This is a genomic window from Flavobacterium sp. LHD-85 (genome assembly GCF_030929595.1).
GTDB lineage: Bacteria > Bacteroidota > Bacteroidia > Flavobacteriales > Flavobacteriaceae > Flavobacterium.
Genome location: NZ_JAVFVR010000008.1, coordinates 57,672 through 288,357, shown reverse-complemented (window position 1 = coordinate 288,357; position 230,686 = coordinate 57,672). Strand labels below are relative to the sequence as shown.

General features: G+C 35.3%; 145 protein-coding genes. 44 read left to right on the top strand and 101 right to left on the bottom strand.

Annotation, left to right across the window (positions count from 1 at the left end; translation table 11 throughout):
- Positions 1-214: 214 nt before the first annotated feature.
- The gene (locus RB618_RS15175; protein WP_308069514.1) at positions 215-817 is read left to right on the top strand and encodes a hypothetical protein; all 603 of its coding nucleotides are present in this window, start codon (positions 215-217) and stop codon (positions 815-817) included.
- Here the strand turns inward: RB618_RS15175 and RB618_RS15170 are convergent.
- Positions 794-1,984 (bottom strand): helix-turn-helix domain-containing protein, encoded by a 1,191-nt coding sequence (locus RB618_RS15170; RefSeq protein ID WP_308069513.1) that lies wholly within the window; start codon positions 1,982-1,984, stop codon positions 794-796. The two genes, RB618_RS15175 and RB618_RS15170, sit on opposite strands and share 24 nt — an antisense overlap.
- A gap of 220 nt (positions 1,985-2,204) precedes the next feature.
- Between RB618_RS15170 and RB618_RS15165 the strand changes: the two genes are divergently transcribed.
- On the top strand, positions 2,205-5,105 hold the full coding sequence (locus RB618_RS15165; RefSeq protein WP_308069512.1) for a TonB-dependent receptor: 2,901 nt from the start codon (positions 2,205-2,207) through the stop codon (positions 5,103-5,105).
- A 26-nt stretch (positions 5,106-5,131) separates the two neighbouring features.
- Entirely contained in the window at positions 5,132-5,947 is an 816-nt protein-coding gene (locus RB618_RS15160) for a tyrosine-protein phosphatase (protein WP_308069511.1), read from the top strand.
- Positions 5,948-6,013: 66 nt separating this feature from the next.
- Here RB618_RS15160 and RB618_RS15155 read toward each other — a convergent pair whose 3' ends face one another.
- The 16 genes from RB618_RS15155 to RB618_RS15080 all read right to left on the bottom strand — a co-directional run bounded on the left by RB618_RS15155 (position 6,014) and on the right by RB618_RS15080 (position 31,004).
- The gene (locus RB618_RS15155) at positions 6,014-6,205 is read right to left on the bottom strand and encodes a hypothetical protein (RefSeq protein ID WP_308069510.1); all 192 of its coding nucleotides are present in this window, start codon (positions 6,203-6,205) and stop codon (positions 6,014-6,016) included.
- A 185-nt stretch (positions 6,206-6,390) separates the two neighbouring features.
- Positions 6,391-8,406 carry a polyphosphate kinase 1 gene (ppk1, locus tag RB618_RS15150; protein WP_308069509.1) on the bottom strand — a complete coding sequence of 672 codons (2,016 nt, stop codon included), beginning with the start codon at positions 8,404-8,406 and terminating at the stop codon, positions 6,391-6,393.
- A 228-nt stretch (positions 8,407-8,634) separates the two neighbouring features.
- Positions 8,635-8,919, bottom strand: coding sequence for a hypothetical protein (locus tag RB618_RS15145; RefSeq protein WP_308069508.1), 285 nt, complete (start codon positions 8,917-8,919; stop codon positions 8,635-8,637).
- A gap of 41 nt (positions 8,920-8,960) precedes the next feature.
- Positions 8,961-9,869: a glycerophosphodiester phosphodiesterase family protein gene (locus tag RB618_RS15140; protein ID WP_308069507.1), complete on the bottom strand. Its 909-nt coding sequence runs from the start codon at positions 9,867-9,869 to the stop codon at positions 8,961-8,963.
- A gap of 1 nt (position 9,870) precedes the next feature.
- Positions 9,871-11,445: a calcineurin-like phosphoesterase family protein gene (locus tag RB618_RS15135; protein WP_308069506.1), complete on the bottom strand. Its 1,575-nt coding sequence runs from the start codon at positions 11,443-11,445 to the stop codon at positions 9,871-9,873.
- A gap of 11 nt (positions 11,446-11,456) precedes the next feature.
- Entirely contained in the window at positions 11,457-12,890 is a 1,434-nt protein-coding gene (locus tag RB618_RS15130) for a SusD/RagB family nutrient-binding outer membrane lipoprotein (protein ID WP_308069505.1), read from the bottom strand.
- Between the two features lie 7 nt (positions 12,891-12,897).
- Positions 12,898-16,275 carry a SusC/RagA family TonB-linked outer membrane protein gene (locus RB618_RS15125; protein ID WP_308069504.1) on the bottom strand — a complete coding sequence of 1,126 codons (3,378 nt, stop codon included), beginning with the start codon at positions 16,273-16,275 and terminating at the stop codon, positions 12,898-12,900.
- Positions 16,276-16,417: 142 nt separating this feature from the next.
- Positions 16,418-17,341: a FecR domain-containing protein gene (locus tag RB618_RS15120; RefSeq protein ID WP_308069503.1), complete on the bottom strand. Its 924-nt coding sequence runs from the start codon at positions 17,339-17,341 to the stop codon at positions 16,418-16,420.
- An 89-nt stretch (positions 17,342-17,430) separates the two neighbouring features.
- The gene (locus RB618_RS15115) at positions 17,431-18,018 is read right to left on the bottom strand and encodes an RNA polymerase sigma-70 factor (protein ID WP_308069502.1); all 588 of its coding nucleotides are present in this window, start codon (positions 18,016-18,018) and stop codon (positions 17,431-17,433) included.
- Between the two features lie 174 nt (positions 18,019-18,192).
- Positions 18,193-19,944 (bottom strand): alkaline phosphatase D family protein, encoded by a 1,752-nt coding sequence (locus tag RB618_RS15110; protein ID WP_308069501.1) that lies wholly within the window; start codon positions 19,942-19,944, stop codon positions 18,193-18,195.
- A 478-nt stretch (positions 19,945-20,422) separates the two neighbouring features.
- Complete coding sequence (locus tag RB618_RS15105; protein WP_308069500.1) at positions 20,423-21,916, bottom strand: tryptophan 7-halogenase; 1,494 nt, start codon at positions 21,914-21,916, stop codon at positions 20,423-20,425.
- A gap of 6 nt (positions 21,917-21,922) precedes the next feature.
- On the bottom strand, positions 21,923-23,308 hold the full coding sequence (locus RB618_RS15100) for a radical SAM/SPASM domain-containing protein (RefSeq protein ID WP_308069499.1): 1,386 nt from the start codon (positions 23,306-23,308) through the stop codon (positions 21,923-21,925).
- Entirely contained in the window at positions 23,305-25,617 is a 2,313-nt protein-coding gene (locus tag RB618_RS15095; RefSeq protein ID WP_308069498.1) for a hypothetical protein, read from the bottom strand. Before RB618_RS15095 ends, RB618_RS15100 begins: the two co-directional genes overlap by 4 nt.
- Before the next feature lie 45 nt (positions 25,618-25,662).
- The gene (locus RB618_RS15090; RefSeq protein ID WP_308069497.1) at positions 25,663-27,159 is read right to left on the bottom strand and encodes a ferritin-like protein; all 1,497 of its coding nucleotides are present in this window, start codon (positions 27,157-27,159) and stop codon (positions 25,663-25,665) included.
- Positions 27,160-27,246: 87 nt separating this feature from the next.
- Positions 27,247-28,782, bottom strand: coding sequence for a peroxidase, FMP-type (locus RB618_RS15085; RefSeq protein WP_308069496.1), 1,536 nt, complete (start codon positions 28,780-28,782; stop codon positions 27,247-27,249).
- 1,109 nt (positions 28,783-29,891) lie between these two features.
- Complete coding sequence (locus tag RB618_RS15080; RefSeq protein WP_308069495.1) at positions 29,892-31,004, bottom strand: taurine catabolism dioxygenase TauD; 1,113 nt, start codon at positions 31,002-31,004, stop codon at positions 29,892-29,894.
- 271 nt (positions 31,005-31,275) lie between these two features.
- Between RB618_RS15080 and RB618_RS15075 the strand changes: the two genes are divergently transcribed.
- From RB618_RS15075 to RB618_RS15040, 8 genes are read left to right on the top strand one after another with little or no spacing between them, the layout of a single operon-like run.
- On the top strand, positions 31,276-31,908 hold the full coding sequence (locus RB618_RS15075; RefSeq protein ID WP_308069494.1) for a nitroreductase: 633 nt from the start codon (positions 31,276-31,278) through the stop codon (positions 31,906-31,908).
- Between the two features lie 30 nt (positions 31,909-31,938).
- Entirely contained in the window at positions 31,939-33,456 is a 1,518-nt protein-coding gene (locus RB618_RS15070; RefSeq protein WP_308069493.1) for an aspartate aminotransferase family protein, read from the top strand.
- Positions 33,434-35,875, top strand: coding sequence for a GNAT family N-acetyltransferase (locus RB618_RS15065; protein ID WP_308069492.1), 2,442 nt, complete (start codon positions 33,434-33,436; stop codon positions 35,873-35,875). The genes RB618_RS15070 and RB618_RS15065 overlap by 23 nt, the downstream gene beginning before the upstream one ends.
- A gap of 17 nt (positions 35,876-35,892) precedes the next feature.
- Positions 35,893-37,233 (top strand): SidA/IucD/PvdA family monooxygenase, encoded by a 1,341-nt coding sequence (locus RB618_RS15060; protein ID WP_308069491.1) that lies wholly within the window; start codon positions 35,893-35,895, stop codon positions 37,231-37,233.
- A 10-nt stretch (positions 37,234-37,243) separates the two neighbouring features.
- Complete coding sequence (locus tag RB618_RS15055; protein ID WP_308069490.1) at positions 37,244-39,079, top strand: IucA/IucC family protein; 1,836 nt, start codon at positions 37,244-37,246, stop codon at positions 39,077-39,079.
- Positions 39,076-40,482: an MATE family efflux transporter gene (locus RB618_RS15050; protein ID WP_308069489.1), complete on the top strand. Its 1,407-nt coding sequence runs from the start codon at positions 39,076-39,078 to the stop codon at positions 40,480-40,482. Before RB618_RS15055 ends, RB618_RS15050 begins: the two co-directional genes overlap by 4 nt.
- A 36-nt stretch (positions 40,483-40,518) precedes the next feature.
- Positions 40,519-40,761 (top strand): acyl carrier protein, encoded by a 243-nt coding sequence (locus tag RB618_RS15045; RefSeq protein ID WP_308069488.1) that lies wholly within the window; start codon positions 40,519-40,521, stop codon positions 40,759-40,761.
- 14 nt (positions 40,762-40,775) lie between these two features.
- Complete coding sequence (locus tag RB618_RS15040) at positions 40,776-42,164, top strand: AMP-binding protein (protein ID WP_308069487.1); 1,389 nt, start codon at positions 40,776-40,778, stop codon at positions 42,162-42,164.
- A gap of 50 nt (positions 42,165-42,214) precedes the next feature.
- Here RB618_RS15040 and RB618_RS15035 read toward each other — a convergent pair whose 3' ends face one another.
- Positions 42,215-44,548, bottom strand: coding sequence for a TonB-dependent receptor (locus RB618_RS15035; protein ID WP_308069486.1), 2,334 nt, complete (start codon positions 44,546-44,548; stop codon positions 42,215-42,217).
- A 277-nt stretch (positions 44,549-44,825) separates the two neighbouring features.
- Between RB618_RS15035 and RB618_RS15030 the strand changes: the two genes are divergently transcribed.
- Positions 44,826-45,926, top strand: coding sequence for a PepSY-associated TM helix domain-containing protein (locus tag RB618_RS15030; protein ID WP_308069485.1), 1,101 nt, complete (start codon positions 44,826-44,828; stop codon positions 45,924-45,926).
- A gap of 285 nt (positions 45,927-46,211) precedes the next feature.
- On the opposite strand, the gene mnmE is transcribed toward RB618_RS15030, so the two are convergent.
- Entirely contained in the window at positions 46,212-47,612 is a 1,401-nt protein-coding gene (gene mnmE / locus RB618_RS15025; RefSeq protein WP_308069484.1) for a tRNA uridine-5-carboxymethylaminomethyl(34) synthesis GTPase MnmE, read from the bottom strand.
- A 181-nt stretch (positions 47,613-47,793) separates the two neighbouring features.
- On the opposite strand from mnmE, the gene RB618_RS15020 reads away from it, so the two are divergent.
- Together RB618_RS15020 and RB618_RS15015 are read left to right on the top strand one after the other, a co-directional pair.
- On the top strand, positions 47,794-48,627 hold the full coding sequence (locus RB618_RS15020) for a universal stress protein (RefSeq protein ID WP_308069483.1): 834 nt from the start codon (positions 47,794-47,796) through the stop codon (positions 48,625-48,627).
- 62 nt (positions 48,628-48,689) lie between these two features.
- Positions 48,690-50,462 (top strand): DNA mismatch repair protein, encoded by a 1,773-nt coding sequence (locus tag RB618_RS15015; RefSeq protein WP_308069482.1) that lies wholly within the window; start codon positions 48,690-48,692, stop codon positions 50,460-50,462.
- Positions 50,463-50,513: 51 nt separating this feature from the next.
- On the opposite strand, the gene RB618_RS15010 is transcribed toward RB618_RS15015, so the two are convergent.
- Positions 50,514-52,118, bottom strand: coding sequence for a Na+/H+ antiporter (locus tag RB618_RS15010; protein WP_308069481.1), 1,605 nt, complete (start codon positions 52,116-52,118; stop codon positions 50,514-50,516).
- Positions 52,119-52,292: 174 nt separating this feature from the next.
- On the opposite strand from RB618_RS15010, the gene ribB reads away from it, so the two are divergent.
- Entirely contained in the window at positions 52,293-52,955 is a 663-nt protein-coding gene (gene ribB, locus RB618_RS15005; RefSeq protein ID WP_308069480.1) for a 3,4-dihydroxy-2-butanone-4-phosphate synthase, read from the top strand.
- Entirely contained in the window at positions 52,956-53,528 is a 573-nt protein-coding gene (locus tag RB618_RS15000; RefSeq protein WP_308069479.1) for a Crp/Fnr family transcriptional regulator, read from the top strand.
- Between the two features lie 364 nt (positions 53,529-53,892).
- On the opposite strand, the gene RB618_RS14995 is transcribed toward RB618_RS15000, so the two are convergent.
- Both RB618_RS14995 and RB618_RS14990 read right to left on the bottom strand, forming a co-directional pair.
- On the bottom strand, positions 53,893-55,590 hold the full coding sequence (locus tag RB618_RS14995; RefSeq protein WP_308069478.1) for a ribonucleoside-diphosphate reductase subunit alpha: 1,698 nt from the start codon (positions 55,588-55,590) through the stop codon (positions 53,893-53,895).
- Between the two features lie 19 nt (positions 55,591-55,609).
- Positions 55,610-56,584, bottom strand: a complete 975-nt coding sequence (locus RB618_RS14990; protein ID WP_274257267.1) for a ribonucleotide-diphosphate reductase subunit beta — start codon at positions 56,582-56,584, stop codon at positions 55,610-55,612.
- Positions 56,585-57,408: 824 nt separating this feature from the next.
- Between RB618_RS14990 and RB618_RS14985 the strand changes: the two genes are divergently transcribed.
- The 6 genes from RB618_RS14985 to RB618_RS14960 all read left to right on the top strand — a co-directional run bounded on the left by RB618_RS14985 (position 57,409) and on the right by RB618_RS14960 (position 67,294).
- Complete coding sequence (locus RB618_RS14985; protein ID WP_308069477.1) at positions 57,409-58,899, top strand: ankyrin repeat domain-containing protein; 1,491 nt, start codon at positions 57,409-57,411, stop codon at positions 58,897-58,899.
- A gap of 131 nt (positions 58,900-59,030) precedes the next feature.
- Complete coding sequence (locus RB618_RS14980; RefSeq protein WP_308069476.1) at positions 59,031-59,513, top strand: DUF2271 domain-containing protein; 483 nt, start codon at positions 59,031-59,033, stop codon at positions 59,511-59,513.
- A gap of 132 nt (positions 59,514-59,645) precedes the next feature.
- Entirely contained in the window at positions 59,646-61,829 is a 2,184-nt protein-coding gene (locus RB618_RS14975; protein ID WP_308069475.1) for a PepSY domain-containing protein, read from the top strand.
- A gap of 235 nt (positions 61,830-62,064) precedes the next feature.
- Positions 62,065-63,057 (top strand): FAD:protein FMN transferase, encoded by a 993-nt coding sequence (locus RB618_RS14970; protein WP_308069474.1) that lies wholly within the window; start codon positions 62,065-62,067, stop codon positions 63,055-63,057.
- Between the two features lie 468 nt (positions 63,058-63,525).
- The gene (locus tag RB618_RS14965) at positions 63,526-65,925 is read left to right on the top strand and encodes a TonB-dependent receptor domain-containing protein (RefSeq protein WP_308069473.1); all 2,400 of its coding nucleotides are present in this window, start codon (positions 63,526-63,528) and stop codon (positions 65,923-65,925) included.
- A 37-nt stretch (positions 65,926-65,962) separates the two neighbouring features.
- A complete protein-coding gene (locus tag RB618_RS14960) occupies positions 65,963-67,294 on the top strand; it encodes a hypothetical protein (protein ID WP_308069472.1) in 1,332 nt (443 codons plus the stop codon).
- A gap of 293 nt (positions 67,295-67,587) precedes the next feature.
- Here the strand turns inward: RB618_RS14960 and RB618_RS14955 are convergent, their stop codons facing one another.
- Complete coding sequence (locus tag RB618_RS14955) at positions 67,588-68,463, bottom strand: NAD(P)H-binding protein (RefSeq protein ID WP_308069471.1); 876 nt, start codon at positions 68,461-68,463, stop codon at positions 67,588-67,590.
- Between the two features lie 81 nt (positions 68,464-68,544).
- Here RB618_RS14955 and RB618_RS14950 point away from each other — a divergent pair, with 81 nt between their 5' ends.
- Positions 68,545-68,910 carry a helix-turn-helix domain-containing protein gene (locus tag RB618_RS14950; protein WP_308069470.1) on the top strand — a complete coding sequence of 122 codons (366 nt, stop codon included), beginning with the start codon at positions 68,545-68,547 and terminating at the stop codon, positions 68,908-68,910.
- A gap of 18 nt (positions 68,911-68,928) precedes the next feature.
- Here the strand turns inward: RB618_RS14950 and RB618_RS14945 are convergent, their stop codons facing one another.
- The 17 genes from RB618_RS14945 to RB618_RS14865 form a co-directional block, all read right to left on the bottom strand.
- On the bottom strand, positions 68,929-70,365 hold the full coding sequence (locus RB618_RS14945) for a serine hydrolase (protein ID WP_308069469.1): 1,437 nt from the start codon (positions 70,363-70,365) through the stop codon (positions 68,929-68,931).
- A gap of 125 nt (positions 70,366-70,490) precedes the next feature.
- Complete coding sequence (locus tag RB618_RS14940) at positions 70,491-71,627, bottom strand: helix-turn-helix domain-containing protein (protein WP_308069468.1); 1,137 nt, start codon at positions 71,625-71,627, stop codon at positions 70,491-70,493.
- A gap of 342 nt (positions 71,628-71,969) precedes the next feature.
- Positions 71,970-72,920, bottom strand: coding sequence for a M20/M25/M40 family metallo-hydrolase (locus tag RB618_RS14935; RefSeq protein WP_308069467.1), 951 nt, complete (start codon positions 72,918-72,920; stop codon positions 71,970-71,972).
- Positions 72,921-73,209: 289 nt separating this feature from the next.
- Entirely contained in the window at positions 73,210-74,256 is a 1,047-nt protein-coding gene (locus tag RB618_RS14930) for a sialidase family protein (RefSeq protein WP_308069466.1), read from the bottom strand.
- 312 nt (positions 74,257-74,568) lie between these two features.
- Complete coding sequence (locus tag RB618_RS14925) at positions 74,569-76,167, bottom strand: SusD/RagB family nutrient-binding outer membrane lipoprotein (protein WP_308069465.1); 1,599 nt, start codon at positions 76,165-76,167, stop codon at positions 74,569-74,571.
- A 16-nt stretch (positions 76,168-76,183) separates the two neighbouring features.
- Positions 76,184-79,270, bottom strand: a complete 3,087-nt coding sequence (locus RB618_RS14920) for a SusC/RagA family TonB-linked outer membrane protein (protein WP_308069464.1) — start codon at positions 79,268-79,270, stop codon at positions 76,184-76,186.
- Between the two features lie 262 nt (positions 79,271-79,532).
- Positions 79,533-82,193, bottom strand: coding sequence for a glycoside hydrolase family 3 N-terminal domain-containing protein (locus RB618_RS14915; RefSeq protein WP_308069463.1), 2,661 nt, complete (start codon positions 82,191-82,193; stop codon positions 79,533-79,535).
- A 12-nt stretch (positions 82,194-82,205) separates the two neighbouring features.
- The gene (locus RB618_RS14910) at positions 82,206-84,446 is read right to left on the bottom strand and encodes a GH92 family glycosyl hydrolase (RefSeq protein ID WP_308069462.1); all 2,241 of its coding nucleotides are present in this window, start codon (positions 84,444-84,446) and stop codon (positions 82,206-82,208) included.
- An 11-nt stretch (positions 84,447-84,457) separates the two neighbouring features.
- Complete coding sequence (locus RB618_RS14905; protein WP_308069461.1) at positions 84,458-85,942, bottom strand: alpha-L-fucosidase; 1,485 nt, start codon at positions 85,940-85,942, stop codon at positions 84,458-84,460.
- A 255-nt stretch (positions 85,943-86,197) separates the two neighbouring features.
- The gene (locus RB618_RS14900) at positions 86,198-88,051 is read right to left on the bottom strand and encodes a beta-galactosidase (RefSeq protein WP_308069460.1); all 1,854 of its coding nucleotides are present in this window, start codon (positions 88,049-88,051) and stop codon (positions 86,198-86,200) included.
- Positions 88,052-88,222: 171 nt separating this feature from the next.
- Entirely contained in the window at positions 88,223-90,535 is a 2,313-nt protein-coding gene (locus RB618_RS14895; protein ID WP_308069459.1) for a family 20 glycosylhydrolase, read from the bottom strand.
- A 232-nt stretch (positions 90,536-90,767) separates the two neighbouring features.
- Entirely contained in the window at positions 90,768-91,790 is a 1,023-nt protein-coding gene (locus tag RB618_RS14890; protein WP_308069458.1) for a N(4)-(beta-N-acetylglucosaminyl)-L-asparaginase, read from the bottom strand.
- A gap of 90 nt (positions 91,791-91,880) precedes the next feature.
- On the bottom strand, positions 91,881-92,999 hold the full coding sequence (locus tag RB618_RS14885; RefSeq protein WP_308069457.1) for a putative glycoside hydrolase: 1,119 nt from the start codon (positions 92,997-92,999) through the stop codon (positions 91,881-91,883).
- Positions 92,974-94,041 carry a carbohydrate-binding family 9-like protein gene (locus tag RB618_RS14880; protein ID WP_308069456.1) on the bottom strand — a complete coding sequence of 356 codons (1,068 nt, stop codon included), beginning with the start codon at positions 94,039-94,041 and terminating at the stop codon, positions 92,974-92,976. The genes RB618_RS14885 and RB618_RS14880 overlap by 26 nt, the downstream gene beginning before the upstream one ends.
- 7 nt (positions 94,042-94,048) lie before the next feature.
- Complete coding sequence (locus RB618_RS14875; protein ID WP_308069455.1) at positions 94,049-95,014, bottom strand: glycoside hydrolase family 130 protein; 966 nt, start codon at positions 95,012-95,014, stop codon at positions 94,049-94,051.
- A 279-nt stretch (positions 95,015-95,293) separates the two neighbouring features.
- Positions 95,294-97,171 (bottom strand): sodium:solute symporter family protein, encoded by a 1,878-nt coding sequence (locus RB618_RS14870; protein ID WP_308069454.1) that lies wholly within the window; start codon positions 97,169-97,171, stop codon positions 95,294-95,296.
- Between the two features lie 22 nt (positions 97,172-97,193).
- A complete protein-coding gene (locus RB618_RS14865; protein WP_308069453.1) occupies positions 97,194-99,434 on the bottom strand; it encodes a GH92 family glycosyl hydrolase in 2,241 nt (746 codons plus the stop codon).
- Between the two features lie 130 nt (positions 99,435-99,564).
- Between RB618_RS14865 and RB618_RS14860 the strand changes: the two genes are divergently transcribed.
- Positions 99,565-100,623 carry a sensor histidine kinase gene (locus RB618_RS14860; protein ID WP_111375894.1) on the top strand — a complete coding sequence of 353 codons (1,059 nt, stop codon included), beginning with the start codon at positions 99,565-99,567 and terminating at the stop codon, positions 100,621-100,623.
- Between the two features lie 72 nt (positions 100,624-100,695).
- Positions 100,696-101,409 (top strand): LytTR family DNA-binding domain-containing protein, encoded by a 714-nt coding sequence (locus tag RB618_RS14855; protein ID WP_111375893.1) that lies wholly within the window; start codon positions 100,696-100,698, stop codon positions 101,407-101,409.
- Positions 101,410-101,682: 273 nt separating this feature from the next.
- Here RB618_RS14855 and nagB read toward each other — a convergent pair whose 3' ends face one another.
- The 37 genes from nagB to RB618_RS14670 form a co-directional block, all read right to left on the bottom strand.
- The gene (gene nagB / locus RB618_RS14850) at positions 101,683-103,596 is read right to left on the bottom strand and encodes a glucosamine-6-phosphate deaminase (RefSeq protein WP_308069452.1); all 1,914 of its coding nucleotides are present in this window, start codon (positions 103,594-103,596) and stop codon (positions 101,683-101,685) included.
- Positions 103,597-103,970: 374 nt separating this feature from the next.
- The gene (locus RB618_RS14845) at positions 103,971-106,064 is read right to left on the bottom strand and encodes an alpha-L-fucosidase (RefSeq protein WP_308069451.1); all 2,094 of its coding nucleotides are present in this window, start codon (positions 106,062-106,064) and stop codon (positions 103,971-103,973) included.
- A gap of 178 nt (positions 106,065-106,242) precedes the next feature.
- A complete protein-coding gene (locus RB618_RS14840; protein WP_308069450.1) occupies positions 106,243-107,610 on the bottom strand; it encodes a hypothetical protein in 1,368 nt (455 codons plus the stop codon).
- 103 nt (positions 107,611-107,713) lie between these two features.
- The gene (locus tag RB618_RS14835) at positions 107,714-108,358 is read right to left on the bottom strand and encodes a Pr6Pr family membrane protein (RefSeq protein WP_308069449.1); all 645 of its coding nucleotides are present in this window, start codon (positions 108,356-108,358) and stop codon (positions 107,714-107,716) included.
- A 48-nt stretch (positions 108,359-108,406) separates the two neighbouring features.
- A complete protein-coding gene (locus tag RB618_RS14830; protein WP_308069448.1) occupies positions 108,407-108,964 on the bottom strand; it encodes a YdeI/OmpD-associated family protein in 558 nt (185 codons plus the stop codon).
- Between the two features lie 170 nt (positions 108,965-109,134).
- Positions 109,135-111,552: a sugar-binding domain-containing protein gene (locus RB618_RS14825; protein WP_308069447.1), complete on the bottom strand. Its 2,418-nt coding sequence runs from the start codon at positions 111,550-111,552 to the stop codon at positions 109,135-109,137.
- 168 nt (positions 111,553-111,720) lie between these two features.
- Positions 111,721-115,248 carry a malectin domain-containing carbohydrate-binding protein gene (locus RB618_RS14820; protein WP_308069446.1) on the bottom strand — a complete coding sequence of 1,176 codons (3,528 nt, stop codon included), beginning with the start codon at positions 115,246-115,248 and terminating at the stop codon, positions 111,721-111,723.
- Between the two features lie 256 nt (positions 115,249-115,504).
- Positions 115,505-118,234, bottom strand: a complete 2,730-nt coding sequence (locus tag RB618_RS14815) for a glycoside hydrolase family 20 zincin-like fold domain-containing protein (RefSeq protein ID WP_308069445.1) — start codon at positions 118,232-118,234, stop codon at positions 115,505-115,507.
- A gap of 152 nt (positions 118,235-118,386) precedes the next feature.
- On the bottom strand, positions 118,387-119,271 hold the full coding sequence (locus RB618_RS14810; protein WP_308069444.1) for a TIM barrel protein: 885 nt from the start codon (positions 119,269-119,271) through the stop codon (positions 118,387-118,389).
- A gap of 249 nt (positions 119,272-119,520) precedes the next feature.
- Entirely contained in the window at positions 119,521-120,666 is a 1,146-nt protein-coding gene (locus tag RB618_RS14805) for a sialidase family protein (protein WP_308069443.1), read from the bottom strand.
- Positions 120,667-120,809: 143 nt separating this feature from the next.
- On the bottom strand, positions 120,810-123,560 hold the full coding sequence (locus tag RB618_RS14800; protein WP_308069442.1) for a glycoside hydrolase family 78 protein: 2,751 nt from the start codon (positions 123,558-123,560) through the stop codon (positions 120,810-120,812).
- Between the two features lie 186 nt (positions 123,561-123,746).
- Positions 123,747-125,315 carry a glycosyl hydrolase family 65 protein gene (locus RB618_RS14795; protein WP_308069441.1) on the bottom strand — a complete coding sequence of 523 codons (1,569 nt, stop codon included), beginning with the start codon at positions 125,313-125,315 and terminating at the stop codon, positions 123,747-123,749.
- Between the two features lie 289 nt (positions 125,316-125,604).
- The gene (locus tag RB618_RS14790) at positions 125,605-128,055 is read right to left on the bottom strand and encodes a glycoside hydrolase family 95 protein (protein ID WP_308069440.1); all 2,451 of its coding nucleotides are present in this window, start codon (positions 128,053-128,055) and stop codon (positions 125,605-125,607) included.
- 193 nt (positions 128,056-128,248) lie between these two features.
- Positions 128,249-129,667, bottom strand: a complete 1,419-nt coding sequence (locus RB618_RS14785) for an acetylxylan esterase (RefSeq protein ID WP_308069439.1) — start codon at positions 129,665-129,667, stop codon at positions 128,249-128,251.
- 151 nt (positions 129,668-129,818) lie between these two features.
- Entirely contained in the window at positions 129,819-132,599 is a 2,781-nt protein-coding gene (locus RB618_RS14780) for a glycoside hydrolase family 78 protein (RefSeq protein WP_308069438.1), read from the bottom strand.
- A gap of 192 nt (positions 132,600-132,791) precedes the next feature.
- Complete coding sequence (locus tag RB618_RS14775; protein WP_308069437.1) at positions 132,792-134,654, bottom strand: six-hairpin glycosidase; 1,863 nt, start codon at positions 134,652-134,654, stop codon at positions 132,792-132,794.
- A gap of 221 nt (positions 134,655-134,875) precedes the next feature.
- A complete protein-coding gene (locus RB618_RS14770; RefSeq protein WP_308069436.1) occupies positions 134,876-135,793 on the bottom strand; it encodes a glycoside hydrolase family 43 protein in 918 nt (305 codons plus the stop codon).
- Between the two features lie 98 nt (positions 135,794-135,891).
- Positions 135,892-137,460 carry a glycoside hydrolase family 28 protein gene (locus RB618_RS14765; RefSeq protein ID WP_308069435.1) on the bottom strand — a complete coding sequence of 523 codons (1,569 nt, stop codon included), beginning with the start codon at positions 137,458-137,460 and terminating at the stop codon, positions 135,892-135,894.
- A gap of 231 nt (positions 137,461-137,691) precedes the next feature.
- Complete coding sequence (locus tag RB618_RS14760; protein WP_308069434.1) at positions 137,692-139,095, bottom strand: glycoside hydrolase family 140 protein; 1,404 nt, start codon at positions 139,093-139,095, stop codon at positions 137,692-137,694.
- Positions 139,096-139,371: 276 nt separating this feature from the next.
- On the bottom strand, positions 139,372-142,524 hold the full coding sequence (locus tag RB618_RS14755) for a DUF6298 domain-containing protein (protein WP_308069433.1): 3,153 nt from the start codon (positions 142,522-142,524) through the stop codon (positions 139,372-139,374).
- 165 nt (positions 142,525-142,689) lie between these two features.
- Entirely contained in the window at positions 142,690-144,396 is a 1,707-nt protein-coding gene (locus RB618_RS14750) for a thrombospondin type 3 repeat-containing protein (RefSeq protein WP_308069432.1), read from the bottom strand.
- Positions 144,397-144,438: 42 nt separating this feature from the next.
- A complete protein-coding gene (locus tag RB618_RS14745) occupies positions 144,439-145,128 on the bottom strand; it encodes a DUF3826 domain-containing protein (protein WP_308069431.1) in 690 nt (229 codons plus the stop codon).
- A 285-nt stretch (positions 145,129-145,413) separates the two neighbouring features.
- On the bottom strand, positions 145,414-147,126 hold the full coding sequence (locus RB618_RS14740; RefSeq protein WP_308069430.1) for a polysaccharide lyase: 1,713 nt from the start codon (positions 147,124-147,126) through the stop codon (positions 145,414-145,416).
- A gap of 101 nt (positions 147,127-147,227) precedes the next feature.
- Positions 147,228-149,228 carry a RagB/SusD family nutrient uptake outer membrane protein gene (locus RB618_RS14735; protein ID WP_308069429.1) on the bottom strand — a complete coding sequence of 667 codons (2,001 nt, stop codon included), beginning with the start codon at positions 149,226-149,228 and terminating at the stop codon, positions 147,228-147,230.
- 19 nt (positions 149,229-149,247) lie between these two features.
- Positions 149,248-152,586: a SusC/RagA family TonB-linked outer membrane protein gene (locus tag RB618_RS14730; RefSeq protein WP_308069428.1), complete on the bottom strand. Its 3,339-nt coding sequence runs from the start codon at positions 152,584-152,586 to the stop codon at positions 149,248-149,250.
- A 665-nt stretch (positions 152,587-153,251) separates the two neighbouring features.
- On the bottom strand, positions 153,252-154,034 hold the full coding sequence (locus RB618_RS14725; protein ID WP_308069427.1) for a rhamnogalacturonan acetylesterase: 783 nt from the start codon (positions 154,032-154,034) through the stop codon (positions 153,252-153,254).
- A gap of 4 nt (positions 154,035-154,038) precedes the next feature.
- Positions 154,039-155,022, bottom strand: a complete 984-nt coding sequence (locus tag RB618_RS14720) for a pectinesterase family protein (RefSeq protein WP_308069426.1) — start codon at positions 155,020-155,022, stop codon at positions 154,039-154,041.
- A gap of 149 nt (positions 155,023-155,171) precedes the next feature.
- On the bottom strand, positions 155,172-157,187 hold the full coding sequence (locus RB618_RS14715) for a glycoside hydrolase family 127 protein (protein ID WP_308069425.1): 2,016 nt from the start codon (positions 157,185-157,187) through the stop codon (positions 155,172-155,174).
- 228 nt (positions 157,188-157,415) lie between these two features.
- The gene (locus RB618_RS14710) at positions 157,416-159,875 is read right to left on the bottom strand and encodes a T9SS C-terminal target domain-containing protein (RefSeq protein ID WP_308069424.1); all 2,460 of its coding nucleotides are present in this window, start codon (positions 159,873-159,875) and stop codon (positions 157,416-157,418) included.
- Positions 159,876-159,890: 15 nt separating this feature from the next.
- Entirely contained in the window at positions 159,891-162,221 is a 2,331-nt protein-coding gene (locus RB618_RS14705; protein WP_308069423.1) for a DUF5703 domain-containing protein, read from the bottom strand.
- A 265-nt stretch (positions 162,222-162,486) separates the two neighbouring features.
- On the bottom strand, positions 162,487-163,920 hold the full coding sequence (locus RB618_RS14700; protein ID WP_308069422.1) for a sialate O-acetylesterase: 1,434 nt from the start codon (positions 163,918-163,920) through the stop codon (positions 162,487-162,489).
- A 262-nt stretch (positions 163,921-164,182) separates the two neighbouring features.
- Complete coding sequence (locus RB618_RS14695) at positions 164,183-167,569, bottom strand: glycosyl hydrolase (protein ID WP_308069421.1); 3,387 nt, start codon at positions 167,567-167,569, stop codon at positions 164,183-164,185.
- Between the two features lie 159 nt (positions 167,570-167,728).
- Positions 167,729-171,070, bottom strand: coding sequence for a glycoside hydrolase family 2 TIM barrel-domain containing protein (locus RB618_RS14690; RefSeq protein WP_308069420.1), 3,342 nt, complete (start codon positions 171,068-171,070; stop codon positions 167,729-167,731).
- Positions 171,071-171,302: 232 nt separating this feature from the next.
- On the bottom strand, positions 171,303-172,427 hold the full coding sequence (locus RB618_RS14685; RefSeq protein WP_308069419.1) for a glycosylase: 1,125 nt from the start codon (positions 172,425-172,427) through the stop codon (positions 171,303-171,305).
- Positions 172,428-172,626: 199 nt separating this feature from the next.
- The gene (locus RB618_RS14680; RefSeq protein WP_308069418.1) at positions 172,627-174,306 is read right to left on the bottom strand and encodes a hypothetical protein; all 1,680 of its coding nucleotides are present in this window, start codon (positions 174,304-174,306) and stop codon (positions 172,627-172,629) included.
- A 305-nt stretch (positions 174,307-174,611) separates the two neighbouring features.
- Entirely contained in the window at positions 174,612-176,798 is a 2,187-nt protein-coding gene (locus RB618_RS14675; protein ID WP_308069417.1) for an alpha-rhamnosidase, read from the bottom strand.
- Positions 176,799-177,225: 427 nt separating this feature from the next.
- Positions 177,226-178,044, bottom strand: a complete 819-nt coding sequence (locus RB618_RS14670; protein WP_308069416.1) for a helix-turn-helix transcriptional regulator — start codon at positions 178,042-178,044, stop codon at positions 177,226-177,228.
- A gap of 101 nt (positions 178,045-178,145) precedes the next feature.
- On the opposite strand from RB618_RS14670, the gene RB618_RS14665 reads away from it, so the two are divergent.
- On the top strand, positions 178,146-179,357 hold the full coding sequence (locus tag RB618_RS14665) for an MFS transporter (RefSeq protein ID WP_308069415.1): 1,212 nt from the start codon (positions 178,146-178,148) through the stop codon (positions 179,355-179,357).
- A 338-nt stretch (positions 179,358-179,695) separates the two neighbouring features.
- On the opposite strand, the gene RB618_RS14660 is transcribed toward RB618_RS14665, so the two are convergent.
- From RB618_RS14660 to RB618_RS14650, 3 genes are all read right to left on the bottom strand, one after another.
- Positions 179,696-181,276 carry a sodium:solute symporter gene (locus tag RB618_RS14660; RefSeq protein ID WP_308069414.1) on the bottom strand — a complete coding sequence of 527 codons (1,581 nt, stop codon included), beginning with the start codon at positions 181,274-181,276 and terminating at the stop codon, positions 179,696-179,698.
- On the bottom strand, positions 181,273-182,337 hold the full coding sequence (locus RB618_RS14655; protein WP_308069413.1) for a Gfo/Idh/MocA family oxidoreductase: 1,065 nt from the start codon (positions 182,335-182,337) through the stop codon (positions 181,273-181,275). Before RB618_RS14655 ends, RB618_RS14660 begins: the two co-directional genes overlap by 4 nt.
- A gap of 154 nt (positions 182,338-182,491) precedes the next feature.
- Entirely contained in the window at positions 182,492-185,008 is a 2,517-nt protein-coding gene (locus tag RB618_RS14650; RefSeq protein ID WP_308069412.1) for a right-handed parallel beta-helix repeat-containing protein, read from the bottom strand.
- A gap of 432 nt (positions 185,009-185,440) precedes the next feature.
- Here RB618_RS14650 and RB618_RS14645 point away from each other — a divergent pair, with 432 nt between their 5' ends.
- Positions 185,441-187,117: a glycoside hydrolase family 28 protein gene (locus RB618_RS14645; RefSeq protein ID WP_308069411.1), complete on the top strand. Its 1,677-nt coding sequence runs from the start codon at positions 185,441-185,443 to the stop codon at positions 187,115-187,117.
- 492 nt (positions 187,118-187,609) lie between these two features.
- Here RB618_RS14645 and RB618_RS14640 read toward each other — a convergent pair whose 3' ends face one another.
- The 4 genes from RB618_RS14640 to RB618_RS14625 all read right to left on the bottom strand — a co-directional run bounded on the left by RB618_RS14640 (position 187,610) and on the right by RB618_RS14625 (position 191,299).
- Entirely contained in the window at positions 187,610-188,440 is an 831-nt protein-coding gene (locus RB618_RS14640; protein WP_308069410.1) for an amidohydrolase family protein, read from the bottom strand.
- Between the two features lie 6 nt (positions 188,441-188,446).
- Entirely contained in the window at positions 188,447-189,244 is a 798-nt protein-coding gene (locus RB618_RS14635; protein ID WP_308069409.1) for an SDR family oxidoreductase, read from the bottom strand.
- A gap of 168 nt (positions 189,245-189,412) precedes the next feature.
- Positions 189,413-190,426: a zinc-binding alcohol dehydrogenase family protein gene (locus RB618_RS14630; RefSeq protein WP_308069408.1), complete on the bottom strand. Its 1,014-nt coding sequence runs from the start codon at positions 190,424-190,426 to the stop codon at positions 189,413-189,415.
- An 18-nt stretch (positions 190,427-190,444) separates the two neighbouring features.
- Positions 190,445-191,299, bottom strand: a complete 855-nt coding sequence (locus RB618_RS14625; RefSeq protein ID WP_308069407.1) for a fumarylacetoacetate hydrolase family protein — start codon at positions 191,297-191,299, stop codon at positions 190,445-190,447.
- 400 nt (positions 191,300-191,699) lie between these two features.
- On the opposite strand from RB618_RS14625, the gene RB618_RS14620 reads away from it, so the two are divergent.
- The 7 genes from RB618_RS14620 (at position 191,700) to fucP (ending at position 199,650) form a co-directional block, all read left to right on the top strand.
- Entirely contained in the window at positions 191,700-192,848 is a 1,149-nt protein-coding gene (locus RB618_RS14620; protein ID WP_308069406.1) for an extracellular solute-binding protein, read from the top strand.
- Positions 192,845-193,993 carry a CaiB/BaiF CoA-transferase family protein gene (locus RB618_RS14615; RefSeq protein WP_308069405.1) on the top strand — a complete coding sequence of 383 codons (1,149 nt, stop codon included), beginning with the start codon at positions 192,845-192,847 and terminating at the stop codon, positions 193,991-193,993. The genes RB618_RS14620 and RB618_RS14615 overlap by 4 nt, the downstream gene beginning before the upstream one ends.
- Positions 193,994-194,180: 187 nt before the next feature.
- Entirely contained in the window at positions 194,181-195,320 is a 1,140-nt protein-coding gene (locus RB618_RS14610; protein WP_308069404.1) for a CaiB/BaiF CoA-transferase family protein, read from the top strand.
- On the top strand, positions 195,320-196,576 hold the full coding sequence (locus tag RB618_RS14605) for an extracellular solute-binding protein (protein ID WP_308069403.1): 1,257 nt from the start codon (positions 195,320-195,322) through the stop codon (positions 196,574-196,576). The genes RB618_RS14610 and RB618_RS14605 overlap by 1 nt, the downstream gene beginning before the upstream one ends.
- A 33-nt stretch (positions 196,577-196,609) precedes the next feature.
- Positions 196,610-197,683 (top strand): Gfo/Idh/MocA family oxidoreductase, encoded by a 1,074-nt coding sequence (locus RB618_RS14600; protein WP_308069402.1) that lies wholly within the window; start codon positions 196,610-196,612, stop codon positions 197,681-197,683.
- Between the two features lie 108 nt (positions 197,684-197,791).
- On the top strand, positions 197,792-198,232 hold the full coding sequence (locus RB618_RS14595) for a MaoC/PaaZ C-terminal domain-containing protein (protein WP_276173181.1): 441 nt from the start codon (positions 197,792-197,794) through the stop codon (positions 198,230-198,232).
- 113 nt (positions 198,233-198,345) lie between these two features.
- Entirely contained in the window at positions 198,346-199,650 is a 1,305-nt protein-coding gene (fucP, locus tag RB618_RS14590; protein ID WP_308069401.1) for an L-fucose:H+ symporter permease, read from the top strand.
- Between the two features lie 752 nt (positions 199,651-200,402).
- Here fucP and RB618_RS14585 read toward each other — a convergent pair.
- The 4 genes from RB618_RS14585 to RB618_RS14570 all read right to left on the bottom strand — a co-directional run bounded on the left by RB618_RS14585 (position 200,403) and on the right by RB618_RS14570 (position 206,841).
- The gene (locus RB618_RS14585; RefSeq protein ID WP_111376784.1) at positions 200,403-200,906 is read right to left on the bottom strand and encodes a hypothetical protein; all 504 of its coding nucleotides are present in this window, start codon (positions 200,904-200,906) and stop codon (positions 200,403-200,405) included.
- 179 nt (positions 200,907-201,085) lie between these two features.
- Positions 201,086-202,492, bottom strand: coding sequence for an efflux transporter outer membrane subunit (locus RB618_RS14580; RefSeq protein ID WP_111376785.1), 1,407 nt, complete (start codon positions 202,490-202,492; stop codon positions 201,086-201,088).
- Between the two features lie 18 nt (positions 202,493-202,510).
- Positions 202,511-205,681, bottom strand: coding sequence for an efflux RND transporter permease subunit (locus RB618_RS14575; protein ID WP_308069400.1), 3,171 nt, complete (start codon positions 205,679-205,681; stop codon positions 202,511-202,513).
- 5 nt (positions 205,682-205,686) lie between these two features.
- A complete protein-coding gene (locus RB618_RS14570) occupies positions 205,687-206,841 on the bottom strand; it encodes an efflux RND transporter periplasmic adaptor subunit (protein ID WP_308069399.1) in 1,155 nt (384 codons plus the stop codon).
- Positions 206,842-207,106: 265 nt separating this feature from the next.
- Here RB618_RS14570 and RB618_RS14565 point away from each other — a divergent pair, with 265 nt between their 5' ends.
- The 4 genes from RB618_RS14565 (at position 207,107) to RB618_RS14550 (ending at position 210,773) form a co-directional block, all read left to right on the top strand.
- Positions 207,107-208,153, top strand: coding sequence for a histidine kinase (locus RB618_RS14565; RefSeq protein ID WP_308069398.1), 1,047 nt, complete (start codon positions 207,107-207,109; stop codon positions 208,151-208,153).
- Positions 208,150-208,881 carry a LytTR family DNA-binding domain-containing protein gene (locus RB618_RS14560; protein WP_308069397.1) on the top strand — a complete coding sequence of 244 codons (732 nt, stop codon included), beginning with the start codon at positions 208,150-208,152 and terminating at the stop codon, positions 208,879-208,881. The genes RB618_RS14565 and RB618_RS14560 overlap by 4 nt, the downstream gene beginning before the upstream one ends.
- Before the next feature lie 19 nt (positions 208,882-208,900).
- Entirely contained in the window at positions 208,901-209,194 is a 294-nt protein-coding gene (locus RB618_RS14555) for a DUF3861 domain-containing protein (protein WP_308069396.1), read from the top strand.
- 349 nt (positions 209,195-209,543) lie between these two features.
- On the top strand, positions 209,544-210,773 hold the full coding sequence (locus RB618_RS14550) for a PQQ-dependent sugar dehydrogenase (protein ID WP_308069395.1): 1,230 nt from the start codon (positions 209,544-209,546) through the stop codon (positions 210,771-210,773).
- Between the two features lie 139 nt (positions 210,774-210,912).
- Here RB618_RS14550 and RB618_RS14545 read toward each other — a convergent pair whose 3' ends face one another.
- The 6 genes from RB618_RS14545 to RB618_RS14520 all read right to left on the bottom strand — a co-directional run bounded on the left by RB618_RS14545 (position 210,913) and on the right by RB618_RS14520 (position 215,267).
- Positions 210,913-211,527: a thioredoxin family protein gene (locus RB618_RS14545; RefSeq protein ID WP_308069394.1), complete on the bottom strand. Its 615-nt coding sequence runs from the start codon at positions 211,525-211,527 to the stop codon at positions 210,913-210,915.
- Between the two features lie 6 nt (positions 211,528-211,533).
- Positions 211,534-212,010 carry a TlpA family protein disulfide reductase gene (locus tag RB618_RS14540; RefSeq protein WP_308069393.1) on the bottom strand — a complete coding sequence of 159 codons (477 nt, stop codon included), beginning with the start codon at positions 212,008-212,010 and terminating at the stop codon, positions 211,534-211,536.
- A gap of 111 nt (positions 212,011-212,121) precedes the next feature.
- Positions 212,122-212,778 carry an Imm19 family immunity protein gene (locus RB618_RS14535; protein ID WP_308069392.1) on the bottom strand — a complete coding sequence of 219 codons (657 nt, stop codon included), beginning with the start codon at positions 212,776-212,778 and terminating at the stop codon, positions 212,122-212,124.
- Between the two features lie 9 nt (positions 212,779-212,787).
- Positions 212,788-213,162 (bottom strand): hypothetical protein, encoded by a 375-nt coding sequence (locus RB618_RS14530; RefSeq protein WP_308069390.1) that lies wholly within the window; start codon positions 213,160-213,162, stop codon positions 212,788-212,790.
- 25 nt (positions 213,163-213,187) lie between these two features.
- Positions 213,188-214,537, bottom strand: coding sequence for a DUF6138 family protein (locus RB618_RS14525; protein WP_308069389.1), 1,350 nt, complete (start codon positions 214,535-214,537; stop codon positions 213,188-213,190).
- 31 nt (positions 214,538-214,568) lie between these two features.
- Positions 214,569-215,267: an SMI1/KNR4 family protein gene (locus RB618_RS14520; RefSeq protein WP_308069388.1), complete on the bottom strand. Its 699-nt coding sequence runs from the start codon at positions 215,265-215,267 to the stop codon at positions 214,569-214,571.
- A 281-nt stretch (positions 215,268-215,548) separates the two neighbouring features.
- Here RB618_RS14520 and RB618_RS14515 point away from each other — a divergent pair, with 281 nt between their 5' ends.
- Positions 215,549-216,463, top strand: coding sequence for a DsbA family protein (locus RB618_RS14515; RefSeq protein WP_308069387.1), 915 nt, complete (start codon positions 215,549-215,551; stop codon positions 216,461-216,463).
- 95 nt (positions 216,464-216,558) lie between these two features.
- Here the strand turns inward: RB618_RS14515 and tnpA are convergent, their stop codons facing one another.
- Together tnpA and RB618_RS14505 are read right to left on the bottom strand one after the other, a co-directional pair.
- On the bottom strand, positions 216,559-217,020 hold the full coding sequence (gene tnpA / locus RB618_RS14510) for an IS200/IS605 family transposase (protein WP_111376797.1): 462 nt from the start codon (positions 217,018-217,020) through the stop codon (positions 216,559-216,561).
- Between the two features lie 292 nt (positions 217,021-217,312).
- Positions 217,313-217,786 carry a CinA family protein gene (locus RB618_RS14505; protein ID WP_308069386.1) on the bottom strand — a complete coding sequence of 158 codons (474 nt, stop codon included), beginning with the start codon at positions 217,784-217,786 and terminating at the stop codon, positions 217,313-217,315.
- Between the two features lie 338 nt (positions 217,787-218,124).
- Here RB618_RS14505 and RB618_RS14500 point away from each other — a divergent pair, with 338 nt between their 5' ends.
- Genes RB618_RS14500 through RB618_RS14490 form a run of 3 tightly spaced genes read left to right on the top strand, consistent with a single transcriptional unit; the run spans position 218,125 to position 219,359 of the window.
- On the top strand, positions 218,125-218,613 hold the full coding sequence (locus tag RB618_RS14500) for a hypothetical protein (protein WP_308069385.1): 489 nt from the start codon (positions 218,125-218,127) through the stop codon (positions 218,611-218,613).
- 33 nt (positions 218,614-218,646) lie between these two features.
- Positions 218,647-219,045 (top strand): hypothetical protein, encoded by a 399-nt coding sequence (locus RB618_RS14495; RefSeq protein ID WP_308069384.1) that lies wholly within the window; start codon positions 218,647-218,649, stop codon positions 219,043-219,045.
- Positions 219,046-219,086: 41 nt separating this feature from the next.
- Positions 219,087-219,359: a PrgI family protein gene (locus RB618_RS14490; protein ID WP_308069383.1), complete on the top strand. Its 273-nt coding sequence runs from the start codon at positions 219,087-219,089 to the stop codon at positions 219,357-219,359.
- Between the two features lie 74 nt (positions 219,360-219,433).
- Here RB618_RS14490 and RB618_RS14485 read toward each other — a convergent pair whose 3' ends face one another.
- The 5 genes from RB618_RS14485 to RB618_RS14465 form a co-directional block, all read right to left on the bottom strand.
- Entirely contained in the window at positions 219,434-219,802 is a 369-nt protein-coding gene (locus RB618_RS14485; RefSeq protein ID WP_308069382.1) for an STAS/SEC14 domain-containing protein, read from the bottom strand.
- 366 nt (positions 219,803-220,168) lie between these two features.
- The gene (locus RB618_RS14480; protein WP_308069381.1) at positions 220,169-221,938 is read right to left on the bottom strand and encodes a RagB/SusD family nutrient uptake outer membrane protein; all 1,770 of its coding nucleotides are present in this window, start codon (positions 221,936-221,938) and stop codon (positions 220,169-220,171) included.
- A 5-nt stretch (positions 221,939-221,943) separates the two neighbouring features.
- Complete coding sequence (locus RB618_RS14475; RefSeq protein ID WP_308069380.1) at positions 221,944-225,225, bottom strand: TonB-dependent receptor; 3,282 nt, start codon at positions 225,223-225,225, stop codon at positions 221,944-221,946.
- 69 nt (positions 225,226-225,294) lie between these two features.
- The gene (locus RB618_RS14470) at positions 225,295-226,218 is read right to left on the bottom strand and encodes a FecR family protein (protein WP_308069379.1); all 924 of its coding nucleotides are present in this window, start codon (positions 226,216-226,218) and stop codon (positions 225,295-225,297) included.
- Positions 226,219-226,302: 84 nt separating this feature from the next.
- Entirely contained in the window at positions 226,303-226,827 is a 525-nt protein-coding gene (locus tag RB618_RS14465) for an RNA polymerase sigma-70 factor (RefSeq protein ID WP_308069378.1), read from the bottom strand.
- A gap of 263 nt (positions 226,828-227,090) precedes the next feature.
- On the opposite strand from RB618_RS14465, the gene RB618_RS14460 reads away from it, so the two are divergent.
- On the top strand, positions 227,091-228,149 hold the full coding sequence (locus tag RB618_RS14460) for a phosphatidylinositol-specific phospholipase C1-like protein (protein ID WP_308069377.1): 1,059 nt from the start codon (positions 227,091-227,093) through the stop codon (positions 228,147-228,149).
- A gap of 323 nt (positions 228,150-228,472) precedes the next feature.
- Positions 228,473-230,395, top strand: coding sequence for a metallophosphoesterase (locus RB618_RS14455; protein ID WP_308069376.1), 1,923 nt, complete (start codon positions 228,473-228,475; stop codon positions 230,393-230,395).
- Positions 230,396-230,686 lie beyond the last annotated feature (291 nt).

Sequence of the window (230,686 nt, the reverse complement as noted above, 5' to 3'; positions counted from 1 at the left end):
AACAAGAATAAAATGCTAATTATGCTTATTATCTATTTGACAGTTAAGCTCGCTCATCCCTGTAAAAACAAAGCTTGCACAAAATTCTGCAATATTTTATGCGAGATTATTGCATTTTAAACAGCTGCAAATCAAAATTTTACTTAACTTTAACTTCCCTCATCTAAACACAGATTTACCAATCTAAACAGTCTATCATCCAATTTTTTAAGATATGAAATGGTTTGTGAATTTAGGGATTCTATTTAAAAGCAAGGTTTCAGAACAAAATCTACATCTGGAAAATATTGATCTGGAAAAAGGAAAAGAGCTATATCTTTCAAGCAGATTCAATGAAGCTTTGTCTTATCTGGATAATGCAGCAGACTCAGGATTTAACAGCACTGTTTATGAACTCAGGGCAAAATGTTTTCAGAAGCTGGATTATCATTATAGGGCAATTGAAGATTTTGACAAAGTGATTGAAGATAATCCTTTGGAGTTTTCCTATTACTACAGCCGCGCTATTTCTAAAAATGCAGTTGCCGACCTAAGCGGACAGATTGAAGACCTGCATAACTGCATTTACTATTACAGAAAGAATAAAAACATTGAAAACAGTATTTTAAAAAATCTGGAGACTGATCTCATAATAGCTAGAAATTATGTTGAAGGCTTAAAAAACAGTATTGCTTCTGTTCATAACATCTCTTATCCCGAAATAAAAAATCTTATAGGCGAATGTCTGATTCAAATCAAAAAAATCAGAATACAAAGCAGAAGATTTAAAACCATCAGAAATAGGGGAATTCTTTTAGGAAGCCAAGGACTCAGCTGAAACTAAGTTTACGTATTCTCTTGGCGTGTAGGAGGTGATTTCTTTAAAATACCTGTTAAAAGATGATTTGGAGTTGAAGCCGGCTTCATAGGCCAATTCAAGTATATTAATACTGCTGTTCTTTTCAGACAAGCTCTTCAATTTCTCTTTTACATGTTCTATTCTGTATTCATTAATAAAGGTATAGAACGGTTTATTAACAAAATGATTCAGGGTTTCGCTGATATGATATTTACTTAGACTGGTAAGTTTTGCCAATTTATCTAAGGTAAGATCACTTTCCATATAATACTGCTCTTTTTCCATTGCTTTTTCAAGCTTCAGCAATATTTTAAACATTTCACTCTGGCTTAATATCTCTCTTCTTTTTTGCAGCTGCAAAGGCTCTTTTTCTTCAATCAAGACATTTTCTAAAGCTGGATTTGGCATAAAACTATCTTCAGAATTTACCTCACTGCTTATTCCTGAAACAGATAAAAGCACTTCATTGTCTGAATGATTTGAAAGAGGTTCTATAAATGCTCCATATTTATAGGTAATTATTCTAACTGTAATTACTATAAGAAGCGTGTAAATTATCGATCTGCTCAAATAATTTAAAGAAAGCATTGAAGAACTAAAGATCAAAAACAAAACACTAAGCAGGCCTATTCCTAAAAAAAGCGAGGCAAGCTGTACAATCAGTTTTTTCTCCTGGCTGTTTCTTGGCAGTTTATTGATCGCCAAATAAATAATCCCGCCAGAAACTATAATATCTAAAGGAAGTAAAGTATAAAGACTAATGGTATTGTACCAATATAAAACTAGATAGGCTTTTGGAGAGGTAACGGTGAGCACACAAACTGTCGAAAAATAACCAATTGCTCCAATAACAAACGGAATAAAAAGATACCATTTTGAGGCAGTCACCAATTCTGGACGAATGGTTTTTAAAGTGTATAGATATAATAGAGGAATATAGCAGAATCCTATAAATGTATTCATCATATTAAGAACCTGCTGATCTTCTACGAAAGTAAAAATGAAAAATTTAATTGAAAGATGCAGTCCTATGCATACCACTAAGGAAATTAATAAATCGTCTGCATTTTTTCGGTATTTGCTTCTTAAAAGTAATACGGCGGCTAAGAGCGCCTGAAATATGCCAATGGCAATAATGTATTTCATCTTCAAAATCTTTGTGCTAAAGTAGTATCAGGCTGTTAAATTAATGTTTAGCAATTGCAAAACAATTGATTCGTAACAATTTAATAACAAAAACCAAAACACTATGAATCAGTACTTTATACTAAAATAAAAAGATTGGCACTTTTAAAAAGTAGTCTTAGATCGACAAAGTCGTTTCATAGTTTATTTCGCCGCAATCTTTGCAGAAAAACTATTAAACATGACAACTAAAATTATTCTAAAATCATTGTTCAGAAAAGAAAAAATATTGAAGAAATTGCTTTTCGCAACCTTTCTTGCAGCCGGTACTTTGTCTGCAGATGCTCAGACCATAAAAGGAGTTATTACAAGCGATGCGGGAACGCTGCCAACCGCTAATATTATTGGAAAATCATTTAACAATTCGGCTGTTTCAGATTTACAGGGCGCCTTTACGCTTACTGCTCCGGCGGAAGGAGAAGCTGTTATTGAAATCAGTTATATCGGATTTGAAACAAAATCCATTACAATCAATCTGGTAAAAGGCATTAATGATCTTGGTTTTATTCAGATGGCAGCAGACGGTTCTGCCGCACTTAAAGAAATTGTAGTAAAAGGTACAATGGCGCCGTCTCAGGCTAAAGCTTACAGCATTAAAAAAAATTCATTGGCAATTATGGATGTTATGGCGGCAGATGCTATTGGAAAACTGCCAGACCGTAACGCTGCCGAAGCAGTGCAGCGTATGCAGGGAGTTGCTGTTGCCCGCTATCATGGCGAAGCAGATCAGGCAACTGTAAGAGGAACTCCTTTTGCATGGACTTCTACTCTATTTAATGGAAATCGTCTTCCTAGTTCGAATGTGATGGGAAACCGTTCGTCTGTACTTGACGCAGTTCCTTCAGAAATGATTCAATATGTTCAGGTAGCAAAAGCCATTACTCCTGATATGGAAGGAGATGCCATTGGAGGTTCGATCAATTTTATTACACGAACAGCTCCGTCAAAACGTGTATTGAATGTGAGTGCTGCTGGAGGTTATAATACATTCAGCCAGAACGGAACGTATAATGGATCTGTAACATACGGAGACCGATTCTTTAACAACAAGCTTGGAGTGATCGTTTCTGGAGCAATCTGGAGCAGACAATGGGGTTCTGATGAATTTGCAGCAACTTACAATACAGGAGCATCTATTGTGGAGCAGAAAAATTCGCTTAATACCGTTCTTTTTAAACGTTACATGGGTGAACGTGAAACTAAAGGATTAAATGTTGGTGCTGAATACAAATTGACTCCATCTGATAAAATATTCTTTAGAGGAATGGTAAATAAGTTTGATGACATTCGTCCTGTTTATGAATCTTATATTGATTACACCAATACTCGCTTTCAATACAATTATAGATACTCGCATTATCAGACTGCTTTGAATGGTTTTGAAGTTGGCGGAGAACATCAGATGAGCGAAAAATTCAAACTGGACTGGAGCTACAGCAATCATAAATCAGAATATTATTTGGATACTCCTCCAACATCTGTTAACAAAGGGCTTCCTATTGCAACTTTCCGCCAAAAAATAACTGGAGGTTTTGATAATCTTTCTAGCGATGGAAAACGCTATTGGGGATTTGATTCGCCTAATGGAGTTGGTGGTACTGTAGAAAATTTTGAAACAGGTCTTGCAAATCCAAATGAAGTTATGGATCCTTCAAAACTATTATTAAATCAGTTGGTGATAGCACAGCTTAATAACAGCGAAAGAGATCAGATTGCACAAGTAAATTTAAAGGTCGAAGCAAGCTCAAAAGTTAATTTAAAATTTGGAGCAAAATACCGTCATAAAGATAGAACAAACTCTTACGGATCTAATTACGTATATCTTCCGGGAGCTGCCGTGGGAATTCCGAATTCACCAGCTTTAGTGCCACTTTCAAATTTGCAGACAACTAGTTTCCCGAGCGGAAGCAAATTTTTCGGAAATATGAATGGCGATTTCAGCCAATTCATTGTAAACCCATTAACTAAAAATCAATTGTTTGATATGTTTGGACAACCTTTCCAGACAGCCAATGGTTTTATGGATTTTACATCAAAAACAAACGCAACTGCTTTTTATACTGGTGACGAAAACGTAATTGCAAGTTATGCTATGGCAGAAATTGATGCTACAGAAAAATTAAAAATAGTTGGAGGTATTCGTAACGAATATACTGCTATGACTTTAAACGGAACTAAAGCCACTACTACAGGAACTCCTGCGGTAATTACTTTAAGTCCGTCAGTGGTAGAAAACAATTACAATTCGTTTCTCCCTATGCTGCATTTGAAATATCAATTAACAGAAAAATCAAATCTTCGTGCAGCTTATACACGCACATTTGTTCGCCCAAATTTTGGCGATATGACACCGGGAAGTTCTACAAACACAACCTCATCTCCTATGACTATTACACAGGGAAATCCAGATTTGAAACCCACTTTCAGTAATAATTATGATTTAATGGGAGAATATTATTTTGACAATGTAGGTATTATATCTGGAGGCGCTTTCTATAAAAATATTACTGATGTCGTTTTTACAGATATGAGCATGCAGAATATTGATGGACAAGATTATATGGTTACTCAGGCAAAGAATTTAAACAAAGCTTCATTAATAGGATTTGAAGCTGGAATTAATAAAAGATTTGATTTCTTAAATGGTTTCTGGAGCGGATTTGGAGTTGAGTTCAATTATACGTTTTTAGACTCAAAAACTGAAGTGCCTCGTGTTAGCGGAACTACTACTGTTAACGATAAAACAAGTCTGCCAAACCAATCGAAAAACTTATTCAATGCGATTCTTTTTTACGAAAGAAATGGCGTAATGGTTCGTCTTGCGGGTAATTACAGAGGAAATTCTGTAGAAACTATAAATCAGCAATTGGGTCCTGATTATTACATCTGGTCAGACTCCAATTTCACCATTGATGCTTCAGCAACGGTAAACATTAACAAAAAGCTTAAAGTATTTATTGAGTTAAACAACTTGAGCGATTCTCCAGTAAAAATGTATATGGGAGACAATAAACAGCGTGTTACTTCACAAGAATGGTACGGAAGCCGCGGACAGGCAGGATTGCGTTATGACATATTTTAAAAACAAATAAATTAATCGGAAATAAAATGAAAAAAACAGTATTATTAGCTGCTATTTTGGTGCAAACCTTAGCAAACGCACAACTTACAGACAGTATAAAAAGATTAGTTCCTGTAAAGGGCGCATTAAATTTTAGAGATGTTGGCGGTTACAAAACTACAGACGGAAAAGAGGTTGTATGGGGAAAAGTATTTAGAAGTGCGGGCGTTGATAAACTAACTCCAGAGGATATAAAACTTTTAGATAAAAAGAAAATTCATACTGTGGTTGACTTTAGAGGTGTTGCCGAATCAAAAGCGGCGCCAGACCGTTTACCACAGAATACAGATTATACTTTGAGTCCAGCTGGAAGCGACAGTATTCCAAATCCGGCGCAAATGGTTAAGCTTTTGAAAGAAGGCGGTTTTCTTGAAAAATTTTATGGCGTGGATGCCGTAAAATACAGTGGTGACAGATTCCGTCCGTTATTTGTAAAACTTTTAACTGCCGATAAAAAAGAAGCCGTAATGTACCATTGTACAGGAGGACGTGATCGTACTGGTATGGCAACTGCTTTATTTTTGTATGTTTTAAATGTGCCTGAAAAAACCATCGAAGAAGATTATGTAGCTTCAAATGTATATCTTAAAAAAATGAACAAAGGAATGATGGCTCCTCTTGCTAAAATGAGCGGTCTGACAGAAGTACAGATTGAAAATGAAATGGCATTAAAGCCAGAACTAATCCGTTCTTTCTTTGGAGGCATCAAAACCCAGTACGGAAGTGTCGAGAACTTTTTGCAGCAGGAAATGGGAATTGGCCCAAAAGAAATAAATCTTCTAAGAAAAAAATATACCAAATAGTATTTTCAAGTTGTTGTTTTGATGAAGGCGATTGATTTATTCAATCGCTTTTTTTTATCCTAGCATTTAGTTTTCATTTTCAGCATACTTAATCATTTCAAACACAGCTTCAAGAACAAGCAGCGTTTTTAATCGGGTGCCGCAACTCAGGTAAATCCAAGTGCCTTTGGCTTCTTCTGCTGGAAACATACAAGTAATTTGCCCAATATTTACCGTGTATTGGGTTAGATCATCTGTTCTGAATTGGATTGTTTTCATATAGCAAATTAAAGTGTATTAGTCATGATTTTTCAATATCAAAGTTATCTAATACAATTTGCTTTTCTATGTGGCAGAATTTAAAATTACATTATAGCTGTTTGAAAGAATCATCAAGAAATTTAAAAAAATCCACCTTGGCTGGACCTTTCATTTGCTTATTATTAATAAAATGTAAAATCAAACTATAATCTGTTGCGTTCAGCTATCCAATTGTAAATATCTGTCTGTGCGCGTCTTTGAGTTTCATTATCTTCAATTTCCAATTCATTATTGCCATCGCTATTTACAGTCCTTCTTTTGCTATTATCCTCTAACTGCATCTGAATTATTTTATTTATCTCTTCAATATGCTTTTCATCATATAATGGAAAAGCCACTTCTATCCTTCTGTTTAAATTTCTGCTTAACATATCTGCAGAAGATAAATAGATTTTTTCCTGACCGTTATTGGCAAATTTGTAAATTCTGGAATGCTCCAAAAACATATCCACAATACGATAGATTTTTATATTCTCTGATATTTTTTTTATTCCTGGCAAAAGCGTGCATATTCCTCTTACGATTAATATCACTTCTACGCCCGCTTTGCTTGCTTCAATAAGTTTGTCAATGATATCTCTCTCATCCAATCCGTTTACTTTTAAAAAGACTGATGCTGGTTTTCCTGCTTTTTTATTTTTTATTTCGGCATCTATCAATTCGAGCAGCCTTTCTTTCATATTAAAACCCGCAGCTAAAATTTGCTTTGGCTCAGTTCCTTTTTTCTTGGTTTTTAAAAATGAGAAAACCTTCTTTAAATCATTTGTATAGGCAGCTTCTGCTGTAAAAAAACCAAAATCCGAATAGATATTTGCTGTGCTTTCATTAAAATTTCCTGTTGACAGGTAGGCATAATTCTTTTTGTTACCATATTTGTCTTTGACCGTAATCATGGCGGCTTTGGCATGCACTTTTAAATTGGGAAGGCTTTGAATAATTTTAATTCCTGCCTTTTTCATTTCTTTAGACCAGTACAAATTATTATGTTCATCAAAACGTGCTTTTACTTCAACAAAAACGGTTACTTTTTTGCCGTTTTTTGCAGCGCTGATTAAAGCATTTGCGATTAAAGATTGAGAAGAAATGCGATACAGCGTAATTTTAATCTCCGTAACATTTTTATTTATTGCGGCCTGATTAAAAAACTGAAGCACATAATAATACGACTGATAAGGGAAATGCAGTAATTGATTGTGTTTTTTTATGGCATCAAAAATCGAAGTTTTGTTTTCAAAAGGCAGATGCGGAAGATTTGGATAATTTGCTCCATTCAATTTTGGCTTAACTGGATTTGGGAATTTAAATAAATCAAAAAAATTATGATGGCTCCCGCCTTTTATCATTTCACTTTTGTAAAGTTTAAAGGCTTTTTTGCAGATAGAAAATGAATCTGCATCCATATTGGAATCGTATAGAAATCTTGTTGCTGAACCCCGTTTGCGTTCTTCGATTTTTTCTTCAATTTTGGCTATTAAATCGCCTGTGTTTTCGTCTTCAATTAAATAATTTTCATCTCTATTTAATTTTATAGCATTGCACGAAATGATTTTTTCTTCCGGAAAAATCAATGATAAACATTTTCTGATTATAGTATCAATTGAAATAATATAGTTTGAATTTTCTATGCTTTGAAGCTGCTTAAAACGATCCAGTTTATCTGAAGGAATATTTAAATATGCAAAATTATAATTGCCTTTCCTGTCTTTTAATTTTACCAGAAAATATAAACTTCGATTATTCAAAAAATAGGTTTTAGGCTGATTAAAAGTGATGTAAACAACCTGAATATAAGATAAAACAATGCTTTTAAAGTAGTATTCGATCTCTTCTAAATGTTCTGGCAGCAGTTCCTGATATTCATAATAAATGATGTCATTTAGAGCCAATTCAGTTAAAATGGAATAACTCCAAATTTTTCCAAATCTATTTTGCTGCAGATTTACCTCCCTTAAAACATTCTCTAAAAGATGGGTATTTTTCTTATTCTTTTTTTGCAGCTTATTTATTTTGACTCTGAAAAACTCATCTAAATTAGAAGAATGAATAGCCAAAAATTTAATTCTGTCGTATACTGCATTATTTAAGTCTTCAGCTTCATCCAAAATACAATTATTGAAAGAAAGCCATGAGATTTCTGAAGGAATAAGGTGGTTTTGCACGTTTTATGTTTTGATGGTTAAAACTGAAATAGCAATACTAACTTCGTAAATTTCAGGCATAAAACGTCATTTATTCTTCAATAAAATTAGCTTTTAACCATAAGTTAATATGGCATTTACAGAAAATACATTTATCCTGTAAAATTTCTATAAAAAAACCTCTAAGTTTTTAAAACTTAGAGGTCTTACAACTATGATATTTTTAAATAAAAAAAGAAATAGACCAATTTAGCCCGCTGTTCTCCTGACTGGTTCGCAAGATAGTTTTCTATTCGCTTTATTAATTGCCGCACGAACCGTCTTTTTCTTGTACTCATATTCTTCAATGCATTTTTGAAGTTCATGAAATAGCGATTGATACTTTTTATGCAATCCGTCCAGAGACTCCATTGCCGCACGAACATCATTCTCCTGTGACTGTTCCAGAACATCTGGAAAGGCAGAAGATAAGGCTTCAAATTTATCAAAGGCTGCAGCAAGAGTTCGGTGCTCTCTTAAATCTATTCCTTTCATTTTCAATACTATTCTATAGTTTAATTAATTTTTACAAAGTTTTAAAGTGCCCTTCTTTTTAATACTTTTTCAGGATAATCCGTAATAATTCCATCTACCTGAAGCTGTATCATATTGTCAATCGCCGCATCTTCATTCACAGTCCATGGTATGATTTTCATCTTCATCAATCGAAGTGAATCGACTTCTGCTTGGTTTAGCAATTTATAATGCGGACTGTAAATCTCAGGTTTAAAATCAAGTAAAGAAAGATTTTCAGCTATACTGCCTTCTCCAACCAAATACGCAATTTTTATTTTTGGATATCTTTTGTGCATTACATTTAAAACTGTCGGATCAAAAGACTGAATATTGATCTTTTTTTCGACACCTTTTTCTTTTATGATTTTCATCACCAAATCAGTAAAAGCCTCAGGTTCTGGCTGTCTTTTTCCATAATCCGCTTTTTCAGATTTGATTTCGATATTGTATCGTACTGGTTTTAAATTGTTCTTGGCAATATACTGTTCAACACTATCAATGACTTCTGAAAGCAGAGGTTTGTATGTTTTTTGTTTCTGCTGCATCGGGAAAGCTGTATTTGCTCTTGAACCGCCATCAAACTTTCTAATGCTATCGTATGTCATTTCATAAAGGTTATAGCTCTTTTCTTTGTCTTTTGCAATTGGCTTTCCTTCAGTATCGGTCATATATTGCGAAGACATAAAAGGTTCATGAGAAACGACTACTTTTTGGTCTTTAGAAATTACGACATCCAATTCTACCACATCAGCACCTTTTTTTACAGCACTGAGAAAAGCAGGAATTGAATTCTCAGGAAAATTCCCTCTATCGCCGCGATGTCCCTGCACTTCAATAGCTTTTTTTGATGCAATTGCGTTTTGACTATTACAGAAACATGACCATAGTATAGCCGTTAAAACAAAGAATATATTTTTGATTTTTAGCATTTTATTTCACTTTATCAATTCTGTAAGTGGTATTTGCCGAATGCGTTTTGCCAAACATATCAGTAGCTTTGATCTCAATAGCATGCTCGCCAATAGCAAGGTCAGAAGGAATATTTCCTCTCCATACATGCGTGCTTTTTTCTGGATCTGATGAACGTTTTCCAGGCATAAGCACTTCAGACAATTCCCATTCGTAAACCAACTCTACATACGATGGGTCTTCTACTTCTACGTAATTCATCTCTTTCCATTCTCCTTGATCTACGCGATACACCACTTTATCTTTTTTACTTCCCATAAAAAAATTGGCAAATACACCAGATTTGGTACGTTTTCCTTTCGCTACGACTTTTGGAGCAAAAACTTTCATTTGATACTCTGCTGGTTTTCCTGCTGCTTTGTAATCAACCGTATATTTATTTCCATTAAAATGAATAAAAGCATAGCCTTTTGGAGTTCCGTCTCGCATAACCGAAATTGGAATTCCCTTTTCATCCAATTTTCCAGAATACCAGTCTCCAGATGTTGTTCCGATATTGTAATGATGATGTGGCGTTTCTTGTAACCAGCCGTCTTTTTTATCGAAAAAATCTTGTCTCTGCAAATGGGTGTGTGCCGAAAGTGAAAGTGTATTTGGGAAATCCTTCAATAATTCAAATAACTTCTGGCGGTCTTCGTCTCTAAATGAATCATCTTTGCTGTCCGGCTCACTTATCGGAATATGGAACGCCATTACAATTAAATTGTCTTTTGGAACCGTTTTTAAATCATTTTCTATAAACTGCATCTGCTCTTCTGTAAAACCTCCCCAATATCCTTCATGATCTCTTGGATCTGGATACAAAACATCGTCCAAAACAATAAAATGAACTTTTCCGTAATTGAAAGCATAATTGGCAGGACCAAAATGAGCTTCATAGGTTTCATCTGCCAGATTATCTGCTTTGGCATCAAAATTTAAATCGTGATTTCCTAAAAGATTATACCACGGAATTCCTACTTTCTTTACCGCCTGAATATACGGATTGAATAAGCTAAGGTCATTTCCAACCAAATCTCCCATACTTAATCCAAACGGAATATTTTTAATGCCTTCAACTTCCGCTACAATTCCTCTGGCAAAAAAATCAACTTCTTCCAGATTATAGGGCTGCGGATCTCCAAAAACAAGCGCCGTAAAATCATTGGTTTCCTTCTGCGGAAGCAATCCGAAATCTACAGATTCTGGTAATTTTCCTGTTGGAGCAACTCCTTCAAACTTTCCTTTAGGAGAACCAGCTGGTTTATAATTATAGAAAAACTGAGGCAAATTATCTTTATTAACCTGAATCTTGTATCCCGAAGGTTTGATTACAGCAATTATAGCATCACTTTGAAGCGGCAATTGGTAGTTTCCTTTTTTATCGGTCAAAACAACTTCACGCCCATTTGTAACCGCGACATTTGCAATTCCTTTTTCTTTTTTTTCTTTTTTTCCGTTTTGATTTAAATCTTCAAATACGATTCCTTTTACGGTTGTCTGCGCTGTTAAAACTCCGCAAAACAACATAGCGCTATATATAAATGTCTTTTTCATTTTTTCTAATTTTATTTATCCCACCAAACTTTAGTATTGATATTATCTCCTCCAACCATTTCAACTGCCTTATGGTAATTTTCAGTATTTTTAATCTGCTGATTGTCTGGATAAGTAAACCTTGACGGCATAACTCCATTGTTTAACATTGCAGTTGTTGTTGGCAATACAGGAAATCCTGTTCTGCGGTATTCAAACCATTGCTGGTAATCTGTAAAATATAAGGCGTAATATTTCTGGAGCATGATTCTTTCTAATGTTCCGTTATACTGTGCTTCTGGTTTGTTAAAATAAGTAATGGGAGTTGTCGCTTTTACTTGCTCAATCGCGGCTCTAACACCTTTTTCATAATGTCCAGCAGCATCGGTGATAAGCCCTCTCTGCGCTAATTCTGCTTTGATAAATTCAACTTCGGCATACGTTAAGAGAAATATCTGCATCGGGTTTTGTGCCTGAACATTCAAAAGTGTCGAAGCATTGTATTTGAACTGCGAATCTGAACCGGCATAAGCGCTCGTAATTCCTTTAAATCCAATTGGCGCATTGGTTACCAAAGCCGTTGCTCCCGTTGCAATTATAGCTCTTCTTGGGTCTTCCAACGTATTCAAATTATCGATAAAAAAGGAAGCCATTTTTATATTCAAGTTAAAATCCTGTGGTCTTCCCCACGGAGAAACATTTGGAGAAACACCTGTTACTTTCAAAATAGCACTTTCGGCTGTATTGGTAAAAACAGGATAAATCTCAGGATGATCTGCCATATAAGCCAATTTTGCAAAAGCTCCCGTTTCTGTTCTGTTTGAAACTCTTAACAGCAATCTCATTTTAAGAGAATTCGTAAACTTCTTCCATTTCAGAACATTATTTTGAAACAAAATATCTTCTGTATAAATCATAGCTTTACTTGTATCATAAAGCGTATTGGCTCTTTCTAAATCGGTTAAAATTGTTTCATAAATAAACTCCTGCGTATCATACTTTGGATACAAAATGCCATCTTCTCCGCTTACTGCTTCGGTCATAGGAACAGGCCCGAAAAGATCAGTAAGATTAGCATACACCAACGCATTTAGCGTTAACGCAACTGCTTCATAATTGCCGTCTCCCGCTTTTACTGAAGCCATGCGCATTTCTCTAATATTGTTGAGCCATTTGTAATAATTATTCCACGCTGAGTTTCCAATATTGTTACTTACGTCATAACGGTGCAAACCTCCCGAGATACTCGGAAAAGGAAGCGAAACCTGCATTAGATTGAAAGTAACATCTACACTCTGTGTTGCGTTTTGAGAAGCAATTCCGTAAATAATCGGATTGATTAAAGTGCCCGGACTTATTTCAGTAATAAGATTAGGATTCTCGTTTAGTTCTTCATAACCTCCTGTACAAGAAATAGTCAGTCCTGTAAGCAGTAATAGTATTGCTGTAATTTTTATCTTTTTCATTGTCTTATTATAAAGTCAAACTTAAATTGAAACCATAAGTAGCTGGAGATGGCATCTGCCCCATTTCGATACCTGGCAAAATGGTGTCTCCATTTAATGCTGCTGTCTCAGGATCGTAAATTGGGAAATCTGAAACGGTTGCTAAATCTCTTCCAAAAATTGAAAATTGAAGCGACTGAAGTCCTGTATTTTTCAGCCATCTTTTTGGCAAGTTATATTGAAGGCTGATCTCGCGAAGTTTTCCAAAAGAAGCATCAAAAGAGTTGGATTCGATATTGGCTCTTCGATAGTAACGAGTATACCAATCTGCCGTTTTCACTTGTTTTGTATTCGGAGAATAAGAACCGTCTGCATTTTGCACTACACCTTCACCAATGATAAATCCAGTTTCTCTACCCATACTATTTGAGTTTAATTTTCCTTGTTCAGAAAGTTTGTGATGTGTCTGCGAATAAATAATCCCGCCGTACTGACCATCAATTGTCACATTCATAGTGAAATTTCCGATTGAAAAACTATTCGTTAAACCTGCTTTCCATTTTGGACTTGCATCTCCGATATATTGTATTTCCTCAGGATAAGCTGGAAGACCTGCATTATCATAAACAATCTGACCGTCAGGAGAACGTACAAATCCGAAACCGTAAATGGCGCTTGTTGTTCCGCCTACTTTTGCAATGATAGAAGCCGTTCCTCCTGTGCCAATAATCTGCTGACCATCGATTCCTTCTGGCAATTCCATTACTTTATTCCAGTTTCTTGACCAGTTTGTCGTTGCATTCCATTTGAAATTTTCTCCATCAATAATTTTTCCGCCAAGTGTAAGTTCTATACCTCGGTTTCTCACTTTACCTCCATTCAAAACCGCTCCGCTGTAACCTGTTGAAAAATCCATCGGAATATCGATAATCTGGTTTTTAGTTACGCTTTCATAAACCGTAGCATCTGCCGTAAGTCGGTTTTTAAACATTCTGATTTCAAAACCTGTTTCGAAACTTGTTGTAATTTCAGGCTTAAAATGGTCGTTGTATAAAACCGTTAAAGTCTGCGCAGAACTTGGAAAAGCACTTTGTCCGTAATATTTCTGCGTTTTGTACGGTTCTGTATCATTTCCTACCTGAGCAAAAGAAAGTCTGTATTTCAAGAAATCAATTGATTTTGGAAGCGAAACCATTTCAGAAATCACCGCACTTGTATTAATCGACGGATAGAAAAATGAATTATTTTCAACTGGAAGCGTACTCGTCCAGTCGTTTCTTCCTGTAATATCAACAAAAAGCATATCGGCATAAGACATCGATACCAAACCATACAAACTGCTCATTTTTTTATATGCATCACCCAAAGTCAAAATTGGCGCGCTTGAACCGTTTGAAAGTTTATAAACTCCAGGCACAACCAAACCCGTTACTTCAGCTTCTGTTCTTCTGTACTTATAACTCATAGCATTTCCTCCAGCTGAAGCAGCAAGAGAGAATTTATTTCCGAAATCTTTTTTATAAGAAAGCAAAAAGTCAGAGTTGATTTCCTGTTTGAAAACATCTTGCCTTTCATAAAATCCTTTCGCATATCTGTTGATACTGTAAGGTCTTTTTTGCTCTCTTGTCTGATTGTAAGTGTTCATAGACGAACGAAGCATTAATTCCAGATTAGACGATAAAGTAATGTTGGCAAAAATATTCCCTACAATCTGGTCGCTGTCTAATGTATTGGTCGCTTCATAAGCAATTAAATACGGATTGTCTATAAAAGAACTAAAGGGATGCAGCTGCTCGATCTGCTCTTTGCCTTTTACCCAAATTGGACGATACCAATCTAAATCGATATTTGGCTGCTGAAAAATCATAAAATATGCAATAGAACCATTGTTATAACCCGTAGACGGAAGATTATCACTATTTCTAGTATTGTAATTTATTGCAGTCCCTAGTTTAATTCTGTCCGATACCTGATAGTTGGCATTAACAGCAGCGGTAACTCTGTCAAAACCAGTATTAGGCATTATCCATTCATTTTTTTGGTTTCCAACAGAAAGACGCATCGATCCTTTGCTGTCGCCTCCCTGAATAGAAATATTATTATTTAAAGTCACACCAGTTCTCCAGAAATCTTTGCGATTATCTCGGTAAGATTGCCAAGGCGTTCTTTGTGCAGATTGTCCTTGTACAGCTGGATCATATTGGTAAAAATTCTGACCTGTAAATGCTGGTCCCCAAGCACTGCTGGTTCCGCTGGTTGAAGTTCCGTCTGCAGAAGTTCCATAAGAATAATATTGATTACCCGACGCATCTGGTGAATTTCCTGTTCCCTGTCCGTAGCTGTACTGATAATCTGGCCATCTCTGAATCACATCAAATGTTGCTCCTGTATTCAAAGAAATTCCTAAACCTTTGTTTTTCTTTCCCGATTTGGTCGTAATAATTAAAGCTCCATTGGCTGCACGGCTACCGTAAAGAGCAGTTGCACCTGCACCTTTAAGAACCGTTACTGCATCGATATCATCAAGATTAAGATCTGAAATTCCGTTTCCGTAATCAATTGGCGAATCTTCTCCCATGTAAGCACTACTTGATCCAGAAGTTGTCATCTCAGCATTTACAGGAACTCCATCTACAACAATAAGCGCATAGTTTCCTTTCGGGCTTAATGATCTGTTTCCTCTTAGCGTAATCTGCTGTGAGTTTAACGGACCAGAACCCGTTGAAGTTATACTTAAACCTGCCACTTTTCCTTTTAATCCAGATGACCAGTTATTTGGTCTTCCCTGCGATAAATTATCAGATTTGATAGTCTGTTGCGAAAACCCTAATTTTTTTTCTTCTCTTTTAATTCCTAAAGCAGTTACCACAACTTCGTTAAGTTCGCTTGTACTTAATTTCATTACAACTGTAATTGGATTACTGCTCGCTGGAACCTCTTGAGAAACGTATCCCATATAAGAAACGACAAGTATAGCAGAGGCATTTACAGCAAAGCTGAAATTTCCTTCCATATCTGTCATTGTATTGGTTTTTGTTCCTTTTTCAAGAATGGTCACCCCTGGCATCGGCATGCCACTTTCGTCCAAAACTTTTCCTCGCACATTCATTTGCGCACGAAGACTGCGGGTAACAGTAATGGTATTGTTTAGTTTTTTAAATGAAAGTCCCGTTTTAGAAGCTACTTTTGCAAGCACTCCATCAAGACTTTCTTTTTCTGCATAGATTGAAATGCGCTGTGATGTTCCAGATATCTTTTCATCAAAAACAAATGTAAAGGTCGTTTTCTGTTCAACAGCTCTGAAAAATTCTGTAATTGTGGCATCTTTAAGATTAAGACTTATCTGCGCATCTTTTGCAGACTGTTCTGATGCAAATCCTTTAAAGGAAAAAATTAATAAAATCATTAAGTAAAGATTTTTCATCTTTATATACTTATTGAAAAAAAATTGTAGTTTCGTATTCATTACTATTAGGCTATAAATTTTATTTTTAGTCTTTTTAAATCGCCCGTTTCCGTTGCACCGGAAGCGGGTTTGTTTTTTGTTTTTAAGGAGTCTTTTTTCTTATAGTTATTTGTTTTTTAGTTGTGTAATTTATTTTTAGGTTTTTCAAATAGGCAATACTTTCCAGAACATTTTCCAGTTTTTCATCTTTAAACTTTCCAGAAATAGTAAGGTTGTTTAATTCTGGATCTTCTATTGTAATATCTACATTGTACCAGTTCTCAATAATTTTAACGGTTTCAGAAAGCTTCGTGTTTTTAAGCATGATGGTATTACTAATCCAGGCGATTTTATCTTTACTATTTTCTTCAGAAATCTGCAAATCTGAATTCTTTATCAAATCGGCCTGTTGATTTTTGGTAATCTGCACTTTTTTTCCAGTTGGTGAAGTGACTTCCACTTTTCCTGTAATAACGCTTACTTTGGTGTCGTGATGATTGTATGAATTAATGTCGAATGAAGTTCCTAAAACTCTAACTTTTACGTCGTGTGTCTGTACAATAAAAGGGCGTTTTACGTCTCTAAAAACTTTAAAATAAGCTTGCCCTACAAGCTGAATATTTCTTGTAGTTTCAAATTCTTCCGGATACGTAATGCTGCTGTTTGAGTTTAGCACAATAACACTTCCATCTTCAAGAAAAATTTCTTTCTTTTCTCCTTTGGCTGCAATTTGAGTAATTACTGCAGGCTGGAAAATAAATTGAGCTGCAGAAAATGCAATCGAAAGTCCGATAACGAAAACCGCTGCGATTTTCAATACTTTTCGGAATGTATATTTTTTTGGTTTTACCTGTAATTCTAAAAGTATTTTATTTAGAATTACATCTCCTTTTGCATCAGATAATTCTATGTCTGATGATTGATCCTGCATCTTATCAAAAAATGATTCAACGGCCATTTTTTCTTCAGGCGTGCAGCTGCCTTCTTCGTATTTTTTTGCTAACTGCAAAAAGATTTCTTTTTTCAAAATATGTGCTTTTATAGACAAGTCACATTTTTTGAATCGAACAAGTAGTCAAAAACGCAGGCTTAACGTTTTCTTAAAACCAGTGTTTTTTAGTTAACATAAAAGAACGCTGCCCAGTAAAAAAGAAGATAATTATAAGACGCATTGTTTAAACGAAGCTGCTTAAGAGCATTGCTGATATGTTTCTCTACAGTATGAATCGAAAGGTTAAGTTTTGCCGCAATTTCAGCATTTGTAAAATGATCCATACGGCTTAGCAGAAAGACCTCTCTGCATTTTGGAGTCAGTTTATTGATCTGCTCGTTGATATTTCTCTCTAAATCAATGTATTCCAAATCGTTTATAGTCAGGCTCGGATCTGGAATACTCTCTATTATTTCAATATGCTGCTGATCAAATTTTAAGTTTCTAATTTGATTGGCAATCTTATATTTTACGGCTCTAAAAAGGTAAGCTTCAAGATTAAGAATTACAGTGCTAGAGGCGTTTTTCCAAAGACTTATAAAGATTTCCTGCACAATATCTTCGCAGATTGCTTCTTCTTTATAGATCTTAAAAGCATATAAGTAAAGTTTTTTCCAATATCGGTTGAAAATAACTGAAAACGCAGCGTCATTTCCTTCAAAAATTAATTTCTGAAGTTCGTCGTCCGGCATTTTCAAAAGATCTTTTTCCATGAGAGATTAAAAAAGCAAATGAAAAGCAACGGACAAAAAATACCTAAGAAGTTAATTTAACTTTGTGTTAAATCAACTTCATAAAAAAACGGAACAAGATCACTCCTATTCCGTTTTATTTTAATCTACTATTTTGCACTTTAAAAAAAGCACCTTTACCACTCAAAAAACTTACTATGCAATAGTGTATTTTTTTTCTGTAATGGTATTGGTCGTTTCAGTTGTTACACTATCTACAAATCGCCATTCAGCTTCAGAACCAGACGCTGTAAATTTTAAATAGACATATCCTCGTTTGTATAAATTGGCATATTCCAAATCATCTATCAATACTGAAAAGGCCTGCGCCAATTCAATCGCTTTTGAAGGATCGGATGTAATTCCAAGATAAGCTTCCAATCCTGGAGAAGAAACAGAACTGCAAGCTATTTCTGTTCCTATAAATTTCCCTTGCATATCAGTAAGTTTCCCCATCCAAGCATTATGAGTATCTCCCGCCAACACGACAACATTTTTTCCTGAAAGCATGGCATAAAGCTGTTCTCTTTCGGCAAAATAACCATCCCAAGCATCTAGATTATAAGGCAAAGTGGTTGTAATTCTGGCAATTTCCTGAGCAGTTAAAGAAGGATCTTTTTGCTGATATCTCATTTTAAGAACAACGAGTGCAGATATTGCATTAATTAGTGCCTGCATAGTAGCTGGCTGTGCACTTCCTAACTTATCCACTTCTGCCAAAATCTGATTAAGCAGCATTAATAATTCTGCTGGAATCATCATTTTCGTCATTAAAATCTGCTGACCTAATACTTTCCATTTGGCGGTATCTGCATTAATCTGTGATCCCAGCCAAGTCATCTGTTCATTTCCAATTAATTTTCTGCTTGTGCTTAAAAGATCAGTTTTAAACTTTGTTTGATCAAAATTTCCTCCATTATCAATATAATCAGCATAGCTCATCTGTTTATCTCTTGCAATAACTCTCGTATCCATCATATAAAGCGAAAGAATATTTCCAAAATTAAAACTTCTATAAATTCTAAGATCTTTCCCTGTTTTAAGAGGAATATATTCGCTGTAGGCTTGAAATGCAGCCATTTTTCTCATCTGAAAATCACCTTCCGAAGGCTGATGGTTTTCGGCGCCTGATTTATAGGAATCATTGGCAAATTCATGATCGTCCCAAACGCATATAAAAGGCTTTTTCTGATGAAGAAGCTGCAAGTTTTTATCTCCTCTGTATTGTCTGTAACGTTCTCTATAATCGCTAAGACTTGTAATTTCCTTCGCTGGTTTGTGTTCTCTGCCAAGCGGATTTGTAAACGGATTTGTCCCATACTGACCCGGAGCATATTCATAAATATAGTCGCCCAAATGCACCACTACGTCTGCGTCAGAAGATGCTATTGCACCGTATACATTAAAAAGTCCTGCTGGAAAATTAGAACAGGAGACAACAGCCATTTTTACATCATTAACTGAATCTGTTTTCGATGGCAGCGTACGCGTTTCTCCCGTAACGGTTACCTGTTTGGTTTTAGCATTGTAAAATCTGTAATAGTATTTTGTATTAGAGGTAATATTCTGAACATCTACAGCTATTGTAAAATCATTTGCAGACGAAGCATTTGCCTGACCTTTTCTGGTTACTTCAGAAAATGTGACATCTTTGCTAATCTCCCAAGTAATTTCAGCATCTGAACCTGCTGAATATCTTGTCCAGATAATCACACCTGTCTCTGTTGGATCAAAACTGGCTACTCCTGTTTCGAACCCTTCATTTTTCATTCCGACTGGCGCACCGCTGTTATCGGTTTTATCATCATCACTGCAGCTTTCAATAAGAGGTGCGATGAAAATCCCACCAGCTGCCAATAAAGAATTTCTAAGAAACCTTCTTCTGCTAAAATCATTGTTGTTTTCCATAAAAAAAATTTTATATCAAAAAAACAATCTATTATCAGAATTGAAGTTACGGCACTTTTAAAATTATATTAACAATATATTTACTATATAAATATTGTTTTACAAGCTTCTTAAAAGTATAAACATCCCAAAAATTCACTTTTCAGAATTTGCAAAGGATGCATTGACTAGAGATACAAATAGGGTATAAATAAAAAAACTGCAAAAAATATGCAGTTCTTAATTTTAATATCTTCCTCTAACCTATTATTCACTTCTTTTCGAATTTCTGCTATAGTTTTAATTCGTCCAGACTTAATCCAGTCAAGTAGTTCAGTCTTTTGAAAATACAGCCGCTTGCCCTTTTTGCTTACTCTAGTAAATAGTTATCTCTTTTTTTATACACAAATTTGTAGATTTTTTTTATGTCTTTACGGCCTAATATTTTATGGTTCGAGTTTTTACAACTCAAATTCTGGATCATGGTGCTGGCAAAATTCTAACGCAAACTACATGAATTTTGAGCTACAGTAAGCAATTGATTCGATAAAAGAAATACCGCTATTTTCTTAGACTTTTCTATTGTCATAAATTTATTCAAATAAATAACAATATCGGAGACGGGTTTACTATTCATGCTTTTAAGAAGCGGAAATAATTCTACCTGATCCAAATAAACTAGTGGTCGTTCCAGATTAGGGTGCATTAATGCCTGTTTTATCACTATGCAATCATTATCGATAGCGTATACAGATTTAAATGTAATATTTGGAGAAACTGCTATTTCTTCATTCCAAAGTTGGTGCAAGATATAATCAACAGGTATTGGCGCTGTCTGTTTATGATCAAATATTGATTTTTCAGTATTAAATTCTTTTTCCAGTTTGTTTGTAAATGCTGTTTTATGGTTCGAAATATCCAATCGGAAATTGATTCTTTTTATCCAGAATTCAGTTTTATCATGGCAAGCCCAGGCATTCTGATAATAATCAGTGGTCCAGTGTGCATGATTTACAACCGACTCTATCAATTTTTCTTCATAGAAATTCTTTGGATGTTCTGAATCCGGATTTTTCAGATAAGTATTTATTGCAATTGCAGCCTGCAAAGAAAAACGCATTGCTTTTTCGACACCAGTAGACGAAAGCGGATCTAATGTAAAAGCCGCTTCACCAATTTTTATAAACTGATTATTCCAAGGCATCTGACTAACAAATGATGTAACAGAACAGCTTTCAACAGCATTATCTTTTAACTGATTTACAAATGGTGCAAATAATTCGGTTTTGCGCATTAAATCCAAAAGATGCAATTCGCTTTTTTTGAATTGCACCGTATCCGTAAAAGCCATAATGCGATAGCGATTTCCACATACTGGAGATCCCCATAGCCAGCCATCATCAACAGCCTCAACAAATGCCTCATTAAAAACCGCATTATTATCAATATGTGTCCAGACTGCAATAGCAGGAGGCGCAATAGGAACTCTTTCATTCAAAAGCGTTCCTTTACGTCCTCTTGCATCTAAAACTAATTTTGAGTTAATTCTGATTTCAGATGAATTATGCACAATATCTAAAGTCCATCCGTTTTGGTCATTGACTGACTGTTTTAATTTCCCTGGCTGGATCAAATACAATCCTTTCGAAACGCTAAATTGAAGCAGTTCCTGATCGAGTTTCCTTCTGTCTACAATTATGCCTCCATTATTTTGTCCCAACCGTTCGTATATATGTCCTTTATTCTCCCAAATAACCTTGGCAGAAATAGTATTTAAATACATAGCATCTTCCAATAAATGGCCTGCATTCAAATAGTCGAAAATATTACGAATTCCGGGAGAAAGAGACTCCCCAATTTGTGATCTGGGAAACTCCTCCTGCTCCAGCATTCCTACTGTATAGCCCATATCTAATAAACGTATTGCCGCACATAATCCCGCAGGACCTGCTCCAAGAACAAAAACGTCAAAAGTTTTAGGAAATCTTTTCATTATCAATTAATTATTCCAATTGGGTTTTAATCTCGATAATCTTTCATTGGCTTGTATGGTATAAAACAGCCATGATCTGATATAATCGCAGGCAGGCCTTCCTTTGTCAATTACTTCATGATGGCAACCTCCTCCGCATAAATAACGAGCCCAGCATTTCGAACATGGCTCTTGTGTATTTACATGTCTATTGGCGAGCCAGCTGTTTTGCAGATCAGGTTGTACGCCATCTGTCAAATTACCCATTTTTCCTGCTTCTTCATTTACAAAACGATGGCAGGCAAATAGTTCTTCATCTGCAGATACGCCCATATATCCCGCACCGGCACCACAAGGATAAGGTCTGTGGGTTCCTTTTGAAATTTCTTTTAATGCATTTACCATGTTCAAAAAAGGATAACGTTTTCCTTCCAATACATTTTTTTCAAAATTAAGTCCGCAGGCAATCATATTTTCCAGCATGACAGACAGCTGTTCTTTATTCATTTCATTTTGTCCGTTACTGGATTTTAACAAAGGAGAAAAACCCACACCGTGAAATCCCATACGAACAAACTCGTCTAAAACTTCTGGAAGATTGGTAATTTCTGGCGTTACAGTTACTCTTGCTGAGACCTGCATTTTTTTCTGCATAGCCAGTAAAGGCTGAATGTTTTTTATGATTCTGTCGTAACTCCCATTTCCACCTTTCATTGGTCGATTCAGATCGTGATCTTTACCTATTCCGTCTAAACTTATGGTGACTGAGAAACCATATTCTTCAAAAAATTCCGCATCACTTTCTGTTACCAAAGTACCATTTGTCGTAATCGAATAACTAACCTTAATGTTTTTCTTCTTTGCGGTTGTTTCAGCATATAAGGTAGCTTCTCTAATTGCTTTTCTGTTAATAAGAGGTTCACCGCCCAAAAAGGTAAGTTGTGCTTTTCCTCCTTCGGGACAATCTTTCAGCAATAGGTCTATGGCCTTAAAAGCCGTTTCTAAGGACATACTTTTTGTAGGTCCCCCAAAGTCACCCTGATCGGCATAACAATAGGTGCATCCCATATTGCATTTCTGAGCTATTGCTAATGACAAAGCATACAAAGGCGGACCTTGCAAAGGTTCATCTGTAATATATTCCGGAGCATCAATGCCTAAAAGTGCTAGCTCATTTTGCAGGGCATTTTCATCCTTTTCATTCATTAAAAAAGCAATTTTTTGTTCTATTTCGGGAGAAATAGTATATAGTCTGCTTCCATTTGGAATAAAAATCTGAGTCACCTGTCCGCCCTTTACCAAATGTGCTTTGGCCGAGCGCGGTCTGGACTGCGGAACAATAACCTGTGCCAGCTTGGTGGCAATCAGGTTATTTTGTTTCTCCTGAGAAAATCTTTCAATAGCCCCTATCATTTCTTGTCTCCTGGTTTAGGTTTTACTATACTGCTTTCTATCGCGTCTTTTCCTTCAATAATGAAATTAAGTTCTCCCTGCCAGTTTACAAAAAGATCCTGATACGAGATTAATCTTGTATTTTTCCAGTCATCCGGAATATATGATCCTGTTCGCTTTTTTGACATCCATAAATCACCTGTGCTCAAGCCATTTTCGTCTGGAACAATATTTACAAAATCAGGTCTGCTGGCTGCCCAGTAATAGCAAGAACATTCGCGATAATCATTTTGCCAGGGAGCACAAAGACCTTGTGTTAATTCTCCGGGTTTTAAAACAGTATCTGAAAATGCTGCGCTATTGCCATCAAATATTTTATTTACAACCAGTTTTACCGGAATATACTTTTTAGGGTCATTCAACTGGCTTAAATCTACCACTACTTCTTCAAGTGAAGGTTCTGCCGTAAAATGACAGGTAACTTCCTGCCCTTGTTTTTGTAAAACCTCAACCATAGAATTTGACCATTCCATAAACGAAACGCCGTTAGGATTGGCATTTGTTTTTAAAGGCACATTATCCCCATCAGGAAATACAGGGCCAAAAGTTTGCACCATTGTAGCTTTTCCTTCTATGGCTACCAGCCTATGCCCAATTAAATTTGAATCTGCTGCTTCGAGTACATAGTTATTATTTTCCATAAGAACGATGCCGATAAAAGCTCTTCTCCAAAGGTTTCTAAAATCAAATTCAAGTCCCGGATAGCAATTTGAGATGGCTGTTCTTGGCAAAACCGCAATAGGATTCCCGACTCCTCTATAGTGCAATTGTGCAGTTAAATTTGAAGCTTTAAGCGGTGAACCGTAAGATGCTGGCAAAGTATCAGGGTTACTGTCGTTAAAGATCGATTTAGTCGCCGCTTTTATGATTGTATTAATTTGTCGGTAGGTAAAAGTTAGTGATCTTCCATCTGCACCACGCATTAAGGCAGGCATTTTTCGAAGTGCTTTGCTTGATAAATCGCCAATTTCTGTTGGCCTGCGCAATACATCTCCAAACCATGGAGAAGCCCCAGAACTTAATCCGTTGAATACTCTTTCATGCAAGAGCTGCAAAGCAAGATTATCAACGAGTGAAGTGGCCATAATAGGCTCAAAAAGACGTCCGAAATCATTAGTATTCTGGCGTACCATTGTACTGGCAACATTTTGTTTCCCCTCGTAGCTATTGCCATTCATAATCGTTGTATTCATCAGACGAATGGTTTCAAAAGCCCTGCGGATAATTTCTTCGGCTTCTTCTATACTGACTTCTCCTTCGATATCGGTTCCTTCGATAATTTGCTCAAGCTCATCTGAAACTACACGAATTGGTAAAGTATCTGGCGCAAAAGAAGGAGGTCCGGCACTAATATGCGCTTTGGCTGTTAGGGTCTTCTCGTCTGAAACTTTTAGTTTAACCGTTACAAAACCATCACATTCATCATCAATATAGCCCCAGCTTACCTGCCAGCTTTCGCCTTTTTCATCGGTACAAGAATACCCGGCAAAAATTTGTGCCGGAACGGTATAGAATATATTTGGGTTACTGCCTTCTTTGTAACCGCGCCAGGTTCCTTTTCCTTTACTGATATCATACAATATTCTATCTTTATCTCCTTCTCCATTTTCCTTTTTAAAAGTAGGATCTATTTCTGTATCGTCAACACCAGACGCTGTATTTTTATATAAACTTGAACCATAAACTTTTCCTCCAGCCGGCGTATAACGTAATCTTAGCTCTGGAAAATCTTTTGTTGGCTTCACATACTGGACAGAGCCTAATGGCAGTTTTTTATTTGGGAGAAAGTTGTTGCAGTCGGCTAATAATGGCTTAAGCTCGTGCGAATTAATATTGCTTAAAATCGCTTCCATCTTATCGTTTACATCACCCGTTCTTCTAAATATTTTGATGTTTCCCACGTGTACATCCCAGCTGATGTCTTTCAGACTTAATCCCGACTTCTTTAGCAATTCTTCTGTAACAGGTACTAATTCGTCTGTTTTTTGATCTGTAATGGCAAAGACCTCAAGAAAAGGAGAAACAGGATGAATCTTTCCTTTCCTATCTTCCAAATCCAGCACTTCTTTAAATTTTATCTTTAAGGGTTGGTGAGACGTAATTTCTCCTGTTTTCGGATCGACTGATAATGTCGTTTTAGGAATGATTTCTCTATAATCAAGTGGTTTTTCTTTTGATAATTGAAGATCGTATGCATCCATTGGTTTCTTTGATTCTCCAAGTCTGCCAATTGCAATTGGCGGAAGAATTCTTAATTCAATAATTTTCATATCGTGGTACTTTTAATAATTAATGGGAGTAAAAATGATCTGACACTATACCAGATTCTCTTCTGTTAAACTTGCAATTGTCTGCAGCAATTTTTGATCAGCCTCTTGCAGTCCGTTCAAATATTGAATGTGCGGCTGGATCTTATAATTTTTCAGCTGCATGATGATGTTATTTGAAGCTTCCAGAAGATCTCTGTGCAATCTCCATCGATTGTGTTCCCCAAATGGCAAATCAAACGTATAAGGCAGTGTAAATGGAGGTCCCGCTACTTTAGAACTATTCTTTGAAATTGGGGTCTGAACCAAAATAGTAGCTAAACTTCTCAAATTATACATTTCACCAAATGCCGAATTGATAATCATACCGCGAGGAGAAGAGTTTCCTGAATTATTAAAACCATTATCCAATAAAAAACTGTGGTTTAAAAAGTTAAGTAATAATCGATAGCGAATATCACACAAGTTGGCCCAAAGTATTGCTTCAGGACTTGTAATTTCATCACTTTGTTTTTCCTCTTCCGAACCTGCTGCACCTAATTTTTCTTTTGAATCAGATTCTGAGCCTACATAAGGATTCGTAGCCACATTTCTGGAAGGGTCAAATTTGTTATTGGTTTCTTCTAGTATCTCCTTGTACTCTTTGTAAATGTGCAAGAAACGTTCGAAGTGAGATGGCAAAGCATCATCAGTCTCCAAACCTTCTCCTTGTTCTGCTATTTCAGACAATGCCTGATAAGCATCATCACGGGATAATAACGGAGCTACCAGTACATCAGGACTTTTTGTATAAATACTTTGTCCGTCACTTCCTCTGCTTCCCCCCTTATATCCACGTCCCCACTCATCAAATTTTGCCTGATAATTGTATGTCGCAGCCTGAAAAGTCTCATCTGATATTACTGCAGGATCCTTAATTAACTGAAGCAGTACCACAAACAATGCTCCAACAGTATGGGGATCAGATACTGTTGAATCTACAGAAGTTCTAATTTCAACTGCCAGAGGATCATCACCTGCAAGCCATTCACAGGGTGCCTCGGCATATACATACTTTGCAAGTGATTTAAGAGAGAATTTTTCCAGCGTGAAAGGAAAAGGATAAAAAGGGCTGTCCCAAGGATAACTTTCTCTTCCAAAATTTAAAGGAGCTCCTATTACTTTCAATACATTCTGAACCGAAATGAAATGCCCCATTTCTTCCTTGGCTATGCCCAGAATAATATTTTGCCAGGTATGCACTTTTTCCTGATACTTTTCCGGAACCTTTGACCCTCCCATGCTATAGGCAGAGTACAGATATTGCAGCATAAGCCCCTGCTCAATTTCGGCATCAATCTGAAGCAACATTGTTATGTAGTCTTTCCCATTAAACTGGGAAGGCACTTTAAAAGGTTCTGCTTCGTTTAAACGCTCGCAATTGCTTTTGGCATCGCCAATGGCCATAGCCATACTTTTGGCAAAATTTTGCTGTGGGGCTACATTGGCTCTCGCCCATTCTAATATTGGAGAGATATAATGATCTCTTTTTTCGTTGTAATTCATGGTATCTTTAGTTAGTTAATCTTTGTTTTTTAATGAAAAAGAATCACAGCATTTCAATAGAAAAAATACTGTGATTCCCGTATGAGTTTAAGATTTATGATAAGGACATTCTGAAGCTGACGCTGAAGAAGTAATGATGCTTGAGCTTGGAAATTGTTTTTCGATCAGACTTCTCTGCTCTGGAGAAACATCGTCTATCTTACGAAGTGTATTGACTTGTATATGCGGCCAGCTTGTAGTGCCGCCGTTATCTCCAAAATCAAATTCAAAAAAGATAATCTGCTCGTATTGCAGCTGAAGAATTTCTACGCCATTTTCTTCGACTGTTTCAATCCACATTCTCATATTCATTTCGACTGTCGGAACAAAACGATTTACAAACGGAACGTTTAATATCCCTCCTTGCGCTCCTGTTTTATTTTTGGATGATAAATCGATACGAACGTGATTTTTAATCACCTTTCCTTTGTTATTATCGCGCAAACGTAAATCTGGTCGCACAGAATAAGGATATAAATGATGGGCAAGTATGCGCTGGGTATAAATTCTGTTTTCTTGCGGGTCATTTTTGTGATCCAGTTTTTCAAATACCCAAGCTGGTGGTGGCGCGTCTAGATTTATAGGGTCGGCTTCACTTGCGCCCGCACCTCCCATTGTTTGGGAAATAGAAAGATGATCATACTTCCAAGCCGCATCCCCACTTGGAAATGCCGGAGCACCCTGTATTAAAAAACTGCTTCCCTTTGGTTTTAGATCACCCAGCAAGGTTACTGTACTTCCATGAGGAATAACACCGCTTCTGGAGATAGAATAATCAGGAATAAAATACGTTCCTGTCTGGCCCGCTCCCGGTTTAAGTTCTTTGGCTGCTATAATATTATAATACTCACGGCCATTTAGATTTTCCAGCGTTACATATTCTTTTACACCTTTCTCGTTTATAACCAAAAAAAGAGTCTCATCCTGATAACCGCTTTTATATAAATGTCTATTCGGATCATCTGGTGCTACAGCATGAATACCGCGATCTTCTTCAATCGTTTTTTTGGTAGCTGCATAATTGAATATCTGGCTCAGCCATAAATACATTCCGTTTTCTTCGTGAATCGGAGTATATTCCAAAGAAGACGTACCCGGAACTCTATTGACACTTTTTATGCTTTGATCATATTTAACCGCTCCGCAAAATTGCTCGTTTGCTCCTCCACGATTACGAACTCCTCCTGGAACCAGATTAAAGGTTAGTTTTTCGATATACTCTTCGCATTCAAAGCTATATTTCCCAGGAATTGTTCCTGCATTTGTTCCAGGAGATGGCATAATGGTGGTATGTATACCGCTTCCCACCAGGTTACCTTGGTTATCGTTATAACTAACCCATGTGCCTTCTAGCATACTTAAAACCCCATAATCTACATTTTTAACAATTTCCTGCAGATTTTCTTCACGAAAAGGGTTAATTGGGGTTTCAATTAAGAGCTGCTTATATTTTGACATCAGCTTTTCTAATCTACCCTGATCACTAGGAGTAACTTTCAATAAAGATTCATTACCATCACCAACTAAATTTGCGGCTAATTCAGATTCTTTTAAACCACCCGTAAGGTCATTTCTTTGTAACATAATATAAGTTTTATGGTTAATAATTTATGGTTATAATACTGTAACCAACGTTCAGTTGACTAACTGAATTGGCACTTCATCAATAATCATCTATTCTTACAATAGATTCGGGGTTATACGAGATTTTTTATTCTTTTACATTCTATAGATATTCAGTTTTAGTGTTTTAAAGCAATCCCCTTCACGGCAATAGCTCTCAATCACAAAAATCATAACTAACTAAAAATAAAACAATAACATAAATAAAACATTACTAAAACAACAAGAAGTAATTAAAAAAAGGGATGCTTTTATTATTTTTCAGCTCAACTTCATAGAACAAAACACTCAAACCCTCTTGAAATATATTCCTACAATATTAAAGCAAAATTTCAGAAGTAAACTAAGTGTTTTTACCTGTTTTTTCTTACATGTTAAATTGATTTGCCGGTTCTTGATTTTTAATGCCATTTACAATCATCAATAAATTGCTGCAGCAAAAAAATGAATATCAATTAACTACAAATCAAATCATGCACTAATACGCACTTCTGTCTATGCTGTATTTTATAATTATACAGCGCTGTCACGATTTAAGAATTGCAGTTGACACCTTTTTTTCGACTAAAATCTAAGGTCTAAGCTATTTGAAGTTTTACAAAAAAGACGAAATACCTAAAATACTGATTGATAGCCAACATTATTCCTGCTAATTATAATAACATGAAATCTACAAGGAGAACCATTTTAAGCACTAAGATTCGGACCACTATTATCAAGATTCAAGCAGTTAATTATAACATTGCGTAAAGAGATTTAAAACTTAAAGTTCTAATAATTATACCTCAAAAAATATTGGAAGTAAGTAGTGATGTAAGATTTCTGGCAACATCGTGGCACATTGAATTCTGATACAGGAACCGCATATAGATTCTGTAAAATTTTGAAGTCCAATTCTATCGAGATGCCAGAATTCCATACAAATCCCTAGTTCCCATTTTTTAAAGCGACATTCCTGTTGCTCAACAGTAGCCAAAAATCGATTTATTTCTCTGGTCACCTGCATGGCTAATTAATTCCATAAAAAAAGACATCAAAAATGATGTCTTTAAAAATAGCCATTAGTATTTTTATTCTAAATCAAAAACTTTACCCAGATGCTCTTCCATTACAAAATATGGATCATTTGTTTGTGTCATAGATCTAATATGAATCAAACTTGTTTTACTCATCATTCTAAGCATCTGTCTTCTCTCACATTTCACAATTTTTCCATTCTCCTCTCTCTGTCCTGCCGTAAAAGCGCTTCTTCCATGCGCGCATAAATGATTATTGACAAAAATAACATCTCCCGAATCAGGAATGTATTCACTATTTATCAGCTCTTTCGCTTCGTTCCAAAATTCCGTTAAATTGTACAGCGCTTCAGGAGTCTGTCCGGCCTTTTCGCTAAAAATCTGCTCTGCGGCATCAAATCTTATAAAAGGCAATTCCTTATTTCCATATAAAACCGAAGCCAGCGGACCACCATTGATTTCTTCATCATAATTAGCGTCTTTCGGACACTGATAAATTGGTTCAAATAGTTTCTCCATTACAGAATTTACTTTACCGTGTGATCTCACAGAATAAAGCGTTGAGGGAACTCTTTCTTCATTTCGCAAGTACAGAAAGCTCAAAAAATCCGCCTGATGGAGAAGAAACGCATCTTCTGTATGAACGTATAAATCTGTTTTTGAACCTGATCCCGTTTGCGTTGCCGCCATTTTTTCATCTGGAATAACAGCATGAAGTATTCCGCCGCCCTTTCTTTGAGCATAATACTGAACAGGTTTAGACGGCACGGCTCCATGCAGCAATGAACAGATAAAACCATATTTATTAAGTTTTGAGTAGTCTGCACTTTGCCAGTTCGTCGGTGTTGGCCCTAAAAGTTCCTGATCCACTTCCAAAAGCCCTTTAAATACAATAGCTCCATACTGGTCTGCTGAAAAGTCTGTTCCAAATTGGCTTAAAATCCTAGCTATTCTTTCAGGCAACAGCTGGTAAGAATAAAGATGAAGCGCTGCTATATAATCTGGGTTTTCATAGGAGCGAAATGCCTTCTCTAAAAGAGCTCCAACATTAGATAAAATATTTCTCTCTTGGGGCGTAATTTCTACGATCAGCGGACTTGTAGGAATTTGATAAACATAATTTTCTCTAACTGGTATTTCATCTTCAATTACTGACTGTGATTTCATTTCTTAATTTATTTTATAGTTAATAAAAATTTGGATAAATAAAAAACACAAACTACTGAAAACAACCAATATAAAAATAAAACATCATTCAAATACATTCTTAAAATGTAAAGAATTTCGGATAATTTTATTTCGTTTTATTTTTTTTATAAAGATTAATTTCTACATTTGTCTCGACTGTTTTTATTCATTCTAAATAAAATCTACTTACAAATATATTTAGTTTTACATTTTAAAAAAAGAATTTTCTTAAATAATTTTTAAAAAAAATATGAATATTAGTACGAAACCTAATGAAATCAAGCTGTCAGAATATCTACATCGACAGAAAAAAATTTCAAAAATCATCCGAGCCAGAAGAAGTGTGTACGCAGGAGATTTTATCAAGAAGGAAATTCCAGATAAGCTATTAGATGAAATTTTGACCAATGCGCTTTGGGCGCCAAACCATAAAATGACCGAACCGTGGAGGTTTCTTGTTTTAAAAGATCGATATCTGGAACAATATGGCATTTTTATGGCAGATTATTTCAAAGATTCTTATCTGGAGCTCAATGCGCAAGCTAAGATTGAAAAATTGGAATATCTTAAAAACTATCCTCTAAATGCGGCTTGCTTAATCGGCATTATCATGGTAAGGAACACCAAAATCAACCTTCCAGAATGGGAAGAAATTGCCGCTGTGTCTTCTGCCGTTCAAAATATTGCTTTAACCTGCACGGCATACAAAATTGGAAATTACTGGAGCACAAAGCAGGTTGCAATAGATTATGTTTCGCAGTTTGGTCTTGCCGAAAATGAGAAATCGCTTGGCCTACTCTATCTCGGATATTATCCTTCTGATTTAAAAATTTCAAAAAAAAAGAGAACCCCCTTATCAAAGAAAGTCTCCTTTTTTAAATAATTATTAACTGAACTATAATAATTTAAAATTATGAACAATACGGTAAATACCACACAGGAATCTAAAACCCTACTTCCTAAACCGGAAATTTTCAAAGACATTTTCAGCCAGCACTCCGACAAAGAATACGGGTCTGCTGTAAAATTGGCACAAGAAAGAGTCAGTAGTTTTTTAAAAAATAACACAAAGCCTTTCACTGGCATCAGACCTGATGAAATGAAGCGTATGGTTGAGGCAATTGATCTTGATGAACCACTTCCAGATTATCAGAGCCTTTTTGATGAAGTTGATGAAATCTACGTCAAACATGCCACAGCTTATCATCTTCCTGAATACATTGCACACTTAAACTGTCCTGTTGTTATACCAGCACTTGCTGCTGAAGTATTAATAAGTGCCATTAACTCTTCACAAGATACGTATGACCAAAGCGCTGGAGGCACTTTTATAGAAAGAAAACTAATCGATTGGACAAGCGAACAGATTGGCTATCAAAATGGTGATGGAATCTTTACTGCAGGAGGATCGCAAAGTAACTTAATGGGACTGCTTCTGGCGAGAGATTATTATGCTTTGGAATATCAGAAATGGAATATCAAACTTGATGGACTTCCTGCTGATTCTTCAAAATTTAGAGTTTTTGTTTCAGATAAAGCACATTTCAGCAACCATAAAAACTCTTGGATTTTAGGATTGGGCGAACAGGCTGTCGTTCACGTCGATGTTGACGAAAGATACCGAATGGATCCTGAAAAATTGGAAAGAGCCATTGCTTCAGAAATACAAAAAGGTAATATTCCAATTGCTATTACGGCTACTGCAGGCACAACAGATTTTGGAAATATTGATCCGCTTCAGCCGATTGCCGCCATAGCGAAACGCCATAACATTTGGCTTCATGTAGATGCCGCTTATGGTTGCGGACTCCTATTGACCGATACTCACAAGCATCTTTTAAGAGGAATTGAGCTAGCTGATTCTGTGACTATTGATTACCATAAATCTTTTTTCCAGCCCATCAGCAGCAGCGCATTCATCGTAAAAAACAAATTGCATTTAAATATTATCAAGCATCACGCCGATTATTTAAATCCTAAAGAACAGGATTACGATGCGCTTCCTGCACAAATCAATAAATCAATTATTCAGAGTACGCGTCGTTTTGATGCTCTTAAACTATGGTTTACGCTTCGTTATCTAGGCAGAGAAAAACTGGGACAATATACTGATACGATTATTGATACCGCACAGAAAACCGCAGCTTTGATTGAATCTGATGAAAACTTTGAACTTTTATGCCACTCTGATATGGGAGTTTTAGTGTTCCGTTATCTGGACGGTCCTGCTGAATCTAATTCTTGCGAAGTGAATAAATACATCAAAGAAAAACTTTTCTTCAGCGGAGATGTATTAGTAGCCAGTACAAAAGTAAACGGTAAATTCTTTTTAAAGTTTACCATTTTTAACCCGCTGACTACTGTAAATGACATAAAAAATATTCTTAATCAAATAAAACAAAACGGAAATGAATACCACAGACTTAACTAATTATCAACAGCTTGCTGAACAAGTAAACTTTAAGTCTCTGCTGAATTGTTATTGCAGAGAATTTAGCAACTGGAGCCGTTATGAAGGTATCCCTAAGTATGATCCTGCTCTAGCTGATTTCATGCAAACCATTAATCATTCTTCATTTTTGAGATTTGATTTTTCTTCAATCGGACAAGAAGTTTTTGCTCCTTTAGCCTACTTTTCAGAAAGCGGTGTCCATGCTTTTATTTTTCCAATTGTATCTCGCGATCTTGCTACAGATACATTCAGAGAAATAAATCCGATGGAGTTTGCTGGGTTTGCCACACTTTCTTCTAAAGAAGAATATCCTGATGCCGATGCAAATTCAACACAGCAACGTATGGAAAATAGCATTTCCAATCTAGCTTTATATCTGGAGTATCATAAAGAGAATGGTTTCAGTGCTAATAGTCCTGAAATGAGTTTTATAGAGGCTGAACAATCTTTAATTTTAGGACACAGTGTACACCCGCTGCCAAAAAGCAGAGAAGGATTTAGCAAAGAAGAATTGATTCAATATTCTCCTGAAACCAGAGGAAATTTTCCGTTGCATTTTTTTCTTATTCACCCAGAAAATGTAATTGAAAAAAGCGCTGCCGATGATCTTCCAACGGATTATCTTCGAAAAGAAATTTCAAAATATAACAGTAAAAATGCAGAAGAACTTCTGACTTTATATCCTGATTTTAAAGTAGTTCCTGTTCATCCTTGGGAAGCTTCCTATTTAATGGATCTTCCTGAAGTCAAAGAGATGGAAGCTAAAAAACTGCTTTTTGATTTAGGTCAATTGGGTCCTGATTATACTGCAACTTCATCTGTTCGAACAGTTTACAACGCTCAAAGCAAATGGATGTATAAATTCTCTTTACATGTAAAAATTACTAATTCCTTCCGTGTCAATTACCTGCATGAATTGAACCGCGGTTATGATGCAGCCAGACTAATGAAAACAGATTGGGGAAAAGATATTCAAAAAGAATATCCTCAAATTCAACTTATTACAGATCCTGCTTTTATTGCTGTAACTTATAATGATCAAATTATTGAAGGCTTTAGCACGAGTATTCGAGAAAATCCTTTTAGCGGAACTGCTGCTTCGAAAAATGTTTCTATGGCTGCTTCTCTCAGTCAAGAAGGATTTCTTGGCGAACCTGCAAGAATTCATAATGTAATCAATGAGGCTGCAAAAAGAACAAATGCTTCTCCAGCAGAAACTGCTATTTCCTGGTTCAAGCAATATTTAAATATTACAATTGCTCCATTGGTTGGCATTTTTAACAAATATGGTTTTGGGTCAGAATTTCATCAGCAAAATGTGCTGGTAGAATTTGACGATAACCTTTTTCCATCAAAACTGTATTTTAGAGATAATCAGGGTTATTTTTTTAGACAAGGAAAAGTACCGGAACTGGAGAAATTGATTCCGAATTTTGGAGAAGAAAGCAGGTCTTTTATTGCTGAGAAACGAATTATTGATTTCTGGGGATATTATCTTTTGGTAAATCATCTGTTTGGAATTGTAAACATTTTAGGAAGCAACAAACTAGCTGACGAAACTACATTGCTTGAACTTCTTTATCAGGCTCTAAAAAAAGAAGAAGAGTTGGATACTACAGGCATGATTTCACATTTTACCAATAGTGTGAAATTAGTAGTGAAAGGAAATCTGCTAACCAGTCTCAATAATATGGACGAAGCAAGTGCGCCGAGAACAAATCCTGCGGTTTATAAATCATTTCCAAACCCGCTTAACAAACATTTTTTCTCAAAAAAACTTATCAATCCTAGAGAAAACGGAAACGTTTTTAAGCGCTTTTTCGAAAAAGAAAATGTAACGATAACATTGCGTCCTGTAGATCTAGACAAAGATTTAGAAATGCTGCACGAATGGTTTCATCGCGAGCATGCTTTAAAAATCTGGCAGATGAACTGGCCGCTTCGCGAGTTGGAAGCCTATTACAGAATGCTATTGCCTGGAGATCATTCGCACAGTTTTATAGGCGAAGCAAACGGCGTTCCGACTTTTAATATTGAAATTTATTGGGCAAGCCGAGACATTGTTGGAAATTATTATGATGTTCTTCCTTCTGATTATGGAACCCATCAATTTATCGCGCCAACCGATCCTAAACTAAAATACGGCTCTCCTGCAACACAATCGATGATGGATTTTGTTCTATCAGAATCAAAAGTCGGTAAAATGGTCGGAGAAGGATCTGTAGATTCAATCGCTTCAATGATGAATAAAGCCCATGTTGGTTTCAAAATCGAAAAAGTGATCGAAATGCCTCATAAAAAAGCCAATCTAAACTTCTGTTATAGAGAATGGTATTGGGCAAAATTCCCCGCTGCTAAAGATTTTCAGAATAGTGAAGTTCCTGCAGCTCAACTTTAATCCCTAAAAATATTTTCATGAATACAGAAAAAATATATTCCGTAATAGGTATCGGTATCGGGCCTTTTAATCTTGGGCTTGCTGCTCTAATTGAGCCAGTTGAAGAATTATCAGCTTTATTTTTTGATCAGTCAGAAAACTTTGACTGGCATCCTGGCCTTATGCTCGATAATGCATCGCTGCAAGTTCCGTTTTTAGCAGATTTAGTCACTATGGCAGATCCGTCAAACCAATACAGTTTCTTAAATTACATCAAAGAAAGTGGGCGTTTGTACCGATTTTACATTCGTGAAAACTTCTTTATTTTCAGAAAAGAGTATAATCAATATTGCCAATGGGTTGCTTCCAAATTATCAAATTGCAGGTTTTCTCATAAAGTTGTTTCTATTGATTATGTTAATGATGTATATAAAATCGTAGTTCTTAATACGAAGACAAATACCTCAGAAGCTTTTTATTCTCATAAAATTGTTTTAGGAACTGGCACTTCTCCGCATATTCCTGAATTTATAAATCAGGAAGCGCTGCCTAACGTAATCCACACTTCAAAATATTTGTATTTCAAACCAAAAATTGGTGAGAATTCAACTGTAACAATTATTGGTTCAGGGCAAAGTGCTGCCGAAGTTTTCCGCGATCTTCTTCCGGAAACTCAGAATGGGCTGCAGTTAAAATGGTATACGCGTTCTTCACATTTTTTCCCTTTGGATAACAAATCGAAACTGACTTTGGAATTGACTTCTCCAGAATATGTAGATCATTTTCATAGCCTTTCTCACGAAAAACGCAAACAGCTCCTATCCAGACAGCATGGACTTTACAAAGGAATTGATCAGGAATTAATTAATGAAATCTTTGACAGTCTTTATGAAATGAGCTTGGATGGAAAACCTTTAAATGTGGAACTGCGTTCTAATCTAAAACTGACTTCCGTAAATGAAGAAACAGATGGTTCTTACCGCCTACATTTTACTCATACCGAACTAGAAGAACCTTTTAATGATCAAACGGACTACCTTGTTATGGCTACAGGTTACAAATACAAAGAACCTGCAATTCTTTCAGCTATCGAAAACAAAATCCAGCGTTTAGAAAATGGCTTATTTAATGTAAACCGCAACTATACCATTGATAAAGAAGGCACTGACATTTTCGTTCAAAATGCTGAATTGCATACTCACGGACTTTCTACGCCAGATTTAGGAATGGGAGCTTATAGAAACTCCTGCATTATCAATCAGCTGGCTGGAAGAGAAATTTATAAGGTTGAAAGACGCATTGCATTTCAGGAATTCGGCATACAGAAAGCACAATCTGAGCAGCCAAAGGCCAATATTTTGGAATTGATAAACGAATAATCCGATAAGCATGACACTTTTAGAAAATACATTTAAAGAGGCAAAACATTTGAACTCTTCTACATGGGACAAAGTAAATCGAAATCTGCTAGCCAAAAGCATTTCAGAATTGATGCGCGAAGATGTGGCAAAACCAGAAAAAATAGGAACTGAAGCAGATGGCTTGACACATTTTATATTGCGAACAGATAGCGCGCATATTTATTACCGCTTTACGGCATACCCAAGATTTTTAAACTATTGGCATATTATAAAAGAAAGCATAGTTAAGATTGAAAACGAAATACCGTTAGATCATATTGATGTGCCGAGTTTTTTCATGGAAATGCAGCAGACTTTTCAAATTAACTCTTTTACACTTGCTCATTATGTTGAAGAACTGCTTCACACCCTATATGCCGATGCTTATATCCATTCGAAACGCCGTTTGTCTGCCGCTAAATTAGCGGATGCTGATTTCCAAACTATAGAACACAGTCTTGACGGACATCCATGGGTAATTGTAAACAAAGGCCGAATCGGTTTTGATACTTCGGATTATGAAAACTATACTCCTGAATCTGGCCAGAAAACAAAATTGATATGGGTTGCTGCTCATAAAAAAAGAGCAAAAATTCATCTTCAGCCAGAAATGGACGAGCAGTCATTTTATGAAAATGAAATCGGTTCGGGAAAAATAAAAGATTTTAAAGATAAACTGGCTCTATTACGAGTAAATCCTGATGATTATATTTTTATCCCTGTCCACTCATGGCAATGGCAGAATAAACTTGTGATGCAATTTGCAAGCGATATCGCCTCTAAGAATCTTATTGCTTTAGAAGAAACAGAGGATATTTACAGTCAGCAGCAAAGCATCCGTACATTTTTCAATCAAAGCAGTCCGCGAAAACATTATGTCAAGACTTCCATATCAATTTTAAATACAAGCCACATTAGAGGTCTATGCCCGAAACAGCTGTTTATCGCTCCCCGTCTGACTTCTTATTTGAAAGACATTTTGAAGAAAGACGATCACTTGCAGAAAATGGACGTTATTCTTTTGGGCGAAATGGTAACAGCTTCTTATACTCATCCACATTACAGTAAAATTGAAAATCCCCCTTATCAGTATAATGAATATTTGGGAGTTTTATGGCGAGAGAGTCCCGTCAGTTTTTTAAGGTATGGAGAAAATTTAATGACAATGGCCGCGCTTTTATACGTAGATGATCATGGAAAAAGTCTGGTAGAAGAACTGATTGAAAAATCTGGCCTAACAACAGAACAATGGCTAAAAGCATACATGAGAGCGTATCTAAAACCTGTACTTCAGATTTATTATCAGCATTCTTTATGCATTGATCCGCATGGACAGAACGTAATTCTGGTTTTAAAGGATTATGTTCCAACGCGCATTGCTCTACAAGACTTTGCAGGTGATATTCTGATTAATGAAGAAGGAAAGAAAAAATTGCCTCAGGAATTTATAGAAAACATGTTTAATGCCTCTCCAAATCCTGAGAACGCGCCATTAACCATACTAATTGCGGTTTTCGATGCTTTTTTCAGATATCTAAGCGATGTGATGATTACTTCTGCAGGTTATGATGAAATTTCTTTTTGGAATTGCGTACACGAAATTGTTATTGAATATCAGCTGGAGCATCCTGAATTGAAAGATATGTTTGATAAGTATAATTTGTTTATACCTGAATTTAAACGTCTTATTTTCAACAGCCGACGTTTGTACAATGGTTATGAAGAAACAGCTGGTTTTCCGCACATGAAAAAAAGCGGTTTTATTCCAAATCCGTTGCATCAGCTTGTCAGTCAGCAAGTAATAACAGAAAAAGTAAACGCATGAAAGAAGCAATTCTAAAGACACGTTCTTTTTTCAATCTTTTAAAACGTTCACTTGCAGGAAGCGAAAGCAATTTTACGTCGGGCAGCATAAACAAAACTATTTTTCTGCTTTCTGTGCCAATGGTTGCCGAACTTTTGATGGAATCTTTATTTGTTTGTTCTAATCTGTTTTTTGTCAGCAGATTAGGCACAGACGCGATTTCAATTGCAGGTGCAGCAACTACCTTTATAACCTTTTGTTACTCAGTTTCAATCGGTTTGGGTATTGCCGCCTCGGCTATGATCTCCAGAAGAGTTGGAGAGAAAAAGTTCAAAGCCGCGGGAAATACAGCTATGCAAGTTATTTACTTAACCGTTCCGATTGCTGCACTTATAAGCTTAGTTTGTTCTATTTGGGCGACAGAAATCATGCAAGCCATGGGACTATCAGCTGCTATGATTCAGCAGGGAACATCGTACAGTATTTTAATGTTCGCGTCAAGCGGATTTTTGATTCTTCGCATTGTGGTAAACGGAATATTTCGCGGTGCAGGCGATGCATCAACCGCTATGAAAATACTCTGGCTTTCAAATGCAGTTAATATTCTTCTATGTCCAGTTTTTATTTTCGGCTGGGGTCCTATTCCTGCTTATGGTCTTCTTGGTGTCGGTTTGGCAACTTTAATTGCCCGCATAATCGGAGTACTGCATCAGGCTTGGTATCTCGTTCGAGGAAAAACAATTCTGAGAATTGGAAAAGCGCAACTTTTAGTCAATATCGAAATTCTAAAACGAGTTGTGAAACTGGCATTTGGAGGAACTGTACAATTTATTATTCCTGCTTCTAGCTGGGTCATTATGATTAAAATTATGTCCTACTTTGGAGCCAATGCGCTTGCTGGATACATTTTAGCTCAGCGAGTAACTTCCATTGCTACCATGCCTGCGTGGGGACTGGGCAATGCAGCAGGAATTTTGACTGGCCAAAATCTGGGAGCAAAACAACCTGAAAGAGCCGAAAAATCGGTTTGGCGAGCGGGAATGTTCAATATGGTCTTCTTAATTTCAATTGGAATTTCTTGGATATTTCTGGCTACTCCTGTTGTCAAAATATTTACAGACAATCCCGAAGTTATTTCTTTCAGCACAAGATACATTCATTTTATTTCTATGGCTTACATTCTTTTAGGCTATACAATGGTGATATCACGAGCGCTGAATGCCGCCGGCGAGGTAAAATCTGTTACTTGGCTATATATTTTGATGTTTTACATCGTTCAGATTCCTCTTGCCTACTCCTTGGGCATTTCTTTCAAACTGGGATCAAACGGCGTTTTCTCTGCAATTCTTATATCAGAAATCGTACTGGCGGCTGCCTGCATAACTGTTTTCCGCAAAGGCGGATGGAAACATACTAAAGTTTAATAACTCAATAATAAATTTAATTTAAAACCATAAAAAATGAATACAATAGAACAATTACACGGTGCATTTGCAAGAGCTTTTGAAATTCCTGTTGCAGAAATAAACGATCAATTAGAATATCAATCTATATCTGAATGGGACTCTATGAGCCATCTGGTTTTAGTTCAAGAACTTGAAAGCACTTACAATATTTCTATCGAAATGGAAGACATTCTGGAGATGGGCAGTGTAGCTAAAATTAGAGACATCTTGAAAAAATACGGATACGAAATTAATTAGAACCTGCTTGATATATGGAACTATATAATTTAATTAGGAAAAACGAAAAACTGGTCTTCACAGATTCCAGCACCGGCATTTCAAAATCTATTGAAGAAATGCATCAGTCGCTGGAAATTGAAAACCTGCGTGCTGTAGTTTTTATTTATAATGACAATCAGCTTCCTGCTGTAGAAACATTATTAAACTTCTATCAAAGCAGATATACAGTTGCGCTATTAGGCATGGGAATGCTAGAGAACTTCAAAGAAAATCTAGAGCAAAAATATACGCCTTATTATATCTATGATCCTTCTCGCAGCTCAATTGAAGGTTACACAGCTGTGAATGCTTCAGAAACGATTGTATTATTTAAAAGAAATACCAATATACTTTATCCGATACATGAAAAAATTAAGCTTCTTCTAAGCACTTCGGGAACTACAGGTTCTCCCAAATTTGTGAGGCTTTCAGATGAAAATCTTGTTGCAAATGCAAAATCAATTATGGAGTACATGCCTATTGAGAGTGAAGATGTTGTGCCTTTAAATGTTCCGATCAATTTTGTTTACGGACTGTCTATCTTTACTACAAACTGCATTAAAGCAAAAGAAATTGTATGCACTGATAAGGATGCTTTTCAAAAGGAGTTTTGGGAAGATTTCAAAAAGTATGGATTTTCAACTTTAGGAGGAGTGCCTTATTTTTATGAGATGCTTTACAGTATCGGATTTTTTAGAAAAGATCATCCTTCGCTAAGATATTTAACCCATACTGGCGGAATGCTAAATAATAAGCTGATTGAAGCTATCGCATCTTTCAGTGAAAAATTCGGCAAAAAATTCTTTGCGCAATATGGACAAACCGAAGCTTGCGGTCGTATGGCTTATCTGCCGCCAGAAGATCTTCTTAGAAAAGGAACTTCTATTGGAAAACCAGTCAGAAACGGGCAATTTGAGATTGATCCTGAAACTTCGGAATTAATTTATAGCGGACCGAATGTTTTTGGAGGTTACGCTAATATCAGAGATGATCTTAAATTTTTTGAAAAGCAAGAAAAACTGTACACTGGCGATAAAGCTAGAAAAGATGAAGAAGGCTATTACTTTATTATAGGCAGAATCAAAAGAATTGTAAAGTTATTTGGGGTTCGATTCAATCTTGACGAAACAGAACTTCTTCTAAAGGATGCTTTGGGAGGACAGACCGTAATTTGCCTTGGAATAAATGATAAATATCTGGCCGTAATGTATACAGATGAGAGTTTGACCAGAGAGTTGATTCATACGGTTCTTAAAGCCAAACTAAATCTGCACTCAAGTTCTATCAAAACAGTGCACATTACTGATGTGCCGCTCACAGCAAACGGGAAAGTCAATTATCCACTGCTGAAAAGCACTTTAGAATCTGAAATACTGGTTTAATAAAAAGCCCCTCATAAATGAGGGGCTTTCGTTTATTTACTCGTTTTAATTTAAAACTTAAACGCTAAATTTACTAAAAAGTGAGCTGGTGGCTGTGGCGCTCCCCATGAACTCCAATATTTTTCATTTGTGATATTGTTCAGCTTAAGACCAATTCTCCAGTTTGCCTGCTCGTAAAAAACAGTTTGGTTAAAAATGGTATATGACGGAATATAGAATGTATTTGCCGTAGACATATAACTTTTATCCACATAATTAGCTCCTGCACCGATACCAAAACCTTTTAAAGCATTTTGAAATTTATACGAAGCCCAGAAGTTTACCACATTTGCCGGAGCATCTTGCGCTTTATTTCCTTCAATTGCTTTATTGGCATCGCTTGTTTTCACAATTCTATTATCATTATAAGCGTATCCTGCTGTAATATCTAGTCCTGGGAAAGGATTAGCAATAAGTTCAAACTCCACTCCTTTACTCACCTGCTTCCCATCTTGCTGATAAACAAGATCTGCCTGTCTGATAACAGCATTGTCATTTGTAATATTATAATAACTGAAAGTTGTACTTAATTTTTTATTGAAAAGTTCTGCCTTTACCCCCGCTTCATACTGATTAGCATACAAAGGATCTAAAACTAACTGACTTCCATCTGGCTGGTTAACAGGCGCCAAATTCTGAAATCCGTTCATGTAATTTCCAAATATAGAAATCTGATCCTTCAAAATCTGGTATACAAGTCCTAATTTTGGAGATAACGAGTTCTGGTTGTATCCTGGTACTGCACCGCTATCTTTTCTTTCAAAGTTATCAAAACGAAGACTTGCCATCGCAAATAAACGGTCTGAAACTCCTAAAACATACGAAGCATATCCGCTGAAAGTATACTCGTCTCTTCCTGCGCGAATCACTGGTGCAAGCAACACAGCATCAATATCTTTTCTTCTTACTGGCGTAAAATTAGTTGTTACGTCAATTGTTCTAAACGCAGCCGCTGGAGTTGGCGTAGAAGAAAATGTGTCGGTATAATATCTGTAATTGATACCTGCTAAAATTTTATGCTTTAAAATTCCTGTAGTAAATTCACCATTAATATTTTCCTGAATATTGGTATAATTGCTTGAAATAGGTCCAAAAAGAGTAGCTCGAATCGTAGCCGTCGTTGGAGAAGTCCATGTTGGCAACACTTGGTAGCTGTACTCTACATCTTCATTTACATATGAAAACAAAGTAGTCGATTTCCATCGCTCAGAAATTTGATATTCAGCTTGCACAAATGCTTTTGCTGACGATGTTTTTGCATCGGCATCATCATGTACAAGCGATTTTTTATAATCGAGTTTGATCTGGCTTGGATTGCTAATTCCTGAAGCTGCCGTAACAGCTGGATACAATGGCCTTGTGTTATTAACATTAAACAATTCTGCATCAATGTTAAATGTAAGTTTCTCATTAGCCTTAAAAGTGATGCTTGGCGCGAAAGACAAAGTATTATTAAATCCGTAGTCTAAAAAGCTCTTTTCTCTGTTTACTGCTGCATTTAATCTGAAAAGAACATTTTTATCTTTAGTTAAAGGCGTATTAACATCTACAGTAAGTCGGTTGGTGCTGAAACTTCCTCCAGTATAAGACACCTCCGTAGCCGAAGTTTCAAAAGGTTTTTTGGTAACCAAATTGACAACCCCACCAAAAGAAGAAGCTGATGAACCAAATAAAGTTCCAGATGGACCTTTCAACACTTCAATTCTTTCCACATTGGCAATCCCTACAGAAGATCTCCCCGAAAGAGTTTCCATCCCATTTCTTGAATTAATCCCCACACTAAATCCTCTAAAGATTACAGCAAATCCACCTGAAGGAAAATTTACAGGCACAACCCCAGGTGCATTTCTGACAGCGCCAGCAATATCAATAACAACCTGTTCCTGAATCAATTCTTTATGAATAACATTATAGACTTGTGGATTTTCAATGTTTTTAAGTGGCATTCTGGCTACATAAGTAGTCTTCTTTGAGATTAAGCTTTTTCTGTTATTAATGACCACTTCCTCCAATTCTTTGTTCGAGACATTAAGCACCACATTTACTGTTGCAGTTTTTCCATTCTCTACAGTAACTTGTTGTTCAGAAGTTTCGTAGCCTGTTAAAGATACCAAGAGAGTATAATTATTTTCTCTAATTCTGCTTAGTTCAAAATAACCGTCTTCATTTGTAAAAGTACTGTATTTTGAATCTTTAAGAATAATATTTACTTCTGATGCTGGTTTACCGTCTGAGGTGGTTATTCTTCCATTAATTTTTCCATGCTGTTGGGCATAAGAAACAGTTATAAAGAAAAAGCTAAAAATAAATAAGAAATGTAATGCTTTTAAACTAAAATATTTCATCTGATTATAAATTTGGTTAGTACTGTTTTTATTCATTCTAAATAAAAACGATGCAAAAATATAAATTAATATTAGTTTAACAAGCAAATACTTTACTTAATCCTAAAACTTACTAAATATCAACGGAATCAAAATTATGCTTCGTTAGGCATTTCAGATTATTTATTTCGAAATTCTTAAAATTTCCTTTAAAATAATTTCTATTAATTCTAAATAAATATAAATTTGTACGGATTTTAAATCAAAAAACAGATTTTAATTCACACCATAATTTTAAATGAAAGGACTAAAAAAGAAAATCGGATTGCTGCATTTATGGCTTGGACTAGCTTCGGGCATTATAATCTTTATTGCTGCAATAACGGGCAGTCTCTTAGTTTTTGAAAAGGAAATTGACGGCACTCTTAATCCCGATTATTACAATGTTTCGGAAATTGGAACCGAGAAAAAAAGCTTGGATTATTGTGTAGGTATACTGCAAAAAGAATATGGAGTACAAGAAATAACCCGAATTAGCACATTCAGCGACCCTTCACGCACGATCCAAATTTTCGGAAAAGATGCAGACAAAAAAGTTTATCTGTTTTCTGTAAATCCCTATTCAGGTAAGGTCCAAGCATCAACACTTCAAAAAAGCAGATTTTTTGCCGTTGTTTTAGAAATACACAGACAGCTCTTAATGGGGGAAACTGGAGGTATAATAATGGGAACGTCTTGCTTAATTTTTGTTTTTATGTTAATTTCAGGACTAGTACTATGGTGGCCTAAAAAAGTGAAAAACTTAAAACAAAGGCTTAAAATAAAATGGAATGCCTCTTTTAAGAGAGTGGTATGGGATTTACATTCAACGGTCGGATTCTATTCTTTTTTTATATTATTGATAATTTCATTAACAGGATTATTTTTTGCCTTCAGCTGGTTTCAAGACGGTGCGCTTTATCTTGCTGACGGAAATAATAAAAGGCCTCCCGCTAAAATCGAAAATCCAACAAAAACAGACCCCGGTTTATTAAAAACAGATTTTTACCAGAGCATTTATAATCAATCTGACAGTTTCTTCCCCTATAAAGGAAATATACAGATCAGAATGCCGGCCGATACAATAAATAGTATTTTGGTTTTAAAAGAAAACACTGAAAGACTTATTCCCCATCAATCAAGCGCAGCTTATTTTGACAAATATACTGCTGAGAATATTCAGGCAAGACCATATTCATCTTTTTCTAATGGGGACAAATTAAAACGTCTTATCTATCCAATTCACACCGGAAGCGTATTCGGTCTGCCGACAAAAATTTTAGCCTTACTGGTTTCATTGCTTGCAGCGACACTTCCCGTTACAGGATTTTTAATATGGCTGCGAAAAAAACGAAGCTGAATAGTTCCATGTCCACATAATCGTAAACAATTGGCACTTGCATCGTGGCACATCTAGCTTTTGAATTTTTGACTTAAATAAATTCTCAATGCGGGGATCCAGTTCCAGAAATTCACTATCCAGCATTTATAGGGATGCATGGCAAAAGGTACAAATGGGGCACAAATCTGAACAAAACAACACCTAAATATTCCAAAAAACAATTGAATAAAAAAATAGCCAAAATGTTAATTGCCAACATTTTGACTATTCTATTTGTTTTTATTTTGGATTTCTTTGCGCCTTCTACTTTCCGATGCAGAAATTAGCAAAAATATTCCCCAGCAACTCATCATTAGAAACCTGACCTGTAATCAATCCAAATTGATATAAAGCTTCGCGGATATCTAGCGCCATAAGATCGCTTGAAAGACCCGATTCTAAACCAAATTTTACTTTCTGAATTTCATCTAAAGCTTTTAATAACGAATCATAATGTCTCGTATTGGTTACAATTGTTTCATTATTACGAAGCGCTCCTGTATTTACAAAAGACAATAATTCATTTTTTAAATCCTCCACTCCTATTTTTTCTTTCGCCGAAATCAATAACAGTTTAGCATTTAAATTTTCTAACTGATTGGTAATATTTGCTACTTCCTCTGCAGATAGAATGTCTTTTTTATTCACCACAATAAGCAGTGGTTTTAGTGGGTATTTATTTTTGATCTGTTCAATTTCATTTACAAATTCAGAACTTGACGTTTGAAACTTTAATCCGTCAAACAAATAAATTACAACCTGTGCTTGGTCAATTTTTTCGAAGGTTTTCTTGATTCCGATACTTTCTACAACATCTTTAGTATCACGAATTCCAGCTGTATCAATAAATCTAAATCCGATTCCCCCAATTACCAATTCATCTTCAATGGTATCGCGCGTAGTTCCGGCAATGTCAGAAACAATTGCCCGTTCTTCGTTTAATAAAGCATTCAATAACGTCGATTTCCCAACATTCGGTTCACCAACAATTGCAACTGGAATTCCGTTTTTAATTACGTTTCCAACAGCAAACGAATCGATTAAACGTTTTAAAACAAATTCAATTCTATTTAATAATTCATGAAATTGCGTTCTATCTGCAAACTCTACATCTTCTTCTGCAAAGTCTAATTCCAATTCAATTAAAGAAGCAAAATTTAAAAGCTCTTCTCTAAGTTTAGCGATTTCATTACTGAATCCGCCACGCATTTGCTGCATCGCGATTTGATGAGAAGCTTCATTATCTGACGAAATCAAATCTGCCACCGCTTCTGCCTGCGATAAATCTAGTTTTCCGTTTAAGAAAGCTCTCAATGTAAATTCACCAGCATCAGCCATTCGGCATCCATTTCGAAGCAATAACTGAATAATCTGCTGCTGAATATAAGTCGATCCGTGACAAGAGATTTCAATTGTATCTTCTCCCGTATATGAATTCGGGCCTTTAAATACAGAAATCAACACTTCGTCTAACGTTTTGCTTCCGTCTACAATATGTCCTAAATGAAGAGTATGCGTTTTCTGCTTGGTTAAATCTTTGTTTTTAATAGATTTAAAAACCGAATTACCAATTGTAATAGCCTCGGCTCCAGAAATACGAATTATGGCGATAGCTCCAGCTCCCGAAGGCGTAGCCAAAGCAACTATAGAATCTTGATTTATCATGCTGCAAAGGTATAAAAAAACGCTCAAATTCTTTTCTGTGTCAATACAGCAGCATTCAAATAAGAAATCTTCCAATTAATTAAGATTAATAATTTATTAATTGTTAAAATACTGATAAATATCAGGTTGTTTTCTTCGCAGAATGAGTAAATTTGAGAGACAAACCTTAATCTTAAGTACTATGAAAAAGATATTATTCCCAACTGATTTCTCTGATGCTGCTACCAATGCATTTGTCCATGCTTTAGAATTTGCTAAAGTGGTAAACGCCGAATTAATCTTACTTCATACATTCGAGATTCCTGTTTACGACAGCCAATTCTTTCCAGAGAATTACGCTTCTATTTATAGTTCAATCGAGCTAGCAAAATTTGAAACGTTTAAGGATGAAATTCCGAAACTACGAACTATTGCTACTGAACGCAATTTAGAAGATATTGTGATCAAACACCGTTTAATGGATGGTGATCTTATCTATAATCTTAAAAACGCAGTCGAAGAAGACCAAGTCGATTTTGTGATTATGGGAACCAACAGCGCTTCTGATTGGACAAAATTCTTCACGGGTTCAAATACAGAATCTGTCATTTCAGGAGTTGAAGTTCCAGTTTTATGCATTCCGATCGATGCTAAATACAAAAAGGTTAAAACAATTGGTTTTACCACACGATACCGAGAAAAAGACAAAAAAGAACTAAAAAAAGTTTTGAAGATTGCCAAAAAAACTGATGCTAAAGTTAAGTGCTTATATGTAAGAACATCTAATTCTGATGTTACAGAAGAAGCCAGAAAAGAATTCGAAAAGGAATTCGCTGGAGAAAATGTTGAGTTTTTAGTGCTGCCAAGTGATGATGTAAAAGAAACCATCCTCGACTTTGTGTTATATAAAGACATTGATATTCTAACGACCATAACGCACAAACGCTCTTTCTTTGAAAGTCTTTTTGACTCTAGTTTTTCAAAAAAAATAGCCAAAGAAGTGACGATTCCTATTTTGGTCATGCACGAAGATTAAATAACAATATTGATGATTTTGTGACTTAAAAGCTATATTTGTAGCTCAAGCAAAATAATAGAATGAAAGCATATCCAGACAACGTTGCAAAATATTCAGAACTCTATAATAAAACCAACAAAAAATACAACAGCATAAGCCTTTTGCGGTTATTAAGTATTTTTCTTTTCTTGTTTTTTATGTTTTATTACATCAAGACAGATCAAATACTTTATGTTATTCTAGCTGTTTTGTCTTTTGCTGGTTTTATTTTTTTTATGAGAATACATTCGAGAGTGTCATTTCAAAGATTACTTGCAGAAACACTTTTAAAAATTAATCAGAATGAAATTACTTTCTTAAAAAGAGAAAAAACACCTTTTGAAAACGGAGCTGAGTTTATCGATTTTCATCATCCGTATGCTTACGATTTGGATATTTTTGGAGATCATTCTTTGTTTCAAAATCTAAACAGAACCGCTTCTTTTATTGGAAAAAAAACACTCGCAGAATTATTGCTTCATACGCTGCCTGAAACAGAAATTTTAGAAAATCAGGAAGCTGTAAACGAATTAAAAAGCAAAATTGATTGGCGGCAGGAATTTCAGTCTTTGGCAATTTTAAGTCAAGATTCAAAGCAATCTTATGAAGCGATAAAACATTGGACTTCATTTACAAATAATTCATTGCCTAAAGTTTTAGTTGCATTATCATTTATTCTTCCAGTAACGTTTTTTGGTTTTCTGGCAGCTTATTTTATTACATCAAAAACCATTCTTCTTTCTTACTTAACGTACGTCTTTATTGCCAATTTAATTGTTTTGGGAAGAGCCGTAAAGAGAATTCAATCGGAAATAGCAAAAGCAGATAATGTCGCTAACATCATAAAACAATACAGTTTATTGATTGAAAAAATTGAACGTGAGTCTTTCCTATCTAAAAAGCTACTCCATTTACAAAAACAATTGAATTTCAAGAATGCCAAAGCGAGCCAGCATTTAAAACAGCTTTCGGAGCTATTTTCAAGAATGGATACAATAAATAACTTTGTAACTGCTACGTTATTCAACGGAACATTCTTATTCAATCTTCATGTTTTAAAAGCACTTTTAAAATGGAAAGAAGATTATGCTTCAGAAATGAATCATTGGGTTTCTATCATTGGCGAAATTGAAGCTTTAAATAGTCTAGCTAATCTAGCTTATAATAATGAAGATTTTGTTTTTCCTGAAATCAATTCAGATTATAAAATCGAATTTAAAAATCTAAGCCATCCGTTACTCAATCCTGCAACAAGAGTTGGAAACGATACACAATTTCACCCACAATCTTTTGTGATTTTAACTGGTTCGAATATGTCAGGAAAAAGTACGTTTTTGAGAAGTTTAGGTGTTAATATGGTATTGAGCGGAATTGGGTCAGTAGTTTGTGCATCAGAAGCTAAAGTGCATCCATTGCCAGTATTAGTTTCAATGCGATTATCTGATTCTTTATCAGATAGTGAGTCTTACTTTTTTGCCGAAATTAAACGTTTAAAACAGATTATGGATGAACTTGAGAATCAACCAGCTTTTGTTTTATTAGATGAGATTTTAAGAGGTACAAATTCTGATGATAAAAGAAATGGAACAATTGAAGTGGTAAAGAAAATAATTTCTAAAAAAGCCATCGGTGCCATCGCAACTCACGACATTGAAGTTTGTTTGACGACAAATGAATATCCTGAAATTTTGACCAATCAATGTTTCGAAGTTGAGATTCAAAACAACGATTTACATTTTGATTACAAACTCCGAAACGGAATCTGTAAAAACAAAAGCGCTACATTTTTGATGCAGAAAATGGGGGTTATTTAATTATGAGTTATGAATTATTTACTATGCCTTAAAAACATTCATAACTCATAATTAGTTTTCCTCGTACATTTCCATCCACAAACGAGTTTCTTCCAAATCTAGTTCTTTTTCTATTTTGCGAAAGATTTCTTCATTTACAGAACCAAACTTATGCATTGATTCTAATTTTGCTCTTTCTACATTCAGCAGATCGATTTGGATTTTAGTGAAATCATTAAAAATTTCACCGCCAAGAAGCTTTCCGTTTCCGAAGAAATTAGCAGGAAGCTCAGTCTTTTGAAGGCGATTGAATTTTACTTCGTATTTGCTTTTAATATTATGAAGCAATTCGTCATTCAGCAGTGAAAAATTATCTTCAATATGCGCAATAGTTTCTGAGACAATCACATTTCGAATATTGTATTCTTCTGCAAGTATCGAATAACGTTCAATTTTCAGCTTCTTGATCAACCATGGAAGCGTAAGACCTTGTATAACCAAAGTTGAAAGTATAACACAGAAAACTAAGTATATAATTAAATTTCGAAGCGGAAATTCTTCTGTTTTATTCAGCATTAGCGGAAGCGCCAAAGCAGCCGCCATAGAAACCACGCCACGCATTCCCGACCATCCAAAAATGATCATATTTCGATAATCAAAAGCCTCTTTTTCTCGAATCCTTTTACTAAGCATTCTCGGAATCATCGTTGCAGGAATAACCCATAAGAAACGAACCAAAATCACTACGACACTTATAACCGCGCCCCAGATAAACAATGAATTCCCAGAGTAATTGCTAATTCCTGCTATAATCTGTCTTAATTGAAGTCCGATTAAAATAAAAATCAAACCGTTCAGAATGTTATTTAAGACATCCCAAATGGTATTTGTCATAATTCGACTTTCATGAGAAAAAATTGTTCCCGATCTCGCAGCCAGAAAAAGACCTGTCGTTACCACGGCCAAAACTCCCGAACCATGAAAATGCTCCGCAAGCAAATACGAGGCAAATGGTGTCAATAATGTCAATGTTACCTCGATAATATCATCGCAAACAAATCTTTTATGAATATAGTACATTATATATCCAATTGCCAAACCTATTGCGATACCTAGAACCGACATCAAAACAAAGTTTAATCCTGCTTCCCATAAAACAAAATTTCCTGCTGTAATAGCTGTTAAAGCATACTTATAAGCCACAAGACCACTAGCATCATTTAGCAGACTCTCTCCTTCTAGAATAGCTATCAATCTCGGATTTAATCCTAACCCTTTTGTAATGGCAGTTGCCGAAACCGCATCTGGAGGCGAAATAATTGCGCCAAGCAAAAAAGCTAACGGCCAAGACATATCATCTATTAGCCAATGCGCAAAAACAGCAACCAGTCCCATAGTAAAAAAGACTAAACCTACAGCAGCAAAAGTTATCGGACGAATGGATTGTTTAAAATCGGACCAGCTGGTATGCCACGCCGCATGGTACAAAAGAGGCGGAAGAAATATAACAAATACTATTTCTGGGCTCAAAGCAATTATAGGAAGTCCTGGAAAAATACTAATCACAACACCGCATAAAACCAAAACAATCGGAATCGGGAAATTATATCTTTTGCTAACAAGACTAAGAAAGGCTACACCGAAAAGCAGCATAATGATTACGGTAATATTCTCCATTTATTGGCGGTATTTATTGATTTTATGTTATGCAATTTGGGTACTAAATTAAGATTTTATGACCACTAAATTAAATTAGCAGTAAAAAAATAGAAGATCAATTTATTGACTTACATCAAACTTTTTGGCTTTAAACAACTTTAGATTTGCTTTTTATTAATTCAACAAAAATTTATGATCAGTACAGAATTAAGTCCGTTGGTGCAATTTGGAATTTCAAGTAAAGAGCGTGTTGAAAATGCTTTGGAACAGCTTAAAAACGGAAAAGGCGTTTTGGTAACCGACGATGAAAATCGCGAAAATGAAGGCGATCTGATATTTTCTGCGCACCACATGAACGTTCAAGATATGGCTTTAATGATTCGAGAATGTAGCGGTATTGTCTGTCTTTGTCTTACGAATGAAAAAGCCGATCAACTGGAACTTCCCTATATGGTAAAAGAAAACACAAGCAGTTTTCAGACTCCTTTCACCATAACAATTGAAGCAAAAAACGGAGTTACTACTGGAGTTTCCGCGCAAGATCGAGTTACTACTATCAAAACAGCTGTTGCATCAAATGCAAAACCAGAAGATCTGGCAAAACCCGGACACATTTTCCCGCTTAGAGCAAACGATAATGGCGTTCTAGGAAGAAATGGCCATACCGAAGGAAGTGTAGATTTAATGAAATTAGCAGGTTTACAGCCAGAAGCCGTTCTTTGCGAATTGATGAACGAGGACGGAAGCATGGCTAAACTGGACAAAATCATTAGCTTTGCACAAGAACACGATTTGGTGGTTTTATCTATTGAAGATATTATCTATTACCGCAAATTCGTTAGAGATTATAATTAAATGATATACGAACAGCTTGGTAATTCCATTCGAAAAAGCATTGACGTTTCTGATGAAGATTTAGAAACCATTCTCTCCTATTTTAAACTTATCAAAAAAGGAAAAAACGAGATTTTACTGGCTCAAGGACAAATTAGTCAAGAAACTTTTTTTGTTGCCAAAGGCTGTTTGCGCATCTTTTTTATTAATGAAGAAGGAAAAGACGCCACACGATATATTGCTTTTGAAAATCAGTTTGCTACGGCTTTAGTTAGTTTTATAACCAAAATGCCAGCGCTTGAAAATATTCAGGTTGTGGAGAAATCGGAATTACTGAGCATTTCTCACGAAGATTTTAATCATTTAATGAAAATTGTTCCGCAATGGCGTGAGTTTTACAGCAATTATTTGGAGAAAGCTTATGTGAATAATGCTAATCGATTAATGTCTTTTACAACTATGGATGCTTTGGAACGATACAATCAGCTTTTGAAAATAAATCCTGCAATTGTAAAACGGCTTCCAAATAAAATTGTAGCTTCTTATATTAATATTTCTCAGGAAACTTTGAGCAGATTGAAGTCGAAGGTTTGATTTTTCTTTTGCCACTAAGACGCTAAGACTCTAAGTTTTTTTTTTAGCCACAGGCGAAGCAATTCGCAAATTTAATTAAATTATTATTTCAATATGAATTGCCTCCAGCTTTAGCTGGAGATAAAAAAGGGGAATAAGGAGGCTTTAGCCAAATTCAAAGTTTGGCTAAAGCCTTTTACAGTTTAAAACAAAAACCTCCAGCTAAAGCTGGAGGCAATTCATATCTGTGTCTTTAATCAGCTTAAATCTTTTAAAATCTGCGTGAAACCCTTTGCGTTTCTTAAAAGTAAATCTTAGCAAATGTTAGCGGTAAAAATTCACAATAAAAAAACCGAATCTAATTTAAGATTCGGCCTTTTGACTTTTATGATTCACAGCTGCTGCAAGAAACAAGACTTGTTACTAATTCTTTAGAAACACTTTGGCTTCTTTGGTAGTACAAACTTTTTACTCCTTGTTGCCAAGCTTCGATCATTAATCGGTTTACATCTTTAATAGCCAATTCTGCAGGAATATTAAGATTTAAACTCTGTCCTTGATCAACAAATTTCTGACGAATTCCAGCTTGCTGTACAATTTCTAACTGGCTAATTTCTTTAAAGGTTTTAAAAACATCTTTTTCCTGCTGAGTCAATTGATCCATGTGCTGAACACTTCCTCCGTTTAGCATAATTCCTCTCCAAACTTCTTCGTTATCCAGCCCTTTTTCTTCAAGCAGTTTTTTCAGGTATTTGTTTTTACGCATAAAATTACCTTTGCTTAATCCTGCTTTATAATAGTTACTGCTAAAAGGTTCAATTCCTGGCGAAGTTTGTCCTAAAATCGCAGAAGAAGATGTAGTTGGCGCAATTGCCATTGTCGTTGTATTACGTCTTCCGTAACCTTTTAACAATTCTGGTTCGCCGTAAATTCTAGCCAATTCTTGACTTGCTTTATCAGCTTTATCACTAATATGTTTGAAAATTTCAGTTGTTTTCATTTTAGCTTCCATTCCTTCAAACGGAATCATGTTTTTCTGCAAATAAGAATGCCATCCTAAAACTCCTAAACCAAGCGCACGGTGTCTTTTTGCAAATTTATTAGCAGCAGAAAGATAATAATTACCTTCTGTTTTTTCGATAAATTCCTGTAAAACGGCATCAAGGAAAAAGATCGCCAATTTTACTGCTTCAGTATCTTTCCATTCTTCATACAATTCTAAATTCATTGAAGAAAGACAGCAGATAAATGATTCGTCATGTGTAGACGGAAGCATAATCTCACTGCACAAATTACTAGCATTAATCCTAAGATTCTGATCTTTATAAACTTGCGGTTTATTTTTATTTACATTATCACTAAAGAAAATATAAGGCAATCCTTTTTGCTGACGGCTTTCTAATACTTTCGCCCAAATTTGTCTTTTTTCGGCATCACCATCAATCATTTCCTGCATCCAATAATCGGGCACACAGATTCCAGTAAACAAATTCTGAATTGGGTTTCCGATACTTTTAATTTTCAAAAACTCTTCAATATCCGGATGGTCAATATCCAAATAAGCAGCAAATGCACCGCGACGAACTCCACCTTGAGAAATTGTGTCCATAGCTGTATCAAAAAGCTTCATAAAACTTACAGCTCCACTACTCTTTCCGTTGTCGGTTACAGCACTTCCGCGTTCGCGCAATTCACCGAAATAACCAGAAGTTCCGCCTCCAATTTTGGTCTGCATAATTACTTCTCCAAGCTTATGTGTAATTCCTTCAATTTTATCTGGAACATGAACGTTAAAACAAGAAATTGGCAAACCTCTTTCTGTTCCCATATTTGCCCAAACTGGGGAACTAATACTCATCCAGCCTCTTTCGATCATTTCCATGAAAGATTCTTTCAATTCTGGTTTGTATAGTCTTTTTGCTGCAGCCGTACAAATTCTATCAATTGCTCCTTCTACGGTTTCGCCTTTTAAAAGATAACCGCGATTTAAAATCTGTTCACTTTCAGAATTTTTCCACCACATTTTACTGTCGTTTTGTGGTTCAAAATTGTTATTTTCAGGGTTTATGTCTGTCGTATTCATAATGTATTATAGGCTTGTATTAGAAAAGATCGTTTGCAGTGATACTTTTATCGTGTTTTGTATATTCTACTGGACGTTTCGCAAAGAAATCGTCTAAACTGTTCGCAAAAACCTCCTCTTCAAACCAAGTCATTTTTGAGTATTCTTCTGGAGAAACATTAAAAATAGTTTCGATATTGATTTGTTTCAAACTTTCGTCAATTCTAAATTTCATGAAGTTTACCAAATCTTCTTTGTTTATGGTTTCAACCGCTCCATTTTCAAAAATCCAATCTAAAATATCAGCTTCAACAGAAATTGATTCTTTAACCGTTTCTCTAATTAATTCTAAAGTTTCTGCATCGAAATATTCTGGAAACTCTTCACGGATTTTATTAATGATATAAATTCCGCCATTGGCATGAATTTGCTCGTCAATCGAAGTCCAAGCAATAATATTGCTCACATTTTTCATATAACCTTTGAATCTTGTGAATGACAATAAAATGGCAAATTGGCTGAAAAGTGATACATTTTCAATCAAAATACTGAATAAAATCAGCGAAACCATATATTTTCTGTTGTCCTGAGATTTTGTATCTTTCAATACGTTCGAAAGATAATCTACACGTCTGCGTATTACAGGAACATCCAATAGTTTTTCGAATTCGTCATTATATCCTAAAACTTCCAGCAAACGTGAATAGGCCTCAGAATGTCTAAATTCACATTCTGCAAAAGTAGTTCCCAAACCGTTGAATTCTGGTTTTGGAAAATGCTCATATATATTACCCCAAAAACTTTTTACAGCTACCTCAATCTGCGCAATTGCCAATAAACTATTTTTGATTGCTGTTTTTTCTGCCAAATCCAAATGCGCATGAAAATCTTGCGTATCGGCAGTAAAATCTACTTCAGTGTGTACCCAATAAGCTTTATTAATAGCTTCGGTAAATTGCAGAACCTCAGGATATTCAAAAGGTTTATAATTGATTCTTTTATCAAAAATTGACATATATATAGAGTTTTAAGTGACTATTTTGAAATAGAAATACGAGCGCTTATTTTGGGGAGGTATTAGCGTGATTTCTATAATTACAAATTTAACCCACAGTTATTCTTTTGTGTAGTTTTAGATGTTAAAAATCTGTCCAATTATCAACAGTTTTAAAACTTCAAAAATTCACTTCAAACCAAATTTTATCAACATGAAAATAATGTTCTGTAATTTGCAATGAACTAGCTGTTTCCCTAAAAATAACACGAAGTTATCAACATGAAAAGAATTGCTTTTTGAGGGCAGAAATAAAAACAGTTATCAACATTTGGATTTTGAAAATCGAAATTTGAAAAGGAATTTCAATTGAAAAAAAAGCTATTTATTAATAATTATTCTAAATAACATTCTACACCACAAAAACATAACAATCTTTACTACAGCAATTTAAAATATACACATTATAAAAAAGCATTAAAAATCCATGAGAAAACAACAAGATGAAGGTAAAAAATCTACTCAAATCTCACTTCCAAAAGTCTTAACATTAAAAAAGAGAAAGAAGCAACAATTCCTTATTATAAGGAGAACTTTTTTTCTGAGAAAAGACAATTTCATTATGGTACAAAAGCTAACTAAATTAAAACAAAATTAAAATTTACTTAAGCAATCCTTAATTTTTAGAAAAACTATACCAAAATGCCTTTTTACACTAAATTATTCTTGGTTTAAGAATATTAATTTTTACATTTGCTTTTATTTTTATTTATTCTAAATAGAATAAAATATTCCCGAAAATAATTTTAATCTTGAACAATTCAATAACCATAAATTATCGAAACATGAAAAAGAATCTTTTTGTTTCTTTTGCATTTGCTGCGACTCTATTTGTAAGTGCTCAGCAAAAAAATGCGTTGCTTGACGCTGCTTTCTGGAAAACTTCACCAACTGTTGAAACAGTTCAATCAGAAATTGCTAAAGGAAACAATCCAGCTGAAGCTAATGCAAACGCATTTGATGTTACAACTTTAGCCATTAATAATGATGCTCCTTTTGCAACTATCAAATTTTTAGTAGAACAGCCTGGAAATTCAATTACAAAATTAACTCACGATAATCGTATCTACCTGCACTGGGCTGCCTATAGAGGAAATACAGAATTAGTTCAATATCTAATTGCTAAAGGTTCTGACGTAAATTTTGAAGACAGCCACGGAACCGCTCCTGCTGATTTTGCAGCTTCAAACGGTCAGTCAGATGCTGCGATGTATGATGCTTTCTTTAAAGCAGGTCTTAATCCGACAAAAAAATATGCTAATGGGGCAAACCTTTTGCTTTTAGCCATTGCTTCCGATAAAGATTTAAAAGCTGCAGACTATTTTTCTACTAAAGGAATGTCTTTAAAAGATGTTGATAATGACGGGAACACAGCATTTTCATATGCGGCAAGATCTGGAAATATCGCTCTATTGAAAAAACTTTTAGAAAAAGGTGTTAAACCAACCGATGGCGCGCTTTTATTTGCTGCACAAGGAAGCCGAAGAGAAACAAATACTCTTGAAACTTATAAATATTTGGTTGAAGAAGTAAAAATTAAAGCAACGGCTCAAAACAAAGCGGGACAAAATGTATTGCACTTTTTAGCAGGAAAACCAAACCAGGCAGAAATTATTCAATATTTCTTAGGAAAAGGAGTTGATGCAAACAAAGCAGATAAAGAAGGAAATACACCACTTATGGCGGCAGCTGGAGCAAGAGAAACTGCTGTTTTAGAATTGCTTCTTCCGTCTGTTAAAAATATCAATGCTCAAAATCTAAAAGGAGAATCGGCTTTGACATTTGCTGTAAAAAATGGATCTCCTGAAGCTGTAAGTTTACTTTTGGCTAAAGGTGCCGATGTAAATGTAAAAGATAAAGACGGAAACAATCTAGGCGTTTATTTAGTACAATCTTATCGCCCAGCAGGGAGAGAAAAAGCGACTACAGATCCTTTTGATGCAAAAGCAAAATTACTTCAGGATAAAGGTTTAAATCTTGCTGCTCCTCAAAAAGATGGAAACACTTTATATCATTTAGCAATCACTAAAAATGATGTTTCGCTTCTTAAAAAAATTACAGATTTAAAAGTAGATATCAACGCTAAAAACAAAGACGGTTTAACAGCTTTGCACAGAGCGGCAATGACTTCTAAAGATGATGCTATTTTAAAATATTTAGTTTCAGCTGGAGCTAAAAAAGACATCAGCACAGAGTTTGACGAAACGGCTTATGCATTAGCAAAAGAAAATGAACTGCTTACCAAAAACAATATCTCAGTTGAGTTTTTAAAATAACTTTTACATAGTTATGAGTTTTGAGTTATGAATTATGAGTTAAAAATCTAAATCTACAATTCATAATTCAAAACTAATAACTCAAAACTCATAATTCATAATTCATAATTCATAATTCATAACTTATTTTCATGAAATCAATATTAAAAATTGCTCTTACAAGCGCTTTTATCTTCTTAGTTTCTTTTCAATCTCAAGCACAATCGAGCAAGTATAAAATCATGCTTCAAATGAATAACTATATGGGTGAAGGTGCTTATATCGTTGTTTCTCTTGTTAATTCGGCTGGTGAGTACGAAAAAACGCTTTATGTAATGGGCGATGACAAAAAATGGTACAAATCATTAAAAGAATGGAACAAATTCCATACTCAGAAAAATGATGATATCAGCGCTAAAACTGGTGCTTCTGTAACTGGTGGAGACCGCAGTGTAACGACAATCGAAATTGAAAATTCTAAAATCAATAAAGGCTATAAACTTCGTTTTGAGTCGGCTGTTGAAGACCAGAAATATTATGTAAGCGATCTTGAAGTTCCGCTTACAACTGAAGGCCTGGCTAATAAAACAGATGGCAAAGGCTATATTAAATATGTAAGATTAAACAAAATATAATCTTTAGCACATTATTTTTTAACCTTACAATGAGTACAAATTTTATTTTTGTGCTTTGAATTAAAATCTGAGCTTTGTCATCGTTTTAAACCTTGACAAAGCTTTAAACGTTTTTATAATAGAATACACTCAATGACTCTTTCTTTCTGGCGTTACGCACATTTGGCTCTGGCCTTATTTTCTTCTATTTTTTTGCTTTTGGCATCGGTAACAGGAATCATTCTGGCAGTCGATGCGGTTCAGGAAAAAACACTTCCGTACAAGGCTGAAAATTTCAACGAAATAACTCTAGGCGAAACACTTCCAATTTTAAAGAAAGAGTACTCTGAAATTACCGAATTGAGTGTAGATTACAATCAGTTTGTAACGCTTCAAGCTATTGATGCTGATGGAAATGACGTTAAGGCATACATTGATCCAAAAACAGGAAAAGCATTAGGAACTCCAGCAAAGAAATCCGAATTCATAAATTGGATTACGAGTTTACACCGTTCGTTATTTCTTCATGAAGCAGGACGCTTTTTTGTTGGGGTAATTTCTTTTTGTTTATTTCTAATATCAATTTCAGGTTTCGTACTAGTTTTAAAAAGACAGCGTGGCATCCGAAATTTCTTTTCTAAAATAATCAAAGAATATTTTGCGCAATATTATCATGTTTTTTTAGGAAGACTAGCTCTGATTCCTATTCTAATCATTGCGCTTACGGGAACTTATTTATCGCTAGAAAGATTCAACTTTTTTATGGGTGAAGAAAAAGCAAAACCCATAAAAACAGAACTTTCAGAAAAGGCGAAAACAGTTTCAATCTTTAAAACGACTTTATTATCTGATGTAAAGAAAATCGAATTCCCATTTACAGATGATCCCAAAGAGTATTATATTATTGAATTGAAAAATCGAGAAGTTGAAGTAAATCAGGTTACAGGCGCTATTATTTCTGAAAAACGCTCTCCAATGACTGCACAATTTGCAGCGTTAAGTCTTGATCTTCATACGGGAAGAATTAACGGAATCTGGGCTGTTATTTTGGCAATTGCCTGCATTAATATTCTCTTCTTTATTTATTCTGGTTTTGCAATTACTTTGAAAAGAAGGTCTAGTCGAATTAAAAATAAATTTAAGGCTAACGAAAGTACTTTTATCCTTTTAGTCGGTTCAGAAAACGGAAGCACTTTCCGATTTGCCAATGCCATTCAGAAACAATTAATTGATCACGGACAAAAAGTTTTTGTTAGCGAATTAAATAAATTTACAGCTTATCCAAAAGCAGAGCATATTGTTGTTTTTACTTCAACGCATGGTTTGGGAGATGCGCCTTCTAACGGAACACAGTTTAAATCTTTAATAGAAAAACAAAATCAAGAGCAGCATATCAATTTCTCTGTCGTTGGTTTTGGTTCAAAATCATATCCAGATTTTTGTCAATTTGCTATTGAAATTGACGAGCTTTTAGGGAAACAAAAATGGGCAGATCGTTATTTAGATCTGAAAACTGTCAATGATAAATCGGCTGTTGAATTTGTAGAATGGGTGAAATTATGGAGCGAAAAAACAGGGATTCCGTTGGCAACAACGCCATCCCTATATAATCATATTCCAAAAGGTCTGCAAAAGTTAATGGTTTTAGATAAAACACCAATTTCAGAAACTGAACATACTTTTATTCTAACTTTAAAATCGAATTCAAGAACTAAATTCAGTTCTGGAGATTTATTGGCGATTTATCCTGCCAACGATTCTAGAGAACGCCTCTACTCTATTGGGAATCATTCTGGCAATATTCAGCTAGTTGTAAAATTACATCCAAACGGATTGGGTTCTGGGTTTTTGAATGCTTTAGAACCAGGAAATGTAATTAAAGCACAGATTGTTAAAAATCCTGCTTTTCATCTTCCAAAGAAAGCTTCTAAAGTGGCTTTTATTTCTAACGGAACAGGAATTGCCCCCTTCTTAGGAATGATAGAGCAGAATAAAGCAAAACAGGAGCTTCATTTGTACAGTGGATTCAGAATGGAAACACCAACATTAATGGCGTATAAAAAGTTTGCCGGAATCATGATTCAAAAAGAACACCTGGATAATTTTCATGTGGCGCTATCTCGTGAAGCAGAGCATATTTATGTAATGGATTTGATTAAGAGAGATGCTAATTTCTTTGTAAATTTATTGAACAAAGGCGGCGTTATTATGATATGCGGTTCGCTTGCGATGCAGAAAGATGTTGAGAATATTTTAAGTGAATTGTGCGAAGCAAAAGGATTAAAAACGCTCTCTGAATATAAAGCCAATAAACAGTTTTTGACAGATTGTTATTAGAACAATTGATAATTGATAATTGATAATTGTTGATTTTGATTACGTACAAATCCCAGAGGGATGGCATATTTATAGATTAAATTTGATTTACACACAAACAAAACCCCAGAGGGGTGACATAGACAATCTCGAAATAAATATCGCTCCGCTGGAGCTTTATTCATCGGCAACAAATCTATTTCTATAAATATTATGCTCCTCTGGAGCCTTTTTAAAACGCTATAAATACATTTTGATGCATAAATTATTGTCGTATAAAGTTTCATTGTTTTTTGTAATTGCTTATTGTTTATCAGCACATTCGCAAGTAATACGAAAAAGAACTACGCTTCTCATGGGCGGACGTTTTGATATTTCTATTGTAGACAAAGATTCTCTTTCGGCAGAAAAAAATATAGATGAAGTTATTGCCGAAATTACACGAATTGAATATTTAATCTCCGATTGGAAACCCACTTCTCAAGTTTCTGAAGTCAATCAGAATGCTGGAGTAAAACCTGTAAAAGTCGATCGTGAAGTTTTTGAATTGACTAAAAGAGCTATCAAACTTTCTGAAATCACAAATGGGGGTTTTGATATTAGTTTTGCGGCAATGGATAGAATCTGGAAATTTGACGGTTCGATGACCGAAATGCCTTCGGCGGAAGCCATAAAAAAATCGGTGGAAAAAGTGGGCTATAAAAACATTATTCTAGACAGCACAGAATCGACTATTTTCTTAAAATTAAAAGGAATGAAAATTGGATTTGGCGCTTTAGGCGAAGGTTATGCAACCGATAAATGCCGCACCATGATGATTGCAAAAAGTGTTCAAGCCGGAATTATAAATGGTTCTGGAGACATGAGCACTTGGGGAAAACAACCCAACGGAAAAGATTGGAAAATCGGAATTACAAATCCGTTTAAGCCAGATAAGATTTTAGCGGCAATTCCTCTTAAAGAAGGTGCTGTAACGACTTCTGGCAGTTATGAAAAGTTTGTTGTTTTTAATGGAAAACGCTATTCGCATATTATAAATCCCGCAACGGGTTATCCTGCCACTGGTTTATGCAGTGTTACCGTTTTTGGTCCGAACGCTGAAACCGCCAACGGATTAAGTACTTCTATGATGGTATTAGGTCAGAAAGAAGGTTTGCTTTTACTTCAAAAATTTCCAGATTATAGCTGTGTTTTGATTACCGATAAAGGGAAAATTGTTAAGTCTAAGAATTTCTCTTATAAGTTATGAGTTATGAGTTATGAGTTTTGAGTTATGAGTTTTGAGTTGCCTTCAGCTTTAGCTGGAGGTATAAATAAATCTACATACAGGGCTTTAGCCAAACTTATTTCGGCTAAAGCCTTTTTCATTTCCTTTAAAAATAACCTCCAGCTAAAGCTGGAGGCAACTTATAAATAAGCTTTGAGGCCTTGCTCCCGATAACTATCGGGATTGCGAGATTATTTCATTTGTAATAAAAACACTTTACGCAAATCCTTCTCCCGAAACTTCGGGATTGCTCAAGAAGACAACCGCATTACCAATTATCAATTATCAATTGGCAACTCATAACTCATAACTCATAACTCAAAACTCCAAAAGACAACATTAAAATAACATTAGAACCTCACTCTAAATTCTAATAATCTTCTAATTGCTTTATTTAGATTAAATTTAAATTATCACATAAGTTTGCAGTCCGATAAATAGTAAACTTACATGAGAATTCTTTACGCTCTCCTTTTTATGATGACTTTTACTGGCTGGTCTCAAACCGGAAAAATTACAGGAAAAGTCTATTTTACCAATAATGAAACTGCTTTTGGAGCGTCGGTTCAAATAACGGGAACTAAAAAGTTTGTTGTAGTTGATAATGACGGTCAATTTGAAATAAAAGGTTTGGCATACGGAAGTTACGACTTGGAAATTTCTTCAATGGAAGCTAAGCCAAAAACGGTAAACATTTCTGTAAATCGTCCATCTCATCAAATCAACATTGCATTAGAAAAAATAACAGATCCTAAAGCGCTTAAAGAAGTCAAAATTGAGAAGAAAACATTCAAAAAAGACATTATAGAAAAAGGTTTTGCAGTAAATGTTATCGAAACGCAAGAAGCAGCAAAAAGAAACTTGCAAACCAACGATTTATTAGATCGTTCTGGCGGAGTAAGAATCAGACAAAATGGAGGATTGGGTTCTGCTGTAACGTACAATATTAACGGAATGTCAGGAAATGCGATTCGAATTTTCATTGACGGAGTTCCAATCCAAACCTATGGCGCATCTTTCAGTTTAAATAGTATTCCGCCAGCTTTAATTGAAAGAATTGAGGTTTTTAAAGGTGTTGTTCCAGCTTATTTAGCCGATGATTCACTTGGAGGCGCAATCAATGTGGTTTTAAAGAAAGGAGCTAAAAACAGTTTAAATGCTTCTGTTTCTTATGGATCATTCAATACAGTGCAATCGAATGTGAATGCTTCGTACAGAGATAAAAACGGTTTTACTGTAAAAGCAAATGCATTTCAGAATTACTCGGATAATGATTATGAAGTTTGGGGGAAATGGGTTTACAATATCGCTCCAAACGGACGTTACGAATACATTCGCGCCAAACGATTTGAGAGCATGTACCGTTCTTTTGGTGGGCGACTAGAAGCTGGTTTTACCAATGTCGATTGGGCAGATAATTTACTTATCAGTTATAACGGTTCGCAAGACTACAATCAGATTCAGCACGGGCAATACATGACAAAGCCTTATAAAGGTCGTTTTAGCGAATCGGCAGCTAATGTTTTCAGTTTAAATTATAGCAAAAAAGATTTCTTAATTAAAAATCTTGACTTCTCACTTATTTCAGTTTACAGTCACAGAAACGATGTAATCAATGATACCGTAAAATGGAACTACAACTGGAATGGCGAAAAAGCGCTTGGTTTGTATGGTCAGCCTATTTTAACCAATACTGGAGCACAGCAAGGGGCACCAACGATAAATCATATGAAATCGGATATTTTTAATACTCGAGCTGGTTTAAGTTATACGATTACTGAAAATCACAAGGTACTTGTAAATGTTATGACTTACATTCTTGATCGAAATGATTATGATGAAATGCAACCAGAAATTACTAGAAACTTTATAATTACAAGAGATTTAGCTAAAACGGTTTCTTCTTTTGCTTATGAAATGACAGCGTTTCAGTCTCGACTGAGAGCCAATCTTTTCCTAAAAAACTACAATATGAAGAACGAACAGAGAGATCCTCAGATTGTAACCGAAAACGGGCAAAATGTCGTAAAAGAAGTGGTTACATCTAAAAGGACAAATTACAATGGATACGGAATGGCAACTTCCTACTCTATTCTTCCTAAAGTAATGGTTATGGCATCAGCCGAAAAGGCAATCAGACTTCCTTCAGAAAATGAAATATTTGGTAATCCGGGAGAAAATATCATCAGCAATTCTGGTCTAAAACCTGAGCAGAGCAATAATTTTAATGCAGGTCTTCGTTTTGGCCCATACGATATTAATCATCACAAATTTACGGTTTCAGGAAATGCTTTCTGGAGAAATACCGAAGACAAAATTGTTCGCCAAATTAGTGATCGTGTAAATGAAGCCATTCAAGCTTCGCCATTCGTGAACTTAGGGAAAGCACAATCTGTAGGTTTTGAAGCTTCTTTTCAATACTCCTTCAACAATCGCTTTTTTGCAGGTATGAATCTTTCAAAATTCAATTCGCTATTTAAAGACAAATATGATAAAAACGGAAATATTCTTCCGAATTACAACAAACAGCTTCCGAATGAACCTTTCTTTAATTTGAATGCCAATCTTCAATACAACTTTAGAAATGTAATTCAGAGCAAATCAGAGCTTAATTTGTATTACTACTGTGGTTATGTTGCACCATTTTATACTTCGTGGCTTGAAACCGACAGAACTACAGCACAGTTTCCTCAAGATTTAGGTTTGAGCTATGTTTTTCCGAACAAGCAGTTTACCGTAAGTTTTGATGCTAGAAATGTTTTTGACGAACAGGTTTACGACAATTTTGCGGCTCAAAAACCAGGAAGAGCCTTTTATGTAAAACTCAACTATACCTTAAATAAATTTTAATCATTCAATACATAACTAATTTTTAAATGCAATAAAAATGAAAAAAAACACATTTAAATTATTTACTTCTAGCTTGCTAGTTGGTGCGTTTGCATTGACCACAGCTTGCAGCAGCGACGATAATAAAAATACAGAACCTGTAAACCCAGAAACAGACGGACGCTGGATTACCGTAGCTGGGGCAGTAATGCAGACAGAACCTGGAGACGGAAATGGCGGAACTAAAATTTATGCCATCAGCAAAGAAAACGCTATTGATCCTAACTTTTCTGTAAATGTTTACGATCAAGGTTCTCCTGTGCAATCTAGCAGAACAGCTCGTTTACAATCTTCTGTAGACGGTAATACGCTTTTTAACATTACTTACAATGGTGCAAATGGCGGTGAGTTTATGACTTATAAAGTTAACGGAGCCAACAATTTCTTAGAATCAACTGCAAAAGTGAACATTTCTCAATATGCAGGAATAACTCCTAGATGGGTAAAACTTTTTGATGGGGATAAAACTGGTGTAGCAGTAAATGTAACTGCTCCTGTTGTGAATGTAAACGAAGACAAATCATATAAAAACACGAGAGGAAAAGCGACCGTTTTGTCTTTGGATATGAAACAGACTTTAATTTCGGCTTACAAGCAATATGATATTCCGTTAACTGCTGAAGAAGAAGCTCAAGGGCATCACATTTTCCGTTTAGATGCTCCAACTTTAAACAAAGCAGGAAACAAATTAATCATCGGAACTTGGATGCGTAAAACTAACCTTGCCGATCCGTCAAAAAATGAAAGTTCTTTTACACGTTTAGGATCTAAATCGGTTGTGGTAGATTATCCTTCTTTAGAAAATCCAGTGGTAATTACTTCAAAAGTTGGATTTGGTGATACTAGCGGATACAGAAGTTTCAACAGTTTTGTAGCTACCGACGGAAACATTTATCAGGCAACACAAAGAGATACTCAAAAAGGTTCTTATATTTTAAAAATCAATCAAAACAATCAATACGATGACAATTATGTGTTTAGTTTAGATACTGCTTTAGGCGTTAAAGGAAGCTATATCGATGCGTGGAGATATGTTGGAAACGGAATTGCTTATGCAGTTTATACTTTTGAAGGAACAAATCAAGGATATTTAGCAAGACTTGATTTGAATGCAAGAACAGCGCAAAAAGTTGAAGGTATTGATTATGATGCAGATTTAGATTTCGGTCAATATCAAGGTTTTGTAGTTGATGGAAACAACTTCTACATTGCTGTAACTCCGGTTGGAAAAGACGGTAACATTTATGTAATTGATATCCCTTCTGGAAAAGTTACTAAAGGTGCCAAATTATTAAACAAACCAGGAAACCACTACATTGGGGTATTCTAAAAATATACGGCTGTGAAAACAGTCTGTGAAAAATTCATCACTTGAGTTTTTTTTTAATCGAACATTCCGCTTCTATTTATAGTAAGCGGAATGTTTTTTTAATACATTGTGAGCAGTTGGAGTGTATTTTATTTTAACACATAGAAACATAGATTTTCATTGCTTCTATTTGAGATTATTGAAAAAGCAAGCTTTAACACATAGCTATGCTTTTTTAAACAAGTGAAACGCCTTTATCAAGCTTGTAAAACTATGTTTCTATGTGTTTAAAAATTTTAACCAACAGTTTATGATTAGAATTTTGAAGCAAATTCTTTTGCAAAATCCTCTAATTTGATTTTACCAGTCGCATTTTTATCAGTATTTAAGAAATCAGCAGCGATGGTTTCGTTTCTTAATCCAGTTCCCATTTCGGTATACAAACCTGCCATTTCTTCTGGAACTCCCGCTTGAGTCATCCCGCCAAAATATTGTTCGTCTGTAAATTCAACCCATGGTAATTCTGGTTTTCCAATTACGGTTCCAAATGCTTTTACAATTTCTGAAGGTGTTTTTACATCACTGATAATGTAACGGATGTTTTTACCTTCTGTAGTTTTCTGTAATTCTTCGGCAGCTGCGTTGGCAATATCTTCCGGATGCACTAGCGGAATACGATTTGATGCTGGAAAATTGGCTCCCATTATCCCCGCTCCTTTTATCATCGGGATGTCATTTAAAAAATTAAGGTAGAAATATCCTGCTCTTAAAAAAGTAATTGAAGCATCTAATTTTTCATAAATCTTCTCAATATTATGCAATCCTGCAATGGGTCCGTTTCCTGTTGGCAAATCGGCTCCAATACTGCTTAACATAACCACTCTTTTAATATTAGCTGTTTGGATTGCATTCGCGAAAGCGCTACCCGCATCTGTAGTATTCTTAACGATATTTACTCCTCCCATATTTGGCGGTGTCATGGCAAAAAGAGCATCTGCACCAGCAAAAATTTTAGAAAGAAAATCGGAATCGCTAACCGATCCAATTGCTGCTTTTGCGCCTAATTCTTCAATGGCAGATTTTCTATCGGCATTACTGCTAATAACCGTTACATCGTGCCCTGATTTTACCAATTGTACCGTTAATGGCTTTCCTATGTTTCCTAATGAACCTGAGATTATAATTTTCATCTTAAAATGTTTTTTTATTTAACAAGACAAAGGTATCTTTGTACTTACTTTTATACAAGTACTTACCCTAAAGTATGTATTATGACCGCAATTAAAGAATCGTCTACTATTCAGGAAAACAAGCAGTATGCCTTAGAAAAATGTCCCGTGACTTTTGTTATGGAGAAAATTGGAGGTTACTGGAAACCCATTATTTTATTTCATTTATCAACTGGAGATAAACGTTACAGCGAATTGAAAAGAGCTATTCCGGCCGTAACAGAAAAAATGCTTATTCAGCATTTAAAACAATTAGAAGCTGACGGATTAGTTATTCGGGAAGCAAAACCCGTTGTACCGCCATTTGTCACTTATAAATTAAGCAATGCAGGAACTGGTTTGATGCCTGTAATTGATGCCATGGCTTCATGGGCTTTTAAAATGAAAGACGGTGTCTATAACATTTAATAAACACCGCCTTTATACCTAATTATTCTCCTTTATCTTCTTGATTTTGTCTATCATTTTTTCTGCATTCCCGTTTGTTCCACCAAATTTTATTGCTTTTTCGTAGCTGTTTAATGCTAAATCGTATTGTTTATTTGTGTAATAGGCTTCCCCTAAACTATCAAATAGATTTGCATTTGCAGAAAATTCTTTTGTTGCCAATTTAAATATTTCTATTGACTCACTATTTTTGCCAGCCCTTAATAGTTCATATCCTAATGTATTCAGTTCACTTGGGTTCGCAAAGCTGTACTCTTTCTCAGAATTTTTTTTGAGAAAATAGTATGTTTCAATACCTTTATCTACATCATTAAGCGCTTCTTTTCTTATCGCTCGATAAATAGATTTTTTCGGGATTTCGTATTCTTTTCCTAACATTAAGTTGTGAATAATATGCCCTAGATCCCAAACTCTATTTAGATTATTGGACAATAGAATTATCGTGATCTTATTTTTAAAATCGTTTAAAAAAATGGATTCAAATTTATACGATACTCCATTGTGTCTCTGCAGTTCATCTTTTTCAAAGTATCTGCCAAGTGATCCGCCTTCGTCAATTGCATATGGATTTTGCAGCAGCGTATAGAAGGACTCTTTTGATATTAAACGATTATTATTCATCGCCTTAATCCATTTATAGAGATCATTTATATCTACCCAAAGCCATCCGCTAATAAATTCCAACTCTGGGCATTTCAAATTATCAAAATCATAACAAGACGTTCGATTTTTATAGCCAATTTTTGGCTCAAATACCGAATTTGTCATTTTCAATGGTTTAATTATATTTTTAGTAACAAATTCTTCATATGGTATTCCAGATACCTTTTCAATAATCCTTCTTTGCAAAAAAACATTACTATTGTCATACCTATAAGCAGTTCCAGGTTCAAACAACAAACTATCGCTGTTTTTTAAGATTTCCCAAGCTTTCTCATCATTTTTAGGCACAAGTGGGTCAATTCTAGGAATACCACTAGCATAATTGATAAGATGTCTTATCGTAATTTTTTCTGACCATTTGGGCAACCCTAAATTAAATTTGGATATTTTGTCATCCAGATTAAGAAGGCCACGTTCAGCCAAAATCATTATTGAAACCGCATTAAATTCCTTTGCAATAGAGCCAATGTTAAATATTGAATTATTGCTTAAAGCAGTTTGCTTCGTTTCATCGGTAAAACCAAATGATTTTTGGTAGATGATTTTATCATTTTTAGCGATCAGGACATTTCCATTAAATAAACCCCTTTCATAGCAAGTTGCCATTAAAGAATCAATTTGGTTGATATTAGCTAATTCCTGTTTAGTCGAATTTTGATGTATTTTCTCTGCTTCTTTTAAATTATTTAATTTTTGGGCAGAAAGCGCATTTGTAAATAAAATTACTGCTACTAATAAAAATTTGATCTTCATTTTTAATTATTTTTTTCGGAGATAGAATTTGATTGATTGTCTAAAACTTGCTGCAAATATGCTTTAAAACGTCTCAATAAACGACCGACTAAAAAAAGTCGAACCCTTTTCTAAGAAAAAATGAATTAATTTGAAGGCTTTCTAAAATCACTTGGAGTTTTTCCAGTATATTTTTTAAAAGAAGCACTAAACGACGATTTGGAATTGAAACCAACCTTATAGAGAATTTCTTGAATGGTAAGTTCTTTTTGTAAAGGATCTTTAAGTATTTCTTTAGCTTTTTCGATTCTATATTCATTTACGAAATCAAAAAAGTGCTTATTCATATACAGGTTAATTAACGTAGATAAATCTTTAACGGGCATTTTTAATTGTTCTGCCAAATCCTGAATCGTTAATGAACAGTCTAGATAAGGTTCATTTTTAATCATAAAATCTTTTAGAGATTCTATTTGCTTATTTTTTTCGTCATCAATTACAGGAGACAATTTTTGTTTTGGGGCAACGTCTGTAATCGATTTAAATTGAGAATTGATGCCTCTAAAAAACTCTGGATTATTTAACGCAACAAAAAGATACCAACAAGTACAAAATAAAAACGCAAACCCATCAAGGGTTACAATCCAAGCTCTTATTTCTCCCCAACCAAAGATAAAAGTAACAAGCCACCTTAAAAGCACAATAAAATGTAAAACATAATATAGAATTGTAATTTTATAAAGTGCGTCAAGCAAAGAGATATCTGGATTTGTATAATTCTCGAGATAGATGGTTTTAGATTTTCTAATCACCAAAAATGAAGCGATAAAGTAAACTTGGAATAAAAATTCAAAGAGAAAATAAAAAAACTGCATGGTAAAAGTCTGATTCATAGCATTTATGAAACTTATTTTCGCAGCCCTATCTTCAAAATATATCCCAGACATTAAATACAAATTGAAAGCAACAAACGGAATCGTGTGTAATAAATGTTTTGGTTTTAAGCGAAAGTTGGAAAAACAAATCGACAATACATAGAGATAAAACGATGCTGAAACCAAATAGTTAATACTCCAACGAAATGCTTCGAGATTGATGAAATTAACAGGGAAATCACGCATCAAAAATTTTAATGCATCTACGGCATTAGCAAAAAGAAAGAAAGCAAGAAGGCGATTTCCTAATTTATATTTTGTTTTAACGGTAAACAAAAATAAGGCAAGAAACAGCACCAAAAAAATTCCTATAAGTGCTGCTATTTCCAAAAAGCTGTATTTGTCCATAGTTTTTTAACTTACGCGCAATTTAAAATTTAAATAGGAAAGCTTAAAAAAGTATAGAAGATTTTCTCCAAATTTTAAAAAATATTTCGCCAAGTGCTAAAAGTGGTATTGTCATAAATAGTAACGCTGTCATGCTCTATGCTTATTTTGAAATAGTTAAAGACAAAGCATAAAAAATAAACCCTTAAAAAATCTTCCAAAATCTTGCAGTTGATCTAAGATCTAAGACTTACATAAAGTAAATAAAAATGGCGCCGACCGTATTTAGTTGGCGCCATTCGGCAATTTTTTATCTTTTTAGTGTTCTAAACTAATTTATTCTTTATTGAAAATAGCTTTGTTTTAATTTTGTTTAATAAAAATTAAAGCGTTCTCATAATTGGCTATTTGGATAAGCGCATTATAAATATATTTTGAGACCAAAGCTCCTCCGTCTGAATTAATCAGATCAATATCATCGTCTGGCGTGTGGTATTGCGGATGTCCACCTGTATGAAAACCAACAGCTGAAATAGATTCTTTGTAAAAAGAAACATGATCTGAGCCGCCCACATCACCTGCATGAATAACAGGATTTAATCCGCTATTTTCTTGCAGTTTTTTCATTAATTCTACTCCGTTCGGGAAAGTTCCTGCTCCGCCCATATAAAGCTCTTTTTTATCATTCAATCTTCCAACCATATCCATATTGAGCATAACTTTTACTGCTTCTTTTGGAACGGGAGGATGATTAATGAAATATTTAGAACCCAACAATCCTTCTTCTTCTCCGCTAAACGAAATAAAGATGATGCTTCGTTTAGGTTTTACTTTTTGTTTTGAAATTTCTTCTAAGATGCAAAGCAAAGCCGAAACTCCAGACGCATTATCATCGGCACCGTTATGAATGGCAAAAGCTTCTTTCTTTTTACTTCCAGAACCTTGTCCGCCCCAGCCCCAGTGATCGTAATGCGCACCAATTACTATGTATTCGTTTTTCAAATTAGGATCTGAACCTTCAATATAACCCACAACATTTTGCGTTGCCACACTATCCGATTTCATTTTATTGATTCCTTCTTTAACAAATACTTTGAAAGGCTGATAATAACTATCATTGAATTGCTGTAAACCATATTTCTTAAAATATTTTTTGATATATGCCGCTGCATCGTTATTTCCTTTAGTTCCCACAAAACGACCTTCCAATTTATCAGATGAAAGATATTTGTCATGTTTGTAAAAAGTATTAGCCATTTGTGCATTCACGAAAGTGCAGCAAAAGAAAAGAATTGCAATAAAAAGTTTTTTCATAATTAGTTATCTATAGAATGGAACGCGGGTGACACAGATTTGCTTTGCAAAGACGCGGATTTTTACTGATTAATTTTTTTTTTTTTTAAAACACATAGAAACATAGCTTACAATAACTCTAAAAAGGCGTTTCACTAATTTAAATACACATAGCTATGTGTTAAAGCTGGCTTTTTCAATAATCTTAAACTGAAGCAATAAAAATCTATGTTTCTATGTTTTAAAATTAAACATCTGTGTTTATCCGCGTTTTCACGAAGTGAATCCGTTTTATCAACGTACTATTATCTTATAAATCAAAAGAGGTATGTTTAATATATTTTCTATCATAAGTATACAAAACGTGTATTCTCTTGTCGGCGGTTTGAATTATAGCTGGATAACTGAATTCTCCTTTTTCCTGTTTTTCGAGATCGAATAGTTTCGTCCAATTTAAACCATCTTTAGAATATTCAATATCCAGAATATTACGTCCGTTAAACCAGTCTTTTCCAATTGGCAGCGGATTATTTACCAATAAAAACAGATTTTTATTGATTGTTAAGGCATCAATTCCAGAATTTGAATTAATGACATTTATAGTATTGGTTCTAATCCAGCTTTTACCATTATCTCCCGACCAGCTAGAAACCACTTTATTGTGTTTGCTTCGAGACAGCATCTGAATATCACTCTTACCATGAATTAAAAATGTTGGCTGAATAACATCAAAGTTCTGATTGTTTTCTACCGCTATTTTCTTCCAAGAATCTGTTGCTTCTGTATATTCTTCAACATGTACTCGCCATTGGTCTGTGTTGACACTTTCGGTACTGCTTCCGCATAAAATTATGCATGGAGTGGTTTCGATAGGTTTGTTTCGGATTGGTCCTAAAATTCCGTCGGGAAGATATTTTGGTTCTCCCCATGTTGTTCCGTTATCTTTTGAAACCATCATAGCGCCAAACCATTCTCTCGGATTTTTTCCAATTTTATAAAACAAATACAAATTCTGGCTTTTGCTTTTAAACAAAACTGGATTCCAACATGGCAATGTATCTCCGTTTTTAATTAAGGGCTGAATCAGTTCTATTGGTGCAGACCATTTTTTGTCTTTGTACGCCGAAATGTAAATTCCGACATCTTTTGCACCTTCATATTTTCCGCCAAACCAAGCGGCTAGAATTTCGTTTGGTTTGTATTCAACCAAAGTTGAGGCGTGACTATTTGTTGTAACAGGCGGGTCGGCAATATAACTGCTTTCAATATTAACAGCCTTTATCTGTGCTTTTATTCCATTAGAAAAAAGAAATAAAACCAACAGAACTGCAACAGTACATTTTGTCTTTAAAATCATTTTATTTTAAAATTATTAAACACATAGAAACATAGATTTTTTTCTTTTTACGAAAAGAATAAAGAAAGAAACTAGTTTCTCACACATAGCTATGTGAAAGAAATATTTTTCTCTTTGCTTTTCTTTTTAGACACAGAACCTATGTTTCTATGTGTTAAAATTAAACTTGCTCACTTTTACACAAAGGGAAATTGTTAATTATGAATTAAAGTTGGGGCAAAAATTCACAGGTCTTCATAAAAAACAAAAGGAGAGTTACCTCTCCTTCTGCTCAAGTAACAAATCTATTGATCTTTTACTTTACCAAATTAATTATTTTGTGTCCCACCAAAGTCTTGTTCCACCTGAATCTGGACCTCCTAATTTAGCAACTCCGCCATCTACAGCTTCTTTATTTGATGAGTACTCATTTGTAGTGTAAATAATTCTTTTCATTAAAGATTTACCAACTCCTGCATCTGGATTATCCGTATTTAAAACTGGATAGATTACTTTAGCATCACTTCTACGTAAATCTGCCCAAGCCTCCCAAGATTCTGGGAAAATTGCTAAGTATTTCTGAACTGCAATCTGAGTTCTTTGATCAGCAGTAGATGCAGACCATGCCACAGGCAATTTAACTGGAATATCTTGTAAATCTAAAGTTGGGTATAAAGTCAAAATGTTTGGCAATGTTGGCAATGTTGTTCCAGCAATGTAAGCATTAACATCAGCTACTTCTGTAATTCCCCATTGCGCAAGCGATAATCTAATACCTGTTTCATACAAAGTTTTAGCATCTGCTCCCATATTCCATCCATTTAAAGCTCCTTCTGCTCTACTTAAGTAGTTTTCAGAAGCCATGAAGATTTCAATGTTTTTAGTTTCGCTAAGTGTGTTATTTGCACCATTTCCTAAAACATCATTGTTAAAAGCAGAGAATTTTGTAGTTCCAAATTGATCTTCTAAACCTCCAACTGGGTTTCCTCTATACACTTTTGTTGTTGCAGTAGCATCAAGTGGAGCAAACCATTTTGCTAAACGCGGATCGTTGTACCCAACTAAGATACTTTCCATAGAAGCTGTCATTACGTAACCCCAACTATTTACAATCATGTTTAAGTTGTTTGGCGTAATGTTACTTGCTTTAAAGAATGCACTTTGATCGTTTGTCTGCATTACTCCAGCAGCAACCGCAGCTTCAGCTTGAGTTTTTGCATTTGCAGGATCTTTATCAGAAATTCTTAAAGCCAAACGTAATCTCATACTATTTCCAAAGATTCTCCATTTGTCAACACTTCCTGCATAAACTCTATCATTTGGTGCAAGAGAAGCAACCGAAGTTGCAGAAGTAGAAGTTAACGTTGCATTTGCTTCGTCCAATAATTTAAAGAAATCTGCATAGATAAATTCTACGCTATCGTAAGGAACTTTATCTTTTCCGTTACCTGCCTCAGTATAAGGAATTGGTCCGTAAGCATCAACCATTTGGTTGTACATGAAAACTTTCCAGATTTTAAGAACAGCTGTAGCTTCTGCATTTCCTTCAGATGCTTTAAAAGCATTTGATAAAGCTGGCGCAGCAACGGTGTAAAATCTTGTCCATCCTCTACCTTCGTATCCGTTTACGAAAGCATTTCTTTCCGTTCCGTATCCACAATTTAGGTAGTGGATAAAAGTTGAAGATAAAATACCTGTTGCAATACCCCAAGTACCTTGATCATCTACTCCTGGAGACGAATAAGAACCATTGTGGATACCTGCATATAATGCAGATGCAAATGCAGGACCTGCCAATGTAGCATCTAACTGATCTTCAGTCAATGAATTAGGATCTTTGTTTATTTCATCAAAATCGCCAGTACAGCTTGACAAAATCGAAACTGCCATTAATGCAACTCCTAATGTTTTTATTTTAAAACTATATTTCATGATGTCTCTTTTTTAATTAAAATCCGAATTTAACATTCACTCCATAATCTCTCGTTGATGGAATGTTGAAAGATTCTATACCTTGTAAGTTACCTGTACCTGCTCCAGCTTCTGGATCAAAGTGCTCAGCTTTATTCAAGAAGAAGAACAAGTTTCTACCTACTAATGAGAAATCGATACTTGAAAATCCAGAATTACCTAATAAGCGTTTTGGCATTGAGTAACCAAAAACAAGCTCTCTTAATCTGATGTTTGTAGCATCATAAACAAATGGCTCTGCAATTGGAGTTCTTTGTCCGATAGCTGTCCAGTATTGCTCAGCATTGATGCTTGTTGTGTTTGGAGAATAAGTTCCGTTTCCGTTATCTACAACACCATCCACAATGATTCCGCCATTTCTTCCTGCCAAAGTAATATCACTTACCCCTAAACCAGCTTGTCTCGCTTGAGTGTATGAAATAACTTCACCACCGATTCTGAAATCAACCAAAAAGCTTAAAGAGAAATCTTTGTATTTAAAGTTGTTTTTGAAACCTGCAGTCCAATCTGGATTAAAGTTACCCGCACGAACGTCAAAACCATTTGTAGCTAATGGAATACCTGCGCTATTTACAATGATATTTCCGTTTGGATCTCTTTGGAAACCTTTGATGTATAAATCACCATATTCGCCTCCAACAACCACTTTACTTCTTACTAAACGCCCTTCTCCAAGAACTAATTCATCTCTTCCTTCAAAGATAGATTTTACTTTTGACTTGTAAGAAGCGTAGTTTGCTGTAATATCCCAAGTAAAGTTTTCTGTCTGGATTGGAGTCGCAGTAAGCGTAAGCTCGATACCTTTATTTTCAATATCTCCACCGTTTACGATAGCTCTAGAATATCCAGAAGGCTCAGGCGTATTGATGTAGAAAATCTGGTTATTAGTTAATGTATTGAAATACGTGAAATCTAAACCTAAACGGCTGTTGAAAAATCTAACATCAGCACCAAACTCTGTAGAAGAAGAAATCTCTGGTTTTAAGTTTGGATTTGCTTTTGTGCTTTGTCCATATAACATACCACCGTTTCCTCCAATGTAAGAGAATCTTTGTTGTGTCTGATATGGATCTGTATCGTTACCCACTTGTGCGTAAGAAGCTCTAACTTTTGCAAAACTAATTACTTCTGGCAATGTAACCATATCAGAAATAACAGCTGAAAGTCCGAAAGATGGGTAGAAATAATCTTCTGGTAAAGTTGAAGACCAGTCATTTCTAGCTGTTAAATCTAAGAATAAGTAGTTTCTGAAACCAATTTGACCAAATCCGTAAACAGAATTAATTCTTTTTTCTGAAGCTGTAGAAGTAGATTGAACTGTTTGAACATTTGATAATGCGAAGAAGTTTCTTTTACTTAAAACACCACCAGAATTTAAAGCTGAACTATTTTGCTGCAATGAACTCGCACCCGCATTAAGACCAACAGAGAAATCTCCGAATTTTTCATTGTAAGAAAGTAAAGCATCTACGTTCAATTCGCTTACAGTTTCATAAGATTCGCTGTAAGACCCCATGTTGCTGTTGAAAGCTGCAGTTGCATATCTGTTTCTTACGTTTTTGTTTGTCATTTGGTCTAAACCAGCTCTACCTTGTAAGCTTAACGTTTTTGTAAACTCATATTTAAGAGAAGCTAAACCAATAAATCTATTTCTTTTATCTGTACGAGCATCATCTCTTAAAGCAGACCAGAATGGGTTTCCACCAGGAGCACCAGTTTCGTCAATAAAATAGTTAACTTGTCTTTGTCCTGCAGCATCAAAATATTCGAAATCTTTGTAATCGTTGTAAGCAATACTACGTGGCAATAAATAAGCAGATGTTCCAATAGACTCTTCACCCGTTCTCAATAAGTTATCGATATCCTGAACGATGTAGTTTGTTTTAGCATCTAAAGTTAATTTATCTGTAATCTTGCTAGTCAATCTTAAGTTAAGATTGTGTCTGTCCATTTGGTTTCCACCCACAATACCTTCAGCACGTGTGTTAGTGTAAGAGAAATAACCTTGCGCTTTTTCGTTACCCGCAGTAACTGTCAAAGTATTTGCTAAGTTATAACCTGTTTTGTAGAAATCAATAACGTTGTTTGGCTGTGGAGAATAGCTTTGTGTAGCTGGCCCAGCGTAATTTGGATTACGAACCAACTGCCAAGCAGATACCTGACGCCCGTCTAAAGGCGCACCCCAGCTTGAGCTTGAGTTAGAAACATAATTTCCGTTTGTCCCTTGACCGTATTCGTTCTGTAAATTCATCAAATTATAAGCAGAAGAAGCCATAAAGTTAGATGATAACGAAACAGACGTTTTTCCAGCTTTACCAGATTTAGTTGTAATTACGATTACACCATTTGATGCTCTAGAACCATAAAGTGCTGCTGCAGATGGTCCTTTAAGAACAGTCATCGAAGCAATATCTTCTGGGTTAATGTTAGAGATACCATCAGGCTGAGTAGTTCCTCCTGTATCAATATCAGGATTTGTGTTTGTTGTTCCGTTACTAATTGGCACACCATCTACAACATAAAGAGGTTGGTTGTTACCGTTTAACGATCTGTTACCTCTTAATGTAATTCTAGAAGAAGAACCAACACCATTTGAAGTAGTAGAGAAGTTAAGACCCGCAACTTTACCAGAAAGTGAGTTGGCAACGTTTAATGATCTTGCTTCAGATAACTCATCTACAGAAACGTTTTGTGCAGAATATGTAATGGCTTTTTTCTCTCTTTTAATACCAAGAGCTGTAACCACTACTTCACCTAACTGCTGCGTATCTGCACCTAAAGATACGTTAATTGTAGTTTGTGCCCCAACAGCAACTTCTTTTGTAGCAGATCCTACATAAGTAAAAACCAAAACTGCTGATTGATTTGGAACACTAATGCTGTACTTACCGTCAAAATCAGTTGAAGCACTTGTTTTAGTTCCTTTAACAATAATATTTGCTCCAGGAATCGGAATCCCGCTTTGAGCATCTGTTATCGTTCCTTTTACCGTTGTCTGCGCTTCTAGGCTTTGAAAACCGAAAAGGCATATGACAAACAGTAATTTTAGTACGTTTTTAATCATATTAGTTGTTTTTTTAGAGTTAATAACATGTTAAACTTAAGAATACATTCTGTTAACAAAATATAATTTCGACAAATGACAATTTTGAAAAGGTGTTGGTAAATCTTTAGTGTTTTATTGAAAGAAAACGTTTTCATTTGTAATCCTACTCTGCCTTAAATTAAAAGACCAAATTCTATTATTGAATAGAATTTGGTCTTTTATAATTGTATTCATTTTTTTAAAGTAAAAACGCCGAAAAATCTTCGGCGTTTTTGGGTTTTTAGTTCAAAACCTTAAATTTCGTTTTAAATAAATCGGTCGAATTTCCGCCGACCATCACTTCGAAATCTCCAGGCTCTACAACGCGCTTCATTTCTCTGTTCCAAAGAGATAGCTCATCTGGAGTAAGTGTAAATTCAACATTTTTTGTTTCGCCTTTTTTGATATTTAATCTTTTGAATCCTTTTAACGTTTTTTCGGGAGTTGTTACTGAGCTGTAAACATCGTTAATGTATAACTGAACCACTTCATCTCCGTCTCTATCTCCCACGTTTTTAACATCAACGGAAACTTTTACTTCTCCGTCTGGCTTAATTTCAGTTGTATTCAGTTTTAAATTAGAATATTCAAACTTCGTATAACTTAATCCGTAACCGAATGAATATAAAGGATGTTCGCTTTCTGCTACATATTTATGGATCGCAGATGGCTTTTGGTTATAATATATAGGTAACTGCCCAACTGATTTTGGAACCGTAATTGGCAATCTTCCTCCTGGGTTATAATCTCCAAATAAAACATCAGCTACCGCTCTACCTCCTAATTCACCTGGAAACCATCCTTCTAAAACTGCTGGAATATTTTCAGCAATCCAGTTTGTAGAAAGCGGACGACCGTTTAATAACACACAAACTACAGGAGTTCCTGTTTTTTGAATTTCTTCGATCAGTTGCTGCTGGATTCCGAATAAGTCTAAAGAAGCTACGTCTCTGTTTTCTTCAACCAATTCGTTAGATTCTCCTAAAACTACAATTGCAACATCTGCTTTTTTAGCAGCATCGATTGCTGGCTGTAGGTTTACTTTTTCTAAATTCCAACGGAAATGAGCTCTGGCTCCCCAGCCTCCTTCCCACATTTCGATGCGGACTTTGTATTTTTTTCCTTTTTCAATGTTTTTTGGAACTGTCACCATGCTTGTGGCACCTTTTGTCCAGTTGTCGATTACCAATTGATCATCGATATACATTCTGATTCCGTCATCAGAACTTAAACCTAACCAGCCATCCAATGCTTGATCTGATTTTAAAAACCCTGTCCATCTGATAGAAAAATCATCTACATTTACACCATCACCAGGCGCCCAAGGCCAGTCAAACTCTAACTGATTGTCGATACGAGTCAATGCAGGAGTTCCTTCCAGATTTCTGTTATTGAAATATTCTCCTTTTAATCCGTTTTGAGATTCGTCTGGAGTAAATAAATATTTAGATGGAATAATCTGTCCTTTTACAATTAACGGAACACCTTCTTCATAAACTACATTAGCTGTTTTTCCAACCAATTCCTTAACCCCTTCATAAACCGTCATTCCGACACTGTTCTTCGGAGCATAACCACCCAATCTTGAAGCATTTGCATTTGGTCCGATAACCGCAATATTTTTTAAGTTTTTGCTTAAAGGCAAAATATTGTTTTCATTTTTCAATAAAACCATAGATTTTTGAGCTGCTTCTAAAGCAACAGATTGATTTTCTGGAGTATGAAAACGTTCTTTAATCAGATTTTTATCTGTGTACGGATTTTCAAATAATCCTAATAAGAATTTCAAACGCAAAACTGCTCCCGCCGCACGGTCGATATTTTCTGGTGTCAATTTCTTTTCGTTTACCAATTCAATAACAGTATTCTGCCAGAATTCATTCGAAAAATCGTAGAATTGCATATCAACACCCGCTGAAACAGCTTCTCTAATCGCATCTTTTGGAGAATCAGCCACTTTATGAGTGGTCTGAATATATTTAATAGCTCCCAAATCTGAAACTACCAATCCTTTAAAACCCCATTCCTTTCTTAAAACATCTGTCAATAACCAGTGATTCGCAGCACAAGGAATTCCGTCTAATTCAGAATATGCGCACATAGTTCCTAAAGCACCGCCTTTTCTAAACGCTTTTTCAAAAGATGGCAAGTGATCTTCTCTTGCAGAACGTTCTCCAACCAAAATTGGCGAAGAATTTCCTCCCGCCTGCGGAATACCATGAACCGCAAAGTGTTTCGGCTCAGCTATAATAGAACGATCTGATTTTAAATCGTCTCCCTGCATTCCTTTAATGAAAGCCAAACCAATTTCGCTATTTAAAAAAGCATCTTCACCAAAAGTTTCTGCAACACGCCCCCATCTTGGTTCGCGCCCTAAATCTAAGTTGGGTCCAAAACCAAAATGAACTCCATGTGCTCTGGCTTCCATACCAATTACTTTTCCCACTTTGTCCATCGTAGCCACATCCCAAGTTGCTCCAAGTCCGATGTTCATTGGGAAAGCAGTACTTCCTTCGTCTAAATAGCCGTGAAGCATTTCACACATAATCAGCGCCGGAATTCCCCAACGGTTTCCTTTGATTACATTCGTTTGTAAATCATTGATCATTTTCGCTGAACGCGGATAAAGGTCATGAATCGCTCCAATTCCTAATTTCCCAATTTTTTCAGCCGATTTAGATTTTGCAAAATCTTCTTTATCTTTAAAAAAGTCTCCTCTGTACATATCCATCTGACGCACTTTTTCTTCAAGTGTCATACGGCTTAGCAAATCTTGAACTCTTTCTTCTACTGGTAATTTGGCATCCTGATACGGATACTTTTTCTGGGCGTGGATTTGGTTAAAAAAACCAACAGCCATTACAAAAATAATGGCCGTTTTTCTCATTCTTAATTGTAACATAGTTGTGTGTGTTTAGTTTTGAATCACTTTAAGCTTTGTTCCATTCACAAAATCATCATGCGAAATAAAAAAGCTGTTATGTGATTTTCCGTTTAGCTCAATCGAATTGATTTTTCCACCATTATTGATTTGTCTTTCAATTACGATGCTTTCTTTTTTATAATATCTTGGATCTAATTTGATCGTCACTCTATGAAACATTGGCGCTGTAATGGTGTAAACTGGATCTCCAGGCGATATTGGATAAATTCCCATCATCGAATACACCAGCCAAGCCGACATAGTTCCGGTATCGTCATTTCCTGGCAATCCTTTTGGCTCATTTTTGAAATACTCGCGAACCAATTTCCTTACCATTTCCTGCGCTTTATATTCTTCACCTTTCACATAATTAAACAAATACGGATTGGCAATGTCTGGCTCGTTTGCCATATCAAATTGTTTCGTATCAAATATCTTCTGCAATTGTGCCGAAAATGGTATATCACCCCCTATTAATTTCTTTAATCCGACAATGTCATGAGGAACCATAAAAGCATACTGCCAAGCATTTCCTTCAATAAAACCAACATTTTCTTCAAAATTAGCTCCAGAAGCAGGATCAAATGGCTCATACCATTTTCCATCAGCCGTTCTTGGACGAAGCAGATTTAAGTTTTTATCGAATAATTTTCTGTAGGATAATGAACGTTCTTTAAAACGTTTTACATTGTCTTTATCACCGAACTCGTTGGCCATAAGCGAAATAGAATAATCTGAAATATTGTATTCCTGAGTTGTAGAAACTGGGCCTTTATTGTCAGTTGTTAAATATCCTTTTTTGATATAATCTTTCAATCCAGGACGAAGCGGATTATTTTCAATATTATCTGCGCCTTTCAACATCGCATAATAGGCTTTGTTAATATCATAATCACGAATTCCTCTCATATAACTATCAGTAATTACAATACTTGCCGGGTCACCAACCATGGTAAAAGTTTCAGTCGAATTCAGTTCCCATTTGGGTAACCAGCCGTTTTCATCAAACATAGTCAACATACTTTTTACCATATCAGATTGCTGTTTTGGATAAACCAAAGACATCAATGGATGTACATTTCGGTACGTATCCCATAAAGAAAATACGGTATAACGGGTGTCATCAGTTTTAGCAATTTTACTTCTTTTGATTACGGGATATTGTCCGTTAATATCATTTAAAATATTGGGATGAATTAAAGTGTGATACAAAGCTGTGTAGAAAATCGTATTGTCAACTTTTGTACCACCTTCAACCAAAATTTTAGACAATTCTTCGTTCCATTCGTTGTAGGTTTCTTTGTAAATTGCATCAAAAGATCTGTTACCCACTTCTTTTGCTAAGTTTTCACGGGCATTTTCGATACTTACATACGAAATTCCAATCTTCACTTCAACCGTTTCTTGTTTGTCGAATTTATACGTAAAATAACTTCCAATACTATCACCTACTACGGTTTTAATGGTATTTTCCATTATTCTAGCTTTTCCGTTGTAACCCATCCATTGCGCTTCAACGCCGTTGTATTTTGCAGGTTTTTTCCAAACTCCAAATTTATGGGCAGGTTTAGAAAACTGAGCCACAAAATAAACCGGATAAGCATCTTCTGGACTATTGTAACAAAACGAACCAACCGAACGCATTCCTTCAATTTCTGTAGAAGAAACCACTTTTACCATCGCGCCTTCTTCATTTGTTAAACCTAAACCAAGATTTAATAAAATATTAGATTGTCCTTTCGGGAAAGTGAATCTGCTCACTCCAACTCGTTTTGAAGCAGTAAACTCGCCTTTAACTTTATACTTGTCGATGTTCACGCTGTAATACGCTGCTTTGGCCACTTCATTAGAATAAGTAGATCCGTATTTCAAATGATCGATTTCTACATTTCCAGTTGTTGGCATCAATAAAATAACACCCAAATCTGGACAGCCAACACCGCTTAAATTCACTTGACTAAATCCTGTCAAAAAGGTATTTTCATTCACATACGGGTTCGAAAGCCATTGACTGTCTTTTTCCATTGGAGTATTTTTCACTCCCGCCACATTAAACGGACTGATACTTGCCATTCCGCGCGGGGCAATTGGTCCCGGAAAAGCCGCCCCATAATTGGAAGTCCCAATAAACGGATTCACAAAATCGGCAGGTTCCTGCGCAAAAATCGTTATGCTAAAAAACAGCATGTAGAAAAAACATGCTGTTTGAAATTTGTTTGTATTTAAAACCATAGGTTTCATTTTTATCTGTTGATCGCTTCAATTTTTAAAGTCCACGCTTCTTTTGCAGGAAGATTGTTTCTTAAGCTTTCTGGAATAACAACTTTAAATCCGTTTCCTTCTTTTGTCCATTTTAAAGACGTTTTAGAACCTAACATTGTAATTTTTGTTCCTTTTTTAGGACTTATAACTTTTACAGTAACTTCAGCAGGAATTTTGTCTTCTCCTTCTTTAGCTAAATAAAATGCAAATACATTACCTGCTTTATTTTGTGTAAAACAAATGTTTTCTTCTTTGTAAGGCTCAATAGGTTTTGTGTTATAAATTGCTGTGCTGTTTACTTTCATCCAGTCTCCATACGCTTGCAATAAATCGTAAGCACCTTTATCCCATTCTCCTTCCGGACTTGGAGCAACGTTTAATAATAAGTTTCCGCCTTTTGCCACAATATCAATCAATAAGTGAATTCCTTGTCTACCAGTCATGTAAGTTGCACCTGGAGAATAAGACCATCCACCACCAGCTGGAATACAAGATTCCCAAGGATAAGGCAATGTTTTAGCAGGAACACGTCCTTCTGGAGTTAAATAGTTTTGGTTTTTACCGTGAACTGCTCTATCAACCACAATTAAACCAGGCTGTTTCTGACGCGCTTTTACAACCAATTCATCCATTTTTGGATCTTGATCTACAACTCTGTGTTTGATGAAACCGTTTTTAGATTCGTTTTCAGTAAATTTTTCATCGTAATTTTCTTTGATGTTCTGCTGATCTCTTTTTCTAACCCATCCTCCATCTAACCATAAGATATCTACTTTTCCGTAGTTAGAAAGAATTTCTAAGATTTGGTTGTGAGTGAAATCAACATATTTTTGCCATTTTTCTGGGTATAAAGAAGGATCATAGTTTACGTTTCTATCGAAAGGAGGAAAATAAGGATCCCAATAGTTTTCGTTATGCCAGTCTGGTTTTGAGAAATAAGCTCCCGTTGAAATGCCTTCTCCTCTAAATGAGTTGAAAATTTCTTTTAAAACATCTGCTTTAGGATTGGTATGAAAAGGAACATCTTTACTAGTAATCTTATAATCAGAATATTTGGTATCATACATGTTGAATCCGTCATGGTGTTTGGTGGTAAAAACCATGTATTTCATTCCAGCATATTTAGCCGCTTTAGCCCATTTTGCAGGATCAAATTTTACAGGATTAAAGGTCTTTCTCAATCCTTCGTAATCTTTGATATAATCATTATAATTAGACGGATTACTTCCTTTTTTACGTTCACACCATCCATAATCTTCAGGGCAGATAGACCAAGATTCTACAATACCCCACTGGCTGTAAGTTCCCCAGTGCATAAGCAAACCAAATTTTTTGCCTTGCCATTCGTCTAAGTTCTTTAAAACTAACGGATCAGTTTCTGGTACGTATCTTTCATCTTCATATATCGCCTGAGCGAATATCTGAGCTGAAAATAAAAGGGCGATAATGAATATTCCTTTTTTCATCTTTAATCTAATTTATAATTTATTATTCTTTGTTTTCTGGTTTAATAGGTAATCTTTACTCGTTGGGTGAAATTATTTTCAACATATAGAAACATAGTTTAACTAAACTTAAAAAAGGCGTTTCACTAGTTTAAATGCACATAGTTTAGCTATGCGTGGAAACTTGTTTCTTCCATTTTCTTTTTTCGACACAAAAAACTATGTCTCTATGTGTTAAAATGCTTTTATTTTTTAATTACATCCAACGGGTTAATCTTAATTTAATTTTTCAAGTATCGGCTGATCTGTAAAAGTTAATTCTTTTGGAGTGTTTTCATTAAGCTGCTCCAATACCACAAACTTATTCTCACCCGCTTTCAACCAACATCCTGGCACATAAAGCGTTTGTTGCGGTCCTACTTTCCAGTAGCGACCCAAATTGTGGCCGTTAACAAATACAATTCCCTTTCCCCAATTGGTCATATCAAGAAAAGTATCGGCTGGTTTATCAATGTTTACTGTAGCTTCATATAAAACTGGGCGTCCAGATTTTACCGTTTCATTCTTAATAGCTGGAACTTCATTCATTGGCATTTTATACATTTCCCATCCACCACTAATTTCATATTCATTAATGAAAACAGGAGAAATAATACCTTTAGTGTTATGTACTATTTCGGCTCCGTAATTAATACGTCCCATATTTTCAACTAGAATTTCTAAAATACCGTTAAAAGGAATAGAAATTGTCAACTCATAATTTTTGAAAACTCTATTCAATTCACCCACCTTAACTCCATTTACATAAACGGTAGCAAAGTCTCTCAATCCCTCGATTTTCAATTTGCCAGAAGAAATTGGCTGCGTAAATCTTTTTCGATACAAAACATATCCATTTCCCTGACCTAACTTTTCAAAAGTTAAAGGTTGATCATTTACAACCGCTTTTTCTTTTTTGATCCAGCTTAAAACATCCATACTTGATTTGACAGGCTGATTAGGATATTTTACAACTGGTATTTTCTCTGGAATTGGTGCTAATTTTGTTTTAGAATATTTTTGCATTACTTCACGAATAGCCATGAATTTTGGTGTTGCCCAACCTGCTTCGCTAATAGGCGCATCATAATCATAGCTTGTAATATCCGGCTGAATATCACTTTCTTCATTATAATTTGCTCCAGAGGTAAATCCGAAATTAGTCCCACCGTGCACCATATAATAATTAAAAGAAACCCCAGCATCAAGGTACTTTTTAGTCTGGCTTGCAATCTCCTCAGATCCAATTTTAATAAATGGTTCTGCCCAATGATCCAACCAGCCAGAATAAAACTCAGCGACCATATAAGGTCCTTGTCCTTTATGGAATTTATCAACCTGTTTTTTTAAATTTTCTATATTTGATTCTCCATTTGCGGTTGGTAACACGCCTTCAACAGCACCTCCTTCAAACAACCAAGTACCGTCAGAAGTAAAAAAAGGCTCTGGGAATCCCGTTTCTTTAAGCATATTGTAAATGGCTGTTTTGTATGCTTTATGATCTTCAGCACTAATATCGGTTCTTTGAGAAACATAAGAACCAAATTCATTTTCAGCCTGAACCATAATAATTGGGCCTCCCTGATTAGCAAAATTTCCTTTTACTACTGCGTACAAATTTTCTAGATACGATTTACAAGCTTCCAAAAATGCTTTGTTATTCGTGCGAATTACTAAATCTGGATTATTTTGCAGCCACCAAGGATATCCTCCAAATTCCCATTCACCACATGCATACGGCCCTGGTCTAAGAATTACATACAATCCTTCGCTTTTAGCAATACGTAAAAACTCTGCCAAATCTCTATTTCCCGTTTTAAAATCCCATACACCTGGCTCAATTTCATGATAATTCCAAAATACATAAGTTGCCACGGTATTCAATCCCATAGCTTTAAGCATTTGCAATCGATGTCTCCAATATTCTTTAGGAATACGCTCATAATGCATTTCTCCCGAATGTATTTTTATAGTTTTTCCATCTTTTTGAAATTCTCCATTAGCTATAGAAAATCCTTTTGTTTGAGCGTTTGTAAAAAACGGCATCAAGCAAATCAATAATACTCCGAGCTTAAATAATATCTTATTCATTTTTTTCAGATTATACATTTATGACTTTAAAGCTTTGTCAAAATTTGAAACTTTGACAAAGCTGTCACAAGCATTTCACGTTAAACTATGTGTTAGAAACTAGTTTCTTTCTAAACTCATTTACCAAGTTTCAAAACAAAAAAATCTATGTTTCTATGTGTTTAAAAATATTTAATTCACCAAAATCTCATCCACAAACAACCAAGAGCTTTCTCCTTTTGGACTTTTCTTTAAGTTGCCTCCGATTACTTTTACAAAACGTGCATTTTGTTTTTGGAAATTGATTTTGAAATCTTTCAACTCTGGAACTGCATTTACTGCATACGCACGTGTTATTTTTCCAACTTGAGTGTATTTAATTCCATCTGTAGAAATCAATACTTTCACTTGAATTGGGAAATTAACTCCGGCACCTTGACTTTCTAAAGCCCCAACTGTAACTTGTTCTATACTTTCTACTTTTTCAAGATCAATTACCAATTCCATATCATTAACCAGCCAAGCTTGCCATTGTCCGTCATGAAAATTTTTGCTTCCTCTAATACTGTTTACCATAGTATTGGCATCACCTTTATAATTATCATTAAAAGGCGTTAAGTATTTTACTTTTTTCGCAAATCCTTTATGGAAAACAATAGTATCTGTAAATATTTTTCCAACTGGTTTTTCGTCTTGAAATAAAGAAGCTTTTAAAACTGTAGTTTCTTTTATTTCAATTGGGCTTGTATATTTTATTGCGTGATGATCAATACTTTGGTTTCCTAAAACATAGCGGATATCTGGATTTGGAAATTCATTTTTCAATTCCACTTTCACTTGTTTATTGGCCAAATCTGCTGTTGAAGAAGCCGTTACCAAATAAGCGCTTTTCGCATAATTTAATCCTTGATAATCGTAACGTTTGAACATTGAAAACAATCTTAACGTAAAATCGTTCCAATTGCGCTTCTCTTTCGGACTCCATAAAGTTTCAGACAAAGCCGCTAATCTTGGAAAAATCATATATTCAGAATCTTTTGGACCAGCGATATGTTCTGCCCATAAATTGGCTTGTCCTCCTAAAACATGCGCAGCTTCCTGTGGCGTCATAGTTGAAACTACAGGATCAAATTTATACACTTCGCTTAACGGATTATAAGCATCAAAAGCTAAAGGTTCTTCGTTTTGAGGTCCTTGGTAAAAGTTGAAATAGCAAGGAGTTTCTGGTGTCATAATTACATCGTGACCTTGATCTGCTGCTTCGATTCCGCCTTTCATACCTCTCCAGCTCATCACGGTTGCATCTGGAGCTAAACCGCCTTCTAAAATTTCGTCCCAACCGATAACTTTCTTACCTTTTGAGTTGATGTATTTTTCCATGCGTTTTACAAAATAACTTTGTAATTCGTCAACACTTTTCAAACGCTCATCTTTGATTCTTTTTTGGCAATGCGGACATTTTGCCCAATTGGTTTTAGTCGCTTCATCACCGCCAATGTGGATATATTTTGAAGGGAAAATCGTGATTACTTCATCAATTACATTTTGCAAAAATTCAAAAGTCGTTTCTTTTCCTGCACAATAAATATCTGTCAAAGGCCAAACCCCACCAGACGGAACCCCAATTCTCTGATTGAAACAAGCCAATTCTGGATAAGCCGCAATAGCGCTGCTCACGTGAGCCGGCATTTCGATTTCTGGAATTACTTCAACTCCTTTTTTCGCTGCATATTTTACGATTTCTCTTAATTCATCTTGCGTAAAAAAACCTCCGTAAGTTCCTTTTTCATCAGGATTTGTCGTTAATCTAGCATTCCAAGAAACATTTTCCTGATCTACTCTCCAAGCACCAACTTCTGTTAGTTTTGGATATTTTTTAATTTCAATTCTCCAACCCTGATCGTCAACTAAATGCATATGCAGAACATTCATTTTATGTGCTGCCAAACGATCGATTGTAGCTAAAACATAATTTTTATCAAAGAAATGACGTGACAAATCCAACATTAGACCTCTCCATTTAAAACGAGGTTCATCATTAATGGTCACACTTGGAATTTGCCATTTTGCAGAAGTAATCACAAACTGGCTTTCAATTGCTTCAGGAAGTAATTGTCTGATGCTTTCTAAAGCGTATAAAAAACCATTATTCCCTTTTGCAGAAATAACAATATTAGTTGGATTAACATCTAAAACGTAAGCTTCATTTTTTAAGTTCGGATCTGTTTTTAATAAAACATAATTACTCGCAGGAGCTTTTGTAGTAACTTCTGGCTTCCACCCTGCAGCAGTCCCAAATTTAGAAGCCAAAGCATTGGCAGCATCTTTTTGGAAATCACCGTTTACCACAAACTTTGTATCTTTTGTAAATTCAAAAATACCTGTTTTGATAAGAGTCTGAGTCGGTTTCGGAATGATGCGAATATCGCTTTCCGTATAAATTTTCTGCGCATTTGCCGAGAAAATTGAAGAGATTAGGGTTAATAGAAATAGTAATTTTTTCATTCTTTGTTTTTTGGTTTCTCTAAAAGTTACTTATAAAGCTACTTTTAGAGATATAGTTTTTTAGTTTTTGTTTGTCATTCCGAGGAACGAGGAATCACACTAGAAACTCCTCACAGAATGTCGCCAATCTTTGTCGAATCCCGAGTGTGATTCCTCGTTCCTCGGAATGACAAAACAGTGTCATAAAACTTTGTCAAAGTTTGAAACTTTGACAAAGTTCTAAACGTGATAATTATTTATCCCAAGACATTTTAAACTTCGCGTCTTCCATTCTGTGGCCTTTTACGTCATCAGAAACGGCGTAATTAAATCCTGATCTTAAGCTGTAACCTGCGTAATCACCGTTTTTATTCAACGCAATAAAACCAACTTGTAGGTATTCCATGTCTTTGTGGTTTTTATGTTTGTTGTAAATACGTTCTGTGATTTCTTTACAAGCCTCAAAAGGAGATTTTCCCTGACGCATTAATTCGACTACCATTGCGCTTCCTGCAGTTCTAATAACCGCTTCTCCCAAACCAGTTGCAGCAGCTGCTCCCACTTCGTTATCCAAGAAAAGACCCGCGCCGATTATTGGGGAGTCACCGACGCGTCCGTGCATTTTCCAAGCTGCACCGCTCGTGGTACATCCTCCAGAAAGGTTGCCATCTTGGTCTAACATTAGCATGCTTATGGTATCGTGATTTTCTATATTAATAACTGGCTTGTATTTAGAATCTTCCAGCCATTTTTTCCAATCCTTTTCAGATTCTGGAGTCAATAAATTTTCTTCTTTAAAGCCTTCAGACAAAGCAAATTGCAAAGCGCCTTGCCCTGCTAACATTACGTGAGGTGTATTTTGAAGCACTCTTTTTGCAACAGAAATTGGGTGCATGATTCCTTGTAAGAAACAAACAGAACCACAATTACTATTATGATCCATGATACAAGCATCAAGAGTCACTTTTCCTTCGCGATCTGGATATCCTCCATAACCCACACTGCGTACATTCGGATCAGCTTCAGGTATTTTCATTCCAGCTTCGATGGCATCTAATGCTGATTTTCCTTCTTTTAGGTTTTTCCAAGATTCTTTATTAGCAGGCAAACCGTGATTCCATGTCGAGATGATAATCGGTTTTGTCTGTTTTTTTTCTTTTGATTCTACTTCTGGCTCATTTTCATGATTGGCTGCAAATCCGCTTACGCCCAAAACAGAACTTATGGCTAAAGTGCCTAGAGTGGTTTTCTTTATAAAATCTCTTCTATTTGACATGTCTTTTGGTTTTAATTCAACTTTCAAAAATAAAATATTCTTGATGTTGCTAAATTAATCAGTAATACTTTTTAATCCCAGTAAAATCGACTACAAGGCTGCTTTTACGGCTGCAATTGTTTTCAAATTACTATCTGATAAGGCGTTTCCGTCAAAAAAAGAAACTCCAGTTGCGCCATTTTTCTTAGCCAGTAAAATGGCTTCTTTCAATTCTGCATCCGATTTTAATCCCGGAATATAAATTCCTGTATTTACTTTTGTCGGTTTTCCTTCTAAATCGGCTACACCTTGTTTGGTTGCGTAACCTACCCAGTCAATTTCTTCATCATAAAAACTATGATAAATCATTGGATATACTTCGTCAATATTCCATTTATCCCAACGTTGGCGAACCATGTGATCTGCCATTTCTGGATAAGGAAATACGGCTGCTGTTAATTTCTTATTATGTTTATGAGCAATTTTATACGCATCGTCAACTACAGCTTTTACTGCATTTAATCTGAAGTTTTTCCACTCCATATCAATTGAAGTGTTGTGGCTATTTTTTGGATTTTTATGATGTTCTTTTTCGAATTTACTTACGCAGGCATCACAATAACAGAAATCAAATTGTGGCAATTCTACATCTTGAACTAAGTTGTATTTTGGCAATAAACTGATTGGCAGGAAAATATCTGGGAAACGAATGTAATCTAGATGTACGCTTTCAATTCCTTCTACTTTTGCCAAACCTTCCACTAACCCTAAAACGTGATTTCTGGATTCTTCTTTAGTTGGGCAAAGCCATTGGTAATAATCTACATAAGGACGATTATCAAAACAAGATTTTCCTTCTTTGCTAACCTGATACCAATCTGGATGCTGTAAAGCAACTGAATCATTTGGACGGTTCATTGCCATAATCCAAGCGTGAACTTTTAGTCCTTCTTTTTTTGCAAGCGGAACTAATCTTGCTAATAGTTTCGGATCGGTTTGCGTGTTAATTAAAACTTCGTCAATTCCGCCGTCTTTGTATTTTTTGAATTCTTTTGAATAATCTGCATCCGATTTTTTAGCATCAGCAGTTGTCCAAACACCAAAAGTGAATTTTCCGTTTTGCTGATCTTTATTTTCTTTTTGTCCGCAAGAGAATAAACTCAGCGAAAGCGCTACTAATAAAACTTTTAATAGTTTTTGCAACTTATTCGTTCGTAATAATTTTACCATCTTCTTTAATTATTAAGGTTTTGTTTGAAAAAGGACTCTGTACCAAGATATTAAATCCTGATGAATGATTTTCTAAAACTGGTTTTAAAACTTTTCCATCAACAACTATATTTTTTTTACTGATACTTTGCAGTGATTTTGCCCATGATTTATTCTTATCGAAATATCTCTTTTGAGCGCGGTACAACGTATACAGTTCCCATTTTACTTTTTCTTCCTGCGGAATTGTAAATTTATCATCGCTTTCTTTTGAAGAAAAGTATACATAAGCCCATTTTTCGGGCTCATGCATATTGATGACTCCCATAGGCGACCAAACCCAATTGTATTCTGGGAGAAACTTTCCTTCTGAATCTTTTTTGCGTTCATATTTTCCATCAACAATTGAATGCTGCCAATTTACCCTAGAGAAATTGACTTTCCAAAATTTATCTTTCGGAACAATATCATCGAAATAAGATGTTTTATAAACTGACCACGGAATTGCGATTTCTAATGTCCAGCCCTTATCTGTATCGGAAGCATTATTTAAAGTTCCGTCCACCTTTACCGCCGATTTTAAACCTGTAATATTCCAGTCGTTTAAAACCGTATTTTTTTCTCTATAAGGTTTATTAATAAATAAATCCCAAGCGGTGTTTAATGCATTAATTTCTAATTCATAATAGTTGTGAGTATCGTTATCCGGATCGATAAAAACTTCAAAATCATTATTGTAAAAAATAATCGTATCGCGTTGTTTTAGGTTTGCCCAAACGTGAGGCTCTTCTATTTTTGCCAGGATATAGTAGTAATTATCGTCCCATAACATTTTGACTTGAGTATTGTATTTTGGTTTCTCAACGCCTTCTATATCGACAAAAGGTGTTGTCCAAGCTGCTTTTTCCCAGTCTTTATCTGTGCCGTCTCCGTCAATAACAATTTCTTTTGAAGTTTTATAAGCAATATAACTTTTCGGTATAACCTCCTTTTCAGATTGCGCATAAGTCATCAATCCAACAAAAAAAACGGCAAGGGACAATAATTTACTTCTACTATGCATCTTTATATTATAAACTATTATCTTTTGTAAACTGAATTACTTCACTTAATTTTCCGAAAGCGATAGCTACGTGAGTATCGGCTGCACCGTAATAAACCGCTAATTTATCTTCTTCAATATCGTGTAAAGCAGCGCAAGGGAATACTACGTTTGGAACGTCTCCAACCATTTCATACGTTTCTGCTGGGCCTAATAAATAAGGCTGTGTTCTGTATTTTACCTGATCTGGCGAATCAACATCTAAAAGTGCTGAACCCATTGCGTAGCGGAAACCGTTGCAAGTATTGATTACTCCGTGGTAAATCATTAACCAGCCTTCATCAGTTAAAATAGGAATTGGTCCTGCTCCCACTTTCGTACATTGCCAAGCGCTTTGCTCAAACGGACTTGGTTTCATCACCAATCTATGTTCTCCCCAATATTTCATATCTGGGCTATAGCTAATCCAGATATCACCGAATGGCGTATGTCCGTTGTCACTTGGACGGCTTAACATCGCGTATTTTCCGTTGATTTTCTGTGGAAATAAAACTCCATTTCTGTTAAATGGCAAGAAGGCATTTTCGCATTGGAAAAATTCTTTAAAATCAAAAGTGTAACCAATACCAATTGTTGGTCCATTGTAACCGTTACACCAAGTAATCCAGTAACGATCTTCGATCCAAACCACACGCGGATCGTATTTATAAGCAGATTCGATCATTTCTGTATTTCCAGATTTCATCTCAATTGGTTCATGGTTGATATCCCAATTGATTCCATCTTTACTGAAACCAGCAAAAATATTCATCTGAACTGCTTTGTTATCACATCTGAAAACCCCAGCATATCCGCCTCCAAAAGGTACAACTGCACTATTGAATATACTGTTTGATGAAGGAATCGAATATCTGTCGATAATTGGATTCTCAGAATATCTCCACATTACATCTTTACTGTTTTCGGGTCTGTCTTGCCAAGGAATAGTACTCATTTTTTGTTTTTTTTTATGTATTAGTTTTTTGTTTTATTCTTTTTTAAACACATAGAGACATAGTTTTGCTTTGTCTATAAAAGGCATTTCACTTGTTTTAATAAACATAGCTTTGTGTCCAATCTTACGTTCCCGTAGTTGAAACTACGGGCTATGTTCAAAGCTATGTGTTAGAAACTAGCTTCTTTCTCTTACCTTTCTCAAAGTCAAGAAAATCTATGTTTCTATGTGTTTAAATTTTTAAAATCTTGCTTCTTTAATCTTGTATCTACAAAACCTCTATTCTTCAATCTTCCTAACTCGATCCAACCAAGTAAACTTCAGCACTGTAGTCGTCACTAAGAAAACTGCTAATGCTACTAAAGCTTTTGGATAATCTCTGATAATGAAATAAATTGGAAGCAAAATCATGCTTGACTGCCATACAATACCAATTACACAATTCATCATATCTAGATAGAAATCATTATTTTTTTGGAAAGATTGATCTTCCGCTTTTAATTGTTTGTAAACTGGAGTCCAGAATCCCCACGGTCTAACATTGCTGTAGAAAGATTTTAGGACTTCCATATCTGTTGGTTTGCTTAGGTAAGTTCCTAAAAGGCAACCCAAAATTGACATTCCAAAAATTAATGGGAATAAGTAAATCGATGGCACTTGCGAAAGATCATGCAAGAATGTCCCTGCCGCTAAATTTCCTTTGTTTTGATCTAAAACGAATTGAAGAGAAGCTGCGATTAATCCGCCGACCATTCCCCAGAAATAACCCCATCCGTTGAAACGCCACCAAATCCATTTTAAGAAGTTGGCTGCAACGTAACCTCCGTAAAGAGCACTTGTAATCCAAAGTGTTAAGGAGTTGATAGAATCTGCAAAGAATCCCATGAAAACTCCCAAACCAACAACCAAGAAAGAAGAAATCTGACTTACTTTGATATAATGTTTATTTGAAGCAACTGGCTTGAAGTATTTTTTATAAATATCATTTACAATATACGCTGGCCCTGCATTTACGAAAGCTGAGAATCCAGACATAAACGCTGCTAATAATCCTGCTAAAAGGATTCCTTTAATTCCAACTGGGATATAAAGATTTACGACTTTTGGCATCAATAATTCTAAATCCGCTCCAGTAAGATTCACGTTTGCATTTAATTCTGGTGCTAGGTTCACTAAAGCAATAACTACAATTCCTGTGATTAATAAATATCTAGGAATAAATAAAATCAAGTTGGTAAAACCACTCATATAAGCCGCTTCTTTTACCGATTTCGTAGAAAGAACTCTTTGTAAATCGTAACTTGGAGTTGGTCCTGCAACACTGGCGAAGAAACCTTTAAAAAGTGTCATTCCGATAAAAGCGCCAAACATTTTGTAACCTTCCGTATCAATTAATCTGTTGAAAGTTTCGAATTTGTCGCTCCATTGTGTTTCAAATTCCCATCCGAAGAAAACATTCTTCCATTCTGGCGTAATAACCGAATTGATCTGAATATCTGTATAATTAATAAAGGCATAACCCGCGATCAAAACTCCGGCAACAATCATAATTAAATATTGCACAACCTCTGTCGCTACAACAGAAAACATTCCGCCTTTTACCGTATAAATGGTAGTTAAAAATATGATTAGTAAAGCGTAAGCCTGTTCTGAAGTTAAGAAAACACCGTCATTTAGATGAACTGTCAAATCCCAAGGAAGAATGATGGTTACAAATTTTCCGATTCCAACGAAGAAATACGCGATGAAACCAATCGTAGAAATAATCGCAAAAATGGCTACAATAATATGAGATGCTTTTCCTGCTTTGTCGCTTCCAAAACGAGTTAAAATCCATTCAGAACCCGTCATTACTTTTGATCTTCTAATCCAGACTGCGAGGAACATCATCACAAAAATCTGATTCCATATTGGCCAAAGCCACATAAACATGAAACTTTTTACTCCATATAAAAACAAAACTCCAATCATCCAGGAAGTTCCTGAAACATCAAACATTCCTGAGCCATTGCTCAATCCTAAAAAATACCATTTGATTGATTTCCCGCCAAGGAAATAATCATCAAGTCCTTTAGATGCTTTTCTTGAAATCCAGATTCCGATACCGACCGAGAGTACGATATAGATTAAAATGATTGATACGTCTATTATGTTCATTAAATTATTTATTTTGAATTAGTTAGTTCAGACCCCAGTTTTTGTTTGGTTGCGCTCCCATTACAAAATGCAGTACGCCTCCTTTTAGCATTTCTTGGTGAGAAATTGCTGTTTTATTAAATGCTTTTCCGTTTAAAGTAGCCGATTGGATATAGAAATTTTTGTTTGAAACATTCTCAGCTTCGATCACAAAAGTTTTTCCGTTTGGAAGGTTTAAAGTTGATTTCTCAAAAATCGGACTTCCAATTTCGTATTCACCAGAAGCTGGATTCATAGGATATAATCCCATTGAACTGAATACATACCAAGCAGACATTTGTCCGCAGTCTTCGTTGCCACTTAGTCCGTTTGCTGTTGTATTGTATTGTGTATCCAAAATATGACGCACCCAATATTGTGTTCTCCAAGGCTGTCCTGCATGATTGAACATATAAGCAATGTGATGACTTGGCTCATTTCCGTGCGCGTATTGTCCGATCAAACCAGAAATATCTGCTGAGACGTTGTTTCCTGTAATTTCAGAACTCTCTGTGAATAATTGTTCTAAACGTTTTGTGAATGTGTCATTTCCGCCGTGAAGTTTAATAAAATTGTCAACGTTATGAGGCACAAACCAGCTGTGTTGCCAAGCATTTCCTTCTGTGTAATCGGTATGTTCTCTATGGTTTGAATGTTTTGGATCGAAAGGTTCGTTCCAAGATTTTCCATCTTCAGAATTTCCTCTCATGAAACCAGATTTGGCATCAAATAAATATTCGTATGCTTTTGAACGTTTGGAGAAAAACTCATAATCAGCTGTTTTTCCTAAAGCTTTCGCCATTTGAGCAACGCACCAATCATCGTAAGCATATTCTAAAGTAATCGTAACTGATTCATCTAATAAGTTGTATGGAATGTAACCATATTTTTTGTAAAAATTCAATCCTCGCTCGTCCTGCATCATGGTAGCTTTCATTGCTTCGAAAGCTTTTTCAGCATCAAAACCTTTAATACCTTTCATGTAAGCATCCACAATAACCGGAATTGAATGATATCCTGTCATGGTATTGGTTTCATTTGCATATAAAGTCCAAACCGGAAGTATCTTTTTAGTTTCATAATACGCCAACATAGAGTTAACCAAATCTGAAACTTTTGTTGGTTCTAATATCGTCAGCAATGGGTTTTCTGCTCTAAACGTATCCCAAAGTGATAATGTAGAATAAGCTGTATAATCTTTAGCGGTAATGATTTTATCGTCTTCTCTTCTAAATTGACCGTTTTTATCGCTATACGTTACAGGAGCCACTTGTGCATGATATAAAGCGGTGTAGAAAATGGTTTTAAGAGAATCAACTGGCGTTTCAACTGTAATTTTACTTAAAGCTTTGTTCCAGTCTGAAGTCGCATCCGATTTTGCTTTTTCAAAACTATAGCCTTCAGCATCTAAATTACCTTTTGCATTTTCAACACTTACAGAAGAAAGTGCTACTTTAACACCTAATTCTTTAGAGTTTTTAGAATCGAAGAACAATTGTAAAGCGGTATTTTCGCCTTCGGCATTTGAACCTGAAACTACTTTTTTATCAGCAGTAATAATAGATTCTGTAATTGGTTTAGAAAACTTCGCTACAAAAAATACTTTCTGATTTTTTGCCCAGCCTGTGCTGTAACGATAACCACTAATAGTATTGGTATCTTCAATTTTGATAGACGTTTTTACCGCTTTGTCCCAGTTAATGGCAAAACCCAAATCGACAACAACAGATTGTGTGTCGTTATTATTATAGGTATACTTATGGTATGCGGCTCTTTGCGTAGACGTTAATTCTACATTGATTTTAGGATCCTCAAGAAAAACTTGGTAATAACCCGGTGTTGCTTTTTCGTGTACATGATTGTATTTTGATTTATACGGAAGGAAATCGCGTGAAGCGGCTTTGGCGGTTAAGTCTAACTTTTTGTTTGTCGGCATAAATAAAATATCTGCCAAATCACCGATTCCTGTTCCGCTTAAGTGTAAATGACTAAAACCCGAAACTATTGAGTCAGAATAATGATAGCCCGAACACCAGTCCCAGCTAGAAACTCCATTATCTGGACTCACTTGCAGCATCCCAAACGGAACTGTCGCACCCGGATACGTATGTCCGTGGCCTCCTGTACCTATAAAAGGATCTACATAATTTGTTGCAAAACTTTTATGATGCGTATTTTTATCTACATTTATTTTGCAACTTGCAGTAAAAATTACCGTTAAAGAAAGCAGAGTAATTTTCCTCATATCAAAACAATATTAATTTAACTTTAAATTTAGATAAATTCAATTTTTACCAAAACATTTTTAGACGGACGACATTTAAACAGCCCTAAACATCAAAAAATAGTAACAAACGACATTCTATTCTACGATTATGATTTTCAATTCAAACAAACCATACAGTTTACCTATACGTTATCATGTTTACTTTTGGCTGACGTATTTTGTGTTTAATACATTCCGATGGGGAAGCTATTTTAACGATTATGTTTATTCCTTAAAAACCACTTTATTAGGATTCCCTATTCACATGGCATTATGTTATCTGAATATTTTGGTTCTGATGCCACATTTGGTTTACAAAAAAAAATACTTCCTATATATAGTAACTGTTTTGTCAGCGATTTTTGTGATGGTAGTTTTAAAATTCAACTTGACTTATTTATTGATTACGCACAACGTTTGGCCCGAAGGTCCGCAGACTATTAATACGCTTACCTTAAACTATACAATAGATATGATGATGGGCGAATTGTATGTAATGACTTTTGTTACTGCAATTAAAATCACGCTCGATTTATTGCAGGAACAAAGACGTGTAACCGATCTAGAAAAATCGCAATTAGAAACGGAATTGCTGTTTTTAAAATCTCAAATTTCACCGCACTTTTTCTTTAATACTTTAAATAACATCTATTCACTTTCTGTAGAAAAGTCCAACAAAACTCCGAAAATTGTTTTAAAACTTTCAGAATTAATGCGTTATATGCTTTATGAAACAAAGGAAAAGAAACAGTCTTTGGAGAATGAAATTCTGTGCATTCAGAATTATCTGGATTTAGAAAGAATTAGAAACGGAGAACGTCTAGAAGTGGACATGTCTATTTCTGGAGATATTCACGATAAAGAAATTTCTCCCGTTTTACTTTTAACTTTCGTCGAAAATGCATTCAAGCACGGTGTTAACAAAAACACCGGAAATGTTCTCATTGATATCAGATTTAAAGTAAAAGGCGATTATTTATATTTCACAATTTCAAACCCTATGCCCGAATTTACCGTACATAAAGATAATTTTAACAAGGCAAGTGGTATAGGTATTGAAAACGTCAAAAAAAGACTGGAATTAGGATATAATAAAAATGACTATAAGCTTTCATTTAAAAATAAAAAGAATATTTTTGTCGTTAAACTAGTTATAAAAGTCACTTAAGCCCTAGCTTTTATCGGTTTAGAAAACTATACCTACAAAAAACCAAATATCGGCCTAAAATAATATTTAGAAATGAAAATAAAGTGTTTAATTATCGATGATGAGCCATTGGCAATAAACGTTATTAAAAATTATATTGAACAGATTGAGGATTTAGAACTAGTAAACACCTTCAGCAATTCTATTGAAGGCTTGAATTTCTTAAAAAACAATACCATTGATGTAATTTTTCTGGACATAAATATGCCTGTTTTAGACGGTATTAATTTTATTAAAAGTTTAGAAAATCCACCTTTATTAATCATTACAAGTGCCTACGACCAATTTGCGATTGAAACTTACGAACTTGATGTCTTGGATTATCTTGTAAAACCAATTGAATTTCCGAGATTAATGAAAGCGGTAAACAAGATCAACAAACGACTTAACAATACCAGCAAAGTTCCGCAAGAAAACAGTAAAGAGAATCCTTTTATCTTCGTTAAAATCGACAAGAAAAAAATGAAGAAGATTTTCTTGAACGAAATTTTGGTTATCGAAAGTTTAAAAGATTATTTAAAAATAAGCACCACTTCAGGTAAATTTATAATTCACAGTACTTTATCTGATTTTACAAGCTTGCTTCCAGAAAGAGATTTCATAAGAATACATAGATCATACACGATTGCGATTGATAAAATTGATGCCGTAGAAGGAAATAGTATTGAAATTGAAGGCTTACGATATGTTATAGGAAGATCTTATATAGACGAAGTAAAGCAAAAAATCTTGAATTCTTCTATTTAGGTTTAACCGCAAAGAACGCAAAGTTCGCAAAGTTTACTCACAAAGCTTTACGAACTTTTTTTGCTCATTTTTAAAACGTCACAAAAATAAAATCTTAGCGAACTTTGCGTAAACCTTAGCGTACTTTGCGGTAAAAAAAATCTGCGCTTAAAAAACACAAAACGTATAAAAAACGAAAATGCGGCCAACCACGACCGCATTTTCTCTCAATTATAGGTAACTAACCAAAATAAACCATGAAATAGTCTATTATTTTTATTGCTGCAAAAGCACTTAGAAATGATAACGTTTAAACGCCTCGATAGCCGAATAATCTGCTAATCCTAAGCTGTGGTATTTTTCTGCAGTCAATCTGTTTCTGTCTTCAACTCGCACCCAAAACTCCCGGCTGTCATCACCTTGAAACATAACGCCGTCTTTTTGAGACTGGTGATAAAAAATAGCATGTCGTTTCTTTAAAACTTGGTCAGGACTCATTGGTACTGCCATATCAATTTGGTATGATTCCCATTCATGCCAAGCACCTCTGTAAAGCCAAACCCAGCAATCATTCATAAAGCTTTCTTGTTTTAATCTTTTCAAAGCTTCAAACAAACTGTCCAAACACACTTTATGAGTTCCGTGCGGATCTGCCAAATCTCCTGCGGCATAAATTTGATGCGGTTTTATTCTTTCAATAATAGCAGACATAATGTCGATATCTGCATCTGAAAGATTATTCTTTTTCACCGTTCCTGTTTCATAAAACGGAAGATCTAAAAAGTGTACATTAGAATCTGGCAAACCTAAATAACGTGTCGCGCCAAAAGATTCACTTCTTCTAATCAATCCTTTTAGTTTTCTTACTTCAGGCGAATCAATCTCATTTCCCGATCTGTTCTGAAGAAATTCTATTAATTTATCAGACATTCTAGAATGTGGATTCAATGCTTTTGAGATCTCAGCAAATTTCAATGCCTCTTCATTTGAAACGGCAATATTTCCTGATGTCTGATACGCCACATGCACTTCATGTCCCTGTTCTATCAAACGGTCAAAAGTTCCTCCCATCGAAATCACATCATCATCTGGATGCGGGCTGAAAATGATAATTCTTTTCTTTTCCGGCGTGGAACGCTCCGGTCTGTAGGTATCATCTGCATTGGGTTTTCCGCCCGGCCATCCCGTGATGGTTTGCTGCATTTTATTAAACATTTTAATGTTCAAATCGTATGCAGTTCCTTCCTCCGTCAAAAGACTCGACATTCCGTTGTCGTTATAATCTTTATCAGTCAGTTTCAGGAAAGGTTTCTTAGTTAACTCACTCAACCAAGCCACCGCTTTTAATTTTAATTCGTCAGTCCAAACACAAGATTTAACCAGCCAAGGCGTTTTAACTCTTGTCAATTCAGATGAAGCTTCTGTATCTAGAACAAATGTTGTGTTGTTGTGCTCTTGCAAATACGTAGCTGGAACGTGCGAAGAAATTTCTCCTTCGATTGTATTTTTTATAATTCCTGCTTTACTGATTCCCCAGCCAAGCAAAACAATTCTTTTTGCATTTCTAACGGTTCCAATACCCATTGTAATGGCTTTTCTAGGAACATTATCAATTCCTAAAAAAGAAGAAGCCGCATCGACTCTGGTAATATGATCTAGCGTAATGCTTCTTGTCCCTGAATTCACATGCGAACCAGGTTCATTAAACCCGATATGTCCCGTTCTTCCAATTCCTAAAAGCTGAAAATCTAATCCTCCGTAAGAGATAATTTTCATCTCGTAATCAATACAATATTGCTGCAATTCCTCGGCACTTACCTGCCCATCTGGAATATTGATATTTTCTGGAAGAATATTGACATGATTGAATAAATGCTCATGCATAAAATGATAATAACTCTGAATATCATTTTTATCCATCGGATAATATTCGTCCAAATTGAAAGTAACGACATTAGCAAAACTAAGCCCTTCCTCTTTGTGCATTCTAACCAGTTCTTCGTAAACTTTGATAGGAGAAGATCCTGTAGCCAAACCTAAAACGCAAGGTTCGTTCAGCTCATTCTTTCTCTGAATTAAATTGGCAATTTCTCGAGCGACCAATAAAGAAGCTTCTTGCGATGATTCGAAAATAACATTATGAATTTTCTCAAAACGAGTCTCTTCAAATTTCCCTGCTTCCCTAAAACCTATATCTTCTTTAATCATTTGCCTTGCCATTTAATTACTAAGATAAAAGTAGAATTATATTATCCGCTTGTACTAAAAATTCGACTAATAACGGCTAAGCTTCGGCAAAAGACAAAATAGGACAGTTTCAAAAAAGCAACTCCTTTTTTTATATGCTTCGGAGAAGCTTAATATTTATAGAAATAATCAACGATTACAAAATCAAAGCTCCAGCAGAGCGACATATTTTTCTACAATCGTATTATATGTCGCTCCGCTGGAGCTTTCTTCATTTCCTTTATGGTAATCTATAAATATTTCACCCCTCCGAGGTTTTAATGTAGAACATAATCTTATAAATATTCCAATATCGGCTCTTTTTAAAACAATTTTGTTTTCCCAAAAAAAGACTTTTATTCCACAACTCCAATTTCAGCTATCGAAACTGTTTGTGCTTTTCCGACCGCAGCTGTCGCGACAAATTTCAAAAATCTTGCTTTTACTGCAGAAAAACTCTTTACTTGTTCAATTGGGTTATGTTTAATATTTGAAAATTCTCCTTCTGATTGTTTGTCCCAATAAAAACTATCTACACTTGTATACAATTCATAATTTGAAATCAAATTTAAATTGTTACCAACCTGCTGTGGCGTATAAGTAAAACCTTTAATACTGATCAATTCTCCCATATCAATAACAACACTTTGTGGCAGTTTGTTTTCTTCGTTTCCAAAACTCCAATCTGTATTCGCATTTCCGTCAATAATTTTTTCAACCGAATTACTATCACCGCTCGAAACCGAAATTACTTTCCATTTCTCTTTAGAAACACCATATTTTGCCGACTTTATGCCACTGTTGATTTTCTCTTTAGCATTTCTTGAAATAGCTTTAATTTCTACTTCTTTATTATATACGAATGGTGCTTTGTATAAAGTGCTTTTTTCAGTAGGCGTCTTTCCATCTAAAGTGTAATAAATAGCATTTCCTTCTTCCGATTTAATTGTAACTAAACCATTTTTATCTCTAAGAATTTGTGGCTCTTTTACAAAAGTCGGCGCATTGTAAGCTTCGATTGTACTGATTACAAATCCCGATTTTGCATCCAATACATTTACTCTAAGTGCCGAAGCCGTAACGCGATCTAAACGCAAAATTCTTTTGTAGCCAATAGTAGTTTCATTGGCAATAGTTTTCCATTGTCCGTCCACTTTTACTTCAATAGAAAACGCTTTTACACGCTGACCCAATTTAATATATTCTTGAAGTAAAATTCTATTGATTGCTGTTGGCTTTTTAAACGTAAATTCAACTGTAGCCTGTTTTACTTTATCGTCTGTTGCCCAATACGTATTTTTATTTCCGTCAATAACATTTTGCGGACCGAAATTAGAATCGTTTGCACGAATGTTTGAAGCCTGAACCTGAGTTCCTGCTAGTAATTCTGTTTGGAAATCGGCTTTAATTGTCGCAACCAATTCTTTCAATCTTGCTTCGTCATTTTCATGAACCAAACCGCGAGTATCAACTGGAAGATTTAATAATAAAGTCGCATTTCGTCCAATCGATTCGTAATAAATATCAACCATTTCGTCAAGCGAACGAACCTTATCGTCTTCAACTGAATGATAAAACCATCCCGGTCTTATAGAGACATCAGCTTCTCCCGGAACCCATTTTTCTCCGTCTTCGTGTCCAGACATAAATTCGGTATAATGCACTTTTCCAGCCAATTCATCTTTCTGGCGTAGTAGCGACCAATTGGTTTTTCCTGCACGACCTTCTTCATTTCCAATCCATCTTGCTTCAGATGGTCCAACGCCCCAAACTAAAGTTTTTGGCGCGATATCGTAAATTAATTTATAGGTTTCATCCCAATTATAATAAGTCAGCGAATTGATTTTTCTAGTTTCATTTGCACCGCCATAATAACCGTCCCCACCATTTGCACCATCAAACCACATCTCGAAAACGTCTCCGTAATTCGTCAATAATTCTTTTAACTGATTTCTGAAATACGTGATATATTCAGGCTTGCCGTATTGCGGGTGATTTCTATCCCAAGGTGAAAGGTATAAACCTAATTTTAAATCATATTCTTTGCAAGCTGCGGCCAATTCTTTGACCAAATCACCTTTTCCGTTTTCCCAAGGCGAATTTTTTACAGAACGTTCTGTATATGCTGAAGGCCAAAGACAAAAACCATCGTGGTGTTTGGCAACCAGAATAATTCCTTTCATTCCCGCTTCTTTTACCACACGCGCCCACTGACGAACATCTAACTGCGACGGATTAAAAAGTTCCGGAGATTCGTCTCCGTAACCCCATTCTTTATTGGTAAATGTATTAAGCGAAAAATGCACAAAAGCATAAAATTCCATTTCCTGCCAATCGATTTGTTTTTGTGTTGGAAACGGTCCAAAAGGCTTTGGAGCATTCGTCAATTCCTGACTTGAAGCACTAGAAATTACACCAAAAAGACATAAGGAAAGAAATATTTTTTTCATTGCTGATTTGCTTTAAAATAGTCTATAAAGCATAAATGTACTATAAATTGATTTTTTGATATACAGAATTTCGACCAACAACAGATTTCACAGCGCTATGGGTTTTAAATGTACTTATTTAAGAAATTTAATTTCTTTTTATCATTGCAGAATAAAAAACAATGAAAACTTTATTTTTCTAATCGCCACCGCATCCACCACAGCCACCGCCACAAGAACTTCCACAAGAACTTCCGCAAGAAGAACTGCCAGATCTTGAGTTATCAGAATTGTTGGTACTACTATTATCATTAGTTATTGGAATAAAGAAACTCGAAAGCACTACATTTCCATATAGAAAATACTTCCACTCCCAATTATCTTCAACCTTATTGTTTATTTTAATTTCCTTTTTTAAAGCAGACGGAATAACCTTTGAGAACATCAAATTTATAATTCCACTTACATAGCCAATAGAAATTAACACTATAGGAATAATAGCAAATATCAAAAACATTACAGGTTTATCTCTCCAAATTCCGGTAAATAATCTGCTAAATATAATAGTTAGAAATAATCCCAAAACTATCATTGCCGAAATAACAATAGAAGCAAATCCTTTTGAAGCAATAATTCTGTTTCTAATTCTATAAGTAGCTTTTTGTATTTGTTCAAAAATCGGTTTTTGCATCACAGCATGACACAGTTGCCTGTAAGGCATCGGGTCAAAATCTTTCATGATTTCGATTACGCAATTTTCATACTTATTTTTCCCAAAACTTTCATCAATTAATTCTAATCTGTCGTTTGTTAAGATTCTTATTTTTTTATTCTGAATCAGATTATTAACTACACCGTCTACCACCTTTTCCAACTTATCTTCTTTAAAGAAAACCAACTCAAAAGCAGTAAGATTTTGAACAATTGGGTTTGATTTAACTTCATCAAATAAAGAAAAAAAACTTCTTCTTATATAAAATTCCAATAATATAATAATGAGAAAAAACAATATAAAATAACCAATCAAAAAATCGGGGTTTTTAATTTTTATTAAAAGAGGATAAATCAATAAACAAACTGGAATAGAAGCGATTATAGCATACTTTAAAAATCCTTTTTTAACTTTTAAAATATCGAACTTGCTTTTTTCAAGTTCTAACGAGTCCAATTCATTATTATAATGCCAAACATACAAAGGCTGGATTCCAAAATTAATTTCATATAACTCCTTAGTGCGTTCTTTTGCTTTATGAAATTTTTCAAACTCGGATTTATTATGAGTTGATGGAATATGTTCTATTCTTTTACCTAAAAGATCGCAAAAATCGGTATATGAATTGGTAAAAATTAAATGCTGATGCCAGACAATATCAACTATTCCTGAAGGAGAAACCATTTCATTCTGGGTTGCAGCCAGAAACATGAATTTCTTATATTCTAATAAAGCAGTTTGAGTAAAGTATAATGTCCAATGATTTTCGAGTGCTAATCTTGTAGAAAATCCGTATTGGTCGATTGCATTATCAAAATTAAAATCCTGAACTTTTTCCCAAAGAATGTTATTCATAAAGACATTTTTAATCATTGAATTTACCTCAAATATAATTGGTAATTTTTGTCTTCCAAAGCTTTTGAAATTTTAAAAATAAGAAATCTCATTTACAGATAATTTATACTCTTTTAATTCTCGTTTTTGAAATTAAAATCAAAATCACGGACAAAACCACAAAAGAGATTAAAACAAATATCCCATTTATAAGCGCTGTTTGCAACCCGAGTTTTGTAACGTCTATAAAAGGATAAGGATAAAAACTGGAAATAAAACCGTGGAATATGGTATAAATCATATAAATAATCGGGTAAACCAACCAAAGCCAAATGGTCTTAAAAGAGATTTTTTCTGGACTTACAAAAAACAGCCAGAAAAAGAAAAATAAAACAGGAACAACAGTATGGAAAATTTCACTTACAATGCGATGATGTCCTTGCAAATCTAGAATTGGGCGAAGGAGCACATTAAAAACAATTCCGACAATTAAAATGTAAACTGTTATCCCAGTGATTGTAGTACATTTTTTGAAAAAAGCATTTGACTTACTTTTACCGCCAAATAACAACAAAGCACTGCAAAGAAAAACGATCGTATTGGTCGTAATAGTAAAGAAACTAAAAAAACGAACTGCTGCGCTGAAAAAAGTAAATTCAGGATTTTTTAGAAGCAAATAAAACTGTACAGGCAAGCCATATAATTCTAGGGCAAAAATAATACCCAGCAAAATCTCCCCTTTAATTGTTGTGGTATTTTCTTTTTCCATATTTCACTAAAAGTCAGATCACTAAAATAACGATTTTATTCGAAATATTTATAGTACTCTTTTCTGTTTTTCGCTCTCTACAATAGTTTTTTCAAGTCTTGAAAGCTGTGTTTTTTCTTGTTTGGCACTCATAATCCAATGAATCATAACTTTCTTGTATGAAGGCGATTGCTTCTCAAAAAACTCCCATGCGGTTCTGTTGCTTTTAAACTCTTTTTCATACGATTCCAAAAGCGGAACTGGTTCTTTTTCGTGCGAATAAATCTTAGACTTATTTTCGGTTCTAAAACTAAACGCTTTTAAACCAGCATCGGTCATTAAACCCGCTTTTGTTAAATCTTCTATCTTTTGAATATTAATGGCACTCCAGATACTTGAAGGTTTTCTCGGCGTAAAACGAATTGTATAACTTTCTGCATCAATAGATTTTCTAACACCATCAATCCAGCCAAAACAAAGCGCCTGATCAACCGATTCTGACCAACTCATAGAAGGTTTTTTGCTTGTAACTTTATAAAAACCTACCAAAAATTCTTTTTCGCCTTTGTGGTTTTTCTCTAGCCATTTTCTAAAATCGTTCTGATCTGCAAAAAAAGTAGGTGTCATTTGTTTTTTTTTTATAAATGTATAAAAGAATCTCGCAAAGTCGCAGAGACGCAAAGTTTTTAATAAAAATAAACCATATAAGTTATGTAAGTTCAATTAAGTAAAAACTTAAAATCGCTTACATAACTTATATGGTTAAAAAAACTTTGTGACTTCGTAACTTTGCGAGATTAATTCACTTTAACTTCAATTGTTGAAGCTTGCAAATTTTGAGTTGTCGCCTTCAACTTGATATTTTCTTTTTTCCCATTCGACTGAATTATCACAATACATTTCCCATTAAACAATTTACAAGAATTGGCTTTAAAAGAATCCAAATTGGCCTGATAACCATTATCAACCCCAACTAATTTTCCTCCACCACTTACTTCAAAATTGATTAAATCCATTGCGTTTGGTACTAAATTTCCGTCTTTATCCAACATTGAAACCGTAACGTAAACCAAATCGTAAGTATCATTTTTGATTGTAGTTTTTTCAGCTTTTAAATCAATTTTAGAAGCTTCTCCAGCGGTATGAATTTCTTTCTCTAAAACTACATTTCCATTCTTTCTTGAAATTGCTTTTAATGTTCCCGGTTCAAATTTTACACGCCAAGAAATATGCAAATCATCATTTTGTTTTGATTTCTTTCCTAACGACTTTCCGTTTAGGAATAATTCCACTTCATCAGCATTATTATAATACGCCCAAACTTCAACTTCTTGATCTTTTTTCCAGTTCCAATGTGGTAAAATATGCAGAACCGTTTTGTTCGACCATTCGCTTTGGTACATATAATACACATCTTTTGGAAGTCCAGCTAGATCAACAATTCCGAAATACGAACTTCTTGCAGGAAATGGGTACGGATCAGGTTCTCCGATATAATCGAATCCTGTCCAGATAAAAGTTCCAGCCATGAAATCCTGTTTTTTGATCGTTTTCCAGTTTTCTTCGTGCGTTGCTCCCCAATACGATTTTACCTGATCGTAAGCCGAAACTGTCCAATCGGCATTTCCGTCAAATGCAGCGCCATGTTTTGTTGGCCACGCTTTAATTCCATCAGGAAAATCATAGTGTCCGCGCGTTTCTAAAGCCGAAACACTTTCTGAAGCTAATATTTTTTGCCCTTTAAATTTAGTTGGGAAATCTTTATAATCTTCGTGTTTGTAATTGAATCCCAATAGATCCAAAGCTCCCGATTGGTAAATGAAGTTTTTCTCAATTACATTTTCGGTCAAAGCCGAAGTTACTGGACGAGTTGTGTCTAGTGATTTTACAATTTTAGCTAATTCTCTGGTAATCGCGATTCCAGTTGAATCAAACTGTTCTCTGATTTCGTTCCCAATACTCCACATCATAACTGAAGGATGATTACGATCTCTTTTGATAAAATCTTCTAAATCCTGTTTGTGCCAAGCATCCCAATCTTTATGGTAATCGTTGGTTACTTTTTTCTTTTTCCAAACGTCGAAAGCTTCATCCTGAACAATGAATCCCATTTCGTCGCACAATTGCATCATTTCCAAAGAATGCGGATTATGAGACATTCTAATAGCGTTGGCTCCCATTTCTTTCATCAAAGTCAGTTTCCTACGAACGGCATGAATATTTTCAATCGCACCCAAAGCGCCATTATCATGATGCAGACAAACGCCGTAAATTTTAGTTGGAACACCGTTTAATGAAAATCCTTTTTCTGAATCGAAATTGAAGTATCTAAAACCAAGCGGTGTTTCATAGGTATCAATTAAAGTTGAGCCATCATAAACTTTAGTGCTTATTTTATATAAATATGGATTTTCTGTATCCCAAAGAATTGGGTTTTCCATATTGATATTCTGTCTAACTTGTAATATTGAATTTGCAGGAATATTTCCATCGGAAATTCCTTTTGCTACTTCAATATTGTTTTTATCTAAAACTGTCGAGACTAACTTAAAAAGTTTATTCTTAGTCAAATCATTCTTAACGTCAATATCAATATCAACAACAGCTTTTTCTTTAGAAATAATTCTTGTAGTTACATAAGTTCCCCATTTTGCTACATGAATTTTATTAGTTGCAACTAAACGTACATTTCTATAAATCCCTGAACCTGTATACCATCTTGAATTCGGTTGTGCATCGTTATCAACTTTTACGGCAATCGTATTTAATTTTCCAAAGTTTAAATATTGCGTCAAGTCATATCCAAAAGAAATATAACCATTTGGGCGAACTCCTAATGATTTTCCATTAATGAAAACTTCACTGTTCTTAAAAACACCATCAAATTCAATCGAAACTGTTTTGTTTTTCCAATTTGCAGGAATAGTAAAAACTTTACGATACCAGCCTTTTCCAGCCGATAAAAATCCTTGTGCTTGTTTGGTTTTGGCATCTTTATCAAAAGCGCCTTCAATACTCCAATCGTGAGGCAATTGAAGTGTTCTCCAATCTAATACATTGAAATTAGCATTTATCGCATCAGGATAATCTCCTAATTTGAAGTTCCAATTTTTATTGAAATCTTCTACAATTCTGGCTTGCTTTTGCGCAAAAACTGATACTGAAAACAATAAGGTAATTGTAATTTTTTGAAATATGTTTTTATGTTTGATCATAAATATGTTTTTTATTCTAATTGTATTTTTCTGTAGAGACGCACTGCAGTGCGTCTAACACACAGTATGGACAATTGGAGCGTAGACGCACTGCGGTGCGTCTCTACAATGCAATCCTAATTAAACCTCTCTTCCTTTGTCACTCTGCCTCTTTGAACCTCAAAAAACTTACTGAAATTCGAAATTGTCCAACATTAATCCCTTCAAATCATCACCTTCCAACGTAATTTTATATGTTCCTGCATTAATATAACCTCCAGAAGTCGTATTTAAAATCTTCCATTTTTCAGGTGAAGGGAAAAACTCAATCGTGTCATTTCGCATTAAAATTCCGTACGCATCTTCCATTTTGAATTTCACTTTCATTGGAGTTTCATTTCTATTCATAAAACGGAAACGCATTAAATAAATTCCTGCAACTCCGGGTTTTACTTCAAACTCGATGCTGTTGTTTGTCTTTTTTGTGAACTCAATATAATCGGCTTTTTTGAAATTTCCTTTTTCAATTCCAATTCCCGTTGTTTTTGTTTTTTCTGCTTCGATAATTACGACTGGTCTAGAATCGTCTTTTTCGCCCATATCGTAAGTTGGAACTACAGCAATTGTGTTTATGTTTTCCGAATTATCAAAAAGAACTTTCTCGCCTTTCTTTATTTTTTTAGTGAAAACATCAAATGAAGTACCATTACTGTTTTTCGCTTTTTCCTCTATTTTTTTATAGTCCGAAAAACTTGCTGACGTTTTGAATTTAGCATCAGCAAAAACATAAATATCTGAATCTTCTTTTGCAGTAAACGAACCTTTATTTTTAGAATTAGATGAAAACTGTAAATAATCAGCACCAAAAACTTCTGAAGGCAATTCGGTAAAAACAATATCAGAGTCAGAATATTGTTTTGAATTAATATCCAGCCATGAAGCTATTCTGTTGGTTTTATCATAAGAATCTAAAACCAAATTCTGAATGTTTTTTGAAGATTCTGAAGCTGGTCTTGCATGAATGTCTTTTGTCGCAATAGCAATTGCCGAAATAATTGCCTGTGAAGCTTTTACATTTGGAAATGAAATTACAATTTTTCCATTTATACTTTTTACAACAAAAGTTTTCTTTAAAGCGTTGTCGTGTCCTGCTTCTGCCCAAATATCAAAATCTTTTAAAACTACATTTTCATTAATGGCAACATCAAATAAACGCCAGCCTTTGCAGTCCATTCCGCCACCTGTTCCGTACCAAGGTTCTGTAAAATATAATTCTACTAAATATTCTCCGTTTGGTGCAGGAAATTCGTAACGCAGTTTATCAACTCCGTATCTAAAACTTTGAAACAACTCAGGATCTTTTGTACCGTTTATAGGATCGAAAGTTGTTCTCTGACTGGCAAAAAAATCAGGCAGTTTTTCAAAATTATCTGTCCAAGATAAAGAACCCCAACTGTTTTGACCGTTTTTATGTGTATCGGTAAACCAAGTATTTCCAGCAGAATCTGTCAATTCTGAACCTCCGCAATTTACTCTATAAATGTAATTATAACCGCTTTTTGCTTTTGTAATATCAGTTTTATTAGTGATTAAAGCATCAAAATTTGGCGCTTTTGGAAAATTATTTAAAACGATATAATCTTTAGCAACCGCTTTCCCATTTACATAACCAACTACATATAAAACATTGTATTGAATATTGACATTATTAAATTGAAAATGCTGTCCGATTCCTGGATTTTTTAGTTTGCCTAAAGAAGATTTATTTACGTCATTAAACAATTCTACTTCATCACAATTCGAGTAAATATCAATTCCGTTTTTGATTCCCACTTTTTCCCAACGGCTCGGCCAAGTGTGCGAAACAATATATACCATCGGATTGGTTTTGTTTGAAACATAATTCGCTCGGTACATATAAAATGCATCTAAAGGCTCGCCCCAAATCGTAAAAAGTCCTTTGTAATTGACTGGGCCAACTTTATCAATGTCTCTAAAACCTTCTCCATTCTGAACGCGTCCTGGATTTTCATGCGAAGCAAAAAGCCAGTTGAATTGTCCCGCAATTTTATCTTTTACAGATTCGGCTTCTCTAACTTTAATTTCCATTAATTGAGAAAAACGGTTTTCGCTCAAAGTTCCTTTTTGGTCAAATTCTCCTTCGGTGTGTAAATCGGCTGAACGCCATGCGCCATATTCTCCGTTTAATAACTGAGTGGTCATTTCTAAATGGTATTTTAACGGATCTCCGCCATACGTTCCTGACCAGTTTTGAACCACATTCCAATCTGTTCCTTCTCCACCGTTACAAGTTGTTACGATTCTTTGCGATGCAGATAACGGATCCATTTCACGGATAATCTGCGTGCATTCTTCCGCAAATTCCTTCGGAATCGTGCTTTCGTTCTGCAATCCCCACATTACTACAGATGGACTGTTTCTGCGTTCCTTAATCCATTCTCGTAAAAGAGTTTTGAAGTTTTCTTTAAATTCTGGCGTATCGTACCAAATATGTGCCGAAAACTGACTCCAAAACAGGATTCCGTTTTCGTCTAATTCTTTTTGATATAATAAATTATGAGGCTGATGCGCTTCTCTAAAAGCATTAAATCCGCCTGCTTTGATTTGTTCGATTCTGGAATGAATCATTTCATCTGAAAACGAATGACTTTTTCCAATTAAATGTTCGTATTCACAAACGCCATTTATAAAAACAGGTTCATCATTTATGAAAAAACGATTGTCTTTTCCATCTCGACTAACTGGCCAGCTTACCCAGCGAATTCCGTACGAAGTTGTTAACTGATCGATTATTTTTCCGTTTTCGTAAACTGAAGTAACCAATTTATACAAATACGGATTAGATGGCGACCATAATTGTGGATTCTGAATCTCAGGAAGTGTCTGAGCAATTTCTTTTGTTTCTCCCGAATTGATTTTGTTGTTGCTTTTTGTAATCACAACTTTCTTTCCCGAAGCATCCAAAAGAATATTTTCGATGGTTAAATTTCGCTGTAAAGCACTGTAATTCTTGATTTCGGTTGTAGTCTGAAGAATGGCTTTTTGTTTTGAAATCGATTTATCATTCCAGATATGAACCCCAAAAGGCTGAATTCTAACATCGTTTGTAATTACCAAAGCAACTGGTCTGAAAATCCCCATTGGTTGAGAACCTTCAGAAAATCCCCATTCTCCCGAACATCCACCGCAAACCCAAGGTAAATCGGCAATAAAGGATGGATGTGATGCTTTTACTAAAATGATATTTTCTTTGTCGAAAGAAACCGCTTTGGTAATATCAACTGTAAAAGTGGTTCTTCCGCCTTTGTGTTCCCCTATTTTTTTGCCATTTACCCAAACTGTTGCATAGGAACTTACTCCTTCAAAATAAAGGAAATGCTGTTTTGAACTCTCTTTTTTATCAAGTTTTAGCGTTTTTTTGTACCAGGCAGTACCATGTAAATTTCCATGTTTTGTTCTTCTGAAACCATAATACTGATCCCAATTGTGAGGCACACTAACCTTTTGCCAATTGGAATCAGTTTTTGGATTTTCTACAAAATCTTCTTCTTTCAGCGGAAGATTATCCAGTATTACGGTTTCCCAAGACGAATTCAGCGAAATTTCTTTACGAAACTTCCCCGAATCTTTGCTCTGACTCCAAACAAAGCAAAGGCTTGAAAAAAAACAAAAAATAAAAAAAACTATTCTATTCATATTTTCTTATTAAACCATATAAGTAATATAAGGTTATTAAAGTTTTTATTTTACTCCACTTTTTGTCATTTCGACGTAAAGAGACCCGTTAGTAGACCTGACAGGTTTTAAAAACCCGTCAGGTCTAACTTTACGTTTGCGTGAGGGATTGAGGCGGTATCTCCCGATTTAGAAAAACAAGGCTTTTTAGCCGTAGTTTTTGTTAATCGGGAATATAGCCGAAAGCCCGACCCGAAGGGACACGCCCAAATTATTCTCAATAAAACAACCAATCAATGGCTGCTTTTTCTCCTGCATCGATATACCCGACATCACGTGGCGTTATCGTTTGATCTGCATCGATAAAACCTAAAATCAATACTTTTCCTTTTCCTAAATCTAATTTATTCTCCCCCGGCTGGAACGTATACGTATGAATGTTTACACGTGGTAACTCTTTTAAATTCATTGCACTTGCCAGAATCACTTCGGCTTGACCGTGCGCATTTCCTGCTGCATCTGTCTCTAAACTTGGCGGTAATAAAAATCTCTTTTGATCTGAATTGAAATAACCCACCACTAATTTAACGGCTTTTGTATTTCTAAACTTCAAATGGGTTCCTTTTTCATTTTGATCGTTTTCTACGAATGAGAATCCTTTAAGATTTTGAAGCTCTGGAGCAATTTTAGTTAACTCAGAAATATCTGTTCCGTAAACTTTTGTTCCTGTTTTAACTAAATACGTTCCTGGTTTTTCATCGATGAAAGTTACTTCAGCTGGTTTCCAAGGTTTTCCTTCTTTGGTTTCAATTTTACCATCTTTAGAAGATTTTAGCTTCTCTAGATTTCTTTTAAAATTAGCCAATTCACGCTCGTAATGCGGTAACAATTCTGCCCAAGTTTTATTGTTTCCATCATCTCCTCCAATCGGAATTCGACGTTGAGCCGTCTGCATACTGTTGGCATAATAGTACGTATCTTTTGTTAGTTTTACCAATAACTCATAATACTCAATGCTTTTTTCTAAATGAGGCAAAGCTTTATCTAAATCAGTAATATCGTTTGAATAACTGTATCTTAAAACCAATAAAGCGGCTTTTACTTTCTCTGAGAAGAAATCAGCAAAAGCTTTATACGCATGCATATCATTTTTAAGTCTTGCAAATTCTTCTTTATCTTTGGTTACGCTCGCTTCAGCTTTGTCAATAGCTTCAACAGCTAATCTTCCGTGTTCTGTAATTTCAGCAATAATTTGAGTTGGAAGTTCGCCAGAATGCGGTTCTTTGTTCCATTCTTTTTTAGCATATTCTAAAAGCAATTCGCCCGCTGGTCCGCAAGATTCATGGAATCCCGGATAAACTCTCCATTTTGACGGATTCACCAATTGGCTTTCGAACATTCCTAACAATAAAGTCTGACGGTTTCCTTCTGTGATTCCGAAACGTCTTAATGTTTTTGGCGCAATTTCCCCAGTTTCTTCGTACGCTTTTAAAATATTATTTGCTGCTTCTTGAGAAGTTCCGAATTTCGCAGCTAAATCATTATCCCAAAATTTAACTTCTTCTTTTCGATCTCTTTTGCTGTCCCAAGCGTATCTCGCCCAAGCTTTATACCAAATCCAGTCACGATCCATTTCTAATAAACGTTCTCCTGATTTTGTTTTATCTGCCGAATATGGCCAATCCCAATAAGATGCCTGCGGATATAAATGCAGTGCATTTGCGCCGTGAACGCTGTGCATTGCTTTTACGGTTTTCTGAATAAAATCTGGTGAACCATATCTAAAAGGCTCTAAATTGGCCAAAATATGAACATTCTCAATATGAATCGATTTAAGAGCACTCAACTGTTTGTGCGTTTCTCCCCATGGTCCACCCGGCGTGTAAGTTGTTAAAGATTCTCCTGTATATTTACTTTCTGTATAAAGATTTTTATATAGCGGAAGTGATTTTTCCATTACCAGAGGGCCATCGGTATCATGAGAACGAAGAATAATTGGCGGTTCTTCTGTTTTTCCTAACGCTTGTAAACCGTCACGAACACCCGGAATAATCGTTTTGGTAAACCATTCGACATCATCATCAACGGTGTTGATAGCTTCTCCCAAACAAACCATTAATCCAACGTTTGGATATTTTTCAATAAAAGCAGCAATAGATTTTCTTGTATAATCTGATAATAAAGGCGTAATTGGACGAGAACGATCCTGCGTTTTAATCTTGTAATGCTCTGCAAAAGGTTTAGAAACAATAATATTATAAAACATCTGAATTACCCAGATTCCTCTTTTGTTCGCTTCAACCGTTAAGAATTTATAGATTTCTTCATTCTTTTTGAAATCTTCATCACTTACTTCAACCGCAAATGGATAATCTTTTAGTTTTACTAAAGATGCAAAAGGATGTCCGTTCCATAAATACAAAGAGTTCATGCGGTTTTCTACCAGCATATCTAGATATTTAATCCAAAGCGCTTTATCGTAAAACCATGGAAAAGTTTCTGGTGTATATGGATATTCATAAACGTCACGTCCTGGAAGGTAAACTGGTTTTTGCATTCCGATACAAGCGCCTCTAAGCACCATTTCTGGACTATCGTCAATATTGATTTCTGAAGGAAGCTGACCTGAACTTTTAATGCGATCTGCCAATTCAAGCGCGCCGTACAATGTTCCGCTAGCATCTGTACCTTCAATATAAATTACATTATTTTGAGTACGAATTTGAAAGCCTTCTTTCTTGGTTAATTTGCTGTTGTCGATTTTAGCGCTTTTAGCATTTTGTTTCCAGAAATCAGTTCCTTTTTCTCCAATTACAATTACTTTATCTTTTGATTTTTTGAATTTATCAGAAGAAGTTACGCTGAATCCTTTTGTAGTAAGGGTTTCAGATAATTTGGCTGCTCCAAATTTTGCTCTTGGCGAACTCGGATCACTAACTACTGTGATGTTCTGCGCTGTCGCGAAAGAGACGTAAAGACATAAAAAAAGTAATTGTAAATATTTCATAGTATGCTGTTTTTGGGTATTCATTCTAAAAATAATCTGCTAAATCTGCCCGATCTGCGTGAAAAATATCTCTCGCAGATTTAGCAGACTCGGCAGATTTATAGTGAAAAATTGTGTTGTTTAACGATTACATATTGATCACTGTTTATTGTCTAATTCTGGAAAATCTTCTTCAAATAAGCGACGTTAGCTCCATAATTGGCTTTTACATTATGCACTTGCGTTACATCACGAGAACGCTCCACAATTAGCCATCCGCTCCATTTCATTTCATCCAATGTTGCTTTTATTTTAGGCATGTCGATCGCTTTGTCATTTTCTAACCAAAACTGATCGGTGTTTGAAGCGTGAATCTGAGCCACATATTTCTTTCCTAAGATTTTTAATTCTGATGAAATATCTCTTTTATTATCTAAAGCATTCGCAAAATTGAAAGAGCTTTTAATATATTTTGAACCAACCTCGTCTAAAAGTTTTTTCTCTTCTGTGGCACTCAAAGAAGTTTCAATTGCAATTACTCCACCAATCTTCCCCACTTCTTTTCCTGCCCATTGCAATCTCTTGATCACTTCTGGACGTAATTCTGGATTTTTAACTAAATCGGTTTGCGTTCCTAACGGAAGATAAGCCACTTTTACTTTCATGTTTTTCATTGCCTGAATACAATCTGTAATCATTGGTGTGATTTCTCTTGTGGCAAATGACTGTGCATAAAATCCAGACATGGCAATCGAACTGATTCCTACTCCCGTTTCTTTTGATTTATCTAAGAATTTTTGTCTCTCTACAGGATCTCCTAATTTACTGTCAAATGTTGGTCTGTTTCCTAAACCTCCCATATCCAGTTCGATTCCGTCAGCTTTTATTTCAGCTGCTAAACCAAAAGCACCTAATTTTTGTCTTTTTAAAATCATCCAGTCGCAAACTGCAACTTTATATTTTTGCTTTTTATTGGAAGACTGAGCCGTTGCACAGCTATTAAATGTTGTTGATAAAACAACAAGTAGAGCAACAATTAAATTTCTTTTAGATTTCATACTTATATTTTTTTTGCCACAGATTATAAAGATTAAATGGATTAAAAAATCTGCTCGATCTGCTAAATCTGCGTGAAAAAAATTACTCTCACAAATTGAGCAGATTTTAGAGATTAACTAGAATAAAAAATCATTTTAATCCTTTTAATCTGTGGCTTTATATTTTTTTGCCACAAATTCCACGAATTTTCACGAATTATTATTTTAAAAAATTTGTGGAAATTAGTGAAATTCGTGGCGAACTTAATTTTACTCTTCTTCTGCTTTTACCGCTGTAACTACTTTTCCTTCGTCGCCTGGCCAGATTCCGTTTTTGATCGGAAGTGCTACCAATTTACTTGGATCCACTTTTACATATTTCAGTTTTTCTCTTCTCCAAGTATACACGATATGCACCATTCCATCTGAACTTTGAATCATTGAAGGATAAGAATATTGGCTGATTTTTGAATCTTCTAAAACTAAAGCAGCGTTCCAGTGAATTCCATCTTTCGAAACCGAAACGTTTAAAGGCGTTCTTGGCCCTTTTGCTTCTTTTCCAGGAGGCAAAACGTGATTATAAACTAATAAATGTCTACCGTCTTTAAGTGTTACGGCATCTGTTCCTGAATTGTTATTTGGAAGTCCGATTAACTCAACATCCGACCAAGTTTTTCCGTTATCTTTTGAGAATGTACTGAAAATCGCTCTGTTTCTAGTTCTTCCGATTGCTTGAATGCTTCCGTCTTTATGAAATAAAATACTTGGCTGAATTGCATTGATTTTTTGTTTTCCTCTTGGTAGCGTATCGCCCATTACCCAAGTTTTTCCGAAATCTGGAGTAGATTCCATACGAAGTCTCCAGCCGTCGCCTTCTATACTTGACGGACATAATAAAGTTCCGTTACTTAATAAAACAGGTTTGTTTTTGATTGGCCCTAAGAAACCGTCTGGCATTTTTTGAGCTTCAGACCACGTTTTTCCACCATCAGATGAAGTTCTGATTACACCCCACCATTCTGATGGTTTTGGTCCTATTTTGTAGAATAACATTAAATCGCCACCCGGAATTTGATATAAAACTGGATTCCAAGTTGGTAATCTCGGTCCTTCTTTCATGACACCGTCGGCAACTTTTACGCCCTCGTTCCAAGTGTCGCTTCCTTTTGGTTTAATGGCTACGTAGATACAAACATCAGGATTTCTTTCGTGAGTTCCTCCAAACCAAGAAGCAACTAAATCACCATTTGTAGCTTCGACGATTGTAATCGCATGACAAGATGGATAAGGCGCTTTATCGTAAACAAATTGATCTACTAAAATTCCTTCTTTCCAAGTCTTTTTCTCTAAAGCCGATTTACAACTTCCTAAAAGGAAAAGTCCAAACAAGACAAATGCTAATTTTGTTATCTTCATTCTTAATTAAATTATGAATTATTTTTTTTGACTATAAATACATACCTAACATTTTTTTAGGTAAAAATATTTAATAAGTGTAAAAATAACACCAAAAAATTAACAATGTATCCTGTACTGTCCCGAATTACTAAAAATGCAGATTATTTAACGCTTATCGCAAAATTTCCTGACGAAAGTATGACAATTATTTGATTTTTTTCTACCGAATAAGTGTAAGAAGTCTTATCCAGCTTCTGTTTATTGATTGAAATAGCTGCAATATCGCTTGACGGAAGATAAACAACAGCAGAAGTATTCGCAGGAATAGTAATATTCCAAACCAAAGCTTTTTTATCCTTTTTCCAGTCACTTTTAATCGTTCCGTAAATCGATTCGTAAGACGCATTTACATAAGTCAATCCCGCACTAAAATCTGGTTTCATGATAATTTGTTTGAAACCTGGATTTTCTGGATTGCTCTTGATTCCCGCCATATTTTCGTAATACCAAATCAGTAAATCGCCTAAAAGCATCACGTGGTTTTGCGAATTCATCGCTGGATCTGCTGTGTTTCCGTTCCATAATTCCCAAATCGTAGTTGCGCTGTTTTCGACCATATAACCCCAGCTTGGATACGTTTTGTTTGAGGCTAATTTGAAAGCCAAATCTCCACGACCAAAATTGGTTAATGTTCGCATTAAAAACTGAGTTCCAATAACTCCTGTACTTACATGACCATTTTTAGTCACTTCCACTTCATGTACCAGATTTTCGAAAACTTTTTGTTTCAATTCTTCTGGAGCCATTCCGAAAGTCAAAGGCAGTAAATTGGCTGTTACGGTATTATTGGCGTAATTGTTTTTGGTTGCATTAAAATATTTAGCGTTGAAAGCTTTTTTGATTCTTGAAGCTAATTCATCATAATGTTTAATGTCATTTTGCGAATTTGCGATTACAGCAAACTTTTTCATGATATTTAAAAGCTGATAATAAAACGCACTCGAAATCAATTCACCATCAGTTAAACGAGAAGGATCTTTCGAACGAATTAATTCCAAAGATTCTGGCGGAACACACCAATCGCCGTATTTGTCTTTGGTCATAATATCATCAACCAAATAATTTTCTTCCATGTAATCCATCCATTTTTTCATAGACGGATATTGTTTTTCCACTACTTTTTTGTCGCCAAACTGCTGATACAGCATATCTGCAACAGTAATATAAGTTCCCGGCCAAGTCACATTATCTCCATAATAACGCCAAAAAGCTGGTGCCACATCTGGAATTCCCCCATCAATAGTTTGGGCATTTTTAATATCATCTAACCATTTTGCATACAAAGTCTGATTATCGAATAAAAAACTTTCACCATAAGCTCCGGTAGTTCTATCTCCCAACCAAGGCTGACGCTCATTTCTCTGCGGACAATCGATTGGCATTCCTTTATAATTGCCGCTGATTCCCCACCATGCATTCTTAAAAATCTGATTCATAATTGGGTTTGAAGAATCAAAAGTTCCTGTTGTGACAATGTCATCATAAACGACTTTTCCAACGAAATTTTCTAAAGTCGGTTTTGTTTTGAAACCTGAAATCTCCACAAATCTAAAACCGTGAAAAATAAAACGAGGTTCCCAAACTTCTTCGCCTTCACCTTTTAAAGTATAAATATCAGTTGTTTTGGCATCACGTAAATTCGCAATATATAACGAACCATCTGGTTGTAAAGATTCTGCAAATTTCATAGTGATTTTATCTCCCGAATTTCCTTTCGCTTTCAATTGCAGCCAGCCCACCATATTTTGCCCCATATCCAAAATATAAGTTCCTTTTGGCGTTTGTTTAATTGAAACCGGTTTTACTTCGCGTTTCACTTTCATATTCGCCGACATCTGCCCTTCGTAAAATCCGCCCGGTTCCTGAACATATTCTGCCGAAAGCCATTTTTTATCATTGAAATTAATGGTATTCCAGCCTTTCATTTCTTTACGGGCATCGTATTCTTCACCGTCATATTCGTTGTTGGATAAGATTGGTCCGTCGGTTGTGATTTTCCAAGTATCATCTGTTCTAATAACCTCTTTACTTCCATCTGTATATTCTACAAACAACTGCAAAGCCATTTTCGGATACCCAAAAGTTTTGATTTTATAAGGTTTATAATCCTGACGCATGGTAAAAAAACGTCCGTTTCCTAAAATGGTTCCTAATGCATTTTTCCCTTCTTGCAATTGTGAAGTCACATCAAAAACATTGTATTTTACATTCTTGGTATAATCCGTAGGAACGGGAGCCAAAACCTGATCGCCAATTTTATTTCCGTTAATATACAGCTCGTACAAGCCCATTCCTATGATATAGACCTTGGCACTTTTGACTTTCTTTTTTAAATCGATTTCTTTTCTTAAATACCTCGCTGATAATCGAGAATACTGCGAAATACTATCTCCCTTCGACGTTTTTTCATATCCAATCCATCGTGTCGATTTCCAATCTGCATACGTTAAAATTCCGATGCTGAAATGTGCTGTTTCTTTTGATTGAACTTCGCCTTTATTGGTAAAAACAAGTATTTTCCAATAAACGTCTTGTCTGTCTTTTAACTTTTTTCCGTCATAAATCACATTGACAGATTCGTCGCTTTGTACCTTTCCGCTGTCCCATAAATCTGCATTTCCAGCATTTAATTTTTCTAAAGACGAAGAAGCTAAAATTTGATAATGAGTTTGTTTTACATCATTTATTTCTGCTTTAATTTTCCAGCTCAATCTTGGCTGTAAAACGTCAATTCCTTCCGGATTCGTTAGCATTTCGCATTTTAAATCGCTCACAATGATTTTGGTTTGGGCTTTCGCCGAAATTGTGAAGAGTGAAATGATTAAGGTAAGATGTAAAAAAAACTTTTTCATGGTATTATTTTATTGTCTTTGCGATGATTTTTATTTCACGCAGATTTGGCAGATTTAAGCTGATGTTCATAGATTTTTATTATCATATTTCTAAACAGATTAGAGATCAAAAAAATAAAATCTATTTTAATCTACTCAAATCTGTTTAGAATCTGCGTGAAAAAATTCCGCTCAACGATTCTCAATTTATTCAGAAATTAACTTCTCTAACTTCTCAGAAACCGCAATTTCCTTCCCATTTTTAAAGATTCTAAAACCTTTTCCTTTATTATATTTTTCTCCTGTTTTATCCCAAAGAATGGTAATAATATTGCCATGATACAAAACATTATCCAAACAAAACCAATCCCATTTTTCTTGCGGAATCAACGGATTTACTTCAATCTTTTCATCAGCTCTTGGACGTAAACCTACCAAACCTGTAATCACCAAATCGTTGAAAGTGGAATGATTATAATAACGGCTTCTTTCTCTGTCGCCCATTAACCAATATCCTGTTGTTTCATCTAAATACTCGCCAAGATAAGGTTTTCCTCTATAATACTGCGACTGAACGTACAAATCCATCTGCTTGAAATAATCGGTTTTGCCAACATAATTCTGATTATAATTATTCAGAACATTTGCCAAAGCCGTTAACGTCTGCGAACTTGCAAATGGCCAAATTGCACCGTCCCATTCGCAGGTTCCTGTTCCGTGTGTTCTAAATCTCGGACTTCTTCTTTCTGCTGTTGTCAAACCAAACGGAGCCGAAAATCCTTTTTCATCTTTAATTTGCTCCCAAGCTTTTTCAAATCCTTTGTTTTGCTCTGGAAGATTAAAATACCACGGAATAAATCCGATTGCCTCACGAACTTGTGCTAGTGTATCTTTTTCAGTCAAAGTTTCAAAAAACTCACTTTTTGAATTCCACAATTTCGTTTGTATTGATTGTTGGAGAACAGAAGCTAAAGCTTTATATACTGTTTCCGCAACCTTATCGCCTTTCATTTCAGCCATTTTAGAAATCGCTACAGCATTTCCGTACATATAACTGTTAATCGTTGGTCTTGCATTTTGTACTTTACGTCCGCCGCTTAAGGATTCTTCCATTCCATCTTTTACATCATGTTGCCAAAACAATCCATCTTTACGCTGACGGTCATTTACCCAAACAGCATAATCGGCAACCATGTCTGGGTACAAATCCAATAAGAATTTTTCATCCTTATTCACCAAATAACGATTGTACAAAGCATCGGCTGTCCAACTGCTAAATTTATACAATTTATTCATTGGTTTTCCATCATTTCCTCGATACCAAAGTTTGACATCCTGCTCAATGTATTTAGGATCATGAACCCATCTGAATTCGTTGATATGATGCCCCAAAGCACAACTGATCATATTGTATTTGTCGGCATAGGAACGATCTACCAAAAACTCTGTAATTGCAAATCCTTGCGGTGTATTTTTAATATGTTTTCGAACGCTCCACCATCTGAAATAATAGATTTCCTCAAAATTCTGCTGTGGACATTCAAACAACGGAATATTCTTTTCCATCCAAGCCCAGGCACTGTCATTCGGAATCGCAAATTTTAAGTTTTCATCTTCCATCGTGTTGAAATAATCAACATAATGTTTGAAGTTTTTTTCTTTTAAAATAACCGATTTTCCTTTTTGGGAATGTTCCGCAGTCGATTTACAACCACTATTTACACAAGCGATTACTATTGAAAGTGTTATTATTTTATGTTTAAAATGTTGTAACATATTCTAATTATTATTTTAAAACTAATTCTTTGGGCGTGTCCCTCCGGGTCGTGCTGTCCGTTCCCGCTTTTTTTGTTCGGCTAAAAAAGCCTCACAAAAAAGAGCTCCACTTCCATCACTCACGCAAGAGACCTTTACGTTTTCTCACTCCTGAAAGGTTTCCAAAACCTTGTAGGTATCTTATTTTTAATCGCCAAGTTTATCATTTATACCTACAAGGTTTTAGAAACCTTGCAGGAACGTCCTAACTTTATATTTCCTTATATCACTTATATGGTTTTAAAATATTTTAATTTCCAGTAAAAGTATACGTCTGCCCTGCTTTCATATTCACATCGTAAATATTGTAAATTGGCAATTGCACTTTAGGCAGTTTTGCTTCTTTAGAAATAATTGGTTTCTTCACTTCCACATCGTAAAACAACGGATTCGGATTTTTTCCTTTTGCTTTTTTAAGCGAAGAACCTTTCAATGTATTTTCTACTTTCAATCGACAGTTTCCTCCAATTTTCGAATAGATTTTCAACTCCGAAACTTTATTGTTTTTCCAAGTCATATCAATTACAAAACCACCTCTGGCAACCAAGCCTTTAATGCTTCCGTCTTTCCAAACCGTTGGTAAAGCAGGCAATAAATGAATCGCATCTTCCTGACTCTGCATTAGCATTTCGGCAAAACCGGCTGTGCATCCAAAATTTCCATCAATTTGAAAAGGCTGATGCGCATCTAACATATTTGGATACGTTCCTCCGCCTTTTCTCTGATCTGCGGTTACTAAATGCAATTGATCCTGAATCAATTTATAAGCATGATTTCCGTCCAATAATCTCGCCCATAAATTCACTTTCCAGCCCATAGACCAGCCTGTAGATTCGTCTGTTCTGTAAATCAACGATTGTTTAGCTGCTTCAAATAATTCAGGCGTTTTAATTGGTGAAATCTGATTACTTGGATACAATCCGTACAAATGTGAAACGTGTCTGTGATTGTCTTTTGGATTATCCCAATCGTCCTGCCATTCTTGTAATTGATTATGTTTTCCGACTTTCATTGGAGGCATTTTTGCCAAAGCATCACTTACTTTTTTCACATAAACAGGATCTGGAGAAACCAATGCCGAAGCTTCCATAACATGCGTAAACAAATCAAAAACCAGCTGATTATCCATTGTCGTTCCCGATGCAATTGTCGATTTTCCTGTTCCGCCTGCGTGTGTGTTTTCAGGAGAACTTGATGGCACAACAACTAAATATTTTGTGTTTGGATCAATAACCATGAAATCCAAAAAGAAATCAGCAGCACCTTTCATAATTGGATAAATTTCTGCTAAATATTTTTTATCTCCTGTATATAAATATCTTTCCCATAAATCCTGACAAACCCACGCACCGCCAGTCGGCCACATTCCCGAAGCAGCTGAATCTACTGGAGCAGTTACACGCCAGATATCGGTATTATGATGCAGAACCCAACCATTTGCATTATACATCGTTCTAGCTGTTTCTGCACCAGTTACCGCTAACTCTTTTGCCATTTGTACAAAAGGCTCGTGCATTTCCTGCAAATTGGTTACTTGTGCCGGCCAGTAATTCATTTCGGCATTGATATTTGTCGTATATTTACTGTCCCACGGCGGAGTGACCATGTCGTTCCAAATTCCTTGTAGATTAGCTGGCTGTCCGCCTGGCTGTGAACTTGAAATTAAAAGATAACGTCCAAACTGGAAATACAAACTCGCCAATTGCGGATCAAATTGTTTTGAGAAATCTCGAATTCTTTCGTTTGTTGGTTTCTTAACCAAATCATTTGAACCTAAATCTAAAGCAACTCTGTTGAAGAATTTTTGGTAATAATCAACATGGACTTTCTTTATTGTTTCAAAATCTTTTACTTCGGCTTTCGCTAAATAGTCTTTGCTTTTTGCAATTTCATCTCCCGAAATATCCTGATAGTTTTTGAAGTTGGTTGCAATCGAAATGTATAAAGTCACTTCATCGGCTTTGTTGATACTAAAAACACCGTTGCTGGCATCAATTTCACCACCTTTGTTTTTAGCTGTTAATCGACCTTGAAACTTAACTTTTCCTTTTACGCCTTCAAAGTTAGTTCCAACTCCCGAAAGTATAATCTGGTTTCCTTCTGTCGAAGCAACCGTTTTATCAATCGGACTATTCATGAAAACATTACAGGTAATCTGTCCCGGTTGACTAGCAGAAAGTTTTACTACAATTACCTGATCTGAAAATGCGGTTAGAATTTCTCGTGTAAATTCAACTCCGTTTACTTTGTATTTTACTTTTGCCGTAGCATTACTAATATCTAAATCACGGTAATAATCGGTATATTTTTGATGTCCGTTGAATGAAATATAAACGCTTCCAAAAGTTTGATATGGCATACCGTCATTCGTCTGCGACATGATATCCTGTGTTGCCAAGTCTTGCGCTTCATCAAATTTTCCATCAAAAATTAACTGACGTACAATTGGAAGTGCTTTTATCGATTTAGAATGTGCATTGCTGTTTGGAGATCCTGCCCAAATGGTTTCTTCGTTCAATTGCAAACGTTCTACCGCTGGATCGCCAAAGACCATTGCGCCCAAGCGTCCGTTACCTAAAGGCAAAGCTTCGTTCCAGATTGATGCAGGTTTATCGTACCACAGTTTTAGGTCACTTTGTGCTGTTGCTGTCAAGGAAAAAATTCCAAAACAGATTGCCGTTATTTTAATTTTTAATTTCATATTATATTTTTTTTTGCCACGAATTACACGAATTGGCACTAATTTCTTTTTTAATTTTTATTTCAATTTCTCTAATTTGTTTTGCCACAGATTAAATGGATTATTTGGATTTTTTTATCTCCATAATCTGTGTAAATCCTTTTAATCTGTGGCAGAAAAAATAATTCGTGCCAATTCGTGAAATTCGTGGCTATCACTTTTTAACCTCGTAAACTTTCAGATTTTTTTCTCCAAACATTTCATATAATTTGTTGATGTCTTTCAAGGCATTTTTCGGCAGTTTTTCTCCTTTATCTCCAAAAACAAACAACTTTTCTTTTGGTTCAATTACACAACTCGATTCATCGATTTCGCCTTTATCGTTCTTCACTTTATTCAAATCTAAATTTAAATATTTCGCCATAAACGGATACAAAGCCATACGTTTTGAAATTCCGAAATCATGTCCTTCTTTTGCAAAATGCGCATTTTCCACTAAATCTTTCTTTCCGTACAATTCATACGTTCTTTGGATAAAAGGAAATTCCAGTTCCGGAACCGCTAATGTCCAGTCTTTTCCATCAGAAACAATCAATTGCGGTTTTGGAGCCATCATAGCTGAAATTTCAGCATTGTTGGTTCCGTTTCCGCATAAGTGAATTCCACGTCCGCTTTCGCATGGACAGCCACCTGAAAAGTGTGAGGAAACCATTACAACCGGAGCTGAAACTTTCACTCTGTCATCAATCGCCGACAAAAACATGGTGTGCGATCCTCCGCCAGAACCTCCAGTCACACCAACTCTAGACATATCGGCATTTTTTACGGTTGCCAAATAATCCAATAAACGAATTCCTGTCAGCAACTGAACTGTCGATGCAATGCTGTTTCTGTGTGTTTCTTCTGGAAATTGTAGTAACGATTCTCCCCAAGCAAATAAATCGTAACCGACCACAATTGCTCCCATTTTAGCCATCATAGCACATCTGTACTGCTCGTCTTTTCTATATCTTCCGTCGCCAAAATGCCCGTCAGGAGTTAAAATAACAGCTGCTTTTTTGTTTAACGGATACGGTTTATAAATTGAACCCGTCGCATAAACCCCTGGCAATATTTCCAAAGCAATATTTTCGACACTGTAGTCTTTGTAGATTCTCTTTGGAGTTAAAAGTGGTTTAGATTTCGGTGTAGGGGGCGCCTTATCCAAACCAAATGATTCAATCATACAAGCTTTTAACTCCGTTTTGCGTTTCTCCCATTGCTCTTTCGTCGAATAAAGGCTTTCTAAATAAAACAAGCGTTCCTTTCCTTTATCTACCGAAACTTTATGGTTTTCATACTTGCGTATAATGTAGGTTCCATCGGGTTGTTTAAAATACATCAATTCAAACGGCGCTAGAATATTAGTAAGCGAAAGCGCTAAATTTCCAGGTTCAATTCTCCAATCGGCATAGTCCAGTTCTTTTCCTTTTAATAAACCTCTGTCGTCGTTGATCGTTACGTTAAAAAGAGTTTCTATTTTTTTCAGTGTTTCTGATACTGGCTTTCTAAAATTAGTGTCAGAAGTGCTTTGTGCATTGGCAAATGTCAAAGCAAAAATGGAAACTAAGAAGATGTATTTTAAATTTTTCATTTTAATATTGTTGTGTGTTGGTACACGGATGAAACGGATTTACTTCGTAAAGACGCGGATTAAAACGGATTTTCTTTTTCCTAAAAACAAATAAAGAAATCCGTGTAAATCCGTGTTTTCGCGATAGCGAATCTGCGTCATCCGCGTTTCATTATATTGTGCATTCGATTGTATAAATTCCTGAACCCAATTCCAAAACTGGCTTTTGCGCTTTTTCATCAAAACCTGCTCTAACCTTTTTATTATCAATTTTTATTTCTGAATTTTTAGCGACTGGTAATTTTACTGTCGCAGTTGTATTTACTGGAATCTGAACTGTCAGAATAAACTTACCCTCTTTCTTTTCCCAAGAAGAAGCAATTTTTCCATAAACCGATTGATAATCCGCTTTAGCGAAAGTCATGTCGCCAACCACTTCTGGCTGAATAAAGAAATGTTTGAATCCTGGTTTCTCAGGATCAGACATAATTCCGGCTAAACTTTGGTAAAACCATTCTTCAATTTGCCCTAACATAAAGTGATTCCACGAATTTCCTTTTCTAGGATCCCATTGTTCGGTTAAAGTGGTCAAGCCAAATTTAATCTGAAAACCATAACCCGGCGCATCATAATGATTGTGCATTCTGTACATCATTTCGTTTTCGCCATTTCTTGCCAAAGTCTGGAATAAATAGCGATTTCCAACATCTCCCGTTGTCAAACGATCGCCTTTTTCTTTGATATCAGCTAGTAAATTCTGCATTACAGCTTCTTTATACTGAGGCTCCACAATATCCATAAAAATCGGAACGGCGTTGCTAAATTGGCTGTTTGTTCCGTACTGTTTGGTTTCTTCGTTGAAAAATTCTTTGTTGAAAGCCGTTTTGATCTCAGAAGCCAATGTATTGTATTTCTCAAAATCTTCGGTTTTACCTAATAATTTTGATGCTTTGGCTACTAAATAAGCTCCGTAATAGTAATGAGAAGTCGCAGAAAGTGCAATCGGACTATTTTTAGAATATCCAGCAGGATGTGTTCCGTAATCGTACCAATCGCCTAATCCGTGCGAAACAATATGGTTTGTTGCTTTCGTTCCTAAATAATCCACATAATTTTTCATTACAGGAAAATATTTTTCTAATAGTGAAGCATCTCCATAATATTCATAATACATCCAAGGCAAGATTACACCTGTTACGCCCCATTCTGGAGAATCGGTAAAATCACCTCCAAAAATGACATATTCAGGAACTATTGTCGGAATTAAACCGTTATCACGTTGCGAATCAGAAATATTTTGCATTGTTGCTGGAAGGAAAGTCTGCAAGTTATAATTGAACATTAAACCCGGACCATTCAGCTGAATTTCTTCTAGCCAGCCTAACTTTTCGCGTTGCGGACAATCGGTAAAAACACTTTGGAAATTACTTTTGATCGAATTATTTATCAATTCGTGCGTTTTGTTGAAGATCTCATTTGAACAGGTAAAACTTCCTGCTTCTCCTGCGGAATTGTAAATGAAATTCGATTTTAAATCTACTAAAGTTGGAAATTCAGCATTTTTAGCATCTTTATAATTGATATTTTCAATTTGAACATATTGATAACCGTAGAAACTAAATTTTGGTGTCCATTCTTCAACTCCATCTCCTTTTAAAGTGTAATCGTAATAATAAGGTTTTCCAGATCTTCCCTGCGCGATTGTACCTTCTTCATTTAATCCTTCCGCAACCCAAACACGAATCGTTTGTCCCTTTTTTCCTTTTACTTTGATAGTTGGAAATCCCGAAAGATTTTGTCCCATATCAAAAACATAGAAATTTGGTTTCAATTCTTTTACGGTTTTAACTTGGTATTGTTTCTGAATCGTAACTGGTGGTGCAGTCTGTGGTCTTAAAACTCCTTTTGGAGCTTCCTGAATCACTACTTTTTTCCAATCTCTATCTTTGAAACCTTTTCTATTCCAGCCTTTTTGCTCTAGATTGGCATTGTAATCTTCTCCACCAAAAATACTGTTATAGGTAATTGGGCTTTTACTGTATTTCCAAGTTCTATCGGACTTTATAATTTCTTCTGAACCATCATTATACTTGATTTTCATTTTAAAGAATAAAGTCGGAGGACCAAAACTCACGAAGAATTTGGTATATCTTTCAGCAAGTGTATTGTACATTCCGTTTCCTAACAGAACGCCAATTACATTATCGCCTTTTTGAAATTCTTTTGGACTTAATTCGTACACATTGTAGTTAACCGTTTTATCATAATCGGTCCAAAGTGGTGCAAATTGACTGTTACCCACTTTTTTGCCGTTGATGGTTAATTCGTAATGCCCTAAACCTGAAATGTAAACAACAGCTTCTTTTACAGCTTTTTCTACTTCGAAAGGTTTGCGAAGCATAATACTTCTTCGTGCCAACGAATCGGATGCATTGATAAAGGACATCTTTTTTTCTCTATTGAAAGTGGCTGTGTGGTAGTTTCTACCTTCCGGCAAATGACTGTCGGCCTTTGTAATAGCTCCAATCCAAGTCGGATTTAAATCTGATTCTAATGGAGCGGTTCTGAATGAAGCTGTTCTACTCCATTTTGAAACTTTCCCTGACTGATTCCAAACTTTCACTTTCCAGAAATATTTGGTTTCGCTTTTTAATGGTTTTCCGCTATAAACAATATGCAGGTTTTTATCTGTATTTACTCTTCCCGTATTCCAAATATCTCCATCGTCGTTATTTAGTTTTTCTTCCGAAGAAGCTACCAAAATCAAATAAGCAATTTGCGATGCATCGGATTCTTTTGAAACCAATTGCCAGCTAAATTTCGGCTGATTCTCGACAACTGCTAATGGGTTTTCAGCCATTTCTGTCGTTAAACGTACAGGCAGAATTTGTCCATTCGAAATGAACGTAATTAAGAAAGTAACAACTAATAATACGTATTTAAAAAACTTCACTTTATATAGTATTTTTTTCGCCACGAATTCACGAATTAACTCAAATTTTTTCTTTGCGTTTAATTTCTCTAATTTTTCCTGCCACAGATTAAAAGATTAATCGGATTATAATCTGTGTAAATCATTTTAATCTGTGGCAAATAACTACGCACTTTTTATAAAATAATTCGTGAATTCGTGGCTATTTTTTCTTTACAATTTTCTAGTAATCAAAGATTCGATATTGAATACTGCTTCTGGGATTAATTTTCCTGTTTGAGGCAGGTCGTCGTAATCGTCTGTATCTGGCGCTGTGTCTGGATCTGGCGAATGTCTCTGTTCTCCAGTGCGGAACATGATTCGCTCGAAACCATCTGTTGGCGCATAAAATATCTTTGTTGATTCTTTTCCATCGTTTACTTTTATAGTGTATTGACGGTTTTTAGCATCTAATTTAACTGTGATTGTATATGCTTTGTTTGCTTCGTATTTTGTAACCGAACTCAAACGCGCACCATTTTTTACCTTTAATTCTCCATCCGAATCAAAAATCAATCTTACAGAAGGTAAACCTTGTTTATTTTGAAACTCAACCTGCAATAAACCGTGATTATTTTGTTCTGGTTTTACTGTGAAAACGGCTTCCATTTTTGATGCAAAAGGAATTACTCTTTCAGCACGTGAATAGTCAAAATAATCCTGATCTCTTAACGTCAGCCATTTTTTACCATCGACTTTCTTTTCGATTTTTGTTGATGCCCAAGAAAGATCGTAGGTATTCCACAATTTCAATTCTTGTCCATCAGGAAGAGTATTGAAAACGTCATTTACATTTTCCGTCACTACAGAAGTAACCGGAACAGGAATTGATGCCACCCAAATATCCTCTTTATTCACGCTGTATCCTACCCAGATTTTTCCGTCTGGCGGAGTTCCGTTTTTCTCTGTGATTCCGCGAACGTATTGAGGGCCTGCCGATTTGTAATTTCCGCCGTAACGCATAGGACTTACTTCTCCGTGAACCAATAATAAATCCTTATAATTCAATCCATCATCACTAGTAGAAATCGCCAAAGGCCAACGATATTCTGACGGATTATAAAGTGTCGCATAACGATTGTCTGACGTTTTTTGTCCCCAGATTTTAGCATTGCTGTTTACGAATCCTGGCGCACGCAACGGCATATAATCCCAAGATTTTCCACCATTTCTGCTGATGGAAGTTAAAGCATGTTTCCATAAACCCACTACATTTCCGTTTGGTAAATGGTAATAACTAAACGCTTTATACGGTTTCTGTAACGGAATCAATTCATCGTCACGATCGGCTTCTTCCACCCATTGCTGTAAAACCAAGGGCTCAGATAAAATTTCTTCGCAGGCTTTTTTCAAACCTTTATCTTTTGATGCAGTATAAAATGGGAATTTCGATTTCGATTTGTCCCAAGTTTTGTTGTATCTAATGAAATAAATTTCGCCAAAACTACCGTCTTTCTTGATTTCACGAATGACACGTCCAATTCCTTTTCCGTCATTTGGATCGTCTTTTTCATCCATTGCGATTCCATAATAGGCTAAAGCAAAAAGTCGGTTATCTTTTGAAGTATAAAAGCCCATTCTTTGGTGCATAATTGCGTCCAAGTTTTTCGCAACGCCTTCAACGCCTTCTTTTTTCCATCCGTCGGGAATGCGATAAATCGGGAAAATTACTTCTGGTTTTGTCCACGTTACGCCGTCTTTACAATTCATAATCAAAGTCTGGCTCGGCGGAATATGTTCGCCTGATGGGTCGCTTAAATAATGTAGGTAAAAGGTATTGTTCCAATACGCCATCATCGGCTGGTGGTTGTATGTCCAACCAAAACCATCTGATTTTTCAGGATGTTCACGGCTTGCACGCATAATTTGCGTAGCGTGAACTCCAACTGCAGGACTTAACTGTCCGTGATGATAATCGATGTTTGAAAGTGTTTTGCCAACATAACGCACAGTATCATTCTGGGCATTTACAGCGGTGCAAGCCAAAAGGATTGTGGCTGTGATGATGTTGGTTTTTATGTTTTGGAAAGCAATCATTTTATATTTTTTTTTGTTTCACGCAGATTTTGCAGATTTTGGCTGATTTGCGCAGATTTAATTTTATTCCTTTTGATTTAAACAGATTAAAAAATCTGCTTAATCTGCTCAAATCACTTTTAAATCTGCGTGAAATTTTTCTAAACTTTTTTATCTGCTTGATCTGCTAAATCTGCGGGAGAAAATTTTACTCTCGCAGATTTGGCAGATTTAGCTGATTTTTATTTTCTGTCAATTAATCCCTTTAAAACGTCTGCAGAGATTGTTGTAATCGTTCCGTGTTTGTGTCCTTCGGGAAGGCTTATTTTTGAGGATGCATCTTCAAAATGAACAAAATCTGTTGTGCTTAGCGCTTTATAATTTTTTGAACCGTAATTGTCATAATACAACAACCAGTTTTTACCGACTTTTACTACTGTTGGCCCTTCAGACAAATATTCGGTTAAAGGCTCTGAACTTTTTTGAAACGGACCTAAAGGCGATTTTCCGAAAGCGACTTTTATGTTTCGCATTGGTCTTGTATTGTCTTTCAAAACCAAAACATAATCTTTCTTTCCCTTTTTGACAATAACACAGTCTATTACACTGAAACCTGGATCGTAATATAATTTTGTATCCGAAAAAGTTTTGAAATCTTTTGTCGTTACGTAATACATTCTGTGGTTGTTTTTCTCTTCTTCTACTCCTTTTGGATATCTAAACGGAATTGTTGATGCCCAAATAATGATGTATTCTTTTTTTACATCATCATAAAAAATTTCCGGAGCCCAAACATTTACCACTTCTGGCTCATTTTTCATGACAGGAATATATTGTTGTTCTGACCAATGAATCAAGTCTTTTGAACTGGCGTAACCAAAACCGTTTCCGCCTTTCCAATCGGTTGTCCAAACCATGTGATAGGTTCCGTCTGCTCCTTTTGTGATGGACGGATCACGCATAATTTTACTGGCTCCGATTTCGGGTTTTAAAAACGATCCTTCTAATCCTTTCCAGTTGTAACCGTCTTCGCTGTATGCCAGATATAAACCTTCTGTTGCGGGTTCTCTAAACGACGTAAAAAGATATAAATCTTTCTTTTTCTGCGAATAGCTAATTGCAAAAAGTGAAAGGGTTAGTATGATGAATATTTTTCTCATGTCTTGTTTTCTTTTCCTGCGAGGTTTCCAAAACCTCGTAGGTATTTCTATGTGCTCAAACTAAACCTACAAGGTTTTGAAAACCTTGCAGGAACACATTATTCTGCAATTGCTTTTTTATCTAAAGAAGTTCCTTTTTTGATTTTCGTTGTAACGTTATTTAAAACATTGTTTTTCAAGAAAATGTTTTTAGTCTCTTTTCCATCCGCTTCGATAAAAATATCGGTTGGATTGAATGGAAAATTATTGTTAATCAACGCATTCGAAACATTATCTAATTTGATAACCGGAATTCCTTTTATTGGTGTTGAAGATCCAACATTGTCTAAAATAATATTTTTTGAATCGGATATTTTGAAAGACGAACCTACAGTTGCATTTACTTTTACATCATGAAATTCAACATCTGTGGCTGTACTTACTGTAAAACCTTCTTTTCCGTCCATGTTGATGTTCGAGAATGTGATGTTTTGAATTGGCATTTCGGTAATTCCCAGAATCTGTCCGGCTTTGTTTACGTTTGAAGCCGTTATGTTGCTCATGTGAATGTTTCTGAAAATCGGAGTTTTCTCGGTTACAGGTTCAACTGTAGTTCCTTTATCGTAGAAAAGGCTCAAAACGATTGCTTCTTCTTTGATGTTTTTCATGACGATATTATCGACACGAATATCTTCTACCACTCCGCCTCTTCCGCGAGCCGATTTGATACGGATTCCGCGGTCTGTTCCGTCAAAAACACAATTTGAAATGGTAATCTTTTTGATTCCGCCTGACATTTCGCTTCCAATTACTACTCCTCCGTGACCGCTTAACATGGTGCAGTTTGTAATGGTTACATTTTCTGTTGCTTTTCCGTATTTACGTCCATCGCCATCTCTTCCTGATTTAATCGTGATACAATCGTCTCCAACGCTGATATGACAGTTTGAAATGTGAACATTGGTACAAGAAGAAGGATTGATTCCGTCTGTATTTGGCGAATGTGGATTAAAAATCGAAATTCCGGTAACGGTTACATTATCACAGAATTCCGGATTGATTGTCCAAAAAGGCGAATTTTGAAATGTAACACCTTCGATTAAAATATTTTTACAATTATAAGCCTGAAAAAAAGATGGTCTGAAAAACTTTTTATCAACCGTTCTTTTGTAATAAGGCTCTGTGTAAAGTCCTTTGTTTTGTTCTTCCCACATCGTTTGATATTTGGTTGGAGGAAGCGGTTCTTTGGCCGTTTCAATTCGGTAGACTTCATTCCACCACGCTTTTCCTTGTCCGTCAATTACGCCTCTTCCTGTGATGGTGATGTTTTCTACGTCTTTGGCATAAAATAGAGGTTGGAAACTCTTCATTACAATTCCTTCATAACGCATTTCTACGTAAGGAAGATAGTCATCAAAGTTCTCTGAAAATTTTAAAAGCGCTCCCGAATCTAAATGAATTGTAATGTTGCTTCTTAATGTTAAAGCTCCTGTTAAGTATTCTCCTGCAGGGAAAAAGATAGTTCCTCCACCATTTTTAGATGCTTTTTCGATTGCATTCTGGATGGCTTGGGTGCATTTTATTCCTTTGTTGTTTCCGCCTTCGTTTAAGATGTTCAGCCAGCCGTCATTTGCGAAAGTGGTGTTTAATCCGGCGATGAAGCAGAGTATTATTAGTATATTTTTCATAGTTTATTTTTTGGTTTCACGCAGATCTTGCAGATTGTGCGGATTTATTTTTTGCCACTGATTTCACAGATTAAAAGGATTTTTATCTGCTTAATCTGCAAAATCTGCGAGAGTTTTTTATTCTCATTTTTTGTCACCCTGAGCGAAGTCGAAGGGCGTATGCTATATCAAACATTATGTCCAATCTTTGTGGTCCTTCGACTTCGCTCAGGAGGACATACTAGACTTTTTTTATTTTGACTTCAAAATCAAAACCCAGTCATTACCATCTTCTTTTTTACCTTCTGGTTGAAAATTTTGAGTTCCTTTGTTATCAAATGTTCCAATTTTAGTTTTCTTACCGTTTCTTGGATTGTACCAAGTTGCTTCGAATTTATCTCCAGAGATTTTTCCTAGTTTTACTTCTATTATCCTTCCGTTGTAAGTGTAAAGTAAAGCGTATTTTTCCCCTTTTATGGCTGGAATATAATCGTACTTCTCGCCTTGGTTCACCACTAAAGAAACATCTGGAACTCCTTCTAAAAATGGCACTTCTTCCATTAATTTCTTAATGTAAATCATCTCTTTTGCTCCAGGTGCATTGATGGCCGATGTCCATAATTCTTTGTTTCCGTAAGCTGGTTTATCGCCTTTTCTGAACATTTGCATTACGGCATTGTGTCCGTATGTGTAACCTGCACCGCCTGATAAAACCGACCAATATCCGTAACGACGTACATCGCTTGCTGTCCATTTTGGCTGTAAAGTGTCGTGCAAACCGTGTGGAATTCCTTCGTAAGATGGTTCTCCATCAAGAGTTGGTTTTGTTGGTTTTAATTCGAAATCTCTTAAAACAAATTTGTAATTGTCTTCTTTGAAATTCGTTTTCACCGAGTCCTGATCGTATCTTCTGTGCCCTGACTGGAACATATTGAAGTCCAGCCATTTTGCATTATGAAAATTCTCTGAAGAATCAGTTCTTCCAAACGGGTGAAAAGTCACTAACTGGCTCGGATTGTTGGTTTTTAAAGTATTTCCGATAGCATTCCAGATATCTTGAAATTCATTTCCGTGTGTATCTCCACCATTTAACCAAATTACATTGGTTCTGTTTTTATATCTGTCAGCTAAAAATTTTGCATAAACTGTTGCTTGTTCTTTGCTAACTTTATTTCCTTTTGAAACGTTTGTTCCCCAAACCGGAACCATCGCTACATAAATTCCGTTTTTTTGAGCCACGTCTAAAGTGTAATCTACGTGATCCCAATAATCGTACTGCTTTGCATCTTTGAAATCATTTCCTGCTGTAAGCAAAGGTTTTGAAACGTCTTCGTTGATTAAAGCTGCATCGCCATAAACATTAACGGCATTGATATTGTGCAAAACCATCACCTGAACGACATTAAATCCTTTGTCTTTTCTGTCTTTAAAATATTTATCAACGCCTGCTCTATCTAGTTTTCCAAATGCCAACCAGCCTGTGTCGCCAAGCCAGAAAAATGGTTTTTCGTTTTCGATAACAAAATAATGCTGATTTTTAGATACTTTGATTTCAGGCAGAGATGCTTTTGTTTTGGCAGATTGCGAAAATCCGCTTTGTGCTGTAAACAAAAAGCTTATACAAAGAGCGTATAAAGATTTAATTTTCAGATTCATTTTGGTTTGTTTTTGAATTTATGTTTTTAGGTTTGTTTGCCACGAATTACACGAATTTTTACTAATTTTTTTCTCTGCTTTGTCTTAATTATTTCACGCAGATTTCTCAGATTTTGGCTGATCTACGCAGATCAAAATTTAAAAATCTGTTGAATCTGCTTTTATCTTTTTAAAATCTGTGTGAAATTTTTTTCTCTCGCAGATTTTGCAGATTGAGCAGATTTAATTTAAAATTAAATTCGTGCAAATTCGTGCAATTCGTGGCAAACCCTTCTTTTACTTCTTCACTATAAAAAGTACTTTTTCTTTTATTTCAGCTTGTGGAATTGTGACTTGTTTTCCTCCGCTGATATTTGCTTTTTTTGTTGTATTTCCTGTTGAAGCATTAATTGCAAATACTTCAAATGTTCCTTTTTCGTTTGATAAACCGATTGTAATATCTTGATCGTTTTTCAAGTAAAAAAGATAGCTTTTCCCTTTATTTTCCAGTTTCCAAAGATTGTCTGAAAACGTATTTCCATCAACTAATTTCATTTCGCTTAAAGCGGCATAAAACTGAGGCAATTCGATTTTCGGAATGTTTGGCATTGAAGCTCCAGCCATTAAAGCCGGCCATCCAAATCTTGAAGAACCGTCTGTTGAATATAAAATGACTTTTTCAGGATATTTTTCTCTGTATTCACGAACGGCACGATACACCTGATTGTCCGTTTCTTTTCCGGTTTTTAGTTTTCTGGCGTGCTGTCTTGGTGCTAAATTTACGCCTCCTTGCGGTGCATAAGCTGATCCGTCTTCTTTGTAATACCAATAACGAATGTCGATTACATCAACGGTTTTATTTCTTTTAGCATCATTTAAAATCGCATCCTGAACATCTTTTGTAGCACTTAAACCAATTAATCCTTTTTTACCTGTTTCGTCTTTCCATTTTTGGGCTTGGTCTAACCAAAATTCCATGAAATGTAATGGACCTGTATATTCAGCACTTGTTAATTGAATTACGTTGCTGTTTTCCTGAAAAGTCTCGAACGATTTTCTGATAAAACCTTCGTGTAATTTTCTTCTTTGAACATTCGTAATATCATAAAACTGCTCCGCCATAAAAATACGTTTGTCTCCTGCATAAGGCGGTGGCTCTGGAAATCCTGTGCTGTTGATATTGTTTGCTGAACGCCAAGGCGAACTTGCCCAATGCGCTCCGGCTTCTAAAATATTATGCTGAAAATATTGCTGATTGATTAACAATTGTCCGTTTGGTTCTGCCAGTGTTGCAAACTGCGCTAAACGGCTCCAATACCAATCGTTGAATTTTGTTAAATCGTATTTGCTTAAATGATCCCAAGCGAAATCTTTTCCGCTTCTGGCAAAAGGCTGTTCGTAAAACGGAGGCCAAACGTCATCATCAATTCGGCGTACTCGTTCATGATCATCCATTCTTCTGTCATACCATAAACCGTAATTGTGTTCTAAGGCAACGATATTGTTTTTAGTCAAATAATCCACCGTTTCCTCCACTTTATCAGTCAATCCGTTTCCAGTTCTTCCAGGCACAAAACGCGTGATGTGCGGAGTTGATTTGTTTACGAAATCATCGGTTAAATCGCCTCTCCACCAAGCTATGTTGGTTTGTTTTCCTGCAACTACTTTTCCTTCAAAAGTTAACCAGCCATTTTCTGTGATTATTTTTGAAGTCGATTTTTCAGTTTTATTCGAAGCAACTTTTAAATCGTTTGCATTTTTTAAGCCTTTACTTTCTGTATTAATCGGATTTGCTTTTGAAACTTCTACAATCCATTCTTGTAAACTTTTTGCAGTTGTTGCTGAATTTTTAGTCAATTCTTGTGCCACCTCAATCGTTGGACTTGATGATGGCTCTGATCCTAAATCATAGATAAATGGCTGAACTGAAAGTTTTCCCAATCTGGCTTCTAATTGAGTGTAAAATAAACTTCTTGGACTAATATGTCCGTTTACGTCTTTCCAATGTCCGTTTCCTCCAAATTGTCCCCAAACTCCAAAAGCCCAGTTTTGTGCTGTTGGCGGACTATAACATTCTACTTTTGAAGCTGATGATTCCCAGATTACAGAATTAGCCGCTGTCCATCCAGCGCCTCTTCCTCCTTGTTCTCTGTTATTATAACTTAATGCTTTTCCGTCGATATTGGCAATATCAAATAAAACTCCGGTTGCCCAGCTTCCGATTGCGCCGCTGTTTTCGAATGGTAAATGTGATTCGCACTGAACAAAGGCATTTGGACCAGTTGTTCCAAATCCACCAACAGCGAAATCATGGTATCCAAATTCTGAATAACAACGCTGGAAAAGTGTTTGCTGACCTTCAGTATAAAAAGTATGTCTTCTAAATGAAGCGATTTCTGAAATTGGTTCTGTGGCAATACAATCTTCAATAGTAATTTGCTGACTAGTTTTTAAAACCGTAACTGCTCCGCCTGCAAAGTGTTTAAAATTTACTTGTTTTACCCAAGCATTTCTGGTACTTTCGATGCTGATTGCCTGCCAACGGTGTTCTTCGTCTTTTAAATTTGAAGGATTGTAAGTTGATTTTATTAAGATATTTTCAATTCCGTTATTTTCAATTCTTCCCTGCCAAGAATAAACAGTTACTTTTGAAGTTCCAAAAACATCATCCAAAGACATTGTGATTGGAGCGTTTATAGTTACTTCGTTTCCATTTATTTTAGTAACAACTCTGTTCCAAGTTGTAGTCCAATCTCCTTTTTTCCAGCCAATCCAAGAAGTTTCTCCACCGAAATCCTGCATTTTAACCTCTTTAATGAAATTATCCGTTAAAGGTTTACTGATTTCGATTTCATCGCCAACTTTTAATTTTGAAATGTTTTTTAATTGGATTTTCTGAGTTCCAAGCGGCGTATAGGCATTCGCAAATTCAAATGAATCTTTATACACTTTATCATTTTCACCCAAAATTCTAATTAAAGCTTCTCTTTCTAATCCCGTTCCTAAAAGTATAGTTCCGTTTTCGGTATTACCGCTTCCTCTTAAAATAACTCCTGATTTTCTGATGTATAATGTTCCGCGGATTTTGAAAGTTCCTTTGTCTAACAATACTGCTCCACGATAACCTAATTTGTCTGGTTTAAGAGCACTTACATAATCAATTGCATTTTGGATTTTCTGCGTTGCATCTTCTTCTTGTTGGGAAACAAAAACTTTGTTGTCCAAATTCGGAATCGCAACTTCAGAGTTTCTATAGCCTGCAAAAGAAAAATCAGGGATTTGATTTCCTTGATTATCGGCTGTGAAAGAAAGTTTACCTTCTTTGGTTTTGATAATATCTGGGAAAGCGTTTTGGGCTGTAATGTTTATACTGAAAAACATCGCCAAACCAGACAAAACTATTTTATCTTTTTGAAGGGAGATTGTATTTATAAATTGGATAAAATTCACCTTATTAATTTTTTAGACTTTAAAATTAAACCATATAAGCAATATAAGCTCATATAATTTTTAGGTTTGTCTTTTTCCACAAACTAGGTGGATATTCTTTGTGTACATAAACCTGACAGATTTTAAAAACCTGTCAGGTTTGCGTTGAAAATACTTTAACTTTAATTATTGCAATAATGATTTTAGCTTCGCTAAAGTATCCGTATTGTTTTCAATTTTCGTCCAATCTGTTTTGCTGGTTGGATCAATTCCGTTAAAATATTTTTCGATGTTGGTATATCCATCTCCGTTTGCATCTTTATTAGCATCTGAAGCATCGTTTGGATTTAAACCATATTTCTTCTCCCAAGCATCTGGAATTCCATCATTATCTGAATCTTTATATGCTTTTCCTTTGTAAGTTGGATATCCGCCAACTTGATCAGGATGCGTTATAATTCCTTTTTTATATGAATCGGCAGGTAATCTTCTTTTGATAAAATCTTTTCCAATATTGTTTTCTAAACCGTCTTTTACTTCGATTTTTCCAGTTTTAACTTGCTTAATAATTCTCTCGTCAACAGCATCTCTTTTTGGGAATGTTGCTCCAACATTTGTTAAAACATATTCGTATGCTTCTTCTGCTCCCATAATTTTAAATTGAGGCATTGAAAAAGGTTTTGGCTGTTTAATTGCAGCTAAAAATTCTTTTGTTTCCGCTTCTGGAAGATTTTCCAATTGTACTCCTCCGTTCCAGTTATCGGCCGTAACTTCAGGAGAACCTACAATAAAGTTTCCTGAAACGTAAGCTCTTCCGTATTGTTTTGGTTCAATATATCCAGATTCAGGTTTCACAATTCTATGTGCAATAGGCTCGTTTGCAGGTGTTATCGGTCCTGGTTTAAAATAGTTATTGATGATGTTTAACATCGAGCGATAATCACCACCGTCAAGCGTACGATTCCACCAATTGAATACTACGTTATTTACGAAATTAAAGTCGCCATGCATTCCGATAGAAGCATTTCTAGAAATGTTATCCGCCCATAAATTACGCATAAAAGTGCTATTCAATCCGCCAATTGTGCTACCAAATGCATGATTATAAGTATCTAAACCTTCTGATGAAATAGTGTTTTGAATTGTAATATTGGCAGCAGGTAATTTCTCCAATTTAGATTTTGCATTAGCCGCAAATTGATGTCTGTATAAAGAAATATTTTCGTCCAATCCCCAGCTTACAGAGCAATGATCAATTATAGTATTTCCAATCACATTTCCTCCTAAAGCATCATCTCTTCTTGTTACTTCTGTTGCACCACGTCTAAAACGCATATGTCTGATAATAACGTCGTGTGTGTCAATTTCTAAAGTTTCTCCAGCAATACATATTCCATCACCCGGAGCAGTTTGTCCAGCAATGGTTACATAAGGCGCACGCATGCTAATTCTTTTTTTTAAGTGGATAATTCCTGAAACGTTAAAAACAATTGTTCTTGCTCCAACAGCTTCGCAGGCTTCACGAAAAGTTCCTTTTCCGCTGTCTTCTAAACTCGTAACGACAAATATTTTTCCGCCACGTCCACCTTGTGTATATGCTCCGCCACCTTCAGCACCTGGAAAAGCAGGAATATTAGCTACTACAAAATCTTTTGGATAAGATGCCCAAGGCAAATAAGGTTTTCCTTGTTTTGCTTCTTCTTTAATAATATGATAATTGGCATTCCAGATTTCGTTCAGTCTTTTATCTTCGTCAGCCAAAATAGCATCTGCTTTTTCTTGAACATCTTTTGGAATTACTGGATATTGGGCATATGCCGATGAAACAAGCGAACAAAATGAAAAAGCCATTAATGTTCTCTTTAAAGTACGGTTTGGAAAAATATTTTGCATTGAATTGTGTGGTCTAGTTAATAGTAGTTAGTTTTTAAGAGATTATTCTTTTGCAGTAGAATCTTGTGCTTTGTTTTTCTCCCTTTGTTCAACACGTTCGTGCCAATCTTTGCTTTCTTTATTTAGATCATAACCTTGTTTTGATAAATAGTTGTTGATTCTTCCTTTGTATTTACCAAACCAGCCGTGTTTTTCCTTAGATGAGCCAGCGTCCATTGCGTGCTCTCTAGCTTCAACCAAAGCATTATAAATATAATCTTTCTGCTCTTTAGTCAAATTTGGAAGCATATCGTTGTAACCTGCAACCGTAATTGGAAGCACGCCATAAGTCATTCCGTCTTTAACCTCAGTGATTTTATCTTCTGATAATTCTTTACCTAATTTTTTAATGTAAGATTTATGCAATTTTGCAATTGATTCGTCTGCTTTTGCTTTCAGTTTATCAATTTTCTCGTTTTGCTTCTCTTTAGCTAAACTTGCATCTTCTTTTACTTTTTTGATTTCAGCATCTCTTCCGTCCTGAATTTCAGTTAGATCTCTGAATTGTTGCGCTATTATGGTTGAAACTGCAGCTTCTTTTTTAGCATCTTTTAAATCTAATTTTGTAACGATTTTTGCAGCTCTTTCGTTGGTAACTTTGATGTATTCAGGATCTAAATGCTGTTGCGCATTTAAAGTTGAAAAAGCGAAAAGCAATGATAATAAGCTGACATTTATTTTATTTAGCGACATTGTCTTTATTTTTTTAGTTATTCTTTTGAACTCAATCATAAGGCCAACGGCCTTTTAAGCAACACCCTAGGGTAAAATCCTATGAATTACAACAGATAGCAAAACCCTGAAAGGACGTAAGCTTTTGTCCGTATTTCATTAATTGCTTTCGCCCTTTCAGGGCTTTTTTTCTTTCTTTATTGTTATACATAGGACGTTGTCCTATGTTAGTGCTTTGAGCCTTTCAGACTCTTTTTAAAAACATTCCTGCTCCTTAAAAACAAGAATGTTTTCAAAAATTATTCCTTATTTTAAATCTAATAAAGGTCTAACCAATGTTTCTTTGTTATTAGCCAAATCTTTCCAGTTTACTTTTATTGCAGGATTTACACCGTTGATGTAATCTTCAATATTTGAGTAACCATCTCCATTTAAGTCACCTTGTGCATCTGATGGATCATTTGGGTTTAAACCATATTTTTTCTCCCATGCATCTGGCATTCCGTCTTTGTCTGTATCTACATAAGGTTTTCCTTTGTAATCAGGATATCCTCCAACTTGAGAAATATCAGTGATAATACCTTTTTTATAAGAATCCATCGGTAAACGTCTGTGCTCAAACTGGTAGAAAGTCTTTTTCTCTAATCCTTTTGCATATTCTGGAACTCCAGTTTTTACAGTTCTTACGATTCTTTCATCAACTTTATCTCTAATTGGCAATGTTGCACCAACATTTTTAAGTACGAATTCATAAGATTCTTCTGCAGTCATGAATTTATTAAACCAAGGCATTGGAAAAGGCTTATCTGATTTCATTTTATCAAAATAAGGTTTTGATTCCTCATAAGACATCAATTCTCCTTTTTTATTTTCCATTTGAACACCGCCGTCCCAGTTGTCTTTTGTCACTTTTTCGTTTCCGTTAATTACGTTTCCGTTAACGAACGCTCTACCAAAAACCATATAAGGCAATTTGCTTCGTCCAGATTCTGGCTTTAAGATTCTATAGCTAATTGGCTGAGTTAAATCGGTTACAGGACCTGGTTTGTAGAAGTTGTTAATGATGTTATAGTTTGCAGTATAATCTCCACCATCTGTAGATCTATTGTACCAGTTGAAAACTACGTTATTCACAAAATTGAAAATTCCGTTCCAACCGATAGAAGGGTTTCTTCCTGCATTATTGGCCCACATATTTCTCATGAACGAGCAGTTTTCTCCTCCTAATGTACTTCCGAAAGCATGGTTATAAGTATCTAAAGCTTCTCCGAATAAACTGTTTTGAATTGTAACATTTACCGTTCCAACTTTAATATCCTGATATCCTGGACCTGGACTATACATATGTCTGTAAATTGACATATTTTCATCTAATCCCCAAGTTGCAGAAACGTGGTCAATTATAATATTTCCAACTGGATTTCCTCCAATTGAATCATCACGGCGTCCTACGAAAGTTTCTCCACGACGAAAACGCATGTGTCTAATTACTACGTCATGAGTATCTATCCAAGTAGATTCTCCTGCCACACAAATACCATCTCCAGGAGCAGTTTGTCCTGCAATCGTGATATAAGGCGCACGAATAATTAACGGGCTTTTTAATCTGATAATTCCTGACACATTAAATACCACTATTCTTGCTCCTCCTTGTTCGCAGGCTTCACGTAAAGTTCCTGGTCCACGATCTTCTAAACTTGTTACTACGTAGACTTTTCCTCCACGACCTCCAAAAGTATACATTCCTCCTCCTTCAGCACCTGGAAAAGCTGGAATATCAGCCTGAGGCAAATCGGTTGGTCTTGCTGCCCACGGAATATATGGTTTTCCGTGTTTTGCTTCTTCTTCAATAACAACTAAAGCTTTTGTCCAAGCTTCATCAGAAAGTCTTTGAGCTTCTTCTTTAATAGCTTTTTCCTGAGCCTGAACTTCTGGACTTATCTTCGGATATTGAGCAAAACATTTTGCGCTTCCTAAAAAAAGCAGAGATGATGCGATAAATAATGCGGAATTTTTCATGTTAATTTCTAGTTGTGGTAATTCTTTTTAAACAAATCACCTGTATCTTTTAACGAATACAGGTGAAAAGTTATATTTTAATTTTTTTTGTATAAATAAATTTATTCTTGGTAAATAAAAGTACCCGCAGCACCATTACCATCATTCCATCCTACAGTTTGTGTCAACCAAGGGTTGTTCACTAAAGCGCTTTGATTTAATCCCATAATGTAGTAATTAGATCTCCATGAAATTGGAGTTGCAACGTTACCAACATTATCCATAGGTGTTGGAGGGGAACGCAATACAAAATTATTTGTATAGAAAGTTGCTAAAGCAGTAATTTGAGCTTGAAAATTTGATGCATCTGGATCTACCGAAATAGAAGCACGAGCATTTGCTAAAGGATCAGTACCTACTGCACTAGTTCCATTTTTATAATGCAAATAATTTCCTATACGTTGTGTCCCGTTTATCACTGGAATGCCCAATTTACTATTCGTATTATCATTAATTGCAGCATCATCACTATAAAGCATCCATCTTTGAGTATCCCAAAAACGTTTTCCTTCGTAAGCTAACTCCACTCTACGCTCATATAAACAAGCTTCAAGGGCTGCATATTTGTCTCCTAATGTTCCTATTCCATAATTATCTGTTGCAGGAATTCCAACACGTTTACGGATTCTCCCTAAATAAGTAGCAGCATTACCAACATCACCTTTAGCCGCATAACATTCTGCAATGTTCAATACTAACTCAGCAAAACGATATTCCATAATATCTGTTCCAGAGATTTGAAAGTTTGATGCATTGCTTACTGTTGGGCTAGACATTTTACGAATAAAGGCAGGACTCGCTACATCATTACCCATACTAAAGCCAAAAGTATTAGCATTGGTAGGACTAGTCCAACGATATGCCCAAACAGTTGGAGCTGCCGCTGTCGCTAAACTATTATTGTAAGGCCAATAGCTTCCTGAAAACCCAAATGTTCTATAAAAACGAGGATCACGATCTTTAAAAAATAAGAATGGATCATAATTATTTGCAGTTGTAGGCCTTTTTCCACTAGCCATAGGAAATAAGTCAATCATACTTTGTGGTGCATCAACTCCTCCACTTCCTTGTCCGCCTTGGCTTGCCAAACGCATTGATCTTTCCCAAGAGTTATTCGACTGTAAAGAAGGAGTAACTGTCGTACTGCTTGCTAAAAGCTTAATAACAATAGCTTCTGAAATAAATGCATTATCATTAACATAAAACATTCTTTCCCAATCTCTTGCAGTTGTACCATACAAACCGTGTCCTTGTGAAGTTAATTCTGCTTCTGCTGCTAAACCAGCTGCTAAAGCAGCATCCCAGCGCTCTGTTGCTGAATCCCAATTTTTGTTGAATAATGGACTTGCATAGGTCAATAAAACACGAGCTTTTTGAGCCATCGCTGCTCCTTTTGTAAAACGTCCATAATCACTAGCTGGCCATTTAGGTGGCAATAAACCAGCTGCTGAATCAAGATCAGCCACAATTTGCTTAACCAATTCGCCTACTGTAGCTCTCGGTATTTTTATTGAAGGATCATCTTTAGAAGGCGTTTGAACTGTTGTTACAATTGGAACACCACCGTAAGTACGCATCAAATCAAAATACTGGATTGCACGCAAATAATACATCTGACCTTTAATTTGATCACGAAATGTCTGAGGTAAATTAGCTCCATCAACATCAATTCTCTCCAACATTACATTACAATCTCTAATTCTATTATATGGATCATTAGAAGGGTTTTCAACCAATGTTTTTCCAAAATAGCCCGATCCGTCTGCTGCATTTTCCAAAGTTACATTTGGATTAATCATAGCCGAAATACCACCTATCTCCTCTGTATAAGAAGTCTGAGTAGTCGTCCAAGATCCAACAACTACTGCTGTAGGTGTTTTGTATCCATCGTAAAAATCGTAGTATAAATTGTTTACATACCAATTAACACGTTCTTCACTTTTAAAAAACTCTGCGTCATAATACTTATACTGTTTTTTATCTTCTAAAAAGTCATCACTACATGAAACTCCCAATACCATTAAAAGTATCATTGCTATATATGTACAAATTTTTGCTTTCATAATTGTTTTTTAATTAAAATTAGAATGATACATTCAAATTAATTGACCAAGTTCTAAGAGTTGGATATCTTGAAACTGAATCATCATACATATTTCTATAATGATTTGGATAAGGATTATATAAATCCCAAAGGTTGTTTCCTGTTACACCTAAAGTAGCTTTCTGTATACTTAATTGCTTCATAGCCTCTTTTGGAAGTTCAAATCCTAAAGACATATTTCTAATTACACATCTAAAAGTATCTAACTGCCAGAAATCTGATGGAACCAAAGCAGACTCTTGAGCCATATTAGGATACTTACCATTAGGATTATCAGTGGCATCATACATATCTGTCCAGAAAGATTCGTGAGACCAATCGTTATGAGCAGATCCAACACCTTGTTTTACTAAGTCAATAGATCTGTAGCCTCCCCAAGAAGTCTGAATCTGTGTTTTAAAATAAAACGTTTTATATTTGAACCCAAGATTGCTTGTAAAACCGTATGTTCTATTGTTTTTTGCCAATTTAACATAATCTTCATTTGCCATAATTCTACCATCAGCTCCGGCCTGAGTTCCTGTTGATGCATTGTAAACACCTCCTGTATCTTCGTAAGCCAACATCCCCTTTCTCATCATGCTTACATTGTTGATAGTTAAATAATTAGGCACTCCTCCTGCAGCTGTAGCTCTTTCTGTTAAATAATTCCAGTAATTTGCAACATCCTCATCTGTTCTTAAGATACCATCACCAGTTGAAGTTCCTTTCCAAGTTCTGAATCCCCATTGTGGGAAAAAGGTAGAATGACCAACCTCTGTTACATTCATATTTGCGTTTGGTCTTGCAAGTGTAGGGTATTGTTTGATTTCATTATTGTTAAACGCAAAGTTTATTCCAACATTATAACTAAAGTTTTCTTTAATTTTGTCATTCCAGTTTAAACTAAACTCACTTCCCCAGCTATCAACCGCAGCATAATTGACTTCTGCAAAACCACCTCCAACAGTAATTGGAGTACCCGCTTCGCCAGCCAAACCAATTAAGGCATCTGTTGTTTTATCGTAGTAATAATCTGCCGAAATTTGTAATCTATTTTTAAGGAAAGCCACATCAATACCAATGTTATTTTTGATTGTAGTGTCCCAATGCACATCTTCATTTGGATTTGGACGTGGTGTAATTCCACCTCCTAAAAGACCTCCATTTCCACCAAACTGTGCTCCTTTGTCAGCTAATGGCTCGTAAAACTGCAACCATCTCCAATAATCAATATTATCCTTACCCGTTTTTCCAATTGAGTAACGTAATTTTAAATTATTAATCCAAGAAACATTATCAGTAAACCAATCTTCTCTAGATACTACCCATCCTAACTGAGCACCTGGGAAAAAGCCCCAATAGTTTTGCGGTGCAAACTTAGTAGAAGCGTCACTTCTAAATATAAACTCAACAAGATATTTGTCTTTAAAGTTATAGTTTAAACGTCCAAGGTAAGACTGAGTCCCTGACTCCACTTTAACAGCTTCAGAGTTTGTGCTTATAGGTCCAGCTGTTGTACTGTTCCCTAAAAAGTCTTTTGAAGTTCCTTCATAAGCTAAACGTACTCTTTTGTTCCATGCTTCTGATTGCTCATAACCAAACATTGCAGATACATTATGATTTCCAAACGTTCTTGCATACGTTGCAAAAAAGTTTGCCTGAACCAATTTATCCAAATCTGTAGTATAATAAGCTCTTGAACCACGTGTATTAGTTTCTGGTTTTCCACCATTTGCAAACTCAGAACTTGCAGTTAAAAGGTGATTATCCTGTTTTTCGTGATTGGCAATTCTTAGCAAATCATAAGGCAATTGAAACTGCTCTGTATAATTGCTTGATTGACTTCTTGCAAAACTTCCTTTTACGCTTAAACCTTTTACAAATGGCAGTTTATACTCCAAAGACAAATTGACATTATATGAAAACTGCTCTTCAATTTGCTTTCCAGCATCTAACGCAGCAAAATAGTTCCATCCTGCAATAGTGGTATTAGCATTTGCACTACCTAAGTTACGATCTGAACGTGGAAAAGGAGAAACCCAATACGTTTGACCATTTATTGTAGTATCCCAAGGAACATACTTTGGCATATGCAATAAATAAGCATAATCTGCTTGTTCTCCTCCAGCCGCTGAACCAAAACTGCTATCGTTTAAGTTTGCCGAAGATTTAGTATATGATTTGGTTACATCTGTTGTAATAGCAGAAACCGAAGCAGAGAATTCTAGATCTTGAGAAATTTTGATATTTGTTCCTGTTCTGAAATTCCATTTTTTATAATCTTGCTCCCCTAAGTTAGGTCCTTGATCAAAGTAAGTAACACCAGCAAAATAAGTTGCTTTTTCAGTTCCCCCACTTGCAGAAAGAGACTGTCTTTGCTGTGTAGCTGGCTTCCAAGCTTTTTTAAGCCAATCATAATCTAAGCTTTTCATTTGCTCAAGCTCTGCAGCAGAAAAATATTTAGATGCCACAGGATCTAAATTTGAGTTCAAAAATCTATTTTTCCAAATTCCATGCTCATAAGCACTCATTGTTTTACCATGGCTTACTGCATCATTAAATGAATATTGACTGTAATAAGTAAACTTTGGTTTTCCAGATTTTCCTCTCTTAGTCTTTACGATAATAGCTCCTTGTGAAGCTCTTGAACCATAAATTGCAGCAGAACCGTCTTTTAAAACAGTCATACTTTCAATTTCTGAAGGATCTAATTGATTAAAAGTCTCTAATGTAGGTTTTCCGTTTTGAGGATCAATTTGCACCATATCATCAATAACTACCAATGGAATAGATGAATTACCATCTTTTGAAAATCCAAAAGTTTGACGAATCTGAAGAGTTGCAGCATCTCCTGGACGTCCGGCTCCACCTTCAACATTTAAACCTGGGGTTAGACCACGCAATGATTCAGATAAGTTTGATACAGGCAAATCCTGAAAATCATCTGGTTTCAAGGTAACAATAGCTCCCGTAACATTATTCTTTTTCTGTGTACCATATGCAACAACGACAATATCGTCCAGCACATTTGAATCTTCAGATAATTTAGCATCTACTATTGCGCGTCCGTTAACTGGAATTTCTAATTTTTTCATTCCAATAAATGAAAACACTAAAGTAGCACCTGGCTTTACTTTAATCTCATACTTACCATTAAAATCTGTTGTAACTGTATTCTTTGTAGATTTCTCAGTTACATTTACTCCTGGAAGAAGGCCTGATACATTATCGGTAACAGCTCCAGTTACAGTAACTTGATTACTTTGAGCATAACTCAATACACTCATCAGTGTAAACAAAAGAAAACTACATCTTTTTATAAGTGCTTGTTTCATAAATGTTTTTTTGGTTAGGTTATTAATGTTAGTTAGTCATGTTTAATGCGTTTGGTCTATTAACAAAATTTTTCTTAATGGAATCTTAAATTAATTTTATTAAATGTTTAAAACACATTTATTTTAATATTCCAAAAATATGACGATGACACATTAGAACCGTCCTGCTCTATCCTGTTTTAATCGCAGAATGTCAAAAAAAATGTGACTAAAAAAACAATATTAATAAAAAACGAATGGAAAAAATAGACGAACCAAAATATTTAAGATAAATGTTTGCCTAAAACAAAATTTAAAAACTCATTTTGACTAAAAAACAATAAGATTGTTATCAAAAATAAACATATAGTATATATTCTGCAAAACTTAATCCTATCACACCTGATAAATAAGAGCTTATAAAATAGGATTTTTTACGAAAACGATAGAGATAAATACTAAGAATATATTTTTTACAGCTTAAAAAACCTACAAAAATATAAATCTAATACATGCAGGTTAGTTTAAAAAAAACTTAATTTTTTTTCATTAAAATAAAATATTTTTAAACGTAAATTCTGACCAACAAAATGTAAACTGCAATTTTCTGATTATTCGTTTAAAAAAATCCAATAAAAAAACCCGCTAAATCCTATGATTAACGGGCTTACGATATGTTGTTAAACTTATAATTTCTTCATTGCATTAAAAACCAATCGAGCTACTTCAACTCCGCCTTTGGCTTGAAAATGCGTATTGTCTTTTTGGCCTTCTGGGAAAGCAGGAAACTTACCTGCTTCAAAATTCATAAAATAATTCACAGTTACAAACTCCTGTCCTTTTGAAGAAAAAAAATCTATCGAAAGCTCATTCAAATCAATGTATTTTACATTCAGTTCTTTTGCCACATCAATAGCTGCTTGCGGATAATCTCCATGAACGTTGCTAAGCTTTCCGTCTTTCCACGGATAATTTCTAGCAACCGGTGTCAATACAATTGGAGTTGCGCCTTTTTCTTTGGTCTGATTAATAAACAAACGCAAAAATTCTTTATAACCTTCAATATTTACATAACGTTCCGTTTTTTCAACCGAAGCATCATTATGTCCAAACTGCATCATCACGACATCTCCTTTCTGGAGTGATTTATAAACCGAAGCCCAACGCCCTTCCTGAAAAAAAGTTCTCGTACTTCTTCCGCCTTTTGCACGATCATCGACTATTACTTCTTTCGCAGAGCCTAAAACATTAGATACCAATGTTAAACTGTCTTTTTGAAAGAAAGGCTGAAAAACCTGTCCCCAACCTACTTGCGGAAATTTTTTAGTTTGATAATTTTCTTCTAGCGAATAATCGGCAACTGTAGAATCTCCAATTAGATAAATCGTTGTTACTTTTGACTTAAAACTAAAAGCGCTCAGTATTAAAACCGAGCACAATGTTATTATAAAAAATCGAAACTTTTTCATGAGCTTATTTTTTTGGATCCCATCCGTTAAAAACTAAATCCATTTTATATTTCTGTTCATCCTCTTTTTTTAGCTGATGCGACCAAGAAACACGTTGAGACAAATCTTTCGCACTCAAACCTTTACTTCCAAATTCTGCATAATAAGCCGTTTTATCTTTATCCGGAAATCGAGTATCAATCCAAGCATTCCAACCTTCTGGAATGATATGCGAACCTAAATCTGTATTAATAAAAACGGTTTGGGCATAAGGTCTCCAAGGTCTTCCCAGAAATACTTGATCTACCGATTTGTCTTTTGCGGTAAGCTTACAATCAACAAAAACAAAACCGTAAGCTTGTCCTTGCGGAGTTGAAGCTGCCGTGATATAAGAGTTTATTAAACTTTCAATAGTGCATTTATAAAAATAAGCTGTTGCGGCACCAAAAATAAAATCGGTTGTTCCGTTGATAAAACAGTTTTCAAAATAAGTTCGTGTATTTCCTTCAGATAAATAAAGCGTATCCTGATTTCCTAAAAGATTACAGTTTTTCACAATAACACGATTGCTTTTAATATGAAGCGCCACCGCCTGTCCCACTCTTCCTGCGGTATTTTCGATAGTAAGATTTTCAAGCGTACAGTCGTTTCCTTTAATTATAAAAGAATACGAAGTTCCTGTTCCAAATTCTTTTTTCCCTGATGGATCTGGTTCACGAAGCGGTTTCCCTGAATAATCATCAAATGAAATAATGGTTTTATTTCTATCTAAACCTTTTAAAGTAATGAATGTTTTTGAAGCAGGAATTTCCAATTTCTCAACATACTTACCATGTTTTATAGTAATTACAACACGTTTCTCTGAATTATCTTTTACATTATTCACCGCCTCCTGAATGGTTCTAAAATCTCCAGAACCATCTTGAGCAACGGTTAATGACAATTTATTATCGAACGTTTGGGCTGATAGGGAAAGTGTTATTAAAAATAAAGCCAGAATATATTTCATAGTTTTTAATATTTAAAATTTTTACACAATGTATATCTGTAGAGACGCACTGCTGTGCGTCTAATGCAACGTAACCACAATGTTTGATATACATGGCGTAGACGCACTGCAGTGCGCCTCTACAAAAAAATAGGAATCTATATATAAATTTAATGCGACATCCAAACCGTCATTTCTCCCTGTCCTTTATTTCCCCATGCAAAATACGGAATCAATTTTACTTGTACTGTATTTTCATTTTTAGCAGAAAGCGGTTTATACAACGTTTTCTCCCATGAATTATTTGAATTTATAACCGCTTCCGCATCAATACTAACTAAATTTCTATTATTTAATGTAAACTGATTCGTAGCAAATTTCGAATTTACTTTTAAAGCCACATCATTCACACTAATTTTAGCTGGCAATTGATCAGATTCCAAACAATACACCAAAGGCCCTCTTTTTACAGCAACCTGATTTTTAACTTCTTCCACCAACGGATTAGCTTCCATTAACTCAACCGGCATTGGAAGATTCAATTCAATTATATCTCCTTTTTTCCATTTTTGGTTTAATTTTAAATAAGTTCCAGAAACAATTTTATCAGTAATCTTTGCATTATTAACAGAAACTTCCGCATTCTGACTCCAACCCGGAATTCTCAAAAAGAAATTCTGTAAGTCTTTCGGTGCTTTTACAATTTTCAACGTTATTTTTCCGTCCCATGGATAATTGGTTTGCTGTTCAATTTCGATTTCTTCTCCGTTTAAAGATTTTGTTTTTAATGAATTACTTCCGTACAAATTCACATACAAACCATCTTTTGAAATATTGTAAGCATAATTTCCAACTTCGGCAATTGTTCTGGTTACATTTGGCGCGCAACAGTTAGATAAAGCGATATAACCTTCGCGTTCATTGCCCCATCTTTGGTGAAATGGCAAATCATTAGAAACATTCAGCGGATTGTTATACAGGAATTTTTCCCCTTCTAAATCCATTCCCGAAAGTACACTGTTATACAATGCCAGTTCTACAATATCAGCATATTTGGCATCTCCTGTAATTTGAAGCATTCTCCAGTTCCATAATACGTTTCCAATATTAGCACAAGTTTCGGTATGAGCCGTTGCGTTTGGCAATTGAAAAGGTCTACCATAAGCCTGATGAATTTTCTGCACTACAGTTGGATCATAAAAAGTTCCGTCTGGCGAAACGCCGTCGTATAAAGAACCACAACCACCTGTAATGTACATTTTACGATAGGTTACATCATCCCAAATGGATTCTAAATTGTCTAACAATTTCTTCTCTCCTGTTTCAGCGTACAAATCGGCAACTCCAGCGTACAGGTAATTCGCTCTAACGGCGTGTCCCATTGCAGTTGTCTGCTCGCGAAACGGAACTCTGTCCTGATTATCATCGGTTCCGTCATTTGTAGTTCCGCGAATGTCAATTAGATTATTGGCTAATTCCAGATATTTAGGATTTTTAGTCGTTCTGTACATCTCAACAATTCCCATATAATGTGACGGGCAAATCGCATTTCGAGCCAATTCTGGCGAAGCTTTTTTGTAGAAATCATACAAGAAATCGGCGACACCTTTTGCGATGTTCAGAAAGTTTGTTTTTCCTGTCGCGCGATAATGAATACAAGCTGCAGTCATTAAATGTCCCATATTGTATTTCTCAAAACCCAATTGTTTTTTTACTTCTTCCGGACCTAAAGTTCCCCAGCGTTCATCGATTAAAACTGGCGTATGAATATAGCCGTCTTTGCGCTGTACTTTCGCGAAAAGCGCAATGGCTTTATCCATTTCGGCATCGAGTTTTTTATCTTTTGTGACAGCATAAGTCGCTGCCATTCCTTCAAAAATCTTGTAGAAATCACCATCATGAAACGAAGGCCCTTTAAAAGTTCCTTTGCTCAAACCTGCTGCAATTTCGAAGTTTTGGTAAGCATGCGAAGTTTCGCTATGATACAAATCCCACATATAAGGCAATGTGTTTCTGGTTTCTACATCAAATTGTTCTTTCCAAAAACCGTTTGTCCATTTTACATCTTGCAAGCCTACGCTCTGTAATTTCGAATATGGACTTTCTGAATTCGCAACCAAGCCTTTGTTCTGTGCAAAGATTACAGTTGAAAGAAACAAACTTGAAATGATGATATTCTTTTTCATTTTGATATTAATTTTATCTGCTTGATCTGCCAAATCTGCGAGAGTTTAAATTTTTCTCGCAGATTTAGCAGATTGCGCTGATTTATTTTTTTTCTTTTAATCTATTATAATCTGATTTTTTCACGCAGATTTTGCAGATTTTAGCAGATTATTTTTTAATTTTTACTCTTTAAAATAAAATCTGCGCAGATCTGCCTAAATCAGCCAAAATCTGCGTGAAACCTTTTTTTATTTTACGAAAAAATTAATGGTTCTTCTCATTGAATCTCCGTCTGCATCTTTTACCGTTAGAACGAAAGATGCAAATCCTTTTTCAACGGCTGTAAACTGAATTTCTTTTCCTTTTAAAACCACTTTTCCATTTTTAAGATCAGAGAAAGTATAAACTGGTTTATTTTCATAACCTTTGAAATAATCTGCAGCACTTAAAATCTTTTTATCTTTTAAATTGATAAAATAATGAGGCTGCGCCAGCCAGTCTAAATAATTATCCAACTGCGTAAATCCGTCTTTGTCTGTATCTTGATTGGCATCTGAGAAATCTCCAGCTTTCGAATTTTCGTTTAAACCAAAAGCTTTTTCCCACCAGTTTGGCAATCCATCGTGATCTGTATCCCAATCTGCAGGACGAGTTTCTGATACAAAGTTTGGCCATCCGCCTGCATCTTGTTCGTTATCGATCATACCGCCTAAACCACTTTTACTGCCTTTATAAGTGAAAGTTCCTTTTAAAGTTTCATCTACGATTCTATTATCGTGTTTATCAAAAAACGGCTGATTGGCACCAACATCCGAAAGTACATTTTTATACGCCGCTTTAGCTGATTGCGTTTCTACGTAAGAAGGAAAAAATGGTTTATCTACGAAAGTTTCATATTCTACTTTCTCATTGTGGCTTATAGTAGATTTTCTGCCTTTATCTTGAGATTTCTCATCAAAGTAACCTGGCATAATATTTCCGTTAAAATAATAACGTTGCATTCCTTTTCCAACACCTTCATGCTGTGCATTTAATGCCACAAATATGGTAGTTGAAGCGCCCGGTTTGTAAAAATTATTTACAAAATTCACTTCGTTTGCACCGCCATCAGTTGTTCTTCCTCCCCAGTTGTAAACCACATTATTTGTGATATCCAATCTTCCTGTGTAATAACCATCACCGTTTAAGCCACCACCAATACTCCAGTTACGACCTTGATTGTGTGCCAATAAATTATGGTGAAAACTTCCAATATCACCACCAATAGTTGCTGCAAAACCGTGCATTTTTCCAGCAGGATATTTATCATGTCCAGCCACATTTAACGCTTCTGAAATTAAAGTTCTTTGCAACGAAATATGATGCGCGCCACGCGAACTAAACGATTCATCAATTGTCCAGCTGATAGAACAATGATCAATAATACTATAATCAGCGCCCGTTAATCCCATTCCGTCAAAAGTAGTTCCGCCACCAATTCTCACTTTCAAGAATCGGATAACGCCATCATTTCCTGTCAATCCAATTGGTGCTCTGCTGATTGTGATTCCTTCGCCCGGAGCAGTTTGTCCCGCAATAGTGATATAAGGCTGATTTGCTACTAATCTCGAAGCCAGTTTTATATTTCCCGAAACATTAAAAACGATCGTTCTTGGTCCAATTTCCTGATTAATAGCATCACGTAAACTTCCCGGTCCGTCATCATTTAAGTTCGTTACTTCAATTACTTTTCCTCCACGTCCACCAACAGCATAACGTCCATAACCTTCAGCGCCTGGAAAAGCCAATTGAGCCGGTTTAAATGACCATACATTACCTAAAGTAACTTCGCCTTTAGTATCTACTTCATCGACTCTCCAATAATAAGTTGTGCCACTGTATAAATCGGAAACTGTAAAAGATTTCTCCGTCAATTTTCCTTTAAATTCTTTTGAAGCTACTGTCGCGTTTTCTACAGCATTTTTATCTTCACCAAAATATAATTTATGAGAGGCCACATTTTTTACAGCATCCCATTTTAAAGTCAAAGTTTTACCCACTTCAACATGTTCATCTCTGTTTTTTGGTTCTGGAGTTCTGGCTTGATTCATCAAATTTGGCGTATCAATTTCAAAACCGTTAATTACAATCTGTTTTACAATATCAGGGTTTGAAGTTGGATCAATTTCAAAACGAACAATTATATCTTTTCCTTTCTCTGCATTAAAAGTAATATACGCCATTGAAGCATCAATTTTAGCATTGGCTCTCTGACTTGCATTTACCGTTTCCTGAAGTTTTCCGTTTACGTAGATTTTTATTGGAGAAAAAGTTTTTCCTGTAATGACATCAAAAGCGTTGTGAAATGTCAAAAGTGTATGTTTCCCAGCTTTCAATCCACTGATTTTCAATTCTAAATTTTCAGATGTAACCAAACCGTCGCTTCCTAATCTATTGTAAAACGGCGCGTTCATTCCAACTTTGTACCATTTAGAAGTAAAGTTCCCTTTTAACTTAAATGACACATTATTAAATGATTTTTCAGCTTCTTTCCCTTCATTAATAACCCATGAATCATAACTTGGATCATGAACTTCTTCCAGTTTTCTTTGAAAAAAATCAAAGTCAACCTTTACAATTTGTTTATCAGTATTTTGAACTGATTGTGCTTGTCCGTTTGTGGTTAAAAGCATGGACAAAACAGCACCACTTATTAATTTCTTTATCATTTTGAATGGTAGTAGTTAGTTTAATTTCGTTTTCTCTGCTTCAGATTTCCCTAACAGATTTATAATATCTTTTCTTCTTTCTTCTGGAATTACTTTTAAAACCTTCAATTCTCCATTTACGAATTCGGCTTCAATTGTTGTATTTTGTTTAGCATGTAATTTAAAATGAACGTTCCATTCTTTCGGCCATGCTGGAAAAAGATAGATTTTCCCGTCTGCTTCCTGCAAAAGCATTTCCTGCATACCAATCATTCCTGATCCACCCCAATTATGATCTGGAACCCAATCAAATCCAGGTCCCCAAAATGCTGGAAAACGTCTTTCTGAATTGGCCATTTTAAGTGTATTATATTTCATCGCTTCTTCGGTTAATCCCAAACGCGCCGAAAAAATATTATCCTGTTTCCAACCAATATGACTTCTGAATTTTAAAGCATCTGGATCGTACTTCCATGTATTCAAAGCGGTTTCTAAATCCGGTTTGCCAATGCCGTAAATTCCCCAAGGATAAACAGGATATAATTGTGGCACTTCCGAATTATTAACCCGTTCCCATGTTTTGGCAGGAAGCAAAACTTTATGATTTTCAATCTGCCCAAAATTCAAAGGTGGAATTCTAGTTTGAAATGCTTTTAAATATTCTAAGTCTTCTTTTGACAATTGATTCCCTGAAAGGTTTAAAAGGTTTTCTGTAATTACTTGTAAAGCCGAAATTGTGCTATTGGCATTATTTGCCATTTTATACGTTTCTGCTCCTGAACCCGGAAAAAGAATTAATTTTCCATTTCCATCTAAAGCTTTTCTTCCTCTTTGCTTCGCTAAATATTGATAATGCTCATCGAAAAAACGAAGACAGCTTATAATGAATTGATTGTATTTCTGAATATCTTCTCCAGCATACTCTTTCTGCTGAAGCATCATTTGGCAGAATTCTAAAACCGTATCCCATTCGTATTCGAGCCAAGCATTATATTCCATTCCCGGATCGTAGTCTGCTGGACGTTTCCACTCGTATTCGGCTGGATTTGGAAGTCCGAAATTTTCTAATTGCTCTGTGAATGAAGCACCGTTGTGATTCCAATATATTTTAGAACGTAATTCGGCATTTTTCTGCAAACTCAAATAATAATCCAGTTGCGATTTCATCATATCAAAATCACCGCTTTTTACCATCGGAAAATAAACCAATCGCTGATTTTGAGCCGTCATCGTTCCTCCGCCCCAATTTCTGAAATCGGGTGTAAAATTCAAATCCTTATTCGTGTAAACAGGATCAACTGTAAAAAGTCCACCGTTGAATTTGGTTGGATATTTTCCGTACGCATTGCATCCAAGCATATATCGGAACAACTGATAATTCTGTCCGATTTGATAAACCGAATCTTTAGCAGTCGATTGATTTTTTTGTGTAAAAATAAAACTACGATTCCAGAAAGTATTCCACCATTTTTGAGTGTTTTTTTCGGCTTGTTTGGCTGTGTTTTTATTTTGATAAATCAAACTTTTCAATCCATTATCCCAAGCAGAAAAATCAGATTGATTGGTGTTTAAATAAATTTCTAAAGAATGTTTCTTGGATGGTTTAATGCTTGTTAAATTAAAACCTTCGAAATCGGTATCCTGATATTTTCCAAGATATGTTCCGTCTGGTTTTAGATTATCGCCTTTCATAAATCCGCCGAAAGTCAGATTCGCAATCGGGTTTAGCATTTGGTCTTTAACCGATTCCATTTTTTGCTGTTTTACCGCTACATCAAAAACCGTATTTTCTCTGTTTCTATGGTAAAATTTGACACCATTATTTTCAAACGAAATAGAATCTTTATACGTAATAAGCTCTCCCTGAGGCGCCCATTTATAAGAATTAGCGTTGTTTTCTTTACCTTTCGGATAATGGTTTTTATAACGCCAACTTTCATAAGAAGCCGTCATTTTCAATGGATTTTTACTTTCTAAATCTACATGAATAATGGGTTTGAAAACATCTACCCAAAGTTTGATTTTAGTTTCATTTTGACCAATTAAAACATAACCGTCTTTCAGTTTTAATTCCTGACGAAATCCTTCTTTTTCTTCAAAAGGATTCGGACTTAACGTCACTTTTACTCTTCCTAATTTCAATAAAGTATTGTGTTCATCAAAAGTACCACTTCGGGAAAAATAGAAATACAAATCGCCTTTCTCCACCCAAACATTCATACCAATATCACCGCCACCCAATGGCATAGATTCTGATGAATTCTGGCTTTGCGTTGTCCAGATTTGATTGTAATTATCAAGCGCAGGAATTTGCGCTTTAAGACAAAGCGTGGTGAAAAGAAGCAGTAATAGTATATTATTTTTCATCGTTTTCTTTCCTGCAAGGTTTTTAAAACCTTGTTGGTATATTTTTTTAATTTTCTTTCGCAGATTTAGCTGATTGAGCAGATTTATTATTATCTCCAAAATCTGCCAAATCTGCGAGAGCTATAATTAAGCGTGTCTAAATCTTTGTCGAGTTACTTACGGAGATCCCTCGTTCCTCGGGATGACAAACTAGACCTTAAACTCATCGTTAATCATTAACCATTCACAATTCATAATTCACAATTCATAACTCATAACTCAAAAACTACCATTCGTCTGTTCTAAATGAAGAAACTGGCAATCCTCCCGCGCTAAACAATTCCGCTTTCGCGAAATCTTTCCATAAATATCTTACTGCAACTGGATTTTTCACTTTATCCGAAGTCAGAACAACTGATTTTCTTCTTACTACCGTTTTAGCCGGATAGAAAACTTTGTCTGCTCCTGCGATTTCAAAACCAGTTACTTCTTTGTCATAAGATGTAATTCCGTTATTAACATCATCAAAAGAAACCGTTACAGCGCCATCTTTTATTTCCATTGATTTGTATTTCGGACTTTCAAATTCGAAACCTTCAATTCCGTATGTTCTTGCCAAAGCCTGAAAAGCCAAACGGTTTCCTCCTTTTTCTTTATCCATTGGATGAATGTTATTTTCTTCTCCAACATCCATTAAAACTGCCATTGCTGAGTTTGGAATTTCCTTTGAAGCCTTAAACTGCGCTTCTCTCAAATACGCCGAATTGTATTTTTCTTGATAATCTTTTGGATGAAATGAAGCATAATTAAACGGCGCAATCTGAGCGAAATAAAAAGGAAAATCTCCCTGATTCCACAACGCTCTCCAACTACTGACCATTTTCTTCATTAAAGCGGTATATTCATTAGCTCTTTCGTAATTCGATTCACCCTGATACCAAATACAACCTTTAATTCCGTAACCAATTACAGGCGAAAGCATTCCATTAAACAAAGTCGTCGGAACACGATTTGGATCTTTAGCCAGCTCTTCTTTCGTAGTTGGAATTTTAGCGCTTGCAAAATCTTTCAGCATTTCTTTGTTCATCCACGCTTCCATGCTTGAACCGCCGTATGAAACATGAATCAATCCAACGGGAACATCTAAAACTTCCTGTAGAAGCGATCCAAAATACCAAGCCGTTGCACTAAAATTGGATGTTAATTTTGGGGAAGCCTCTTCCCATTTTCCTTCGAAATCTTGCAAAGGTTCCAAAACCGTCGCTCTTGGAATCGTAATTAAACGAATGTTTTTACTGGCTGATCTTACAATAATTTCGTTTCCGTTTTTTACTGGCTGCCCTTGAAATCCTTTCAAAGGCATTTCCATATTCGATTGTCCTGAACACAGCCAAACTTCTCCCAACAAAACATTTTTAATTACAACTTTTTCTGTTCCTTCTGAAACTTCAATGGTGTACGGCCCGCCAAAAGTGGAAGTTTGTAATTCCGTTTTCCACTTTCCTGAAGCATCGGCTTTTGCTTTGTAAGTTTTGGAATCCCAAGATGTTTTAATTACAACATTGGCGTTCTTCTCTGACCAGCCCCAAATTGGCGCATTGGATTTTTGCTGTAACATCATGTTGTCAGTAAACAATGCTGGCAGTTTTATTTTTGCACTGATATGAAAACTTGCTAAAAATGCAATTATAATAACAAAAATTTGTTTCAAATTCTTCATTCTTTTATTCTTTAAATTCACAAAAGATGTGTCGCTCCGCTGGAGCTAAACTACTCTCTTCCTAATTAGTTTCTATAAATATTTCGCTCTTCCAGAGCTTTTTTTGTCTTTTCTAACGACATACATTCTTTGAAATAAATACATGTTTTTAAATTTCTTTTCAATAAATATTCTGATCCTACTGAACAAGTCCCAGAGGGACGAAATATTTATAGAATAAACAACACCATCATACAAAAGCTCCAGCGGAGTGACATATTCTTTATTCCTCTTTTAAAATTGTTATGGGCCCAAATAACCCTGCTTTTAACAACGGTTCTCCATCCAAACGAAATGGCGCTGTTGTCCATGTCAACCTTTCTTCTTTTGGCAATTTTTGATCACCAATTAATCTATTTGCCCACGTATTTGTCACTCTGATTTCTATCGTGTTTTTTCCTTTTTGCAAAACTTTTGAAATGTCTGTTTTGAAAGGGAAAGTCCAAAGCGTTCCGCAATCTTTTCCGTTGATTTTGATTTCGGCGATATTTGATATTTCTCCTAAATCCAACCAAATTTTATTAGTGTCTTTTCCTTTCCAGACAAACTCTTTTCTATAGATTACAGTTCCTGAATAATACTTAATCTGATCATTTTCAGAAGTGCTCCAATCAAAAAGTTTGTTTGTTTTTACCACTTCTTTTGGCCCTTTAAATTCTGTATCAAATTGCAATTCCCAATTTTCATCTAAAGTCTGTACTTTTTCAAATTCAGATGATTTTCCTTGCGCTGAAACTTCTTTTGTTTCCTCTTTAAAAATCACAAAACCAGATTCGTTGGCATCTAAACTTATAGAAACAATTGATCTTCCGTTTTCTATTTTCCAATTGGCTAAAGCCGAAGTTTGATCTGTTACGGGATTGTACCATTGTGGCACTTTTCCTGAAATTCTGAAAGAGGCATCGAATGTTCTTCTTTCTGCTTTTTGATTGGAAATAAAATAAATATCTTCAGTATCCGATTTACGATGTGCCCACGCCAAAGTTTCTGAATCGGCTCGATTTAAATTTGGAAAATAAACGTCTTGTGTGATTCCGATGGAAGCAAAATCATTTCCTAAATAGGGTAATTTTACAACTGTTCCTTTTCCGATTTTCCATGTTGATGAATTGGCATTATTCCAAATTTCATCAATTACATTTTGCCATTTCTTTTGATCTGATTCTGATTGAATTCCTGGCTGAAGGTTTGGTTTTTCATCTACGAAAATGGTTGCTCCGTCTTTAATCAATTTCAGTATTTTTTCGGCTGAAGCCAAAGAAAGCATCTTATTTGGTGCCATTTTATGACTTCCCGGAAACAATAAAGCACCGTATTCTATTCCGCCTTCAAATGTTACTTTACCATTCTTAACTTTCGCACGATTGATCAAAACATCAGCATTGAAAGAATCATAATGATAACCATTTAACGGATTAATCCAATGCGATAAATCGGTTATATTTTTAGAATAAGTAACTTCTTTTGGCACCTTTTCCGTTGGCTGACCTTCATTTTCTAAACGGATTTTCTCGCTTTCCAATCTTTCTTTTCCAAACACATTCGGAATAAAAGACACCAAACGATCTGGAACAAAAGAACGGGAAGGAAAATCTTCGCCAATAAAAACTGCCAGATCGATTACAGGTTTTCCTTTTTGCAATTGAAACTGCACTCTTTGGCAATAATCAAACCACGCTTTTCCGGGTTTCCACCATGTTTGGTCTCTCTGGAAAAAAGTTCCAATATCGTCCAGAGTCATTCCGGGTTTTCTGTCCGTCCACGGATTATGGACAAAAACGTGATAGAATAAACGGTTGATTCCTAAAGCATAATTGCGGTCTGCTGTTGTTTTTAGATTTCCGGGATGTTCGTCCCAATCCATTCTCAGAGCCGTAAAAGATTCAGCCTGAATAATATCTTTTCCGTAAATATGTCCGCCCGAAATGGCATCGACCATATCAAAAGGTTTATCGTGCGTTGGACTTTTCAGCCAAAATTCTCCACTTGGATAATCGACATATTTATAATGCAGCAAAGCATCACTCATCATTGTTGGCGCAACGTTTTCTGAGCTAAACTTAACGTTATACTCTTTTGCAATCTTAGAGACAGTTCCGTAGAAATTATCAGCAACTAAATCAGCAATTGTTTTCCTAACATCATATAAAACTTTCTCCGAGAAATTGGCGCTTTCTATAGGAATTCCCGCCATAACTGGAAGATAATCTACAAGATCGTAGCCACGTCTCTTTTTAAATTCAGCCTGAAAAACCGAAGACCAATTCTGGCTTCCGCATTCCCAGCTGTCAAAATGAAGGATTTCAAGAACTTTTGAAGCCAATTCTGGACCAGCAGAACGAACGGCTTCTCCAAACCAATGATCCAATTGAAAACGAATTAATTCTGGATTAAATTTATCTACTTCCAGTCCTTTTCCTGCTCCACCAGTCGCATTTTCATGTCCTGTAGAAGTATGTCCCATTCGGATAATTTTCCATTTTCCTTTTGGTGCCTTCCAGTTCAAATTTCCTTCCGCATCAACAAAATTGGAAATATTAATTATTTCTGATTTTTTGAATGCATCAGAATTTGGAATTTCTTTTTCAGTAGTCTGTGGAGTCAAACGCCAGATTGCCCCTGATTTTCCTTCGTAATTATTAATCAACGACTGATTTGAAAGTGTTATTTTACTCACTTTCAGGTTTTGTTTCCACTTCGCAAAATCTAAATCTTCTGCTCCTGGTTCTGTTCCCTTTGGATCATAAACGAATCTGAAATATTTTGCAATAACGGGCGTAATCGTATGTGTATTTGGAAAATCCATGTCTTGCCAGCCGTGACGTGGCGCAATCATTCTTTCGTGGAATCTAAAATTGATTCCGTCATCACTCACTTCTACAATAAGACGCTGTGCCTGAAAATCTCTTCCTTTGGTTTCAATAACAATAGATTTGCAGGTAAAAGGCTGTGCAAATTCGTATTGAATCCAACCCGCATCGGCAAATTTGAAGTTTTCATCTTTTTTAGGATCAGCCAAAAACGAAGCATCCGTATTGTTGGATGTGGTTACTTTTGGCAATTGTATTTGCGAAGTGATTTCGTATTCTTTTATAGGAATCGCAAAAGTAGCAATGTCTTTATAATAGTCTTTGTAATGTGCTGGAACTGGCAATTTCGATGCAACTTTTTTTCCACCTAAAATTTCAGTTGTTGACCAGGCTACTTTCTGCATCGACATTTCTGGTGTAATCCATGGCCCGCCAGCAACAGCAAATCCGTCAGCTCCATGAAAAGCTAGTTTTACTCCTAAACGATCGGCTTCTTTAAATGCCCAATGAATCATATCCCAAAATTCGGGACTTAACTGTAAAACTGGCGGATCAATCAAAGGTGGATTTGCTGGGCCTTTAATGGTCATTAAATAAGCTCCCGCAATCCCAGCTTGTTTCATAGCTTCTAAATCGGCTGTGATTCCGGGTTTAGAATACGCCGATTTCATCCAATACCAATACACCCAAGGTCTTGAGGAGTCTAAAGTTGGCTGAAAAGATTCTTTTTTATGGATTTCCTGTGCAGAGACGATGCTTGCTAAAAGAAGGATAAAAAAGAGGTGTTTTTTTTGAAACATTATCACTATTTTTTTTACCATATAAGTGATATAAGATAATTTAAGTTTGCTTAAATAGCCTTTGTTTAGTTATTCTTATATGTACTATTTTTTTCGAATTCATGTTGAAGCTAACACTTAAATTATCTTATATCTCTTATATGGTTAATTTTTTAAAATCTAATATTTAAACTTCTTCAAACTACTTTCTAATTCATTTTTTGAACCGCTGAAAGGAGTCAAATAAAAACTATACTCATAATTTCCAGACTTAATTTGATATTGTTCTAAAGGCTGTGCTACAATCGTCCAACTATCGTTTCCTCCCACTCCCATTTGGATTAAGTCGATGTTTAGGGTCAAGAATCCAGGATCTTTCAAATCATACGTATGTCCAGATGCGCTTAGATTTTCTTGTGTGTATGGCCATGCGCTCATGCTTAAAACTTTGGCATCATTTACTACTAAGAATCCGTTATTTTTCTGCGGAGTGCTTAATGCCATCCATCTTACATCACATCTGTTTCCATTTTCTTGCGGCTTTGGATAATGTTCTATAAAATCATTAATTGGAAGCGAATATTTTCCAACAAACGAACCGAAACTTCTGTCACTGTAATTTTCCAGTTCTCCTTTTCCGTACCACGAAATTTGATCGAATTTTCTTTGAACTCCCATCTGCATTCCGATTTTTGGAATGTTTGGCAGTTTATCTGATGCTTTTAAACTGTAATCTACTTTTATTAATCCGTTTGGTAAAATGTTGTAGATTACTTTTACACTTGCGCTGTCTTTTATAATTTCGTAATCACTTGTAATTTTGATTTCCGAAGCTGATTTGTCTATTTTAATGTTAACCAATTTTGGTTTTGCTTTGTACCATTGTTTCAACAACTTTTGCGATTTCCATCCTCTTTTATCATTATCAGTTAAAGGTCTAACAAAATTTGGAAGCAATGGCGCAAAAACTTGTTCTTCTCCGTTAAAAATATAAGAACTCAAAGCTCCGTTTGTTTTTCCAATTGTAATATCAAAAGTTTTTCCTTTGATTTTGAAATCGGAATCAGATTCAGAAACATTCAGCGTTTCTTTTTTAGATTCTGGAGAAACGGTTTCTTTCTTTTTCAACACAAACTGATCTTCCGCGACAGCGTAACCTTTTGAAGCCCAAAGTTCCTCTTTTGAAAGCTGGAATTCTATATTTAAAATATATTCCGCGTCAGATTTCATTTTTGGCAGATAAGAACTGATATCTAATGTTGTTGATTGTCCTGCTTCTACTTTGAATGGTTTTAAAATCTGAGTTTTAATTACGTTTCCGTTTTCCAACACTTTTAAAACTGGAATATATCCTTCTAAAGATTTAACAGCTTGACGATTTTTAATTTCTAATTGATTTCCGTTTAAAGTCGAAATCGCTGGCTGATACACCCATTTATTCTCAAAAATAGAACCTTTTGGTTTTCCGTAAGAATCAACAATTCCTTTTGTATTGAAGTTTCCGTCATGGTATTTCTCGCCAAAATCTCCTCCGTGAGCAAAATAATTTTGACCTGATCTGGAATCAAATTTTACTAATCCCTGATCTTTAAATTCCCAAATACAACCTCCAATCACTCTAGTAAGCGAACGGAATTCATCCCATAATTCTTTTAGATTTCCAACTGAATTCCCCATTGCATGAGAATATTCAACGAAAATAATTGGTCGAGTATCTTTCTTTTGATCTACTAAAAATTTAGGTGTGAAAACGCCCGGATAAAAACGACTGACCATATCAACATACGAATCATCCTGCGGGTTTTCGAATCGATAAGCGTGATCGATTGTTTTTGGATATCTCGGATCAAGCGGATCGATATATCCGTCTAATTTGGCATTTCCCTGCGCTGGTTCGTAATGAACTGGACGTGTAATGTCGAAATCGTGAACCCAACCCGACATTGCAGCATGATTTGGTCCTTTTCCACCTTCATTACCCAAACTCCACATTACAACCGATGGATGGTTTTTATCTCTTTCGACCATTCTCGTCATACGTTCCATATAAGCATTTGTCCAAAGCGGATCGTTGCTTAATTTACCGCCAATTCCGTGTGTTTCTTGATTGGCTTCGTCCATTACCATGATTCCGTATTGATCGCATAATTCGTAGAAATAAGGATCATTTGGATAATGGCTCGTACGTATAAAATTGAAATTAAACTTTTTAATCGTTGTAATATCTTGTTTGATATCTTCTCTCGTAACGGCTTTTCCTCTTGTCGGATGATGATCGTGACGGTTTACACCATATACATACGTTTCTTTTCCGTTGATAAGCATTTTGCCATTCTCTTTCGAAAATTCGATCGAACGGAAACCAACTTTACAGCTTTTGGCTTCGGTAACATTTCCGTTTTTATCTTTTATAGAAATAACCATCGTGTATAAATTCGGCTCTTCTGAACTCCATTTTTTTGGATTTTTGATGGTTTCTTGGAAGAATCCAAAACGAACATTATCCAAACGAGGATAACTTTCGTTAATTAAATCAATCATAGGTCTTTGAAGCGGTTCTTTGAACATTGCCTTATTATTGGCATCATACAATTGAACATTCATCGTATAATCTTTAATTTTTGCTCCCGTTAAATTCTCCACTTTTGGACGCAATTTAAAGATAGCATCTGTATATTGTTTGTCTAATTTGGTTTGAACAAAGAAATCCTGAATACGCAATTTCGGCTCGGCCATAATAAAAACTTCACGCTGGATTCCGCTCATACGCCAATGATCCTGATCTTCTAAATAAGAACCATCTGTCCAACGAATTACACGAACTGAAACTACATTTTCGCCTGCTTTTAAATAAGGTGTAATATCAAATTCTGATGGTAAAAAACTATCTTCTCCGTAGCCTAAAAACTCTCCGTTTAACCAAACTTCAAAACCTGAACTTACTGCTCCAAAATGAAGCGTAATAGTCATGTCTTTCCAGTTTTCAGGAACTGTAAAACTACGTTGGTAAGAACCAACTCCGTTATAATCTTTAGGAATATAAGGCGGATTTATTGGTCGAAACGGATAAACAGCACTTTTGTAAATTGGATTATCGTATCCTTTCATTTCCCAGTTTGAAGGCACTTCGATTTTGTCCCATCCTGAAACAGTATTTTTATAGAAATCTTTTGAAGCTTCTTTTAGATTTACAGCATATTTAAAATCCCAATCGCCGTTTAACATTTGGATTCTACTTTTGGTTCTGTCGCCTTTTAGAGCGTCTTCTACACTTGCGTATGAATAAGCAGTCGCTCTTGATGGCTGTCTGTTGATGCTCGTAATTATTGGATCTTCCCACGGAGCAAATTCGTATTTTTTGTGTAATTCTGGAACTCCCGCTGGTTCTCCTGTTACGGATTGTGCCTGCGTGTAAGTTGTGAATAGTAAAATGTAAAATGTATACGCCAAAAATCGTAATCTAAAAGATGGATTATTGTATTTTGATTTTGACGTTAACATTGGTTTTATATTATTGTTCATTATGTGTTCTAATTGTGTAGTCCCTACGGGACAAAATTTATTTTTCGGCAATCATTTTCTACCGATATTTAACTCCTATCGGAGTATCTCGTGGAGATTAATATTGTTGATTTCCACACAATATTTAACGTGTATTACAATATTAAACTCTGTTGCAATATCTCGTAGAGATTAAATATCGGTAACCAAAAGCCACACCGGTAAAATGTCCCGTAGGGACTATATCTATATTTTACTTCTTTACTTTTTTTTCAGGAGGAGCCACAAAATTCAATTTGCTTTTTCCTAGATCTTTAGAAGTTGCAATTGCAATTCCTCTTTGTTCTGCTTTGTTAACGGCGCAGTAAAAATGATAAACAACTCCATCATGTTTTACTACAAATGATTTATGCGCAAACAAATCGTCGTATGGTTCTGATGATTTAACTAAGTCATCGCCTTTCCAATCTGTCCAGTTCACTAAATCATTCGAAACGGCAAAACGGTTAAATGCGCCTTGATTCCAACCTGTCCAAAAAGCACCAAAATAGAACATTACCCAAGTATCATTAATTCGCTGAATATAAGCATCTCCCGAAATTCCTTTATGATGATTAATTAAAGGTTTGTCGCCATAACGTTTCCAGGTTTTCATATCGTTTGAAACCGCCATAGCAATACGCTCAGCGCCTTTTGCAGGATTGATACTGTCGCCACGGGCATTGTAATACATGATAAAATTGTGTCCTGTTAGTTTATCTTTATCACGAATTACACTGTTTTTGTACATTGTACTATTATCCCACCATTTGGCGTCTTTGTCTTTTGGTGTTAAAACCGGATTTTCTAATCGTTGAAATTCGTGTGGTTTTGTTGGTGCTTCTTTGGTATATGCCATTCCGATTGACAAAACACCTGCTTCGTAACCTTTGCTGTCTCCGCCAAAATAACTCATCCAGTATTTATCATCGTACTTTTCCCATTCATAGCTCCCGCCCCAAGTCAAGTCTTGCAACGAAATATATCCTGCTTTTTGATTGACGTCCCAATGTTTTTCATTTTCAGAAAAAGACATTACTTTTCCTAAATGTTTCCAATCTAAAAGATTGTCGCTTTCCGCAAGCCAGGTTTCGTAACCTCTTCCGTCATAAATTAAATACGTCATATACCATTTTCCGTCTTTTCTAAATACACTCGGACAATCCATTTTGTATGAGTTGTCAGTCGGAACCATCACTAATCCGTATTTATAAGGCGTTTTGATTTCTTCGTAAATCTCCTGCATTACGCTGTCGGTAATTTCTCTTTTCTTGTATTTGGTTGCACAGCTGGTTATAGCAAGTGCTGAAATGGTTAGGATTAGATATTTAATTTTCATTTTTATGTTTTTTTTGCCACGAAGGCGCTAAGGCTCTAAGTTTTTTTGTTTTGGAACGACTTAATCTCGCAAAGTCGCAGAGTCGCAAAGTTTCTATTCTCTATTCTCTATTCTCTATATTCTATATTCTATATTCTATATTCTACATTCTACATTCAAAAATCTTGCTTCTTGCATCTTTCTTCTTCCCTACTCTCTTCTATTTCTTCAACTCTTTTAATTTAGATTCCATTACGTCTTTATTCAGTTTTACTTTTACCATTCCAGTTGGATGAAATCTTCTTTTTAGATCGATTGCATTATACACTATGGTGTAAACGTCATTCCCTTCTGGGATTAGACAAAGTGGCGTTCTCATAATATCCCACCATTTATCGACTTTGGTTTCTATTGGTAAATAATGAGCTTCAGCCCAATTAACTCCGTCTACTGATAATGAATACGCAATCATGTTTGGTAAATGATGTCCCCAGCCGTCTGGACCACCGTCGAAAATCGCGATGTACATTCCGTTTGGTAATTGGCTTACAATTGGGTTTTCTACGAATAACGGGTGCATGGTTTTAATTGGTTCCAAACCTTTGTTCATTCTAAGCCAAGGGCCTTCTAAACTTTTGGACTCTGCCAAAGCTACAAACCAGCCTTTTCCTGATTTCTTCGGATAATCTGCCCAAGAATTGAACGGATACGCACCGCTATAAAATCCGAAATACTTATCTCCAACTTGATACGGAAAAAACGAAGCAACACCCTGACGTCCTTCCCAAGGCTGAGAATCTAATCCTGGTTCTATGATGATTCCCATGTCTTTATAAGGACCGCCGATTCCGTTGATTCCTTTAACAGTTGATTCACAACGCCAAATTCGTCCGAATGAATGGTTCGGTTCAATTTCTTTGCTTACGGTATAAGCCAAATAATAACCATACCATTTGTTTGCTTTTTCATTGAAAACTGGCATATAAGACCAAATAGCTGCACGACGATCATTCATGGGATTATCATCTTCTGTAACAGCATAAGTTCCACTTGCTTGATAAATGGTTGATTCTCTTTTCCAATGGATTGCATCTTTACTTGTCCAATGCCCTATTTTGGTTTTTACACGATCGTAATAATAATCAACTCCCTTTTCTCCTGCTCTTTCGGTTGGAAACATATGGTACGTATCGCCGACTTTTACTACACGACCGCCTTCAAAACCGCCTTGAATTCCTTCTGTTCCAGACATTCCTTCGTCAATAACAGGTTTGTTTTCTCCGCCAATAATTTCAAAAAGTGGTTTTTCATCTGAAAATCCTTCAACGATAAAGGTTGGATTCCAGAGTTTTCCGTCTGGTAATTTAACATCTCTGGCATTTAACTGCTGGTCGCTTTTCAAAACTCCCAAAACAGCAAATAATCCTTTTTGATTTGCTAAAATAGTGTGAGTTCCTTTTCCGTAAGGAATTGCATAAACACTTACTGGGGGTAAACCCGTAATCGCAACTCCGTTTTCAAGAATCTCATTATTATTTCCAATTTGATTGGGTTGAAGATATTCAGCATTTTTATCCTGAAAAACACCAACCATAACAGTTACTGGTTCCTTAAATTTTAACTGTAATGGAGCATTAGTTCCGTTTTTATATTTATCTAAAGGAAGTTCAATTCCTGTTAAACCTTGCAATTCTGGAGCTAAACGAACAATATTGTGTTTGCTTCCTGAAAATACGTGAGCGTATTGTGCTGTTTTGAATGTCTTGTAATTGGATTTTACAATTTCAAATGATGCTGGTTTCCATGCGGTGGTTTGTGCTGTAGCTTGGATGCAAACGGTTAATAGCATTAAGAATGCTGTTTTTAATTTGAAATGGTATATTTTACTTTTTGAAAACATTGGTTTTTTATTTTTATTGGCTTTTATTCTTTCTTATGTATTTCCCCCGATCTTGTCATTTCGACGTAAGGAGAAATCTTCGTTTGCTGAGCACGCTTTTAAGATCAATCTTTGTGGAGCTACTTGTGAAGATTTCTCGTTCCTCGAAATGACAAATTGAACGTGATAATTTTTGTGGTTACAAGTGTGATTTGCTTCGCCTATTCGCTACCGCTCGAGTCTCCTTCGTCGGAATGACAAACAAGAAGTTATAAGCTAGCGACTAATTACTAATCATTCATAACTCATAACTCATAACTCATAACTCACAAAGCCTTATAACTCACTTTATACTCCACATTCGGTTTTACAATTAACTGATATTTATTTTTTGCTAATTCTGTAATCGTTCCAGAATTTGTTTTTGGTTTAACTGAACTTTCAAAAATCAATTTTCCTTCTCCTTCGGCTGCTTTTACTTTAATTTCTTTGGTACTGCAATACACAGCAACTTCTCCGTTTGGTGTTGGCACTTTTCCTTCCATCCATTTTAAACCGCCAAGATTTGGTTTGATTTCATATTCTGAATAACCTGGAGCAGTTGGTTTTACACCTAGATAATATTTCCCTAATAAATAAATCGGACTTGCGCCCCAAGCGTGGCAAAGACTTTTCCCGTAGGGACGACCGTACATCGTTAAATGTTCCGTTCCTTTTTTATTCGGATTGTATTCTTCCCAGAAAGAAGTCGCGCCTTCATTTAGCATTCCGCCCCAATAATCTTTCATTTCTTTTAAAACATAATCCTGTTCGCCCATTGCGCATAAGGCTTCCAACTCGTAGAAACGCATATATGGTGTAGTGATTTGAAGAACATCTTTATTCAGCAACACTTTATTTTTTACGCTTTGTTTTTGTTCTTCTGTAAAATAATTGAAGAAAATACCGAACATATTAGCGTATCTAGTTACAATATTTTGAATTTTACGGTCGATACGTTGGTGTTTCATGACGTTTTCCTTTTTATCCCAAAAAACATCAAATAATTTGGTTTTTAAATCATCTCCTAATTTTTCATATTGTTTTTGGTCTTCACTTTTACCAGCAATTTCAGCACTTACGGCCATAGCTTCTAAACTTCTCGCTAAAAGCATTTGCTCAAAACTCACTTCGCCTGTTTTTGGTAATCCGTCTGCCCAATCGATGAAAACCCAATCCCCTTCTAATGGTTCAAGGAATCCGTTTTTATTTCTTCTTTCTAAACAAAAATCCATAAGCGATTTCATTCTTGGATAGAAAGTTTTGATGAATTTTGTATCGCCTGTGTGCAAGTAATAATCGTAAACACCTACAAACCAATACAACGAATAATCCATTATGATATTTACGTGAGCTGTTACAGGATCTTTCCCGCGAAGCGCTAACAAAGTTCTTTCTACCGAAGCCGAATCAAAGAATAAATAATAATTCATTAAATAACTTTGATAAGCGTCACCCGACCAAACCCAACGGTCGCGTTTAATTCCGTCTATAAAAAATTCGCGAGAAGTTAAATGCATCGTATAAGCCGACACATCCCAAATTTTATTCAATTGTTCATCCGAAGATTTGAATGCGCCACGATAATCTAATGGCAGATATTCATAAAGCATCGAAATTGAATCGTATTTTACACCTGCATCTGCTTGCACCTGAACATAGCGGAATGCTTTCGATCCGTCATGTGTATAAGTTTCAGACTGTTTTCCATCAAAAGATAAATGATCTAAAGTTTCGCATTTAGCAGAATCCAAAGCTTCTTCACGAGATTCGCCATAATAAAATGCTAGTTTTCCTTTTCCCCTTAAACCATGAATTTTAATATAACCAAAAGTCTCTTTACCAAAATCTACCAACTGACCAGCTCCTATTTTTTCTGTTTTTTTAGCACTTAAAGGTTTTGTTGTTAGTTTAAACTCAGAAGGTTTATTTTCTGGCGAATTAAAATTCCAATAACCAACAGGAACCCAAGGCGTACCAGATTGTTGTGCTTTTCCAGTTTCATCAATCCAAAGTTTATCTTCGTTGGTAACTTTCCACGAAGCATCAGATTTAACGTATTGACCTGAAATATAAATAGCTGGCAATACTTCTTGATTGTAAACTTTAAAAGAAATTTTGTGTTTTCCGGCAGGAACTGCGATTGATTTTGGCTGTCCGTAAATTTGAACACCGTCTAAAAGCAATTGAAAAGGGCCTTCTGAAAAGATTTTCACTTCGTCTGGTTTTGGAATATCTACTTCTGTCTGAAAAGTGACCAAAGCATATGGACTATAATATTGCCAAAGCGGAGGAAACACCGCTTCGCGTTCTGTACGTCTTACCTGCATTTTATTGCTTAACCAAACTTCGAAATCTCCTGGATACCAGATCCATGTCGCTTCTTTTGGTTTTTCTTGTGCAGATGACAACGAACAACAAAAAAGGGCAACAAAAAAAAGTAAAGTCTTAAAAATGGAAAAGCGGTTTAGCATAGTTAGTTTATTTTGGGACTAAAGATAAGTGTTATCTTTACATTTGACAACCTGCACTATCCTGCTATTTCATAAAAAACAATACTTTTTGATAATTTTTTAAGGGAAAAATTATGGGGTATCACTTTTTTAGTACTAAAAAAAATGATGTTGCAATTTTATGGGACACGGATGAGACGGATTCGCTATCGCGAAGACGCAGATGAAAACGGATTTTAATTTTTTAAACACATAGAGATATAGAATTGCTCTGTGGGTAAAAGGCGTTTCACTTGCATACATACACATAACTATGTGTTAATGACGAGTCATTTTTTATTATCTCTATTTTGCTAAGAAAAAAAAATCTATGTTTCTATGTGTTTAAAAAATCCGCGTCTTTACGAAGTAAATCCGTTTTATCCGCGTTCTAATTTAGGCAAACAATCTAAGCAATCATTCTTTCAGATTCATTCTCATCTTCTAAAATATAGTTAGAAGGTGTTTTGCCCAAATGCTTTTTAAACATATAAATAAAAGCACTTGTAGTTTCGTAACCTAAATTGAAGGCGATTTCTTTGATGGATTGTTTTTCGCCTAAACGTTTTATGGCTTCTAATAATTTTAATCGAGTACGCCAATCGCTGAAATTCATTCCCAATTCTTTTATGAATAATCGCGATAAAGTTCGGCTACTCATAAAAGAAAGTTCGGCATAATAATCAATCGTTTGTTTACTCGAAACATCACTCATTAAAAGTTCTACCACTTTCTGAAGCCTTTCATCATTTGTAGTAGGCAAAAAAGTGGCGCTTGGCACTATTAAAGCCAGTTCATCTAAAAAGACGTAAATGATTCTTAATTGTGATTCTGTTAAGTTACCGCTTGTTCCAAAAGAAATGATTTTGAAAACCAATTGCTTTAAAAACATCGGAATATCAAACGAGAAACTCTTTTCTGGCAATCCTCCAATTGCAGAAGGATCAATAAAAACACTGTAATAGTTAACGTCTTTCTGAAAAGTAACTTGATGCTCTACTCCGCTTGGAATCCAAAGGCCTTGCAACGGATTTACAACCCAAATGTTATTGCCGACCACAACATTCATTACGCCACGAGTTGCATAGATCAATTGAGCTCTTGGATGCGAGTGCGAAATACACATTTCGTTGTTAACTGTTTCAGTATAACCTATAACCGGGATTGAGGAATCTACTTGATATCCAAAATCTGTTGCTACTCTATATGTCCGATATTGACTATTCATTGTCCAAATATAGCAATTCTGACATTAGTATTCTTTTAATCTTTGCAAAAAATAATACAGCTGTTGTTTTTTAACCTAATTTAAAAATCAAAAAATATCTCATGGACACTATTAAAGCAAATCCTGACATAGTTAAAAAAACCACTTATTCGATCTTATTCATCATAAGTTTTTCTCATTTAATTAATGATCTTTTACAGGCTGTTGTTCCTTCAATTTATCCGCTTTTAAAAGATAATTTCAGTTTAAGTTTTACTCAAATTGGTATTATTACTTTGACTTACCAAATGGTTGCCTCTATTTTACAGCCGTTTGTGGGAATGTATACCGATAAAAACTCAAAACCGTATTCGCTTATTGTTGGAATGTGTTTTACAATGATTGGACTTTTCTTTGTTTCGATCGCTTCAAGTTTTATCAACTTATTATTATCAGTAAGTTTAATCGGAATTGGATCTTCAATTTTTCATCCTGAATCTTCTCGTGTCGCGCATTTGGCTTCGGGCGGAAAAAGAGGTTTGGCGCAGTCTATTTTTCAATTGGGAGGAAATGCAGGAAGTGCTATTGGGCCTTTGTTAGCCGCATTTATCGTTATTCCGCACGGACAATCTTATATCGCTTGGTTTTGTATTATTGCGTTAGTTGGTGTTTTTGCTTTGTATAAAATTGCGATTTGGTACACTGCACATTTATCTGAAAGAAATGCGAATAAAGCTTCTCATCAAATCGAGACACATCATTTGTCTAAAAACCGAGTAATTGCTTCGTTGATTATTCTTTTGGTTCTGATTTTCTCTAAGTATTTCTACATGAGCAGTATTACAAGTTATTATACTTTCTTTTTGATTGATAAATTTCACATTACAATTCAGCAATCGCAAGTATATTTATTCTTGTTCTCGGGCGCTGTTGCAGCAGGAACTTTAATTGGAGGACCAATTGGAGATCGATACGGTAGAAAATATGTAATCTGGGTTTCTATTTTGGGTGTTGCTCCGTTTACTTTGATGCTGCCTTACGTTTCTTTATTCTGGGTTGGAACTTTATCTGTAATTATCGGATTGATTCTTTCTTCGGCATTCTCAGCAATTCTAGTTTATGCAACTGAATTAATGCCAGGAAAAGTTGGTTTAGTTGCAGGTCTTTTCTTCGGATTTGCTTTCGGAATGGGCGGTTTAGGTTCTGCTATTTTAGGAAAAATTGCCGATGCAACAAGTATAGAATATGTATTTAAGATTTGTGCGTTTCTGCCTTTGATTGGGATTATTACTGGGTTCTTGCCTAATTTGGAGAAGAAAAAGAAGATTGAGTAATTTTTTTATGCCACAAAGTCGCTAAGGCGCAAAGTCTTAATTTTTAATTTAAGATTTTAATTGCGTACCACTAAGGCGGGATGAAAACAAAATACAAAGCTCAAAAGGCTTTAGCCAAAATATGTAAAATTTGGCTAAAGCCTTTTTCTATTCTTAATTACATACACCTCCAGTTAAAACTGGAGGCAACTTATAAAATAGCCTTGCTTTATTTATAATCTTTTTCAAAACATAGCCCGTGGTTTCAACCACGGGAAACGTATTTTGATAAACGTAATGTTATACATTGCGTCCCCGTGGTTGAAACCACGCGCTATATTTGAAATTCTTTGAATTTATTAATTCCCATTAAAAACCAAATACAAAACCAAAATCGTCAATCCCAACAAACCAAACAAAAGCTTAACCTTTTTACTAGTTTTAGGAATATCCGTTTCATCTGAAACATTAACTTCAGGATTTTTATCGGTTAAAGAAATAATAACGGCTGCAATTAAAAGCGTAGTAAAAATGTAAAACGAAATCAATAAAAAGTGAGGCCAAACGGGATATTTATCGGCTGGGAAAATCCATAAATACAAAACGCCAACAAACAAACTAAAAGCTGAACCCCAAGAAAGTGTTGCATTTACGGCTTTTTTGGTGGTGCGTTTCCAGAAAACACTCAAAAGGAAAACAACAGATAATGAAGGCGCCAGGAAACCTAAAACCGCCTGAAAAATGTTGAATAAATTTTGCCCTTTGATATTATCAATAGCAACGGCAATCAGAATCGCAAAAACACATCCAGCAGCAATCGTTAAACGACCAATTTTAATCTGATCCTGAATTGTCGCCGTCGGGTTAATTTTCTTTACATAAATATCATTCGTGAAAACGGTGCTCAAAGCATTTAACGAAGAACCAATTGTTCCCACCAAAACCGCAATCATCACGCAGATTACCAAACCGTTCATTCCGCTTGGAAAAAGATTGGTAACCATTGTCATATAAGCCAAATCAGAATTGCTTCCTAATTCTGGATATAAAGCATAACATAAAATTCCAGGAAGAATAAACAACGGCAAAGCCATAACTTTTAACCATCCAATAAAGTTAACTCCCAATTGTCCCTGCTCCAAATTTTTAGCTCCCAAAACACTCTGCACCATCGATTGATCGGTACAGAAAAAAGCAACTGCAGCTACAGGATATCCCAACAAAATAGCAGGCCATGGATAATGTGCATCATCTGAAGGACGGACTAAATTCCAAAAGTTAGAAGGTGTTTTAGCAATTAAAACATCTATTCCGCCTAGTTTTTGCAAGCCTAAAAAGGAAAGTGTAAGCGAAACGACAATCAGCAGAATCATTTGAAAAACATTCACTTTTGCAATTGCTTTTAATCCTCCAGCAAAGGTGAAAATCCCAGAGAAAATCACTAAAACGGTAACGCTCTGCCACATCGGAATGCCGAGAATCTGACGTACTAAAACGCCTCCGCTGAATAATCCCAAAGACAACCAGCTTACTAATATTTTTACCAAAGCATACCAAGCTAAAATATTCTGTGTACTGTCGCCGTAGCGTTTTCCCATATATTCGGGCATCGTGCTGACTTTACTCGCAATATATCTTGGCGCAAAAACCATTGCCAAGAGCAGTAAAAACACAAAAGCGTACCATTCGAAATTTCCTGCTACAATTCCCGTAGCATAACCAATACTTGCAAAAGCCAATAATGACGAAGGTCCAACGTTGGTTCCCCACATATTAAACCCAATGCTGTACCAGTTTAATGAATTTCCAGCCAGAAAAAGCGTTTCGTTTTTCTTTCTCTGTTTCATACTTACCACGTATCCAATGACTAATAAAGCCACCAAATAACCCGCAACAATTATAAAATCGAGCGTGGTTAATTTGTCGTAGATACTATTCATAGTCCGTACTCGTTAAGAATATCGGCAATTTTAACCGGCATTCCAGTTTGCAAAGATTTATCCATTGCTTGTAACAAAGCCACAGTTTCAATCCCTTCTTCCATGTTTGGATAAGCTTCAAAACCTTGCTCGATACTATCAACAAAATATTCTAAATAATTCTGATATTCACCGCCGTGATGACTTTGCCCTTCAAAACGGAAATAATATTTTATCGTACTGTCGCCCCAAGTAATTACTTTTTCTTCGCCCGTTTTGTCTGTAATCGCATAGCGCAATTCGTGATAATCAGCTTGACTTGCCCCTTCTGCTGCTCTTAAAATCGTACTCATGCCGCTGTCACGTTGCGCTGGTTGAGTTGGCGAAGTGTAAACACCGCTTACACGAGCAATTCTACCATCAGTTGCTTTAAAGATAAAATGCATCGTGTCTTCATTTTTCAAACCTGCATTTTGTCCGTTACTGCTGATCATTCCATACCCCATTACTTCCTGAATATTTGGCAAATACCATCTAATGAAATCTACAGGATGACTCAAACCTCCATACAACCATTTAAACGATTGCAAAAGCGACCATTCTTTCTTTAAAAACCACCTGTGATCAGCATGGTATTGCGCTTCAATTGTAATTAAATCTCCTATTAAACCTGCTTCATAATCGGCTCTTTGCCTTTTTGCTGGTTCGAAGAAACGAGAACTTTGCCCAATAAAAACTTTCTTTCCTGTCGATTTGCTTAATTCTAAAAGCTCTTTGGCATCCGAAAGATCATCGATAAACGGTTTGGTACAAACTACATGCTTTCCGTGCAATAAAGCTTGTTTTACATGTTGTGCATGCAGATGATCTGGCGTATAAATCGCAATAATATCGATCGAATCATCGTTTAATAAATCGTCGTAATTGGTTGTATAAGAATGAAAATCGAATTCTTTTGCGCGTTGTTTGCACAATTCTTCGTTTCGGTCGCATATTTTAACAAGTTCTAACTTTGAACTTTCTATAGCACCCGACATTGTGCTTCGTCCTTCTCCAAGTCCCAGAATGGCTATTTTTAACATGAGGTGTGGTTATTTTAGATTGTTGATTTTAGATTTTAGATTATTTCTGAAACCTACTTTGAGGTTAGTTTTATTTTTCACGCAGATTAAGCAGATCGAGCAGATTCTCTTTTTCTTGATTCTCTAATAGATTCTTTCTTCTTGGCTCTTTCTTCTATTTTTTCTCCTCTACACTAACCTTATTCAAGAAAATCCAAGTTTCGTCTGGTTTTGTGCCTTCAATTCCAGATTGATATTTTTTCATTAAGGCGTTCCATTGATCTACTCTTGGGTTATTTTCTGTTGTTCTCGGATTTAGTTTATCTAGATTCTCTCCTTTCGGAATACTGATTACCAAAATCAATTGTCTGTCTTTTTTGAAGACTTGTAATTGTTGGAAATCAGCATTACAGAAACCTTTGGCAACTTCTGGCCATTTTTCGAATTGTGTTTTATGATATTCCACGTATTCTTTTTGCAGTTTTTCGTCAGCAGGAAGATTCGCCATTAAAACCACATTTTCCCAATCAGATGCTGGTTTTGAATCTTTACATCTTTCGAAATTTTGAAAATCGTAAACTAAATCTTCATAGATTTTAATTTCTAAAGAAGGAAAAGCGCCTGCCAGTTTTCGTTTTGTTCTTTCGGGCTGATTCATTTTTCCGTAAATCACCAAATGATTTTTCCATTGGTATAATTCCTGACCTACAATTCTAAATCCAGTTAAAGTTGATTTGATTTTCTCGATATCAAAATCAGAACCTATCAATTCGATTGCATACGGTTTCGGCATTTCCTGCAATCCCCATTTTTCATCGATTACAACTTCTTTTTCTAAATCTTTATAAGGCGCTCTGATTCCTGCAGCGTTTTTAATTTTAGAACTTACATACGGATCATTGTGTTCCCAGATATTGCCTTTTGGACCGTTATGGTTTTTAAGGATTTTCTTCTCGGCAATCCAATTGTTTTTAATGGTAAAACCTTCGCTTCCTTCATCGGTATACAAATACAGCCATAAAAACGGATCGTGTGCATACGGACTATTGTAAACTTTGTCTATATAATTTTCTTCGATTCGGCTGTTTGGCTGAGCCGAAAGCGTGTAAATTCCTGCAACATCATGTAAATGTTTGGCATAATGATGAATTTTATTTCCCAGAATTTTATTGTTCTGCATCACGTTTGGCGTATGCGTCCAACCCCAGCCCATTGCCATTCCGGAATACGATACATCCGAAATTTCGTTGTGTTCAATTGTGATGTTTCTAACAAAACCTGCGCTAATTCCCAAAGTTCCCCAATCTTCATTGGTTACGTTGGTGATTAAATTATCTGAAATCACTTCATCAGAACACATTTCTCTTTCATCTTTTATGATTAAAGGCAAATGCGCTTCAAAAGCTTCTTCAGAGAAAATCCCAACGTTTATGGCGCTTCCGCCAATATCTTTAAATAAATTTCCTTTTACAGTATTGTGATTTGTTCCTTTATTTAAATCCAAACCAGTTGAAGCCAAATGTTCAAAACGACAAGATTCAAACTGAATATTATTGGCATAATTAACTTCAACCGCAGCACGAGGTCTTCCAACCCAAGCCTGATTTTCTAAATTCGCCTGATTTGGTGTTCCAGGAACTTTCAATTTATAAGCGTCTAACAAATACAAACCAGATTGCAACGGAACGTGACCTTGCTGTGAAGGACGAAGCCAATTGCTGTATTGAAACGAAATTCCTTTAAATCGAAAATGATGTACAGGTGAATCAATTGTTCCTTTTACTTCAACCAAATTTTCTAAAACTGGAGCCGTAACGGTAACCGAATTAATCTCTTCCCCATCTCCAGGAATATAATAGATTTTAGCATTTTTTTTGTCTAAATACCATTCTCCTGGTTCGTTTAAAAGTGAAAAAGCATTATTTAAGAAATAAGCCGAATTTCCGTTGTTTTTAGAAATCCACGGTGCAGGCCACGGGTGCTCACTTTGAATACGGCTTTCTGGTTCTTCAAAAGAAAGTTTTGCACTATCTTTTTGAACTTCAATATTTTTAATACGCAAGTTGGCATTCGACCACCATTGCACAATAAACATTTCCATTCCCGGTTCAAACTTAACCGATTTATCTTTAAACGGAATCCAACAGGTTTGTTCCTCGTGATTCCATGATAAAATACGCTCCATTGTAGCTCCCGCAGTATTTTTGGCTCTAACGGCTTTTTTTCCATTTACCCACAATTGTCTGTAATCAATCAGACTTCCTCCTTTTTTAGGAGCATCTGCCACCCAAACGGCACCTTTTTTAAGTCCGTTAATAACCGTTGTCGATTTTGTCCAGTTTTTAATTTCGATTCCACCGTTTATAATTGGTCTTGCATTTACATCGGCTTCAATAGTTGTCGGACTTTCTGCTGTTCCCGAATCTTCAGGACGCACAAATAATGGTTCGTTTAAATAATATGTTCCGTTCATTACTATGATTCGGATTCCGTCTTTTATAGATGGATCTTTTAAACGACGAAGTTCTCTGGCTTTTCGCATTGCCATGTGAACTGTTGCCAACGGATTTGATTTTGTTCCGATGTTCGAATCTTTTCCTGATGGTGAAACCCAGATTTCAGCACCACTTGCAGAAATTGTGAATACCAGTAAAAAAACGACTAGTAATTTGTTGAAAGGAATTAAACGCATTATTTATAGTATTGATTTTTTTCTTGAGCTAAAATTACGAGGCATTTATTTAAAGCGCTATAATTTTTACAAATAATTGTATTTTTAACACTTTTACCAAATAACAGGGACAATTTAAAAGAATATAAAATTACAAGCATCCTGTACCCTCCTGTAATATTGACTTCAAGACATTCATTTCGAAAATTCGGCTTTTAATTATCCTTTCATTTCCGAATCAAAAAAAGTTAAATTCATAAAAAATCTGTGATAAACTCACTAAAACTGTCATTTCATATTATTTTTTTAATAGATTTGTGTAATCGATTACATTAAATATTTCAAATTAAAAAACAGTAATTTTATTTATTGAATAAAAATTTCATTAATAAAAAATTGAATTAATAGTGAATCGATTTCTCAAAAAAGACTTTTAACTATAATAGAATAAGAATGAAAACTAACCGAAAAAAACTTTTATGTATTGCTCTCGCCTCTTTTGCTTTGAGTTTCAATACAGTTTCTGCACAAAAATCTGCTGATACGTATAAAAATATTGAGTTTAAAATGGCTGAAGTTCAAGAGCCTGTAATTCCGCAGTACAGTGTGAATCTAAAAGACTTTGGAGCTGTAAATGGTGGTTATGTTTTAAATACAAAAGCTTTTGCAGATGCTATTGATGCACTTTCTAAAAAAGGCGGTGGAAAACTGATTATTCCACCTGGAATTTGGCTCACGGGTCCAATCATTTTAAAAAGTAATATTGAACTTCATGCAGAAAGAGGCGCATTAATCAAATTCAGCACCGATAAATCTTTATATCCAATAATCGAAACCAGTTTTGAAGGTATAAATACTTGGCGATGCATCTCTCCTATTTATGGGAAAAACCTAGAGAACATAGCTTTTACTGGAAATGGCGTTTGGGATGGTTCTGGCGAAGCTTGGAGACAAGTTAAAAAGAGCAAACTAACAGACGAGCAATGGAAGAAATTTGTAGCTTCTGGCGGGGTTTTAAATGAAAAGAAAGATAGTTGGTATCCGTCTGAACAATATTTGAAAGGTGCTAAAGGCGCGGATCAAAATATTCGTCATGACCTGAAAAACAAAGAAGATTTTGAAGCCATTCACGATTTTTTACGCCCGGTTTTGGTTAGCATTCAAAATAGTAAAAGAGTACTGTTTGACGGACCTGTTTTTCAAAATTCTCCTGCGTGGAATATTCACCCGTTATTAATTGAAGATTTAATTGTTAGAAATATAACCGTTCGCAATCCGTGGTTTTCTCAAAATGGTGACGGACTTGATGTGGAATCTTGTAAAAATGTAGTGATTGAAAACTCAAGTTTTGATGTGGGTGATGATGCAATCTGCATTAAATCTGGAAAAGATAAAGACGGACGTGACAGAGGTGTTCCTTGCGAAAATATTATTGTAAAAAATAATATCGTGTATCACGGTCATGGCGGTGTAACGGTTGGAAGCGAAATGTCTGGAGGAGTAAAAAACCTTCACGTCTCTAACTGTACTTTTATGGGAACTGATGTCGGACTTCGTTTCAAGAGTACTCGCGGGCGTGGCGGTGTTGTAGAAAACATTTACATCTCAGATGTTTTTATGACTGATATTCCATCTCAGGCAATTTCGTTTGATTTGTATTATGGAGGAAAATCTATTGCTGAAACTTTAGCAGAAGGTGGAAATACCGTTAGCTCAAAAGCAATTCCCGTAAACGAAGAAACGCCTCAATTTAAAAACATTGTAATCAAAAATATCACAATTAAAGGCGCTCAGCAAGCGGTATTTTTACAAGGTCTTCCTGAAATGAATTTGGAAAATATTGAAATCACAAATCTTATTGCGAAAGCACAAAAAGGTTTCTCAATAATTGATGCTAATGGAATTAAAATCAGCAACGCACAATTGGATATTGAGGCTAAAAATGCTTTCGAAATTTACAATACTAAAAACCTTTCGCTGAAAAATATCGAGTTTAATCCTTCGTCTTCAAACGCAATTACTATTAATGGTGAAGCAAGTAAGAATATTGATTTAAGTGGTTCTTCTGCTAATTTTTCTAAGACGACAACTATTGATAAAAACGTTCCTAAAAAAGCGGTTAAGTTTTAATTCGAAATTTTCAAATTCCAAATTTCAAAACATAGCCCATGGTTTCAACCACGGGACGTAATATTGTCACACGTATTGCATTTCTCGCATTGTGTCCCCGTGGTTGAAACCACGGGCTATATTTTAACCATTTTAATAAGAGGCCAAAGGCCTCAAAGCATCACAATAGGGCAACGCCCTATGAAGTGATATAGACCTGCATCATAAAGCCCTGAAAGGGCGTAAGCAATTTATGACGATTAATGCTTACGCCCTTTCAGGGCTTTATTACGTATGCCCATCTGCTGTCACTGGGCATTGCCCAGTGTTTCATGATGTGAGCCTTTCAGGCTCTTATAATCTATGAGCGAACTCACAACTCACAACTCACAACTCATAACTCACAACTCATAACTCATAACTCATAACTCATAACTCATAACTCATAACTCATAACTCATAACTCATAACTCATAACTCATAACTCATAACTTATAACTTATAATTCATAACTTATAATTCATAAAAACCATTCGCATTCTCAAACCAAATCTTATTCTGGTCTTCAACAGAAAACTTCGAAATATAATCTTCTAAAGTCTTTACTACTTCATGATAATCAGAAGCTACATTAAGAACTGGCCAATCTGAACCATACATTAATTTATCAGTAGAGAAGTTTTCAAAAATTACATCTAAATATGGTTTCAAATCTTCTGGTTTCCAGTTTTTCCAGTCGGCTTCTGTTACCATTCCTGAGATTTTACACCAAACATTATCGTATTTTGCAATTTCTTCAATGCCTTTTTTCCAAGAATCAATATTTCCCGATTTAATATCTGGTTTTGCAATATGATCGATTACAAACTTTTGATTTGGAAAATCTTTTACCAAACTTAATGCTGCTGGTAATTGACGTTCAAAAATTAAAATATCATAAGTATAATTGAAGGATTTTAAAGCTGAAATTCCTCTTCTAAATTCCTTTCCAAACATAAAATCATCAGCTTCGCCTTGAACTACGTGTCTAAAACCTTTCAGTTTTTTTTGATCTGAAAAGAATTGCAAACGTTCTCCAATGTTTTCATTTCGTAAATCGATCCAACCGACAACTCCTTTCATGAAATCATTTTTAGAAGCTAAATCCAATAAAAAATGAGTTTCCTCTTCTGACTGGCTTGCTTGAACTGCAACACAGCCTTCAAACTGGTTTTCTTTTAATAATGGTTGCAAATCTTCGGGAAGAAAATCTCTTTGAATATTCTGCATTGTTTCATCAATCCAGCTATCTCTAACGGGATCAAACTTCCAAAAATGCTGATGGGAATCTATTCTTTTACTCATAACTTTTTAATTAACATCGCTGATTAAAGCGCGGTCTAAATGTACATAACCTCCATCCACAAAAACAAATTGTCCTGTAGTATGCGAAGATTTTTTAGAAATGATGAAAAGTGCCGTATCTGCAATTTCTTCTGTTTTTGTCATTCGGCTTTCTAAAGGAATTGTTTTACTAATTTTTTTCAAGACCGCCTCTCCATCTGGCAATGTTTTAATCCAATCTTCGTAAGCAGGCGTATAACTTTCAGCAATAATAATGGCATTCGAACGAATTCCGTACTGAATCAAATCCACAGCCCATTCTCTTGTTAAGCCTAAAACTCCGCCTTTCGCTGCAGCGTAACCCGAAGTTCCACCCTGTCCAGTTAACGCTACTTTTGAACCAATATTTAAAATATTTCCTTTTGATTCTTTTAAGTATGGAAGTGAATATTTAGCCAATAAAAAATAACTTACAACATTCAGTTTCAAAGAATCCATAAATTCCTCGTAGCTTGAATCTAATCCTGCGCCATCATTTACTCCAACATTATTAATTATGGCATCAATTCTGCCGTATTTAGCTCCGATTACCTTTACAGCATTTTCGATTGCAACAGGATCGGTTACGTCTGTCTGGACAAATAACGAATTAACGCCTCTTTTCTGAAGTCTTTCCACGTATTCAAAACCTCTTGCGTTTCTGTCAACTAAAACCGGAATTGCGCCTTCATCTGCCAATCGGTTTACGATCGTTTCTCCGATACTGCCTTCTTTCCCAGCCGAACCAGAAACGACAACTATTTTATTTTTTAAGTTTAAATCCATTTTTGTGGGTATTAAAATTTATTTTTAAACACATAGAAACATAGTTTAAAAACCGCACAAAGGCGTTTCACTTGCATTAACACACATAGCTATGTGTTAAGAAACTAGTTTCTTTTTTATTCTCTTTTACACACAATAAAAATCTATGTTTCTATGTGTTAGAAAAAATTATTCTATTTCGATTAATGCTTTAATCACATTATTCTTCGGATCAATCAATTTCCCAAAATCAGTAATCATTTCAGAGAAACTTGTTCTGTGCGTAATGTATTTTTTAGGATCGATTTTTCCTTCTTTCAAACATTTCATCACATATTCGAAATCTTCGATTGTTGCATTTCGGCTGCTCATTAAAGTCGATTCTCTTTTGTGGAAATCGGGGTGACTAAAACTTAATTCTCCTTTTTGAAGTCCGACCAAAACAAATCTTCCACCATGCGAAATATAATTAAAAGCGCTGTTCATTACTTTCTGATTTCCAGTTGCATCAATTACCACATTTACCATATCACCATTTGTCAATTCAGCTAATTTTTGTGCAACATCATCGTTTAATGGATTAATCGTTTCGTCTGCTTGTAACTGTTCTTTACAGAAATTCAGTCTGTAATCGTTGATATCCATTACAATTACTTTTGCTCCAGCGATTTTAGCAAACTGAATCAAACCTATTCCAATTGGTCCTGCTCCCATTACTAAAACAGTATCTGTTGGTTTAACCGCTGCTCTTCTAACGCCGTGAGCTGCAATTGCTAAAGGTTCAACCAAAGCCAATTCATCATAATCTAAACCTTGACCATGCAATAAATATTGTTCTGGAATCGACACATATTCAGCCATTCCGCCGTCAATGTGAACGCCGAAAACTTTAATATTTACACAGCAGTTTGTTAGTCCGTTTCTACAAGCCACGCATTTTCCACAATTGAAATACGGAATAAACGTAACTTTATCTCCCGGTTTAAAACCCGCAGCATTTCCTTTTACATATTCTGCAGCCAATTCGTGACCTAAAATTCTTGGATATTCAAAATAAGGCTGAGTTCCCCCAAAAGCATGAATATCAGTTCCGCAGATTCCGATTCTTTTAATTTTCAATAAAACTTCACCCTCTTTTGGTTCTGGAATACTGGTTTCTTTTAATAGAAATTCCTGAGGTTTTTCGCAAACTATATATTTCATTTTATACTTTCTTAATTTTTATTTTTGATATGCTACGGCTTTCTGTCTGCTTGTTCCTAAACCTTCAATTCCCAATTCCACAACATCGCCCGCTTTAATGTAAATCGGATCTGGTTTGATTCCTAAACCAACTCCAGGAGGCGTTCCTGTGCTGATAATATCACCTGGAAGCAAAGTCATAAACTGACTTAAATAATGTACCAGATAAGGAATTTTGAAAACTAGATTTAGTGTATTACTGTCTTGGTATTTTTTACCATTTACCGTCAGCCACATCTTTAAATTGTCAACATCGGCAATTTCCTCTTTTGTCGCCAAAAATGGGCCAAGAGGTGCAAAAGTGTCGCTTCCTTTTCCTTTTGCCCATTGTCCGCCACGCTCTAATTGAAATGCTCTTTCACTATAATCATTTAATAAAGCATAACCCGCAACGTAATTTAAAGCTTCCGCTTCTTCAACATAACTTGCTTTTTTACCCACAACAAAAGCCAATTCAACTTCCCAGTCGGTTTTTTCGCTATTTTTTGGAATAATCAAATCATCATCTGGCCCACACAAAGAAGTTGTCGATTTAAAGAAAATAATTGGTTCTGTCGGAATCGGAGCGTTTGTTTCTTTACAGTGATCAATATAATTTAATCCAATGCAGATAATTTTGGAAGGTCTTGCTACTGGCGAACCCAATCGTACCGAAGCATCAACTTCTGGCAAAGTCGGGTTACTTTCTAATGCTTTTTCTAATTTTTCTAATCCGTTTTCTTCAAAAAAACTTTCGTTAAAATCGGTTACAATCGAAGAAACATCATATCTCTTTTCTCCAATCAAAACTCCAGGTTTCTCTTTTCCGATTTCTCCAAAACGTATTAATTTCATAATCGTATATTTTTAATTGTTAGTTTATTTTTTCTGATGAAAGGTATCCATCAATTGCATAATCATCTTAGAAATTCTACTTCTTATTCATTCAAAATCCTTTATAAAAAGCAAAGCAGAATTAATAAATGTAAAAAACACAATTACAAAAATACTTTTTAAAAATTAATATCCGAGATATATTTCATTTTCCTATTCTTAAAATAACTAAACTTTAAATTTTTATAACATTTTTTAAACGGTTTGTAAAAATTATATCACTAATTCTCCTATTATGCAAAAAGATTCTTTAATAAATAAAGGATTTCTTGTTCATTTAAATCTTATTTCTACTTTTGTAATTGTATTTTTTACATTTATTCTTTCAAACGATTTCACTACCTAAAATTCCTATATAAAAATGATAAAATTAAAAGGCATAACTTGGAATCATACAAGAGGTTTACTACCAATGGTTGCCACATCACAGCGTTTTACAGAACTACATCCTGATGTTGAAATTTCTTGGGAGAAAAGAAGCTTACAAGAATTTGCAGATGCCTCTATCGAAGACTTAGCCAAAAGATTTGATTTATTGGTAATCGATCATCCTTGGACAGGTTTTGGAGCGCAGACCAAAGCGATTCTTCCGTTATCTGATTATTTATCAAACGAATATATTAAAGATCAAGAAAATAATACTGTTGGAAAATCGTACGGAAGTTATGTTTTTCACGACAAATTATGGGCGCTTCCTATCGATGCTGCAACTCCGGTTGCCTCTGCCCGATTGGATCTTTTAGAAAAAAATAATTTAGAAGTTCCTAAGACTTATGATGATTTATTGGCATTAGCCAAAAAAGGCTTAGTCGCTTTTGCCGGAATTCCAGTAGATGTTTTAATGAGTTTTTATATGTTTTGCTGCAGTTTGGGTGAAGCTCCTTTTCTTTCGGAAGAAAAAGTGATTTCTGAAACTACAGGAATCAAAGCGCTTCAAATGTTTAGAGAACTGGCGCAGTTGATTGATCCAGCTAACTTTGATCGTAATCCAATCCAGGTTTACGAAGCAATGGTCAATTCAAACGAAATTGCGTATTGCCCGTTTGCTTATGGTTATTCTAATTATTCTCGCGTTGGCTACAGCCAAAATCTTTTACATTTTTATGATTTAGTAAAATTGAATGAGAATCCAATGATTTCTTCTTTGGGCGGAACTGGATTAGCAGTTTCTTCATTCAGCGAACATATTGAAACAGCCATAAAATATGCTGAATTTACGTGTTCATCACAAGTTCAGCAAAATATTTATACCGATAATGGCGGTCAACCGGGTCATTTGCAAGCTTGGAAAAGCGAAAGAATTAATGGCGTGACACACGATTATTTCAAAAATACACTTCCCGCTTTAGAACGCGCTTTCCTTCGTCCAAGATATTATGGACACATGTATTTCCAAGATCATGCGGGAGATGTGGTTCGTAATTATTTGATGAACGGCGGAGACGAATTAAAAGTATTGGAAGAAATGAATTCGCTTTACGCGGAATCTCTAAAAATCCAGACCGTATGAGACCTTTAGAAGGATTAGTTGTTCTGGAATTCTGCCAGTTTTTAGCAGGACCTTCGGCAGGATTAAAACTAGCCGACTTGGGCGCACGCGTTATCAAAATTGAGCGTCCTGTAAAAGGTGAAGCCTGCAGACAATTGAGCATCAAAGATTTATTTGTAGACGATAGCAGTTTACTTTTTCATACGATTAATAGAAACAAAGAATCTTTTGCAGCCGATTTGAAAAACCCTGACGATTTGGTTTTAATTAAAAAACTAATCGAAAAGGCTGATATTATGACACATAATTTCAGACCTGGAGTGATGGAAAAAATCGGTTTAGATTTTGAAAATACGCTTTCTATAAATCCGCAGCTTATTTACGGAACCATTACAGGTTACGGAAATGAAGGGCCGTGGGCAAAAAAACCCGGACAAGATTTATTATTACAATCGCTTTCTGGTTTAAGCTGGTTGAGCGGACGTAAAAGCCAAGGCCCAGTTCCTTTTGGTTTGGCTGTAGCCGATTTAATGTGTGGCAATCATTTTGTACAAGGAATTTTAGCAGCGCTTCTAAAAAGAGCCAAAACTAAAAAAGGCGTTTTGGTTGAAGTCAGTTTACTGGAATCGATTCTAGATGTGCAGTTTGAAGCGATTACTTCTTTCTTAAATGATGGCGGTCAATTGCCTGAACGTGGTGATATTAAAGGAAGTGCACATGCTTTTTTAAGTGCGCCTTACGGAGTTTATCAAACGCAAGACGGTTATTTATCTCTTGCAATGGGCGATTTACTTTTCATTGGAAAAACATTAGGTTTAGATTTAAACGCTTTCGCTGATAAACACCTTTGGTTTGAAAAAAGAGATGAAATCAGAACGATTTTGAGTGAAAGAATTAAAACCCAAACATCTGATTATTGGATTGAAATATTACAGAAAGAAGGTATTTGGTGCGGCAAAGTTTTCAATTACGAAGAACTGGACAATCAGCCCTTTGTAACTGAATTACAGCTGAAACAAACCGTGAAAAATACCGAAGGCGAAACTTTGGTAACCACCAGAAGTCCGATACAATTGGATGGAGAAATTCTGTTAAGCGAAAAAGCAGCTCCAAAAGTAGGTCAGGATAATTTAAGTATACACGAAGAGTTTATTCAAGCAAGATAATACGCAACAGCTTAAATTAAAATCTGTGAAAATCTGCTTTAATCTGTACAAATCTGCGTGAAAATATCTTTGCGCAAAAAGTATTTCACGCAGATTCAAAAAGATTTTAGCAGATCAAATTAGATTTTAATTGTTGAATGAAAACGATTAAACAAATAACCGATTAAACGGTTAAACAAATAAAAAAATGAAACCATTAGAAGATTATTTAATTGTAGATTTCAGTCAGTTTCTTTCGGGTCCGTCGGCGAGTTTGCGTTTGGCAGATTTAGGAGCGCGCGTGATAAAAATTGAAAAACCGGGAACGGGAGATATCTGCCGTACTTTATATACTTCTGATTTGATTATGAACGGCGAATCGTCGGTTTTTCATACCATCAACAGAAACAAAGAATCTTTTGCAATTGATTTTAAACAACCAGAAGAGCTTCAAAAACTAAAAAAATTATTAGCCAAAGCTGATGTTGTCATGCATAATTTCAGACCCGGAGTTATGGAACGCATTGGTTTGAGTTATGATGACGTAAAAAGCATTAATCCAAATGTAATTTATGGGTCAATTTCAGGTTTTGGAGAGCATCCAGATTTGAAAGATTTACCAGGGCAAGATTTGCTTTTACAATCTTTAACTGCTTTAACTTGGCTGAGTGGCAATCAAGAAGACGGTCCAGTTCCAATGGGATTGTCGATTGTAGATATGCTTGCGGGCGCGCATTTAGCGCAAGGAATTCTGGCCGCTTTATATAGAAAAGCAACGCATAATATTGGTGCACAAATTCAAGTGAGTATGCTGGAATCGGCGTTTGATTTTCAATTTGAAACAATTACGACATATTTTAATGATGGAGGAGAGTTACCTGTTCGAACTAAAACCAATAATGCACACGCTTATTTAGGCGCGCCATACGGAATTTACAAAACCAAAAATGGCTATTTAGCTTTAGCAATGGGATCAATTCCTGTTTTGGCTTCTTTGCTAAAATGTGATGCTTTATTAGCTTTCCCTGAAAATAAATTTACGCTTAGAGACGAAATCAAAAATATTCTTGCCGATCATCTGCAAACGCAGGAAACGCAGTTTTGGTTGGATATTTTAGAACCAGCTGACATTTGGTGCGCAGGAGTTTTAAACTATCAGCAGTTATTTGCCGAAGATGGATTTAAGGTTTTGAATTTCACCCAGCAAGTCGAAATGTTGGACGGCTACACTTATAAAACAACACGCTGTCCGATAAAAATCGACGGCGAATATCTGACTTCTGGAAAAGGTTCTCCGAAACTGGGTCAGGACAACGAGAAAATTATTAAAGAATTTATTGACTGTTAATGGAAAAAATTAGAATCGCCGTTCGTAAATTCGATCCTTTCGAAAGTACACTTCGAAAATTATGGGATGCATTTTCACTTCGAAACAATATAAAAATGGAAGCAGAAATGGTTGCCTTAGAACTTCATGATTTGTACGAAACTACCATTTCTGAAAAAGGTTTAAAAGAAGGAAAATGGGATATTGCTCATATCAATACCGATTGGATTTTTGATGCTGTAAACGAAAATGCGGTTCTTAATTTATTTCCATTAATTGGAGAAAATCCGCCAGAAAATTATCCTTTTGGGTGGCATAAATCGCTTTTGCATTTACAAAAACTAAGTAATGGCATTTTCGGGCTTCCTTTTCACGATGGTCCAGAATGCTTGATTTACAGAAAAGATTTATTCGAAAACGAAACAGAAAAAGAGAATTTTAAAAAACAGTTTGGTTACGAACTTGCTACACCAAAAACATGGCAGGAATTCGCCCAAATTGCCACATTTTTTAATCGTCCCGAACAAAATTTATACGGTGCTGTTTTTGCCAATTATCCAGACGGACATAATATGGTTTTTGACTTCTGTCTTCAGTTATGGACGCGCGGCGGTTCTTTATTAAACAAAAAAAATCAGATTGACATTCATAACGAAGCAGCAATAAAAGCGTTGGACTTTTATCGTAAAATGGTCAATGACAAAAATGCTGTTCATCCAAAATCAAGAGAATTTGGTTCGGTTGAAGCAGGTTTGGCTTTCGCCGAAGGACAAGCAGCAATGGCCATCAACTGGTTCGGATTTGCTTCTATGGCAGAAGTAATTGAAGAATCGAAAGTGAAAGGAAAAATCGACATCACTTCTCTTCCATCTGATCCAGGTCACAAAACAGCTTCTTTGAATGTGTATTGGCTTTATACTATTGGTTCTGGAAGCAAACACCAAAAGCTGGCTTACGATTTTTTACGTTTTGCAACAACGCCTGAAAGCGATAAATTATTAACTACTGAAGGCGGTATTGGATGCCGAAAATCAACTTGGAAAGACGAAGAAATCAATACTTTAATTCCATTTTATCATAAACTGGAAATGCTTCATGAAAATGCATTAACATTGCCTCAAACCCCAATTTGGCCAAAAGTAGCTGAACTGATTGACGGCGCTGTTTTAAAAGCTATTGAAACTGATACTGCTTCTGAAACACTTTTAGAAGAAACTCAAAAGAAAATAAAAAAACTAAGTCAAGGAACAACATTACACAGTTCTGTCAAAAATTAAATTTGGCAAACTTAATTTCAAAATATAGAAAAAATGAATATTCCCTATAAACCTTTACTTCCCCAAACAGAACAGCCCATTGTAATTATTGGAGCAAGCGGTATTGTAAAAGATGCGCATCTTCCTGCTTATGAAATGGCTGGTTTTAAAGTTTTTGGTATTACCAACAGAACAATTTCGAAAGCATACGATTTACAAAAACAATTTAAAATCGATCATGTTTTTGAAAATGTTGCCGATGCTGTTAAAAATGCACCATCAAATGCTGTTTACGACATTACGGTTTTACCAGATCAATATATTGAAATTCTAGAACAATTGCCTGATGGAGCTGCGGTTTTGATTCAGAAACCAATGGGAAATGATTTAGCTCAAGCACGTGAAATTGTAGCGGTTTGTGAAAGAAAAAATCTTGTCGCTGCCATCAATTTCCAATTGCGTTTTGCTTCATTTGTAAGTGCTGCCAGATATTTAATCGATCAGGGAATTATTGGCGAATTATATGATTTAGAATTTAAAGTTACCGTAAATACACCTTGGGAATTGTTTCCTTTAATTAAAGAACATCCGAGATTGGAGATTCTTTTCCATAGCGTTCATTATATTGACTGCATTCGATCTTTTCTGGGAAATCCTAAAAGCGTTTATGCTAAAACAGCCAAACATCCGCTTAAAAAATTATCATCAAGCCGATCTACTATTATTTTAGATTATGGCGAGAATATGCACGTGGTAATCAATACCAATCACGATCATCATTTTGGTCCAAAACATGAAGAAAGTTACATCAAATGGGAAGGAACAAAAGGCGCTGTTAAAGCAAAAATGGGATTGTTGATGAACTATCCTGACGGTCTTCCCGATGTTTTTGAGTACGCTTTGCCAAAAAAAGATAATGAAAATGAATACGAATGGACAGAAGTAAAACTAGAAGGTTCGTGGTTTCCAGAAGCTTTTATTGGTGCAATGTCCAATCTGATGCGTTACAAAGAGGGTTCTGACTCAAAATTGTCTGCCAGCGTTCAAGATGTTTTAGGCACGATGAAAGTTGTAGAAGCTTGCTATGCGAGTAGTAAAAACGGTGGAATTTCTTTTGATGAAGTGTAATTAAAACACTATATTTCAAAACCAAAAAACAAAAATTAAGTCCTCTTTCAAACAACCGTGATTTTAACAGTGATTTGAACGAGCAAGACAGATAAAAATATCAAGATTATGTATTTTAAATCGACTTTTTTCGAAGATTACCAAATCGACGACAAACGAGTAACTTTAGGCAGAACAATAACAGAAACGGACTTCGTGGTTCACGCCGGACACACTGGAGATTTCTTCCCACACCACATGGACGAAGAATGGTGCAAAACTCAGCCATTCGGACAAAGAATTGCGCACGGAACCATGGTTTTCGCTATCGGAATCGGATTAACCGCTTCTGAAATAAATCCTGAAGCTTTTTCTAGAGGTTACGATAAAATGCGTTTTGTAAAACCAGTTCATATCGGCGACACCATTCATTCTGAAATTACGATTTCTGAAAAAGGAGAAGCCAAAAATCCAGAAATGGGAACTGTAACAGAACATGTAGAGATCATTAACCAACGCGGTGAAGTCGTTTTGGTATGTGATCACTTACTTTTAGTGAAGAAAAAATAATTTTCTTCAAGGGACAAAGGTTCAAAGGCGAAAAGGAACAGAGGTTTCTTCACTTTGAACCTTTGCCACTTTGAACCTCTGAACCTTTAAAAAACAACTAAAAAACTATCTAAATGCAAATTACAAACCAAGCCGGCGATCAACATGAAGTGCCAACAGAAGGCGGAAATCAAAAGCAATATCTTTTGCCTTTTATCCTCGTTACATGCCTATTTTTTCTGTGGGGAATGGCCCACAACTTAGATTCAGTTTTGATTCCTCACTTAAAGAAAGCCTGCGAATTAAACAATCGTCAATCTACTTTAATTGATACTTCTGTATTTTTTGCTTATTTTATTATGGCGATTCCTGCGGGAATGCTGATTAAAAGATTTGGTTATAAAAACAGTATTATAACAGGTTTATTAGTTTTTGCAGTAGGAGCTTTTTTGTTCGTTCCGGCGGCTAATACCAGAACTTACGAATTATTTTTGTTTGCCCTTTTTGTAATTGGATGCGGTTTAACTATTTTAGAAACAAGTGCGAATCCATACGCAGCGATTTTAGGACCAGCAGAATCTTCTTCTAAAAGATTGAATTTAGCAGCTTCGTTCAACGGATTGGCCGCAATGGTTGCTCCAATAGTAGGTTCGTTATTTATTCTTTCAGGAACCAATCATACGCCAGAACAAATGGCAGCAATGCCTGAGGCCGAAAAAGCGGCTTATTTATTAGGCGAAGCAGCTTCTGTAAAAATGCCTTATATTGTTTTAGGAAGCATCTTAGTTTTAGTTGCTATTATATTTTACTTCGTACAATTGCCTTCAATGAAAGCAACTCATGCTGAAGCTGAAATCAAACCTGGATTCTTCTCTGTTTTAAAATTTAGACATTTAAGCTGGGGCGTTGTGGCTCAGTTTTTCTATGTGGGTGCGCAAGTTTGCATTACAAGTTTCTTCATCAGAATTGCACAGCAAGGCGCTGGATTAGACGAAAAAACTGCTGGATATTATTTAGGAATCTATGGTTTCCTTTTCATGGCAGGGCGTTTCATTGGAACTTTCTTTTTGCGTTTTGTAAAAGATTATGTTTTATTGTCGATCTACTGCGTAATGAGTGTTTTATTATGTTTAGTTGCCATTTACGGTTCTGGAATTGTGGTTATTTATGCTCTAGGAGGAATCGGGTTCTTTATGTCAATTATGTTTCCAACTATTTTTTCTTTAGGAATTAAAGGCTTGAAATCTAATACAGAAACAGGTTCTTCTTGGTTGGTAATGTCAATTGTTGGTGGTGCTATTATTCCTTATGGAATGGGAACTTTGATTGATATGAATCATGATGATATTCAGTCGGGATATATTATTCCATTAATCTGCTTTTTGATTATTCTTTCTTTTGGGGCTATTGGGCATAAGGTAAAAACGGTTTCTGAATAGTTTTTTAGCCACAGATTATTTGGATTAAAAAGATTTTTTTTAGCCACTACCCGAGCGATAGCGAGCAGGCGAAGCAATTGCACGAATTAACACGAATTTTTATTTTTAAAATATCAATTGCCTCCAGCTTTAGCTGGAGTTTTTTTGTTTATTGGGAATAAAAGGCTTTAGCCAAACTTTTGCGCCTAGTTTGGCTAAAGCCAATAAATGTAGAATCTAGTAACCTCCAGCTAAAGCTGGAGGCAATTCATTTTAGCTATGAATTAGCAAATAAAATGCAAAAGCTCTGGCGGAGCGAAATATTTATAGCAAAAAATTCCAACGCAAGAAAAAAGCTCCAGAGGACCGAAATATTTGTAGCAAAAAATTCCCAACGCATGAAAAAAACTCCAGAGGAGCGAAATATTTGTAGCAAAAAATTCCCAACGCATGAAAAAAGCTCCGGAGGAGCGAAATATTTGTAGCAAAAAATTCCCAACGCAAGAAAAAAGCTCTGGAGGAGCGAAATATTTGTAGCAATGGCGGAGCGATACAATATCATCACAATACGTTCCCCGCGGTTGAAACCGCGGGCTATATTTGAAATACATAATCGATACATTCTATATTCTATATTCTATATTCTATATTCTATATTCTATATTCTATATTCTATATTCTATTTTCTATTTTCTATTTTCTATTTTCTATTTTCTTATGACATAAAATCAAAAACGCCTCCAATTGGAGGCGTTTTCTTTTAGTCATGTTTATTAATGGTGTTTGCCATTACCGTGATCGTGGTTCTTGTCTGACTTATTCTTTCCTTGGCTGTTTCCGTTGCCATTGTTCCCACTATTTCCTTTATCATTTCCGTAGTGGTTTCCGTTGTTTCCTTTTGGCTTTTCACCTCTATTTTTTTGAGGTTTTCCATGGTAACCTTTCGGATATTCAGCTCTATGTTTTGAATGATAGTAATAAGGAGAATTTCCTCTATAATCAGTCAAAACTACTTTATATCCTGAATACAAATCATAGTTTCTATATATAGACGGAAGTCTTCTTTCACGAATCCATTTTCCGCTATTGGCATAAATAAATACGCTTTGATTTATATCATAATACACATCGATATCTGGCAAATAATAGTATCTGCTGTTGTCGTAACCTTGCGGTCCCCAATTTGGAGGAGTACCAATATTTACATTTACTGATACTTGAGCTTGAGCAAAAAATGCACTCATAAAAAGCACTGAGGCGAATATTAACTTTTTCATGTCTTTAGAATTTAAATGTTAACTGTAGTGGATATTAATCGAAATTAATGCCAAAGATTTGTGTTTCAAGCATTCATTATACAAAATTACGAAACTAATCGACGAATAGCGCTTTTTGAACGATGTACTTTTCAAAAAACCGTCTCAGGTTTTGAGACGGTTTTTATCATTATAAACAATTATTTCCAACCACCACCCAACGCTCTGTACAAATTAATAACAGCTTGCAATTTTTGTAGGTTATCATTTACGCCGTTTAATTGCGCCGCTAAAAGGTTTTGTTGCGATGTAAGTACATCTGTATAGTTAGTTGCAGAACTATATTCTAAAAGTTCTTGTGTAAAGTCTACTGCTTTTTCTAAAGCTGCAATTTGTTTGGCTCTAGAATCTTCTTTTTCAACAGCCATTTGGTACGCATACAAGGCATTTGAAACTTCCTGACCTGCCACTAAAAGACTTTGCTGGAAATTATTATATGCTTGTAATTGTTGCGACTGAGCTGTAGTCAATCTCATTTTATTTAAGCCGTTATTGAATAAAGGCTGTGTTAATCCTCCAATAATCGAATAAAAGATAGAATGGCTGAAGAAATCATTCAATTCTAAATTTGAAAATCCTGTGCTTGCTGTAAGCGTCAGACTTGGATAAAAATACGTTTTAGCCAAATTAGTCGATTCAAAAGCGACTCTGAAATTAAATTCCGCTTGACGGACATCTGGACGATTATTTAATAGCTGCGCAGGCATTCCGATTGCGATTTTTTCAGGAATAATCTGTGTTCCTAGAACTCCTCTATCAATTGGTCCAGGCCCTTGTCCAAGCAAAATATTTAAAGCATTTTCGGTTTCACGAATGCTTTGCTTCAAGTCTGGAATTAAAACTTCTGCTGCATGCTGATTGGCTTCACTTTGAACAACAGCTGCACCCGTTACAATTGCTCCTTCTTTTAAAGCTTTGATGGTTTCAACATTTTCGATACGGCTTTTTAATGTTTCTTCCGTGATTTTTAACGATTCATCATAAGATAAAAGCAAGAAGTAATTATTGGCAATATCGGCAATCAATTGCGTTTGAACTGCTTGCTTTGCAGCATCAGAAGCTAAATAGGTTGCTAAAGCTGCTCTTTTAGAACTGCTTAATTTTCCCCAAACATCAATCTCCCAAGAACTGCTTACGCCTAATTTGTAAGTTGTAGTTAAGGTATTAATGTTGATTCCTGCCGGAAAGTTTAATCCTGCCTGAGATTGTTTGTTATGCGTTACATTGGCATCCAATTGCAAGCTTGGATAATAAGCCAATTTACTCTGACGCAAAGAGGCTCTTGCCTGAACAATGTTCTCAATTGCATTTTTCAGATTCAAGTTTTGTTCTAAACCTTTTTGAATTAATGCATTCAGCTTTTCATCTTTAAAAACAGTATTCCAAGGCATATCTGCAATTGTTGTCGAATCGGTTGTCGACTGATCACGATACAATTGGTCTGTTTTTAATGTTGTGGGACGTTCGTATTTCTTGGTAACAGAGCACGCACTAATAAGTGCGGCTGTCATTACCAGTAAAATATATTTATTTGAACTATTCGTCATTTTTCTTGTAATTAAATTTTACTCTTTGTGAGCTTCTATTAAATGAATTTCGTCTTCATCGTCGTCTTCATCATCATAACCTTCTTTTGCAGGACCGCTTACTTTTTCTTGTAAAGTTTGGAAAATGATAAACAGAACCGGAATAACAAATACCCCTAAAATCGTTCCGATTAACATACCTCCAACGGCACCAGTACCAATAGATTTATTACCGACAGCACCTGCTCCAGAAGCAAACATTAACGGAACTAATCCTAAAATAAAGGCAAACGAAGTCATCAAAATTGGACGTAAACGCGCTACTGCTCCATCAATTGCCGCTTGCACAATCGGAAGTCCTTTTCTTCTTCTATCCAAAGCAAATTCGACAATCAAAATACCGTTCTTCGCCAGAAGTCCGATAAGCATGATTAAGGAAATCTGCAGGTAAATGTTACTATTCAATTTGAAAATAATCGAGAACAAATATGCTCCTGCTAATCCAAACGGAATTGAAAATAATACCGCAAATGGCAAAATATAACTTTCGTATTGTGCACTCAGTAAGAAATAAACGAAAACTAAACATAAAAGGAATATGAAAATCGTTTCACTTCCCGAAGCTAATTCCTCACGTGTTAAACCCGAAAACTCATACCCGTAACCTGCAGGAAGATTTTCTGCAGCCACTTCCTGAATTGCCTTAATAGCATCTCCAGAACTGTAGCCTGGTTTTGGCGCTCCCGTAATCGAAATTGACGTAAATAAGTTAAATCTCGAAATAGATTCTGGTCCAAAAACTCTCGTCATTTTTACAAACTCAGTAATTGGCGCCATGTTTCCTGCACTATTTCTAACGAAAATCTTATTCAACCCTTCCGTATTCGTTCTGAATTCTGGAGCTGCCTGAACCATTACACGATATTGTTTCCCAAATTTATTGAAATTCGAAGCATACAATCCACCGTAATATCCTTGCATAGTTGACAGAATCGTATTTACCGAAACTCCCGCATCTTTCGCTTTCGCTAAATTAATATCCATCATATACTGAGGGAAACCAGGGTTAAATGGCGTTGTCGCATATTGAATTTCTGGGCGCTCTGATAATTTTGCCAAGAATTCGTTATTAACTTTATAGAACTCAGAAGTCGTGTGTCCTCCTTTATCCTGCAATTGGAATTCGAATCCACCACTTTGTCCAAAACCTTGAATAGTTGGAGGCGAAATAAAGAAAATATTGGCTTCGCGAATACCGCTTGTTTTTGCAAAAAGCTGTCCGATTACATCATCAACGCTAAGGTCACGCTGATCCCAAGGATATAATTTTACAATAACCATACTGTACGCACTACCCGCTCCTGCTGTAAAGTTCTGTCCGACAATACGAAGTGTATTTTTAACTCCCGGAATAGTTTTCGCAATACTATCTACTCTTTTTGCAATAATATCAGAACGCTCCATAGAAGCCGATGGCGGTAAACTGATATTAGCAAAAACAGTTCCCTGATCCTCTGACGGAACGAAAGCAGATGGAGTCGTTTTCATCATATAAACTAATGCAACACCAGCAATTACAATAGAAGCCAATGCAATCCATTTTTTCGCAGAAAGGAAACTTACAGAACGTTTGTATCTTGCTGTAACATTATCGAATGCAACGTTAAATGAAGTATAAAAACGCTGTAAATAGCTTTTATGTTTATGGTCATCAGCATGCGGTTTCAATAAAAGCGCACATAAAGCCGGACTCAAAGTCAAGGCGTTTACTGCCGAAAGAATAATCGCAACAGCCAATGTAATACCAAACTGTTTGTAGAAAACCCCAGTTGATCCGTTAATAAAGGTTACTGGAATAAATACCGCGGCCATTACCAATGTAATCGAAATAATCGCTCCCGAAATTTCGTCCATTGCATGAATCGTCGCTTTTTTAGCCGATTTATATCCGTGATCCAATTTGGCGTGAACGGCCTCGACGACGACAATCGCATCATCGACCACAATACCAATGGCGAGTACCATCGCAAAAAGCGTCAATAAGTTAATCGTAAATCCGAATAAATTCAAGAAGAAGAACGTACCCACAATCGCAACCGGAACTGCAATCGCCGGAATTAAAGTCGATCTAAAATCTTGAAGGAAAATAAAAACTACGATAAAAACCAATATAAAGGCTTCAACCAAAGTATGAATTACTTTTTCGATAGAAGCATCCAAGTTTTCGTTAACGTCAACCATAATGGTGTACTTCATTCCTTTTGGAAAACTTTTTGCTGCTTCTTCAATTAGTTTTTTAGAATTGATAATTACATCACGCGCATTAGATCCAGGAGTCTGGCTGATTGCCATTGCTGCCGATTCTACACCGTTTGTTTTAATGGTTGATGAATAACTTAAAGATCCTAACTCAACTTTAGCAACATCTTTAAGCCTTAGCATCTGCCCGTTTCCAACAGATTTTATAACAATGTCTTCAAATTCTTGAGCACTTGTTAAACGTCCTTTGTATTTAATTACATATTGAAATGCCTGATTTCCGTTTTCACCAAATTTACCTGGTGCTGCCTCGATATTCTGTTCTGCTAAAGCTGCCGAAATATCGCTTGGAATCAGTTTGTATTGTTGCATTATATCTGGTTTCAGCCAGATTCTCATAGAATAATCTTTAGCACCAAAAACGGTTACATCTCCAACCCCAACAACACGTTGGATTTGAGGCACAAGGTTAATCTTTGCATAGTTTTGAAGAAACGTCTGATCGTAAGCTTTATCATCACTGTATAAAGAGAAAATCAACAAATTACTGCTCTGGCTTTTAGTTACTGTAACCCCAGCCTGAGTTACCTCTACTGGCAGTAAACTCGTTGCTCTAGAAACCCTGTTCTGAACGTTTACCGCTGCTAAGTCAGGATTTGTTCCTACTTTAAAGAAAACTTTGATCGATGCATTACCATCATTTGTTGCTGTAGAAGTCATGTACGTCATGTTTTCTACACCATTGATCTGCTCTTCAAGCGGAATCACGATACTTTTAAGTACCACATCGGCATTGGCTCCAGTATAACTTGCCGCAACGTTTACCGTTGGCGGCGCGATATCTGGATATTGGGAAATCGGTAACTCTATTAGGCCTAAAATACCTAAAATAACGATAATAACAGATATTACCGTTGAGAGTACGGGTCTTTGTATAAATCTTTTAAACATTTTTTTTATTTTAAATCGGCGTAAACTGTTTCCGTGCTTTGATTTTGGGCTTTAATTTCAGTTCCTTCTTTTAATGAGGCTACTCCTTCCAATACGATTTCATCACCAGGATTTAATCCGCTTGTTACCACGTAATAGTTTCCAGCCGAATTGTCCAATACAGTGATATTAGCATTTCTTGTCTTTTTGTCTTTTCCTAAAACAACTGCAAACATTTTATCTTGAAGTTCAAATGTGGCACTTTGAGGAATTATAATGGCATCTTTTACATAATTCGGAATTTGCACGGTCGTACTGCTTCCGCTTCTGATAATTCCTTTTGGATTTGGGAAACGTGCTCTAAAATTAACCGTACCTGTTTCTGTATTGATTAATCCGTTTACCGTTTCAATATTTCCTTTTTGATCATAAGCTGAACCGTCTGAAAGCAGTAAAGAAACTGCTGGCATGCTTTTTATCTTTTGGTTTAATGAACCACCTGCATCTTTAGTAAAATTCAACAGTGCTTTTTCATTCATTGCAAAATAAGCATATACATTGCCAATACTCGAAACGGTTGTTAAAGGTTCGGTTGTATTAGAACTTACCAAACTTCCTAAACGGAAAGGTATTGAACCTACAACTCCATTTACTGGACTTGTAACAGTGGTATATCCTAAATTAACTTTAGCATTTACTAGAGCTGCATTTGCCTGCGCCAATGATGCCATAGCTGATTCATAAGTATATTGAGCCGATTCTAAATCGTATTTGCTGATAATTCCTTTTTCAACCAATGGTTTCACTTTGTTTACAGCCAATTTTGCCGTACTAACTTCCGCCTGAGCGCTTTTTATGCTTGCTGTGGCAGTACGAACTTGCTGCTCATATTCTGGAGCGCTGATTTTAAACAATGGCTGTCCTGCTTTGACTACAGCACCTTCATCAACAAAAATTTTATCAATATAGCCTTCAACTCGTGGGCGAATTTCTATATTTTGCTGTCCTTGTATACTAGCAGGAAAATCGCTATTTAATGTCGCTGATTTTGGCTGTAAAGTCACAGTCTTATATTCTTTAATCTGCGGCGCACCTCCGGCTTGAGCCGATTTATCATTTTTACCGCAAGAAGCGATAATAAGTGATGCTGCGAGGATGCTTAAAAATGATTGCTTATTCATTGTGAAAAATGTGTAATTATCGATTATATGCCAACAAAAGAAATAAAATATAACACACAAAATTTTTCAAATAGACGAAGAGCAAGAGACAATCGATAAAGGTAAGATGAGAACCGATGGAATTTTTTAAAATATTAAACAAGTGTTTAATTTTGTCTTATCGGCTCTAAAATGCTTTTTAGAGACTCTAATTCGGGGTTTAGCGATTGCTGAAATTTTGTATTCAAATAAAATGTAATATTGTCCATATAAATTATAAATCGTAATGACACCGAATATTTTCAGACCTTATTTATTTACTGGATTACACATTCTTGGCTGGTCTCTATTAGGGTATCTTATGCTGTTTTATATTCCACTTACTTGGAATGTTGTGCTTCCGCAAGTATTCTGGCTCTGGCAGACCATCATATTGTTTTTACTCATGGTTGTGTTTTATTCTACAGCTAAACTCATTGTACCTAAAACCATCATAAAAGATAATACTTCACTTTTTTTAGTTTGGGCCTTTTCCGCTATAATTGCCATGCAGCTCATTGCTTATTTTTACACTTCACAGACCGATCTTCATAATCAGATTATGAAAGCCATTGGTTTTAGAAAATACAAAAATCCTTATTTCGACAACTATGTTTTTACCTTGACATTATTGGTTTTAGGGATAGGAACCAGCTGGGCAATGCTGCAGCACTGGCAAAAAGCGGCACTGCACAAACAAAAACTGGAACAAGACAAAACAATGGCCGAATTGGCGATGCTAAAAGCGCAAATCAATCCGCATTTTTTCTTTAATTCCCTTAACAGCATCTATTCTCTTACGTACACCGATATTGAAGATTCTAGAAATGCGCTTCATACTTTGAGCCGAATGATGCGTTACTTGCTTTACAGCACAGAAGAGAAAACAACGCTGCTAAAAGAAGCTGAGTTTATGAGAGATTTCATTGCGTTAATGAAACTTCGTGCCAACAGTAAACTGACTATTACAACAGATATTCCTGAAAAAATACACGATTACCCAATTGTTCCGATGTTATTACTACCTTTAGTAGAAAATGCTTTTAAACATGGCGTTCATGCCACCGATAAAAGTGAGATCTACATTAAGCTTACGCAAAATGGAAGCGAACTGGAATTTGAAGTTGAAAATACTTATTTTGAAAAAACAACAGTTTCTGATGTAGGCGGAATTGGTTTAACCAACACCAAACGAAGACTGCAATTGATTTATCCGAATCAGCATTTTATTTCTTTTGGAGTTACCGATCACGGAACATATAAAATTAAGTTGAAGATAAATTTAGAGCAATGACAGTATTAAAATGTATAGCAGTAGATGATGAACCATTGGCTTTAAGACTAGTCGAAACCTTTATAGAGCAGACTCCGTTTTTAGAATTAATTTCTACTTGCGACAATGCTGTCGATGCCATGGGACTTATCAGGGAAACAAAACCTGATTTAGTTTTCTTAGATATCAATATGCCCAATTTAAGCGGAATGGAATTGGCAAGATTAATACAAGATCAAGCTGGGCCATTGCCAAAAATTATTTTTACTACCGCATATAATCATTATGCGATTGAAGGCTATAAGGTAAATGCAGTAGATTATCTTTTAAAACCCTTTAGCTACGAAGAGTTTTTGCGTGCTTCAAGCAAAGTTTTACAACTGTCAGAAGAAGCCAATAACAACTTTAATACTATTGCCGCAGATGACGAATTTATCTTTTTGAAAGTTGAATATCAATGGGTCAGGATTTCATTAAAAGATATCACCTACATTGAAAGCCTAAAAGATTATGTAAAAGTGCATCTTGAGAATTCTCAAAAAGCCTTGCTGTCGCTTATTTCGCTAAAAGCTTTAGAAGAAAAACTTCCTTCTTCAAAATTCATGCGTGTACACCGTTCATTTATTGTTTCATTAGATAAAATAAGCGCCATTAGCAAAAACTCTATTTTTATTGATAAAATAGAAATAACAGTTGGCGAACAATATAAAGAAGCCTTTAAAACATTGGTCGATAAATGGCTTAAATAAAATTTAGAATACAAAAATCATGGAAAAAAGATCAAACAAATATTACCTTACTTTGAGTCTTAAGGAATATGCAAACGGTGAAACTGAACCAGCAAAAGAACTCGGAATTGAATTTGACAATCACGACGAAATTTTTGGAATCATAGAACGAATCAAACAAAAAAACATTTTTGCAAACGAATCAGAAGCCGTTCAATTTGCTTTAGGATTAAAATTATTTACCGAAATCAAATTAAAAAACAGAAAAAACCCTCTTTTTGAAGAATTAAATGAAGTTTTTCCAATCTTCATGAAAAAGTTAAAGAGCCTTTAAAATCTTCTTTAAAAATAAGACCTCAGCCTTATTTCTTTTAAAATACTGAATGTTAAATTTCTGCTAAGAAAAAGACAATCCAGTTCTTATTGGCAATATTTTATAACAATTTATCGTTCCAATTAGGCATGTCCCACTAAATGCTTTTTCCAAAAAGAAGCTTAATTTCTGTTTTTGAAATTCTGCTGCTTCAAATAAAATGGCATAAGCATTTAGGCATTCTTAATTGAAAATAAGAGTTTGTTTGAAACTAACCATTTCATAATTAACAAACCTCTACCCTAAATCTTCACTTTCGAAATGTTCGATAATGCAAAAATTTAATTTTAACCATTAAAACGAAAGCATTATGATTATTCAAAAAAGTATATTTCTTCTTGCTGGAATTCTAGCTTTAGGCAGTTGCTCTAATAACGACAATACTGAAGGAGGCACAGATCCAGGACCAACAGGGCCACCTGTAGAAACAGGAACCGCAAACACCACTTATCAGCCCGCATTTTCAGGGCAGACACGCGCAGGAAGCATTCAAACTACTACCGAAATTGAATCTAAAGTAATCACCAGCGGTTTAAGCGCTCCATGGGGAGTTGCTTATCTTCCTGACGGACGTCTGCTTGTAACTGAAAAAGCGGGAAAAATAAAAATCGTAACTCAAGCGGGTGTTATCGGCAATGCCTTAACTGGCGTTCCTGCTGTTAATCCTGATAGCCAAGGTGGTTTATTAGGAATTTGTCTTGATCCTGCATATGCTACAAACCGAATGATTTACTGGGTATTCTCTGAAGTTGTTGCTGGCGGAAATATTACCGCTGTCGCGAAAGGCAGAATTTCAGACGACGAAAAAGCGATTGAAAACGCAACGGTTATTTATCGTTCAAACACTCCGAACTCAAGTACACTACATTACGGAGGCCGAGTTTTATTTGACAAAACAGGAAATTTATTTGTGAGCATTGGCGAAAGATCTGTGCTAGAAACTCGTCCGTTGGCGCAAGCTGTAACGAGTAGTTTGGGTAAAATTGTACATATTACAACAAGCGGACAAGCGGCTCCAGGAAATCCTACTTTTACACAAACGGGAGCCTTACCAGAACTTTATACTATTGGCCACAGAAACCCGCAAGGATTGGCTATGCATCCGACCACAGGAGAATTATGGCAAAGTGAACACGGTCCAAGAGGTGGTGACGAAATTAACCGAATCAAAGCTGGAGCAAATTATGGCTGGCCAACAATTACTTACGGAATTGAATATAGTGGTACGAAAATTGGAGAAGGTATTACACAGCAAACCGGAATGGAACAGCCTGTTTATTACTGGGATCCTGTAGTTTCGCCAAGCGGAATGACGTTTTACGCTGGAAACCGCATTCCTGAATGGCAAAATAATCTCTTTATTGGGGCTTTAAGCGGTATGCATATTGTTCGTTTAGCTTTTAAAGACAATAAAGTAGCTGGAGAAGAAAGACTATTAGCTGGAGAAGGACAAAGATTTAGAGATATTACACAAGGAAAAGATGAAGCATTATACGCCGTTACCGATCAAGGAAGACTTTACAGAATAGATAAAAAGTAAACTTGTTCATCTATACATGCCAAAAGAAACGCCCCATATTTGGGGCGTTTGTATTTTATGTTTTTTTTGTTTCAGGTTTCAGGTTCCAAGTTAAACGCAACAGAATAAAACTTGAAACTTTAAACTTGAAACAAAAAACTTAAGCTTTTGCTTTTCTTTTTACGGTACAGCCAATTTCTTTAGTTTGCGTAATTGCTGGTTTCTGTCCACTTTTTAATGATGCGATTACATCTTCTGCATATTTTATTTTCTGCGGATTATTTCCTTCTGGATCATTATCGATTGCTCCTACGTATTCTACAACATTTCCTTTTGCTGTTTTAGAAACGATAAAAATATGAGGCGTACGTTTTGCTCCGTACTCATCAGTAATTTTTTGTCCTGGGTCAAATAAATATGGGAAAGGATATTTTTTCTCTTTAGCTAAATCTTGCATTTTTGCAAAAGTATCTGCATTAGAAGCTTCTGGATCATTTGGATTGATGGCGATTACTGGATATCCTTGCGATTTGAATTTTTTATCCAAATCGATAATTCTTTGCTCATATCCAATTGCGTACGGACAAGTGTTACAGGTAAAAACAACGATATATCCTTTTGCATCTTTAAAAGTTCCAAAAGAAACATCTTTGTTATCCACATTTTTCAGTTTGAAATCTGGAGCTGCATCGCCCGCTTTAAGTGTTACAGCATTTTGTGCATGAGATAGAAATGCAGAAAATGCTAATGCTAGTAATAAGATTATTTTTTTCATAATGGTTTACAGTTTTTTATATTCAGTTAATAATTGTTCATAGGTAAATTCGCTTTCGACAAATTTTCGTTTATCGTTTTTAACAAAAAGCGTTGCCGGAATACTTCCAGACCAACTCGGATCTATTCTATCAATAAATTCTTGTGGACTGCTTTCGTTTAATAAAAAGACTTCATTTTTTAAATTTTTCCTTTTCACAAACGGAATTACATTTGATTCTAGTTTCGATTTAAAATCTAAACTTACCAATAAGACAGCCAGTTTTTCTGATTTGTACTCTGCTCCTAATTTCTCAAAATGCGGCAGTTCTTTTATACAAGGTGCACACCAAGTTGCCCAAAAGTTAACGACATAAGTACTGTCTTTCCCATTTTTGATTCTCTCGTTAAGCTGATTGATATTTATCAGTTTCACACTCTGACTATAAGCCGAAACCGAAATAATACCGAATAAAAATATATAGAAAAAAGGCTTTACTTTCATGAGAAGAATGCTTTAGAATTAATTTGTTTCCTACAAATATAAAATAATGATAAATTAGTTTTTGTTAATGAAAGTTTAATGAGTGTTTTAAGCTGCTAAGTAGCTAAGATTCTAAGGTACTAAGTTGTTTTTCAAGACCTTATTCAATTTTATTATATCTTCTTTGTAACGTGGGTAATCTGTTATATTTCTTACGCTGTGGTTTTCAGTATTTGTCAATCCAATGTCGTTAATTTCTAGAAATGGATATTGCATCACTAATCCGTTTAAAATACAATCTGCAATATATTCTGAATGTGTTTCAAACTTTGGAATTGCATTTAAATGTTTTATAATTATCGGTTTCAAAATAGCTTTTTCATTTTCTTGTATTCCCGCCATTGGAAGAAAAAGAAGAAATAGATTGGAATATTTTTCGAAAGACAACAATTCTTCCAAAGTAAAAAACCAAGCTTCAAAATGTCCTCCTAAATTGCCGATGTAAATATCATTCAAAAAGAAACTGATTTCATATTCGGCAAATTCAACTGCATAATTTAAATCATCATTTATTTTCCCAGCAACATATCTAGGGTTTTCTTCTATATCGTTTTGATTGAAAAACTTCCATTCCCATTCATAAGCTTCCGTTTCATTAATTTCTACAACTTCTAGAACCTCATCAATATTGAGTTCTTCTTTTTCATCATAGCCTCTTGAGCAACAGAAATAATACTTCCAGAAAAAAGTATTATTAGTAAGCTCTTCAATTTGTATTGGTTTATTCATGTTTAAATCTTACTTAAATTCATAAACAAAAGGCGGATATCCAGCTTCACTATGTTTTAATTGTGTAGGCGTTCTAAATCTCATGCTTATTCTTAACTCAAAAATTATGTTTTCATTTGTTCGTTCACTTAAAATCACTTTTATCCACAATGGATATTTATAATTAGGCAGCGCCAAAAGATCTACAACCTCATCTAACGTAAATTGTTTACTTAGATTTTTCTCTGTTAAAATCCATAATCGAGCAAAATCATCCGTTGAATTATATTTTGCATTCTCTTCTTTAATTGGAGTTATAGTAAAGAGAATTGTTTTATTTTTCAATTCCTTTACAGCTTCTTGTATGGTCTGAAATAAGTTACTTTTAAACTGCTCTTTATCCATAAAACATCAACTATATAGATTCTTGTTACAAAAGTTTTTCAAAGATTTCTTTTTCTCCATTTGTAAGCTGTTTGCTAATTTTAGCAAAATTCTTTTTCTCGCCAAATGTTGTATACATCACACCTTCCCAGCAATAGTCTGCCATTTCCTGAACATTAGTACCACTATCTGAATATTCTTTTAAATCTTCTTCCGTAAAATAATAAGAAATAAAATTCTCTTTACTATCCAATAATAATTTCAAGCTATTTTCATTTATAAAATAAGAAATGAACGCTTTATTATGCGGATGTTCCTGCATCGATAAAATGGCATTGATATAGACTTTTATTGATCTCTCATTTATTCCGAATTTCTCTAGAAAAACTGGCGTAAATTTCTGCTGAATAGACTGATGTTCACCATCAATTGTTTGATAATAATCTATTAGTGTATCAAAATATTTTCCGTCTTGCAATCCTAAAGCAAAAACAGCAAAAGTCGAAGGCATAGCACAATTTTCGGCTTCAAGATTGGTGTACCATTCGTATTTCTTTTTAGTAAGATCAATATATTCTAAAATGCTTTTATGCAGATTTGGATATTTTACCGCTCCTCCAAAAAGATAATTCTGTCCGCATTTTGGAAGCCCTTTAATAGGAAGCAGTTCTTTTTCTTTTGATGAAAAAGTAATTTCGAAGCTTTTAGGAAAATCAGATTTCAAAAGGCTATTTACGAAGTTTAATGCTTTTGCGTAACTTTCTTCTGTTTCGGTAATCAGTTTAAGACTTATTTTAGCAAAAACATCATTTGCTTTACCCACAAAATCTTTGTCTTTATATTCTGTCAGCTCTTTTGGAATTTTTCCTGTTCCGTTTTTCTTAAGCTGTTCTACTTCATCAGAACCCAATTCTGTCACAACATCAAAATACTCATTTGCCGTAACTGTCGCATAACTTGGCCCATATTTAATATGTGAGACAGCGATATAACATATAAAACTTAAAAGTTCTTTCTGTTCTTCTGTCAATATGGGTTTCGGAAGCTCTTCTTTTGTTTTTGGTATAAAAATCTTGTATTTGCCTTTTTTAACTCTCTCAAAACTATTAAAAACCAATTCCTCTGCTTGTAATCCTAATGAATAGCGGTAACTTTCAAATCCTGTAAGTTTTCTTAGTTTTTCTACAAATGAAATATAAAACTCTTTTGAGAAAGGTCTAGTCTGAAAAAAATATTCAATTATTGGCGATAACAGAAATTTTTCGCCCGAATCTAATACATACGGACTTGGATATGCTTTATCTATTTTAACTGTATTGTTATCAATCGCTTCAATGAATTTTTCTAAAAGCGCTTCGTTGCCTTCTATTTTTACTAAATAATTTAATTCTCTCATTGTTTATTTTATTGTCACATTTTTAATTTGATTACTCTTCATCATCCTCATCATATTCTTCATCATCATAAGAAAGATAAGACCAATCAATATCAACAAAATCAAGAATGGCATCAAATCGTTCCTGATCGCTTGATCCAATAAAAGCTCCTGTGCAATTGTTTTCTTTATCGAATGACAAACTGATTACATCATAAAAATCATCTGTATATACTTTTTGATTCTCTCTGCTAATTTCGGGAACAAGCGAATACTTTTCTTCAACCGACTTTACAACTTCAGAATCAATTTCTCCTAAATAATTTCCGTTAAATTGAAGTCCGCCCAAAGTACCGTTGAAAACTGCCATCAAAAGAAAAAAGTTCTCCGTTGTCTCAATTTCTATTTCCCAATCTGATTTTTCTATTGTATCGTAATTGCCATATATTGGCGGATTATCCTGCGATAGATCTTCCCTTTTAATTCCCCAAAAAGCTACGTTTTGATTTTCTTCGTAAAAAACTAAAAAATCATCATCTGAGAATCCCATTTCATTTTCAGGTTTCAAAAGTCTGTTAAAGCAGTAATTGAGGTTTTCTTCTTTCCCAAGTTCCAGATAATATTCTTTGATTTTTGAAGGAAGTTTTACGTTTAATGTTTTCTCAAGATTGAGAATCTGATTTTCTGAAAATCCGTAGTTTTCATTTTCAGATAGGTTATAAAGGCGTTTAATCTTTTGAATGTAATTCATCTTTGGCTTCTATTTTTACGAAGTGAAAAATAAACAATTAATTACAAGCCTGCAATTACTTTATAATGATAATCTCACTTTTATGCAAAAGCAATTTCTTAAAACTAGGATATATTTTCTAGTCATGTTTTTTTGACTAATTGACTGGCTATGATATTCGGCTCAACTTTGCAATAAATTCATAAATCCGAGAGTACCTTTTAAAAACTATTATGAAAATACTGTCGATACTATTAATCCTGATTTGCACTTCAAGCTGCCAGTCACAAACAAATTCAAAAATGAGCGAAGACAAAATAAATCCGTTATTATGCGATCCTGTAAGCGGAATGTGCGAAATGCCTGCTGGCGAAAAATCGAATACCAAAACAGCTATTCCAACAAAAAATAAACCGGTTAAAATAATTTACTATACCGACCCTATTTGTTCATCTTGTTGGGGAATTGAACCTCAGCTTAGGAAATTAAAACTAGAATACGGCGATTATTTTGAAATTGATTATCGAATGGGCGGTTTATTGCCAGATTGGAGCTATAACAGTGGCGGAATAAGCAAACCATCTGATGTTGCACACCATTGGGACGAAGCTAGTTTGTATTACGAAATGCCAATTGATGGAAATGTTTGGCTTGAAGATCCGTTAGATTCTTCTTATCCTTCGTGTATTGCTATGAAAGCAGCGCAAATGCAGAGTAAAGAAAAAGCGGTTTATTTTATGCGTATTCTTCGCGAAAAGCTTTATCTCGATAAAAAGAACATTGCCAAATGGGAAAATATAGCAGAAGCTGCAAAAATCGCAGGTTTGGACGTTCCGAAACTAAAAGCTGATTATGATGATGCCGAAGAACTTTTTCAAGAAGATTTAAATTTAGGAAAAACTCTTGGCGTAAGAGGTTTTCCAACTTTATTTTTAGCCAACGCTGATAATAATCAGTTAACTGTTTACGGTTCTAAACCTTATGATGCTTATGAAAATGCTTTGCTAGCTCTGTTTCCTGAGGCTAAAGCGAAAAAGTTTGAGAATAAAAATTCATTATCAATTTTTGAAATTTATCCAACACTTGCTCCAAAAGAATATGCTGTAATTCACAACATCGCAGTTAATGAGGCAAAAATTATTTTAGAGGAATTATTCAGCAAAGGAAAATTGGATAAAAAGACAATTAAAAATGGTTCGCTTTATAGTAAGAAATAATTAAAAGAATACTGAAATCATGTTCCGCTAGGAACATCTCATTGGTAGAAAAAAAATATGTACATGTTAATTTCGTCCCGTAGGGACGTTTGGTGTTATAAAATTGGTTCTTTAAAAATGTATTGATAATCGAATTCTATTTCAAATGCTTTCAATAATTTTTGATACTCCTCTAAAAATGTCTCTTTTTTATGATGCTGTTCTTGATTCTGAATATATCTAATAACATTTGGAACATGGCTTCTTGAATATGAAAAAGCGCCATATCCTTCTTGCCATGAGAAATCAGGTGATAATTTTTGTTCTTTAATCCATTTGCTGGTTTCTGTTTTTACATTTTGAACTAATGAAGAAATGGATTGAGTAGGACGCATCCCTATAAAAATATGTATATGATCTGGCATGCTATTAATACATAACATTTTATGATTGTTCGCTTGAATTATACCCGTAATGTATTGATGCAATTTGTCCTGCCAATCCTTTGCAATTAATGCTTTTCTGTATTTCACTGCAAATACAAATTGTATATGCAATTGTGTGTATGTATTTGCCATTACCAACCAAACGTTCCTACGGAACGAAATAAACATGATTAATTAAAAATTCTACCGATGAGATGTTCCTAACGGAACATTTCTTTTCTCACCAATACGAATTTTAAAAATAATCGCTTTTGATATGCCTTCTAAAAGTCTTTAGAATATTATTTTAAGACAAAATATTTCATAGGAGCATTTCTTTATAGAATAGAAAGAATTAAAAAAATGTTCCGTTAGGAACATCTCATCGGTAGCAAAAAAAAATGTTTGGTTGGTTCACGTCCCGTAGGGACGTTTGACTGGTTTATTAAATCTCTTTCAAAATCAAATCAGCAACAACATCTATTGCCTGATTAATAATCCCATCTGGAGTTCCTTTAAACTCAAAACGCTTGGCAATTTGTTTTTCGCCAAAAATGATATGGATGAAAATGGTTCCAACAGGTTTTGAGTCGCTTTCGCTTCCGCCTGGTGTAGTCAGTCCTGTTAAACCAACGCAAATATCTGAATTAATATAGCGATAAAAATTTTGCGCCATCAACTTGGTAACCTCAGCAGATTCTGCACTATATTGCTCAATAGTTCCCCACGGAATGTGTAGTAAATCTTCTTTCATAGAAGAATGATAACAGACTATTCCTCCTATTAGAATTCTTCCAGAATTAACAACTGTAGAAAATTCATAACACAATTTTCCAGCAGAAGCGCTTTCTGCAAATGCTATTGTTAAGTTCTTTTCTATCAAAGCTTGACAGCATGCGGTTACCTTTTCTGATGCCATATTGATTTATTTTTAATTGCACATAGTTTCAATCTCAAATGTAAATTCTTCTAATAGAGTAAACTTACATAATTTCTTACAATATTTATATTATAAGTAACTGTTAATTATGCAACTATCGTTTAATTTTTTATAAAAACTTCCATCATATATTTGGTAAATTTGTAAATAGAGCTTTTTTCAGTCACATAGTATAATCCACAGAAATAATATAAATGCCAAAATGCCGTGACTAATAAAAGTTAGGATTAGACAATTACAGTAAACTGTAAAGAATTAACTAGTCTTCTTTATGAAGGTTCGATTTTGAAAAAATAATAATCTTAAAAAATAGTATTATGGAAAAGCAGCACAACCATGAATATGGTCAGTTTGATCCTGATTATATAGAACAAAATACTCTTGTTGACGGAACATATTCTAACGAGGATGAGTTCAAACAAATTTTGAAAAAACATGACAATCGAGAATTTGGTGAAAGCGATCCTGATTATTATGAGCAAAATATGGTGATTGACAATGACAATTATGCACGTGATGAAGATCCGTACCAGTATCAGGAAGAATTTATTGAAGATTCTGTGCTTCCAAAAGGAGATTTTGAGCCAAATACTACTATTCGTTCAGAAAACATTCCCAATCAGGAAAGAATTATCAACGAAGATGACGCTATTACCAACGATGGCACAGAAGACGATTTAAACGATGAATATCATCCTGATTTAGATTACGAAAATGATCTAGAAAAAGACGAAGATTTTGATAAGGATGAAGAATTGGACGATTTTGACGCAGAACATTATCCAGAAAATCATCCTAGAGAATAGCCAAAATTATCGTAAATTGTAATGTATTAATTTATGGACATAGCAGTTCAAATTGTCTGGCTTTTTGTATTAGCAATTCCAATTGCTTGTATTAGCTGGACTGTCACACACGAAGAGATTTTTAGAGAACCGCATGAATGGTGTGTCAGACATTCAAAGAATGACAGATACATACTGTCAAGAAAGTTCTTTTATCTCCTGACCTGTGAATATTGCTTTAGCCACTATGTTACAATTGCCTTTTTGATCATCTGCGATTATAAACTTTTGTTAAATGACTGGAGAGGATATATTTTGGCAGGGTTTTCTCTAGTTTTTATGGCAAATGTTTATATGAGTCTTTTTGCTCTATTGCGCCAAGCTATAAAAAAAGAAAAGGTCGAAATTGAGAAAATTGAAAGTGAAACTGACACTGAAAACAGTAAGAATTAAAAAAAAATAACAAATAAGTATAATTAAAATTAATTGGCATTATGGAGAATTTGAATTTTATAGACCCATTATTACACGGAATTAAACCTGAAAGCAAACCGTTAAACCTGTCAGTAAAACAAATGGTATGTGCTGGTGTTGGTGCTCTTTTAGCATCGGCAGTTTTGAATAAAACAGGACATAAAAAAGCAAGCGCTGTTGTAGGAAGTCTTGCATTACCAATTTTAGCATCGGCTTGCTATAAAAAATACAGTCAAGTATCTAAAGAAAAAATTGATGCTCAAGCAAGCAGCGGTATCGAATACAATCATTAAACGTTTAAATAAACTATCATAAAAAGAGCACTTATTTTGATATAAGTGCTCTTTTTTATTTTTAAGACGATTGATTACGAAATATTTCCTTCAACCCAATTTAATGCTTTATTAAAATCTATTTTTTTATAACCACGAAACTCGCCTGGAACAATGTAACTAAATCCATTTGTGAAAGAGATAATTTCTTCTGTATCTGTAACAATTGCCGCTCTATTCCATTTTCCCAAATGCTTAAGTCCCAAAAGTCCGTCTTCTAACCAAGCACCTGGCGTAAAATTTTTAATGTCTGTATCTAACACCAATAAAAAATTAATTTCATTGATTTGTTTAACCAAATGTTCAACCGCTGGAGTTACTGTAATCAAAAAATCTTCTTTACTTACTTCAGCCAATGCTCTAAAGGCAACAATATTATCTGTAGTATCAATTTGATGTATCATGATTTTTATACTTTTTGAGTTAATTTATGAAGTCTTATTTGGAACATTTTTACAATGTTTAACACCAGCTCAAATATACTCATTATCAATCAGATAACACTTACATTTAACTATTCGTTTATTATATTTTTTTAAGGTTCTTTTTAAAGATACTAAGGTTCTGAGATGCTAAGATTCTAAGTTTTTTTCTGTGCTGTAGAGATGCGCTGCAGTGCATCTATCCCAAAGTTTTTCCTTTCCTAACTACTAAAAATTTAAGTCTGTAAAAGAAACTTAGAATCTCAGAACCTTAGCACCTCAAAAAAAAGCCTGCTTTTTTGAAACAGGCTTTTTGAAAAAAAATAAAAAATAAACTAACACACAAACTTAATTGTATCCTTGATTTTGTTTGAATTCCTTAGTCACATCAATTGTTGACTGTGGGATTGGGAAAACTCTTCTAAAGGGTTGTGAAGCTGCTTTTGCTGTTCCAGCAAGATCAAATTTACCAAAACGGATCATTTGTGGTCTTCTGTATAATTCCCAATACAATTCGAAACCAATTTCGTTATATAAAACAGTTTGGTCGATTGCAGTCAAAGCCTTTCCAGGTGTGCTTCCGTATAAAGATTCTCTTTTTCTGCTTGTACGCAATTTGTTCAAATCTTCCATTGCCTGAGCCGTATTTCCTTTTCTGAAATAAGCTTCAGCTCTCATAGTATAAATTCCTCCCAAACGATATAACGGAATATCAACATTACTGTTTCCATTTCCTCCTTCTGGATCAAATTCATATTTAAAAACACGTGCTCCCTGATTGATTTCGTTCTGAGCAAAAACTGCCTGAGCTGGATTTTTGAAAGTTAAAGAAGGTGTAAAATCCATTCTCGTTGTTGTGCTTTTTTCCATGTATAATGGAGAAACTTTAATGCGTCCGTTAACCATTTCCAAAGAACCAGAAGACAATAAGATTGGCCCGTATTGAGGCCCAAATTCAATTCCTCTATTAAAGTGGAACCAAGGTAAATTAGCGCTTTTCGGAACAATATCTGTCGCTGGAACGCTTACATCTGTACCGTCGTTTTTAAACCAAGTTCCGTCAGAGTATTGGTATTTCTGCTGAAATCTCGGATCGTCGTGATTGCCATCCCATGTTGCAAAAAACTCAGGAGTTGTACAAGCCGCATTTGTTCCTCTATTGGCGGCAGAAGTTCTTTGGTTACGCTCCATACACACATAAGCAAAACTGTTTGAACCATTTCTGATGTAATCTATCTTTTGAGAAATGGCAAAAATCAATTCTTTCCCTTTGTCATTGTCTCTTGCAAAGTTTTTAAAGTAATCACTTTCTAAAGAATATTTTCCAGAATCGATCAGCAATGAAGTATAATAAATCACACGATCCATATCTGTTCCTGTACCCGTTGCAGCAGCTTCTGTAAAATTAAAGCTTGAAGATGCATTGAAACGATCTTTAAAAACGGCACGATTCAGATACATCTGTGCCAAGAATCCATAAGCAGCTTCTTTTGTAAATCTACCATGATGTGTCTGCTGTGTACCCATTTCTGCTAAATCTGGCAATAAAGCTTCAACATCTTTTATCAATTGATCGATTTGGGTATCGGCTTTTAAAATCTGTAAAGGCGCATTCGGATTCATCGGATCTCTATAAGGCGCTTGTCCGTACAAATCTAAAGTTGTGTATAAATAATACGCTAAAAGTCCTTTCGCTTCCGCTAAAAACAATTTCTTCTCCGGAATTGAACTTTCTTCAACTGATTGGATTGCGGTTAACGAACGCGTAATTCCGTTTGTCAATTTATTCCAGTTATCCACTACAACAGCATTATCAGATTTCCATGTAAACTCATGCATATCTCTCCATTTTCCTCCGTCTCCCCAGTCACTTCCTCGAGTTGGCAAAATCGCCTCATCGGTTGTATATTCTTGTAAAGAAAAAATACCGCCGTGATCTACAAAAGTTCCATCTCCTAAACGATCGTAAGCTGCCGCTAGAGCTCCAGCTGGGTTTGAAGCATCTTCTCCTAAAACCTCATCCAGAACCACTTCGTCAAGATTGGTACAGCTTGCAAAAAGCCATATAAAAGAAAATATTGCTACTGTTTTTATATTAAAAATTGTATTTGTCTTCATAATAATTATAGTTTTAAAGTTGCTCCAAAACTGAATGTTCTAGAAGTTGGATAACTTGCATAATCGATACCGATAGATTGGTTTCCTCCGTTAGATTTCGGACTATTGATTAACGGATCGTAACCTGTGTAATTTGTAATCGTAATTAAGTTCTGACCTGTAACATAAAGTGTTAATCCGTTGATCCAGTTTAATCCTTTTAAGTCAAAATTGTAACCAATTCGAGCTGTATTCAATCTGATGAAATCTGATTTTTCTAAGAAAAGAGTTGACAAGATTGGTGAGTTAGCAGGATTTGCTCCAGACTCATAATAACCCGTAGCTACGTTACGATCAGACGCAAGGTTGTTGATATTTAAGGCATTTAAACCAGTATTATTCAACAAATAACCTCCTGTTTGTCCGATGATAGAAAATGAGAATGTAAAGTTTTTGTATCTCATATCACTATTAAATCCGTAATAGAAAGTTGGCAAAGCTCCTTCTATAATGATTCTATCACTATTGTCAATTTTACCGTCTCCATTTTGATCTTTAAAGATATTTGCGCCATTTGCATCAAAACCAATGTGCTCTAACAAATAGAATGATCCAGCTGCGTATCCGCTTTTATAGATATTGGCATTTACACCCGATTGTCCTGGACCTGAAATTGTTCCTGTTAAGATTTCTGAAACCGGAAGATCTTCAATTTTATTATTCAATGTTGCACCGTTCATGTCAATATTCCAAGAGAAATTTTTAGTGTCCACTATTTTTGAACCTAACATAAACTCGATTCCTTTATTGATAATTTTCCCGTCAATATTCGTCCATATTGTAGTCGTTGGACTCAAAGCTTGAGAAGGAACATTCAAAATCGCATCCGTAGTAGTTTTATTGAAATAATCTAATGTTCCGTACAACTTGTCATTCCATAAATTGAAATCTAAACCAACGTTATATTGCGTTACAACTTCCCATTTCAAATCAGGATTTGGTGTTCTATTTACAGAAACTCCGTTCACTAGATTCAAATCGTCGTATAAATAATATCCGTCAGCTCCAGATAAAGAGTAGCTTGCCTGAGTAATTTTATTTTCAACTTCTTGGTTTCCTGTCTGTCCCCAGCTTGCTCTAAGTTTTAAATTGTTTAATGTCGAAGAATCTTTTAAGAAACTTTCATTCGCAATATTCCATCCTAAAGCAAATGATGGGAAATAACCGTATTTGTTGTTTTTACCAAAACGAGTTGATCCGTCACCTCTCATCGAAGCTGTTACAAGATATCTGTTATCAAAATTATAATTCAACCTTCCAAAATAAGACTGTAATTCATTTTCCTGCGCATAACCAGTTGTTCCCGATTGAGTTCCTTTAAAACCTGGGTTGATTGAAGGTGGAACACCTTCACCTTGGTTTGAAATTCCGTCAATGCTGAAACTTGTTCCTGATCTTTCAAATTTTTGGTAGGAGAAACCAGCTAAAGCTTCGATCTTATGTTTATCTAAATTCAAATTGTAAGTCAAATAATGCTCAACCAAAGAGTTTTTAGAATCTAAATTATTTTGAACATATTTCCCTTTCGGATTCAAATCGGTTAAGTTTGGAAAAATAGTTGTATTTCTTTCCGCCATAGAACGGTCAACACCTATGTTTAATTTATATTCCAATCCGTCAATAATTCTTAGAGAAGCTTCTAAGTTTCCTAAAACTCTCAACGTTCTAGTTTGATCTTGGTAAATACTCAACAAATAAGCTGGATTGTAATGCGCATTCATATTGAAGTTGGTGTAATTTCCATTTGCATCAAAAACAGAACGCGTTGGATTTGCCATTAACGTATGCACAATCAATTGTCCGTTAGAACCACCGTCATCACTTGTTGGAACTCCGTCATCTTTAGTTTCACTCGCCGTAAGGTTCATTTTTACTTTCAAACGTTTGTTATCCAAAAATGATTCTGCCGCATTAATTCTTCCAGAAAGACGTTTGAAATTACTGTTGCGAACCACACCTTCCTGATCCATTTGAGCAATCGACGCATAATAGTTTCCAGAATCTGTCTGTTTAGAAAAAGACAGCGAATTGTTTGTTGTAATAGCTGTTCTATAAATTACATCTTGCCAATCTGTATTTCCGCCATGATCGAATGCTTTATCTTTAATCGCATTTCTATATTCGCCAGCACTTAAAACATCAAGTTTGTTAGCCACAGTTGCAACTCCTGTATAAGTATCAAAAGTTAATGTTCCTTCACCTTTAGAACCTTTTTTAGTTGTCACCAAAACCACTCCGTTAGATCCTCTCGCTCCATAAATCGCAGAAGCCGATGCATCTTTCAAAACCGTAATCGATTCAATATCGCTTGTATTCAAAAAGTTCAGCGGATTTTTAGCCGAAGAAGTTCCAAAACCAACATTACTTCCTGAAGGGCTCACATCATCATTTGACAACGGCACACCATCTACAACAAACAAAGGCGTACTTCCGCTTCTAATAGACCCAACTCCACGAATTGTTACATTTACTCCTGCTCCAGGCTCACCGCTTGTGTTTACAACACGTACACCAGCAACTTTTCCTTGCATTAAATTATCTACAGAAACGTTTACACCTTGCTTGAAGTTTGCGGCTTCTAACTGCGTTACAGCTCCTGTAACATCTTTTTTAGATTGTTTTCCGTATCCTACAACCAAAACTTCATTTAATTCTGCGGTAGCTGGCTCTAACTGAATGGTCATAAAAGTGCTCTGTGCAGCAAGCGTTTTAGTTTTATATCCTACATACGAGACATCGATTGTTTTTCCTTCTCCAACAGTAAGTTCAAAAACTCCATCAAAATCAGTAACGGTTGAGTTTGAAGTGCTGGTTTCGATTACTGATGCTCCTGGAATTGGCACTTTATTCTCGTCAACAACTTTTCCTTTTATTTTAATTCTTTCAGGCGCTTTTGCATTTACTACTTTTGGCGCAGCTGTTTTTTGAATTAAAATTAATTTCCCATTAATGTTATAATTAAAATTGGCTTTTTTAGAAAGATCATTCAAAATTGCTGTAATAGACTCGCTATTATAGTTTACTGCATAAGCTGTATTATCAGCAATTACAGCTTGTCCATAGCTGAATTTGTAATCTGTCTGCTGTGTTAATTTTGAAAAAATAGAGACAAGGGTAGCTTTTTCTATTTTATTTGCTACTTTTGACACTTTTAATAAAGTTTTACTATAACCGCTCTGAAAGGCAAGTAAAGCTAGAACTAAAAAGACAAAACTCTTTAGATTTAAATAAGAAGGTTTAAAATACATGATTTAAGTAATTGTTTTTACGATGCTTAATTATTAATGGCAGTTGTTCCCGCAACTGCTTTTTTGTTTTTAATCCACTTTTACTATTTCGCCATAAACTTTGAATTTTAGGTTTGTGATATAATTTATTTGTTCCAAAACATTTTCTAATGTCGCGTCCTTCTTGATGAATACCGTTAACGGCGTTGCTAATACTTGTTTATCATCATACTCAAATGAAACTCCGTATTTATATTGTAAAATGGTAATTACCTGTTTTAAAGTGGTTTGCTCTAGCGTTACATCTTCATTATACCAATTGATCAAAAATGCTTTGTCTGCCTGCTGTTTAGTCAATTTTTGAGATTCGAATAACGCTTTCTGATTCGGTACCAAGTCAACGCTCTGCCCTTTTCCAGAAACATTTACTTTTCCTGTTACCACAATTACTTTACAGTTTAATTTTGATAATTGAATGTGGAAAGAAGTTCCCACAACTCTGGTTTTTATTTCGCCCGAATGAATAATAAAAGGATGCTGTTTGTCTTTGGCAACTTCAAAAAACGCATTTCCTTTTACTAAAGAAACCGTTCTTTGATCGCCTTCAAATTTTTCAGGATACTGAAATGATGAGTTTGCTGCCAGATAAATTTTCGAACCGTCACTTAATTGGATAGATTGGGGGATCGATGACGTTTTAAATGTGATTTGTTTTTGGTTTAAAACATTTGGTCTCAAGAAAAATCCTAAACCAAGCAGAAAAAGAATGCTGGCAGCAGTTATATATTTTAAATAAGGACGGAAAGATCTTTTCTTTCCAATTCTTAACTGAATTTCATCGTACATATTTTGAGATTCGATTTCTGGGTTTCCCATAAGATCATTATCCCATTCTGATTTTTGATATTCGCTGAAAGCAAAATCATGTAATAAATTTTCTTCTGCCATTGAAGTTTTTTCTCGCGAACTTTTATCCAGCAGAAATTCTAAACTATGTTTGATTCTTTTTATCATAAATACTTATTGTTATAAATAAGTACCAGAATCTCGAAATCGTACTATCGCCAAATATTACGAAAACATCAAGCGAAAGTTATTTTAAAATTTTTGATTGAAAATAATGAATGGAGCTAGCCAGGCCAAGTCTTTTAAGCCTTCACGAAGTTGTTTTACCGCCGATGAAATCTGATTTTTTACGGTTTGTTTAGAAATTCCAAGTTCCTCTGCAATCTGATCGATTGTCATATCTTGAAATTTATACATCAGCAAAACTTCTTTTCTTTTTTCTGGAAGTTTGTCTAATGCAGCATAAAGCAGATCCATCACTTCTGGATCTATTGTCGAAAAATTATCTATAATGTAGTCTTCAAATTTTTCTTCTAAAATAGTCTTATCAAAACGATTGTTCTGATAATGTTTGAAAACCTGATTTTTTACAGCCCGAAACAAAAAAGGTTCAATTGCATTAATATTCAGTTCTTCTTTTCTTTCCCATAAATCCACAAAAACATCCTGAACAATGTTCTGCGCCAAATCTTTGTCCTGAGTCATCGTATAAGAAAATGCATTAAGCTTTTTCCAATATTGGTTATACGTTAGTTCAAAAATTTCAGGATTATTCATACGGCAATTACAGGCTTTTTAATATCGTAAAATAAGGAAATGAAAAGCCAATGCTTTTTGTGTCAAGGTTATCTTTAAATTAACAAATAAACACGTTTGTTGTATTAATACTACTTTTTCAAGACAGAAATAGAAATGTCTTTGCGATTTCTTTTTTTTAATCTAACATCAAAATCGGGTATGTCATTTAACTTAGTCCCTTTCAAAAAATGCAATTTTCTTTTGATGCGTCCCCAGTCAAACATTAATTACATTTTAGAATCATGAAATCATTTTTGTTCACCTTATTATTAGCAGGAGCTTTAAGCGCTCAGGCACAAAACGACAATCTCAAAATTAACCAACTTCAGGTTATCGGATCGCATAACAGTTACCGCCACGCGATCGAAACTGACTTATACAACACTATTCAGGCACGAGATACTTCTCGTTCGCTTAAAGGTTTACAGTACACTCATATCAGTATTACAGATCAATTAAACAAAGGTTTACGTAATCTGGAAATTGACATTTTTGCTGACGCGAAAGGCGGAAAATATGCGCACCCGAAAGGCCTAGATATTGCAAAATCTGAAGAAGCTTACGACCCAAACGGACTAATGAAAAAACCCGGATTTAAGGTTTTTCACATGCCAGATATCGACTTTAGAACTTCTGCTTATACGTTCGAAATCTGTCTTCAGGAATTAAAAAAATGGTCTGATGCCAATCCAGATCACGTTCCTGTTTTCATCACTTTAGAACCAAAAGACGGCGATGCCAATTTCTTCGGAACAAAACCAGAAGATTTCACCGCATCAGTTTTTGACGAAATGGACAAAGTAATCCGTAAAGAATTAGGAAAAGACAAACTGATTACGCCAGACATGGTTCGCGGAAAATATAAAACACTTGAAGAAGCAGTATTAAACAATAATTGGCCAACATTAAAAGAAGCAAAAGGAAGATTTTTATTCTTATTAGATAATAACGGCGCAAAAAGAGATTTGTACGCATTGAATCATCCGTCCCTTAAGGGACGCGCCGTTTTTATTAACGCCGAACCAGGAAAACCAGAAGCTGCAACTTTGTTTAGAAATAACTCTGAAGATCCGACAATTAAAGATTTAGTAAAAAAAGGATATATAATAAGAACCCGCGCCGATTCTGATACCAAAGAAGCGCGTAAAAACGATTATTCGCATTTTGAAGCAGCTAAAAAATCAGGTGCACAAATCATCACAACTGATTATTATCTGCCAAGCACTTTCTTCAATTCTCCTTATCAGATTAAATATGATGATGGAAGTTATGTTAGAAATAATCCTGTTACTGTGCCATAATTTTTTTCTTAACCGCAAAGAGCGCAAAGATTTATGTAAAGTTCGCGAAGTTTTATGCATACAGTTTTTCAAACATAGCCCGCGGTTTCAACCGCGGGAACGTTCAGGTAGAAAACATGGATGATGTTCGTTTAGAAATGCAAAGAACGATGATATACATTGTGTTCCTGCGGTTGAAACCGCAGGCTATGTTTGATAATTATTCTTTTTAAAATCTCAAAATCCACAAAGCTTTGCGAACTTATTTATTTATAAACTTCGCTCAAAACCTTTGTGAACTTTGCGTAAACTCTTTGTGAACTTTGCGTTAAAAAACAAAACCTATGAATTCAAAATTTACCATAATAGCTCTTTTTATTTTTTTCAATTATACGATTTTAGCACAAAAAGCAAAAAACCTCAATGGAACACAAATCGCATTTTTATCAGATGTGCATTTACAGGATTTATTCGGCAAGCTTTCAGACTCCGATTATAAAGGCGTTCTAAATCCGAAAACGGGAGAATACACATTGTTGCGAACTATGTCATCACAACTTCATTCTACGCGCATTTTCAATGAAAATTATTTCGCTTTTATAGCAGCTTTAGAAGATATCGCAAGGCGAAAAATAAAATACGTTGCACTTCCAGGAGATTATACAGATGACGGACAACCCATTCACGTTCGCGGACTAGCAACAATATTAGAACAATACACCAAAAAATACGGAATAGAATTCTTCATCACCACAGGAAATCATGATCCGGTTGGGCCTTTTGCTCAAGAATCGGGAAAAGAAGATTTTTTAGGAAAAGATGGTAAAAGTCAGCCCATTTTTAGCAAAGACGGCCTTTATAAGCCCAATTTAAACATCGAACAGCCAGTAGTTGTTACCGCCGATATTGCTAAAATGGGTTATTTAGGAATTACAGATCAGCTTCACGATTTTGGTTTTCATCCAAATAAAAAATACAAATTTTGGGCAACTCCGTTCTCTAATTATTCAAGTGAAAATTATACATTCGAAAAGGCTGTAGAAAGTGCAAAATTGGCAAATCGCGTATATGAAGTAGCGTCAGGTTATGAAGTTCCAGACGTTAGTTATGTTGTAGAACCTATCGACGGACTTTGGCTCATGGCTATTGACGGAAATGTTTATATACCAAAGAAAAATGCTTCCGCAGAAAAAGATTCTAAAAATTACAGCGAAGCCAGTACAGGTTATAACAATGTGCTTTCTAACAAAAAACATCTCATAAAATGGGTTGAAACTATTTCGGCGGAAGCCAAAAAACAAGGAAAAACATTAATCGCTTTCAGTCATTTCCCAATGATTGATTTTAATGATGACTCTTCCGCGGAAATAAAAGAATTGCTCGGTCCAAACAAATGGCAATTAAACCGTGTTCCTGTTGAAGAAGTAGCGCAGGTTTTTGCAGATGCAGGATTAAAAATTCATTTTGGAGGACATATGCACATCAACGACACAGGAGTTCGAACTTCTGCAAAAGGAAATACTTTGGTTAATATTCAAACGCCATCGCTTGCGGCTTATATTCCAGCTTACAAACTATTGACTTTCAAAAAAGATAACCTTGTAGATATTCAAACCATTACTATCGATGATGTTCCGAGATACAACGAACTTTTTGATTTGTATAAAATGGAATATCAGTTTCTAGAAAGTCAGCATGCTCAAGATATTTGGAATATTGATATTTTAAAAACGAAAAACTATCATGATTTTACCGATTTTCATTTGAAAGAATTGGTTCGACTTAGATTCTTAAAAGACGATTGGCCTTCTGCTTTCAAAGATTTTATATTGAATATTTCTGCGAAAGATTTATTGGTTTTAGCCAATATGCAATCGAATCAAGATTTTGATTTTATACTAAAAAACAAAGAGCAATTTCAAAAACAATGGAAAGAAGCTGAAGCTAAATCAGAAAAAATTCTAACCCAGAACAATCTCAAAAAAGAAAATTTCAATTGGTCTGGTTATGATCTTCTAGTAGATTTTTACCGCTTTAGAAGTGCAGACGAATTGGCTCTTGCCGATGTTGGAATTCAAAGAGCAAAAGAATATAAAGTCTTGTCTCATTTATTTTTAGAAGGTTCTAAAGCTAATCTTTCGAAAGACACTGCGCTTCAGAAACAGATGAAATTATTTCTTATCATCTTCAATAAATTTATGCATGAAGTCCCAGCAGATCATTTTACAGTTGACTTGAAAAATGGAGAAGTTAAGAGCGCCAAGTGATTTATTGTAAGGGATATTTTTTTTTAACGCAAACCATATTTTTTTAACGCTAAGAACGCTAAGGTTACGCAAAGTTCGCGAAGTTTTTTCTAAGCTCATTTTTATAATATAAAAAAGTTCGCAAAGCTAAAACTTAAAGCTTTGTGAACTTTGACTGCTAAAGATTTTCTCAAAGTACTCTGCGAACTTTGCGAAAAATCTTAGCGAACTCTGCGCTACAAAAAAAGGCTGTCAAAAAAATGACAACCTTTTCATCACATTAAAACCTAAAATTTAATGTATCTAAAACCA

What these genes read in the sequence shown, in the direction of transcription:
- RB618_RS15175 (WP_308069514.1), top strand. Translation starts at nt 215, where the DNA reads ATGAAATGGTTTGTGAATTTAGGGATTCTATTTAAAAGCAAGGTTTCA.
- RB618_RS15170 (WP_308069513.1), bottom strand. Translation starts at nt 1,984, where the DNA reads ATGAAATACATTATTGCCATTGGCATATTTCAGGCGCTCTTAGCCGCC.
- RB618_RS15165 (WP_308069512.1), top strand. Translation starts at nt 2,205, where the DNA reads ATGACAACTAAAATTATTCTAAAATCATTGTTCAGAAAAGAAAAAATA.
- RB618_RS15160 (WP_308069511.1), top strand. Translation starts at nt 5,132, where the DNA reads ATGAAAAAAACAGTATTATTAGCTGCTATTTTGGTGCAAACCTTAGCA.
- RB618_RS15155 (WP_308069510.1), bottom strand. Translation starts at nt 6,205, where the DNA reads ATGAAAACAATCCAATTCAGAACAGATGATCTAACCCAATACACGGTA.
- RB618_RS15145 (WP_308069508.1), bottom strand. Translation starts at nt 8,919, where the DNA reads ATGAAAGGAATAGATTTAAGAGAGCACCGAACTCTTGCTGCAGCCTTT.
- RB618_RS15140 (WP_308069507.1), bottom strand. Translation starts at nt 9,869, where the DNA reads ATGCTAAAAATCAAAAATATATTCTTTGTTTTAACGGCTATACTATGG.
- RB618_RS15135 (WP_308069506.1), bottom strand. Translation starts at nt 11,445, where the DNA reads ATGAAAAAGACATTTATATATAGCGCTATGTTGTTTTGCGGAGTTTTA.
- RB618_RS15130 (WP_308069505.1), bottom strand. Translation starts at nt 12,890, where the DNA reads ATGAAAAAGATAAAAATTACAGCAATACTATTACTGCTTACAGGACTG.
- RB618_RS15125 (WP_308069504.1), bottom strand. Translation starts at nt 16,275, where the DNA reads ATGATTTTATTAATTTTTTCCTTTAAAGGATTTGCATCAGAACAGTCT.
- RB618_RS15115 (WP_308069502.1), bottom strand. Translation starts at nt 18,018, where the DNA reads ATGGAAAAAGATCTTTTGAAAATGCCGGACGACGAACTTCAGAAATTA.
- RB618_RS15110 (WP_308069501.1), bottom strand. Translation starts at nt 19,944, where the DNA reads ATGGAAAACAACAATGATTTTAGCAGAAGAAGGTTTCTTAGAAATTCT.
- RB618_RS15105 (WP_308069500.1), bottom strand. Translation starts at nt 21,916, where the DNA reads ATGAAAAGATTTCCTAAAACTTTTGACGTTTTTGTTCTTGGAGCAGGT.
- RB618_RS15100 (WP_308069499.1), bottom strand. Translation starts at nt 23,308, where the DNA reads ATGATAGGGGCTATTGAAAGATTTTCTCAGGAGAAACAAAATAACCTG.
- RB618_RS15095 (WP_308069498.1), bottom strand. Translation starts at nt 25,617, where the DNA reads ATGAAAATTATTGAATTAAGAATTCTTCCGCCAATTGCAATTGGCAGA.
- RB618_RS15090 (WP_308069497.1), bottom strand. Translation starts at nt 27,159, where the DNA reads ATGAATTACAACGAAAAAAGAGATCATTATATCTCTCCAATATTAGAA.
- RB618_RS15085 (WP_308069496.1), bottom strand. Translation starts at nt 28,782, where the DNA reads ATGTTACAAAGAAATGACCTTACGGGTGGTTTAAAAGAATCTGAATTA.
- RB618_RS15080 (WP_308069495.1), bottom strand. Translation starts at nt 31,004, where the DNA reads ATGAAATCACAGTCAGTAATTGAAGATGAAATACCAGTTAGAGAAAAT.
- RB618_RS15075 (WP_308069494.1), top strand. Translation starts at nt 31,276, where the DNA reads ATGAATATTAGTACGAAACCTAATGAAATCAAGCTGTCAGAATATCTA.
- RB618_RS15070 (WP_308069493.1), top strand. Translation starts at nt 31,939, where the DNA reads ATGAACAATACGGTAAATACCACACAGGAATCTAAAACCCTACTTCCT.
- RB618_RS15065 (WP_308069492.1), top strand. Translation starts at nt 33,434, where the DNA reads ATGAATACCACAGACTTAACTAATTATCAACAGCTTGCTGAACAAGTA.
- RB618_RS15060 (WP_308069491.1), top strand. Translation starts at nt 35,893, where the DNA reads ATGAATACAGAAAAAATATATTCCGTAATAGGTATCGGTATCGGGCCT.
- RB618_RS15055 (WP_308069490.1), top strand. Translation starts at nt 37,244, where the DNA reads ATGACACTTTTAGAAAATACATTTAAAGAGGCAAAACATTTGAACTCT.
- RB618_RS15050 (WP_308069489.1), top strand. Translation starts at nt 39,076, where the DNA reads ATGAAAGAAGCAATTCTAAAGACACGTTCTTTTTTCAATCTTTTAAAA.
- RB618_RS15045 (WP_308069488.1), top strand. Translation starts at nt 40,519, where the DNA reads ATGAATACAATAGAACAATTACACGGTGCATTTGCAAGAGCTTTTGAA.
- RB618_RS15040 (WP_308069487.1), top strand. Translation starts at nt 40,776, where the DNA reads ATGGAACTATATAATTTAATTAGGAAAAACGAAAAACTGGTCTTCACA.
- RB618_RS15035 (WP_308069486.1), bottom strand. Translation starts at nt 44,548, where the DNA reads ATGAAATATTTTAGTTTAAAAGCATTACATTTCTTATTTATTTTTAGC.
- RB618_RS15030 (WP_308069485.1), top strand. Translation starts at nt 44,826, where the DNA reads ATGAAAGGACTAAAAAAGAAAATCGGATTGCTGCATTTATGGCTTGGA.
- mnmE (WP_308069484.1), bottom strand. Translation starts at nt 47,612, where the DNA reads ATGATAAATCAAGATTCTATAGTTGCTTTGGCTACGCCTTCGGGAGCT.
- RB618_RS15020 (WP_308069483.1), top strand. Translation starts at nt 47,794, where the DNA reads ATGAAAAAGATATTATTCCCAACTGATTTCTCTGATGCTGCTACCAAT.
- RB618_RS15015 (WP_308069482.1), top strand. Translation starts at nt 48,690, where the DNA reads ATGAAAGCATATCCAGACAACGTTGCAAAATATTCAGAACTCTATAAT.
- RB618_RS15010 (WP_308069481.1), bottom strand. Translation starts at nt 52,118, where the DNA reads ATGGAGAATATTACCGTAATCATTATGCTGCTTTTCGGTGTAGCCTTT.
- ribB (WP_308069480.1), top strand. Translation starts at nt 52,293, where the DNA reads ATGATCAGTACAGAATTAAGTCCGTTGGTGCAATTTGGAATTTCAAGT.
- RB618_RS15000 (WP_308069479.1), top strand. Translation starts at nt 52,956, where the DNA reads ATGATATACGAACAGCTTGGTAATTCCATTCGAAAAAGCATTGACGTT.
- RB618_RS14995 (WP_308069478.1), bottom strand. Translation starts at nt 55,590, where the DNA reads ATGAATACGACAGACATAAACCCTGAAAATAACAATTTTGAACCACAA.
- RB618_RS14990 (WP_274257267.1), bottom strand. Translation starts at nt 56,584, where the DNA reads ATGTCAATTTTTGATAAAAGAATCAATTATAAACCTTTTGAATATCCT.
- RB618_RS14985 (WP_308069477.1), top strand. Translation starts at nt 57,409, where the DNA reads ATGAAAAAGAATCTTTTTGTTTCTTTTGCATTTGCTGCGACTCTATTT.
- RB618_RS14980 (WP_308069476.1), top strand. Translation starts at nt 59,031, where the DNA reads ATGAAATCAATATTAAAAATTGCTCTTACAAGCGCTTTTATCTTCTTA.
- RB618_RS14975 (WP_308069475.1), top strand. Translation starts at nt 59,646, where the DNA reads ATGACTCTTTCTTTCTGGCGTTACGCACATTTGGCTCTGGCCTTATTT.
- RB618_RS14970 (WP_308069474.1), top strand. Translation starts at nt 62,065, where the DNA reads ATGCATAAATTATTGTCGTATAAAGTTTCATTGTTTTTTGTAATTGCT.
- RB618_RS14965 (WP_308069473.1), top strand. Translation starts at nt 63,526, where the DNA reads ATGAGAATTCTTTACGCTCTCCTTTTTATGATGACTTTTACTGGCTGG.
- RB618_RS14960 (WP_308069472.1), top strand. Translation starts at nt 65,963, where the DNA reads ATGAAAAAAAACACATTTAAATTATTTACTTCTAGCTTGCTAGTTGGT.
- RB618_RS14955 (WP_308069471.1), bottom strand. Translation starts at nt 68,463, where the DNA reads ATGAAAATTATAATCTCAGGTTCATTAGGAAACATAGGAAAGCCATTA.
- RB618_RS14950 (WP_308069470.1), top strand. Translation starts at nt 68,545, where the DNA reads ATGACCGCAATTAAAGAATCGTCTACTATTCAGGAAAACAAGCAGTAT.
- RB618_RS14945 (WP_308069469.1), bottom strand. Translation starts at nt 70,365, where the DNA reads ATGAAGATCAAATTTTTATTAGTAGCAGTAATTTTATTTACAAATGCG.
- RB618_RS14940 (WP_308069468.1), bottom strand. Translation starts at nt 71,627, where the DNA reads ATGGACAAATACAGCTTTTTGGAAATAGCAGCACTTATAGGAATTTTT.
- RB618_RS14935 (WP_308069467.1), bottom strand. Translation starts at nt 72,920, where the DNA reads ATGAAAAAACTTTTTATTGCAATTCTTTTCTTTTGCTGCACTTTCGTG.
- RB618_RS14930 (WP_308069466.1), bottom strand. Translation starts at nt 74,256, where the DNA reads ATGATTTTAAAGACAAAATGTACTGTTGCAGTTCTGTTGGTTTTATTT.
- RB618_RS14925 (WP_308069465.1), bottom strand. Translation starts at nt 76,167, where the DNA reads ATGAAATATAGTTTTAAAATAAAAACATTAGGAGTTGCATTAATGGCA.
- RB618_RS14920 (WP_308069464.1), bottom strand. Translation starts at nt 79,270, where the DNA reads ATGATTAAAAACGTACTAAAATTACTGTTTGTCATATGCCTTTTCGGT.
- RB618_RS14915 (WP_308069463.1), bottom strand. Translation starts at nt 82,193, where the DNA reads ATGTTACAATTAAGAATGAGAAAAACGGCCATTATTTTTGTAATGGCT.
- RB618_RS14910 (WP_308069462.1), bottom strand. Translation starts at nt 84,446, where the DNA reads ATGGTTTTAAATACAAACAAATTTCAAACAGCATGTTTTTTCTACATG.
- RB618_RS14905 (WP_308069461.1), bottom strand. Translation starts at nt 85,942, where the DNA reads ATGAAAAAAGGAATATTCATTATCGCCCTTTTATTTTCAGCTCAGATA.
- RB618_RS14900 (WP_308069460.1), bottom strand. Translation starts at nt 88,051, where the DNA reads ATGAATAAGATATTATTTAAGCTCGGAGTATTATTGATTTGCTTGATG.
- RB618_RS14895 (WP_308069459.1), bottom strand. Translation starts at nt 90,535, where the DNA reads ATGAAAAAATTACTATTTCTATTAACCCTAATCTCTTCAATTTTCTCG.
- RB618_RS14890 (WP_308069458.1), bottom strand. Translation starts at nt 91,790, where the DNA reads ATGTCAAATAGAAGAGATTTTATAAAGAAAACCACTCTAGGCACTTTA.
- RB618_RS14885 (WP_308069457.1), bottom strand. Translation starts at nt 92,999, where the DNA reads ATGGTAAAATTATTACGAACGAATAAGTTGCAAAAACTATTAAAAGTT.
- RB618_RS14880 (WP_308069456.1), bottom strand. Translation starts at nt 94,041, where the DNA reads ATGCATAGTAGAAGTAAATTATTGTCCCTTGCCGTTTTTTTTGTTGGA.
- RB618_RS14875 (WP_308069455.1), bottom strand. Translation starts at nt 95,014, where the DNA reads ATGAGTACTATTCCTTGGCAAGACAGACCCGAAAACAGTAAAGATGTA.
- RB618_RS14870 (WP_308069454.1), bottom strand. Translation starts at nt 97,171, where the DNA reads ATGAACATAATAGACGTATCAATCATTTTAATCTATATCGTACTCTCG.
- RB618_RS14865 (WP_308069453.1), bottom strand. Translation starts at nt 99,434, where the DNA reads ATGAGGAAAATTACTCTGCTTTCTTTAACGGTAATTTTTACTGCAAGT.
- RB618_RS14860 (WP_111375894.1), top strand. Translation starts at nt 99,565, where the DNA reads ATGATTTTCAATTCAAACAAACCATACAGTTTACCTATACGTTATCAT.
- RB618_RS14855 (WP_111375893.1), top strand. Translation starts at nt 100,696, where the DNA reads ATGAAAATAAAGTGTTTAATTATCGATGATGAGCCATTGGCAATAAAC.
- nagB (WP_308069452.1), bottom strand. Translation starts at nt 103,596, where the DNA reads ATGATTAAAGAAGATATAGGTTTTAGGGAAGCAGGGAAATTTGAAGAG.
- RB618_RS14845 (WP_308069451.1), bottom strand. Translation starts at nt 106,064, where the DNA reads ATGAAAAAAATATTTCTTTCCTTATGTCTTTTTGGTGTAATTTCTAGT.
- RB618_RS14840 (WP_308069450.1), bottom strand. Translation starts at nt 107,610, where the DNA reads ATGAATAACATTCTTTGGGAAAAAGTTCAGGATTTTAATTTTGATAAT.
- RB618_RS14835 (WP_308069449.1), bottom strand. Translation starts at nt 108,358, where the DNA reads ATGGAAAAAGAAAATACCACAACAATTAAAGGGGAGATTTTGCTGGGT.
- RB618_RS14830 (WP_308069448.1), bottom strand. Translation starts at nt 108,964, where the DNA reads ATGACACCTACTTTTTTTGCAGATCAGAACGATTTTAGAAAATGGCTA.
- RB618_RS14825 (WP_308069447.1), bottom strand. Translation starts at nt 111,552, where the DNA reads ATGATCAAACATAAAAACATATTTCAAAAAATTACAATTACCTTATTG.
- RB618_RS14820 (WP_308069446.1), bottom strand. Translation starts at nt 115,248, where the DNA reads ATGAATAGAATAGTTTTTTTTATTTTTTGTTTTTTTTCAAGCCTTTGC.
- RB618_RS14815 (WP_308069445.1), bottom strand. Translation starts at nt 118,234, where the DNA reads ATGAAATATTTACAATTACTTTTTTTATGTCTTTACGTCTCTTTCGCG.
- RB618_RS14810 (WP_308069444.1), bottom strand. Translation starts at nt 119,271, where the DNA reads ATGAAATCTAAAAGAAATTTAATTGTTGCTCTACTTGTTGTTTTATCA.
- RB618_RS14805 (WP_308069443.1), bottom strand. Translation starts at nt 120,666, where the DNA reads ATGAAGATAACAAAATTAGCATTTGTCTTGTTTGGACTTTTCCTTTTA.
- RB618_RS14800 (WP_308069442.1), bottom strand. Translation starts at nt 123,560, where the DNA reads ATGAAAAAGTTTTTTTTACATCTTACCTTAATCATTTCACTCTTCACA.
- RB618_RS14795 (WP_308069441.1), bottom strand. Translation starts at nt 125,315, where the DNA reads ATGTTACAACATTTTAAACATAAAATAATAACACTTTCAATAGTAATC.
- RB618_RS14790 (WP_308069440.1), bottom strand. Translation starts at nt 128,055, where the DNA reads ATGAAATTAAAAATTAAAATAACGGCAATCTGTTTTGGAATTTTTTCC.
- RB618_RS14785 (WP_308069439.1), bottom strand. Translation starts at nt 129,667, where the DNA reads ATGAAAAATTTAAAATACATCTTCTTAGTTTCCATTTTTGCTTTGACA.
- RB618_RS14775 (WP_308069437.1), bottom strand. Translation starts at nt 134,654, where the DNA reads ATGATTGCTTTCCAAAACATAAAAACCAACATCATCACAGCCACAATC.
- RB618_RS14770 (WP_308069436.1), bottom strand. Translation starts at nt 135,793, where the DNA reads ATGAGAAAAATATTCATCATACTAACCCTTTCACTTTTTGCAATTAGC.
- RB618_RS14765 (WP_308069435.1), bottom strand. Translation starts at nt 137,460, where the DNA reads ATGAAAAATATACTAATAATACTCTGCTTCATCGCCGGATTAAACACC.
- RB618_RS14760 (WP_308069434.1), bottom strand. Translation starts at nt 139,095, where the DNA reads ATGAATCTGAAAATTAAATCTTTATACGCTCTTTGTATAAGCTTTTTG.
- RB618_RS14750 (WP_308069432.1), bottom strand. Translation starts at nt 144,396, where the DNA reads ATGCAAAATATTTTTCCAAACCGTACTTTAAAGAGAACATTAATGGCT.
- RB618_RS14745 (WP_308069431.1), bottom strand. Translation starts at nt 145,128, where the DNA reads ATGTCGCTAAATAAAATAAATGTCAGCTTATTATCATTGCTTTTCGCT.
- RB618_RS14740 (WP_308069430.1), bottom strand. Translation starts at nt 147,126, where the DNA reads ATGAAAAATTCCGCATTATTTATCGCATCATCTCTGCTTTTTTTAGGA.
- RB618_RS14735 (WP_308069429.1), bottom strand. Translation starts at nt 149,228, where the DNA reads ATGAAAGCAAAAATTTGTACATATATAGCAATGATACTTTTAATGGTA.
- RB618_RS14730 (WP_308069428.1), bottom strand. Translation starts at nt 152,586, where the DNA reads ATGAAACAAGCACTTATAAAAAGATGTAGTTTTCTTTTGTTTACACTG.
- RB618_RS14725 (WP_308069427.1), bottom strand. Translation starts at nt 154,034, where the DNA reads ATGAAAAAGTTTCGATTTTTTATAATAACATTGTGCTCGGTTTTAATA.
- RB618_RS14720 (WP_308069426.1), bottom strand. Translation starts at nt 155,022, where the DNA reads ATGAAATATATTCTGGCTTTATTTTTAATAACACTTTCCCTATCAGCC.
- RB618_RS14715 (WP_308069425.1), bottom strand. Translation starts at nt 157,187, where the DNA reads ATGAAAAAGAATATCATCATTTCAAGTTTGTTTCTTTCAACTGTAATC.
- RB618_RS14710 (WP_308069424.1), bottom strand. Translation starts at nt 159,875, where the DNA reads ATGATAAAGAAATTAATAAGTGGTGCTGTTTTGTCCATGCTTTTAACC.
- RB618_RS14705 (WP_308069423.1), bottom strand. Translation starts at nt 162,221, where the DNA reads ATGAAAAATAATATACTATTACTGCTTCTTTTCACCACGCTTTGTCTT.
- RB618_RS14700 (WP_308069422.1), bottom strand. Translation starts at nt 163,920, where the DNA reads ATGAAGAATTTGAAACAAATTTTTGTTATTATAATTGCATTTTTAGCA.
- RB618_RS14695 (WP_308069421.1), bottom strand. Translation starts at nt 167,569, where the DNA reads ATGTTTCAAAAAAAACACCTCTTTTTTATCCTTCTTTTAGCAAGCATC.
- RB618_RS14690 (WP_308069420.1), bottom strand. Translation starts at nt 171,070, where the DNA reads ATGAACAATAATATAAAACCAATGTTAACGTCAAAATCAAAATACAAT.
- RB618_RS14685 (WP_308069419.1), bottom strand. Translation starts at nt 172,427, where the DNA reads ATGAAAATTAAATATCTAATCCTAACCATTTCAGCACTTGCTATAACC.
- RB618_RS14680 (WP_308069418.1), bottom strand. Translation starts at nt 174,306, where the DNA reads ATGTTTTCAAAAAGTAAAATATACCATTTCAAATTAAAAACAGCATTC.
- RB618_RS14675 (WP_308069417.1), bottom strand. Translation starts at nt 176,798, where the DNA reads ATGCTAAACCGCTTTTCCATTTTTAAGACTTTACTTTTTTTTGTTGCC.
- RB618_RS14670 (WP_308069416.1), bottom strand. Translation starts at nt 178,044, where the DNA reads ATGAATAGTCAATATCGGACATATAGAGTAGCAACAGATTTTGGATAT.
- RB618_RS14665 (WP_308069415.1), top strand. Translation starts at nt 178,146, where the DNA reads ATGGACACTATTAAAGCAAATCCTGACATAGTTAAAAAAACCACTTAT.
- RB618_RS14660 (WP_308069414.1), bottom strand. Translation starts at nt 181,276, where the DNA reads ATGAATAGTATCTACGACAAATTAACCACGCTCGATTTTATAATTGTT.
- RB618_RS14655 (WP_308069413.1), bottom strand. Translation starts at nt 182,337, where the DNA reads ATGTTAAAAATAGCCATTCTGGGACTTGGAGAAGGACGAAGCACAATG.
- RB618_RS14650 (WP_308069412.1), bottom strand. Translation starts at nt 185,008, where the DNA reads ATGCGTTTAATTCCTTTCAACAAATTACTAGTCGTTTTTTTACTGGTA.
- RB618_RS14645 (WP_308069411.1), top strand. Translation starts at nt 185,441, where the DNA reads ATGAAAACTAACCGAAAAAAACTTTTATGTATTGCTCTCGCCTCTTTT.
- RB618_RS14640 (WP_308069410.1), bottom strand. Translation starts at nt 188,440, where the DNA reads ATGAGTAAAAGAATAGATTCCCATCAGCATTTTTGGAAGTTTGATCCC.
- RB618_RS14635 (WP_308069409.1), bottom strand. Translation starts at nt 189,244, where the DNA reads ATGGATTTAAACTTAAAAAATAAAATAGTTGTCGTTTCTGGTTCGGCT.
- RB618_RS14630 (WP_308069408.1), bottom strand. Translation starts at nt 190,426, where the DNA reads ATGAAATATATAGTTTGCGAAAAACCTCAGGAATTTCTATTAAAAGAA.
- RB618_RS14625 (WP_308069407.1), bottom strand. Translation starts at nt 191,299, where the DNA reads ATGAAATTAATACGTTTTGGAGAAATCGGAAAAGAGAAACCTGGAGTT.
- RB618_RS14620 (WP_308069406.1), top strand. Translation starts at nt 191,700, where the DNA reads ATGATAAAATTAAAAGGCATAACTTGGAATCATACAAGAGGTTTACTA.
- RB618_RS14615 (WP_308069405.1), top strand. Translation starts at nt 192,845, where the DNA reads ATGAGACCTTTAGAAGGATTAGTTGTTCTGGAATTCTGCCAGTTTTTA.
- RB618_RS14610 (WP_308069404.1), top strand. Translation starts at nt 194,181, where the DNA reads ATGAAACCATTAGAAGATTATTTAATTGTAGATTTCAGTCAGTTTCTT.
- RB618_RS14605 (WP_308069403.1), top strand. Translation starts at nt 195,320, where the DNA reads ATGGAAAAAATTAGAATCGCCGTTCGTAAATTCGATCCTTTCGAAAGT.
- RB618_RS14600 (WP_308069402.1), top strand. Translation starts at nt 196,610, where the DNA reads ATGAATATTCCCTATAAACCTTTACTTCCCCAAACAGAACAGCCCATT.
- RB618_RS14595 (WP_276173181.1), top strand. Translation starts at nt 197,792, where the DNA reads ATGTATTTTAAATCGACTTTTTTCGAAGATTACCAAATCGACGACAAA.
- fucP (WP_308069401.1), top strand. Translation starts at nt 198,346, where the DNA reads ATGCAAATTACAAACCAAGCCGGCGATCAACATGAAGTGCCAACAGAA.
- RB618_RS14585 (WP_111376784.1), bottom strand. Translation starts at nt 200,906, where the DNA reads ATGAAAAAGTTAATATTCGCCTCAGTGCTTTTTATGAGTGCATTTTTT.
- RB618_RS14580 (WP_111376785.1), bottom strand. Translation starts at nt 202,492, where the DNA reads ATGACGAATAGTTCAAATAAATATATTTTACTGGTAATGACAGCCGCA.
- RB618_RS14575 (WP_308069400.1), bottom strand. Translation starts at nt 205,681, where the DNA reads ATGTTTAAAAGATTTATACAAAGACCCGTACTCTCAACGGTAATATCT.
- RB618_RS14570 (WP_308069399.1), bottom strand. Translation starts at nt 206,841, where the DNA reads ATGAATAAGCAATCATTTTTAAGCATCCTCGCAGCATCACTTATTATC.
- RB618_RS14565 (WP_308069398.1), top strand. Translation starts at nt 207,107, where the DNA reads ATGACACCGAATATTTTCAGACCTTATTTATTTACTGGATTACACATT.
- RB618_RS14560 (WP_308069397.1), top strand. Translation starts at nt 208,150, where the DNA reads ATGACAGTATTAAAATGTATAGCAGTAGATGATGAACCATTGGCTTTA.
- RB618_RS14555 (WP_308069396.1), top strand. Translation starts at nt 208,901, where the DNA reads ATGGAAAAAAGATCAAACAAATATTACCTTACTTTGAGTCTTAAGGAA.
- RB618_RS14550 (WP_308069395.1), top strand. Translation starts at nt 209,544, where the DNA reads ATGATTATTCAAAAAAGTATATTTCTTCTTGCTGGAATTCTAGCTTTA.
- RB618_RS14545 (WP_308069394.1), bottom strand. Translation starts at nt 211,527, where the DNA reads ATGAAAAAAATAATCTTATTACTAGCATTAGCATTTTCTGCATTTCTA.
- RB618_RS14540 (WP_308069393.1), bottom strand. Translation starts at nt 212,010, where the DNA reads ATGAAAGTAAAGCCTTTTTTCTATATATTTTTATTCGGTATTATTTCG.
- RB618_RS14535 (WP_308069392.1), bottom strand. Translation starts at nt 212,778, where the DNA reads ATGAATAAACCAATACAAATTGAAGAGCTTACTAATAATACTTTTTTC.
- RB618_RS14530 (WP_308069390.1), bottom strand. Translation starts at nt 213,162, where the DNA reads ATGGATAAAGAGCAGTTTAAAAGTAACTTATTTCAGACCATACAAGAA.
- RB618_RS14525 (WP_308069389.1), bottom strand. Translation starts at nt 214,537, where the DNA reads ATGAGAGAATTAAATTATTTAGTAAAAATAGAAGGCAACGAAGCGCTT.
- RB618_RS14520 (WP_308069388.1), bottom strand. Translation starts at nt 215,267, where the DNA reads ATGAATTACATTCAAAAGATTAAACGCCTTTATAACCTATCTGAAAAT.
- RB618_RS14515 (WP_308069387.1), top strand. Translation starts at nt 215,549, where the DNA reads ATGAGCGAAGACAAAATAAATCCGTTATTATGCGATCCTGTAAGCGGA.
- tnpA (WP_111376797.1), bottom strand. Translation starts at nt 217,020, where the DNA reads ATGGCAAATACATACACACAATTGCATATACAATTTGTATTTGCAGTG.
- RB618_RS14505 (WP_308069386.1), bottom strand. Translation starts at nt 217,786, where the DNA reads ATGGCATCAGAAAAGGTAACCGCATGCTGTCAAGCTTTGATAGAAAAG.
- RB618_RS14500 (WP_308069385.1), top strand. Translation starts at nt 218,125, where the DNA reads ATGGAAAAGCAGCACAACCATGAATATGGTCAGTTTGATCCTGATTAT.
- RB618_RS14495 (WP_308069384.1), top strand. Translation starts at nt 218,647, where the DNA reads ATGGACATAGCAGTTCAAATTGTCTGGCTTTTTGTATTAGCAATTCCA.
- RB618_RS14490 (WP_308069383.1), top strand. Translation starts at nt 219,087, where the DNA reads ATGGAGAATTTGAATTTTATAGACCCATTATTACACGGAATTAAACCT.
- RB618_RS14485 (WP_308069382.1), bottom strand. Translation starts at nt 219,802, where the DNA reads ATGATACATCAAATTGATACTACAGATAATATTGTTGCCTTTAGAGCA.
- RB618_RS14480 (WP_308069381.1), bottom strand. Translation starts at nt 221,938, where the DNA reads ATGAAGACAAATACAATTTTTAATATAAAAACAGTAGCAATATTTTCT.
- RB618_RS14475 (WP_308069380.1), bottom strand. Translation starts at nt 225,225, where the DNA reads ATGTATTTTAAACCTTCTTATTTAAATCTAAAGAGTTTTGTCTTTTTA.
- RB618_RS14470 (WP_308069379.1), bottom strand. Translation starts at nt 226,218, where the DNA reads ATGATAAAAAGAATCAAACATAGTTTAGAATTTCTGCTGGATAAAAGT.
- RB618_RS14465 (WP_308069378.1), bottom strand. Translation starts at nt 226,827, where the DNA reads ATGAATAATCCTGAAATTTTTGAACTAACGTATAACCAATATTGGAAA.
- RB618_RS14460 (WP_308069377.1), top strand. Translation starts at nt 227,091, where the DNA reads ATGAAATCATTTTTGTTCACCTTATTATTAGCAGGAGCTTTAAGCGCT.
- RB618_RS14455 (WP_308069376.1), top strand. Translation starts at nt 228,473, where the DNA reads ATGAATTCAAAATTTACCATAATAGCTCTTTTTATTTTTTTCAATTAT.